Genomic DNA, 227,746 nt, shown 5'->3' with positions numbered 1-227,746 from the left:
AGTGGAGCACTGAACGGGAGTCTCCTGCACAAAACAGACAGCGATCCCTACGAAAGAATTGTTCAAGCGGCAGCCAAAGTGCGGCCAGCCGTGGTGAGTATCCTGAATCACCAGGCTGATTCATCCTCCAAGGCCAAAGCAGATGAGGATGCTGCGCTAGGTTCAGGGGTTATTTTCAAGAAGGTCGATAATAAGGCCTACATTATCACGAATGCTCATGTGATTACAGATACGAAGGATCTGGAGATCGTGACGGTGGACGGAGAATCAAGAACAGCGACGGTGGTCGGCAAAGATCAGGTCAGTGATCTTGCTGTTCTGGAGATGGATGGGGATGGAATCAGTACCATAGCGGAGATGGGCGAGTCCAAAGGCCTTCGCCTTGGGGAGACCGTCATTGCGATCGGCAATCCGCTGGGTCTTGGGGATACCCTCACATCCGGCATCGTGAGCTATCCGAACCGGATCATTCCGGTGTCACTCAATCAGGACGGCGTGTACGACTGGGAGCAAGAAGTCATTCAGACCGATGCGGCGATTAACGAAGGGAACAGCGGCGGTGCCCTGGTGAACCTGAATGGCCAGGTGATCGGCATCAACACGATGAAGATTTCGGATACGGGCGTAGAAGGCATTGGCTTTGCGATTCCTGTAGATGATGTGATGAACACCGTCAATAACCTGATCGAGCACGGCAAAGTGATTCGTCCTTATCTCGGGGTGTATTCACTGGACTTGAACAATCCTTATGCTCCGCTTAGCGAGGATCAGCGCAAGGATCTGAAGCTGCCTGCGGATATTACAGAGGGAGTGCTTGTCCTTGAGTCTCATGGGCCTGCAGAGCAGGCAGGGATCAAGCTCAACGATGTGATTACCGAGCTGGATCACAAGCCGGTGGAATCTACGCTGGCCCTGCGCAAATATCTGTACGATGTGAAGAAGGTCGGGGAAGAGATGGAAGTGACCTTGTACCGCGAGGGCAAGGAGATGACCTTGACCGTCACCTTGACCGACAAGCCTGAGGATACAGAGTCGCAGAAATAAGATAGCTTCACCTATTTGAGCACCTCCCTAGGGAACTTAGGTTTCCTGGGGAGGTGTCTTTGGCTTAAGAGGGACAACTTTCCCCTCGGATGGGCATCTTTTGGACCCCAGTCTCGTAAATTAAATCTTGCAGGCCTCTATTTCGGTATGATAAATAAATAGGCATGATTATGGATAGTGAAAGAGGGATAATATGGCCTTTCATGGACAAAAGATACTGCCAGCGGCCCGGCATATGAAGCATTTTGAGAAAATTCTGAAAAGCTCTTATGAGTATGCGGTCTTCCTGGACACACATGTGGCTCAACTGAGGAACATCTATTCCATGGCCCGGGATCACGGGAAAAAGATGCTGCTGCACGCTGACCTGATACAAGGGCTCAAGACGGACGACTATGCCGTCGAGTATTTGTGCCAGGATATCAAGCCCTTTGGGCTGATCTCTACCCGGGCGGGTGTGATTCAGAAAGTAAAGCAAAAGGGAGTCATCGCGATCCAGCGCCTATTCCTGCTGGATACGCTGGCCTTGGAGAAGAGCTATGCGCTGCTGGAGAAGACGCAGCCGGATTATATTGAGGTCCTTCCCGGCATCATGCCGGAGATCATCACAGAGGTATATGAGCGGACGAGGATTCCCATTCTGGCGGGCGGACTGATTCGGAGTGCGGACGATGTGGAAAGAGCCCTCGAAGCCGGGGCAAGCGCCGTAACGACTTCCAATGAGGCTTTAATCAAGCAGTATAGCTCAGAATGAAGGATGCTCTCCATTTGGGTGAGAAGAATAGAGTGCTCTTACAGGAGCGCAATAATTGTCAATGAAATTTAATTGTTGACACCGCTTTCATTATGATCTATTGTTGAACTAAGTTCATAACTGTGGCGGAGATCCGGAGACCCACATCAATTTCCTTCTGTGAAGAAGGATGGTTGATGGAGGTCTCTTTTTGTTTGCCGCCAATGATGAGGAGGAGAAGTGAGTGACGCCATTTTTAGCCGAATTGTTAGGAACGATGATCTTAATTGTGTTAGGTGCGGGAGTATGTGCAGGAGTGTCGTTGAAGAAAAGCTTTGCGGCTGGCTCAGGCTGGATGGTCATTACCATGGGGTGGGGGCTTGCAGTAGCCGTAGCCGTCTATGCGGTGGGTCAGATCAGTGGAGCTCATCTCAATCCAGCGGTTACGCTGGCCTTGGCACTAAAGGGGGATTTTCCATGGGAGGATGTGCCCGGTTATATGCTCGCGCAGCTGATTGGAGCTGTTCTGGGTGCGGTAATTGTCTACTTGCACTACCTGCCGCACTGGAAAGAGACGGAGGATCCCGGCACCAAGCTGGGCGTGTTCGCTACCGGCGGGGCCATTCCGAATGCTTTCTCCAACGTGCTGAGTGAAATCAGCGGAACCTTCATCTTCGTGCTTGCGCTGCTCTCCATGGGAGCCAACAAATTCACCGATGGCCTGAACCCGCTCCTGGTTGGATTTCTGGTTGTGTCGATCGGATTGTCGCTTGGCGGGACTACGGGGTATGCTATTAATCCGGCTCGTGACCTCGGTCCGCGAATAGCCCATATGCTGCTGCCCATTGCCGGAAAGGGCTCCTCGAACTGGGGTTATGCCTGGATCCCGATTGTAGGTCCGCTGCTCGGCGGAGGGCTGGCCGGTCTGTTCTACAAAGCAGTGTTCCAAGGCGTATGGCTGCAGGCGTTCTGGTATGTTCTAGCCGCAAACCTTATTATATTAATAATTGCTTATTTGGCTGGACCCAACGCTTCTACATCGGCCCGGAACAAGAAAGCTGCTGCTTAATCATCACTGGCGGTGTACATCAGTTACCAGCAGTCACCATCAATCAGCTGCACTGTATAACCAGACCCGTGCAAATTAAATCCAATTCACTTAAATAACAGGAGGAATTCATATATGGAAAAATACATTATGTCTCTGGACCAAGGTACGACCAGCTCCCGCGCTATCCTGTTCAACAAGCAGGGCGAGATTGTCTATACGGCGCAAAGAGAATTCCCGCAATATTTCCCTCACCCGGGCTGGGTGGAACAGAACGCCAATGAAATCTGGAGCTCGATCCTGGCGGTTATCGCCTCTTGCCTGGCCGAATCCGGCGTGAAGCCGAGTCAGATTGAGGGCATCGGGATTACGAACCAGCGCGAGACCGCGGTTGTCTGGGATAAGGAGACCGGGGTACCGATCTATAACGCTGTGGTGTGGCAGTCCAGACAGACGGCGGGCATTTGCGATGAACTGAAGGCGGCAGGTCTTGACGATCTATTCCGGGAGAAGACGGGTCTTCTGATCGATGCCTACTTCTCCGGCACCAAAGTGAAATGGATTCTGGATCACGTGGAAGGCTCACGGGAGCGGGCAGAGCGCGGCGAGCTTCTATTCGGTACGATCGATACCTGGCTGATCTGGAAGCTGTCCGGCGGGGCGGTCCATGTCACCGATTATTCCAATGCTTCCCGGACGCTGATGTATAACATCCATGAACTGAAGTGGGATGATGAACTGCTGGAGATCCTGAACGTTCCGAAAGCGATGCTGCCCGAGGTTCGTCCTTCCTCCGAGGTGTATGGGCATACGGTCGATTATCATTTCTTCGGCCAGCAGGTGCCGATTGCAGGAGCGGCGGGAGATCAGCAGGCGGCCTTATTCGGTCAGGCATGCTATGGGCAGGGCATGGTCAAATCCACTTACGGAACGGGCTGCTTCATGCTGATGAATACCGGGACGGAGCCTGTCGTCTCGAAGCATGGACTGATCACGACCATCGCCTGGGGCATTAATGGCAAGGTGGAGTATGCGCTGGAGGGCAGTATTTTTGTCGGAGGCTCGGCGATTCAGTGGCTGCGCGACGGTCTGCGCATGTTCCGGGATGCCAAGGACAGCGAGCAGTATGCGGCTCGGGTAGAATCGACGGATGGGGTGTATTTGGTACCGGCTTTTGTAGGGCTGGGAAGTCCTTACTGGGACAGCAAGGTTAGAGGCGCAATGTTCGGGCTTACCCGCGGAACGACGAAGGAGCACTTCATCCGGGCCACGCTCGAATCTCTGGCTTATCAGACCAAGGATATTCTGAACGTGATGGAACAGGACTCCGGCATCCCGGTCAAAACCCTGCGGGTGGACGGCGGCGCGGTGAAGAACAATTTCCTGATGGACTTCCAGAGCGATATTCTGGGGCTGCCGGTTGAGCGGCCTGTCATCAATGAGACAACTGCACTGGGCGCTGCTTATCTGGCCGGGCTCGCGATTGGATATTGGAAGGATCAAGACGAGATCTGCGAGAAGTGGAGCGTGGAGCGTGTATTCGAGCCGAAGATGGACGAAGAGCGGAAGAATAAGCTCTATGAGGGATGGAAAAAAGCCGTTCATGCCGCCATGGCGTTCAAATAACCGGGAAGATTTGCTGCTTGGATTGTAATAATTATTATGGTACTATAGCTACAAGTTAATAATTTGTCAGGAGATCAGGAGAGACCACATGACACTCTAGTCGTTCTAACCGAGCGGCTGCGGTGTACTTGTGGTCTCTTTTGCGTCTAAACAGAGGAGGAGCAGGAGCATGAAGACCGCATTTTCGAGCAAGGTAAGAGAACAGATTCTAGAGGACATGGTGAATACAACTCTCGACGTGCTGGTGGTAGGCGGGGGGATTACCGGATCGGGAATTGCACTTGATGCGGCTGCCCGCGGGATGAAGACGGGGCTGGTGGAGATGCAGGATTTCGCTGCAGGAACATCCAGCCGTTCGACCAAGCTTGTGCATGGCGGGCTTAGGTACCTGAAGCAGCTGGAGGTTGGCGTTGTGGCTGAGGTAGGCAAAGAGAGAGCCATCGTCTACGAGAATGGGCCGCATGTAACTACACCGGAATGGATGCTGCTGCCCTTCCATAAGGGCGGGACCTTTGGGAAATTGACCACCTCTGTCGGCCTGCGTGTGTACGACTTCCTGGCTGGGGTGAAGCGCAGCGAACGGCGCAGAATGCTCTCGGTGGCTGAGACGCTGAACAAGGAACCTCTGCTGAAGCGAACCCACCTTCAGGGCGGCGGTTATTATGTGGAGTACCGCACGGACGATGCTCGGCTGACGATCGAGGTGCTGAAGGAAGCGGTGGCGCGGGGTGCCAAGGCGGTGAACTACACGAAGGTAACGGAATTTATCTATGACGGCGGAACCGTAGTGGGCGTAAAAGTAACCGATCTGCTCAGCGGCAGAGCGTATGAGATACGGGCCCGCAAAATCATAAACGCGGCAGGCCCATGGGTGGACACGCTGCGCGAACTGGATCAATCCAAGCAGGGCAAGACGCTGCAGCTGACCAAGGGGATTCATCTCGTCATAGATCAGAAGCGGTTCCCGCTGCGCCAGGCGATCTATTTCGACACGCCGGATAAAAGAATGGTGTTCGCCATTCCGCGGGACGGCAAGACTTACGTGGGGACCACGGATACGGTCTACAAGGCGGATATCAGCCATCCGCGGATGACCGTGGCGGACCGGCAGTATGTGATCGATGCCATCAACTATATGTTCCCCGAGGTGAAGATCAAGGCAGAGGACATTGAATCCAGCTGGGCCGGGGTTCGTCCTCTGATCTATGAGGAGGGCAAAGACCCGTCTGAAATTTCGCGCAAGGACGAAATTTGGCAGTCGGCTTCCGGGCTAATTACGATTGCCGGAGGCAAGCTTACCGGCTACCGGAAGATGGCCGAGACGGTGGTGGATAAAGCAGCAGCCCAGCTCCAGGCCGAGGGGCACGCTGCATTCCCGGCTTGTCCTACCAAGCAGATGCCTATTTCGGGTGGGCAGGTAGGAGGCTCCGAACATTTCAAGGCGTTTGTGTCGAAGAAAACGGTAGAGGGCGTAAGCCGCGGACTGCCAAGGGAGCTTGCCGGGAACTGGGCAGCCCACTATGGTTCGAACGTGGATCGCCTGTTTGCTCTTGCGGATTCCGAAGGGGCGGAGGGCTCATCATCATCCGCTGATTCACTGCCGTTGGAAGTGCTCACCCCTCTCCGCTACGCGCTGGAGGAGGAAATGGCCGCTACACCGGCGGACTTCCTCATCCGCCGGACTGGAGCTCTATTTTTCCATATTGATTGGGTACGGAAGTGGAAGACTCCGGTCATGGATTACATGGCCGACAATCTAGGCTGGTCGCCGGAACAGAGAAGCCGGTATGCAGAGGAGCTTGAGACGTACCTGCATGATGCCGTAGTGCCGGAGGATGCTGGGGGCCTGCCGCGGGGCAAGGAACATAAAGAGATCATCTAGATGGAGAACTAATTATAGGCACGGCTGAATAACGTGTAAATCAACAGTTCAACTTATATAGTACGTAACGAATAAGCTAAAGATAGGCTCACTTCATGCGGATGCGGTTTTCTTTTGTCCGGGAGTATGGTAGAACTTAAGTAGAGGGAATTGACCCCTGACAGACCAAATGGAGATTGCAGCATAGAAAGGATGCGCTTTAGCTTATGTACGTAGTATGCAAAGATCATGTTGAACTGGCGATTGATATGTTCGTGGACGAATTTGAGGATGCCCCGGATATCGTGGATTTGAAGGAGACGGAGTTCTCGGATTGGGATCCGCCAGTAAAGTGCTCGCAGTGCGACCAGGCGGCTGTATTTCTGGTAGTGTAAATGAACCGGTCTTAGAGGACACGGATAAGATATTGGCTATAAGGGGCGCCTAGGGCGTCCTTTTTGTTGTATAGAGAGGGAGATAGGGTGCACTTCACAGCAGGGTAATTGTATATTGTTTCTATATTGAAGCCTGTATCCTTGGGGATATGGGTCTTTTTCATGCTGGGCGGGAATGAATCCTGCTGTTCATCTTCAATAGGCCGCTGTTAAAGACGATAATATCAGAAGAGGTTTACTTAAATTTAACACAGCGTGTACCAGGGGAGCACAGCTTATGATAATAAGACTAGGATTGATCATGCTAATCAGCACACTATTGGCGACAGGCTGTAGTCTGCGGATTGGTGAATCGGCAGTTCCTGTTCAAAGCAGACCAGGGGTGCTCGATGTCACCGCAGGAGATAGAGAGAACCAGCTCTCCGAGTTACGAGGAGCCTATGAATTATATTGGCACCAGCTGATGGAACCCGCTGACTTTGCAGCGCATGCACAGCGGATGACCGGGTATATGGATATGCCGAGCAATTGGAACAATTTTACCCTGAACGGCAAGCAGCTTCCCCGAATGGGATACGCGACGTTCCGGTTAACATTGAAGGTAAGTAAGCCTTGGGAGACGAAGGGCCTTCTTATTCCGGTCATGTACTCGAACTATAAGCTGTGGGTGGATGGCCGGCTGGTTGCAGTCAGCGGCAGAGTGGGAACTGACCCGGCGAGCAGTATACCTCAGAAAATAACGCAGGAGATCTATTTCCAGCCGAAGTCAGAGCAGGTACAGATTCTTATCCAGATCTCCAACTATGATAACTATGCCGGAGGCATGTGGGAACCAATTCGTTATGGCTCCGCAGTCGAGATAGGGGCAAGCCATGATCGAAAGACCATTTTTACCGCGATCCTGCTGGGAATCGTCATCATGGCTGGCGCCTATCATATTGGACTTGGCATTCTTCGGCGGAAGGATACGTCGGTGCTGTATTTTGGCGTGTTCTGCTTCGATGTGGCTCTGCGCAGTCTTACGGTAGATGAGGTATTCCTCACGAAGGTATTTCCGGACTTCTCCTGGCAGCTGGCCTCAAGGATTGAATATATCTGCTTCTATATTGGGGTTCCGCTAATCGGAATATTTCTCAAGAAGCTGTTCCCCGCTGAAGTATCGACTATGTTCATCAAGGTTGTCACGGCTGCAGCGGCTCTGTACACGCTGTTCACGATCGTCACTCCAGCAAATATCTATTACCAGATCCTTCTGTATTATCAGATCTTGGCGGTGTTGGCCGCGATCTATGCCTTGTACGCCATAGTACGGGCGGCTATGCATAAACGGGAAGGCGCTATATATGCCTTGGCGGGGTACATTGTGTTCGCTTTGGCCGTGTTGTTCGATGTTTTTGGGTCCATTCTTAGTGTGGCCGAGCTTAGCTCCAATGCTGTAGGCGTTGCGGCGTTCACGTTCTGCTTCTCTCTCGTTCTCTCCAAGAAGCTTTCGCTCGCTTTTAATAAGACGGAGCAGTTAGCAGAAGAATTGGCCCTCGTAAATGACAGCCTGGATACGAAGGTGAGGGATCGAACCCTGGAGCTTGCTGAGAGCAACAGGAAGCTGGAAGAGCTTAATCTTCAGCTGAGGGAGTGGTCCGTGATCGACGGTCTGACGGGGGTGTATAACCGGAGGTATTTCGACGATCAGCTCCACATGCAGCTTAAGCGATGCCAGACAGAGGGCTTACCGCTATCTGTTATGCTCATCGATGTGGATTTTTTCAAAAAATACAATGATACCTACGGGCATCTTCAGGGTGACGAATGCCTTCGGGAGGTGGCCCAGACGCTGAAAGCCTCGCTGGATCAAAGGGAGATTGCAGCAGTACTAACCCGCTATGGCGGCGAAGAATTCGCAGTGATTCTCCCTGGTTATGAGCTTACCTTGGTCATGGAGACTGCCGAGGCCATGTGCGAGAAGATCCGGGAGCGGCAGCTTCCCCACAGCGGATCCGAGGTATCGGACTGTGTTACCATCAGTGCTGGCGCAGCCTGCATGGTGCCAGTCCCTGGGAAGGATGGACGAACTCTGGTAGAAGCAGCGGACAAGCAGCTCTACAAGGCAAAGAGCAGCGGCCGGAACCAGGCAGCAGGGGTGGCTTATTCGCAAGTGAGTTAAATTGGATTTTTAGATTGCAGAGTGGAACCTGAAATGGCTTGGCCTCTATGAAAATAGTAAAAGCGAAGACCCTATGAAAGGGCCTTCGCTTCCCAACCTAAAGACAGTTACCAGTATCTTCTGTGCTGTTCTTTTTTGTGTTTCTTACATACGACAATTGCTTTTTGACCAGGTTTCAAAACAACCACTTTCACTTTCTTGTGGTGACGGTGGGACTTTCTGTGACAATGTCCGTATTCGTACAAGATGATCACCTCCGGCTGTTTGATAATGCAGTGTATGCAGACCTTGCAGGGGAGGGTTGGGATTTCGGCAAAAATGGGGCAATGGAAGAGATGTGGGGGGATATGGCTGAGTATGCTGGAAGCGAGTACATCCGGGAGCGGCAGCTTCCCCACAGCGGATCCGAAGTATCGGACTGTGTGACCATTAGTGCTTGCACAGCCTGTATGGTACCCGCCTTGGCTAGCTGTCTGCCGCGTTATTCGCACAAGGTTATACCACAGTGGGACTTGCAAAAGAACGATCGCTTCCGGATGCTCCGCGCGATCGTTCTTTTCTATTCGCCGGGCAGCGTCGTGCTGCCCGGCCGCAGCCCCGCCTTTATCTGCGATTGCGGCAGTGTTAGAATTAGCATCATACTAAGTGCAAATAAGGAGCGGTTTCGCAATGAATATACAGATCGTGTGTGTAGGAAAGTTGAAGGAGAAATACCTCGTGCAAGGCATTGCCGAGTACAGTAAGCGCCTTGCGCCTTACCTGCGCTTGTCTGTGCACGAAGTGCCAGATGAGAAAGCGCCCGAGAACATGAGTGACGCGGAGATGCGCCAGGTGCAGGAGCGCGAAGGCGCGGGCATTCTGGCGCACATCAAGGCGGATACTCATGTCGTTGCCCTTGCCATTGGCGGGCAGCTGTGGTCCAGCGAGGACCTTGCTGCCCATCTGGACAAGCTCGGCACCTACGGGACGAGCAACGTCGCCTTTGTGATCGGCGGCTCGAACGGCCTATCGGACGAGGTGCTGAAGCGCGCCCAGACGAAGCTCAGCTTCGGGCGCATGACCCTGCCGCATCAGCTAATGCGGCTGGTGCTAGTGGAGCAGATTTACCGGGCGGTGAAGATAAATCGGGGGGAACCGTATCATAAGTAGAGCGAAAAATTCACCTTTAGGCGAGCGACTAGAAGTTGTTTAAATAATGGGGAATAATGATATAGAAATGGGTTATTTGGGCAGAAATGAACCGTGCCCTTACGGAAGAATTAATTACAGATCGGGAATACCTATGAAGTATAAGAATTGTTACGGGAAATAGCAGAAGCACCGTTGGTTTTACAAGAAGGATTGTAGGAGAAGCACTCCACAGTCCTAGCTAAACCTTGTCCGACAATTCTTGGTTAACTATCGGTGGATGATGACCGTCAACGAGGACGGTCTCTTAACTTTTACCATTACGCCGTTTTCTCTCTGCCTGTTCTTGTACCGAAGGTTTTAGATTTGTGAAATTGTATTGAGGCAAAGAAACCAAGGTAATTCGATACAAAAAATTATATTATAGAGTGGAGATTAATTATGAGTAGTATACCTAATTTCACATCGACTGGTGAACTCCCCAAAGGTATTCACCTATGTTCAGCGGATGAATTCATTAACTTTTTTAGTTTTTCTGAATATAGAAATGGGTTTAAAAAGACCATTTCAGATATCTTTGATTACGCATTGAGTAGAAATGCAAGATATTTATTTGTTGGTGGATCGTTTGTGACCAATAAAAGCGATCCAGGCGACATAGATTGTATTATTGTATTTAATAGAGATAAGGACGTACCCTCTCGTACAGAAGAACTGATAGTTGAGCAAACGAAGTTGGACATCATGTATATCTCTCTAGAGCATGAGGACGAGGTTGTATCTTACGTTGAACTTTTTCTAAACAATCGTTTTGGAAGAAAAGTAGGTATGATCCAGATTGATCTATACTCGGAAGGTAAGGAGTGGACAACAAAGCAAGAAGTGAACGACAATACATTTGAAATTATCAAGAGAGCATATACAGATAGACGTATACATGAAGTGAATGATCATCAAGGAGTGCTTGTCACTATTCACGGGCTTCTAAGTCAAGGGAAATGGAATGCAGAGATTGCTCCAATTGCTAGTAGTCAAGGGTGGATATTCGCTCCGTATATTTATGAATATAATACTCCTGATTTACTAATTAATCCAAAGAAAAGACAGAAAATTTTGGACGACTTTAGAGAGTGGATCTATGATTTACACATGCGATATCCTAAATATAGAATTTCTATAATAGCTCATTCTTATGGCTCTCATATTATCGCTTCTTATTTAGAGGGTTTTGAAGAATTCACACCAGTCTTCTTTAACTGTATTATTCTTACCGGGTCAATTATAAATACTAATTTTAATTGGAATTTGCACAGAGCAACAAAAGTGGCACGAGTTCTGAATGAAATCGCCCCTAATGATCAATGGGTTTCTTTCATGCCTAATGAATGGAGGGGAATTTATAAAAAGAATGAGATTTTTGGAAAGTCAGGAGTAGATGGGTTCTCAAACAATAGCGATATATTAATCCAATCAACCAATAATATTTTCACGCATACTAATATGATTAAAAGAGATGTAATTGAAGCGAAATGGATGCCCTTTTTAAGGGCTAATAGGTATGCGTACCAATCTGAAATGGCTTTATATATTTATAATAATGCTAAAAATTCAGGTGTGTTGGATAAATTACATGGTTGTAATTAAAAGATTTGTAACATGCACTGGAGGTGGCGGAATGCTTTGGAAGGAAGTTCAAGAACGGTTCCGCGTCTTTGCGAAAATGTTGGACGGCTTAATAATCGACATCAACTGGTGCCGAATTTTATAGTATGGATTAGTGGTTGTAAATGGACGACATTCTTGGCTACGCTTTATGAAGACGGCGGGTGTGTTCATTGGTACCAGGGCTCAGACGCTGAAGATATCGCAGTAGTGGAATTAACGGAGAGAGGTCTCCTATGCGCTAAGAAGGCACCCGCCCTGGGTGCCTTTCGATTTTGCCTCAGCGATGTTACGGTGAACCGAAACATAAGTAGCAGAGAAAAAAATTCAAGTGTTAATGATAGTGGCCCAATACATTTCTAAGCTTCTGGAACATTGAGTTTCAGAGGCTCTTCGTGCTCTAGACCAGTTGAGTGATAAACGACTTTGAAAGATAAAAAGTAATGTGGTCTAACATGAGTGAATATTCCGACAAAATTTGATAAGATAATTTAAAATGGGTTTTATTGTATTTAGTAAATAAGGGGGAACTTGTATTATGAGCCACTTCTCGGATAATTATTATGAACTAAGATATCCTATCTCAACTGATAGTACAATTGGTCTGAGAAATGCTCAACTAGGTGCAATTCATGCTATTGCTTCGTTTAATTCGCTAAGTAAAAAGAATGCTGGTATTGTCGTTATGCCTACAGGTTCAGGAAAGACAGCAGTTTTGATGATGACACCATACATAACACTGAGCAGTAAAGTATTGATTGTTACTCCAAGTGTAATGGTCCGTGGACAAATCTATAAGGATTTTACCGAACTTAAGACACTAAAAAAGGCATCTGTTTTTATTGGAGGAATTTCCCCGCCGTCGGTTTATGAACTTAAAAAAAAATATTCTAATGATATTCAAGATGATGTTATTACTTCAGATGTGATAATTGCAACACCTCAATGTGCTTTATCATTGTCTGAAAATAATATTAAAGATAAATTTGATCTTGTGCTCATAGATGAAGCACATCATGTGCCTGCTCAAACTTGGCAACAGATTCTGTTAAATATGAAGGATTCAACTCAAATGCTGTTTACTGCCACCCCTTTTCGTATGGATCGTAAAGAATTAAAAGGTGAGATAGTATATACATATCCATTGTCTATGGCATATCGCGATGGAATATTTGGCGAAGTTCGATATATTCCAATTGAAGAAGCGCCAGATAAAGATATGCTTATTGCAAAAGAAGCAGAACGTGTATTCTTTAATGATAGGCAACAAGGGTACAATCACTTTCTAATGGTTAGAACGGATACCCGGGAAAAAGCTAAGCAACTAGAGCAACTTTATCAAAATGAGACGGAACTGACTCTTAAAAGGATAGATAGTTCTATGTCGTATAGAGTTGTCGAGCAATGTATTAGCGAATTAAAGAACAAGAATATAGATGGTATCATTTGCGTTGATATGTTAGGCGAAGGATTTGATTTCCCAAATTTAAAAATTGCAGCTATTCATACACCACATAAGTCTCTTGCTAGTACGCTTCAATTTATTGGAAGATTTGCACGAACTAATGCAGAAAATATTAGTGCGGCAAAGTTTATTGCCATGAATGATGACGAGTTAATAATAGAAAACTATAAACTCTATACAAGTGATGCTGTATGGCAGGAAATGATAGTGGATATGAGTGAACGAACAATAAGGAAAGAGGAAGAAATAAAAAATAATCTTGGAGAATATATTCGAAATGACGGAAGTCTTTCATCAGACGATACACTCTCTTTGCATAGCATAAGGCCGAACTGTCATGCAAAAATTTATCACATCTCAGATTTTAATATAAATGGCGTTTTTCCTAAAATATGTGGCGTTGGTGAAAATGTATTTAGAAATCTTTCGGACAACACAGTTATAGGTATCGGAACAATTAAGAACCGCCCGATATGGTCTAATACCGAACAAGTATTAGATGTTCAAAACTTCCTTTTTATTATTCATTTTCAAAAAGAAACTTCACTTCTGTTCATTTATTCACAAATGAAAAGTGAAATAGACTATCAATTAATTGCAGAGGCATTTACTACTAATTATAATAAAGTGCCAAGAAATGAAATTCATCGTGTGCTAGGAGAGTTGCAAGAGTTTGAAATGTTTAATACAGGCATGCAAAATCGATTTGCAGAGTCTGGAGAGTCGTATCGAATCTATGCTGGCTCGAATGTAGCTTCTACAATTGATCCTGCTACCGGAAGGATGTATTCAGCTGGCCATGTTTTCTGCAAAGCTGTTGCTGATGCGGGGCCAGTTACCATAGGCTATAGCAGTGGATCAAAAATTTGGAGCAGTTCGTATTTGCTTATACCGGAATATGTTAAGTGGTGTGATTCATATGGGCTCAAAATTGCAAACGAATCAATAAAAGTAAAAACAAATACTAACTATGATTTGATGCCACTGCCTCATAGACTTAAGAATTTTCCGGAAACAGTGTTCTTTTGCCTATTTTCAGATAGAACGTATTCTTCATCTCCTGTGGTAATGAAAAATCCATCAGAAGTATCAGATACAATATTGATGGACGCAGAAATTAAGATTATTTCTATTTCCGAAATGGAAATTCAAGTTGAAGTAAGTATTTTGGGATTTTCGGATACAATTGTTTGCAGGGTTGATGGAACCTGCTACTGTGCCGAGTCTACGATATTTCTAAAAGATGGAAGAAACAGAGTGAGTTTGGTTGAATATCTAAATAATTATCCCTTTATTTTTAAAACAACAGATGATGCAATAATCGAGGGACATGAAATAAGTATAGGAGAACCGAATGCTATTATCTTTTCATCTGAAAACATTAAGAGTATCGATTGGGGCAGATACAAAATAGATATTCGAATTGAATTTGGTGAGGCATCTGAGGGACTGAGAGCAATTCAGGATGGCCTAGAGGAAATATTAATTCAGCAGGATGATTTTGATTATTTGATTTATGATCATGGATCAGGTGAAATTGCCGATTATATTACAATTAGAGAAACGGACCATAAGCTTGAGGTAGTGCTCTACCATGTTAAGGCTATGGGAGGCAAAAGATATAATTCCGATTTAGGTGATATCTATGAGGTTACACAGCAAGCAATAAAGTCAATTATATGGTTGAAATCAAGAGGGACGCTACTTGAGAAAATCAGGGATCGCAGAAGAAGTGATCACTGTAAGATGAAAAAAGGTCATTTTCAAAAACTTGAAAAATCGTTAAAGGAAAACAAATTATTTACTTCTAGAATTGTTATTGTCCAGCCTTCAATTAATCGGACAGTTGATTTACCGTCTAAATATCAGGAGATACTTGCGGCTACAAATTTCTACATTAAAAATAGTGGTCGTGTTACTGAGTTTGGTATATGGGGGAGTGGTGGTGAATTAGATTCATCCATAACAAATCCATACCAACAAGTAGATATGCAACATGCTTAGTGTGTAGTTGGATGACTTATTGTTAACTAAGAGCCTATAGACATGAAAGGAGTTGGTACCAACTCCTTTCGTTATTTCGCCGTTTGCCCGTTACGATGAACCTTACCACAAGTAACGTAAATTATGGGGTACTGTTTTATGGTACTCTTTTAAACGTAAGGCAATTGCATCTTCCAGATTGATAAAAATCCTTATAAGGAGATGTTATTCGCGATGGAAGAGGAGAAACGACGCAAGGAATTGGGAGATTTTTTGCGAAAGCGACGTACAAGGCTGAAACCTGAAGAATTTGGCATAGAGCCGATGCCACATCGCCGCGCGGAAGGTTTAAGGCGTGAGGAAGTGGCCGATATGGCCGGTGTGAGCAATATTTGGTATACATGGTTGGAACAAGGCCGGGATAACAACCCATCTGCACAAGTATTGGGGAGCTTGGGCAAAGCGCTGCGTTTGAATCGCCACGAATTGCTTTATATGTACGCACTATGCGGACATCGACCGACCGATGAATTACAAAAAGACTTTCGAGTTGCATCCTCGTTGAGGATATTGCTTGAAAAGCTCGAACCTTATCCGGCCCTTATCACTGGTCCGCGGTGGATGCACTCGCCTGGAATGATGCTTTCTGCAAAAAAGTCGGAGAGGTTCCTTGCTATAATAGGTTGGTTATCTGTCTGATATATATTCTGCTAAGTTATTTTAACGAGCAGCAAGCTAACTCAACAAGCACCATAACTATAGCTATCCGAAGCGATTGAGGGAGGTCTCGCTGGTGGTGAGATGCGCGATGAGAGTTAAAAAAATGCGATCGTGTCGCCTTCCGAAATCCGGCCTTCCCTCTCCACGGAACAAACGATACCTCTCAATTTTTTAGCAGCAGACACAAATTTCTGGCTAAGCCCGACCTGATTGTACATTTTTTCAATCACCCTTCCGGGTCCAATGCACGGCAGGTTCTCCCCTTCACAGATCAATCCCGTTCCATCCGGAAAAATCAACCTGGCCCCTTGTTGTAGTTCTGTGAGCTTCTCAAATCCGCTAATGATCATATTGGCCCCAAGCCATTCCGGCTTTATTTCAGGGAGATCCAGTCTATTGGCAATGCACTCACATTCCTCTTTCGAAACGATACTGATTTGGCGTCTGTTGGCAATCAGCATACCCCGAGGATAAACTTTTTGCCTGGAATCCGCAGGACGTAACAAGCCGTAATGACGATCTCCAGGAATCCCCCCTAATTCAATCTGAATATATGGCAAGGAGCGAGTAACAAATGTTGTCGGGTCTTCAGCCACCATTACCCTTTCAACTGTAGCGCTACTTTCTCTCATGATTTTTCCCCTCTATTTCCTCCGAAGATTGCAGCTCTTGATAGATCAAGCCAAAAGAACGTGTCAGAGTCTCTACTTCCTCATCAGATAAAGAGGCGGCAAAATACTGCTTGATCCCCCTTGCATATATAGGCCAAGCTTTACGCAGCTGGTTTTCCCCTTCATCCGTGAGAACAGCATATGCACCCCGTCGATCCTCTTCGCTTTTTTCTCTTTGAATTAATCCTTCGCGCTCCAGTCGGTCGATCATCCTTGTTAAGCCGCTTTTACTCAAGACCACTTTCCGATTTAATTCTGAAAAGCGAAGCCTGCGATCGGGTGCCTCAAACAAAGCGATCAAAACATCGTATGTGGTTAGCGGGACTTTCATCTGTACGGCCAAATCCCGCTCAATGAACTCTATGATTTTGGCATGAGCTTTTATAAACAACCGCCAAGCAGTCAACTCTTTTTCCGATAACCTATCCATCGTTCATCCCCCATTCGTTAAAAACAATATAAATCATTTTTGTTGTATGATCAACCAAATATTTGTTGACTGAGCAACTAACCAGGTGCTATATTTAGTTGCGTAATCAATTGTTGATTATGAAACTAATTACGAAAGGGGTTCGGTTTTTCAAATGTACAGCATGAGTTTTTACGCCAATACCGTTCTGCGCATATTGACGGGAGTCATTTTTTTCATGCATGGGAAATTCAAATTAGAATGGGGATATTCTAATTTGTCGGAATGGCTGTATAGTCAGGGATTTCCACTGGCAGCATTTTTCGGTCATGTACTCCCATGGATTGAACTGCTTGGAGGCATCATCATGATCATTGGAATCGGCTCGCGATATCTAGCCATCCTATTTAGTCTTATTCTTCTGACCGCCTTATTTAAGGTGAAGCTCGCCGTCGGTTTCATCTCGAATACGAACACTGGCTATGAGTTCGACCTACTACTGCTGGTCGCCTGTTTGCATGTAGCCGTGACCAACACGAAATCACTCAAACAAGTTTGGTTGACTTCTCGTAAAGGAGGTGAAACGAAACATGTCTAAAGTAAAAATTACAAAGTACGATGAGGGACCTTTTGTTATTCAAGGGAGCTTCGAACTGGTGGATGGAAGTGGAAACGCTTTTCAAACCAGCGATACGATAGCCGTTTGCCGCTGCGGACAATCAAAGACACAGCCATTTTGCGATGGTACTCATAAAACATCCGGATTCAGAGAGGCTTCCTCGGCCCAATAATCATAACTCTCTGCCTGGAGATGAACCGAAACTCATAAAAACGTGATGATCCCTTCATAAAGTAGGGATTCATCACGTTTTTATTCGTTGCCGGCTGGAAATGCAAGCGGACCTCAATGGAGCTATCTGGGGCATCTACATGGGTACAGCGGAAAGTAGGGTTACGAATGGAAATAAGAATTGAAGGATATCTCCGCGAAATGTAACTTGTTAACGATTGTTTAATTGGTTATAGTTGAGCTAACAAAATTCATTTTGTAAGGAGAGTATGATGGACGAATCAACGTTTATTTTCATTGGTAACCACTTTGTAACCGACTTTGTGAACACACGGAAAAATGTGAAGGGAATACGAACGGAACTGCTAAACAATTGTGAAGGTCTTGTCCGATGGCTTCAAGAAACGGATCGACTGTCTCTGATTGAGGGAGACCCTTTATCTCTCTCACAGCATGATCAGGAAGAAATCCTAAGTAAAGTATTGGCGATTAGAGAGAGATTAGAAAATTATATGGAAGAGATCATTAACCAAAGGAAGCTGCCTGACTTCATGTTTGAAGATTTAAATACACATTTGCTGCATTATCGCAGTTATTTACAAGTAAACCAAGAACAATCTATTCTGAAGATGGTAAGAAAATATTCGGTCGATAACTTGCCGGGATTATTTTTAGATGAAATTGCACAATTTATGACTTCAATTTCTCCGGCTAAATTAAAAAAATGTAAGAACCCCGCTTGTATTCTCTATTTTTACGATAAAAGCAAAAATCAGCAACGCCAATGGTGCAGTATGGAGAAGTGTGGAAACCGCGTCAAAGTCAACAACCACTATCATCGCATGAAAAAAATAGAGCAAGAAGCTGAATAACATTAGTAATGTTGAATAAAGGGTTAGATTTCCTCGGTTAAGAGGGTGATCTAGCCCTTTTGTTATATAGATCTAGGGAGAAGTGAATATAACCGGTAAAATTTATGTTTACAGGTTAGAAATTTAAGTGTATTATAATACCTGTAAGAAAAATACGATGGTTAGGGAGTGGTTTTATGTTATTGGGTCATGTCGGTTTAAATGTGACGGAGTTGGAGCGTTCGGTTCGTTTTTACGAGGATATCCTTGGTTTTAAGTTGAAGTCTCGTTCTGATGAAATTGGAAAAGCATTTGCAATTTTTGGGGATGAGAAAACAACACTTACATTATGGCAGCAAAGCAGTGGAGCATTCTCTAAAGAGTTACCAGGTCTGCATCATCTTGCGTTTGAAGTCGATTCTGTTGAACAAGTGAAGAAAATCGAGGAGAAATTACGAGTACATAACGTGACACTTATTTATGAGGGGATCGTAGCTCATCAAGAGGGCGCTGATTCTGGGGGTATTTACTTCGAAGATCCAGACGGCATCCGCTTGGAAATCTATACATCGCATGGAATTAGCGGTCATCAGTGCTCAACGACGAATGGTAAAGCTTGTGGATTCTTCTAATGAAGTACCATCCCGATGAGATTCGTATTCAGGAACGGGCTGGTGTGCGGGAAATTGCTGAACGCAAAAAGGACATCTATACCCAAATTCCCGAAGTGGCCAAGAAATTTTTGGAGCAGCAGCCTCTCCTGTTCACTGGTGTGATTCAAGGTGATAATTGTGTTTGGGCATCTTTCTTGCAAGGTCCTCCTGGTTTCATTGAAGTATTAGATTCGGAGACGATCCGCGTGAATGCCCTTCCGTATGTACAAGATCCTTCTGAAGATACACTTGGTGCAGGCGCTCCTTTAGCTTTAATAGCTGTTGATTTTGAGACGAGACGAAGAATGCGTTTGAATGGAAGAATACAAAGGCGGGATGAAGGGGGTTTTTTGTTCCATATTGATCAGGTTTACTCTAATTGTCCTAAGTATATTCAAGCTCGTGCTTGGACAGGAACTTCGAATAGAAATGACAAACATGACTATGTCACTGGTACAAATTTAAGTGAACCTATGATGCAAATAGTCACACAGGCAGATACACTTTTTATTGCAAGCCATCATGCTGAATATGGGATGGATGTTTCGCATCGTGGAGGAATGCCAGGTTTTGTTCAGGTAAAGGATACGAGAACGTTATGGATTCCCGATTACAAAGGCAACTCGATGTTCAACACACTTGGGAATTTGTTAGGGCATCCCCAAGCGGGCTTGCTATTCCTCAATTTTGAGACTGGCGATATTTTGCAAATGAGTGGTGTGACCGAGGTGCATTGGGATGCGAAGATCGTGGACAGCTTTCCTTCAGCGGAAAGAGTCATTGAGTTTCATATAGAAGCTGTGAGATTTATTTCTCATGCTGTTCCGATGAAGTGGAGCTTCTTGAACTACTCACCGGTTAATCCCAAAAAAACAGTTTGAAGATGGTTCAGGCGGATGTCAATCATACAACAATGATATCTATATTTGACTAAAATTTTTAAGAAGACACCCGATTGGGTGCCTTTCCACGTTATCCTTTGTATATTTGCATCCAGTTTGCTGTGTCCTTCAGTAGTTCAAATCCGAACTTGGCGTACAGCTCCTGCGCATCTTCGGTCACAAGTAAGAATCGTCTCAGTCCTTGCAGATCCGGATGATTTACAATGATCTCCATCATCCTCTTGGACAAGCCTTGTCCACGAAACTTAGATATGACGAAGACATCGGTCAGGTAGGCGAAAGTTGCGCAGTCCGAGACGACCCGAGCGAATCCGACCAGTTGTCCATTCACCGAGGAATCGTACGCACCGACCACGATTGCCGAATGGGCGACGGCCCTCTCGAAAGCGTCAAACGTTAGATTTTTCGCCCAGTACATATGCTCATGTAGATAGTGGTAGACAAAGGGTAGGTTGAGCAAGCTCCTATCCGTCGATAACATCACACTGGAGGTGTCTGTTTTCGTCCGGCTCATAATGTTCATCTGAATTCCTCCCGAAAAATTGAGCTGTGATAATATTAATTTTAGCAGTAGTCCCAGGACTCACTACATAGCTTGATGAACGAATTCAGGCGGGTTTGCTTACGTTGTGAAAGGAAGTGGATGCCAAATGGCCAACCAAGCTATTGACGATACAGATCTGAGGATTCTGGAAGTTTTGCTAAATAATGCGCTCCTTACCTACAAGGAGATCGGAGAGATCGTCCATCTTACAGGGCAGGCCGTTGGCGCGCGGGTGCGAAAGCTGGAAGACAGCGGCGTTATTGATGGTTATACGCTGCGTTGGAATCCTGAGAAGATCGGATTAAATGTTCATGCCTTTCTTATTGTCTTCATGAACTCGAATCAAGCACATCAAGCCTTTCGAAACTTCGTCCGGTCGACCGAATCAGTGGCGGAGGTGCATCGCGTAGGCGGAGAAGGCTGTTATTGGCTGCGTGTTCGGATCAGCAACGGTACGGAGTTGAACAAGCTATTAGAGGAGATACTAAAGTATGGGAACTATAAGCTGAGTCTATCGATCGAGCAGATCAAGTAGCCTTTGCTCAGAGTAGAGGCCTATATAAAAGTTAACTAATAGTGCTCTGAAACTATAGAACATTGTCGACGTAATTATACACAAGTGCTAATTATGTAAGGGGATCAAAATGAATGAAAGTTTTGTAGTAACTGCAATAAAAACATTTTTTCCAAACTCGCCGTTGGCAATGTTTTATATCCTACTATCCCTGGTTGCCGGTTGGATGTACAAACAGTTCAGGACATATTTAATTAATAATCAAAAAAGTACAACAGGGAAAAAATGGGGAAATGCTGAAATAGGCAAGAGAATGAAATATAAATATTTTTAGAGCAAAACTTATGTTTTGCTCTTTATCTTTAGTTACCCATCAATCTAAGCACCCGAGAATATAATATTCCTCAACTGAACGACCAGACTTTTAAGTTCCTTCTCCCTCTCCAAATAGTGCAGCGAGGCCTGTATCAACGGATGATTCGCTGTCTCCTTGCTAGCCTCTGTCTGGATAAAACGGTACAGCTCCCTTATTTCCGAACGATGTACGGCACCGGCCGGGATTGTGTTAATGGCCTTATCCATCTCCCGAAACAGTTCGCTAAGAATCTGCTCCTTCTCACCCTGACGGTCCTCGAATCCCCAGTTCAAATACCTCTCGAATGAAGCTTGGTTCAGCAAAGACTTCAGATCGGACGTTCTCATATGCTTAACGAGCACATGGAGCTTGTCCAAGATGAACTTCGCCGTTTCCTCAAGTGATAACGACTTCTCCTCATATACAATCCAAAATAGATATTCCTTCAGAATCGCCCGATAGATGGCAACTAAATCCCATAGGAACGGCTGGATATCCTCGCCAAACACATGGAGCAAGCACTCGCTATGCCACCTTATGAGCCGCCCCCTAACCTTGTGTCTGAGCGGTTGGAACTTGGGATCCTGTTGAATAGGGAGCTCAGTAAATTCGACCAGAATATGTTTGTACTCCATAAAATAGCGGAATCGCAAAACGATCTGCTGCACAAATTGTTCTTCCGGCGATAGTCCGGTACGATGTGTCAGCTCATCGACTTGATCAAAATAGTGGTTATGGCATTGATCAAATACCTCACTAAAGATGTCTTCCTTCGAAGGGAAGTATTTATAGACCGACCCTTTGGAAATACCGCAATCATCGGCAATATCCTGGATCGTCGTCGAAAGAAATCCACGTTCTTTAAAAAGCTTGGCTGCTGATTGTACTACTTCTTCCCTTGTTACACTCATAAATAAAACCTCCCCGCTTGACTTACCATGAACCATCGTACAAAATATAAAACATCAAGTCAAATGACCAAGGGTTCAATATTTCTAACTTAAAGTCAAATAAGAATGGTGAGGAGAATGTCGGTATGGAAAAGTTGTTTGATCCGCAAAAAACAGCACTGGTTGTCATTGATCTGCAAAAGTGGTTAGGGAACCAATACGCCCCTTATTCCGCCGAGCAGGTGGTGTCCAACGCCGCCGTCTTGGCAGATAGATTCCGTAAGCAGGGCTCTATGGTTGCCCTGGTCCGGGTATCGAGCAAAGACCTGAAGGATATCCCTAAACCGAAGCTGGATACGCCTGCACCTGCACTGAAACTGCCTGAGGGATGGGATGAGATCGTCCCCGAAATGCGGGTCGCCGATACAGACCACATCATTACCAAGAAGCAGTGGGGGGCCTTTTATGGAACAGAGCTCGACCTGCAGCTCCGCCGCAGGGGAATCGAGACCATCGTTTTATGCGGCATCGCAACCGGACTTGGTGTGGATACGACTGCACGAGAAGCGTTTATGCATGGCTATCAGCAGATTTTTGCGATTGATGCGATGACCGGATTCTCTCAAGCCGAACATGATTACGTAAAAGGCCACATTTTCCCGCGCATCGGGCGTATTCGGACCACACAAGAGATCATCTCAACCTTTTCGGAAGAGAGATCGTAAGGTTATTGCATGAGGTTGATCTCTATGACTCAAAGGAAACGACCCCAGAACGATCGGATGTACCCCTGGTATGTCCTATCCGTAACCAGTCTCGGTGCGTTTCTGGTTCTGGTCAATATCGGAACGCTAAATGTCGCATTGCCGGAAATAAGCCGGTATTTTCACGCAGATGCAGCAAGCTCAAGTTGGATTTTACTTTCCTACATGCTGGTTAACACCATTCTGATCTTGGTCTTTGGCCAAATTTCCGATATTTTCGGTAGAAAAAGGATGTACTTAATCGGGTTGGCCGTCTTTACCGTAACCAGTCTGCTTCTTGGCTACTCCCCAAATGCAGAGATCCTCATTCTTCTCCGCGTCATACAGGCTGCCGGAGGGGCTCTCGTGGTGACGAACACAACGCCGCTAATCACCGATGCTTTTCCCAAATCGAAGCTTGGCACCGGTCTAGGTCTGAATATCTTGTCCGCTTCCATCGCGCAGGTGCTTGGCCCTGTCGTTGGCGGCCTGGTCACGACGGCTTGGGGCTGGAGGTGGGTGTTCTGGTTCAATGTTCCTTTCGGGATCATGGCTCTCATCTGGGGCCTCCGGATTCTAAGAGAGAAGCCGCGGACAGGGCCTCTTCCCAAAGTCGATCGATATGGCGGTATCCTGGTCTTTATCGCTTTAGCTGGTCTAATCATAGCTTTATCCAAGGGGGGAGAACTCGGCTGGGGAGACAAGCAAGTGATGGGAGGTTTTGCTGTATTCGCGATCATAACCCCTATATTTTTATGGTATGAGCATCGATCGGCTTCACCTTTGCTGGAACTAAGCCTTTTCAGAAATTGGACGTTCAGTATGGCGAATATCGCTACCTTCTTTCATTCCTTTGCTCGCACGGCGGTTGCCCTGCTTTTCGCGCTATACTTCCAATTTGCCTTCCATCATGACGCACTTGAGGCCGGTCTAAGGATTCTTCCCATTACAATAGGAATGTTGATCATATCGCCCATTGCCGGGATGTTAACCAAGCGAATCGCCCTACGAGTCCTATCCTCGCTTGGAATACTCCTATCCATAGCAGGACTACTGCTGCTCTTATCCGTACTGGGAGGGGATTTCCCTTACGGGGTCACCGCATGCGGGATGCTGTTCATCGGGATCGGGACGGGCTTGTTCCTTACTCCCAATACGATGGAGATCATGTCGTCCGTTCCCGAGAACAGCCGAGGGGTGGCCAATGGGCTGCGGTCCATGCTCTATAACTTGGGCCAGGTGCTGAGTACGGCCCTTTCTTTAACCATGGTCAGTGCGGCGCTACCGACCCATATGAAGAACGTGCTGTATTCCGGAAAAAACGCTGTGATTTCGAACGTTGATTTTGCATTCATTATTCACGGCTATCGCTGGGTCATCATTGCGCTAATAGGCACTTCCCTCTTGGCCCTTGCCGCATCGTGGTTTCGTCCTCATCCGAAAAACAGTGCCTACGAGGGTTCTTCCGTAGCAAGCTGAATTCGAGGACGGGGGGCTGGTTTATAGACACAGGCATAAACCTTCGTCATGGACATATGCATATAGCACTGCTATAATGGACATATGAACACATATGACAAAATATTAGCAGCTGCTCTTAAGGTACTCGAAGAGGAGGGTGGAGCACAGTTTTCGACGCGGGCCGTAACTACAATCGCGCAGGTTACGGCTCCTACGCTCTACCACCATTTCGGCAATGCCGATGGACTTCTGAGTGCAGCTATAGTGGAAGCGTTCAAACAGTTATTTGAAAGCAAGATTGCCGCAGTGGAGTCGACCATACCAGAGGTGGCCCTTCGTCAAGGATGGGATGACTATGTCCGCTTTGCGGCAGCCCGTCCCCGGATTTATGCAGCAATGATGGGACGGTTGCTCGAGGGCGCCCACATCGAGGCGGCGGATCAGTCGCACCAAGCACTAGTGCGAAATATTCAGAGAGCCGATGCCGAAGGCAAATTGGCTGTGTCAGCCCGAGCTGCGGCAGATCTTGTTTGGGCTTCCGCCAATACGGCCTCTTGGCTGTATGTGACGGCCCAAATTCGCAAGGCACCCCAACCCGAGCCCGACGTTATTGACCTCATTCGAGAAAGCGTGATGCAGATCATTTTGATCGATCCAAAGGTCGGACGTTGATTCAAAATGAGGGATTCGATGACAGAGCCTTGAGACTCCAGACAAAGCCCCAATTGGGGCTTTGTTTGGTTTCATGGTAAAGATGAAGGTGCACAAATAGTGGCACCTAAGAGAGATCGCTATCCAAGCAGGATGGCGATCTTTTTCATTTTCAGATGGATTCGATGATCTCCAGGCCGCAGGACAACCCTTCGTAAAAATATATAGCACTGCTATAGACAGCTTGGTATAGCGGTGCTATAATACCCGTATAACAGTGCTATACAGTGATCTTATCAAACCTAGGAGGGTTACTATGTCATTTAAAACTCAAGAGCTGGTTGTCGTAACGGGTACGTCCAGCGGCATCGGCAGGGCTACTGCGGAGCAGCTCGCCGCTGAAGGATTTCACGTGTTGGCGGGGGTTCGTCGCCAGGAAGACGCCGACAAGATTAAACGCCAAAATATCGAACCGGTGATCGTCGATGTTACCAATATTGACACACTGAAGGCGCTGGCCGAACAGGTGGAGCAAGATCCGCTTGGTCGTCCCTTGCGGGCCGTGGTCAACAATGCCGGCATCGCCGTTAATGCACCTCTTGAGATGGTTCCGCTTGATGAATTTCGCCGCCAGATCGAAGTCAGCGTGATCGGGCAGGTCGCGGTTATTCAGGCGCTTACCCCGGCATTGCTGAACAGCGGCGGGCGCGTGGTCAATATCGGTTCGCTTGGCGGCAAGGTCTCTATGCCCGGTTTCGGAATTTATTCGGCTGCAAAGTATGCTATGGAAGCGATCAATGACAGTCTTCGCAGGGAGATGTCCTCGTTTGGCCTCAAGGTAATCATGATCACTCCGGGTGGTGTCAGCACGGGCCTGTCGGAGCAAGGGATTACGACGGCGGAGCGGCTGGCCAAATTGATGACGCCGGACCAGCACAGACGCCATGATCGTCTTTTTGATGCCGTGAAGGCTCAGGCTGAAACGTGGGCAACGGACGGTATCCGCCCCGAGAAAGTGGCAGATGTGGTTTCACGAGCCATCCACGTAAGTAAGCCGCGCACCCGCTATACAGTCGGTCGCGATTCCGCACTGCTGACCCGACTGGTCCGTATTCTCCCAGACAAACTCCTTGATCGGATGCTACGCAGCCAGATGAAGCTGCAGTAATTGGAGCAAAGAAGATGATGCCATTGTGCAAATCGCGATTAAGGACCGTGTATCCGAATTCGATAATAAATGCTTTGAGTGAATACCAAAGACGCCGTTTAGATGTAGTTCGTCAAGATGTTCTAGCAGGCCAAGGCTTTAATCGTTCTTTTGGAACGAAATATTAATAATTTAGGAGGAATTAACATGAATGATACGAAGAACCGTTACGTTACTGTACTCTGGGAGGCGAGAGCTAAGGCAGGGAGAGAGGCCGAGATGAAAGCATTTATGACTGCTGCTGTCACCCCGTCACGCAACGACCTGGGCAACATTGACTATGAGGCTCACGAGGTAGAAGGCCAGCCTGGCACATTCATCATCTACGAGCGTTGGGAGAACCGGGATGCCCTCGATCGGCACCTGAGCGCCCCGCGGATGCAGGAACTGGTGCCCCAGCTCTTAGAACTGATGGAGGGATCCATTGAGGAAGGGATTCGACTCCTGCAGCCGTTCCGCCCAGCGCTGTAAAATGCAACACCGAGAGGTAAGAGACTTAGTGGAGGAGGCAAACGTTGGCAACGATCGATGATTTTGCAGCACTAGATATTCGTGTCGGAACGATTAAGGAAGCGGAGTTTTTTGAAGAAGCAAAGATCCCTGCGATAAAGCTGAAGATTGACTTTGGACCGGAGATCGGGATGAAATCCTCAAGTGCACAAATAACTAAGCGATACAAAGTTGATGAAATTATAGGGAGGCAAATTATAGGAATCGTCAATTTTCCTCCTCGGCGCATTGCGGGATTCAAATCGGAGGTATTAGTCTTGGGAGGAGTCCCGGAAAAGGGAGATGTTATCCTATTAAAGCCAGATACTGAAATACCTAATGGTACTCCTATTGCGTAAAAATAAGTTCATCAATGGAATATTGCCTGGAAATAAAGGGATTTAAAATTTAAAAGCGTTAGCTTTAGGAGGGTAAACATGGATCTTAAATTAGCCAACAAAGTAGCTGTCGTTACCGGAGCAAGTCAAGGAATTGGACTCGCTATCGTTCGGAAATTTATCGAGGAAGGGGCAAGTGTCGTCGCGGTAAGTCGGACATTAACGGAGGAATTGGCTGATCTTGTTGAGGAAAATTCAGTCAATCATCTACCTATGGATGTCACTATGGAACGCAATACAGTTGAACTTTCTAAAAAACTCGGTGAGGTGTTCGGCAGAGTCGACATTTTAATCAATAGTATCGGGGCGGTTGACAAGAGAAGAGGAGAAGGATTTTTGGCTACGCCAAATGAGGAATGGGAACAACTTTATGATCTAAACCTGTTTAGCGTTGTTCGTTTTACTCAAGCAGCATTACCGCATATCCTAAAGAACAATGAGGGTGCAATTGTAAATATTTCTTCAGTAAATGCACAAATGCCCGAATTGTTATTGCCTATTTATGGCACCACCAAAGCGGCACTTAATAATTTGACGAAAGTGCTGGCTGGTGAGTTCGGACCTCGTAATGTTAGAGTTAACTCGATCTCACCTGGACCGGTAGTAACACCTTTGTGGCTAGACCCTGAAAACGGAATGGCCAAAACAATCGGTTCAGTTGCAGCGATGGATTCCGAAAAAGTTTTTGAAGAGCTACCTAAAATGGCTGGTATAACATTGGGGAAATTTGCCGAAGCCGAAGATATTGCGAACCTTGCAGTGTTCCTTGCTTCGGAGCGAGCTTCAATGATTACCGGGGCGGATTATGTTATTGATGGAAATATGGTTAAAACGATTTAAACCGAGATTGTTCGATAATTCATTTAGGCTAACGTGAAACGATATCTCAATGAAGACAGCTGAAGGCAGCCGACCTAAATGGTCGGCTGCCTTTTGATTTTTCGGTCGATGATATTTGGAAAACTTTTGGAGCGCATGCGCTGAGCGAATATCCTCGTAAACGGGTCTTGGTCTAGGCATTGAATTTGGCTGTAATCAGTGTTAATCTGAGGTGCGGCAGACTCCGTATTCATGTTCTGCAGTACCTCTAATAAACCCCATTTCAGCTACCAAGAAAGGTAACACAAATGATCAAAGTTGAACACTTATCCTTCTCGTTCCCACAAAAAGAACTGTATACCGACATTTCGTTTACACTCGAAGAAGGGCAGCACTGCGCCTTTATCGGAACAAGCGGCAGCGGGAAAAGCACCCTGATCGAGATTCTGATGGACCCGGAAAAGCATTTGTTCGACGGCAAGCTGGAGATCGATCCGAACTGCCGAATCGGGTACGTCAGTCAGTTCTCGCAGGTGGATCCGGCGAAAGAAATGACCGTTTTTGAATATATTAGTGAGGAATTTACCAAGATCCAAGAGAAGCTGGGCGGGATTTATGCCGAAATGGCGACGACATCGGATATGGATTCGCTGATGGAGAAATATCAACTCGCTCTGGACGCGTTGGAATCGATGGGCGGGGACGATTTCGAGAGCCGCATTCATAAGAAGCTGAATCTGGCCAATCTCGCAAAGTTAAAAGACGTTAGCGTAACCTCCTTAAGCGGCGGGGAATTCAAACTCATTCAAGTCATGAAGGAAATGCTGACCAATCCGGACTTGATGATCATGGACGAGCCCGATGTATTTTTGGACTTCGAAAATCTAAACGCGCTCAAAAAATTGATCAACTCCCACAAAGGCATGCTGTTGGTTGTGACGCACAATCGCTATCTTCTAAACCATTGCTTCAACAAAATCATTCACCTGGAAAATACGGAAATTCAAGAGTTTGACGGAAGCTATATCGAATATCATTTCTCGCTGCTCCAGACCAAAATCGAGCTGCAGGAGATTGCCGTCGCTGAAGCAGAAGAGATCGAGCGATACGATCACATCATCGACAACCTCAGAACGATCGCGACTTATAATTCAGAAGCATCCAGAGGCCGAGCGTTAAAAGCCAGAGTGAAGTTCCAAGAAAGACTGGAAGCGCGCAGAATCAAAGCGCCGTTCGTCGAGATCAAGCAGCCGGATATCAGCTTCGGGATTGAGCATGAAATGGAAGACGCTGTTGTCGTAAAAGTCGATAATTATAGCGTGGCCTTCGACGAGCTGCTGCTCCAAAACGTAAACTTCGAGATCAAATCCATGGATAAAGTCGCTATCATCGGTCCGAACGGCACTGGGAAAACGACTTTGCTGCGGGACATCTTCCGAAACAATCATGAGTCGATCGAAGTGCATAGGGATGCGAAAGTGGCTTACTTATCTCAGCTTCAAGGCGAAACGCTGCAAGATTCGAATACGATCCTGCATGAATTCATCGACGCCGGATTCAAAACTTATGACGAGGTCAGAGCGTATCTGGTGAACTACGGCTTCGAAGGAGAGATCCTGGAGCAAAAAATAGAATCGTTGTCCGGCGGAGAAAAAAACATGCTGCAATTGGCAAAAGTCGCGGCCAGTCAAGCCAACCTGCTGCTGCTTGACGAACCGACGAGCCATTTAGACATCTATACACAGATCGCGCTAGAAAAGGCCATCATCGACTATAAAGGTGCGATCGTTATGGTTTCGCACGATTTCTATTCCGTCGTTAACGGGATGGATTATGTGCTGATCGTTGACAATAAGACCATTCGAAAAATGAGTATGCGAAAATTCAGACAGATGATCTATGCCAGTCATTTCGATAAAGACTACTTAGAAACTGAACAAAAGAAAAAGTCAGTCGAAATGCAAATCGAATCGGCTTTGAAAGATACGGATTTCGAACTTGCAAAAGGATTGGTCGACGAGCTGGAAGGATTGATCAAGCAGCTGTCTGCGCTCTAGCATGCGACACAGGCTTAGACGTTTCGGGAAGAACAATCGGATATTCGAAAAGAGGAGCTCCGCTTTAAGCGAAGCTCCTCTCTTGTTCTTAGCCTACATGCGCCACAGTCCGAATCTCTACTCGCTGTTCCGGAAATGCCAGGTAAGTCACCCCAATTTGTTCCCCGCCGGCCGATGCTCATAGACATACTTTTTGAACAGTCCGATCGCGGTTTCCCCGTGCCCCTGCGCATTCGTCAGATACAGCTCCACGTAAGCCTAATTATGCTTCTTCGCTCCGAACACTTGTAACACGGCATTCAAATTCTCCAGCGTCTGCGTCCCGAGATATACAGCGTGTTGTCGACCAGGTGGGGGGCAATCTTTTTGATGTATCCGTGCTGTCCTCCCGGGATGCCGTGTGACGACGTTCTGTTTGGCCTCGGAGCGTGTAAATCTCTCAAGTTAGTTACTAATTAAATGCTGATTTACTATGCAAAGGAAATTATCGACAAATTTCGACTTGTTTTCTACTATTCAATTAGAAATATTTATCAAAGAATTATGGACTAAATTAGGGGGTTAATAGTGTTTAATTTGAAGAATCGGCTACTTAGTATATTGCTAGCCACCACGATCGCGCTGCCCGTTTTAGCCGGTTTTTCAGTCGGGATTCCAGTCATATATGCGGAGGGTTCAGCGGACCCGGCACCGGTTGTGAATCCGGTAGGTGTTCCGAACGGTAAAAAGGTATTATTCGACAATACCCACGGCCAGACGGCTGGCGATGCGGATTGGGTCATCGATGGGGGATTCTCTGACTTTGGCAATGCTTTGGCTAACAAAGGATATTATGTTAAAGAATTACGCAAAGCAACACCCATTACGCTTAGTGACCTTGAGCAGTATGATGCTTTTGTTATTGGCGAGGCCAACATTCCTTATAAAACCTCCGAGCAGGACGCCATGCTTCAGTACGTGCAGAACGGCGGTAGTATATTCTTTATTGCTGATCATTATAATGCAGACCGGAATAAGAACCGCTGGGATGCTTCGGAAGTTATGAACGGTTATCGACGCGGCGCGTGGGATAATCCGGCGAAAGGAATGACAGCGGAAGAGGCGGCATCTTCGGCGATGCAGGGTGTAGAAAGCTCAGATTGGCTGGCTCAAAACTTTGGCGTGCGCTTCCGTTATAATGCTCTGGGGGACATTACAACCGGAGATATTATTGTTCCGCCGGATCAGTCGTTTGGCATTACGGCGGGTGTCACGAATGTAGCGATGCATGCAGGTTCAACATTGGCTATTCTTGATCCAACGAAAGCCAAGGGCCTTGTCTATGTACCACTGACCAATAATAAATGGGCAAGCGCAGTAGATCAGGGTGTCTATAATGGAGGGGGAGTCGCCGAAGGGCCATTCTCCGCGATCGCTAAGGTAGGTGCAGGTAAAGCCGCTTTTCTCGGAGACTCTTCTCCTGTTGAGGACGCAACTCCAAAATATTTAAAGGAAGAGAACGGTGCGGTCAAAACGACTTATGATGGCTTTAAAGAAGAACAGGATGCGGCATATCTCACCCAAGTCATGGATTGGTTAACGACTAAAGAAAGTATGATAACAAGTTTGGACCAATATCCATCCCTTGAATTAGATCAGCCAACAGCGCTTCTGCCGATGGAAGATCCAGCGAGCTCGGTAGAACCCCAAGCAGAACCTTGGGCGCAGCCCGTGTCAGGCTACAAATGGTACGATTCCACTACGTTTAAGGCAGGCTCTTATGGAGCAATAACAGCGGTTACGAATCCAACCTATTCATTTATCTCACAGAACCCGCTCCCATCCAATGAGCAGGCGTTCCAGATTCGGATTGTCGTTGATAATTTGGCACCTTTCGCAAGCCTAACTAACGTCAACCTCGGCCTTTATAATCCATCGGGTGGCGCACAACTAGGGATGATTAGTATGGACGGTGGAGTTACTTATCCTATTACGCCAGCTTACAGCGGGAATTTCACCTTAGCTGCCAATGCAAAAGGACATGCTGAAAAAGACGTATGGGTTAAAATAAAGGGAACGCCGGCATCGGCTAATGTTCGGGTACGGACGGGCATTACCTCAATGACTACTAAAACGGTGCCAGCAAGTGCTACGGCAACGCCGCAGCCTTTACCGCCGAACATTCCGGAGACTAGTCTGATTGCTGAGGCTAGAAGCAAACCGGAGCGTACCACAGTCAGTATAGAAGGGGTCGTGACGACGAGTCCGGGGATTTTTGGCGGACAATCCTTCTACCTGCAGGACAACACGGGTGGTATGTATATCTCACAGAACACAGCGGGATTTAATCTGGGCGATAAGGTGTTGGTTAGTGGTGACCTGGCTACGAATAATGGGCAGCTTGAGCTAACTTCAATTAACTATATTCAAAAGACAGGCACAGGCGTACTACCGACCCCAAGTGTGGTGGCGGGTATCGATTCCAATAACCAAGGTCAGCTTGTGCAATTCGATCAGGTCAAGATACAGAATATAACAAGCGTTTCACCTGACGGCTCTTTTGATTTCGACGAAGTAGATGCCAACCATGCACAGACAAGGGTTCGGGTTGATGCACGTACGGGGTTGACTAGAACCGTGTTCGAGCAATCTTACGCTGCGGGTGACACAGTGAACATTAGCGGTGTAAGTTCCATTGATGGTACAACATTCTTGTTAAAGCCACGGGGACTCACCGATTTCACATTAGTATCCAAAGCGATAACGATGACGGATGAGGAAGCCGTCGCGAATGCTTTACAACATCTTGAGATTGGATATGCCAATCTGGAAGATGAGGATCATGTGACCCAAGACGTTACACTTCCGGCCATGGGCGATAACGGTACGACGATGACTTGGGAATCGGACAAGCCGCAAACCATGGATGCGGCCGGTCAGGTCGTCAGACCTTCCTATTCAACTGGAGATGTGACGGTTAAGCTGACAGCTACCGTGGTAAAAGGGAATGCTACAGACACCAAGACATTCACGCTAAAGGTCCTCCGCTTGAATCAGAGCGATGCCGAGGCTGTAGCTGAGGCCGCAGAGGCTCTTAAACTAAGCTACGCCTTGAACGATTCGGCCCAGGCCGTAACTCATAACGTGGGCCTTCCAACGAATGGTATATTAGGAACGACAGTAAGCTGGCTTACCGACACCCCGGAACGAATGACAGACACGGGAGTGATCAGCCGCCCGGCATTTGGCCAAGGTAACAGGGTGGTAACCCTTACGGCTACGATCCAGAGGGGTTCGGTTCAGCTAACCAAGGACTTTGTTGTAACCGTACTGGAGTGGCCAGCGGAAGCCTCAGCTAACAAGCTGCTTACTCTAGCTGTGGATGGGTATGCCGGTGTGATTGATGAGGCTGCAAAAAAAGTCACCATCACCGTTCCAAGCAGTTACTCTGCTACTGAAGGAGTGCTTACCTTTACGCATACCGGTGTGGAAGCGCGTGACAACAATATGACGACCATAACCTCTGGTCGTTTGGTTCCGATGCCCTTCCCGGAAGGGACGTCCCTGACCATTGTGTCGGAAAACGGAGAATCCGCAGTATATACCCTTTCCGTTGTGAAGGAACCTTCTGTGACGATGCTAACAGCGAATCCTACGACAGTTGCCATAGTAGCAGGTGCTTCTGCAACTCCTGTAATTACGGCTCATTACAATAACCAATCGACAACTGACGTTACATCGAAGGTATCATGGTCATCTGAGGATGAAGAAATTGCATCTGTTGTACATGGTGTGGTTACAGGGAAATCGGCGGGTTCTACCTCGGTCAAAGCCGTCTATGGCGGCCAGTATGTTGATATACCGGTAACGGTAGACGCTGCCCCTACATCTGCTGGCGGGGGCGACAACTCCTCAGGCAGCAGTAACTCGGGTGGAGGTCCTGTTGTATCGGCACCAGCAGCACCTGGTGAAGGGGCGCCAGATAAAGGAGTCACAGATCCGGTCACGACCGAACATGCTAATCAGCAGGGAGTTTTCAAGAGTGAGGTAGTCAAGGAAGCAGCCGATGTTGTACGGAAGATTGCAGTTCATGTACAGGAAGCTAAGAGTAATCCATCCGCTTTGGTAGTGACTGATAGCAAAGGGCATTGGGCGGAGAAGACCATTGATACGTTGGTTCGCCTGAATATCATTCAAGGCTACGAGGATAAAACAGTGAAACCGAATGAATCGATTACACGTGCAGAATTTGTAACGGTTTTGTCCCGTATTTTCGATGTAAGCGAGGTTAAGCAGGTGAACCTGCGTGATATTGGAAACCACTGGGCTAGCCAGGCAATCAAGCAATTTGCGGCCGCAGGCGTAATTAGCGGTTACGGAGATGGTAGCTTCCAGCCGGATAAGCCGATTTCTCGTGAGGAGATCATTGTGATCATTGCTCGTATGGTCAATATGGATCATGCCAAAAGGGATAGTTCGAAGGGCAACTTTATGGATGTGGGCAGCTCTTATGCCAAGGATGCCATTCAATCCGCGGCAGAAGCTGGGATTATCGAAGGGAAGGATAAGGTACACTTCGATCCGAAGAGCAAGTCAACTCGGGCAGAGGCGCTTCAGGTCGTTCTAAACATGCTGAACCTTGACCCCGAGATCAAGACGCTGCTCAGTACGATGCAGTAAATTGAATTATTTCATAAAAGGATCAAGCGATGTGTTTGTCACGCTTGGTCCTTTTGATATGCGCTGAAAGATTAGCCATCACAAGCAACGACGAGTAGTGATGCTGGTATTCAGCGTGAATGGACTCCGAAATAGTTCCACGGTTTGCCTAGATCAACCTCATTGACCGACTATTTACGATCGTCTTTTGCGGCATCTTGGAGCTTGTCAAAACGTCGTGAGAAGGCGTTAGTTGTAGAGCTTTTGGATGAAGAATGTTGGATAGATTATAAGTAATTTTTTAGCAACCACGTTCACAAATAAATCACCCGTTCATATACTGCTTTTAAATGAATGAATCATTCAATTAAAAGGGGAGTGTTCCAAATGAACGGAATTCATCAAGCGGGCGGTCATAACGTAAGTGGCAAATATGCTGTGATTACAGGCGCCACGAGCGGAATCGGGTTGGCGGCTGCGCAAGAGTTAGCCGCAAGAGGGACGAATTTAGGAATTGTTGCACGCAATGAAGCCAAAGCGAATGATGTTGCGGCTAGGCTGCGGGAGTCCTCCGGCAATTCGATCACAGTGGACGTATTCATCGCCGATATGTCCTCCCAGCGTTCCATCCGCCGCGCGGCGAACGAGATAGTGGCGAAGTGGCCGAGGATTGACATACTTATCAATAATGCCGGGGCTATGTTCGTTGATCACAAGCTGACGGAGGACGGACTAGAGATGACTTGGGCGGTCAACTATCTCGCGCCATTTTTGTTAACGACACTGCTCCTTGATAAACTGAGGGTGAGTGATTATGCCCGTGTTATTACGACTTCGTCCCATGGCCATAAGATGGCGAGGAAGGGCATCGGGTTCGACGATTTGAACGGTAAGCGTTGTTTTGGATTCTGGGGGAAGATGAGAGGCGGCCCTAACTTCCGTTACGGTGAGACGAAGCTGGCGAACATACTGTTCACTGCCGAACTGGCAAAGCGGCTCCAAGGAACTAATGTTGCTGCGTATTGCTTTGACCCGGGATTCATAGCCACGAATTTCAACCAGGACAATGGATGGCTTGCCCGGATGACCATGGCCGTTATGAAGAGATTTGCCCAAGCGCCTGCGAAGGGTGCGGAGACGCTTGTGTGGCTGGCGGATACCGGCAAAGAACATCTGGAAAGCGGACGATACTACGCCGACAAGCAACTGGGAACGCCGTCGGTTCAAGCGAGCGATAAGCAAGCGGCGAAGATGTTATGGGAAGTAAGCGAGGAGCAAATCCGTATTTCGCAGGCTTAACACACGGGTCGACGACAACGAAGGAAGAAGGATAACCTATGCCAAGAGTAGGAAGAATGCAGGCCGAACAATTACACGATGAGCGCAAAGATCAGATCAAACGGGCGGCGCTTAAACTATTTGCGGAAAAGGGTCTGGCCGGCACGAAGATGAGCATGATCGCGGAGGAGGCCGGCATCAGTCAAGGATTATCTTACCGTTATTTTGAATCCAAAGACGAGATCTTCGCTCTTCTCGTGGAGGAGGCAATCGAGGAGTCCCAGAACGCCATCAGGGATATCGGAACGTTACCAGGTTCGCCTCTTGATCAGTTAAGAGCGTTCATGATTCGGTTGTTGGATGAGAACCACAAGCAATATTTCCTGATCGTTCAGCAGGCGTTAACGTCAGAAGGTGTTCCGAGCAAAGCAAGAGCAGCAATCGAGCGGTATTCTCCACAGGATACCATTGAGCAGATGATCCCGATATTTGTCCGAGGGCAGCTAGAAGGACAATTTGCTGAGGGAGATCCCTACAAGCCATTGTTATTATTTCTTTCAGTCGTTAATGGTCTTATGCTTCAAGATGCTAAGGCACTAGGAATGGATTGGGCGCAGGAAGTTGACCTTCTGATGAACATCTTGACGAAATAAAAGAACAAGCCGGCCTGTGTTGGGCCGGCTTGTCGCTAATGAGGTGAACAAAAAACTTGTCGTTACAGACAGCTCGGTGAACCGTATCATAAGTAGGCCGAATTCTCCGCTAAACTCGAAAATCGCCAATCAAGAGGATCAGTTGCCGATTACTTTGATACAGGAAGATTCCGAGCCTCAATTCTTCGATTCCTGGCAGCCCCAGCCAGCATAGCAATGGAGATTAGAACACTAACTACAACTGGAACAATAGAGCCCTCAAGTCCAAAATTGCCCCCTGTGAGAAGTGCGGCACCGTGCACTTTTACAGTAAATAGACCGGTAGCAGGGTGTCCAGAGACAGGAATGCCAAGCAGGCCCTCGATGGCATTCCAAGCAAAGTGCAGCCCCATGGCGAACCACAAGTTCCGCCGCCACAAGAAGGCGGCTCCAAGCAGAACACCTGCCTCGAGGGCTATGGCGAACCCGCTCCATAACGTCGCCCCTGGATTTCCAAGATGGGCAATTCCAAAGAATAGAGAGGTTACTGCGAGTGCAAGCGGTCTTCCCCCCAATTGATCAATGGCTTGAAGCATAAGTCCGCGAAAGATCAGTTCCTCGACAATGGCTCCTCCTAAAGCTGATCCAATAGAGGCTATTAGAACGGAGCTCGTATCCGCAGAACTTGCCCACTGAAAGGAGTAACCTCCCAGGGCCATAATCATAAAAGCGGACCCTGCGATAAAGAGGGTCCCGATTAGCATCCCTAGGACGCTTTCAATCCCTGCGCGCTTTCTTGATATCTCTGGTGTGGGCCGCCGGGCCAGGTAGGTCAGCGTGAGCTTATACACCAAGAGAGCCAGAAATCCCATCACCAGGGTGAAAACAAGAGAAACGAGCCCTCCTTGCTCTGTCAGTTGCTGGAATATTATATTTATGAGAACAATGCCAATAGCCCCCACAATCATCCAGACGATTGGAAAGCGCCAAAATGAACCCTGAGCACTTAATTTCCTGTGATTCTTCATGTCTTACATCCCCATCCTTTGTTATTTGATGCTCTGAGTATAGGATGCAAAAGTCATAAAGAGACAGTGCGCTTTAGTCATAATTTATATGGCTAATGATCCATAATTCCTGAATCCCGAGCTTTACGGGAGGCCTCCCGCCTCCCCTTCACATTAAGCTTCGAATAGATCATTGAGATGTAATTTTTAACGGTCCCTTCACTAAGATATAACGCCTCGGCAATGTCTTGATTACGCAGGCCAGCAGCCAGCTTATGCAGCACTTCTATTTCACGGGCGGTGAGCCCGAATTCATTATTTTTCGCAGGGGTGGCATGGTTCATGTTCTTAATCAATTTACTCGCCATTTCCTGCGAGATTAAAGTCCCACCCGCTTGAACCACTCGTATACCTGCAGCAAGGTCCCTGGGATGGATGGCTTTGAGCAGATAACCCTCAGCTCCATTGCTTAGCGCCGCTAACACATATTCTACTTCCTTATAGGAGGTCAGCATGATGATTTTGGTTGCAGGTATTCGCTCTTTAATTAGGGCCGTTGCGGCGACGCCGTCCATGACGGGCATATTAATATCCATCAACACAATATCCGGCATAAACTGTTCGCAGTCCTTCACTGCTTCTTCCCCGTTCTTGGATAGAGCAACAATTTCCAGATCCTCTTCCATGGACAACACGATATGTAGGCTCTCGAGAATTAACTCTTGATCATCAGCAAGCAGCACTTTAATTTTCTTCATGCAGTATCACTCCTTTCAGCGGGATTTCGCATCGGACTTCAGTTATCGCTGGAGTTCCTTCTCCAGATGATAGGTGGAGGCTGCCTCCCAACCGCTCAACCCGATGTGTCATCGTGGTCAAGCCGAAGCCATAATTAAGCTTGTCGATCGGTTGGCCGTTATTTCGAACAGACAATTGCAGATTGCCCTCAGAAAATCTAAGATCCAGATGCAGCTGAGATGCTTTTCCGTGTTTTAGTGCGTTCGTGAAGGATTCTTGGATGACCCGAAGAATCGCTTGCCGTACTTCAAAATGGATGGACCGCTCTGTCTCCGGCAGACTCAAAGTTAGGGCCGCACCCGTGTGCTCCCGGAAACGGTCCGCAAGGGATTCAATCTGCCGGATCAGGCTCGATTCCTCTTCTTCCCCCATTTCATGTACGATGTTCCTCATTTCGTCCAAATTTTCCTCAGCCAATGTTCTTAAGCGAATTAACCGATCTTTGGCTTCGGCAGGCTTGCTATCCATCAGGGCGATAGAAGCATCAAGGCTCATAATGAGTGAGATAAAGGAGTGCCCCAGTGTATCATGAAGCTCCTTGGACATGCGGTTACGCTCTTCAAGCAAAGTCATCTTCTCGATCTCGGCCGTGTAGTGTGTTAACAGCCTATTTTGCTGCTCCACTTCAATAACCAGCTTATTCTTCTGATCATACGCACGGGCGACGAAGCTTGCCCACATGCCGATGAAGCAGAACAGCAGATTGTCTGTTCCGATACTTAGGGTCTGTTCCCAAGATAATCTTAGAGAAGACTGATAGGAGAAGGGAATGGAGGCAACTACGGGAACGATCCAAAGAGATTGCTTAGTCAATAAGTAGCCCATTGTAAGGCTCGGCAGCAGATAGTCCGCTTTTGAAGTGAGATCTGGATGAATGACAGAATAGACATAATAAGAACCGCCAAGTAATAGCTCCAGTATGCAGAACCAGACTTTGTTCGTCCGGCGCCCGGGGAACCAGAACAGCAAAGGGACGACAAGGGCAATGCTCAGCCAGATCACGTTAAATAACGTCCGGTTCGAGAACCCACTTGCCGCCAGGGCCTGGGACAACAGCAAAATATAATGGTATAGACGAAGAGCGAATATACCCCAATCCATGAAAGATAGTATTTTTTTCATATGATCATCTTACAGGAAATCCAGGAACTTGGGTGTTTGAGGATCAGCCCAAATCACCTCCATGATTTCTTCAACCATCCATTCCACCGAGCGGCTTTGAGGGTTCCGACTCCACTGCAAAGCCGACCCAAATACACCCCAACTTACAACGAGTGCCTTAGTCTCCACTTTATCACGAGAATAGCCCTGCATATTCGCCTCAAGTAACCATTTAAGTAGGAGCCGATGAAGCTCCTTATGAATGGCATTCTCAAATATGGCTTCAAACTGCTTGTCTCCGGGCGTACTGTACTGTCTGGCCTGCAGCAGAAAATCAAAGATCGTTTGGATAAGGATTCGCAAATTGTCCGCATTGAGGCTTGCGTCATCTGGCAGTCTGCCATTCACAAAAACTTGAAATTTCTCTGTTTTCCAGTATTCAAGAAAATCATATTTATCCTGGAAATGCGCATAGAATGTTGTTCGATTTACAGCTGCCTGTGCTGCGATATCATGTACAGAAATGGAATAAAAGTTCCTCTTCTCCCCAACCAACTCGTTAAACGCCTGCACGAGCTGTTGACGGGTTCTTATTACACGTGGATCATCAGGATTGACTGACATGGGGTCTCTCCTTCCCTTGAACTTAATAAACGGACAAAAGGATGAATATGTAGGTAACACAACAAAAACAGCTTTTTGCAGGTTGTTAGCAGAGCGCAATCCTTTTATCTTCTACGTATACGGTTATGATTTCACAAACTAAATCGTATGGCAAGAAACCCATTCTACGAGAAGTAAACGAAAGGATGCATGCAGAAATGATAGTTGTTACCGGAGCCAACGGGAATTTGGGTAGGAAGATCGTTGAGGAACTTCTTGGGCGTGTTCCTGCAGAGGAAATTGGCGTAAGTGTTCGGGATGTGAGCAAGGCACAGGATCTAAAGGAACGCGGAGTTCGTGTTCGACAAGGAAATTTCGACGATTCCGAAAGTCTCCTTCATGCCTTTGAACAAGCGTCGCAAGTTCTCATTGTCTCTTCCAACGCTTTGGAGATAGAAGAGGCTGTTCGCCAGCATCAAACCGCCATTGATATGGCCAAGAAGGCTGGGGTGGGCCGAGTGCTGTACACGAGCCATATGGGTTCATCTGCGGCATCACATTTTCCCCCCATGCTCACCAATGCGGCTACAGAAGAGATTCTGAAATCTTCAGGGATGGCGTTCACGTCGCTACGATGCGGTTTTTTTGCCACTTCAGCGTTATTGATGATCAGCGACGCTTTGAAGACAGGGGAATTAATAGCCCCGCAAAGCGGCCCGATTGCCTGGACGACTCACTCGGACCTGGCTGCAGTTACAGCGGTGATCATGACAGAAGGGAAGCTAGGTGGGATTACCCCTCCTCTTACGGCCTCCGAGGCAATAGACATGGAAGGGGTCGCATCGATGGCTTCCAAGGTATTGGATCGGCCGATTCGACATATTGTTGTGTCCGATGAAGAATATCGGACACGCTTGACGGCTCATGGAGTGCCGGAAGCGATCATCAACTTGCTTACGGGGATCTTTCAAGCAAGCCGACAGGGGGATTTCTCGCAAATCGATCCCACTTTGGAAAACCTAATCGGGCGTCCTCCAATCAGATTCCAGAATTTTCTAAAAGAATCGCTTCTCCAATAATCTTAATACTGACTGATTTAGAACATCGGAAGAAGGCATCCGCTAAGGAACGTAACCTGAATTTTCAAATCTCTATGTTTGTCTCCAAAAACTCAAGATACTTGGGGTCGTCTTCCATAAAAATCTCAATACCAGCGGCCATGTAAGCCCGAGCTAACTCGTCAGCTGCCTTTTCCAAGTATCCCTGTTCGTAATATAACTGCCCCAGCCGAAGATGAATGTACGGATTACCGAGCCCCTTCGGACACTGTACGGCATTAGAAAAGCACTTGAAGGCCTTATCGTAATTCTTCAAAGCAAAGTGGACATCCCCAATAGCTACATAGATCCAGGTAGCGGCCTCCCATTCTTGATGAGGTTCAGGCAACAATCGGAGGGCGGCAATATAATTTTGCTTGGCGGCATCAAACTCATCTATCTTCACTAAATCATCGCCTTGTTCACATAGAGCCTTAATTGCGGAATAAGTTGAATCTGAGAGCTGCAAAGCGATCCCTCCTGTTTATTGGAATGGATATATGAAAATTTAGCCCTTAAGGCAGAGATTCTCTATATGAAAAGTCTACCAAACTTTCAAGCCTGTTCATAGATTGATAGCCGGCTCAAAACACTGCTGACATAACGCTGTCAGCAGTGTTCTTTTATAATTGCACATGTAGATATAAAAGAGATAGATATTAGGAAGGATGATATATTATGAATTTCGCTTCGGTACGCATCATTACTGACGACGTGGATCGTCTTGTCCAGTTTTATGAGAAAGTCATGGGGGTTTCGGCGGAGCGACCCGCGCCCGTATTTGCCGAACTCGTTCTGCCATCATGCACCCTTGCAATCGGCCACACCCAGACGACGCAGCTATTCGGCGCCGGTTCCGCAGTGGGGGCCAGCAATCGCACTGTCATTATTGAGTTCCTCGTGGACGATGTCGAAGCCGAATATGTGCGCTTGAAGCCATTTGTCGCTGATTGGGTAAAGGAACCGACCACGATGCCATGGGGGAACCGTTCTATGCTGTTCCGCGATCCCGATGGCAACCTGATTAACCTCTTCCAGCCAGTGACCGAGGATGCGATTCAGCGGTTTAGAGGTAGATATTGATTTAATTCATAAATAATAGGATGATGATGGATGAACCGTATCACAAATAAGAACATGTTTTTATATGGCGCTTACTCTATCTAGCAAATCGGCACCAAATGGGTGATCCACGATGTACAGCCAGCTTCCGTCGGATTGTTGTCTGATAACTTCGGAAGTATGACCTTCCAGATGTATCGGCTTACCATCCGGACTTACCGCTTCAAGGATGAAATGGGCACGCAACAAAGCGATATTCTCAAAAGGAATGCAGTAAATGTTTTTGGACACCATGTTGCCGCGTAGTTGTAGTAGTTCCTCAAGAGTTTTTTGAATACTTGCGATTCCTTTATCTTTGCTGCCGCTTAGATTAATAAGGATGCTGTCAGGTTCGTAAAGCGAAAGCAGGTTGTTGATCTCGCCGGAGTTGAAGGCATCGGCAAAAGCGGTATTCATATCTTCTGGATTTCTAACTGAATTGCTTCGAATTGGTGTTGTCATGGAATCCCTCTTTCTGTTTGAATTACTTGAAGTTTATTCGAATCTACACGAAATTGTAAGTACGCACATAATGATGACATAGTCATAAAAACCTGACCATGCGGAGGTAAATATGCCTTATCAAGACGGAACTTTTGGATGTCCGGTAGAAGCGGGCCTTCAGATGGTAAGCGGAAAGTGGAAGCCCAAGATCATCTATGAACTCCTTCAGCAAACCTGGCGTTTTGGTGAACTCCAGCGGCGAATACCTGGTGTATCTAGGCATGTGCTTACTATACAGCTGCGGGAACTGGAAGGAAGTGGCGTTGTACAACGTACGGTATTTCATACCATACCGCCGAAGGTTGAATATTCATTAACAGAATTCGGTAAAAGTTTGAAGCCGATTCTAGAGCAAATGATCATAGTGGGGGAGCACGCCATTTCTTTACAAAAGAGTGCGAATCAGATGATGGATTTTATCGATCGGTGAGTTAGTAGTCAGTCATTGGTGGGTTAGGATTTGGACACTCCAATACGATATGTAAAAAGCGGGCGTAACGGCTGGAGAAGGAGAACGGGCCCGGCTGTTTCCAATCCGAGGTGGGTGGTTATGTGAGATCGGGCCTTTGCATTAAAGCTACGATCTGTCCACGACACGGTAGGGAAATAGGCCGGGCATGAGTACCTGCTGGATAGCTCGCAGCCTTCCTCGCTCCCCAGCCTCAAACGCGCGCAAGCTTCAAAAGCCAACAGGAGGTGCGATCCAGCGTACGGGTATTTCGCGCGCTGTTGATGACGGAAATGTTGAGAAAGATACGGACTGTGTCTCCGGTCCGATTGTTGAACAGCACTTTGTTCGGAATCCCGTTTAGTTGAAGCATCTCACACCTCCAGATCGTATATACGATAGTATATGTCACACCGATTAGATAAGTTTGGATGATTGTCCAAATGGGAAATGGTCGTGTGAACTGATGTGCGATTCTAACTGGGTGTCTGCCGTTACTAAGACGGGTGGCCCTTCATACTTAACGGCAAGTCTTTACCTCTCTGAAATCAATCAGGTTAGCGCAGCACTTCCGTATCTGTTAGGAAGTCTTCCAGGATCGATCTCAAACCTTCCGGATTGCTAACCATCGGCAAATGTCCGGTCTCCAGACTTCGGACTGATTGTGGGGAGAAATTTGAGATCATTTTACTTTGTAAGGACGGACGGATTGCTTTATCCTGGGTTAGCTTCACATACATCTTAGGCACATCCGGAACGGACACGTTGATTCGGTCCGTGTACAAACGTACGGCCTCGGGAGTAAATCCTCTGGCAATCTCCGAAGCCTGATCGGATGAGAGGTCGTTGCATAAGCACGTACGAATAGCGGACTCTGGCGGTTTCGTACCCATTGTATGTAGAAGAGCAGACATTAGAATCCTATTGGGAAACGGCATTACGGATAAATAGGAACCGCCGTTCTTCGGAATTGCCGCGCTTATAGCGACCATGCCGACCAAGCGATCTGTCAATTCGGATGCAAGCCGAAGTGCAAGGACGCCTCCAATTGAATGCGCTACAATGACAAATCTTTGAACACCCCATTCATCCACTTGGTTCTTCATATGTGCCATGTAATCTTCCAATGAAAGCCGGCTTCTCGAATCAAACGAACCCTTCCTCAGAGGGAACTCTAGAGGTAGACAAGGACAATCGAGTCCCTCTATAACTCTACTCCAAATTTGACTTTCCAAACCTGCTCCATAGATGAATACAAAGCCGGTCTTGTCCTGCAGATTCCTATGCATATGGTTCATTCCCCCCGTTGATTGTTGCTTTAGAATGCTTACGGGATCATGTTATCATTTAAACAAGACAACTTATGTCTTATTTATAAGATAAAATGGATAAAAACATTAGAAATGAGGGGGGACATTGCAAAAGTCACAGCGTCTCATCCAATTGATTATGAGGATTAACGCCAAACAGTCCTTTACCGTCAGAGAGCTGGCAGATGAATTCGGTCTGTCCACTCGGACGATTACGAGAGATTTGCAAGAGCTCAGCGAACTCGGCGTCCCTGTGTATTCCATTCAAGGAAGAGGAGGGGGGTATAAGCTTCTTCAAGAGAGACTTTTGCCGCCAATCAGCTTTACCGAGGGAGAAGCCATTTCTATGTTTTTCGCGTGCCAGACATTGGATTATTTCGGCTCTTTGCCTTTTGACGAGGGGGCCGATTCCGCGCTTCATAAGTTCTATCACTACCTCCCTGTCGATATAAGGCAGCAGATTGACCGGCTAAAGAACAGAATCATGTTCTGGAGTCCCCATCGACCGATGTCTGTGGAGATTCTGCAAACCCTGCTGCAGGCTATCATGGTTAGCAGCGTAGTCACCATTAACTACAACTCCAGCAGAGGAGTATCGGAGCGGAATATTCAGCCCATCGGTCTCTACGCCAGCTCTGGCTATTGGTATTGTCCCGCGTATTGCTTCCGTAGAGAAGAGATCCGGCAGTTCAGGACCGATCGGATCCTATCTGCTGCGCTAAACGCGAAGATTCCATGCCGAGAAGATGTAAGCCGGATGACTTTGTCGGATAAGCCAAATAAAGACCATGTGAAACAGACGATGCTTCAATTGGAGATGACGAATAAAGGGGTGTGGCTGCTGGAATCCAACCCTCGCCTGGCTCCATTTATAGAGCGCAATGAAGATGGCAGCGGCATGGCAAACATTGAAATAGCGGCAGAGAACTTACATTTTTATGTGGACTTGATCTGGCAATTAGGGGGAGAAGCCAAAATAGTAGGACCAGCGGAGGGTGTTGCATACATGAAGCAAAAAGTCGAGTCTATGCGATTACTATATCAATCGGAGCTTCCTTAGCACGCTAGACTAGAAAGGTACATAGGGCTATCGTGTGCTATTCAAGCAAAGAAGGACAGGGGTCACTTCTAGACGCCCTGTCCTTTCTTCATGATAGAATCAACGCATGATGATTTTACGGCTTGGCCGGCTTATAGATCGATTCTCCAGCTGCCCATTCTCTTGGCGACCTCCGGATCGAGATAGGATAAGAAGAGACATTCCCAGACACAACCAATCCTGCTCACTGGGATACCATTCAGCACATGCATAGTGACGTATTTTACTCGCCCACTGTTCAGAAGCCCTAACACGAGTCATCATCTTAATAGATGGTGGCTCTTTTATAGATCATTTTGTAACATGGTTATAAATAGTCCGATCGTGATAAAGGAGAAAGTGATGATTACAAAGCAGCGTAAAATTATTTTTGCCATAACCTTGTTCTATACCATTTTGATTCTTTATTTTATGTTTTTCGCTTTCGGCAGGGCAGATAGCCTAGATCGGGAGACGGGTTACACCTTTTTATTTATACCCGATGACTTTTTCAGACTGCCAGGTCTATCGGATCTTCTGCATCCAACGCTGATGGCTGCTGTGGGTTTTGGAAACATCGCAGGCTTCATCCCTTTTGGCATCTTGATTCCCCTGCTGTATCGGACCAGCTTCCTTCGGTTCATGGTCTTATTCATCCTGTCTATCCTTGTGCTTGAAACTGTTCAGGCCCTCACTTTGCTCGGCAGCTTTGATATGAACGACGTTATTCAGAACTCAATCGGCGCAGCGGTCGGATTCGGGGCGTATAAATTCGGCTTTCGTACAGATAGGGTGTGGAGGAACATAACGGTTACATGCATCTCGGCCATGGTCCTGACGATCGGCATTTGGGGGATCTTCGGGATTGTGGACCATGCACTCACGAAAGAACAAGGCCCTTTCGTAGCCTTAAATGAATTGAAAAACAGCAGTGCAGGTCCATCGACGGATACAAAGCGAGACAGCTTCCAAATGGGCGGACAATCCATAGATCCTCAGTATAATGTGTATAGCACAGAAGGCAAAAGCACGGTGACTTACACGTATACGTTAGACAGTAGTGAGCTTTATCTCTACTTGAATTTTGGAATTCCCGATCAAGAGGAGGCTCAGGGTTCTCTGCGCATCTCTGCCGACGGCCAGGAGTATCTGTCCACGTCCGCGGAAGATTCAAGCCATGAACCGGGGATGTCCTCCATTTATCTTCAAGGGGCCAAAGAGGTTATGATCACGCTTGAGGGGAATGAGAGGATATGGGATGTCGGGTTTAGGGAGATGAGGTATGCCTGGAAATGGTAAAGAAAAAATCAAAAACGCGCCGTGAACCAGGGTGGTTGTGCGCGTTTTTGTTGGGACCGAATAGGGTGTCAGGACGGAATGTTCTCAGCGGTCTGGATATTTTTCAGATCGAGCTGAATTTGCTCTGAAATATGGTAGGGATGATATAGGCCCCGTTGCATCATGTAGTTTATTATCTTTTCATGGGAATCTATGGCTTCGTCTAGCTGTTTCATCATCATTTGTTTAATTTCGGGGGTAACACATTCGGTCACAGCCATGGCGTAGTTCCGGACTCCGCTCTTGGCGTTCATCAAAAAATCCATTGCGATGACTTCGTCGGTCAGGGTACCAAGTCCCGTCATGTATTCTACTATTGTGTTCATGTTCTTATCTCCTTTAGGTCGCTTTAGACAGCACTCCACTAAGCTCCTGAAGCTGCTGTTGTGATAATTGCACGTCTTGCTGCAAAATTTGCTTGAGCTCCGGGTCGGTTACCAGCACTTGCATCGTTTTTGATTTGGTCATGCAAACGGTCTTGAATGCAGCTATTTCATGAACCTCCAGGGTCTCATGTAAGGCGTAATTAGAATTCATTTTAAATTTCCCCCAATTATTAATCTATCTTCAAGGCTTTAAGACGACCTTGATGCAATTGTCTGTCTTCGTATCGAACACTTCATAGCCATGCTTGGCCTCGCTGAGCGGAATGACGTGCGTAACAATGTCTCCAGGATCTACTTTGCCCGAAGTAACCAACTCATACATATACGGCATATAGTGAATGACCGGGGCTTGTCCGGAACGGATATTCACGTTGCGCTGCATGATGTCGCCCAGCGGGAATCCATTATAACGTCCGCCGTATACCCCAGTGACTTGGATGGTCCCGCCTTTGCGGACAGCCTGAGAAGCAATGATAAATGCGCTCATGGTCCCGCCTTGCAGTTTCAAACCGCTGGCTAGAAATTCGAGATCGCTCATCTTGCCGTCCATGCCTACCGCATCAATGACGACATCGGCACCGCCTTTGGTCATTTCCTTGAGATGGTTGCCGATATTCTTCTCCTGTTCAAAGTTTACGATTTCCACATGGTTCGTGCGCTTCGCATGCTGTAGGCGGTAATCGACATAGTCAACGGCGATAACCCGCTTAGCCCCCTTGAGCCAGCAGAATTTCTGAGCCAGAAGTCCGACCGGACCGCAGCCGAGAACGATGACCGTATCCCCATTTTTTACGCCTGCGTTATCTACACTCCAGAATGCCGTCGTCATGGCATCGGCGATCAAGCTTAGCTTTTCGTCCGGTTGTTCGCAGCTTTCGGGAATCTTGAAGTGGGTAAAATTTGCGAACGGGACTCGTAAATACTCAGCTTGCCCGCCAGGGTATCCGCCGGTCGTTCCGGAGTAGCCGAAAAATCCTCCCATATCCCCGTTCTGGTTTGAATTGTCACATTGGCTTTCCAGCTGGTTTTTGCAATAAAAGCATTCTCCACATGCGATGTTGAACGGGATGATTACACGGTCGCCTTTCTTTACCTTTGTCACGCCGGGGCCAACTTCTTCTACGATCCCCATCGGTTCATGCCCAATTACATAGTTCTCCTGAAGGTTGGGGATCATCCCGTGAATAAGGTGAAGGTCAGAACCGCAGATGGCGGAACTGGTGACTTTTACGATCATATCGTCCGGTTTCTCAATCTTGGGATCCGGTACTTCTTTGACCACGACATTTTTAATCCCTTGATACGTTACCGCCTTCATGCTTCATGTCCTCCAATATGTTCATCTGGGGTTCGATCAAACATCCCTTTGCGCGATGTATCATCCGGGAATAGATTCATCTGCCCAATCATCACCGTATTTTTCGCCGAAAGCTGGTCGAGTTGGTATTGTTCGTTGAGCTCGTAAGGATGGAACCATTTTTTGCGAATCATGAGTTCCGAGATTTCTTGGTGCAGTTCAATCCCCTGCATAAGATGATTGCGCAGCTGCGCTCTTACGTCGGGAGAAGCCGTTTCCGTCAGGGCGATGGATAAATTTCGCACCCCCTCCTTGGCACGAAGAAGGAAGTCCATCGCAAAAGTCATATCTGCCATTTCGGGCATGTTTAATGAGTTAATCGGGTCTAAATAATCGGTATTCATGTGCGTTCCCCTTTAATGTGTTATAGGTGTCGGGTTATTCGGAACCGGTGCTTGAAAAGGAACCCTTGCGTAGAGTGCTTGCAGCTCGGCAATCTGTTGTGTGGATTGAACTACGTCTTTCTGCATTAACGCTTTTAGCTCTTGGTCAAAGACCAGGCCTTGCATAAGTTTTGACTTCGCGAGGCAGAGCGTTTTGAAATTTAACGCTTCATGCAGTTCCATCGATTCGTGCGGCGCTAGCGCTGGTGTATTCATTGGAACATCATTCCCTCCTTATTTCATTAACGTTAAAATCACCGACTTCACGGGATCCTATACTAAAAACACGTAATGTACATTAGACAACCCCTTCATTTTCAAACTCCGCAAAAAATATCAAAACTTAACAGTAAATTTGAAGTACAGTTGTCTTATCTCCATGGAGGAATGAAATGAATTACATTGAATCAGTAACCAAAGCAATTGCCTATATCGAAGACCATCTGTCCAGTGAGATTACCCCTGAGGAAATTGCGGGGTTGGCAGGATACTCCCACTATCATTTTCACCGGATATTCCAATCCGTCACCCGATGCTCTGTCTCGGAGTACATAAGAAGGCGAAGGCTGACTCATGCGGCGTACGATCTGTTCTACTCGGACCTCAGGATCGTAGAGATCGCCATCAAATACCGATTTGAATCTCAGGAAGCCTTCACCCGTTCCTTTCAAAGGATGTTCTCCATCACGCCGGGACAATTCCGCAAGCAGACGGATATGAAGGACACCCTGTTCCGGGCGATGGAGAAGAAGGTCTTAGACGAAGCCGGGTTGAAGCATCTGCACTTCGGAATGACCCTCGACCCTGTGTACATCACCCTGGACAGGCTTCATCTTGTCGGAATGAGGACACAGGGCGTTAATTCCAGTGAAGTAGGCAGGCTATGGAGTTGTTTCAAGAAGCGTGCTGCTGAAATTGAGAATAGGTGTGATGCCGAATCTATAGGGTACGCATTAATTGAGCTTACGGGGGTTCAGTGGGAAGTTGCCTATACTGCATGCGCCACAGTCACTCATAAGGGTCGCATTCCTGAAGGGATGGTCTATAGAACACTCCCCTCAACAACCTACGCCGTATTCTCCCACAGGGGGTCATTGGACAGGCTGCCAGATACATTTCAGTATATTTATCATACTTGGCTGCCCAGATCGGGCAGAACGCGCATGAACGCACCGGAATTGGCACGATACGATCACAGGTACCTGGGTCCAACAAATGAAGATTCGGAGTTTGATATCTATATCCCTATTAACCCGGTATCTTAAGAGGAGCGGAAGAGGCTGAGATGAATGAGAACATGGAAAATAAGCAGGGGTATGCAGGATGCAGTGAAGTGAAGATTGAAGACGGCGCTTTGGGAATTATATTTCCCATGATCGTGATGTACCCGGCAGGTGCACCTGAACAAGCAGACCGATTGGGACCTTACCCGCTGGAGCTGGCCAGGGACGCGGATCCCTTGGAGGGAAGGTTTCCCTTAGTCTTAATCTCTCACGGTACCGGCGGTTCACCGCTGAACTATCGGACGCTGGCCCGGCATTTGGCACGTAATGGATTTATCGTCGGCTTGCCCGAACATCCCTACAACAACCGTAACGATAACAGCTTGGGAAATACAGTACAGAACCTTACCAACAGGCCCAGACATCTTCGGATGGCGGTCGATTGGTTCTTTGAGGACAATCTATTTAAAAGAATGGTAGAGCCGGATGCCGTTTCGCTCATTGGGCACTCCTTGGGAGGATATACAGCACTAGCTGCAGCGGGGGGCGTACCCACGTCGTTACCACACGAGGACCCGGACGGGTTACCGAAGCTTATTGAGGTTATACCGGATCCCCGAATCCAGTCCCTGGTTCTGCTGGCACCGGCGACCGTCTGGTACCGGGAGGAAGGGGCGCTGCGTGCAGTTCATACTCCTATTCTCATGCTGGATGCAGAGAAGGATCCCTATACACCTCCATTTCATGCACAGATTATATTGAGAGGGGTTCCGGACCGGGAGAGGATAACCTATAGAACGATCGATAATGCCGGGCATTTCTCTTTTCTTACCCCTTTTCCCGAATTGATGAGGGCTCCTACATTTCTTCCTTCTCAAGATCCTCCCGGCTTCGATCGCGAACACTTTCATGAAATACTGAATGCGGAGGTGTTGGACTTTCTGCTTACCCATCACTACAGGGGGCAGGCAGGTTATTTTTAATCGGGGGAGTTATGTGTATTTGCTAATGCAGCTTGGGCTTCATGCTTCAGCTGCTCCTTGACGTCGGGAGCCAATTCAAGCCAGTGAATATTCCAGAGGGCTGCTTCGAGCGCGTAAAGAGCAAGAAGGTTAATTTTATCCGGATACATCGATTTAAGTCTTCGGTAAGTTTCAACCGAACCGATACGATTTAGATCGTTGTATCCATTTACACCAACTTCACGCAGCCAAGGTTCTGTTTTGGCTCCTATATTTTTAAGGCCCATTGTTTTTTTCATCAACATATCGCTCACTGCTCCCCCTCATCATAAATCGCAATCGTCTCACGAAGGTTTTTTAGGATTAACGTACGTAGTTCCTGCGGTTCCTCAACGATAGCATCTGCCTTCAAGCCTGCAAAATAGTTTGCCGCCCACGTCAGGTAACCCAAAGGGATCTGGCGATTAATATAGCCGGTTCCATCTTCAAAAATGGTTAATCCACTTCCGATCCAAGCATCGTCTCTGCAGAGGAGAACTCCACGTTGAGTCAATCGTACTCTGAGATCATACTTCTCCTGACTTTCCTCCCGTTCCTGATCTTTGCTGAACCAATCGGAGATAAGCAGCTTGTCATGGTTTCTCTTCCTGGACTGGTCGGGGCTATCCGATACATGTGTGAAGCGGTCTGCTCGAAAGAGCCTGTAATCGTTGTTAAGAAAGTCGTAAGCGGGGCAGTACCATTTCCCGTTCATTGAATAGAGGCCTACCAGTTGTATCTCTCTTTCCGTAATACTATGTTCCGATTCGTAAGAGATATGGAGTACTTTCTGTTCCAGAGCCCCTTCGAGTAAGGTAGACAGATAGGGGGACTCGAAGCTTTGTGCCGGAACCCAGAACAAGACACGCTGCTGAAGCCGGTCTATCCGTTCTTTGATATCTTCAGGGAGGATATGATAGAACTTGGCGAGCGCCGATCGCCAGTCAGATTCCATGGGTAATGCCCGATAGTACTTCAGCGACTGACTAGCAGAAAAGAGCGCAACCGCCTCTTGTTCTAAGATATGAATAGGAGGGAGTGTCCGTTCCTTCAGAATCCGGTAGCCGCCATGGACACCGAGCTCTGCATAAAGCGGTATTCCGAGAGCGCTAAGCTCGTTGATATCACGAAGAACCGTCCTTTTGGAGACGCCGAACCGTTCCGAAAGATCTTTTAAGGTGAACTTATTTCTGGTATTCAATGTGAGCAGCAGCTCAACCAGCCTTTGTGTTTTGTTCATCAGCATCACCTCGCTATCAATATATCATAGAATGGTGACATAAATTGACTATATTAAGCGGTATCGTAGAGAAGTAAGAATAAGGAACTCTACTTTATTTAAGGGGTTGGATGATGGATGAAAACATGTCTGGAAGTTGTATCGTATCGGTTAGTAGATGGCGTGAATGAGGAGACCTATATGGAATATGTCAACCTTTTGCAAGGTGCGCTTTGCAACCAAGTAGGATTTATCAAACGGGAGGTTTACTTTAATAAGCAGGACGGGGTTTGGGTAGAACTGGCAGAATGGGAAAGCCAGGAGGCGGCAAGGCAATGTGAAGCAACAATTATGCAGAAACCCTTTATGGCAGAAGCCATGGCCCTGATCGATGGTTCGACACTTCAGCTCCATTTTGTGAAGCAGCTTATTTAAATAATTCGTGTGTGAGGTACAGCGGGATATCGGGACTTAGGTATCAAGTTGAAGAAATTTATTGAGAAATCTCAATGCCTCAACACTGCATTTATCTGTTAAGCAGTTCTTCAGTTCCTTCTTAGCAAGCTCTACATGAATATCAGATTGAGGTATGCCGGCGTTCTCCATCCAATGGTCGGTTGTCTCGAATGAGGTGCTTTTCCACGCACTATTCACATCTAGGATAATTCTACTTTCTTTGGCACCAGAAATAACGATATCTATAGTTTCTTGTAAGTCCAAAAGAGACCGCTCAAAGGTCTTCTTCATTTCTTTGCCCTGCATTCCCGCTTTAAATCTTAACGATCTGGTCTCGATTCCTTCTTCCTCTCGGATCTGCTGATAAAGCACTAGGGCATCCTTTGAGATCAGACCTTGTTGATAGCGAGCTTCAATAGATAGGGTGCTTCCTAGGATGACTTTAACCCATGGGAACAATTCGCGCGAAATGAAAACCGGCTTTTTCTTAATAAATTTGCCGTAAGCCGCTGCACCATCACTGGGAAGACGGGTTCGCCAAAGCCACGGATCAGTCTCCGTGCCCGTTAACCATTGATCGTCCAAGGTGATTTGATACAGTGAGGGGTGATTCGGAATAAGTGGCGCCAGTGGCAGGATACCCACTTCATTAATAAGCTGAACGGTCTCTTCATAAGTGGAGATTTTTGCTTGGCTCATTCGTATTCCTCCTAATAGCAGCTTCCTATAGAGTAATACGACATTATAAATAAAACAAATTATGATATTAATAGCGAAAGATAACGCTTGCCTTAAAGTGAACTTTAAGGTGTAAGATGAATATGGGTGTAATACCAATTTAAGGTACAACCCCTATTCTTGAATGGGAAGGTGTGGGGAAATCTTGAAGCAAAGGACGTTAGGCAAAGACGGCTTGGAGCTGTCTGCACTCGGACTCGGATGTATGGGCATGTCCGACTTTTACAGCGGGCGGAATGAAGAAGAATCTATCCGGACCATACACAGAGCGTTGGACCTTGGAATTAACTTTCTGGATACGGCGGATATGTATGCTGTTGGGAAGAACGAAGAACTGATCGGCAGAGCCGTAACAGGGCGCCGCAGCGAAGTCATTCTGGCAACCAAATTCGGTGGCGTTCGAAGTGAAGATGGTAAATTTCTAGGCATCAACGGTCATCCGGAATATGTGAAAAAAGCTTGTGACGCCAGTCTTCGTCGTCTTGGCGTAGACCATATCGATTTGTACTACCAGCATCGGGTTGACCCTCAAATTCCGATTGAGGAAACGGTTGGTGCCATGTCCGGACTGGTGCAGGAGGGCAAAGTCCGCTATATCGGATTATCCGAGGCCGCCGCAGGGACGATTCGGCGTGCGCATGCTGTACACCCTATTACCGCACTGCAGACGGAGTACTCTCTCTGGAGCCGCGATGTGGAAGATGAGATTTTGCCGGTATGCCGTGAGCTGGGAATTGGCTTCGTTCCATATAGTCCGCTGGGACGTGGATTTCTCACGGGTCAAATTCAAAAGTTCGAGGACTTGGCGGAGGATGATTATCGGAGGTTCTCGCCCCGTTTCCAAGGAGATAATTTCAATAAGAATTTAGAGCTTGTAAGCCGAGTGGAAGAGATCGCAGCCGAGAAAGGCGTTAAGCCTTCCCAATTAGCATTAGCCTGGCTGTTGGCCCAAGGGAATGACATTGTACCGATTCCGGGAACGAAGCGCAGGGAATACCTAGAGGAGAATGTCGGCGCTATTGCCATTGAACTTTCGGAGCAGGATTTGGCTCGGATTGATGAAGCGGCTCCCAAAGGAGCGGCCTTCGGAGACCGATATGCGGACATGAGAAGTGTAAATCAGTAGATGAGCCAATCTTGCGGGAGGGTGTTACGGTGAGTTTTTCAATCAAGGAAGTTGCAGAAATGCTCGGCATTCCTCCTCACACGATCCGCTATTATGAGAAAGAGGGAGTTCTCCCATCTATTGGGCGGGATCCGCATGGAAACCGAATGTTTGAACAAAAGGATCTGGAATGGATGGACATTATGATGTGGCTGCGTGCGACGGGGATGTCGGTAGCTGTGATAAGACAAATGGTGGAGCTTGCCGCTAAGGGAGTTTCAACGATACCGGAAAGAAAAGCAATATTAGAACAACACAAGCTTGAACTGCAAAGAAAGCAGGTAGAGCTGGATAAGGCGAACGAGGCTGTAGACAAAAAGCTATCCATCTACGAGTCACTCTTAACAGGAAACCCTAACTAGACCTGTCGATGGCGATGGGATCTCGAGAAAAATGCTAAGCGAGCTTAGGTGGACGGAATTAGCATATGAATGTGAAGGAGAGTGGAGTAATGATTGTGTTGTCATTTGCCTATCCATATGGGGATACACTCGATCCAGAGTATTACATGACCCAGCACATCCCGAAAGTCAAGGCGGTCTTGGCTTCATTTGAGGGCTCACGGGCCGAGCTGCGTAAAGACATCACCCCAGGTGAGGGGCCTTTTCAACTGACGATTTCATTCTATTTCCGTTCTGCGGAAGTGATGGAACAGTTTCTTGCAGATCCCCGAATTCCGGACCTTCAGCAGGATATCGCCAATTTTTACGGCGGTGCTCCCCGTGTCTTTACTGAGGAGCAGGTTGAAGTGTAACATCGGCTTGATGCAAAGCAGAAGAATGCACTTTAAATGGGTCTAGCCCACCCCATACTATGCACAAAGGCAATGGAATAAGAGTCCATTGCCTTTTGTCCTTATTGAACCTTCCAAGCTCATTCGAACACGGGGTGGTACAGCAAATGCTCATAGGTGTCCGGGTTGAGGGGCTTGTAGTTCATTTCTCTAGTATATTTGCTGGCTAACTGTACGCAAAACACGTATGTTCATCTGAGATGCTGTGTAATGAAAAGCGCTGCACGATCCAGGGCCTGATCGGCTTCATCGATGATATCGGTGAAAGCCTGGAAAACATGCGGGACATCGGCGGTAACATCAAGGATTACATCCACGCCGGCTGCCCGCGCACGGTCGGCTAACTGCGTGGAATCGTCAAGGAGCAGCTCGTTAGTACCGACTTGTAGCAGGAGCGGCGGGAATCCGGTTAGGTCGGCGAACCTGGCGGGGCTCACGAGTTCATGATTCGGGTCTTGTCCAGCAAGGTACAGGGTATCCGTAAATGTAAAGCTTTCACGCGTGAAGAACGGGTCGAGCCCTTTTTTGCTATCTATGCTTGCTCCAGAGTGTGTCCTATCCAATCCTGGGGAGAACATGACTACGGCTGCTGGCATCGGCAGGTCTGCGTCCCGAGCCATCAGGCAAGTGGTGAGGGTAATACCACCACCGGCAGAATCGCCAGCAAGTACAATAGACGCTCCCTGAGCTCCGCCCTCCAGAAGCCCGCGATAGGCTGCAAGGGCATCTTTAAGCGCCGCAGGGAACGGATGCTCCGGAGCCAGGCGGTAATCGAGCGAGACGGACCGGATACGGGTCTTACTGACCAGATTCGCGGTAAGGGACATGGCCGTGTATGGGGATCCCATAATATACGAACCACCATGGAAATAGAGAATAGTTCCCGGTCGTGCATCCTGTGCGGGGTCAACGATCACACCTGGTCGATTGCCCAGATTCGTAGGTGCGGTTCGCACGCCCGCAGGCACTTTCATTGCGGCCATCATGGCAGCGAAGTTCGCGCGCATCTCCTGAACGCTTTGTGACTTGGCGGGTTCACGATGCCGCAGCAGATCATCCAGCATTTTACGTTGTTCTCTAGACATAGAACAATCCATCTCCTTTTTTAATCGTATTCTGCCGTAACCTCTTCCAGCGATCCGGCTTATTCATAGCGTATACTATAATTATGACAAAACTTGTCACTATAGTTTGGGGGATGGTGAATATCATGGGAAAGTCGAGGCGCTTGATTGAACTGATGATGGCCGTGAACCGAAAGCGGAAATTCACCGTCAAGGAGCTTGCTGAAGAATTCAGGGTTTCTACCCGAACCATGCTGCGCGATTTGCAGGAGCTGAGTGGAATGGGGGTACCTTTATACTCTCAAGTTGGTGCGGGAGGTGGATACCAGGTGCTTGCAGAGCGAACCCTTCCACCGATCTCTTTTACGGAAAATGAGGCCTTCTCTATATTCTTTGCTTCCCATGCTCTTCGGCACTTCAGTTCACTGCCCTTCGAGGCATCTGCAGAATCCGCACTTCGCAAATTTTACAGGTATCTATCGGAAGATGTGAAAAGTCTGATAGACGAAATGCGGAACCGAATTGACTTCTTCACGCATACACGTTCAGAACGGGCTGACTGCCTTGAGATATTGCTCCAAGCGTCCATTAGGAAGCTGCCTGTAACCATCCGTTACGGAACCCGAAAGGATGAGACTGGAAGGAGAACGATTCAACCTATCGGTATATATGCCCATGAGGGATATTGGTTTTGCCCAGCTTACTGCTATTTGCAAGAAGCCTTTCGATTATTCCGGGTAGATCGGATAGGGGCAGCCATTTGGGCGGATGTTGAAGCGTTATCGTCTACAGTGGATGTTTCAGAGGTGGATTTAACGAACTGGGGTCATCACTTCTACAGCCAACGGGAAAGAGTAGGTGTCCAAGTGAAGCTAACGGCAAGAGGAGAGGAGTTATTCCGAAATAAGAGCTGGATTTTCCCTTGGGGAGAAGTACATCACTCCAATGACGGCACAGGCACACTTGAGATGGAGATCACCTCCTCAGAAATACCGTTCTTTGCCGAATATTTCTTCTCGTTCGGCGCTGAAGCGGTCGTTCTGAAGCCGGGGGAGCTCAGAGAGGCGGTCAGAAAGAAGCTGACTTGTGCTCTCGAAGAGTATAACTCGCCTAGCTTCTAGTCTCCAAGGTTGTATATTATCGCTTTCTATTCCGCCCGAGTAACACAACCGCTTCGCCTACAATATGATGAGTCTAGAAACCTAAAGAGGTGATCAGAATGGCAGTAGTAAAAGCCAGGCAACAGGATATTGATATGTTGGCAAGGCTGCTTCGAGCTGAAGCAGAGACCGAAGGCGAACAAGGGATGCTCCTTGTTGGAAATGTGGGCATTAACCGAATAAGAGCGAATTGCTCCGATTTCAAGGGAATCCGGACCATTCCTCAAATGATCAACCAGGCGCATGCGTTCGAAGCACTGCAGCACGACTTGTACTATCAAAAGGCAAGAGATCGGGAGCGCCGTCTGGCGAGGCGGGCTGTAAATGGGGAGCGGAACTGGCCAGCCAAATTCGCCCTGTGGTATTTCCGCCCAGGAACGTTCGAGAATCCTGGGCCCTGCCCGGATACTTGGTATAATCAGCCGCTTGCAGGACGATGGAAGAAGCACTGCTTCTACGAACCGACCGCGGAAGAATGTGAAAATGTATATGGCACGTTTTAACTTCAATGCGATGATGAGGAAGTAAATGAAGCCTTCTTCCGCAGAGAGCTCCGTTGGTGGTACCACGAGCATACAAATCTCATCCCTAAGAACATATTCTTTGGGGTGAGATTTTTGTATAAGAAGTTCTCCTCACGTAAATCCGCAAAAAAGATCAAAACTGAAAACTCAAACCCTGGCCGCAGCGGGTGGCTTGGACGTATTGAAATTCCTACTTACCTATCATCACGGAGAGGCGGAGGGTTACGACAAGCTTTAATACATAAGGCAACCATCACCTTCGTTGACACTAATACGTTTTCGTATTAATATAAAAGCACAAATTACTACGAAATCGTATTACAAAGGAGTTACCGGTATGCAGCAGCTTTATGACCTCTTCCTTAAGACCGGTTTACGTCCGTTCGCTTTCATGACGGATACCTTGCAGTTGGAACAAAAGGTAACCCGTTCAGATTTGTCCACGCTATTGATTCTGCTCTTTCGAGGAGACCAGACGATGTCGGAGCTTGCTTCCGAGATGGGAGCGCCACTAAGCTCGATGACCAGCATTGCTTCACGGCTTGAACGCAAGGGACTCATCGCCCGGGCTATATCTGCGCAAGACCAACGGGTGCGGCTTGTCACGCTGACTCAGGAAGGACGGCGGCTGGCTAAGGAATGGGAGCACATTATGCAGGAAATGCTCGGAAGGCTGGAATCGGCTTTTACACCAGAGGAATTAGATGAATTTACAAGACTCCTGCTTAAGGCAGCCAAGGTATTCCAGAGTGAAGGTCCTGTAAGGCAGGATGTGAAGAAGACCGCAGCGAGAAAAATTAACATTGAGGAATGACCGGTTATACACCGGTTTTTTTACAAGCTAATACTACGAAATCGTACTAAAAGGAGCGAGCGGTATGAGGATTATTATCTACACGGGTAAGGGCGGGGTTGGCAAGACAAGTATTGCTGCAGCAACAGCAGTCAAGCTGGCTCGGCAGGGGAAGCGGACACTAATAATTAGCACGGACGCAGCACATAGCTTGGCGGATTCGCTTGCGGTCTCTATTGGGCCCGATCCGGTACAGATCGGCGAGAACCTGTGGGGTCAGGAAGTGAACAGCCTAAGGGAGACGGAGAACAATTGGGGGGCTGTGCAGGGCTGGATATCAGCCATGCTCGATAAAGCTCAGCTTAAGGATATTACAACAGAGGAAATGCTGGTCTTTCCCGGCATGGAAGAGCTGTTCAGCTTACTGCAGATCAAGAAGCATGCTCAAAGCGGGGAATACGACGTGTTGGTGGTGGACTGTGCCCCAACCGGGGAGACCCTGCGCCTGCTCAGTTACCCCAACGTACTGAATTGGTGGCTGGAGAAGATATTCCCTTATGAACGGAGGTTGGTGAAGTTCGTCCGGCCGGTAGCGAAGCTGGTTAACCATATTGAGCTCCCTTCCGATCATGTGTTGGACAGCATCGAGCGTTTTGCAAGGGATCTGGGGGATATGCAGAGGATTGTGCTGGATCCGGAGACGACCTCAGTCAGAATCGTACTGAACCCCGAGAAGATGGTGCTTGCCGAGGCGAAGCGCTCGTTCACTTATCTGAATCTGTTCGGGTTCAATACGGACGCCGTAATTGTTAACCGGATACTGCCGGAGGAAGCGGGGGAAGGTTTTTTGGCGGATTGGCGGAACCTTCAGAAGAAATATGAGGAGGAAATCGTGACGAACTTCCAGCCTCTGCCGATTTTGAAGGCCCCCATGATGCGGCAGGAGGTGGTCGGTATGCCGGTTCTTGAGGAGCTGGCGGATATCGTGTTTGGGACTCTTGATCCCTCCGGGATGCTGTACCGCGGCAGAACGGAGACGATCCGGGAAGAGGGCGGAGAGCTGCTGCTTGAGCTCCCGATTCCTTTTGTGGATAAGGCTGATTTGGACTTAACACAGGCGGGTGACGAATTGACCGTGAATGCGGGTGCCTACAAGCGTAAGGTGATCCTGCCGAGACTACTGATGGGACGGCCGGTGGCGGGCGCGAAGTACGTAGAGGACCGGTTAATGATCCGTTTCGGTGAGCGGGATATTCAAGCAAAGGGGTGATGAACATGAGAAAGAGCACTCTGGGTCTGGAGCGGGCTCGGGAGGGTCTGTCCTTGGTGGAACGATTCCTGGAACAGCTGGAGCACAACCAACCCGAAAGGCATTTCCGGAATGCGATGAAGGAATGGCTGCTGGCTTCACGGGCTGTAATTGATAGTGCGATCGATACGCTGGAGGAGGAGCCGAGTTCTCCAACCGAAACCGCTCGTAAGATACCCATATCGAAAGACTGACCACCGTTTCTGCAAATTGAACAAGAGGGGTGAAGAACGTATGGTGATAAGCAGAAGTAAGCAGCAGATCGGGGTGCTGATCATGTTGACCGGACTACTTCATACAGGAGTCGGGCTGATCCTTTTCACGAAGTATTTACTACCCATTCTCTCCGAAGGAGTATGGAATACCGTTCAGGAGGGCCAGTGGGAACGGGGAACCTCGTTCTGGTTCATGATGTTTGGTTTGCTGTTTATTATGCTCGGATATATAACGGATTGGTTGGTTAGGAAAAGAGGAATTTCGCCACCCGCGGCTTTCGGATGGATGCTGTTTGCGTTGTGTGTATTGGGGGTCGTCATCATGCCGGTTTCGGGCTTCTGGTTAGGCCTGCCTCAGGCCTGGATCCTCACACGGAAAGATACACTGGCGGGAGGGTAATGGGGAGACTTGTTGGATTAATGTTGTACCATCAAGATGTCATGAGTTGGTAGTAAATGGATATAAATACCTTAATATGTTAAAATGATATAACAGCGCAAATTGCACTTATATATTATTTATGTAGGGGATAAAAAAATTGAATAAAACTGCTTCAGTTGTTGCTTTCGTCTGTTCGCTTGTTTTATTTGTTCTTGGGTTTAGTTTTATCGCTCAGAGTACTGACAGAGGCTTGGAAAGGGCGCAATTCATATGGGCGGATCACCAAAATATAACTTCAGATAAAACAGATCTATTTGGGTTTTATCTTAATTCAGCCACTTGGTCTTTTAAAATCGAAGGAATCGCAATGATTGTTATTGGGGTTGTGGCTTTATATGTTGCAAATTCGTTATGGAAAAAAGAAAAATAGTTGCAACAGTGGCCCTTCATGACGCCGGTTACCAATGATTGCGCAGCAAAAAGCCCAATGGACTAGCGGAAAAACACCGCTGGTCCATTGGGCTTTTAGTTGATGGTGGGTACTACTAAAAGGGGAATGACCTATGTTCCTTATTCCTTCCTAGCCAAAGCATTTAGGGCTACAGTTAATTATGATAAGAATTAGTACTTAATTGAAAGGACCCAGATACGACATGATGTCCAGTCTGCAGCTGTACGTTTTTACTTACTCGATCGTATCTTGCTCAGGTTGTGTTTTGTAGATAACTCTCAGGTAGGCATTATCCAAGTAAGGCAAGGCCGAGGTGGTTTCTTACTCTGCAAAAGGAGAATGCAGCACCCACCGCTCAAACCCCGCTTGGAGCAACGCTGCACTTAAGTTACTCTGCTGCTGATGGTTATTCTTCAATTCGGCGTCGTATTTGATGAGTTCTATAATGGCCTTCTTAAATCCCAGCCTCGGGTATAGCTCCAGAACTGACTTTACAATCTCCTCGGTGATATCCTCTGCACGTAAGCCTAATATGTCCATCCCTGCACCAAAATGTACTAAAGCGATCTCGGGCTGCTTCTCTGCGGCAATTTCGGTTGTATGTAAAATAATGGCCTCCCGCACTACATCGATTTTCTCATGAGCAAGTCCATGACTGGATAGAAATCTTTCGGCATGGTCGGCACCTTCGTGCTCGAATGAATGCTTACGGCACACGTGTTCCGTCAATCCAACATCATGCAGGACCGCACCGAGGAAGAACAGCTCCTGGTCATACTTGAGACCGTACTTTTTGCCTAAGGAATCCCCAAATGCATAGGTTCGCATGCAGTGATTGTACAGAAATTCAGGAGATATTTCGCTAACAAGCTGTGCAGCCTTGCTAGCCAGTCTGCTATCTGGAATCATAATGGAATACATGTAATCCCTCCGTTATATAACTGATTTAGAAACCGATCGGTCTCTGATATAATAACGGATGGGATTCTTTTTAACAAGACAAATATGATACATTTTAGAGACCAACACTTACCGGGGGCTTGTCATGAAAAAGGGAGAACAAACGAAACAGCATATCATCATTAAATCTGCGGAGCTATTCAATCAAAAGGGGTTTGCAGGTTGTTCGATAAATGAAATTATGGATGCCACAGGACTCACGAAGGGCGGAATTTACCGTTTCTTTAGCAGTAAGGATGAAATTGCCTTGGAGGCTTTCGGCTATGCACTAGGGATTGTTGCGGAACAATTTGCCCTTGCTACCCATGGGCATAAGTCAGCCATAGACAAGATCATTTCGATCTTCGATGTCTATGCGGATGTTGTGCATCACCCGCCGGTAAAGGGCGGATGTCCTCTACTGAATATGGCCGTGGAAAGCGATGATACGCATCCTTCCTTACGGGAGAAGGCATCTACAGCCATGAATGGCTTTCTTGCCACCATTCATCAGATCTTAGTGGAGGGGATTCAGAGCAAAGAGCTGCGACCAGATCTGGACCCGGGCTCTATGGCCTCCTTTATATTTTCAATACTGGAGGGGAGTATTATGGCCAGCAAGTTGGAAGGGAATAACCAGCATGTGGCTTTGGGTAAGGAGCATTTGTCTAACTACCTGAGAACTTATCAACTTAAATCGTGAGATGTGACCAAAGGACAGCCTTGGAGTGATGAGGCTGTCCATTTTATTATTTTCAATATGTCTTGACCTTAGGTCAGACCTAAGGTGTATCTTTGAGTTATTCCAAGCTTCATCCATAGGAGTGATTGTTATCAAGAGTGAAATTACGATTAGTGAACTAGCTAAGCTGATGAACGTGTCGGTTCATCAAATTCGTTATTTTGAAGAGAAAGGTATCCTTCAGCCTGCTTACACGGATACAAATCAGTATAGGAAGTATGGTATGGATCAAGTTTACGAGCTAGCCCGCATCCTGCTGCTCCGCAAATTGGAGGTACCTGTTCAGTCCATTAAAGCATGCATGACTTCCTATTCTGCGGACCAGCAGCGGCAGCTGCTTCATCATTCCCTGCAGGATATCGAAGCGGAGCTGCAGCGCCTTCAGGAACTTCAGCAGTTCATCCTGAAAGTGCTGCATGAGGAGCAAAGCTTCAGCTTGCAGCCTAACCAATTCCAAGTGAAGAAGCGTGATCTCACATTTCTCACACGGTTCATTGAACTGGATTCCCATACGAGGCTTGATGCGGCACGGCTGGCTGAGGAGGCGGGCCGCGTCCCGAACTTGTTTGAGTCGGACATTCATTACTTATATGACGGTTCGAATACCGTAACCTTATATCTGGAATCGCAAACTTCGGGGGAGGTTTCCTTGCCGAAAGGGGACTACCTTTCTCTGCAATGTCTCATCCATGAGGAGGAGCTTGAGCACCTTATTGAGCATTTTTTCGACTATGCCGCTGCACAATCCTTCCCTCTACAGGGGCCCCTCGTTGTCATTGAAAGGTCTTATTTATCTCTATTTAGTCCCCACCAACTGCACTATGAGTTGCAAGCCTTGATTACGCCGCCTGCGAATCCTGATGGGAGGGGCTGAACATAAGGGAAATGCCGATTACAATAGAGCCCATGCAGGCCAAGTATAATGGGCAGGTTGGACGATTACTGGCTCAAGCATTCCTTGGAAAATTTCAAATGCTGACGAGCCTGAATGAGGACGATCTGGCTCTATTTTTCGAACAAATGCTGGAATACGTCGGGGCTGAATCGTCAACTCAAAGAATGGTTGCTCTGCAGCAGGGCGAGGTGATCGGAAGCATTTCGATTAGATGGAGACTGGTTCATGGCATCCCGCCAAAGATCAATGAAAAACTGCCGCCATGGAGGATTCTCAGCCAATTTGGTCGATGGAATCTGATCAAAATGCTGATCGGCTTATATGTACTAGATCATGAGCCCGAGCCTTACGAATGTTATATTGCAGACCTTGCTGTCCGTTCGGACCAGCGAAGTAAAGGGGTTGGAAAGCTTCTATTGCAATGGGCACAGCAAGCTGTAGCCATGAACCCGGCGCTGGACCGTCTAACCCTGCATGTCTCTGGCAGCAACCCGCGTGCTAAGCAGCTATACGAGCAATTGTCGTTCCAAACCCATTCCAGGGAGAATCGATATATGTTGCGGCTGTTATTCAACGAATCGAGGTGGGACTATATGGTGCAATGGAAGGGGGGGTATTTAAAGAAACCATGAGGAGGAAGAAAATATGGATTTATGTGTTGGTCTTCGTGCTGCTAATTGGCGGAACAGGGATTTATATTTTGGAGCAAAACCGTTTTGACATGGTAGAGCAGCAGGTCGAGATCCCCTCGTCCGCAGGCAAGCTGACGGGAACTTTGGTACTGCCGAGGAATGCCGGGGGCCAGCTGGGTTTAGTCCTCTTTATCCATGGCGATGGGGCTATTGATGCCGCACACGATGATGGGTACAAGCCGCTATGGGAACGATTAGCCAGCCTGGGCTATGCCTCCTTATCCCTGAACAAAAGAGGGATCGGCGGATCTGAAGGGAGCTGGTTAGAGCAGAGCATGGATGATCGGGTAGATGAGGCTCGCGAGGCGATTGCATGGGCCCGAAAGCAACCCGTGATCGATCCCAACAGGATCGGGGTATGGGGCGCCAGCCAGGCGGGATGGGTCATTCCTAAGCTTGCCGGGAAGGAGCAGCTAGCCTTTAGCATCCTCGTATCGCCCGCCATTAACTGGCTGCGGCAAGGAGTCTATCATACGCGCGAGCAGATGATCAAGGATGGCTATTCGGAGCAAGACATTCAGGCTGAAGAAGCGTATGACGACCGAGTGCGACAGCTCCTATCCAAACAGGCCGACTATGGCGAATATCTCCAGATCGCGCAGGGAAGTGACGTAATGCCGAAGGACAGATGGACTTTTGTCAGTAAAAACTTCTTGTCGGATGCCACGGGAGATCTTCATCATTTCAATTCGCCGGTACTCCTGCTTCTAGGCGAAGAGGATATTCATGTGGATTGGAAGGAGACGGAGCGTGTATATCGCAATAAAATAAAGCCAGAACTGCTGACGGTTGCGGTCTTCCCTGACGCAGAGCATTCGATGCTCAGCAAGAAGACCGCTGACTCCGACCTTCGGGCACTCCTGATCAGTCTATTCGCCCCCCGGCAAATCACGGTGCCAGGATATATGGATCAAATAGAGCAATTTCTTGCGAGACTTGAATAACCTTATCAAGAATTTGATTTGCGGGTGGCTGCAAGAGATAGGAGAAGAACTGTAAGAATGACGGTAGTGATCAGTGGAAGTAAGAAGGGCCCCTCAATCCTTCCTGCTGTAAATAGGGTAGCGGCGGCATTAGTCAGCTGATAGGGGCTCCATTCCATCCATTTCCCGAGAAGCGATGTTAGAAGTGTCACGAGAATACTCAATAATAGTGTAAATGCGGCCACCAACCCGCTGCTTTTCAAAAAGCTGCTAAAGAAAACAGTGAGTGTTATTAAGAACAATATCCATATGAAAAAGATGCTGGCACCCTTAACGACATTCATAAAAGGGAAATCACCAATTAAGAGTACGGTGTAATACCATGAGGCTGCCATGCTAAGGAATATTGCTCCTGCACTAAGCAGTACTGCACTTGTCCATTTGGCTGTGATGTAGGACGAATAGCCGACAGGTTTTACTAGGATCGCCTTCGTCATCCCGCTTTTCCTTTCAGAGGCAATGATGCCCATAAAAGCAAGTACAAGAACAAGAATCCCCATTTGGTTATACTGTCCCAAGGTTTGAGCCAAGACCTCTCCGCTTAAAGGAATTGGAATTTTGATGACGGCCCCATTCGGCAGGTTACCCGCATTTTTCAAGATTTCCGGCATGTAGTAGCTTGTTATCGGCTGCAGGAGTCCGAACAACACAAAGGCGAGAGGAATCCAGATCACTTTATAATTACGGATCATCTCAAGCCATTCTTTTCGAAAAAGAACAAGCCATGTTTTCATTTTCCCACCACCTCCATGAACAGGTCTTCAAGGCTGGTCTGTGCCACAGTAAAGCTCGTGATTGGCAGCTGCCTTTCAGCAATCTCAGCTAAGAGCTGCCTTCTTGCCTCTGCGGCATTCTTTACATAGATTTCAACAGTATTATGAGTTGATTTGACTTTGGAAACTGTATTCCAATCTTCAATGCTTCGGGCCCACGCACCCAGATTTGCCTCTGCTGATATTATAATGACATCCTCCTGATGCTTCCGGCGCAGCTCTGAAACAGAACCGGTTATGGCGAGCTTCCCTTTATGGATCATAATGACATCGTCACATACCTCCTCTGCATCATGAAGGATATGGGTCGAGAACAGAATCGTCGTAGTCTCTTTCAACAACTTCATCAATTCAAGTATTTCCCTGCGTCCAACAGGGTCAAGTGCGGATACCGGTTCATCCAGCATTAGCAATTTTGGTTCATGAATGAGTGCCTGGGCAATTCCAAGCCGCTGCTTCATTCCCCCTGAGTACCCCCCAACCTTGCGCTTTCCAGCATCGGCAATTCCTAAGCGTTCAAGCAGCTCATTAGCACGCGTTGACGCCTTGGTCTTAGACAGTCCGGATAGTTCACCCATGAACACGAGGTATTCCATTCCATTCATCCAAGGGAAGAAAACTGGGTGCTGCGGCAGGTAACCGATATATTCCCGATAATCCCCTTTATGTACGTCTCCAAAAGAGACCGATCCGTTTGTGGGTTGTTGCAGACCTGAGAGCATCTCCAGTGTTGTTGTCTTTCCTGCGCCATTTGCACCGAGCAGCGCCACGCAGTGTCCCTTCTCGATCGAGAAAGACAAATCGTTGACGGCAACATGCTTACCAAATGACTTAGTTAATGATCTCACTTCCAACAGCTTCATGCCTCTCACACCTTTCCAAAAGCATCGTCTATGACTGCTTTCTCCCTATGATGAAATACGAAATTGGACCAAGAACCTCGAGAAAAAGAATGATAAGTACCCACATCCACTTAGGTCCATTTGTTTTCTCCGTTTTACTGAGATCAATCAATGCGATGATGACTAAGATAGCTTGAATGGCAATGATCGGAGCGACCAACGCCCAGTTGATATGAAAGTTCAAATTTCTTGCCTCCTTAATTCACTAACCAACCCATTATCTTCATGGTTAGTTCAATATATATGTTATATATATACTATAACAGTTGTAATAAGGCAAGAAATTTAGCTATAGTCTTGATCGGCTGAACAAATTGATTTCTAAGATAAGAGGTTAGATTTGGGTACATACAAAAAAATCCCCTCCCGGCTGCCCGGAGGGGATATTCTTTTTAACCGAAACGTTCTGTCTTGTACCACTTGGCCTTTCGGCCGAACAGCTTGTCTACAATCAAGGAGTAAAAAGCCCGTAGAGAGATGATAATGAACAGCTGCGAGTAGGTGAAGTAGGAGACAAAGGACACGATGAAATTGTCCACGTTACTCTGTCCAATATCTGTTGCCAACGCCAGGTTGATCTGCAGAACATACAGAAAGTACATGAGCGCCCACGCAATCACAAAAAAGACAAAGAGCGTACCGCTAAAAGCAAAGGGTGAAATAATAGTAGGGTCAAACAGCGCTAAGCCGCGATAGATGAAATTGATCACAAATATAATATCGGAAATGACAATAGCCAGCAGAAACCAGAAGTAACTGGCCATGTAATAAAAGAGCTGGACCTTGATCCGCCAGGACATCGGTTGAAATAGATGACGGATATTGTGGATGACCACATCATAGTTCCCCTTGGCCCAGCGTTGGCGCTGCTTCATATACACACTGAGCTTCTCGGGCTCTTGCTGATAGGCTTCCGCCTGCGTGGCCAGCGCGATTAGCTTTCCGCGTGTCATAATCTCGAAGGAAATCGCGGTATCCTCCGTAATCGCATCCGTATCAAAGCCCCCGATATCACGAATTAAGTCCGCCTTCATAATAAAGTTCGTGCCCGGGATCGTTCCGATCTTGAAGAGTTCCCACATCCCTGTATGGTAAATCCTTTGGGACGTGATAATCTCCAGATTAATGCATTTGGTGAGGAAATTTCGGTTGCGGTTGCGAGGTTTGTTCCGTCCAAACACCGCACCGTATAGTTCCGGCTTCTCCAGTGCCTTTTGCACAAGGAAGGCCAGCGCATTCCGCTCGGGAGCCGCATCCGCATCGTAGATGCAGATCCATTCACCCGTGGCTAACTCGAAGGCATCATTCAGCGCCCCGGATTTGCCGCCTTTCCCGGTCCTCTCGAAGATGGTAAAATCCCGTCCCTCGTAGGCTGGCCGGTTCTTAAGCTCCTTAAGCTTGTCCGCCGTGCGGTCAGAGCAGTTATCCGCGATAACAATAACCTGAACCTTATCCGGAGGGTAATTAAGATTAAAGATCCGTTCAACGGTGGTCGCAATCACAAGTTCCTCATTGTGGGCGGGAACCATGACGGTGACGGTTGGGTAATTCTCCATATGGGTTGGAACAACCAGGGGGGAACGGTTCTGCCGTTGTATGAACTTGATAGCACCCGCCATAATGACAATGGACTGGAACACGGCAATCCACACACTCACGATGGTGAACAGCAGCAGAACATCAGACATGAGGCTTCCCCCGATCGTATCTTTTAATTACAGTGGAGCGAAATCTAAGGGTAAAGACCGTAAGGACCAGGACAGCAATAGAAAATAGGGAGGAGACGACGATACAAACCGGGATGAACCAATCCCAGTTGTTCATACATACACAACCTTTCGCGGAGGTTTATTATTTGGGATGAAGTCGGGAACCGGTTAGACGTATTCGGCGACAAGATCTACTTCTGTTCTTCTATCAAGAGCTGCAATCAGCTGATCCGCATGGGCGAACAGGTCCAATTGCTCCTTATCGAAATGCATCAGGGAAGCCCGAACAACCAGCTTGATCGGCGCGCCATTCTTATCTTCGAAGCTGAGATTCATCATCGCCGTCTTGACCCTCTCCACCACGGCGGAGAAGTAGGCATGCTCGGTTAAAGGGCATAGAATTAGAAATCTGCCATTGTCGATGGAGAACTTGGAATCCTCATTACGAATTTGCTGCTGCATCGTATTCGAGATCTCAACAAGGAACTGGGAGTAGCGGCCAGCCCCAACGGACTCCATAACCAGCGGCAAAAAGTCAATTTTGAACAGAGCCAAGGAAAAGCCATATTTATTGTTGTAACGTGAGGCCAGCGTCGATTGCTTCAGCAGGGCATCGGCAAATGCATCATAGTTCCCCAGGCCAGTCTGCAAATCTATTACTGGATTCTGATCTTTCAAGGCATTCAGCCGCCCCAGGATACGCTTCATTCGGATGATGCGATTCCGGACGAAGGAGGCTGTCATCAGGTTGGCTGGAATGATAAGTATCCATGCAACCTGCAAGACTTCGTTGAAGCCGTAGATCGTCTGCCAGACAAAATAGGAGACAAAGAACAAAAAGGCAATAACGACAGAGAATCCGGCAGGAAGCCAGTATCCTGCAGCCATCGCAGCAAGCGCACCAACACTGGCACCGAACGCCCAGGCGGGGTAAGTCTGATTCTGATATACACTTAGGAACACCAATGCTTGCTCAATTAAGAGGAGTACGATTAAGCAAGAATAGCCAAGGTCAAGGTTACGAACGGCCCTCTTATTCATTCTTACATTCCCTTCCTAGAAAAATATAACGATTCCGCCAGCAGTGGAATGAGATTATCGAAGATATGCGAGTTGCCGTTCGCGACATAGCCGCCTTTATACGGAGACTGCTTACCCCTGAAAGATATCATGCGGGTATAGAGCTCATCGGCCCATACCTGATCCTTCAGTTCCATAGCCAGCACTATGGCAAGTCCATACACGGACGGCGATTCATAGGACACGGTCGGTTCAAGAGACTGCCGGTTATACCGGCCGAACAGCTTGCCTCTTGTCTCCCATTCGTGCTTCAGGAAAGTGATGAGGTTCCCGGCAGGATCCCCCGATTCCGTCAGATGAATCGCAATAATGAGCTGATCAATTAAATTGGCATCATCCCGCGTGATATAAGTCTTGGTGGATACATCAAACGATGTTGGATAAAAAACGCCACTAACGGGCTTTTGCCGCAGCAGCTCCGTATGCCGCACCAGCAGGCTTTGATCCATCAGTCCATGCTGCTTCATAGACTTCATGGCCGGTATATCGATATAGACCAGGCTCAATTCATGCGAAGATAGATTCGAATTAAAGTCATGAAAGTCCACCCAATAACCGCCAGATAAAAGGGAACCTCGAAGTGTACCTGCTAGAGACTGTGCCATGTTCAAATAGTTGGGCTGGTGCCAGAGATCATAGGCGTCAAGCAGGGCCTTCTCAATTCTCAGATCGTCGCCCAGCGCATTGGTATGGACCTGGGAAGTACCGTCAGGCTGCAGCTTCCAGGCAATATACTGCTGAGGCGACAGGAATTTATCCTTCAAAATCTGCAGGCCCCCATCGAACCGGGTCTGGTCCTTATTTGCCAAGGCAATCTGCATCCAGATTCCTACAGATTCAGAAAGGGCTTCGTGCCCCGCAACGATGTCCGGATTAACGGACTTTGCATCTACTAGATATGTGGCGAGCGTACCGTTCGGATTCGTCATATACTGCTCGACGAAAGAGAGGGTCGGCGATTCCCGGGTTTTATTTGCGATAATCAGGTAAAGCGCCAGGGCAATTGCTAGTAGTACTAAGAAAAGAAGAGGTATGAGCCATCTTAGCTTCCTCTGTCCTGCATTCATGGTTAACCTCTTTTGCGTAATTTTGTGCCTCGAACTATCAAGCTCCAGCAAGCGCGCCCGCGTTTAGCGGATAAGACCCATCATATTTAATTTCTGCTCGGCTAGAAGTGCATATAGATTATTGAAAGAAAAAGTATCATTATTAAATACATAGCCGCCGTAATAAGGGCTTGATTTGTCGGATACCCGCAGCGCAATCATCCGCTTATACAGATCGAGCGCAAAGCTCTTGTCATTGGCTTGGAGTGCGTATAGGATCGTTAATCCATATTGAGCCGGGCATTCGAGATCCGATACAGGCGCTCCAGTTACCCGGTCATAACTTGATATCAGCCGGTTAGACTTGTAGAAACCCGTCTTGATCAAGTTATACAGTGCAGGTGATGAGGTTCCGGCTTCTGCACGGTGAAGCGCAATATATACTTGGTCGATCATATTAATGGTGCTGTCATAGGTAAATTGATTCGTCACGACATCATAAGTTTTTGGGAAGAAGGCATTGTCCGTCGGCAGCGTGTTCAGTAAATCGATTTGTCTGGACCAAGTTGCATTGTCAATCTGCTGATTATTCAACATTTGGGTTAGTGCACCCGGAACGATATAAGATAGCGTCAGTTGATTGGGTTGATACCCTGAATTAAAATCATAGTAGTCGACAAAGTAACCGTTAACGATATTTTTGGACTTGCTGGCTTGACTAAGTTTATCGGCTGTTTGTTTATAGGCAGGTATATTCCACTGCGAATAAGCTTTGTATAAGGCTTCAATGATAAGATGGTCGTCAATCATGGCATTGGTACTAACCTGGCTGCGTCCATCCTGGTTAAGCTTCCAATAAACAGTTCCTTCTGGAGCGAGGAAGTATTTATTTAGGAGATCATAACTTGTTTTGTAGAGCGACTTGTCATTCTTTCTAACCGCATAAGTCATCCAGAGCGCAAGAGATTCTGACAGGGCCTCCCGTCCGCCTGCCATATTCGGATCGAGGGAACTTGAACCGTCAGTTAGCCGGGTCGCAATGGTTTGGTTGGGATTGTAAAGCTTCCCGATGATAAATGATTCAGTAGGACTACCAGGTGCAGCAGCGGATACTGAGTTTAGAGATAGACAGTTGCTAACTAGGACTAAAGTTACGAGAATAAAAATAGACATTTTGCGTCGTTTCGACATGATGACAACTCCTCACGATTATGGGTACAACCGGCAGCTCGGCTGTCTTAGCTTTCGCCTTAGACCCGCAGCTTTGCGTCACTGTCTTTCGACAGTTTTGCCTTTTGAATCAGAGTTTCTAGTGCAACTTTATCATAATTTGTCGAATTATATATGGTTCTTTCGACCTATTTTTACCAATACTTAACAAAAATAAGTGAGCGGGTAGCATGATAGGGTCCAAAAGGAGAATAAGCTGATGAATTCCAACAAGTTACTTCTATAAACCTGAATGGCTTAGAAAAGTAGAAAGACTGCTTTGGATTGATAGGAATTGAAGTAATGGAGGAACAGGGTTTAGCTTTAATCTCTGGGCGGGGAGAGATATTGCCGTCGTAACCATAGTTTGAGGGGATCATTGTGAGGTAAGAAAAAAGGAAGATGAAGATGCCAAATGATAACCAAGCTCGACCTCCCGTAGGCTCGATTAGAGAAGATGGGCGTTATCCCATCGACCTGACGGGCCCGGGCAGTCACACGCTTATTATACACAGCGGTGTGGGCAGTCTAGCGATAGGACCGTCGTATATGGGGAAGAAAGCAGATCTACACGTATCACCCGGTGAGACCATCGATTGGACCGTGTTCGATGCTTTTTCTACACCGGCGGGATCGCCTTGGCCGCGATTTATGAACTACACAGGAAGTGATACAGGGTTCTTCAACTGGGCGCAGGAACGTCCCATTGAGGAGATAAAGTGGGCTCCGATCTTGTCTGAAGACACGGCAGTGGATGCCAGCATGTCTAGCATACATAGCCTGCATATCCAAATGAGCCCGTCTGGGGGAAGGCTAAGTCTGAAGCTTCCGAAGCGGTGTTACCTGCTGGGTGTATCGGGTGATTTGGCGCATTTCTCGGCCACTGGCGACATGCCATCTTCTCTGACACTATCGCCGCGCACCAGCAGACGCAAGGAGGACACACCCTTCTTAATGCCTGACTTAGGTGAGCTGTACCAGGTGACGAGCCTGTCCCTGCATAACGCGCCGCTAGGGCAGCCCATTTCGCTGGAGTGTCTGGACCGGTTCCCGAACCTGAGCTCACTGAGTCTGTGGGGGAACTTCTGCGATATGGACCTGCTGGCTCAGCAGACCCGGTTAACCAATCTGGAGCTCCGCTTCATGCCTGATCTGGATGGCCTTCCGTCCTTGGACGTGTGGCCGCTGCTTGACAGATTTATCGCCTACAATGTAGAAGAACTTACAGGTAAGCGGCTGAGGAAGGAAATGAAAGCACGCGCGCTGAGCCGCCCGTGGGCCGGACATGCTTCAGTGAGCCAATTGCGAAAGCCGGAGTGGTGGACCGCCGAATTCGGCCGACCGTTCTCATCCTGGCCCAAACGTCTGGCCAAGCTGGCCAACGAGGCCTACGACGCTGCACAGGCAGGCCTGGCACAGGCCCGAACCTATGCCGAGGCTGAGGCGGTGATTACCGCCTTCACCGTGCGCTTCAATACGCTCAAAGGCATCGAAACCACCGAGCGTGAAGACCTGGGTGAAGCCGTCTGGCAGCTCAGCCAGTCTAACCACCTGATTGGCCAGCCTATAACAGAAGAAATGGCGGGGCGGTGGTTCGACTCGGCGCGTGATTACTGATTGAAGTGAACGAAGCGTCGTGTGCAGCGGCATATACCTTTTATATTTTCACAATGACATAGCTGCGATCTTCAGGCGAAATGCTGGGCTATATTCGACAGGTATTCCTCTTCCTCCGTATTTTCCTTCATATGAATGAGCATCTTGGCGTCTTCTCCAACTACATATCGGAATTGAGGGGTACCGTCCGTCGCGGCCTGATATATAGTTTCGGCAACCATTTCTGGTGGTGAGGCGTATGAGGGGTTTTTCTCCATCTCACCCAGTTTACTTCGAAATGCAGTAGTAAACGGCTGATAGTCGGTTAATGCATCATTAAAAAAGAACTCCATCGATCTTCCGCCAAAGTCTGTCTTAATAGCACCGGGTTCAATCAGTTTTACTTTGATGTTCAGTGAAGCTAATTCATAAGATACCGACTCTGAGAAGCCCTCCACTGCAAACTTGGACGCATGATACAGTGACATCGTAGGGAAGGTGACTCTCCCGCCCATAGAAGAGATGTTGATCAACAGACCTTCTTGATTGGATCTGAAATGGGGCAGCATGGCTTTAGTCATTCGAATCAGACCAAACACGTTCACTTCAAACTGTCTTCTAATCTGCTCTTCCGTAGCTGCTTCTATGAGGCCCATCGTTCCATATCCAGCATTATTAAGGAGAACATCAATCTTACCAAAGCGCCCAATCGCCTCCGCTAACGCAGGTTGAATCGTATCTTCTTTCTCAACATCGAGCCTAAGCACCAACACATTGTTCAGTGAGGTGAGTTCAGTTTCTTGTTCAGGTGAGCGCATCGTGGCTGCTACGTTCCATCCTCTTCCAGCAAAATATTTCACTGTAGTTCTACCAATGCCCGTTGAAGCCCCCGTAATAAAAATAGTTTTCATAATCTTCCTCCTTATTCGAATTCACTACTACGTTCAGCCTTGCTCTTCCAATAACTTCTCGAGGTTCACAATCCCCTCGGCGATGGTTGCGAGTTTAGCCTTATACTCTTCTATCCCAATTTGGATGCAGATGATCTGCGCTGGATGCATTTCATCTTTATATAGCGAATATTGCCCAAGTAATTGATCTAACTTCTTTTGCGATTCCTCTTGAGCTTGCCTGAGCCAAGTAATTACCTTGTCATATCCAACGAATTCACCAAAATAAAGCCGCATCATAAAGTCTGATTTCCTGCTGCTGTCACCTTCTAGCGGGGCTAGTAAGTAAGCATTAAAACAATCTCTTCCTTTAGGCGTTATATTGATTAGATTTTTGTTAGGTTTACCGTCCTGGAGCACATTTTCCTTAGTGATGAGTCCCTCCTTTTCCATACGGGCAAGCGTAGGATAGATGGTTCCATAGCTGGAGCTGTAGAAATTTGAGAAGACCTCCTCTAATAACTGCTTGATTTGGTAGCCGGTTAATGCCTCCCTCATAAGCATGCCTAAAATAACATCCTGACTGTTCAAAGCAAATCCTCCTTGCAAGTTTGGAAAAATCTTCATGTCACGGTCTTAATATATCAGACTGATATATATTGAGTCAATATATTCCATTTGCTTAATTGTAAGAAAATTATGCAAGTCCAACAGCTTGAAGGAAAACCTCCTTGACAATCTACCTACTGGTAGGTAATATGTGGATATGAATAACAACACTCTAGACCAAATTTTAGATACTGCACAGCAGCTCGTTCAGTCCGTAGGCTATAATGCATTCAGTTACGCGGACATTTCCAAAGAAATAGGAATTCGGAAGGCAAGTATTCATTACCATTTCCCCAACAAGGCAGATTTGGGAGAGGCGTTAGTGGTACGGTACCATGTTAACTTCGCGGCTGCTTTGAAACACATTGATTCGCTTGAAGTGAATGACTTGGAGAAGCTGCGTAAATTTACTGAGCTTTACAAGGCGGGGCCCACGAGTGATTTTCGGCTTTGTTTAGGTGTGATGTATGGAACTGACTACATTACACTACCGGAGAAAGTGCAAGAGAAGCTCACCCAATACTTTTCCACGAATTTGACATGGCTGGAGCAGATTTTAAGTCATGGCATGAAGAATGGAACGTTAATCTTTAAGGGGACAGCGAAGAGCCAAGCCCATAAGTTTCTTGCGGCATTACAGGGGGCGCAATTGCTTGCGCGCAGCTTTAAGGACATCGACAAGTTCGATGAAATTGCTGAAGAACTAATAACTGCTTTGGAACCTGACTAAAGCAGTTATTTTTCTAATAATAATCTACCTACTAGTAGGTAAAAAAGGAGTCTTGAATATGAATTTTAATGGAAAAGTGGCTGTTGTTACAGGAGGCGGAAGTGGAATTGGGAAGGCAACAGCCAAGGAATTGGTGAAACTGGGCGCTAAAGTAGTTATCAATGGACGCCGGGAGCAAGTATTATTAGATGCTGCAAGAGAAATCGATCCAACAGGAGAGAGTGTGTATGCAATCGCAGGAGATATAAGGCAGCGTGACACTTCAACCATCATTGCGAAAGAGACCGTAGATAGATTTGGTGGAATCGACGTATTGATTTCAAGCACCGGGATTTTTAAGCCCACACCTTTTTTGGAACATACGGAAGATGACTTCAACGCCTATGTGGATACAATCACGAAAGGCACATTTTTTATCGCGCAAGCCGTCATCCCTGAAATGATAAAGCGTGGAGGTGGAGCAATCGTTAACGTGGGTTCAATGTGGGCTACTCAAGCCATCGGTGCCACACCTTCAAGTGCCTATTCCGCGGCGATGGCAGGCAGACATGCATTAACACGTAACCTGGCCATAGAATTTGCGGGCGAACAAATCCGTGTGAACACGGTTGCCCCAGCTATAGTAGAAACACCTGTGTACCATAGCTTTGTTCCACAAGAGCAGCTTAGGAGTGTACTGGATAGCTTTAACACCTTCCATCCGCTTGGAAGAATTGGTCAACCCCAGGATATGGTGTCCGCAATCTTATTCTTGGCAAGTGATGAGGCAAGCTGGATAACAGGTGCCATTCTACCGGTTGACGGTGGTGTAACTGCCGGAAAACATTAGCTTGGTCTTGTGATCAGGGCTTTGGACAAAAAAGCGCCTTTTGGGGGGCTTTTTGTCCTTTATAGACTGACTAATTCTTGGAAATGGATGACTCGTCGATTGCTGGCTTCTAGGATTCCAATAGCAACTACATTTGAAACTTGTACAAGCGTTCTGCCTGGCTCCGCCCGATGCTTTGAGGGGCATGCTTCATTAGTCGATTTCGGATACTGGTAAATAGTACGCTCTCTGATTGTGCCATTTTCCCGATTTTCCAAGATTGATTGGATATTTGCTCGATTCGCTCTCTGCGTCTGGCATCGTAATCGGCAAAGGCGCTCTGATTATTGCAATGTATGCGAAGGCATTCGGCCAAGACACGCGCATCCTCAATCGCTTGGCAGGCTCCCTGTCCCATATTAGGGGTTATCGCATGAGCCGCATCGCCGACAAAAGCGACCCGATCCGAGTAAAACCGTTCCATAGGTGTAATATCCACAATATCACGGTGGATCATGTCATGAGCTGCCGTTCTTAGCAACAGATCCGGTATGGGATCATGATAGTTTTTGAAGAGATGATGCAGGTCTTCCACAGTATAATTTGCAATCTGGGGGTCGCCTTGGCGGGCGTTGATGAGCGCATACCAATACACTTGGTTACCAGGCAGAGGGACGATCCCGAATCGGCCTTTCGTTCCCCAGGTCTCAATAAAACGATCGGATAGGCCTGGAATATCGTGCGCAGCAACGACACCTCGCCAGCAGGTATAGCCGGCATAGCGATACGTATCTTGGAGAGTAAGTTGCTTGCGAATATGGGAGTGGATGCCATCCGCAGCGATGCCCAGGTCGCCCACTGCTTGGGTGCCATCACGGAACACAGCCCGTACGTGGTGATCCTTTTGCTCAAGCTGCTGTAAGGGTTTGCCCCATTCCACAGTGCCAGGAGAAAGCGCAGATAATAGAATATGATGTAAGTCTTTGCGGTGGATAGAATACAGGCTGCCATATTCGGCAGGAACAGCGAGCTTCGTGATAGGTTGGCCCCGATCCGATAACAGATGGAAGCCGTCACTGGGAAAGCCTTGACGAATGATCTCATCGGAAATGCCGTAGGGCTTTAAAGCCTGCAGAGCATTCGGGGCGATAATGATACCTGCGCCAGCGACAGTGGGTTCAGTACTTCTTTCGTATACTTTTACCTTCATCCCTATTTGCTGCAAGGTGAGTGCGGAGCATAGACCCGCGATTCCGCCACCTATGATCAGAATGGTCTGCGACATAATTTATCTCATCCTCCTAGTTGCCATCAATACCTTCCCATACGACATCCAGTTGTTGCCTAAATGAATCGCTTATGGTTGTTGTAGGTTGAGCCCCCTGCAGTGTCCATGACAGAATCGTATGGAAATAGACCCCGACAATCGTCGTGGCAATGACACCGGTTTCCCAGCGGCTTTGCAGTTTGCCGTTTTGTATGGCACGGTCAAGGATGGATGCCAGCTGCTGATGCAATTGGTGAACGCTCTTTGACTCTTCCCCGGCAAGGTGAGCCGACTTCATGATCTCCATGGTAGCCAGTCTCATGAGTTCACTATGTGATGAAAAGTTATGAAGCAGGTCGCCTAACACGAGCGTAATCTGTTCTTTGGGATGATCGATATCCCGGTGCTTCTCTATGCTCTGATGCAGCAAATCGATCTGGGATTCTCCCAGATACAGCAGGATCTCTTCTTTCTTAGCGAAATAGTTAAAAAAAGTTCCCTTGGCAATGCCGCATTTGGCTGTAATCTCCTGCACGGTGACCTGCTCAAACCCCTTTTCACGGAAAAGTTGGAGAGCTTGTAAAAAGATTTGTTCCTTTAATTCCTTTTTTCGTGACTCTCTCAGCATTCGTTTACCTCCTCCTCAATTGGTGACCGAAGTCAAATAGTGACCACGGTCATCGTAATGTTGTTTTTGCTGATTGTCAAGCCAGAGGGAGTTGGATGCGGGCTGCGCCAAGGCAATGGTAGGGCCTCTTGTGCCCTTTATCTCATTAAAACATTAGATTGACATAGAAAAATAGTTCTCATATAATTCGATTAGCAAGGGAAATTATTACCTATTTGCATGGAGTAAGTGACAATTCAATTACATTTTGAATGCGCTATCATTGGTAGGTCCCTTTTTCAGGTAAGTTTCAAAACTTTCGACCCCCTTTTTTGCAAACGATTGCATCAATAGAAGCAGATTGAAGTTCAATCCTTAAGCCTCCTTCAATTTCAGACGAAGAGAGCGCTGCCAATTATGTGCTGGGGGTGACATACGAACCGAGTTTGCTCCATAAACTGGTGATTTTCCTGAATGCGCTGTCAATTTCTCGGCTCTATTCCAACAAAGTTCACCTATTTACGCAAACGGTTGCACGAATTTTGGCAGGTTAACCTAACCTATGGATAGTGCGATCATTTCTTCACAAATAGGTGCTTATAACTAAGGCTAAGGGGGGCACAACGGACTTTATTAATCGCATCGCTTTGCTGTTAGGTACGAGAGTAAGACTATTAAAAACGAGGAGATGATAGAGTTGTTATTTCAAAATACCCGGCGGTTAAATCCCGTTAAGTTTATCTTGGCCTTCCTATTAACAATTGCAATGATTTTTGGCAGTACCCAACTGGCACCTGTCACCAACGCAAGCAGCAATACGAAGATTGTTGTTATGCTTAATTTGCAGGATGTAACTGACTTTGCTGCATTCGATAAGCAGATGGCTACTTTAAAGAGCAAGGGAGTTTATGGGGTAGAAGTGGATATGTGGTGGAATCACTTTGAACCTGCGCAAGGGGAGTATGATTGGAGCTACTACAAAAATCTCTTTACACATATCAAGGCTGCTGGCCTGAAAATTTCTCCAATCTTCTCCTTCCACCAATGCGGTGGTAACGTAGGAGACACTTGTAACTATCCAATCCCTACTTGGGTGTGGGATCTGGACGGCAAAGAGCAAATGCAATTCAAATCGGAGTCGGGCTATTATGACAAAGAGTACATCGCACCTTGGTATGATGAAGCTGTTAATTTATATGATGGCGCTTTCAAATCTTTTGCTGCGAACATGACAGAGTTCAAAACATCTTTTGAGAAATTCCATATCGGACTTGGACCAGCTGGTGAGCTTAGATATCCGAGCTACAACTTTGCTGATGGCTGGCAGTATCCAGATAACGGCTATTTCCAGGCTTACTCCGGCGCAGCGGTTGCTGATTTCCAGAGCAAGATGGAGCAGAAATATACAGATATTGACGCACTAAATACTGCATGGGAGACGAATTACACATCATTCTCTGAAGTGCAGCCTCCTGCGAATGGCGACTTGTTCTATTCTAGCGGTGACTATAAGAAAGCTTATGGAGTCGACTTCCTGACATGGTATCAGGGCACGCTTGAGAACCACTTTACAAGTATTATCACTAAAGCTCACGCAGATCTTGATGATACATTTGGCGTTCCTTTGAGTGCAAAGGTACCAGGAATTCACTGGCAGTATAGCAACCCAGATGCGCCTCATTCCGCTGAACATGCAACAGGACTATATAATTACTCCAGATTACTTGACTTGTATAAGGCAAATAACGTTGATCTGACTTTCACCATGCTAGAAATGACGAATCAGGCAAACGGCAATGGCGAGGCTCCAAATTACAGTAAACCTCAGACTCTGATCGACGAAGTTTCACAAATGGCTGTAGATAAAGGCATTAAGCTAGAGGGCGAGAATGCGCTGCCTGTTGGCAATGCCGAGGACTATCAGACGATCTATAACGTTGTGAAGAAATATAATTATGATATCTTTACACTGCTGCGTATGCAGGACGTTGTACAGGCCAATGGACAGCCGACAAAACTGCTCGATCCGTTTGTAACGACACTTACGTTAGGTCAATTGCCTCAGCAGCATGTGTCGATGAATATTTACGATCCAGAGGCGGATCCGGTTAATGCAAAAGTATTTATTGTAGGTAACAGCAATTCGATCGGAAGCTGGAATCCTGACAATGCGGTGCCTGCAGAGTATCAGGGCAATGGCTACTGGCAGGTTAATATCGACTTGAAGGCAACTTCAACTTACGAATTCAAGGCAATCCGGAAAGATACCTCTAATGCTACGATTTGGGGGGCAGACCCTAACCTAACTTGGACCGTTCCTTATATTCCAGGCGGCACAGCTGTGTTTAAAGCCGATGTGCAAAAAACAAATCAAGACGATGCACATAAGCATTATATTTCCGGCGATGTCGTATTGAACGGATCAACGCCAGCAGGTACAACTGTAAGCTTGACAGACGCTAACGGCGAAGTGTTGACAGCTAATTATGGTGAGGAAAAGCAATCCAGCAACGGCAGCTACGGACTAATTGCAAATGCCAATGATGCTTCTAAAGTGAAGTATTATTTCGAAGTACCAAGAGGCACTTATACCTTGAAAGTTGCTAACGGAAGTCAATCGGCTCAAATGACCGTAGTGGCGAATTCCCAAACGCTTTCTGGTGAGAAGCTTATCGATAAAGTGCCAGATTTGCAGCTACCGGCAAAAGAGTATGCCTTCACGGTTACGAAAAAATCGTTCAGCACCACTGGTGGCGTAACGGCATCTGTAAATGTGGCGCCAACTCCAAGTGGAGCAGACATCTCGAATAAGGTCGTAATTTTCATGCTGATGAATGGCAACACGCCTGTAGGTATTAATGCAGTTGGCGCATCCGGTTCAGCAGCTCAAGACGTGTCTACGTTCTTTAACGTTACCGGCGGCAATTACAAACTGAAAGTATTCGTTGTAGATTCGTACGAGATCAGCAGCACCACAAATATCGGAAATGTGCTGGCAGAACCACTAGTGCTTCAAAATAATAATTAAGAAAGTAGGGGAAATCTGCTGTGCCCAAAAAATTACTAGCAACCTTATCGATATCCCTCATGGTCGCGATGACAGGCGTTTCAGCGGCGTATGCAACCCCGATCCAGCAGTCGGTGACGGATCTCAGCGTCCTGGTTCCTGCAAATGTAGCCCAGGGAAGCTCATTAGTTATTACTGGTAGCTCCCCTGTATCGACAGTCAGTATTAAAGTGATCGGACCTAACCAGTTGAACCTGTTCTTCGATGTTCTAGATGTGGCCAACGGGACCTATCAAGATACCTTTATGATTCCAGCAAATGATTCAAGATGGCCGGTAGGTCAATACACAGTAGTAGTAGGACAGGGAACGGATGTTAAGACAGCAACCTTTAATGTAACTGCGCCATCTAGCAGTGGCGGCGGAACTGGAAGCGGTGGCGGTACAACCACCGTGCCGTCCACTCCGGGAACAGGTGACAAAGAGCGAATCAATCCAACAGTTCCGGCAGGTGCGGTGATCAGCGACATTTCCTCTGCGGTGACCGTTCAGCCGGGTGCTGCAGGAGTGAGTCAAGTGGTTGTAGATAGCAATAAGGCGATCGCTGCCATTCAAAGCAGCAAGGATAATGCCAAGGCGTTTGCTATCACTGTTCCAGAGGTAAAAGGATCTGAGGCAGTGTCCGTGTCCATTCCTGCCGATGTATCTAAGGCCGTCCTAGACAAGGGAGGCAACGGGGCATCCATTCTAGTTGTGACTTCGTTTGGCGAATATAATCTGCCGCTCAAGGCATTGGGCAGCCAATCTCTTAACACAATTGTTGTAACTGTAGCTCAGGCTAATGATGCGACTGAGAAACAAATTGGCGATAAAGCCGTTGGAAAAGGCTTGACGCTGCTTGGTTCACCGACTACTTTCACCGTAGAGTTGGTAAAGGCTGACGGAACCAGACAAGAAATTGAGAACTTCAACAATGTCTATGTGCCGCGTTCTATTCATGTCGGTGCAACGATCGATACTACTAATGCTGTAGCTGTTAAAGTGAATGCGGATGGCAGTCTGATTCCGGTTCCAACGTATTTCACTAAAGATTCAACGGGAATCTCAGCCGTAATTAATCGTACGAGCAACAGCACGTATGCGGTTGTGTCAGGGACTAAATCTTTTGCGGATATTAAAGGTCATTGGGCAGAAGCAACCATCTCCAAGATGGCTTCTCACTTGCTGGTTAACGGCATAACCGATGCGAAGTTCGGACCTCAACTGAACATCACTCGTGCGGAGTTCACCAGTCTGGTAGTTAGAGCGCTTGGGTTGTCTGATAGTGCTGGAACCTCATCTTTTAATGATGTGAAGCCGTCAGACTGGTTCTACAAAGAAGTAGGTATTGCTGTATCCGCGGGATTGATTAAAGGCGAAGGCGATCAGTTCAAGCCTGGAGATCAGATTACCCGTGAGCAGATGGCTGCGATCTTTGAACGTGCGTTGAAATTTGCCGGAACCTCCGTGCCAAGCTCAACAACGACTTTAACGTTTGCAGATAAGAATAGCATCTCAGCTTGGGCCGCTCCTTCGATCTCAGCGGTAGTTCAGCTGGGGATTGTGAAAGGGGATGAGCGCGGAATGCTTCATCCTGGAGCCCCTGCGACTCGTGCCGAAGGAACAGTTATGCTGGAGAGAATGCTGAAAGTGATTAAATTCATTAACGAATAGGCTTCAATCCATGTGAAGGACTCTCTTGAGCTATTGCTCAGGAGAGTCTTTTTCAAGTTGTCCATCTACCTGACCCGGTACAAAGGCGATAAGCCGATACAACGCCCATCTCTAGGTCAATCCGCGAACTTCCAATCCGAGAAGATATTCATTTTTGCATATAATTCTTCTTGTTCGATCGGCATGTTGCTCTCAATCCACCAAGTTATCACACCAAGCACGGCTCCGATGTAAGCCTCTATCTTAATTTGCATGTCGATGGAATTCTCTTCAATCGAATTATGCTTGGCCAAGTATTCCCTGATACCCCTCCCCATCTCTCTTCGTAACAGATTTCTCAAAGAATCCCTCTCTTCGGCTAACAGAATGGAGAACAGCTTCTTATGTTTCGTTGCCAAAGAGAATAACTCTCTAAAATTATCGGATGGGGAAAAAGATACATCGACAATGCCCTTAAATTCTTCCTCCGCAATTTGCTGCATAGCGCGTGAAAGTAAATCGAATTTATCCTGGAAATGCGTGTAGAACGTAGTTCGGTGTACCATCGCTAGATCACAGATCTGCTTCACCGTTATATTTCCGAACGGGTGTTTATCCATTAAGTCCAACAGAGCATTGTATAAGAGCTTATGCGTTCGCCGGACTCGGAGATCTTCAGTTGTTTTATTATTATCCATGACAGATTCCTCTCTCTGTATCGTTTATCGACAAACTCACGATTTTATCGGTTGTTGAAAATAATTATACATTATACCATTTACTGTATAAATGCATCTTAAATAGACAGGTGTATAATTAAGGAGTGGATTTCAATGGCCAACTTAAGTACAGAATGCCAACTTACTGCTTTTGAACAGCAATTGCTTCAGAGTGCTACTGAGTTAGTTCCCTATCTGCAGAAGTTCGGCACTATGATTGATGAAGAACGACATATTCCTGATGAAGTAATTCAGAAAATATCGGATGCGGGGCTGTTTAAGCTTGGCACACCGAAGGAGTACGGGGGGCATGAGGTTAGCATTCGTGCTATGGTCGAGATTATTTCCGAGGTGGCTAAGGGGAATGGTTCTGTTGGCTGGGTCGTTCAAATTTTTAACGGAAATAACTATAACGCATCCCTATCATTACCTTCGGACGTATTAGAGTCGATCTATAGCCAGGTAGAGGAGATACGTTTCTGCTCTGTCCTGCTAGCACGTAAAGCGGTTGTGAAGAAAGTAGACGGAGGGTATTTGGTAGAGGAGGGCTTTTGGGGGTTCGGTTCAGGTTCAAAGCATGCAACTCATGCCCTGTTGAGTCTCAAGGACGCCAAATCCATGCAAGAAGGCAAGGCTTTGGAGGAGATGCTGGCCGTTGTACCCATGAGTGAGGTCACAATCGTTGACGATTGGTATACGATGAGTCTGAAAGGATCCGCAAGTAATAGTCTGGAACTCAAAAATGTGTTTATACCTGACAAACATGTCATCATCACCCATCAGGGAGACTGGCAGCCCGCCGAACTGGCAGGGCGTGATAGATATAAGCCTTACTCACAGCTCATTCTCAGCATCACAACGGGAATAAGCGCGATTCTCGGACTCGCTAGAGGGGCGGCCGAGTATTTTGCCCAGAAAGCACCTCACAAGGGAATTGCCATGACTGTCCATAACTCTCAAGCTGCAGTGGGTCATATCCAATATAAAGTGGGACTTGCGGCTATGAAGGTCGAATCCGCTCATCTTCATATCAGTCGAACCATTGACAATTTGGAGCGTCATGTGCAGAATACAGCACCGTTTAGTCTAAAGGAATCGGCACAGGTGCAGACAGATATGACCTATGCAGCCATGCTGTGCTGGGAAGCCGTAGATATGCTAATGGCAGAGAGCGGAGGAAGTGTGATTGCCGATTCCAACCGCTTATCTCAAATATTCCGGGACATCAGAGGCGGCTCCAATCATGCGCTGACTACAGCGTCGACTGGACTAGAGCTATACGGAAGAGTACTGATGGGTGTGCCTCCACAGTTTTTCCCTATCCTAGCCCGAAGCCTTGTGCTCTCTTGATACGCAATTATGACAATTCCACTCTCAAACCAAGCTGTACTGGAATACAGGCCAGTTTGGTTTAATACCAATCCGCCAATTGCTGACCCAAGTGAAATACCAATTTGCAATGCGGAATTATTAAAGCTCCGCTGTATATCAAACGTAGCTGGATCGGTGTGAATCAAACAGCTTTGTTGAGGGGGCGCCACAACTGAGTNGTGTGAATCAAACAGCTTTGTTGAGGGGGCGCCACAACTGAGTGCCGAAACCAAAAGTGGGATGGCTGCGATTTAGTGGAACTTCTGGGGACTCTCCTTTGCTGATATGCTGATATCAAATCAAAGAAGGAGTGGTAATCATGAAAATTAGCGTACTAGGACCAGGGAATATGGGGAAGGCATTGGTGCAGCAAGTGGCAGCTTATGTTAAGGGCCAAGTGCTGTGGGGTTCCCGTAACCCAAGGGAAGCTGAGGAGCTTGCGAGAAATCTTGGACTTGACGGGGTCTCGGTCGTTTCTTATGAGGATGCCTTGCAGGCCGATGTCATTATTCCAGCCTTTCCTGCGGCGGCAATCATGGAATGGGCGCTTGTCCATCAAGAACAGATCAAGCACAAAATCATCGTCGACATCTCAAATCCTTTTAATGAGGATTTCAGCGGATTCACGACGGCCTGGGGCGAATCATCTGCCGAACGCCTACAGTCCTTGCTACCGGAATCCAATGTAATCGGTGCCTTTAAAAATACATTCTTCAAAGTGTTTGAGAATCCCGTATTTGAGGATCGGAAGAGCGATGTGCTTGTTACAGGGGATCACGAAGAGACTGTACTCCGGTTCATTGAGGCCTTTGATCCACTTCCGTTCCGGTTCATTCACGCAGGCAAACTTGCCAATAACCGTACGATTGAACGTTTTACGTTATTGGAGTTGGAGCTTGCCGTACGGTATGGCACTTATCCTTATATTTCCCTTCAGTTGTTCGGTATCAAGGAAGCCGTACCTGTAAGTTAATGGAGTAGATGTAAGGCAGGCAGACTAATCGACCAGGCAATAGTTGTGTGAAAAAGGGTTCTGGCAGCACGGTAAGCCCGGCGCCATTGTCTATGTAACCGAGGATAACTTCTTTGAAGTTGTCCTCGGTTTTGATTGGCATCAGATGGTTCATTGCTAAGAATAACACCGTTAATTTAGCGCGAATGATGCAGCAGCATGGTATGGTTAATTAGTTGACCGCAAGGAAGCCGACATGGCCTCCAGCCCGGCGAGCAGAAGATCGACACCAAACTTAAAGTGGAGATCTGTATCGACGCAGGCAGCTATACTCGGCGCTGCTTCCACGACCCGGGGGTACTTTTCCTGAGGGAGGCCGCCGTAGAACGCCAGCAACTTGGCCCCCCACACTTTGCGTTCTTCCTCCGACCCCTGTACGTAACCATCCCCAGTAATGACTAATGACACGACCTGACTTAGCAGATGCTCGAAAATAAAGAACGCTTGCTCAGGCGCAAAGCCAGCTCTGCGCAGAATGCCAAGCGAGGTCTCGAAGAGAGTGAGCCTGTTGGCCAAAGGCAGAGACCGCCTGGACAGCAAAGATCTGCCTGAGGGATGAATGATCAATACCTGACGCAGCGCATATAGGAATCCTCTTACTTGTTCCCGCCAATCGGCCGCCTGTACGGCTGAGGTAACGAAGGAATCCAGCATCCGTTCAGTCATGGCCTCCAAAAGATCCTCTTTGTTGCTTACATGCCGATAGACAGCCATGGGTGTTACTTTGAAGTCTTGGGCTAAGCGCCGAAAACTCACTGCGCTCATTCCTTCCGTATCGGCAATACGTAATGCAAGCTCTACGACAGCCTCCCGGCTAAGGCGAACAGAACTTTTTCGGCTAGGGGTACTTTTTGATGTATCATCACTTTTGTTAGATTTCACAGTTAAACGCTCCTGAAAAATAAGATAATCTTAGTATACCGCAAAGAAGTTGACGGGTATACACTGTATACTTATAATACCTAGTATACGGTGTATACAAGGAGTGTGAGGAGTTGTTTTCAATGAAATCGGGGAAATTCAGCAGAGTCAATCCTTTCCGGGTCCTTCTCAGAACTAAACGCAGGTTAACACTGCTAGTTATCGGAGTTCTGCTTGCCTTATTCGCCTGCTTGTTGGTTGTACTTGATCAGCCATTGAAGGTTGCTTCGGGCTTTGCCAGCAAGGAGATCTGCTCCGTAACGTTTGTGTCGGGCCTTAACCCTGATCAGGTGTATAGCGATATGATCGAGCCAGAAGGAGCTATGAAGTATATTAGCGGTCTGATTGACTATGACGTTAATCGTGAGAAACACGAAGTCACGACGACCATCGCGGGATTGTACAAAACTCGGGCGGCGTACGGTGAGGGGATAGGATGCACGTTAGTTCATAGCCCGGAGGATGTTAACCTGGCTGCAGCCGCTGACTTTAAAGCCCCTGCTGAACGAGTGAAGCCGCAGGCTGACGAGATCGCAGGGCCGGGTGTGGTTAAGCCCCAGAACGAGCAGCTGCGTGCCGCGCTGGACCGGGCTTTTGCTGAGCGGGAGAAGCCTCCCTTTAAACGCACCCAGGCCATTGTCGTGGTCAAGGACGGTAAAGTGGTTGCCGAGCGTTATGCTCCTGGCGTAGGTGTGAACACACCCTTGCTCGGATATTCGGCGACCAAATCCGTCACCAACGCACTGATCGGCATTTTGGTCCGTCAAGGAAAGCTGAATGTCGAGCAATTGGCCCCCATTGCAGCATGGCACAATGAACAGGACCCGCGCCACGCCATCACGATAGATGAACTGCTGCGCCAAACCAGCGGTCTCGCTCTTAAAGAGACCAGTACCGGCTTCGATCCTGCATCCCGAATGGTTTTTATCGAGCGGGACATGGCGGGCTTCGCCGAGAAGGCCAAGCTGACCGCTGCGCCCGGAAGCGAGTGGGCCTACACGGACGGCAATTATATCCTGCTCTCGCGCATAATACGTGACGCCGCTGGCGGCCGTGCCTCGGATGTACGGCAGCTGGCACAGCGTGAGCTTTTTGGGCCAGTGGGTATGAAGAACGTGACTTTGGAGTTCGATGCTACTGGCACGCCAAACGGTGCCATGTCGATGCTGGCCACAGCGCGTGATTGGGCCCGCTTTGGGCTCTTGTATCTGCACGATGGGATGGCAGGCTCGGAGCGAATCCTCCCTGAAGGGTGGGTTAAATACTCCTCCTCCCAGACGCTGAATACCGGATATGGAGCCGGGTTCTGGATTAACCGCGCAGTTAGCGGTAATGCGCCGTATGGCCTTCCATGGGGTATGCCCCATGTGCCGCGCGATGCCTTCTTCGCCATGGGCAACATGGGGCAGCACGTTGTGATTGTTCCCTCAGAGCACTTGGTCGTAGTACGACTGGGCATGTCCCACCACCCGGACGGTCTTATCGCTGGCACCGACCGGCTGGTTGCGGATGTGATCGCGGCGCTTAAGAATGGCCGGTAGGTTGTGTGGATAGACAGCCTTACGCTCTGGAATGGAGTCGGAGTGCTGTCTATTGCTGCTGCTGTTCTGTTATTCCACACTCTTGAGGGATTCAATCATCTTGATACGGGTGACCTTCTTACGAAGCATGAGATTACATACCAAGGTCAGAAAGTAAGAGAGAAGCAGGCCGGTCAGCATAACAGGCAGGCTCAGCTTATCCGGAATCTGCTGGTGGGTACTGGACAACGCCTGCACAATCAGGGCGAACAAGTATCCGCTGAGCGGCAGTGCGATCACGACTGCAAAAGTCGTAAGCAGGATGTTTTCAAAGAAGATCAGCCGGTTGATTCGCCCCTTCTGATAGCCCAGCACCTTCAAGGTGGCCAGCTCCCGGCTCCGCTCGTAGATGTTAATGGACGAGATGGTATAGATTGCACCAAAGGAGAGGATGACTGCGCAGATGATGAACATAATGAAGACGAACATGTTCTGCTGCAAAATATAGGCCGCATCCTTCTCCAAATCGTTCTTGTCTGAGATCGTATCGACGTGGGGGTCCTGCTCGAAGAAGTGGCGAGCCGAGTCCAGTTCCGCAGGGCCGTTCGCCGCGACCAGAATGGAAGTCGGTGAATAGTCGATGCCAAAGCGCTTGAGATAGGCCGGCGTACAGTAGAACGACGGATTGGAGAGCTGGGTGGAAAGGTGCTGCACTTTCATCTCGGCAGTTCTGTTTTTCCACTCCGGGGAAGTGAACTTGATCTGAATGGTGTCGCCTACCGCAATATGATAGTGGTCAGCGTAGGATTTAGGGACAACGATGCCCTGATCACCGAGTGTGATAGGTTTATTATTCTCATCGAAGAAATGAATGAGCGTGTTCCCTTTGTCCGTGACGACCAGCTTCGCGTTCTCCGATTCGTTATTCTTTAGGATTGCGACCGGGAAGGTCGACAGGTCATAGCTTGCTTGGAGCCCGGGAGGGAGATGGATCCCATTGCCCGATGTTCCCGCCTTGTAGTCGATGCGCAGATCGTATGTATACACATCCTTCACCTGGTTCGCTACCTTCATCAGGGACGATTCTGTTCCGAAGGCGGTGATGAGCAGCACCGTACTGACAATTACGCCGACAGAGCTTGCGAACGCTTTGGTCTTGTTGAGAGAGATGTTGCGCAGGATCAGCTTATAGCGGTAGGGAATCATGGGCCACAGCCCCGGAATGCGCTCGATCAGCAGCTTCTTCATCGTCTTTGGCAGCTTCGGCCGCATGGCCTCGGCGGCATGCTCCTTAAGAATGCTCCGGCTGCTGAAGTAGCAGGATAAGGCTCCGAACGCACTAGAGAGCAGGATCGGTGGAAGGAGCGAGAACAGTGAGAGGGTGAACGTGATGCCTGGCAGCGAATAAGCTCTCGCGTTCGAGGTCGTCACCATCGGGATGAAGACGAAATTGGCGATGGCGCAGCCCACAATGGAACCGGCGATGCTGATGAGCACCGGGTAGCCCATATAGTGCAGGAAGATGGAGCGGTTCTTCACGCCCATTGCTTTCATTACCCCGACTTGGCTGCGCTGTGAGTCGATCATTCTCGACATGGACAGGAACAGAATGAGCGCTTCGATGAAGAAGAGGACGAACGGAATGACCCTGCTCATCAGATTGTTGTTGTAGATCGTTTCTGTAATTTGCGAGTAATTGTAGGATCGCTCTTTGCTTATCTGATCGACATACGATAGCTGGTTTTGTCTGGAAAGCTGTTCAATGGAGCTGCTTAATTGGTCGATGTTGGCCCCGTCCTTCGCATCAATCAGGATCTCGTTATAGATCATGCTGCCGGCGATCTCGGGTATGGACGATTCGGCTATGTACGCGAAGCCGCTGCTTTTATGGTCTTGGGTGTCGTTTAACTTGGTATGCTCTACATCCTCGCCGAGACCGCTGATCAGGAACGTCATGGGTTTGTCGTTTGCGGTCATTTGTACCGAATCCCCGACGCGGTATTGGTGTTCGGCGGCATAGTGGGAATCGAGCAGGATTTCATTCTTGCCGGTTGGAAGCTTGCCTCCCAGCAGGGTCGGTGTATTGATGGCATTGTAGGCTGGAATCGAGTGGAGTTTAATGGAGGCTTTATAATCTTGAAAGGCTTGTATTGCATCAAAGGAATAGCGGATTTCCGCTTGCTGGATACCGTCAATTCGGCTTAATTCGGTCACGTCCTGTCCGGCAATCTGGTTGTAATAGACGTTCAGATCGCTCAGGTTATGGTCTTGGAAATAGGCCTTCGTATACGAATTCAGATTGCTGCTGTAGGTAACCAGACCCGCGTAGAAGAACGCGCCAACAGCAATCACGAGAACGAAGGCGATAAACTGCCCAATGGATTGCCGGATATCCCGAAGCAGCTTGATGAATAGTTTCATGATTACCATTCAATCCCTTCTACGCTTTCTTTGGTCTCGTTAATCGTAATGCTCTCAATTGCCCCGCTTTTCACCTTGATGATCTTGTCCGCCATCGGCGCGATGGCCGTGTTGTGGGTGACGAGCACAATGCATTTTCGCGTATCCCGGTTCAAATCCTGCAGCAGCTTCAAGACAGATTTCCCTGTGTTATAATCCAGTGCGCCAGTTGGTTCGTCACAGAGCAGAAGCAGCGGATTCTTGGCGACGGCCCGGGCAATGGCGACGCGCTGCTGCTCGCCTCCGGAGAGCTGTGAGGGGAAGTTGCGAATTCGGTCTTTCAATCCGACTTTGAGTAAAGTCTCCTCCGCATTCAGATGGTTGCGGCATACTTCGGCGGCAAACTCCACATTCTCAAGTGCGTTCAAGTTCGGAATCAAGTTGTAAAATTGAAATACGAACCCAATGTTCTCCGCACGATATTGCGTTAATTTCCTTTCGCTGAACCGGGTAATCTCCTGCCCCCCGACCCACACCTCTCCGGTTGAGGCGGTATCCATGCCGCCCAGAATGTTCAGAATCGTGCTTTTGCCGGCGCCGCTGGCACCGAGGATAACGACGAATTCCCCTTCTTCTATGGTAAAATCCACTCCATTCAGGGCGTTGATCGGTACTTCTCCGATCTTATAAGCCTTTGTTACGTTCTTGAACTCGATCAATGTCTTCATGATTCTAAGCTCCTTCGGGTTGATTTTGTACCTTGTTATGTGGCTGCTTTATGTACAAGTCACAACTCTAGTTGATGAACAAGTTGATTATACGGAAGGGAATAAATGGCAACAACCAACCCCAGCCGTACGCGCAGGCTGGACCATAGTCGGGGTTTGTTCTGGCATTTGGACATACCAAGAACCTCCTCAGAAGCAAGCTGAGGAGGTGGTTATTCTTAAAATTTCTTTATGAGCTTATGGGCGAATGATTGCGGCGTTGTTATGGGAGGAGCTTTCTACTCGCTTCTTCATCGGTTATGTCGGTTCAAGATAAGGTGCCAAATTTAGCATCACAACCGCTAACACGTTCTTGATTAATGTGTCGGTCTTTTCTTGATGAGGGTCCCGGCTGCACTGCACAGCTGAACCGAAAATACCCCAGCTGATGACGTTGGCCGTTGCTTCCACGCTCTCTTGTGAAATACCTTCAACATCGGCCTCACATAGCCAATGAAGCAGGAGCTGGTAAAGCTTTTTCTGCATAGCAGTTTCAAACAGCGGCTCAAACTGTCTGTCACCCAAAGTGATGTACTGCCGAAACCGGAAGAGAAAATCAAATAGGGTCTGGACAAGGATCCGCAGATTGTCCGAAGTGAGCTTGGCGTCGACCGGTAGCCTTTTATGTATGATCGATTCGAATTTCTCTGTCATCCAATACTCAAGAAAGGCAAATTTATCTTCGAAATGAGCATAGAAAGTGGCCCGGTTTACCGTCGCACGAGCGGCAATATCATGTACGGAGATCGAATAGATATTTTTCTTTTCTTCGAGAAGATCATAGAAGGCCTCTGTTAATAATTGACGGGTTCTCCTTACACGCGGATCATTAGCGTTTACCGGCATGGTATACCCCGCTTTCTCATGGGATCAAAAACAGTCAAAACAGCAAAAAGGTTAGGAAAGCAACATTCGTGTTCTTTTGTTGGTTGTTCGTGGGGCGCAAGCCTTTTATCCTGATCTTATCCCACTTATCGTTACACAAAAACTGGATATTAAGCAACTCTATGTAATCTTCAGTTAAACAAGGGAAAGGGTGATTGGTAAAATGATTATCGTTACTGGAGCCAATGGAAAATTAGGCCGGGCAGTCGTAGAGCAGCTGCTTGAGCGCGTGCCTGCTGGGGAGATTGGTGTGAGTGTTCGCGATGTGGTTAAGGCGCAGAATCTGCAGAACTTGGGAGTTCGTGTGCGGCAGGGTAATTTCGAAGATAGCGAAGGTCTTCTCCATGCTTTTGAGGGAGCATCCCAAGTGCTCATCGTATCTTCAGGCACCCTCGGAGAGGCGGGCATTCGTCATCACCGGACGGCGATCGATACGGCAAAGAAAGCCGGTGCCGGGCAAATACTTTACACAAGCCACATGGGGGTCTCCCCGGTGTCGTACTTTCCACCTATGATCCATCATGCTGCTACAGAACAGCTGCTTGCCAATTCAGGAGCTGCGTTCACGTCGCTTCGCAACGGCTTTTACGCCGCATCAGCGTTTCCGTTATTTAGTGAGGCGATCCAGACAGGGGAACTGATCGCTCCGGAGGACGGCCCGATTGCTTGGACAACCCATGCTGATTTGGCAAAAGCTACTGCGGCAATTCTTATAGAACACAAATTCGAGGGCTCCACGCCTAATCTGACTGCCGCCGAAGCCATTCGTATGGATGATATTGCGTCTATGGCTTCGGAGCTGATCGGCCGCCCTATTCGCAGAGTAGTGGTGTCCGATGACGAATACCGGGATCGCCTCATATCTAAAGGCACGCCTAAAGCGGCTGTTAACATGCTGCTGGGTATATTCCGCGCAAGCCGGAACGGGGACTTCGCTCAGGCGAGCGGGACTCTCGCTGACCTCATTGGCCATGCCCCAACAAGTTTCAGAGAAGTCTTGAAGGAATCACTAGCTCATCAACAAAATTAACATATATAAAATCTCGCCACCAAATTAAATGTCTATTTACATGTAACGGTGAATTAGTGTACTATGTCATTAGTACACTAATTCTATTTTATTTCTGGTAAAAAGGGTGAGGCGGGTATGCGTCAATGGTCAGCTTTGTTTATGAAGGATTTTAAGTTAACAAGAGTCGTCTTTTTTATGGGGCTTGTGATGAATGGTTTGGTTGCGTTATTGACTTTAACCCTGGAAGGGGCTGCGAATGATTCATTGCTTCTATTCGTACCCTTTGCGATTGCCGCTGGCATTCATGTGGCCTACGTTCCCGGTATGGTCTTGATCAGTTTGAAATCGGAGGGCAGCTATATGTCGGTATGGCTGCACAATCCCCAAGCAGCATTTAAATTGTTGCTCAGCAAAATGGTGAACGGCCTGATCATGCTGGTGGTGTCATTAGCTTGGTTATATGCGTTGGCCAGACTGGTGATTACGCCCAGGCTCAGCCTAATTGAGCCGTCCTGGACGGATGCCTGGAGTGTAGGATGGTTCATTTTCCCCCATATTATTTGGATATCGGCTGGACTTAGCGTCTTAGTAATGTTCCTTTGGGCCTTGCATCAATACCTCAAGCTAAGAATAGGGCGGTGGAGCTGGGCCGTGATTGCCGGCATTCTCATCTTGTCCGGATGGATATATGCCCTGCTCACAACTTCCAAACTGTATGGATTCGTGACAGAATGGGGGGGCATGACCTACAAGTTCGGGGTGATCTTGCCGGATACGTTGCAGACCTATACAGGAGGGTACGTATTCGACTTCATCATGATTGTAGGCTTGTTCATACTAACCGCGTGGCTCGTGGACAACAAAGTTGAGGGATAACGATGGATGAATTTAATGCTTCCAAACCAATTTATTTGCAATTGGCGGATCGCATACACCGGCAGATTGTTAGCGGCGAATTGAAAGCGGGCGAGAAGCTTCCGTCAATTCGCGATATGGGAATCAAATACAGCATGAATCCCAATACCGTACAGCGCGCTTACAGCGAATTGGAGCGTGGAGGGATCCTCGAGGCGAGAAGAGGCCAAGGGACTTTCGTGTCGGAGCAGCGGGATCGTCTGGCTCAGCAGCGAGTTAAGTTAAAGCAGGAACAAATAGCGGAATTTGTTCACGTCATGCAGGAAATGGGATACAGCGCAGCAGAGATTCTAGCCGGGGTAGAGCAATATTTGAACAGCGCTCAGAAAGGGGATAAGTGACGTGATTCAGATGACGAACGTGACCAAGGAATACGCGAAAAATACCGCAATTAAAGATATCTCTTTGACCGTGCCAACAGGGAGAATCATTGGCATTGTAGGCGGGAACGGCAGCGGGAAGTCAACCCTATTGAAATTAATTGCTGGTCTGGCGCAGCCTACGAGTGGGAGTGTGACCGTGAACGGAGAGAAAGCGAACCGAAGAACCGGACAATTCGCTGCCTACTCCTCGGAGTCAGGAATCTATTATCCGATATTCACGGTACGCGAAGCTATACGTTTTCAAGCATCTCAATTCCCGGACTTTAACCTCGCGAAGGCAGATGAGATCATGAAGTTAATGCAGCTCGATCCTCATATGAAAATCAAGGCGCTCTCGAAGGGAAATCGGGGCCGGCTGCAGATCATGCTTACCTTGGCCAGAGAGGCACCTTACATTTTACTGGATGAGCCCTTGTCCGGGCTTGATCCCATGGTGCGTGATGCGATCGTCAAAGGAATGATCTCCTATGTTGACTTGTCAACTCAAACGTTAATCATGACAAGCCATGAGGTTACGGAGATCGAAACTTTAATAGACGGGTTCATTGCGCTTAAAGACGGATCATTACACAGAATGGCCGATGTGGAGGAATTACATGAAGTCGAGGGCCTGCGTATCGCGGATTGGATGAAGAAGACTTATGACTAGAGGAGGGGAAATTGTAAATATGAAAGAGCATATCGGAAATGGATCGGCTGGTGAGGTCTCGCTGCTGCGTCTTTATTTGCTCAGAGGGCTGTATCTCCTTGTTGCTGTGGGACTCGGTATCCAAGTATGGCCTGAAATCATCAACCGGTCAGGATCGTGGGAGCTGATGGAAGGAGTCGTGCAGTGCATGCTGCTCGCCTTCTGGGCGTTATGTGTCCTCGGACTACGGTATCCACTGCAGATGCTGCCTGTGCTTCTATGGGAAGTGACATGGAAGTCGGTCTGGCTGATTCTCGTAGCGCTTCCGCTTTGGGCATCGGGTCAGATGGACGATGTAACGATGGAGACCGTGGCAGCAAGCTTGTTGGTTGTGATCTTTCCCTTCATCATCCCTTGGCGATTCGTATTTGCACACTATGTAAGGAAGCGCGGGGAGCGGTGGGCTTGAAGGTGGTCAGCTTAATCATAATCTCGGATCTGGGCATCTTTAATGATCTGGATATCTTATTGTGCGCAAAATGAACGTGGGATAAAGGCCAGCCGAGAAGGCTGGCCTTACTTGCCGAGTTTTAGAGCAATGCAAGGCCTCTCGGGCCCGAACGGAGGAGATATCACCGTGCTGTCATGTTACAGCTTCTGCTCCAGTACACTTCGCGTAACACGAGTGACAAACTTTCTTGGAAAGAAGCGCGGCACCTGGGTGAGTATCCAGTTCTGGAAGCCGGGGACAACGAACGTTCTTTTGCCCATCAACGCTTTGTATCCAACTTCGGCAACGGCTTGCGGGCTCATAAGACCTTTCGGGTTGGCAACGCTCTGCCCATCCATCTTGGAGGTGCGGAAGAATTCAGTCCCGGTAGGCCCGGGGCATAATGCCGTGGCGGTGACCCCCGTCCCTTGCAGCTCATTCGCAACGGATTCGGTGAATGAGAGGACGAATGCCTTGGAAGCGGAATAGTTGGCACTGAGCGGACAAGGATAGAACGAGGTGGTCGAGCCTACGTTCAGAATGTGTCCACTTCCGCGCTGCACCATGGCTGGAAGAAACAGCATCATAAGATGGGAGAGCGAATGGACGTTAAGCTGCAGCATCTCAAGTTCGGAGCTTACGTCCATTTCATGGAGCAGCCCGAAGGAGCCGATCCCTGCATTGTTGATGAGAACATCGATCTGGATGCCTAATTCCTGCAGGCGCTCGTGTAGGAGGACGGGACCCGAACTCTGCGCCAGGTCAACGGGAATGGTAATCGTAGAGACACCATAGCTGATCTCCAGCTGCCGTGCAATAAGGTCAAGCTTCTCTTCATTACGGGATGCTAGAATAATGCGATAATTGTTCTTGGCGAACAATTCGGCGAATGCCTTGCCAATGCCGCTGGACGCGCCTGTAATCAGGACAGTTTTCATGTGGATAGCCTCCTAAATTATAAAATCTATCTAAAGACCAAATAATTAAATGTCTAATTATTTGGTTATTTAGCGTGAGAAGAAAGGGCCTTACTCGGCCCCATCCGTCTTCATCTCGATGATCCGATCCGTCGTTGCAAGGAAATCCTTGAGCAGCTGTACGGGTCCCTCGATATCAAGGCTGTAATAAATCTCGGTGGCTATTTTGGTAGAAGTGACAAGCTTGGCTTGTCTTAATATCTTTAGATGATGGGAGATGGCGGACCTGGACATCGGTGATCGTTCAACGATCTGAGCGACGTTGAGCGAATCGTGCTTCGTTAGCATCATAATGATATCCTGCCGGATAGGATCGGCCAAGGCAAGGAAGACGGGACTGCATTCCCTCAGCTGCTGATGGACGAGTGTCTCTAGTTGTGTTGAATTGTGGGCCTCCATGGGTACATCGTCTCCAGTCACTATCAGCTAAATAACTAATTATTTGGTTGTTTAATCATAATCTTGAACTGCGGCAGATGTCAAGGGAACACGGAGTCATCTTTATTTCAGAATGAGCAGTTCATGCCTCCAAATAGGGTTAATCCTGCCGGATTGACAACGAACATACCACAAGATAATATAACACTGTAAGGTAAATCTAACTTAGTTAGAGGGAGCTGAAAAATATGACCAACTCATTATCCGTAGCTATTATTGGCGGCGGTCTTGGCGGCCTTGCCTTGGCGCAGAGCTTGAAGAAGAATCAGATTGACTTTCATGTGTATGAGCGTGAGCAAGCGGACCATTTTACTCAGACGGGATATCGAATCAAAATTAACAAGAACGGAACAAGCGCACTACGTTTTTGTCTTCCTGAGCATCTGTATGAGCTTCATATAGCAACATCTGTGTTAAGCCCGGCACATCCTGATTTCATAGATGCCATTTCTCTGGAGGTGGTTAAACCCAGAACGTCCACTCCAGGTGTGCCGGTTGAAAGTGGACCTTCGGTGAACCGGTTTACGTTTAGAGAGGTGCTTCTTGGCGAATTAGGCGATAGAGTCAGCTTCGGATATCGTTTTACTCATTATGAGACACTGCAAGACGGGCGTCTGAGAGCATGGTTCGATAACGGACAACATGTGGATGCGGATGTCCTGGTGGGTGCCGATGGAGGGGCCTCCAAGGTTCGCCGTCAGTATAAGCCGGGCGTAGAGGTGTTTGATACAGGGGCAAGGGTAATCTTCACCAAGGTATTCCTGGATGACAAGATCCGGAAGGAATTGAATCTGATTACCGGACTCGGCATGAAAGGCGTAAGAAGATCACAAGGAGATGCGCCTGTAACCCTCCTCCTTGAGGATATGATCTTCAATCCGCATATTGAGAAGTTACCGGAATCCATGTCCCTGGACGTGACAATATCACCTCAACAGGATTATTTGTATGCTGTATTCGCGGGTTCACCTGAATGGTTCGGTATTGCTGATGAACAGCTTTTCAAAATGGATGGTTCTGCGCTGCTGTCCCTTGCTCATAATAGAACCAGGCATTGGCATCCGCAGATTAGACGAATGCTGGAGTTAGCTGATCCAGAGAAGACGGCAGCCTATCATCTTCGTAACGTACTGCCTTATAAGCCCTGGAAGGAGACAACCTCCCTGGTGCTATTAGGAGATGCATTACATCCGATGACGCCTGTGGGGGTTGGCGGTAATGCAGCACTTCTCGATGCTTGTGAGCTATCGAAAGAACTGATCACCGTTAAGAACGGGGAGAAGCAGCTGCTGGCAGCCCTACGGGACTATGAGGTGAATGCGATTGAAAGGGGCATGAGGGATGTACGGCTCTCCTCACAAGGGGGAGCAAGCATGTTCAACCAGAAGCCGTTGCCGGAAGAGGATATGGTTATAGAAGATTAACTTTGAATGCTGTCCCTTTTTTGGATATCAAGCTAATTCCTGACCAGGCTCCAAACCAAATAGGATATAATACGTCTTATAAGGAACTTGGAATTGGAGATGGAAAAGTGCATACACCCAATCGCAGACCCCACATAAGTGAAGAGAAGATTACTAACGCGTCTTGGAAGCTTCTTGAAGACCAAGGAATCGGGAATTTTACGATGAGAAACTTGGCCAAGGAGTTGAATGTCCAGGCTCCGACGATTTACTGGTATTTCAAGAACAAACAGTCGCTTTTTCAGACGCTTGCGAATTTGGTCTCCAGAGAGATTATACAGGACCTTCCTGACCACGGAGACTGGAGAGAAAGGTTGAAATTAAGCGCCACGGTGATTCGGACGAAGCTACAGCAATTCCCTTGCTCCGGTCAGCTTCTGATGAAGACAAGGCCTGAGGCTGATTATTTGCAATTATTTGAGTCTCTATTGAAAATTATAGAACCCGCTCCTCTGACAGATGAACAGAAATTCTCCTACACCTCCCACTTGTTCAACTTTGTTATTAATTACGTGATGGATGAATACGAGCAGCGTATGTTAGCAATGACATCAGACGAGGAGAATAACGGGGACAGCAATCTGGATTTAGCTCAATTTGAACTGCTGCACCGGATGCATGAGGCCGATTTGTTTAAGTTGATTGGATCGGATGAGCTGTTCTATTCCGGTGTCGATCTATTGCTTGATGGAATCGAGAAGCGAGTGATGGCTAATGACTAAGGTGAACACCAACCGGTTCAATGGCTAAAGTGATGAAAAGGGAAGGGCCTAGCGAAGTGATATTATCCCCTTCTTGGTGATGAACTCCATATATGTGGCAATCAGCATGGGATTACTCATAATCGCTTATATAACGAGAAAACGGTTAGCAAATGAAGCTTAACGGTAGGAGAGGACGGGTAAAAGGATGAAATCAAAATCATTCGACAGTGCTATGAAGAAGATTGTACTCCTTGGCATTTGTATAGGTGTTGTCTTGTTCATCTTGACGCAGACCGTGTTCGAGGTGCCGATTGTGGTCGGAACAACCACTTATAAAGGGTTGACGGCTTCACTTTTTCTGTTGATCGGTTCACCGATCGCAGTTATCTTAATTGGATTTATCAGTACGCTTTTTACCTATAAATCTAATGGAGATTCGTATCACAAGTGACGGAAGGTTTTAGGGGAAATTCTTAAAAGTCTAGTTTTTGCTTTAGCCGATACACGACCTATTCAGGTTGTGATCGGCTTTTTTGTATAACATAGTTGACTTAATGTATAGTTTAGTATACATTATGTTTAAAATACTTTACTTTTAAAGGCGGTAATGTCCATGACCTATCAGGAAAAGAAAAGCATCGTCTCCTTAATCAGTTCGATTCTCATTTTTGTACTGTACTGCTTGTACAGGTACCCGCTGTACCCAGGTGGGGCGCCGGACTCAAAGGAAATGCTTCATTACTGGGGCTCCTTCGTCCTTGTATTGACGCTCGTATCCATCGCAGCGCACATCGTAATCAGCATTATCTTTAACATCATCTTCCGAATAACGACAGGGGAGAAGGAACCTGCATTCGCAGATGAGCTGGATAAACGGATTGACCTGCTGGCCTTCCGAAATTCATTCGTTGTCTTCGTCATCGGTTTTATTCTGGCTATGGGATCTCTGGTTATCGACCGGCCCTTGGAGGTTATGTTCGTCATCCTCATCGCCTCCGGCTTTCTCTCGGACGTAATCGGCTCTGTATCGAGAATGTATCACTACAAGAGAGGAGTTTAAGATGGGTAAAGTTCTTGTTGGCAATCACATCCGGAAATTGCGATTCAATCATAATGAAATGACCCAACAGCAGCTGGCCGACAAGGTGGGGGTTACCAGACAGACGATCGTGGCTCTCGAAAAGGGAAATTACTCCCCGTCACTGGAGCTGGCCTTTCGGATTGCGCACGCTTTTAACTTGCCGCTTGAAGAGGTTTTCTTTTACGGACAAAATTCAGAGGAGGAATGAGAGGATGGATTTCAAGACGAAGACAGCATCAAGAATCGCAGGGGTACTGTTCATTATTGCTGCGGTTACAGCTATAGTAGGGGTGATTCTGTATAAACCGCTTCTGAACGATGCGGATTATCTAACTCAAGGCCCTGCGCATGCGGGTCAGGTGGTGCTGGGAGCGGTAATGGAGCTGCTTCTTGTCGTGTCAGCGGTAGGGACGGCCACCGTCATGTTCCCACTCCTGAAGACGTATAACCGGACGATAGCGATATGGCACGTGTGCTTCCGGTTTATGGAGGCCGTTGTCATTACGGTCGGGGTCATCAGCGTATTGTCCCTGCTTACCTTAAGCCAGGAGTATGTAGCTGCGGGTGCACCGGATACCGCCATGTATCATGTGTCAGGCAGCCTGCTAAAAGCAGTTCATGACTGGACTTTCCTGCTCGGGCCCAACTTCTTCCTGGGAATTAATACGATGATGTACAGCTATATCTTTTATAAGTCCGGACTTGTACCTAGGTTCATTCCCATGGTGGGCATAACAGGGTCAGTCCTCATTATGCTGGCTGCCTTGCTGGAAATGTTCGGGGTCATTGGTCAGCTGTCTACATGGGGAGGAATCTTGGCGGTTCCCGTCTTTGCCAATGAAATGATTCTGGCCGTGTGGCTCATCGCGAAAGGCTTCCGGCTACCTGCTGCCAAGTAACTGTCAGCGCATTGCCGAAACTTTCTTATAATCTCTCAGAAAGCTGGGGACTTGCCCGCCTTGGCGGATACGGGAAAATAGCCCATTTCAGCCGGGGAGACAGACTTTGACTTCGGTTCCCGGGGCTTGTTCTCGCCCATACCGGCTTGACTCCCATTCGGGCAGTCCTGCCGGTATTTGCCTTCCGCAAGCTTTATGTCGATGAAGTCGACAACCTGCTGCAGCGACGCGATTTGGCTGACAATATGTTCCCGGTGGCTCTTTATGCGATCCACCAGCTCGGGGTATTCTCCAGGGTCGCTGTTCGCGGAGACAGCCAAAAAAGGCCTTATTTCCTCCAGCGGCATACCGGTTTTCTTCAGACATGAGATCAGCCGGATCGTATCGATGTCCTTCATCCGGTAGAGGCGGTGCCCGTTATCCTGCCGGTCTGCCCGGGGGAGCAGCGCGATCTTCTCGTAGTATCGGATCGTATCCACGGATATTCCGGCTTGTTCGGCGGTCTGCTTGATCGTAAAAGTCATCTCTGCGTTCATTCTGTTCCCTCCCGAAGTTCACTTATTGGAAGCATTATACATCTTGGAGTCGACTCCAGGTCAAGTCTCTCATCATCCCTGGGACAAATCTGAACATTTCGTGCATTGACTTGGAGTCGACTCCAAGTTATAGAATGTGCGCTATGAAGGACAATGTGACTTGGGAGGCGACGTGAAATGAACATGGACCCACAGGGGAGTATTGCAATGATTACAGGTGCAAGCGCCGGGATCGGGCTGGAACTAACCCGGCGGCTGCTATCTGAGGGCTGGCAGGTGGCTGCCTTGATCCGTTCAGATTTTCCGGCGGATGATAGGAAGATTCAAGAGGCGGTTAAGAATGGAATGCTTCGTATTTATAAGTCAGCGGATCTCGCTGATTATGACAGCCTGAGACTTGCTCTGAAGGAGATTAAAGGCAAGGAGCCGCGGATCGATATCTTGTTCAACAACGCTGGCGGGAGTCTTCCGGGACTCAGCTATTCAAAGCAAGGGCGCGAGAAGCATTACGAGCTGATGACAGTCGTTCCGTATATTATTCTGATGGAAATGAAGGAGCTCCTAAGGAATGGCCACTTAAAGACGGTGATCAACACCTCATCCTCGGCGTTTAATTTTACGAAGGAGCTTAGTATTGAAAGTCTGGAGCAGCCAGCAGCTTTCCGCAAGCTGATAGGTCCCTACGCAAGCTCCAAGCTCGCGCTTTCGCTGTGGTCTCAGGCCCTCGCCCCAGAGCTTGCCAGGGAGGGCATCAAGATCCGTAGTGTGGACCCGGGCGGCAACAATACGCTAAGGAAAGGGAAGGAGTCCGGCCTGCCCATAGGGGTTAGACTGCTCATGAAGCTGTTCTTCTCTCCACCCACCAAAGGTGCGAGCCGGCTGTATGAGGGAGCTTTCGGTGAACACCGCAATGAGACGGGGGTATTCTTGATGAAGGATCAGGTTACAGGATTAAAGTTCACCCATCAGGCGGACACCATTCTGGGCAGGATTAGTGAGATTTATAACTCCGAGTTCCTTGTCGAGCGCGTCTAAGGCCATGAACAATTTATGTAAAATCTGAGTGACGTACTGAATCAACAATCGAGATCCGTGTTAGCTTGCAGCAATGCACTAGTCCCCTCTGCCGTTCTGGCTGGAGGGGCTAGTTCTTCTGCGGGCATTTTTCTTTTCTGCTGATCCTATTCTAATGCACCAAACTCTCTAAATCGGGCTGCAGCTTGGTCCGCAGAGCATACAGCATGATAGCCCCAACAAGGAACGCGGCGGCATCCGCAATGACGAGGGACCAGACCACGCCATGGAAGCCGTTCATGCGATTGGCGAAATAGAGTACCGGAATCAGAGTAATTCCTTGAATGACTGACATGACGAACGCTGCCGTTCCCTGCGCAGTGGCTTGGAAGATCCCTGTGAACAACGTGGTCATTCCTGTAATGAACAAGGACAAGAACGTCACATGCAAAATATAGCTGCCCATTTGGATTAATTGCGGGTCGTTCGTAAATAGGCCAATCAAGTGGTCCGAGATCAGATAGACCATGACGCCGAACAGGACGGCCAATGCGACAATGACTTTGATCGTAAATCCGATGGTATGCTTCATGCGTAATTTATTAGCTGTAAAAGAGAAGGCAATGAGCGGCACGACCCCCTCGCATAACCCCATCAGAATGAACTCAGGAAATTGCAGCAGACGTGATGAAATTCCGTAAGCCGCTACGGCTGGATCCCCATATTCAACTAGATAATGATTAAAGATCAGCGACATCGCACCGAGGAAGATACTCATAATAAAGACAGGAACCCCAATTTTGATTACATTGCTCAGAATGTCTCGGGTAGCCTTGAACCACTGGACGGAGACCGTTAAGAATTGGCTCTTATACCCCATGTGGAAGGCGTAGAATGCACTCGCCGCGAGGTTAGAAATGACTGTAGCCGACGCTACGCCGATCACGCCCCAGTGGAACACGAAGATGACTAACGCATCGAGGATAATGTTCACGACAACACTGAGTATCATTCCGACCATCGAGGTGATGGCTGCGCCCTCCGAGCGCACGATATTCTCCAGCGTGAAGAAGAGTACGACGAAGGGTGAACCTATAAGCATAACTGTGACATAGTCTTTGGTGAAGCCGAAGGATTCAGGCGTCGACCCCAGGCCATGAACAATGGGATCGATTAACGGGAGGCCGACTGCGATTACGATAAGACCGAGAATTAGACTGCTGTAAAAAGCGAAGGAAGATACGTGCTTCACATCCTCATACTTCTTCTCTCCTAGCAGGCGAGAGATGAAGGTGCCGCTGCCAATGCCAACCAGGTTGCCCAGTGCCATAATGGCGGCAAATAGCGGCAGGGTTAGCGCGAGTGCGGTGAGCATGGCCGTATTGTGAAGAGTGCCAAGGAAATAGGCGTTCAAGATGGAATAGATGACACTCATTGACGTGCCCAGCATCATCGGTACAGCGAAGTGAGCTACGGCTTTGGCGATGGGAGCTTTCTCAAAGTAATGGAGGTTTTCTGCATCCATGGGGATCACCACTTTCTGTTAATTTGACTCACTGTCTAACACTGTTAGTTTGAGCCTTACAGTGTTAGATGATATCATGAAGCTATGAACCTGTAAAGCACAAACTTACACTGTTAGATAAGTTTGATTTAAGGTTTACATATAGGCAAGAGTGTGAAATGATTCCGGAGAAGCGGAGCGTTCGCCTGAAAGCTTTCTGAAAGAAAGCTACATCGGAAGCATACGCTTTGTGATTAGACTTCTACCTTAGAAAATGAATAAAGAAGTCTGAGAACAACAGCGATCGTAGGAACATTTCACACGGCAGCCTAGCACGTAAATCATTAGTTCAACTTATATAGTTAAAGGGCGGATATAACGATGAAGAAACAGCAGCCTCAGATCTCTGAGGATAAAATATTGGAAACCTCATGGATACTTCTGGGAGAGGATGGTATTGAGAAATTCAGTATGAGGCGATTGGCCGACCGGCTGGGGATTCAGGCGCCCTCTTTGTACTGGTACTTCAAGAGCAAGCAGAATATTTACCAGCGCCTGGCTAATCAAGTGTCATCCATCATTCTGGAAGAGTTCGAATCCGAAGGGGACTGGAAAGAGCAGCTTTCGGAGCTTGCGGTCACAGTGCGGGGTGTGCTCAGCCGGTATCCCTGCTCCACGCAGCTCATGATGATGACGCTGCCCCACGAACCGGACATCATCCGGTTCACCAACCGCATGCTGCTCTGTGTGGAGTCGACACCGCTTGACCAGGAGCAGAAGATGCAAGTCGTTGTCACCCTGGTGAACTATGTCTACTACTTTGTGCTGGACGCTTATCAACATCAGCGTAATGTCACCGCTGTTCTCAAAGAGCAGAAGGAGCTTCCGGGCGACGAGATGACGCGCCTCCTGGACTCCATGAGTGAGTCGGACGCAGGACTGTTCCGGAGGATGTTCACGAACGGGCTGTTCGAGCTGATGGGGACCGATCGAGCTTTTGAGTTCGGATTGAAGCTGATTCTGCTCGGGACCCAGCAGGTGATCGAGGAGCAGATGAAGTAGATGGAGCTAATTGAAGAGCCGATTCTATATAACGATCCGCTGCTTCGTATACTCGTGCGCAGCTTTCACAGTGCGGCGATATGCCAGCACGGATGGCATGTCCATCCAGAGTTAGAGATCATCGCTGTACGTTCTGGCAGAATGGAGATCCACACGCCAGCTGAAGTTTACCATTTGCGGGCGGGGGATGTACTCATTCTCGGTTCCCGCGAGCCCCATCTCGATCTCAGAAGACCAGGTGAAGTGGTTGATTATGTGGTCATTCAATTCGAGCTGGACGCCTTCCTGGATTCCAACATGCTTCCGTTCCTTTATTTATTTCAGGAATCCTTGCTGCCTTTGACCAAGTTGAACTTGCTGTTCAGGGATAACCCCGAACTGCGTCAGCAGTTCTACAGTACCGTACTCGAGCTTCAGCAGGAACACGAACAGAAGCAGCGGGGCTATGAGATGGCCATTAACTATTTGGTGAAGAAATGCCTTTTTCTATTAACACGTCATGAGAATAGGGGCTTGTTAGAACACAATCGACCTGTTAACTATGCCAAGCTAAAATTGATTTTCGATTACGTAGAAGCCCATTTGTCCACTAAAATCACGGTGGAGCAGGCTTGTCTACTCGTGAATTTCAGTTATACCTATTTCCTTAAATATTTCAAACAGACCATGGGCATGACGTTCACGGACTATGTCATACACCGCAGAATCAAGTATGCCGAACGCCTGCTGCTGACCGAAGATCTCAGCATTGCCCAGATTGCTGAGCAGGTCGGATTGCCGAACTTATCCCATTTCTACAAGCTGTTCAGACGGGTTCATCATTGCTCCCCTAAGAGCTTTAAAGAGGCGATTATTGCCAGAGCTAACGTTACCGTTCTATAGGACTCAGTTAAAAATATGCCATGTAGGTAAGGCGTAACGGAGGGGAAGCTTGGAACTGTAGGAGCGAAAGCGATCGCCTTTGTCTCTGGATTTCATCCGCTCAGCGGTATAATTCAAGAAATGTGGAGACAACAGCGGCCGAAAGTCCAAGCATTCCCCGTAGTTACGACTGTACCCTCAAATGTGAACATTTTAAATGAGTCTTATATTAAGGTTAGGGATCGGATCAACACAACAGAATAGCATAATGATCGAGTGGTATTGGATATTGGAAGCCTGTCTCGTTGCAGATACGATAGTAAGGAATCCATGAATAAGAAGGAGGTCCTGCCATGCCGGACATATTTCCAACAAAGGGATCTAAGGGCGTGCGATTTGTTTACTATTCGGATATTCCAGTCGATCGGGTTGCTGTAGCAGGGACTTTTAACAATTGGAATGGCGATCGGAACTATATGAACCGTATGGAAGATGGGGCAGGTTGGGAGCTTGAACTGCCTATTTCGAAGGGAAGGCATCTCTATAAATTGGTGCTGAATGATACCGAGTGGATTGTAGACCCGCTCAATCCGAGCATATCGGAGGACGGACAGAATAATTCCTCGATGACGATAACGGAGAATGGGGATGTACTCATCCGCACCAATGAGATTTCGAGCAGTAGCCCGGGCTATATGTATGAGAACTTTACTGCTCTTCCAAGTCCCGAGTGGATTAAGAGGTCGGTCATTTACGAACTGCATCTCCGTGCGTTTACAGAAGGCGGATTCCGGGGATTGGCTGATAAGATAGACTACTTTAAAGATATGGGAATCAATACGCTGTGGTTGATGCCGTTTAACGAAGTGGGACATGAGCGCAGAATTGGCCAATACGGCGACCCCTATGCGGTCCAAGACTTCTATTCGATCGATCCGGAGTTTGGAACCAAAGAGGATCTGCTTTATTTTATGCGCACAGCTCACTCGAATGGGATTCGGGTCATTCTGGATTGGGTCTTGAACCGGACAAGCGTGGACCATATTCTGACGGAAAGTCATCCGGAGTATTTTACACATAATGAACAAGGTGAGATCTACTATGATGTGCCTCACCGTGAATATTTTGCGGGTCTGGATTTCAGCAGCCGGGGCATGAGGGATGATGTAACCCAGGCTATGAAATACTGGATTACCGAGTTTGATTTTGATGGAATCAGATTGGATGATTCGGACATTACCCCTTATGATTTCCTCACGGAGATCAAACTGGCCTTGCAGGAGGTCAAAGCCGATCTGATCCTGATCTCTCAGGCTTATGATGAATATCATCATCTTGAATCCTGTGATCTGACCTACAACGGGAATCCCCGCATTCTGATTCGTCAGATGATGGACAGAACAATCACCCAGGCAGATTTTATCGCGATATATGACTCTTACAAGTACAGCTTCCCCAAGCATTCCCTGAGGATGAATTGGCTGGAGGATAAAGAGCAGACCCGAATATCGGAGTACTTGGGTACGGAGTATGCAGGAGCTGCAGCTTCGATCTTATTAACGCTGGAAGGCGTCCCCCTCATTATGATGGGACAGGAGTTCAATGAGAACACAATGGCCACATGGACGTCCCTATTCGATGAATACAAACTGAACTGGGATTCATTCGATACCAGCCTGTTCGAGCACTATAAATTCCTGATCCAGCTTAGAACGAATCAGCCGGCATTCTGGGCGGGAACACTAGAGTTCGTACGCAGCTCGGCTACTGGAGTACTATCGTACATAAGGCAGCACAACGGCATTAAGTTCCTGATCATCGTAAATTTGTCCGCGGAACCTGTGCTCGTTCAGTTGGATACAGACTCCCCTGCAGGCGAATGGATAACAAATCCAAACAATCTGCTCTACCGTACGGGACGGAGCAGCCTTCACACCGAGAATCATCCTTCAGCATTATGGGCGGACAGCTATGAAACCATAATATTTAAAGTGAATGACTACACGAATGAAGGGAGCCTGCAGGATGTATCCACAATTTGATCTGACTGGCAAGATTGCGATGATCACAGGGGCTAGTAAAGGAATTGGGTTTGAGCTATCCAAGGCTATGGCTCACGCTGGCGCGAAGGTCGCTGTTGCAGCTAGGAACAAGGAGCAGCTAGAGCAGTTAGTATCCGAGATCCGGGCGGAGGGAGGCGAAGCGGCTGCTTTTACACTTGACGTTCGGAATGTGAAGGAGATTGACTCGGTCATCCATCAGGTGAAGATGCACTTTGGGAGATTAGATATTCTGGTTAACAATGCCGGACTCGGCGACAATCATCCAGCAGTCGAGGTTACCGAAGAAGATTGGGACAGCATGATGGATGTGAACCTCAAAGGGCTGTTCTTCTGCTGTCAATCGGCAGGGAAGATTATGCTTGCTCAGGGATACGGCAAAATCATCAATATGAGCTCACAGGCTAGTGTCGTGGGGATCGTAGATCACGCCGTATACTGCGCCTCCAAGGGCGGTGTGAATCAGTTGACGCGGGTTCTTGCTCTCGAGTGGTCCGCCGGGGGTGTGAATGTGAACGCAGTTGGCCCCACCTTCACCTACACGCCAGGAAATTCAGAGCGTCTGGATGATCCTGCTTACCTAGAAGGGGTGCTGGCGAGAATACCTAATCGGCGCTTGGCTGAGATTAGTGATGTTGCAGGTGCCGTTATCTATCTGGCTTCACCAGCAAGTGATATGGTAACGGGCACTACGCTCCTGGTTGACGGAGGTTGGACGGCGCAGTAAGAGATTTTTTCGCACGATCAAGGCACTGGATTTATCTAGCTGTACCAGATCAGAGACAATTAACTTAGTTTAAACCAGGTAAAGGCCGTCCCGCCGAGGAGGGTCTTTTATTTTTATATCAACAATTTTCCATAAAAGCCTTTTATATAACTAACATATGATGTAAGATGTAATTTGATCTTCTTTAAAGCGTTAAATCGCAAAAACAGATGGAGAAAGGGCTGAAGCTTGATGAGCACTAGAGAGAATGTAGGATTGGCACAAGAGACCTTAAACCCCTTTGAAATTGTACAAAAGCAGATTGATGAGGCGGCTGCTTATTTGCAGCTTCCGCAGCATGTTACCGATATTTTGAAGAAACCAAAGCGTGTGTTGGCTGTCAATTTCCCAGTCAAGATGGACGACGGCAGCGTGGTCGTCTTCGAAGGTTACCGTTCCCAGCACAACGATGCGATTGGTCCGGGAAAGGGCGGCATTCGCTTCCATCCTGACGTTACCCTGGACGAGGTCAAAGCCTTGTCGATGTGGATGTCCTTCAAATGCGGCGTTGTAGGTCTGCCTTACGGCGGCAAGGGCGGAGTAATCTGTGACCCGCGCAAGCTGAGCAAGGGAGAACTGGAACGTGTCAGCCGCGGATTCATGGAAGCTATAGCCGACTTCATCGGACCAGATAAAGATATTCCAGCACCGGATGTCTACACGACACCGGAGGTTATGGGCTGGATGATGGATACATACAGCCGCCTGAAGGGCGTCAATACGCCGGGCATTATCACGGGCAAGCCGCTCATTCTTGGCGGCTCCAAAGGCCGGAATGAAGCGACGGCACAAGGCTGCGTCTACACCGTGCTTGCCGCGCTCAAGGAGCTGGGCGTATCGCCGGAAGGTGCGACCGTTGCGGTGCAGGGCTTCGGCAACGCCGGGCGGATTGCGGCTAGACTGCTGGCCGAACAAGGCTGTAAGGTCGTTGCGGTCAGCGATTCGAGGGGCGGCTTGTACCAGGCGGAAGGTCTTGACTTGCAGAAGGTTTTTGCACTCAAAGACCAGGCCAAGTTGGCCGACTACGGCGAGAGATACGTGATTACGAACGAGGAGCTGTTGGAGCTAGAGGTCGATATCCTCATCCCTGCAGCGCTTGAGAATGTGATTACCGGTGCCAATGCGGCTAACATCAAGGCCCGGATCATCGCGGAAGCAGCTAACGGCCCGACCACACCGGATGCAGACCGGATTTTGCAGGAGAAGGGCGTGCTGGTCATTCCCGACATTCTGGCCAATGCAGGCGGTGTTACTGTATCGTACTTCGAATGGGTACAGAACCTGGCCAATTTCTACTGGACAGAGGAAGAGGTGCTGGAGCGCCTGTCGCAGCGGATGTATGCTTCCTATGATGCGGTTCGCGCCTTATCTCGTGAGCACGGAACTGATCTGCGGACCGCCGCCTTCATGATCTCCATCAAACGGATCGGTGAAGCGATGAGTGCCCGCGGCTGGATCTGATCCAGCACAGCATATTATGAAAGGGAGGACAAGATAACCATGACTCAACCTATTTCTATTGGCATCGTCGGTTACGGCAATCTCGGACGCGGCGTGGAGGCGGCAATCCGCCAGAATCCTGATCTTCGCCTGGAGGCGATTTTTACGCGCCGCGATCCTGACAAGTTAGAGGCGGGCACACAGATGGTGTCCATTAACGATATTGAACGTTACCGCGGGAAAATCGATGTACTGATCCTATGCGGAGGCTCCGCAACCGACCTGCCGGAACAGGGCCCGGCACTAGCGAAGCTGTTCCATACGGTAGACAGCTTCGATACCCATGCGCGAATTCCAGAGTATTATGCGGAAGTGGATGCCAGCTCCCGAGCGGCAGGAACTGTCGGCGTCATCTCCACGGGCTGGGACCCGGGGCTATTCTCGCTGAACCGTCTGCTGGCAGAAGCCGTGCTTCCTGAGGGCAGCGAGTTCACCTTCTGGGGCAAAGGCGTTAGCCAGGGGCATTCCGACGCCATTCGCCGTGTTCCCGGCGTTAAGAATGGCATCCAGTACACTATTCCACGCGAAGAAGCGGTGGAACGCGTGCGCAGCGGGGAGAACCCGGAGCTGTCTACCCGTGACAAGCATCTGCGCGAGTGTTATGTAGTCGCTGAGGAGGGCGCAGACCGCGAGGCGATTGCGGAGACGATCCGCACGATGCCGAATTACTTTGCGGATTACGAGACCGTAGTTCACTTCGTGAGCGAAGAGACGCTGGCAGCAGAACATGGCGCCATGCCGCATGGCGGTCATGTTCTCCGAAGCGGGCGGACAGGTGCGGGGAATACGCAGATCGTCGAGTTCAGCCTGAAGCTGGACAGCAATCCCGAATTTACCGCAAGCGTCCTGGTCGCCTATGCCCGCGCCGCGTACCGTCTGGCGCAAAAAGGAGAGTCCGGCGCACACACCGTCTTCGATATCCCATTCGGTCTGCTCTCACCGAAATCACCGGAGCAGCTGCGCAAAGAACTGCTGTAGCGTCGCGTAAAGATGCACGTAAAGCCGCCCTTTGGTATGTGTGGTAGGGTTACACCTTCCACCTTGCCGAGGGGCGGTTTCTTTGCGTTACAGGGCCGAAACCAAAAGTGGGATGGCTGCGATTTAGTGGAACTTCTGAGACTGCTCCTTTGTTGGTATGCTGATATCAAATCAAAGAAGGAGTGGTAAACATGACAATCAGCGTACTAGGCACAGGGAATATGGGAAAAGCATTGGTAAAGCAAGCAGCAGCTTATACAGGGGGCCGAGTGTTGTGGGGCTCACGCAACCCGGGGGAAGCCGCGGAGCTTGCTAGAAGCTTCGGGCTTGCAGATCAAGTCGAGGTTGTGACTTATGAAGAGGCGCTGCAGGCAGACATCATTATTCCGGCCTTCCCCGCAGCAGCCATATTGGACTGGGCGCTCACCCACCAAGAGAAGATCAAGCACAAAATCATAGTAGATATTTCAAATCCTTTTAATGAGGATTTCAGCGGGTTCACAACGCAGTGGGGCGAATCTTCCGCTGAACGCCTTCAGTCCATCCTGCCGGAATCGAAAGTAATCGGCGCCTTTAAGAATACGTTCTTCAAAGTATTTGAGAATCCCGTCTTTGAGGATCAGAAGAGCGATGTGCTCGTTACCGGGGACGATGAAGAGGCTGTATCCCAATTCATAGAGATCTTCAAGCCGCTCCCGTTCCGCTTCATTCATGCAGGGAAGCTGGCCAATAATCGCACAATTGAAAGATTTACGCTGCTGGAATTGGAGCTTGCCGTACGATATGGAACCTACCCCTACATTTCCCTCCAACTGTTCGGGATCAAGGAAGCTGTCCCTGCAAGCTGAGGAAGCAGCGGGAATCGGCTGATCTCCAGCAGCAATCTAACTTAACGAAGCAGCCTATGAATCTTTCGGCCTTTCTCCCGGTTCATGCTTAGCACGGCGATTGTCCGCTGGGCATCCGGGTGGTCCAAGGGCCGGCTGACTAACCGATCTGGCGATAGCTGCACTGTGTAGGGTTCCGGCAGCACCGTGAGCCCTCCGCCATGGTCCACATAACCGAGGATAACTTCTTTGAAGTTAACCTCGGTTTTGATGTGCATCGGATGATTCATGGCTGTGAATAGTTCCGTGATCTTTGCGCGAATAGTACAGCCCTCCTGGTAGAGGATGAGCGGCTGGCTGCTGAGCTCGGGCAGTGTGACGGACGTTTTGGCTGCATACGGATGGCTCTTCGGCATGATCACGTGTAAAGGCTCCCGCAGCAATTCCCCCATCCATATGGAAGGGTGCATGGAGAGCCGCTCGGCTACCAAGAGCTCGACCTCCCCATTTAGGAGCATCTTGTACAATTCCGCAGTAGATGACCGATACACCAATTCCACTTCCAGTCCGCTTTCCTCTAATTTATGTAAGGAGGCCAGCAGGTACTGGGAAGCGATATCCGGCACGGATCCAATCCGAATGCGCCGCCATGTCTTATAAGGCTCAAGAGACGTAGTAAGTTGATCTAAGTGATCAAGCAGTACTGTTGCGGATTCATGCAAAACCCTGCCAGCCTCGGTTAATTCAACCCCCTGCGCGGAGCGAACGAACAGCTGCACATCAAATTGCTGCTCCAGACTTCTGAGCTGCTTGCTAAGTGCGGTATGGGTTATATGCAGAGCCTCACTGGCTTTTGCAATGCTTTTCGTCTGAGCGGTCTGCAGGAATCCTTTTAGAAATTCCGTATTCACGAACTCTTTCCCCCCTCGTATGGTGGTATGGTAATTCCTCTCCTTTGTAAACTTTCCAAGACTTCCTCCGGCGCCTCCCTGATCTTGACCTCTTCTCCCAGGAACAGAATCCAGTTCGTAACTTCCCTCAATTGTTCTGGGTTATTGGCATCGATGTAAATCTTTACTTTCGCTGTAGTCTGATAGGGATTCGTATAGGAAATAAAAGCTTTTAGAGGGTGATACTTTTTGTACTGTGCAATAGCTTCGTGACCGAGTTCAAGGACCAGGTTGATTCTCTCTTCCTGTTTGCTGAGTTTTTCTAGAATCTTCTTCCGGCTTAATCGCTTTTTCGGCTTGTAGGATTCAATATGGATGAGATTGCCGACCGGAACAATCTTCTTCTGTTCTTCGCTTAAATCAAAGCCTTCCATCTGCCATAAGCCCTTCTCATGATACAGGTACAGGAGATAGATGGGATAAGATTTCGTTCCCTTGTCTTCCTCGATTGTAATCCATAAATAAGGATCGGCAAGCAGGTTCTGAATAAGTCTCTCCAACATGGGGTGAGGGAGATCCGAGAGTTCAAGCAGGTCGGGATTATGGGGGTTGGTGCCCTCAAACAGCAGAATTTGATTAAGAAGTACGAGGTCATCCTGCTGGTTAGTTGAGATCAGGCCCAGTAACTTCTCGGCTAAAGATAGACGGCTCTTCAGATACGGGAGCTGTGCATTTCTTGTCGCCATAAAAGCAATAAAGAGCGCTTTGACTTCATCATCGGTAAAACGCACGCCAGGCAGAAGGGAGTTACGCATGACATAATACCCGCCATCCCTCCCCGCTTTGGCGACAAGCGGCATCCCCAGGGCTTCAATATCCCGGATATCTCTAATCGCAGTCGAACGGGAGATCTTAAATTCCTGCATAATTTCAGTGATGGTAAATTGAGCCCGGTTGTTGATATACCGCATGATGGTATTAATCCGTTCAACTTTATTCATCAGCGCTCCTAAAAGGTTTCATTTTTTGATACGTTTGAAGATTATGATATACCCAGATCGAGATAATGACAAATTATTCTAAGAGAAGGAAGGTTTGAAGTATGACAAATTATACGTTGGAACAAAAAGAAAGCTTTATCGTGTTTGGCCTTGGGACGGAGCTGAAGAGCCATTACACAGACTATGCCGGCATCAACCAAGAAAAGTCGGACTTCTGGCAGGCTGTTAGCAAGGATGGAAGACTGGATACGCTGAAAGCTATGGCCGCGAATGACTACATTTTTACCGTGAATGAAGCGGTCAACAACAAGATGATGTACTATGCCGGTGTCATGACAGAGGAAGCAGAGTCAGCTGCACCATCAGAAGAATCCAGCAGGGTGATCCATTTCCCTAAGGGCGAATACCTGGTTGTTAAAGGGGAAGGGGAGACGGTTGACGAATTAGGGAATAAGCTTGCCGGCATCGCCTTTGGTCAAGTGCTGCCGGAAGCGGATGATTTCGCCTATGTCGGCGGCCCGAATGCAGCGGTTGTGACAAGGCAGCAAGATGGCTTGGTACATGGGGAAATGTGGATCCCTGTTGTTCGCAAATAATGTAATCGAAGGAGAGTTGGAAATGTCCTATACTGTTGATTTCAAAGATGTATCTACGGCGGGGTTAGAATCCTCGCCTGTAGTAGATGCGCTTGCAGGTCTGCGGGCGAATGAGGCCCGTTACTTTATGAACAAATACAAACATGCATTTACGGTGGTACCGGCCAGCGAAAGCCAGGAGAACCTGGATTACGTGAACCGGATTTTGAAAGAAGAACGAGGGATTGAGTTTGCGGCCAAACCCTTAGAAACCTCGCGTTTTCAAGTGGAAAATATCCAATTCACCTACGTTTTTTATGAAGACGGACTTGCGGTTAATGTTATGTATACAGTGGATGATCCCAAGAAGCGGGCTGTCGGCTTCAAGCTTTCTGAGGGGATGGAGATCCCCAAGGAGTTAGAAGAGAAGTTTAAATTTGCTAGACAAAAGTCCAAGCTAGCGGGGACAATTCGGGGCTCGTTCTTTGTGATCAAAGGAGAATACTAAGCTCGTAATGTTGTGGCACTTCCTCCGGTCCCCCACCTTGCCAACGTTGATTTGCACGGCTGATTGCAAAAAGGCAATTGACAACAAAGTCACAGATGTTATAGCATGACTTTAATATCCTAATACGTTGATAAGGAATAGTACGCTTTTCTAAGCGCTCAGAGAGCTGTTGGTTGGTGCGAAGCAGCCGCGAAGAAGAATGGAACTCGCCTTGGAGTTGCCCGCTGAACCAAGAGAAGTAGGCGGAGCCGGAATCCTGACCGTTATCATCAGGTGGATATGAGGTTATCTGTAATTTGGGGAGCCCGTATCCGTAGAGTGCATGCCTGGGGCATGAATTCGGAGTGGTACCGCGTAAGATTTCACAGTCTTTCGTCTCTGTTATATGGAGATGGAAGGCTTTTTTTGTGTTATGCCTGCCTTGTAATGACTGAATGTCAAAAATGATGGAAGGATGGATACCTATGAAAAACGTTGATAAATACGCCAGAGGATACTTTATGCCGCCGGAGGCAAGCCTCAAATGGACTCAGAAGGAGTATATTACGGAAGCCCCGACCTGGTGCAGCGTTGACCTGCGTGATGGAAATCAGGCGCTGATCGTTCCCATGAATTTGGAGGAGAAGCTCGAATATTTCAAAATGCTGGTAGAGATCGGATTCAAGGAGATTGAAGTCGGATTCCCTGCAGCGTCGGAGACGGAGTTCACCTTCCTGCGGACATTAATCGAGCAGAACTTGATCCCGGAGGATGTTACAATCCAGGTACTGACCCAGTCGAGGGAGCATATTATCCGCAAAACCTTTGAATCCCTGAAGGGTGCGAGAAAAGCAGTCGTGCATTTGTACAACTCAACTTCTGTAGCCCAGCGGGAGCAGGTATTCCGCAAATCGAAAGAGGAGATTGTCAACATCGCTGTGACCGGCGCCAAGCTGCTCAAAGTGTGTGCATCGGAGACGGAGGGGAACTTCCAGTTCCAGTATTCGCCGGAGAGCTTCACAGGTACGGAGATTGATTTTGCGCTGAATATTTGCAACCAGGTGCTTGATGTATGGCAGCCGACGGCAGAGAATCCAGTTATCATCAACCTGCCTGCAACGGTCTCCATGTCGATGCCGCACGTCTACGCCAGCCAGATTGAGTACATGAGTGATCACTTGAATTATCGGGAGAATGTCATTCTATCGCTTCATCCGCATAACGACCGGGGAACCGGTGTGGCTGATGCCGAGCTTGGAATGCTGGCCGGAGCCCAGCGTGTAGAAGGTACGTTATTCGGTAATGGAGAGCGGACGGGGAATGTGGACATTGTTACGCTGGCCCTGAATATGTACTCACACGGGGTAGATCCGAAGCTGAATTTTGAGAATCTCCCGACGATTCTCTCCGTATACGAACGCCTGACCAAAATGAGAGTGAGCGAAAGACACCCTTACGGCGGCGAGCTTGTATTTACAGCCTTCTCCGGTTCGCACCAGGATGCGATTGCCAAGGGCATGAAGTGGCGCGAAGAGAAGGAGCCGCAGCATTGGTCGGTTCCGTATCTGCTAATTGATCCGCTGGATATCGGCAGACAATACGAAGGTGATATTATCCGCATCAACAGCCAGTCTGGCAAAGGCGGAATTGGTTATATCCTGCAGCAGAAGTATGGCCTCGATCTTCCGCAGAAGATGCGCGAGCACTTCGGGTATTGCGTGAAGAACGTATCCGATCATCAGCAGAAAGAGCTGCTTCCGGATGAGATATACGACATTTTCAATAGGGAATATGTCAATCTGAATACGCCTATCGAATTGGTTAAATATCGTATTAATGACGAGGATGACTTTGAGACCATTGCCGTTGTGCGGACGGATGACGGCGTTCAGGAAATTACAGGTACGGGGAGCGGAAGACTGGATTCGATCAGCAATGCCCTGCAAGCTTACCTTGGACTCGAATATAGCGATCTGAGCTATAAGGAGCATGCTTTGGAGATCGGTTCTAAATCGCAAGCGGTATCCTATATCGGGATCACGGCCTCAGACAGCAGCGTTTATTGGGGCTGCGGCATTGATGTGGATATTATGACCTCGTCGATAAAAGCGCTCTTTAGCGCTGTGAACCAAATGAGCCGTAGTGTGAACAAGAACAATTAATTCAACTCGCATTACAATAAGGGCCATCCCGAACAGGGATGGCCCTTATTGTGCTGTTACAGACGATGCTACCGCATTGTTGTACCCCAAGCCCCAAGCGGCACAACAATGCGTAGCTCCTCAGGTGCCTGCTGCGTTGTGCCCGAACCGTATGAGCGTTAGTCGTTAAGACCACTAACGTGATGTCGTCCTTTGGGTAAGACCAGAGGAGAACCCGATACGGGATCTTTGATCACTGTGCAGTCAAGCCCGAAGATGTCTTTAACCAATGTGCTTGTAATGACCTTGGATGGCTCACCCTCAGCTAACAGCTCTCCTTGATACAGCGCAAAAATATGGTCTGCATAGCGCGCAGACAAGTTGATATCGTGAAGCACCATGACAATCGTAGTTCCGTATTTGCGGTTAAGGTCTGTGAGCAGGTCAAGAATTTCGATTTGATAGGTGATATCCAGAAAGGTTGTTGGCTCATCCAGAAATAAAATGTCCGTTTGCTGTGCCAGCGCCATGGCTATCCATACGCGCTGCCTTTGACCGCCGGACAGCTCGTCAATATTATGATTGGCAAGCTCCGTAATATCCATAATTCTCATCGCTTCCGCAACAGCTTCCGTATCCTTTTTGGTCCATCCGCTGAGCCATGATTGATGCGGGAATCTTCCCCGCCCAACCAAATCGGCGACGGAGATTCCTTCCGGTACGACGGGGGATTGCGGCAGCAGTCCTAAGATTCGTGCTAATTGTTTTGGCGGAATCTTGCCAATGGACCTTCCGTCCAGCGTGATTGTGCCGGATGCGGGCTTGATCAGTCTGGCCAGTGTTTTGAGAAGCGTAGACTTCCCGCAGCCGTTGGCTCCGATAATCACGCTAATTTTGTTACTAGGTATAACCAGGCTTACTCCTTTAATGACCGTTTTATGATCATGGCCCGCAATGACTTGTTCGGCTTGAAAAATATGAGTCGGTTTCATTATAGTTCTCCCCTACGATTCATTCGGATTAGCAAGAAGATCAGGTACGGCGCTCCCAGTAATCCCGTTATGATGCCTACAGGGAATCTGTACTCAAAGGCAAACTGGCCAATTAGATCTGACGCCAGAACCAAATTAACACCAACCAGCCCCGCCGGAATGACGCCTGAGAAGCCGGCTCCGGCTAGTCTTTTTGCGATTGGTCCCGATAGGAAGGAGACAAAGGCAATGGGCCCCGTTGTCGCGGTAGCCATAGCAATCATGCAGACAGAACTTAAAATTAGCAGGACTCTTGTCTTGTTCGTGTCCACACCGAGCGATGAAGCCGATTGTTCTCCAAGCTCCAATATACTTAGATGTTGTCCCAGCACGATTACGATAGGCGCCAGGACAATAACGGTGATAATCAGGGGCGGGAGTTCTTGCATCCCGGAGCCATTGAGGCTTCCGGTGAGCCATCGGAGTGCTGCCGGAATATCCTGCTGTGCGCTCACCAGCAGAAGATAGGATATCACCGCGTCAAGCATGGCTTGTATGCCAATTCCAATAAGGATTAACCGCCCGACTGAGAAGGTCTTTCCTTTGGACAAAATATAAATTAACAGCACTGTAGCCAGGCCGGCTATCACAGATGCGATGGATACTATAGCCCCACTGGCATGAAGAATGATGATGCAAAAGACAGCTGCCGCGCTAGACCCGGAGGTAATCCCGATTACATTCGGGTTCGCAAGGGGATTACGCAGCATGGTCTGGAAGGTGTAGCCGGCAAGGCCGAAGGCAAATCCGGCAAAAAGACCTGCCAGCATTCTCGGCAGACGTATCGTATTCACTGCAAAGGACACACCTTTGAGGTGCTCTCCCGTAAGGGCACGGATTACATCACTAACCGGGTAAATGGTGCTCCCGAGTAGAAGCATCGCGCAGCAAAGCAGACATGCAAGTGCCGCAAGGAGGCTGGTAACAAGTATCCACCTGCGGCGTCTTTGGCGCCGGCCAGCCATAATAAATTCAATAGATTGATTGTTCATAATGATCGCACTTTCGATTTCATAGCTAGGATGATGAGAATTGGAGCTCCAATAAATGCGGTAACAACGCCGACTTCAAGCTCTCCCGGACTGCCGAGGAGCCTGCCGAGTATATCCGATATCGTCAAAATGATGGCTCCTGAAATTGCGGACATAGGTATTACAAAACGCAAATCAGGGCCAAGAATAAGGCGTATGACGTGCGTGGATAAAAGGCCGATGAAGCCAATAGGGCCTGCTAGCGCAGTAGCCGCCCCGCACAACAGAACACCCGCAAGAGCGGCAATAAGCCTCAGTGTTCCTGTTCGAACGCCCTGCCCGGTCGCCACCTCATCACCCAGTGCCAGGGCATTTAGGGCCGGAGCGGTAATGATCGCGATTAAAACCCCGATGATCAGAAACGGGACAAATGTAGCAATTGCACTCCAAGAAGCCGAACCGACGCTTCCCACTTGCCAGAACCTGAACTGATCCATGACATAAGAGCGGGGAATCATGATGGCGGTGACCAGGGAGGACAGGGCGGCAGTTGTTGCCGCTCCTGCCAGCACAAGCTTGATGGGCGTGGCTCCACCACGTCCCACCGAGCCAACGCCGAATACGAATACAGCCGTAATCGCAGCTCCCGCCAAAGCCAGCCATATGTATTCGTTAGCGGTACTTATGTTGAGGAATGCAATTCCGCACACAACAAACAAGGACGCGCCTGTGTTAACGCCCAGTATACTTGGGTCTGCAATGGGGTTGCGGGTGACCGACTGCATGAGTGCGCCGGATACTCCGAGTGCCCCACCGCACATCAAGCTGAACACAGTCCGGGAGATCCGCTTGCGGACTACGTTTGCTCCGTAGGAATCCACGTCTTGACGAAATAAACCGTCGAGCAGTTCATGAATCCCCACCAGCCGAGAGCCTAAGACCAGAGAGGCTGCCGCACATAGTCCCAGCAGAACTAAGCAAATCACTATTACGCGTGTGAAATTTCTCGGAACGTGCGGGCGCAGCTCCCTTTTTCCTGACACTGAATTGCTGCTCATTTGATCTTGTTAATAGCACCTTCGATTAATTTGAGGTACTCATCAATGGTATAAGCGATCGCGAGAGGATTCGGGTTCCCAGCAGCAGCCAGAGGCGTACCGTCACCAATGAACACAACAGAGCCCCGCTGGATTGCAGGAATTTTGCCAAGCAGAGGATCAGCTTTCACCGCTTGATATAAGTCTTCGCCGCCATACCCGATCAAGATATCGGCATCATTAAGCATGTCTGCGTTCTCAGCACTTAGATTCACGGAATAGCTGGTAGGATCCTTAATCTCCTTCGTCACACTTTCCGGATAGACCATGCCAAGCTCTTGCAGGAAAGAGCCGCGGGGATCTGCAGGTGTATAAATATGTAGTTTGGACATATCTTTAGCCGAGAAGTTGACCCAGACCACCTTTTTGCCCTTAATCTGAGGGTAGGCGCTGACCTTATCTTGAATTAATTTCTCAGTATCCTTAATGAGCTGTTCGCCCTCTGCCTTCATGCCCATACCTGTGGCATTCAACAGGACTTGCTCGCGCCAAGTGGTTAACCATGGTGTGGTTGGATAGGCCACAACTGGAGCGATTTTACTAAGAGTATCGTAGTCCTCCTGGGTTATACCGGAGTAAGCGGCAAGAATGACATCCGGGTTGGCGTCCGAAATTGCCTCGAAATCAAGACCGTCCGTATCCTGGAAGATGTTCGGCTTGTCCGCGCCCAGTTCCTTGAGCTTTTTGGCTGTCCAAGGCAAAAGTCCACTGCCATCCTGAACACCATAATTTGCTGCAGAGAAGCCTACAGGTACAACCCCGAGCGCGAGGGCAACATCATGATTCGCCCATTGAATGGTGACTACCCGTTTGGGTTTGCTCTCGATTACCGTTTCACCAAAAGCATGCTTGATCTTAATCGGATATTCTGCATTTGCGGTAGGAGTTTCGGCACTTGCCGAAGCACTCTCAGCGGGCGTCGATTCAGGGGTCGAACCAGATTTCTGACTTGAGCAACCAGCTAGTGCCAGTATCAATACAATAGAGATTAATAGTGTGTTTAATGAGGACCTTCTTTTGGTATTCATGTGTGCATCCTTTCTTATTGGGAGAGTATTTTTGATCTCATTATTTGATAATGATTATCATTGTCACCTAATATATATTTAGTTTTAATGGATTGTTAATGAAAATTTTGGATTGTGATTTGTCTAGTTGACTTTTATACATCTTCTTGATATCTGGAAGGAAGTAACAACGAGGACCCAGAAAGTATTAATTATTAGATTATTAGGGGAGTTATGAAAGATATGGGCACATCATTCGTTAACCTGCAAATTAGATCAAACTCAATTCGTGAAATAGAAAAAATATTACCGGGTAGTACTGCAGGGTCTTTCTCAGATGGATGGACTACCATCATAAGTGAGCACTTCCAAGTCGGAGACATTGAAAAGGTGGCAAAGAAATTATCAAAGGCTATCACCCAAAGTGTCATGTCTGTTGAATATCACGATGATGATGTGCTAAGGATGTCTATATACAGAAACGGGAAAACAATGACAAGTCATATCACTGGTGGTGAGGGATATGGCCTACCAAGGAAACCTGGAAAATCGAAAGTATTTATTGAGGAGTTAGGTTTTGATTTAAGCGAAGATAAGTATTTAAAAGCGATACTCGCTTGTGAGGACTTAGGGAAAAAGATAGAACTACTCCAGCATTTCTTAGGTGTTACAATTTCGATAGATCACAAGATGATGCTAATAGATGATTCGGTAAAGGAGTATCATTGTCAACGTGACCTAACCATAATTGAGGAATATATTAAAGAAGCAAGTAAGAGAAATCGTATTAAGAATCAAACAAAGGCACATCTTCTTGAAGAATTTGAGGGAGCCATGATTGATATATTAGGTGATCATAAATATCTCATCGGCATTCCTCCATATGATAGAAGTACTGATTCCTACAAGCAGGAGCTGATCTATACCTTTATTCCAAACGGTACTTTAGAACCTATGTTTGACGTAAGCTCCTTCCAACACCGAAGAGGAGGTGGCCTTCTAATGGCTGCCAATAGTTATCTCTCTTACTTCAGTCTTCTCAGAAGACAATATTATTTGTTTGATTATGATGGGCAAATGCTATCCCAATACCCCTTTCCCTGGAGTGGTATGGAAGCTAGTCCAGTCTACATACTTGAGGAAGGCAGCTTTCTAGCCATTGACAATCACAGGACATGGCTGGGTGAATATGGGCCGGATTTTAAGAACAAATGGAAGATCCCATTCCCTGGGTTTCCTTATTACAATAATAATGCGATATATTCATGCAAAATTGACTCTTCTGGTCAATCCTCGGAGCTCATGAAATTAAATCGCAGCGGGCAGGTTGTAGCATCATTACGTTTAAATTATGAAGGTTATCATGATCGAAAAGGGAGATTTTTATTTGATGAAATAGGAAGAACCTTCTATTGCTGCAGTGCGATGACTGCTAACGGACCGGGTATGAAGATCTTCGTTCTCACCGAACAGATGGAATTGATTAGAGAGTTAGATTTAGAGAGCAGGAGTATTTTTTCTGTAGTGTTAGATTCTAAAAATCATAAACTATTTGTGCACTTATATGATAAGGAGTTTCTCGTGATTGATACGGAGTCATTCCTTATTCTCTCCCGTAGGAAGTGGGAGGAGGACTCTACCTTTTTGACCGTAGATTCACATGGAAGAGCTGTTGTACTCACGGGAGTTAGCAGTATTGTATTACTAGATACGCATTTGAATGACATCTCGCGCCATCGGCTTAAGGGATTGGTATTTCAAGAATTCACCAATGAAAGAGGCAACCTCTGTCTTCTTACAGGAACCGAAGAGGGTGGTGCCGGAAGTATGAAGATACGAGTGTATGAAATAAAGTAATTTGATCCAAAACTAACTTTCGTAACGGAGAACGAAAATGGAGACCCAACGCTAAGGAGTGGTATAAATGGCGCGTGTTTTGTTTATTAATGGTGGCTCAGAGGGACATATTAATCCTACTATTGGGGTTTTGCAGGAGTTAATTGCACGTGGAGAAGAGGTCGTGTACTTCTGCATAGAGGCTTTTCGGAAGCGGATGGAGAGGACGGGCGCTATCGTTCGTACCTTTGACGATCAAAGGTTCATTAAAGCCTTCATCTCAGGAGGAAGGAATTATCTGCTCGAAAGGGTTAATGGCCTGCTGCTTACGGCTGATGTCGTCATACCTAGCGTGCTTGAACAGATCAAGGATGAGCATTTTGATTACATCATTCATGACTCAATGTTTGGCTGTGGGCATCTAATTGCTCAGATCCTTAAGCTTCCTGCAGTCAACTCTTGTACTTCCTTTGCGCATACAACCGTATCCTTCGATAGAACGCTGGAACGGTCTTTTATAGAAGCCCCAATAGAAATAGTTAAGCCAATAAAGGATAGATTTCAGATCCTAAGGGTCATGGTAGAGGAGAAATACGGGGTACAGATCCATTCTCCATACGAGGTGTTCTGCAATCCGGCGCCGCTTACTCTCGTGTATACAACAAGGGAGTTCCAACCCCATGAAGAAGTGTTCGACCAAACTTATAAATTTGTGGGCCCATCTATCTCTACAAGATTAAATGGCGATCACTTCGACCTTACCGCAATCAAGGGGAAGTACCCAATTTATATCTCACTGGGCACAGTCCTCAACCAAGCCACTGATTTCTATAAGCTGTGCATGGAGGCACTGGGGAACACAGAGCATACGGTGGTCATGTCTATTGGAGATAAGGTGCAGACTTCTGATTTAGGGGAGATTCCTGATAACTTCATCGTCAAAAATTACGTTCCGCAGACCGATGTCCTGCAATACGCCAAGTTATTTATTACACATGGAGGGATGAACAGTGCTCATGAGGGCCTCTATTACGGGGTTCCGCTCATTGTAATCCCGCTAAGCGCGGATCAGCCGGTCATTGCGAGGCAAGTCGCTAGTATCGGAGCAGGCACCCAACTGCAAATGCCAAGCTTGACTGCAAATGAGCTGCGCGAGACCGTAGATCATGTGTTAAGTCTCCCCTCTTACAAAAAGGCCGCTGCAAGTATGAAGGAATCCTTCCAGAGATCAGGCGGATATCAGCAGGCTGTCGATGAGATTCTTGAGTTTGCTAGTCCATATCATATTTAAAAGCGAAAGGCCATCCCACAAAGAATGGCCTAGTGAGTCTGAGAGAGGCAGTGATTGTAAAGCAGCTGGAATAAGACGCCTCTGCTTATTGACGGTCTCCATAACAACTAAGAGGCATCAATATCATCGCAAGCCTCATAGACGATTTGGCCCACGAGCGCTACACTAGGGAAAGCGAAAGCAAATAGGCATAATAGGAGCATACACAACGTGACCATATCAGATCGCATTCCATCATGGAGAAAACTTAGTCTTTTTGCTGTCACATGGCCCATATTCGTCGATTCCGTACTTAGGATGATGCTGGGTACGGTGGACGTATTTATGTTAAGCCGCATTTCCGACAAAGCGACAGGGGCGGTAGGGTTAGCCAACGAAATTATTTTCTTCTGTATTCTGATGTTTGGCTTTGTTGGCATCGGTACGAGCGTCGCGGTCTCCCAATACATCGGTGCCGGCCGGGAGAAGGAAGCCAGCCGCATCTCTGCGCTCGCCATTACGATTAACCTGATCTTCGGGATCATGGTCAGTGTCGTGCTCGTTAATTTCGGAGAACCACTTCTGCGGCTGATGAAACTCAGTCCCGAACAGGTAGGAATGGCCAGTCATTATTTAAAAATTATTGGCGGCTTTATTTGGATCGAGGCGCTCTCCTACGCGGTATCATCTGTTATCCGGTCGAGCGGACACACGAAGAGCGTGATGTACGTGACATTAGGGGTCAATTTGATTCATATAACAGGGAATTACCTGCTTATCTTCGGTAACTGGGGCTTCCCGGAATGGGGGATAACGGGAGCGGCCATCTCGACGGTCGTTGCCGCTTGCTCGGTATCGTTGTTCTGTTCGTCATTTTGTATCGCAGGGTTCCTGCGCCGATTCGCCGTAAAGATTATGTTACTTCGAACGGTCCGTATGTGAAGCAGATTATGGGCGTCGGCCTGCCTGCTGCGGGCGAGCATCTCTCCTGGCACTCGCAGTATCTCATGATTATGAGCTTTGTCAATTTAATCGGGCCCACGGCACTGAACACTCATGTCTATGTCATGAATGTGTCGAATTACTTCATGGCGTTTGCGATGGCGATCGGGGCGGGTACCGAGATCCTAATCGGCCAAATGGTTGGCGCCGGAGAGATGAAGGCGGCTTACCAGAGACTCATGAGAAGCGTGAAGATCAGCTTCATTCTGACGCTCGCTGTTGTCAGCATAGCAGCGATATTCCGGCATGAAATGATCGGTATGTTCACGAAGAACCCTGATATCATTGCAACTGGAGCGGGTATTTTTCTGCTGTCCATCGTGCTTGAGCCGGGCCGGACCTTCAATATTGTCATTATCAATTCGCTGCGCGCCGCCGGGGATGCGCGTTTTCCCGTGCTGATGGGCGTAATCTCTATGTGGGGAGTCTCGGTGCCGCTGGCTTACTTCCTGGGCGTACACCTCGGGATCGGACTGCTTGGGGTATGGATCGCGTTTGCAGTGGATGAATGGCTGCGCGGTATCCTGATGCTGCTTCGCTGGAGAAGCCGGGCCTGGGAGAAGAAAGCGCTCGTGAAGCCGGTGTCCGCTCCGGAGAGTGGCATGGGTGCACAGGCTTAAGAAGCGCAGCATGTCCCATCCGCGAGGGGCGGAGAATAGCTTACCTGTGCGGTGTGGGGTTTCTATCTGAATCAGGCTTTAATAAGGTGGTCACAAACATTCTGTAAATCAAAGGCACTCTTAATGGGGTGCCTTTTGATTTGTCCTCTAAGCCGCCGACATCGATCGCTTGACCAGTATCTGCTGCTTTGTCTGATGGATCTTAATTGTGATATACTGTTTATTATATAAGCATTTTATAAGCGGGCTATGCTGAGCCATATTTTCATAGGCCAGCTTCATGCAACAGGGAGGTTTGAGCGGATGGCTAACAAGGATATTACACCGGAAGAAGCCGAATTGGGGAAGCTGCTTCCGGCCGGCGCAGCGCTTAGTTGGGGGCTTGTGAAGCCGCCTCAGCGCGGCCCAAAGCGGGAGATGAGCATAGACCAGATCGTAGCGAAAGCCATCGACATCGCGGACAAGCATGGACTGGAGGCCGTCTCGATGAGTAGGGTCGCATCGGAGTTCGGCTTTACTGCAATGTCTCTCTATCGCTATATTCCGAGCAAGGAGGATTTGCTGCTCCTTATGCAGGATGCGGCGTGCGATATTCCGGTGCCGCCAGAGAGGCCCCCACACGAGTGGCGGGAGAGTCTGCGGGACTACGTGATGGGGACAATCCATATTTTTAGCAAGCACCCTTGGTTTGGAGACATCCCGATTTCGAGTATACCCATGGGACCTAATAATCTGCGCATCGTGGATTGGGCGCTTCGGCCTTTGCGGGATCTGCCGTTGAATGATTACGAGAAAATGTCCATAGTGCTGCTGCTGAGCGGCTACGCCCGATCCAGCGGAATGCTGCAGCGGGACATTAACCGTGCCGTTCAGGCCGGTTCCAGCGTGGAGGCGTTCAGTGGGCTTCATTACTCGGCTGCGCTCAAGGCACTGATCAAGCCGGAGCAATATCCGAATCTGCATCCGGTCATCATGTCCGGTGCCTATACCGGAGAGAATGAAAGTGAGAGCGGTGTCGGCGATGATGTTGAATTCGGGCTTCAACGGATTCTGGACGGAATTGAGCAGTATTTGGATCGGATACAGACCGGTAGAACCGGCAAATGAAGGTACTAATGAAGGTAGTTACGTAATAATAGGCTGTTTTTAAAGGTCATTGACCTTTAAAAACAGCCTATTTCTGTTCTATTGTCTGGTTAGGCGGTGCGGGTGACATTTTTCTTGTCACGAAGCATCACTATCGTGATTACTGAGGTAATCAGCACAAGGACGGCGGCTGCCAGGCTGGTAGTGTGCATGGCGGTTATGAAGGCTTCCCGGGATGCAGTCATAACCTGCGATGATAGCACGGCGGGCAGCTGCTGCGCTGCTGCGGACGCGCCGGCAATAGTCTGACCAGCTGTTAGAGCCGCTTCTGGTGAGAGGCTCTTGGGCAGAAGCGGCGATACACTGTGATGGTAGACCGCTGTGAGGACACAGCCGAGCAACGCGATTCCGAAGGCGCCTCCAAGCTCGCTGGAGGTTTCAATGAGTCCGCCTACTGCTCCCGCCCGATCCGACGGGGCTACACCCACGACATAATCGGTGACGAGGGTCATGACGGACACGATCCCGGCCGCGACCAGGCCGGCTCCGACCAGCATGACGGTCAGGGGGGAGAAGCCTTCTAGCCTTACCTGGGTTAGGACGAGGAACCCGATCGCCGACAACAGGAAGCCCCCGGCCATGATGCGCGGTCTTCCGTGCGAGAGGGACAGCTTGGCGGCGATCGGCGCCGCTGCTCCGACGAGAACGGAAGGCAGCATGCTCCACAGGGCGGCGGTGAACGGGGAGTACCCAAGGACCGACTGGAGGAATTGGGTATTGACCAGTGCGCTGGCCATAAGGGCAAACGTTGCGATCAGATTAATGAAGATCGACCCCCCAGTGCGCCGATCCATCAGCGCATGGAGATCAATTAGAGGGTTAGGAATAGTCCACTGCCGACGCACGAACACAAGTCCGGCGGCAAGACCGGCCGCGAGTATAACAGTTGGAAGTGTGGCCCAACCGTTTTCGGCCAGGGTTTTGACTCCGTAAGTAATGGGCAGGATGGCGGCGAGAGCAAGAAGAGAGCTGAGAAGGTCAATCCGGGTGCGAACCGCACTGCGGGACTCGGGGAGTAGGAAAGGGGCGATAATGAGCAGCAGCGCCATAGCGGGGATGTTAATCAGGAACACGGATCCCCAGGAGAAGGACTCAATGAGCAGGCCGCCAATAATCGGCCCGATTGTGACGCCGCTGGCCATGACGGCACTCCATATTGACATGGCTTTGGTTCGCTGGTTAGGGTCTTGAAACATCGTGCGAACGAGGGCCAACGTTGACGGCATGAGGGTTGCTCCCGCAATTCCAAGAATGCCGCGGGCTAGAATCAGGGATCCGGCAGTCTGGGCGAATGCGGCGAACAGCGAACACAGGGCAAATCCCACAGAGCCCATCATTAACAGCTGGCGGCGTCCGATTCGGTCACCAATCACTCCCATGGTCAGCAGCAGACCAGCGAGGATGAACCCGTAGATGTCAAATATCCATAACTGCTCAGTCGCGGTAGGACGTAGATCTGCAGCAATGTCCGGCGCAGCGAAGAAAAGGACGGAGACGTCCATCGATACAACCATCAAAGGAAGGCACAGCACGCATAGCGCGATCCATTCCTTGCGGCCTGCAAGCTTGACGGGGGTTGAGTTTGCATGAATCATTAAAAACCACTCCTTACTGTTTATGGTTTAAACTGTAATTTATACAAAGTATATGGCATAAACAGTATATGGTCAACACATAAATTATTTATATCTAAGTTATTGATTCTGCTCAGAAATGCTTCCTGAACTTGTGGAATAGAAGAAGCTGATTAAATTATTTAATACGTGTTTATCCATATTCAAATTGTTTCATTATATTATCGATACTGCTTGCACTTTCAGGAAAGAATAGGAACAAGTAAAGTCATAATCATGGAAAGAGGGATAGTCATGAAACTTTCTCAGAATACCGTACTGATCACCGGCGGAAGCACGGGAATAGGACTTGCCTTTGCCGAGCGCTTCCTAAATGCCGGTAATCAGGTAATCATTTGCGGACGTCGTGAACAAGCACTTCAGCAGGCAAAGGAGCAATTCCCGGGCCTTATTACTCGGGTAAGTGACTTGAGTGTCGAGTCTGAGCGCGCAGCATTATTCGACTGGGTCACAGCGAATTATCCGGAAGTCAATGTGTTGGTGAACAATGCAGGAATCCAGCAGCGCTTCAATGTTCTCAAGGCGGATGCGAAGGAAAATTGGAGTTATTTCAATAAAGAAATCACCACGAATATGGAAGTACCCATCCACCTCTCCATGCTGTTCGCTCCCTTCTTTGCAGCCAAAGAGGAGGCGACGATCATTAACGTGACCTCTGGGTTAGCCTTTACTCCGCTCGTTATTGCTCCTATATATTCAGCAACCAAGGCGGCACTTCATTCCTTTACAGTGAGTCTGAGACACCAGCTGTCCGAGACTTCTGTAAAGGTCATTGAGGTTGCACCTCCAGCCGTGAATACGGACTTGGGCGGTGCTGGGCTGCATACGCAAGGAGAACCTCTGGATGCTTTTGCGGATGGGATTTTCAAAGGATTAGAGGAGGGGAACCTGGAAATCGGCTATGGAAGCTCGGTTAGTCGCCTGCGCATGTCCCGGGATGAAGTGGACGACCATGTAGCGAATATGTACAAGGCCACGAAGAAAAGCATTGAGTAGGAGCATGTGGCAAACCCTGAGTGAGCCATTCGATAAGGTATTTGGTATGCAATTCGGCAACAGCTTGCGGTAAGCCAAGTGGGAATCACATGCGAAAATAACATGTGGGAATTACTCTGTGGCCCTAGGGCCGCAGGTTGCAAGAGGCAGGCTGACGTCAACCAGCCTGCTCTGAGAGTGCAGCTGCTCGCAGAACCAAAAAAGCGAACCACGATCGGTCGTCGTGGTTCGCTTTTTTGATGTGCTTGGAATCGGTTGTTAGTAGCTAACACCTATGAGAGTTGCTCCCGCAATTTCAAGAATGCCACGGGCTAGAATCAGGGAACCGGGGTTCGGGAATGGCCTATTAGTTAGGGATTTTCTAGGAACTAGTTACAATGTGTATGACATGGATTGGCTAGCCGATTATTGACACGTCAACTACGGATTCTCCCATTGTTGCTACCCAAATAAAGGATTGGGTTTTGCTTGACCGGCAACGTGCCGGGGCGGTAGATTGAGAGCATAAGGTGTGCTGGTTATCTGTGGGCGGCGGGTGTGATTGAGCAGGGCGAAAGGGTTCGTGTTAGCAGCGAACTCTTTCGCCTTTATTAAGCAGCAAAGCGAAAAGCAGAACTAGCAGGCAACCATTCAGTCCATTCTTAATTGTTCCAATAGTTCCTGAGGTTCCAGCCGCTGCATGAAATCGGGGTTAACATAGGCGAACCGGACAACGCCCGCTGCGTCAATGATGAAGGTTGAGGGAATAGGAAGGATCCACTTTTCAGCAGCATTGTATTCTATCAGGTTCACGCCTATCCGGTTCGCTGTAATCTCCTGAATATATGGCGGAAGCTCAAATAGCACCTGATACGATGCGGCTACGTGCCCATTTGGATCGCTGAGGACCTGGAAGCTAAGCTGTTCCTTCTCCTGCTGGGAGAGTGTATGATCCGGAGACTGCGGACTAATGGCAATCAATTGACCGCCCAGCTCTTCAATCTGCGGCAGTATGTTCTGGTAAGCCCGAAGCTGTAGGTTGCAGAAGGGGCACCAGCCTCCGCGATAGAACGTTAACACCACAGGACCTTGGGATAGCTGTTCGAATAAATTTACAGAGGTGCCAGCGGAATTCTTCAAGGTAAAGTCTTTGGCCTGTTGTCGCTCCTGTAGGCCATATACGATTCCAGATTCCTGCTGCTCACGAATCATGCGAAACATTTCCTCGTGAACATCCTTTGGCGTTTTGGCCACAAATTTCTTTTTGGCTTCTTCCAGGGTCTCATTCAATAGCATAGCCATTTTCCTCCTCATTTTGGGGAATAGTCCAATATTACTGGCTCGAAATCAGGGTAAGGGGCATACTTTATGAAAAAAAGATACCGATCGGTATCTAAAGCTTAACATATGGATATTTCTGTTGGAAAGAAAATAATTTGTAATTAAATTTAAATTAATGATTGATCAATCACTAATAACATGGATTCCCGTCATGAAGGAAGTCGTTGAGATGCTTTATTTGACCGAAGAGCCCCTGACTCTAAGTCGTGACAAGAATCAGAGATTCATCGGACCTGTAGTGGCAACGCCATTCCAGGAGGGAATCACCTCAATGATACAAGCCCTGCAGAAGAAGAAACAAAAGATGAATGGTATGATAAATTCAAAAACCTCTTCCTATGTGAAGAGGTTTTTGAATTTACGAGGTATTGTATTGAAATCATTCGGAATCCAATACATATTGTTTATAACTAAATATATCTATTTATAACTAAACATATTTAAATGAACTATTTGGTGAAGATTTAGGTCTCAAATAGGATTTCACCGGTACGGGACAGATCGTAGCCTGATATGGCCTGAAGCTCCTTCTTGAAGCTATCGGACTGTAATATTTGCAGTAGAGAAGGAATCCAAAGCTGATTGCCGGGAGTTTTGAGCATGACAAGGTCATATCTTTCCTGGGTCAACGGAATGAACTCAATTTGTCCGACAATAGAAGCTGTTTTCTCGATACCTACGCCTACGTCCGCTTCGCCCGAGGCAATTTGCGCGGCCACACCAAGATGATTGGTCTGTTCATTGCCATATCCGGCAAGCTGGCCTGGCTTGATTCCGTGTATGCGGAGCTGTTCTTCCAGCAATACTCTGGCACCAGAGCCCTTTTCCCGGTTCACGAGCCGAAGTCCTGAACGGCCCAAATCTGCCCATGTCGTAAGCCCGTGCGGATTTCCCCGCTGGACATACAGCCCTGCATTTCTGATAAGCAGGTTGACGACTATATAGGATGAACCCACGAGGATCTTCCGGATATAAGGGATGTTGTACTCGCCGGTGTCTCCATCTAACAAATGGGTGCTGACGATATCGGCTTCACCTTTGTACATCGAAATTAAACTGTCCAGGCTGCCTACAAAAGAACGCAGAGGGCGAATTCCGGGAATCTTCTTCTCCATATACTTGGCCAATATATCAAGTCCAATATCATGGCCGGTGATTACCACGGAGCCAGTCGGACCGGCGGAACCTGATGCCTGAGGATGCAAGGGGACATAGCTGTCTGCTGCCGGGACCATTCTTGCCCGTTGCTTGTAAGCTTCAAGCTCAGAAGCGTCTACCCGCATTTGCTTGCCGACCCGGTAAGAGGTCAACTCCCCTTTTTTAATCAGATCATAGACAGTGAGCTTGGATATTTTCAATAGTTTGGCGATTTCCTCGGTTGTATAGGACATGTCGGTGGACATATCAAGACCCTCCCAGCTAGCTGCATAAGTCGCTTAGTGTTCGAGCCTAATTATATCATAAGGGCCAAGGGCATTCCCAAGTCCTGACACCGCGTTGTTTGCTCAATTGTTAAATGTTATTAATTATAAGTAAATATAATTAGGTATAATTAGAAACAGAAGATTGCCAATTACAATAATTTTATTTTGTTGAGTATTATTTTGGAGGGGAACCATGTTTAAACAAGTGAAGATGTGTGTGAGGTTGTCCATCATCATGGCTTTAATGGTCGCATTGGCAGGCTGTGGTGCGGTGCAGAACAAGGCTGCCACCAGCAGCATGGATAGACAAGGCCAGAGGACAGGGGCCTCAACTTCCAAACCGGCGGAGACGGTTGAACTCATTGTGTCGGCGGCAGCCAGTATGACGAGTGCTCTTAAGGACATCCAGAAGGCATACGAACCTAACCATCCTGGTATCAAATTGAACTTTAACTTTGGCGCATCTGGCGCATTACAGCATCAAATTGAGCAGGGGGCACCCGTCGACTTATTCCTTTCCGCTGCGGCGAAGAATATGAAGGCACTGGTCGATGAGCAGTTAGTCGATGCCAGTCAGCAAAAGAAATTGCTCAGTAACGAGCTTGTTGCTGTTGTATCCACAGATGGGAAAGCGAAGGTCACGAAGGCGGCGGACTTGACGAGGGACGATGTGAGGACTGTGGCCATAGGCATACCCGAAAGTGTGCCTGCAGGAGGCTATGCCAAGGAAGCGCTCACCAGCTTGAAGCTGTGGGATTCACTCCAGTCCAAGATGGTCCAAGGCAAAGACGTAAGACAAGTTCTTCAATATGTAGAAACGGGAAATGCAGATGTGGGTTTCGTCTATCAGAGCGACGCCCTGTCCTCACATAAGGTAAAAGTCGCCTTTACGGTAGATCCGACAACGTATAAGCGGATTGAGTATCCTATCGGAGTTGTAAAGGCGACGCAGCATAGGAAAGAGGCCGAAGACTTTTACACGTATTTGCAGTCAAAAGAAGCGCTGGATGTCTTCGTTAAATACGGATTCTCCGTCCTGAATTAGAGCACCGCTATTCGGCCAGCCGGCCAGATACATACTCATTTCGAGCTAGTATCTAGCAGAAGACCTGAAACTCCCACGCTCTATAGCGCGTAAGCTTCAGGTCTCTTTGTGTGATGCAACTAGTTGTCTGGGGTTATCGTTCTTCCGGATATCAGAATATAGCGCAGCATATTGGGCTTGGTGGTCAGAACATGGCCGCTATCTTCAATATGCCTGCTGAAGATGGCGTCTTTCTTCACGGCAGGTCTGCTTCTATCCTTAATGTCCACCGAGGTATAGGGAATATCAAATAAGCCGCCTTCATCAAAATAAATCATCGTAGATAAATTCTCTTCCCCTTGCGGGATATCGGTTCCTGTGATATTTCGGGCTGTAAAATCAAAGTTGAAATGGGTCATGTTCTTGCTAATGGACGTGCTGAGTGTGTAATACAAGGGCTCGAACGCAACCTGATTTAACGTTCTAGATATGGCTACACGGTCATCGTCTAAAAGATATTTCAGCAGGCCCTGGCGCAGCATCCGGTCATCCTTAAGCGTGACCACATGGTGATTCAGGGTGACCTTGTAGGCAAACGCATCGAACAAGATGCGTGCCGGAATGATCATATATCCCTTTTCCATTACAGGCTGCGTGTCCATTTCTACTTTTTCTCCATTTACAACGGCTATATGGCTCCCTACTTGAATTTTAACAAGGTTATCATTCTGTGTAATTACAGCAGAGCGTGATGCAGGGTCATACGTAACGGATGCACCCAACAGCTCGCCTGCTGCTCTTAAAGGTAACATGAGCCGATTTTGCCTATCAATATAAGGCACTTTAGGATAAGTATAGGCAACATAGTAATCATTCATTTTTAGGATGATCGGTATTGTTCCCTTCGGACTTGCCGCGTAGCTGCTATTAGTTGTGCATAACACAAATGCGAAAATGATCATAAACGATATCCATTTTTTCAATTTCATTTCTTACAAATCACCCCTATTTTGGTATTTTATGATTAGACGTTAAATTTTGATAGTTTGTTGCACAAGGGAGCTAACAAGATTAGCTCCCTTCCTTAATATTTAGATATTTTATTTGATGGAAGGATCAAATGGATAGTAAAATTCTCAGAAAACACCCGCTTCCAATTGAAATGGAAACGGGTGAATGCTAAGCAACCTTATTAGTAGCGCTTGATCACAACATGGCTGAATATTGCGGTGCCGCCGTCTGAGAAGAGAGTAATCCCTTGATCGTTTAATTCCGGGAAAATGACATTGGAATAAACGACGGAACCATCATCAATAAAGACTTCAACGCTCGTTGTATCGACAAGAATCTTCAAGTGAACCTTCTTCTTACTTACATCAAAGGGGGCCCTGCTCTCCAGATATTTCCCGGTCTTGTCGGGATTTCCTGTGTATGCCCGATTGACATAAGTGTATCCGCCTTTTACAAAAACCCCGACATCCACATGACGTCTTGAATCCGCTGATTCTCGAAGCCTAAGTCCCACATTCTTGATCTCAGACCAAGTGATATCGGCGTTAAGCTCGTATGAATTCCCTGTGAAAGGAAGTGTTCTAGATCCATTCAGCGTGAGCTGCTCATAGGCAGCAGCAGCCTTCGACGTCTGAGTTAAGGCTTCAAGAGGCTCAGAGGCGAGATGATATCTGCCCTTGCCTGCTCGTCTCAGCTCAATTTGGCGAACAACCGAATCCATTCCGTTGAATCCTTCTCGCCGCGTTGGAGTATTGCCGGAATAATCCCAGTTATTCATCCAAGCTAAAGCGTATCGATGTTGGGCTTTGTCACGGCTTGTTCCATCTTCAAATGTTACGGCAGCGTACCAATCAAAGCCATAATCCAGCCACTGTGGTTCCTCTAAATCGGGAAGAAATTTCGTTCCGTTAAAGTCTCCCGTCCAGTAGGCATAGGTGTTAGGTTTTCCTGATAATTTGCCATTGGCACTGACGCCTAGCACCCATTTGTAGGTTCCGTCGTCCGCATGCATCAGATAAAGATCAGGACATTCCACGAGTCCGATGTTTTTCGTTATGAAGCCGCTCATATAGCGCCAGGTTTTTAAGTTATGAGACTCATAAAAGCCTACTTTCGTGCCTTCTGCCAAGACCATAATCCATTTGCGGGATATTTGATCCCAAATCACTTTTGGATCTCTAAAATCAGTCGTCCCTGGATTATGCAGAACGGGAGCCTTGCCATAAGCTTTAAATGTATATCCGCGGTCGGTACTATACCATAAATATTGTTCCTGCTGTTTGCCGCCAGCAGTGGGCTGCGTCACAATCGCGATAAGAGCTCCTTTTCCAAAACCCGCCGTTCCAGCCTCATCTACAACAACCGACCCTGACCAGGGATCGCCATTAGGATTCGTATACTTGGGAATGGCGATTCCCTCGTCTTTCCAATGCACGAAATCTGAGGATGTCGCATGCCGCCACTCGGTACCATTTCCGGTCGGATAATCCCGGTTATAAAGATAATAGTAATGGTATGTCCCATCCAAGTAGATCGGCCTTTGAGGATCGTTCTTCCACTTATCGGGCGTTGTGAAATGATAGCTCGCTCGGTAGGTCTGGTGTGGAAGGGAGTTAGCAGCCCCCTCAGTACCGCTCTTTCCAGAATAGTAAGCCGCTAATCCTATCATGATGATCAAGCTAAGTCCCATGATGCATATAAGGAAAGGCCGCCGAGGTGCTCTATTATTGGTGCTCAAGTGGTTACTTGACGGTTAATTGTCCTTGTTCAAGAATGCTGTCTTTGACAACCGAAGTTTTCGATCCCTTAATGTTCACCAGGAAGCTTGGCGCGAAAGTAGAGTGGTGGTCGGCGAACAAGCCTCTGTTCGTCATATAGCTTGTGATCACCACATTATTTCCTTCCGCCTGAGGGACAGCAAAGTGAGAGTAAGTCCAGGTAAGATCCTTAGGATCCAGACCCATGTGCAGTACCAGTCCACTTTTGTTCAATGGTTTATAAGGGCCGGTCAATGAATCCGCTACATAACCCAGCATGTATACGTCATTGTCGCCGATGCCATCAATCGTCATTTTGGAGCCTCGGGAGTCGGTGAATAGATACCATTTACCATCCATTTTAAATATGTTGGCCCGTTCGATTTCATCTGTTACGGTATTGGAGGCAATGAGCGGCTTCATTACTTTCTTTAGCGAGTAGTCATCATTCAATTCAATAATGCCCAGTGAACCATTCGCTAATGTAGCTAGAGATTTCTTGGGACTGGACAACAGTTTGTTTCTCTCAGACTGGAAGAAGACGTTGCTTCCTCCATAGTAGGATCTGTTGTTCAGGGAAGCTTCTCCTTGATAGCCTGTTTCCGTTCCGGTATTCGATTCAAATACAAGATATTTATGGCCGTTGTCTTCAACATAGTGAGGATCTCTTAAGGTGTGGTTATCCGCATAATCGCCTCCACCGAAGGCCTGGTCTACATTCTGGTAGGTCTTGCCGTCCCCGTCAAAGATCGATTTGAAATCTTCCACGCCATCTACTTTCAGCGTATCTGCATCTGGCTTTGACAAATTCACTTGAGCTGTCGTTAACGTTTGCTTTCCGAAGAATCCGTGTTCCGGGTCCCAGCCTTGGCGATTGGTATAAAACAAGCGGACATCCCCACTCTTCGTCAAGGTTGCAGAACCAGACCACTCTTCAGCTTGTTTGTTCAAGATCGGATCGTTTGGAACATTCTTATCGTTATCCTTAAATACTCTGCCGGCGTTCTTCCAGCTATCAATGGAGGTGTCGCCCACTTTTTGATAGAACATGTAGATGAACGTGTCCCATCCTCTCTTTGGATCTCCAGCCAGGGCAAATACGATATGGTAGCCATGATAGTTGGCAACTGTACCGTCCGCATTCTGAAGCGGCCAGCTGTCCCAGACATCAATGTCGATAGGATTGCCCCACTGGTCTACACCTTTTGCAGAAGGGATATTTTTGATTGTGGATGCATCAAATGAAGGAGCCTGAAACTGCTGGCTCAGTTGTTGTCCCGGTATTTTCAACATGTCAGAGCGGGTAATATGGGAGAAGCCATAGCTTTCTTTATAATCCTGACTATCCTTTTCTTTGGCAAAAGCTGAAGTCCCGCCACCTGCAATTAAAGCTGTAGTAAAGGTTACTGCTGCTGCTCTTCTTACAAATTTTCTGATATTCATACTTCTTGTCTCCTTTTCTGGCTCAAATTTTTCTATTAAACAGAAAAAAGACCTAAAAATACCGATGAGGGACACGTGAAGTATCGATTCCCAAACGGATTTTTAGGTCTTGCCTGCTTAACAGTAACAATCCCGACATATTTTGTTGTCGCGTTAATTCTATAATTTTGTAACGGATAATGGCTATAGACTGAAATTCCTGTTTTGTTGTAGGCTGATTCGGGCATAATTCGTTATTTCTAAATGAGATCAAGGGTCTATAGACCTGTAATCTTGGGTTACAATTTATTCCCATCCTTCGACCGGGTGCTTATCCGGTTGATCTCCATAGCGATAAATACCAGCTGGCTGTCGATTAACGTATAACCGTAATCCTCTTCGACCTGATCGCCGATCTCTTTGGCCTGCAAGTAGGCCTGGGCATAACGCTCCTTGGCAATTCGTACGATTTCAGGGTTCAGTTCGCTCAGCAGCTTGCCGGTTTCATCGGATCGCAGAGTATTTTCAAGCTGGGTTACCAGACGCTCGTAGTTGGCAGAACTCCGTTCTAGTGTAATACCGGCGGCCTCTTCCACACCTTCGGCAATATCCCGAATCATGGCCGCCATTTCCGCACTCGCCCCGCGGACACCGGCATTTTTCCAGGCGGTATGGATGTGCATGGCAATGTACCCCACTTCGTCTTCAGGAATATCAATCTGCAAAGTTTTGCGAATGATGCTTTTGGCATGCAGCCCAATCTGGAACTCTTTCGGGTACAAAATCCGAATTTCATCCAGCAGCGTGTTCTGGATCATCGTTCCTTTATTGATCCGCTCCAAAGCAAATGAGAGGTGATCCGTGAGCGCAATGTGCACATGTTCATTGAACGTCACTTCCAGTTCATGTTCTGCGTAAGAGATAATTTGCTCCGATGCGGCAATCTCTTCTTCGGGCAGTGTCCGCAGCATTTCCTGCAAATGACCATATTGATCCGGATCTTCCATAATGAACACTTTCTCGATGAGGGAAGGATCGATAATATCGTTCTTCCCCTTCTGAAAAGCAATACCGGAACCCATGACAATCTTTTCCTCCCCGAGGTCGTTTGCTACAACCGCGTTGTTGTTCAGAATTTTTTTGATTTTCATGTCATTCTCCTATGCTGTATTGTTCCTAAGGCAGACGGCCGGTCAACACCAAGGATCCAGGTAACTATAAAGGCTGTTACAGCTGCCAGCAGGAAACCAATTAAATAATGGACAAGATTCATCTGCCCGAGCTGGACAATAAAAGCGATCATCGGAACCCCGGTCAGACCGAACGAATCCGCTGCCACCTGATGGAAGGCTACATAAGCCCCTCCAGCGGCTCCTCCTGCTGCAGCGCCCAAGAAAGGGCGGCCAAGCTTCAGGTTGACGCCAAAAGTGACAGGTTCGGTAATCCCGAAAAAGGCGGTGATTGAGGCGGGCAGCGCTATTCTCCTCAGAGCCTTGTCCCGGGTTCTGGCATACACAGCCAGTCCGGCTGCACCCTGCGCGATATTTGCCATGGACCAGATAGGGAGCAGGAAATTGACGCTAATGTCCGGATTGGTAATCAGTCCGATCTCAACGGCCTGAATTCCGTGATGCAGCCCGCTCACAACGATAGAACTGTAGATTCCGCCAAGCAGCAGTCCAAAAATCGTCCCGCCATGTTTGAACACGATGTCCAGCATGCTGCTGAGGGAGCTGCCAAGTTCATAGGTGAGCGGTCCAATGACCAGAATAGCAAGGGTCCCCCCAAAGGCAAGGCTTAGAAAGGGGATCAGCATAACAGAAATCGACGGCGGAAGAATCCGGCGCAGCCCCTTTTCGATTAGCGTCATCAGTAATACAGCGAGAATAGTGGGAATCACGGTGCCTTGGTATCCGAATTGCGGAGTGACCAGTGAATTTGCAGTGCTTATCGGTGCCCCGCCGAATCCGGTAACCCGCAGAAGATCGGGATGGGTCATAACAATGCCGATTGCGGCGCCGAGGGACGGGGTGCCTCCAAATCTCTTGGCCGTATGATAACCAAACATGACCGCCAAGATCTGAAAAGCCGACCTGGTCAACAAGGACAAGGTGCGGAACAAGACACTGTTCTCGGATGCCCAGCCGAAAACCTCCATCATGCTGAGCAAGCCGAGCAGCAGGCCAACCCCGACAAAGAGCGGAATCATGGGCACGACGATATCGGAAAAGAAGCTGACCGCATCGACAAATGGTTTTACTACGCCTCGCTTCTCCTTAGACTGCGAATCACCGTTGTCCTCTGGCGGCATCGAGGGTCTGCATGTTCGGACTCCCGGTAACAAAGACAACAACGTTCGGACGGACCTGGTGGTACTGTCCTGGTTAAGCGGTTCAGCAGACACAGGAGGGCCAAGTTCTTCTCGCTGCTGAGTTGGCACGCTTTCCTGAAGGATGCGGACAACCTGCCGATGTACCTTGAAGACGCTCGCCGATCCCAGTATGATTTGCAGCTGTTCAGTCCGGAAGAATAGGCCCTGAACCTCCTCTATGCCGGAGAGGCCGGCTTCATCCACCCGGGAGTTATCCCGCAATCTAAGACGAAGCCGCGTTGTGCAGTGAACGGCTTCCAAGACATTGCTGGTGCCTCCGGACAGCTCAATCAGACGTACAGCCAATTCCCTCGCGGAGCCGCGGGTCTTCTTCGCGGCCATTATATCCTGCTCCGGGGGAATACTTTCCTCGGACATTGCAGCGCCTCCCAACCATTTTGTCCAGCAGCAATGATTTGCTCCAACAATATATCCGACCTGCTGGGCATTACTATAAAACATAAAGAGACCTTTGGATCAAGTATCGACCCTTCTTGTTAAGAATGGTCGAACATGACTCTCCTCAGGTCTTTGCCTGCCTTAAAAAGTTACAGCTCCGTAATAACTGACTGTTATCCTATTGTGACAATGATCGTACCCAAAATCAATGGTTAAATTAGTACATCATTTGGATTGCCACGGAGGCCAGGACGGTGATGGCGGTATCTGGCAATGCCGATCTAAAGGTACTCATTCTGCCGAACGGTACGTTAACTCCGGTCTTTGAGAGTCCGCATCCACCCCTTAAGCAAGCTGGACGTGCGAATTCATCGCTCGTTCAGTTTGTTTTTTATTTTTTCAAAATAGGGATTGAAATCTTTGTAACTACTAGTTATAATACAAAGCATAACAAATATAAAAACGCTTTCAAGAGAGGGGGGTGAAGCAGCTGAAGCTTGCGGGCATGAATATTACGTATAGGCATTTTCCATTCCAGCACTTTCTGGAATCGATGACCCGATTGGAGATTGACCATATCGAGCTATGGGCAGGTGAGCCTCATCTATACGTCTACCGCAATGTCCTTGGCAACTTGAGGGAGATCAGGAAGCAGTTAAGGTCCCGTAATATCAAGGTGGTCTGTTACACACCTGAACAGTGCGTGTATCCTTACAACATTGCGGCTTCAGACCCGGACTTGCGGAAGAAGAGTGTCGATTATTTCATTGAGAATCTGTACGCTGCGCTAGAGCTTGAGACGGATATGATGCTGATGACCTCCGGAATAGGAGACTTCGCCGTATCCCAAGAGGAATCCTGGAAATATGCGAGCGACTCCATTCACCAGGTATGCAAGGTGGCGCAGCAGGAAGGCCTGACGATTGCCTTAGAGCCGCTAACCCGGTTCGAGTCGAATCTAATTGTTGATTCCAAAGGAGTTAAGCAGATGCTTGAGGAAGTAGGGTCCCCGCCGTTAAAAGGAATGATTGACACGGTGGCCATGCAGCTGGCGGGGGAGACCCCGGAGGATTATCTCCAGACCCTCCCCGAAATGTGCCATTTCCATCTGATTGATGGAGACGGGAAGTCGGATGCGCATCTCGCCCTGGATGATGGGGTGCTGGACTGGCGGAAGTATCTAGAAGATCTGCAGCGGCATAATTATAAGGGGGCTTGTACCCTGGAGATTATGGGATTTCATTACTATCAGAACCCGCACGAAGCACTTATGGAATCCATCAGGAAAATAAGGAAATTGCAAGTCCTATCATCTTGATTTGGAGGAACTCGCTATGAGTAGTAATGGCTCACTTACACGAAAATTGGGCTTCTGGTCGGCCCTGGCCATCGCTGTTGGAACTACGATAGGCTCCGGAATCTTCGTCTCTTCCGGGGATGTTGCAAAAGCTGCGGGTATTCCTTCGATTTCAATTCTGGCCTGGATTATCGGTGGAGTTATTGCGATTCCGCAGGTCATGGTACTCGCCGAATTGTCGACGGCTTACCCGCAAAATGGAAGCGGTTACGTTTACCTGAATAAAGCGGGCTGGAGACCCCTGGCCTTTCTGTACGGATGGGCCACGTTCTGGGCGCTGGACCCGCCGTCCATCTCGATTATGGCTTTAGCCATCGTCGCTTACACGGCAAGCTTCTTCCCGTTCTTCGCCGGGATCGCCGGCAAGCTGCTGGGAGTAGCGATCATCTTGATCATCACGGCGATCCATTACCGAAGTGTAAAGGCAGGCGGGAGCTTCCAGGTTATTATTACAGCGGTGAAGATCATTCCTTTCATCATCGTGATTGTCCTGGGATTCATGTACATGAACTTTGACAACTTCAGCTATACGCCTGCGGCCGGCGCGGCAAGCTCAAGCTTAATCGGCGGAGTATCTGCTACAACGTGGGCTTACACGGGAATGGCGGCCATCTGCTTTATGGCTGGAGAATTCAAAAATCCAGGGAAGGTTCTCCCGAAGGCACTAATTAGTTCGGTATTGATTGTACTCGGCCTATATACACTGCTTGCCGTTTGTGTCACTGGTTTGATGCCGTTTGATAAATTGATGGGCTCCAGCTCCGCTGTCTCCGATGCCGTCAAATATATCCCTGGACTCTCGGGCATGGCCTCATCCTTTGTGGCTGTTACGGCGATTATCGTCATCCTGGGTTCTTTGAGCTCCTGCATTATGTTTCAGCCTCGCCTGGAGTATGCCATGGCGAAGGATGGGCTGTTCTTCCAGCGCTTTGCGAAGGTCCATCCCAAATTCGAAACACCAAGCTTCTCCATTCTTGCTCAGGTTACCTTTGCCTGTATTCTTGTGTTCTTCAGCAATTTAACGGAATTGCTGGGTTACTTTACACTCATCCAGCTGGTCATTAACATTCTGGACTTTGCTGCAGTCTATAAATGCCGGAAGAGAGAGGACTACAATCCGATCTATCGCATGCCGGTATGGAGAATCACGACGATCCTGGCTATTGCTGGAGCGGGCTGGCTTGCATGGGGAACCTTTACTTGGGCTCCAGTGCAGGGCATGATTGCCGCGGGGATTGTCATCGCCACAGGTCTGCCCGTGTACTACTACTGGGAGAGGAAATATGGCTCCAAAAACAGCAACAGCAGCGGCAATATCGTCGCCTAAACTTACAGCTGAAGAAAATTGAATTTGTATTAATTGTAACTCGATATTATAATACAAGACATAACAAATAAAATGGATGATATTGGAGTCCAAGCACTCCAGTATAGGGAGGGAACGTATATGTTGAATTTTGATGAACAGTTATTCCTTAAGCTTGTGGAACAAGAGGGACTGGCCTACCGGGGACAAATTGAAGAGATTGTAGATGGAATTACCAAGAAAGGCTACAGCAATATTTTCCTGATTGGTGCGGGCGGTACCATCGCCATGATGTACCCTTATGAGTATATTTTGAAATCGAGTTCAACCATTGATGTGCACGCGGAGATTGCCTCTGAATTCATGGTCATGAACAACAGACATTTTACTAAAGATTCGGTATGCATTTTCACCTCTGTATCCGGGACCACCCAGGAGACCGTTGCGGCTGCCGAGTTCTGTAAGGAACGGGGAGCGACGACCTTTGCCTTGGTAGCTGAGCCGAACACGCCGTTAACCCAAATTGTAGATTATTGCATCACAACAGGCTCTGAAAAGCACTCCTTCGACACGTTCTTCATGCTCCTGTATATGGTCGTGTTCCGCTTTATGTACAACAACAACGAGTTCCCTCAATATGAGCAGTTCACCAAGGAAGTTGCCCTGCTGCCACGCGCCATTCTGGATGCGGTGAAGACCTTTGACCCGAAAGCGGAGGAATTTGCGATCAAGCATAAAGATACCGACTACCACATGATGGTGGGCTCCGGTAACTTGTGGGGGAATACTTACTGTTACGCTATGTGTGTACTTGAAGAGATGCAGTGGATTCATGCGAAGTCAATTCATGCGGCAGAATTCTTTCACGGTACGCTTGAGCTAGTGGTTGAGGACACTAGTGTCATTCTCTTGAAAGGTGAAGATGAGACAAGACCTCTGACGGACCGCGTAGAGAGATTTGCTGAGAAAATTACAAAACAGCTGACCGTGATAGATACGAAGGACTTCACGATGGAAGGGATCAGTGAAGAGTTCAGAAAGCATTTTGCCGTTAGTATCAACTGGTCTGTACTCAGTCGTATTAGCGTCTATATGGAGCGGGAGAGAAACCATCCATTAACGCTTAGAAGATACTATCGTAAAATGGAATACTAAGCTGATCTGAGCACTACGAGGTAGTGCTCATTCTTCAATCAGCAGGAAGGCGGGAGCAAGATGAGAATCGTGACAGTCGGGGATAACTGCATGGATGTCTATCAATCAAGCGGGAAAGCTTACCCTGGAGGCAACCCCGTCAATGTGGCTGTATATTTAACCGAATTAGGAGCGGAGACGGCTTATATAGGCTGGGTGGGCACCGACCCATACGGCGAGTTGATGATTCAGGCCATTGAGGGCAAGGGCGTAGATATTTCCCATATATCCAAAAAAGAAGGCAGAACGGCAGTGACCCAAGTGGAGATGATCGGGAATGACCGGAAGTTCGGCGATTATGACGAGGGTGTGATGGCACAGTTCACCCTTACATCTGAAGAGCTTCGCTTTGCCGAAGGGTACCAGCTGGTACACTCGGGGATTTGGGGGCACGCAGATAAGCATTTTCCCTATTTCAAAGAAAAGGGGCTGCTCACCTCGTTTGATTTCTCGGATCAGCTGGAAGACGAACGGGTGCAGACGCTTACGCCGCATGTGGATTACCCGTTCTTCTCCTATACCCGTGACGATGAATATATCCGGCAGCTCTTGGTAGACGTGAAGCGAAGAGGCGCTAAGATTGCCGTGGCGACCCTGGGGGAGAATGGTTCGCTTGCTTTTGATGGTGAACAGTTCTACACCTATGGAGTTGGCGAGGTCAGCGTAGTGGATACCATGGGGGCAGGAGATTCCTTCATAGCGGGGTTCATCACCGGTATATTGAAAGGGCTTTCCATTTCAGACTGCCTTGAACTTGGTGCGGCAAGGGCTGCGAAGACAATCGCTTATTTTGGCGCATGGTGACTGGAAGTATCCATCAATGTATAATACATAGTAAATACTCATTGATGGATAAGGATGAACACAGTATGAATTTAAATCCTTCAACGCCCCAACCGCTATATATGCAGATCAGGCAAATGTTGAAGAATGATATTCAGCACGGAATATATAAACCGGATGAGCAGATCCCGACGGAAGCGGAGCTATGTGACATCTATAATGTAAGCCGGATCACCATCCGGAAAGCGATAGAGGAATTGGTACGGGAGGGAACTCTGACGCGGATTCCCCGCAGAGGTACCTTTGTAACCTCGAACAAGTTCCATAATGAACTGTTATCTGTAAGCGGATTCTCCGAATTCAGCCACCAGCTGGGTATGATCCCGAACTCGCGAATATTAAGAAGTGAAGTGATCCAGGCGTCGGAAGAGGTAGCCGGACACCTTCTCATTGAAGAAGGCAGTCCCGTTCTGGAGCTGGAGCGGCTAATGTATGTAGATGATCGCCCTTTATTCTATGATATTGCCCACTATTCCCTCACCCGGTTCCCTGATCTGGAGAAGAAGATTGCTATGAATGAATCGACTTATAAGATCCTGGCAGAGGAATATCATACCGAAATCGTGACCAACGATAAGATCATTGATGTAATTGGGGCAACCAAGGATTATGCGAAATTGCTGGAATGTGACATTGGGGCCAATCTGTTTCGGATTTTGAAAATTGCTTTTGACGCAAGTGACGAGCCTGTTCACCTCTCTACATTTATGTGTGAGACGAACAAGGTCAATCTAACGGTTCACCGGGCGAAATAGGTCATGCCAATCGGCATGGCCTTTTTTGTCGTGTTAGAGATCGGGCTTAAGGTAGATTTAAGAATGCTGACAGATGAGGGAAAGACCACTCTGCTAGACTGAACTTGATTATGATTTCCAGGTTCATCCTATGGGAGGTATTTTTGTGTTCATCAAATTAAAAATTGTTCGCTGGCTGCTGCTCGCAGCATTGTTATGCTCCGTATTTCCAGCTTCCGCAAGCGCTTCTGCACCAGACAAGCAGCAGCTAGAGGCTTTTCTGGATGAGTTCATGAATAGCAAAATGAAGGAGTATCATGTGCCTGGTGCAGTGGTATCGGTGGTGCAGGACGGCAAGGCAGTGTTCTTGAAGGGGTACGGATATGCCAATCTTGAGCGCAAGGTGCCAGCCGACCCTTACAAGACAATTTTCCGTGTGGGGTCCATCTCAAAATCCGTCACCTCTACTGCGGTCATGCAGCTGTATGAGGAGGGGAAGATTGACCTTCATAAGGACATCAAGCAGTATATTCCGGATCTTAAATTATCCTATATCGATCAAAGTCCGATCACTATGCATCATCTGCTGACGCATACAGCGGGCTTCTGTGAGTCCATCTATGCTGTTGGACGGGACCGGGACCAGCAGGTGTCGCTTGAGGAAGCGATCAAGACAGGGCTCCCCGGCCTTTGCCGGAAGCCCGGGGAACAGGTTGCCTACAGCAATCAGGGGCTCTCGCTAGCCGGTTATCTGGTGGAGAAGTTATCGGGTAAGCCGTATGAAGAAGTGATCCGTGATCGGATCTTCAAGCCGCTTCAAATGAATCATTCCAGCTTTCACTTCCAAGAATCGGATCCCAATCTGGCAAGAAGCTATTCTTATGACAATGGGACGTACAAGGCAGCTCCCTATTCCTATATCCATCATCTCCCAGCCGGCGCGCTGAACTCAACGGCGGAGGACATGACCCATTATATGATCGCCCATCTCCAGCAGGGGCAGTATGAGGGCAGCAGGATTCTCTCGGACAGGACCGCTGAGCTCATGCATCAGACACAGTTCACCATGAATAAAAATATGCCGGGGATGGCCTATGGCTTCTATGAGCGTTATCAGAATGGCCTCCGGCTGATCGAGCATGACGGCGGCATTGACGAGTTCGAGTCGTACATGTATCTGCTTCCTTCTGAGCATACCGGCATTTTCATTTCGACCAACTCAGGGGAAGGGACCAACGTCATAGAGCAGCTTATCAGCGCTTATCTAGATCGGTTCTACCCAGACACCCAGCGCCTTACGCGAACCGCGAGTCCGGCAACCCTGCAGGAACTTAAGAGCATTGAAGGCTACTATATTCCCAACCGCGCACATCTTCAAGGGCCATTTAACTTCGGTCAGAATTTGTCCGCAGTTCCCGTAAAGGCTGTGGAAGACGGCGTAATTACCATGAAGGATCAGCGTTATCTGCAGATTGGACCTAATCTTTTTCAAAATGAAAAATCCCAAGAGCTGATCTACGTGGATGCCGAGCATCACACTTTGGCATTAAGCTCCATCCCAATGATGGAGTACGAGCGCCAGAACTCGCCAGTCTATAATCCTACCCTTAATATCGTTGTCTTGCTTGGCTTCGCCTTGATCTACCCTTTGCAGGTTATTGTCGCCCTAATCCTATGGCTGGTAGGACTCCTGAGTCGCAAGAAGGCCCGCTTCGATTGGCTCAGCACGCTGGTCTCTGTCTTATTCATCGTCTATTTCCTGTTCGCCATATCCACACAGGAGCTGTTCATCAATCGGATACCGGGATGGTCTTACCTGTTCCTCTATCTGCCGATCATCCTGTTATCCGTCTTGATCGTGAGGCTGCTGGTGAGATTAGTCCGTAAGATGAAGGTGACTGTGCTGCAGTATCTTTTCCTGGCTGCCACTGCGGCCTTTGTAATCTACCTGTACAGCTGGAGCTTCTTTAGCGTGTAAATAAGTTGAATTTAAGAATTACTTATAGGCAGAGTGTGAAATGATAGCCCTGATAAGAGGGTCAACAACAAAAGTGGCTGACGGAGTACCGTCAAGCCACTTTTACTATTGATCTTCATATGAAGATTGCGGGGAATGGAATACATCCAAGCAGACTATAATGGGTTACCTGACCGTCGAATAATCTTCGACGCGAATTAACGGTCTGGCAGCAACGAGCTGACGATCATGGACAGCGTGTGCTTGTATACGGCATGAGCTGATTGCACATCTCCCAAGTGTCCACCCATATAAAGATGAATAACCCCGTGGAGCGAGGCCCAGACTGCTCGTACAACGGATTCCGTATCGTATTGTTCGGGAATCAGTCCTTGCTCTTGTGCATGGCTAATTAAGGTCAATAGCTGCCGCATAGCCGTTACGGTTCCTTGCAGGCTCTCTTCGTCCGGTTTGAAATCGGCGAAGGCTCCTCCGAACATGAGCTTATAATAGCCGGAGTAACGCTGCCCAAATTGCCAAAAGGCCTCCCCTAGATTCAGCAAATGCTGCACAGGATCAGAAGCTTGCGGCGTCTTCTCAAATTCGTTAGCGAGAAGCTTACAGCCTTCCAGATACAGCTGCTGAGCCAGGCCCTCTTTATTGACAAATAAGCTGTAAATGATTTTTGTCGAGCAATCCATTTGCTGCGCAACTTTACGCACCGTAACGGCTTCCGGTCCCTCTTCTTGCAAGAGCGTGGCTGCCGCATCAACAACGAGCCTGCGAAGAGAGTCGATATTCTCTAGGCGAGCCTCTTTATAGGTTTTCAACACTCGTGTGTCCTTATTAACGGAGTTATCCTGGTCGCTCATCATCGTCACCTTCGGTTATCATGATTTCTGTAGTTCATTCCAATTTGGAAACAGTGTTTCTTAATTTCTTACAAAGAATCTTATACAGGGAAAGGGTCGTTGTCAATGAGACTTAGGGGGTTCCAAGAATCGTATTGACTTTCTAAAACAGTGTAGTTACAATGAGTTCAATCGGAAACACTGTTACCAACCACTCTTAAACTCTATGGGAATTGAGTGGACGATGGCTTCCAGTCCCTTGAGAGCTGAGGGTACCTTTAACTGCTCGGCAACAACGTTTCCCAATTATAACAATGTACCAAATAGGAGGCTAACACTATGAATTTTCAAGGAAAATGGGCACTCGTCACGGGAGCTTCTTCCGGTATTGGAGAACAATTCGCCAGACAACTAGCCAAGCGAGGTAGCCATTTGGTACTCGTGGCTCGGTCGGTAAGCAAGCTCGAGAGCCTTGCAGCAGAGCTGAGCAAGAGGTATGGGATCAAAGCCGAGGTTATATCTATGGACCTTTCGAAAGAAGGCGCACCCAGCGAGTTGTATCGGCAATGCCAGCGTTTGAACGTGGATATCGAACTGCTCGTCAACAATGCAGGCTTTGCTACCCATGGCTTGTTTGAACAAGTGTCAGGTGAGCGTCAACATGAGGAAGTGATGCTCAATGTCGCCGCTGTTGTAGATATGACCCATTTATTCTTACCAAATATGCTGCGCAATAACTCAGGTACTGTGATCAATGTAGCGTCTACCGCCGGGTTTCAACCGCTTCCCTACATGGCTGTATATGGAGCGACGAAAGCTTTCGTACTGTCGTTCACTGAGGCGTTATGGTGGGAGAACCGCGACCGGGGTATCCAATTCTTCGCCCTTTGTCCCGGTGCGACGGATACCAGCTTCTTCGATGTTGTAGGTACGGAAGATGCCTCGGTCGGCAAGAAGGATACGCCGGAAAGAGTCGTAGAGGCTGCATTTCGTGCGCTGCTGGAAGGGAAAATATATCTCGTTCCAGGTGTGCAGAATTATATCGGGGCGCAGTTATCGCGATTCATAACACGCAAGCAAGGTCTTCGGCTTGTGGGAGGCATGCTTCGACCAAAGGGAGGGTCCGCCGACCATGATTATAAGAATACCGATAACCAATCTGATCTTGCAGGAAGGACAATTCGGTGACAGCTATGTTCCCGAGCATCCCAATTGGGAGGTTACATACCAAAAAAATTGCTCCACGTGAAACTTTTTTAGTCTTTTTGTCGAATCGTTGGGTGAAACAAGCGGTTAATGGATACGGCTTCTTCATTGGTTCTGGCGGGTGCCGAGATAATGGGGATGGATGATGGACCCGCTGCTCCTGCCTTGCGGATACCCCATATATTTAATTTGTCAAAATCGCCTGAAATCCAAATTGTACCCAGCATTTGCAGATCAGGTTTGCCGTTCAGGATCTGGGTGTATGACAGGGTACCTATCCCATTCAAAATCTTCTTATTGAATTCAATGTCAATGAGGTCATAACTCTTCGTGAATGGATAGGAATCAATAATGATCTGGCCGCTAAAGCGGGAGTCTCGCCAGAAAGGTCTGCTCAAGGTTCCTTTAATCCGGATGTTTGTGCTGGTGGAGGATGACTGATCCCCGCTCCGATATTCTACAGCCGGATAGTGGATATCGACTTCCTTAGGGAAGTCATACAGAATTAAGAACCCAAGCATGGCAATAAGAAATGGGATCGGCACCAGCAGCCAACCCTTCAACTTTTGGCTTAAGCCAAGCATGGAACTTCCCCCTTAGGTCATCTGTCTTCAATAAAAAATACTCCAACCGCCGATTATCTAAATATAATTCGGGCAGTTGGAGTATATGTCCTTCTTTAGCCTGGCTGAGGCCAGCCGGCCTTAGTTATTTCGTATTACGGTTCACCAGCTGTCTAGGATTCGCACCGTTTCCGGAGTCCAGCTTGCTGGCAGGGCCGTTCGCAATTTGGTCCCAGCTCACCATTTTAAAGTTCTGGTTCAGCTTCTTGCCGTCCTGCATATTGGCGTCATCCTGGGATACGAAGACCCCGTTCGGGTACTTGTCCCCGAGGTTCACACCGAGCACATCGATGCCATCAGTCTCGCTGGTTCCATCAATCTGATCGCCATCTCCAATGGTGAAATTGCTGATGTAGGCGTTGTCTCCTGCGCGGTTATAAATGGCATAGCTGTTGCTGCCTTGGCTGGAAGCGAGCAAATAACCGGAGCCGTCTTTGCCATAGTACAAGGTAAGCCCTTCGATATCATCCTGCAGGCGGCGTCCGTCCGCAATGTCGACCTTAGATATAGGCTGATTTCCGCCGTCCGGTTCTGCAGCATACTTCCAGATCGCCACGTCTTCCTCGGATATGTAGATATTGCCGTACTCATCGTCGGCCACCATCCCTTCGGACTGGGAACCGAGCTTGAACTCGCGCACCAGCTTGCCGGCGATTTTGCCGCTGCCGTTATCGGTCAGCTCGTACTGCTCGAACTCACCCTTCTTCCCGAGTACCAGAGCGTAGAACTTCCCGGTCTTCAGACTGTGGTACAAGCTGAAACCATAGACTTCACTCATTTTGGACTTGATTGGCTCAGCCACGGCGTTCTTAAGCTCGCCAGTTGCGCCGGTGATGGTAAATACATCAATAGTGTTCGTCGTCCGGTTGGTTGCTGCCACGATATCTACCTTCTGGCCGCCCAGCGGGAAGTCATAACGAAGGTCGATGTTGTTCATCTTGCCGACCGGGTAGGATTGCAGCTGCTTGCCATTCATGTCATAGACGAGGATACCCCCGGCCTTGTTCGTAGCAACTAGCTTGCTTCCGGCAGGATTCTGCGGATCCAGCCAGATCGCCGGGTCGTCAGCCGCATCCTCGCCGGACTTGGAATCCACGGCTTCGGTCTCTCCTTGAGCCTTCACAGTGAAGGTAGGGATCGCGTCCTTGGGATCCCGGTACTTGCTGTTCTCCGCAAGGATGCTCTGAAGAAGGGAAGCCGGAATCACCGTCTTGCCGTTAACCAGCTTGATCGGCTGGGCCAGCTGAACTTCTTGTCCAGCCAGGCGATAATTCGACTTATCAATGGTAACGAGACCGGTGATGCCATTGGACAGCTTGAATGAAGCCGCCATGTCCTTGCTATCCCAATGGATACTGGCCCCGATATTCTCAAGTGACTGGCGCAGACCGACGTAGTCGGTGCTGTTTGATGCAGCGCTCGCGGCAGGTACCAGCATCCCTGCGAGTAGAGTGGAAGCGAGCAGAACTTTGACTTTCGACATGTGGACATAATCCCCTTTATACTTTTTTACCAAGTATAGAAGAGAAGTGTTTTGGTAATGTATGTGCAATGTTAAAAATATAGACTTAAGCGTCTACTATTCATGTCTATCTTTACTGGTCTGCCCGCAAACTTGGATTCGTTACATAAGCCGCAAGGGCTTCAGCGCTATGCTGAACCTTCTCTTCCGTGAGTGTCATCACTCCTTGTAGGAGGAAGGAAGGCAGGAAATGCATGCCGCAAAGGTTCGCGGTTGCCTGGAATGGACGAGTTAATTCGCTCATGGAATAATGATTGTAACCACCAGCCTGGTAAGCTTCAGCCGCCCCTCCAGATGAAATGGCAAGCATGAACTCTTTTCCCTGAAGCTTCGTCCCGGTTGAACCATAGGCAAAACCATAGGTTAACACAGCATCCTGCCACTGCTTCAACAGTGCAGGTGAGCTGTACCAATAGAAGGGGAATTGCAGAACAATGCGATCATGCTCTAATAATAGCTGCTGTTCCTGTTCTACATCGATCTCAAAGTTCGGGTAAATCGAATATAGATTGTGGACTGTAACATTTTCTTCCTGCTCAAGCCGGTTCATCCACGCCTTGTTAACTTTTGACTGCTCCAAATTCGGGTGTGCAACGAGAACTAAAGTTTTCATATTATCATGCCTCCGTTATTTATTGTTTGTACAAGCAAATGAAAAAGGGGAAGAGAAGCCTGTCCTAATACATTTAGTATTCATCCAAGGCTTTCTATTTATTATTTTTCTAGCTTATTGCCCGCTTCATGGATTAGTTTGTTGAGGGCCTTACCTTCTTCTTCGCCCAAAATATCTGAATAAGCATGCAACAGGACCTTCCAGCCATCTTTAATTTCTTTAAGAATCGCTGAACCTTGCTCAGTCGGGTAATTTAATGACCTTTTCCCTTCCGATTTTCGCTCAATCAGTCCTTTTACGACCAGCTTATCGACAAGACGTGTAATCGTAGAAGGCTTAAGGTGGAGGTTCTCTGCCAGCTCTGACTGTGATATTCCCGGCTTCTCAATGACCAGCATCATCAGAAAGGCATGAGTAGGAGATAATCCCGTCTTCCTAAACGACTCTTCAGCCATCTTGGTTATCGCACGAGATAGCTTGTTAACAGTGAAGTATAGGCAATTTTCAAAAAAGTAATCTATCAAAATAAAAACCCCTTAATTTTTGCTTGTACATACAAATTAGCTCAAATCATTTTATTTGTCAAACTAGAACTATGAAATGCGTATGTTTAATTGGACCTCCAAATGCACACGATACCTACAAAAGTCGCTGTCCGCGGAAGGAGATAAATGAATGAGAAAGCTGCTAGGTATTTGCATGTTAATGCTGCTGCTTATAATTCCAGCAACCATCGGCGCTGAAGAGAGTAAGGCAGAGGGGAATCGGATCAACCCTGCGCTGCTAAGTTCCCTTCGTGAGGGCGGATATATTCTATACGTCAGACACGGGGAAGCTGGAGTGGGCGAAGATCAGCCCAATCTCGATTTTGGAAAATGTATAACCCAGAGAAATCTCACGGAAGAAGGCAGAAGACAGGCCAAGCTGTACGGGGAAGTGCTGAGAAGCTTGAAGATCCCCGTTCAGACTCCAATTCAAGCAAGTCCATTCTGCCGAACAAGAGAATCTGCGGAACTAGCATTCGGGAAAGGAAATGTTCAGGTCGATCCCTTCTGGGTGAAAATTTACAGTTTAAGTGGACAGGTAACCCCGGCTGAGCAGGCCAGTACGCTTGCCGCCCTCTCTACAGGGCTTGAGCAGGCCCAGCCTGCAGGGACCAACAAGGTCATCGTTGCCCACGGCTTCCCCAAGGGGGTTGGCCTTGGGGATATCCCGAATCTCGGTACAGTCGTCATAAGACCAAGAGGAGCGGGCAAGGGATACGAGGTGGTCGATCGGATTACTTTAAATGAGCTACTGAGTCTGCATGAGTCTACCTTGACGTTAGAGATGGCACGCTGAGCTTAAGCATGATTGCAAGTTAAGGAACTCCACAAGACTTGCCCGTTACGCTTAGGACGAGGGTGATCAGAAACCCCCATCTATAGTCTGCCCCGAAGATAATACAAACCCCCTGTGCTAACAGGGGGCTTCTTCTGTATATATTAGGAATCCAGTTCTGCTGGTGAAGATAAGGCTGTGGTTCTACGTTTTTTCCGGCTGCCTAGTTTGGTTAGATAATAAGTAATAATGACGAACACTCCCATGATGCCGAAGTAAGTCAGAATGACTCCGAGCGCATTTGGACTGCCGCCGCCAAAGCCACCTTCCCGGTGATCTCCCTCCATGCGATTCGGGCGCGTTCCGAAGTTCGGATTCTCGCCGCCCATATCACCTCCGCGTAAGTCGCCTCCGCGCTGCTTGAAGCCGGCGGGTGGGGTTCCTGACCCCGTCATATTAAATACGGTCCCTATACCCTGGACTCTGGAGATAAATTGGGTCGAATACATCTGATAGCCGCCAAATAACAGAATAAGGGCTGCCAGCACTTTGGCAATGATGCCGAGCGGTGCTTTTGAGGATTTGACTCGTACCATCTTTTTCGCGACATTGACGACCCACTTCCAGTGCAGTCCAACGTGAACTCCGATTAAGATCAGCCCCAAGAAGGAAACAGAGATATGGGAGATCTTGAACCACGGTGTGTTTCCAATATGAAAGCCCGGGAATACGATCTCGGATATCAGTATCCCGCTTACCACAATAAAGGTCATCGAAATTAAGAGTAATAGGTTCAGCAGATAACTAAACCGGGTCATTCCGGGTAATTTGCGGTCAAACAGCTTGGCGGTTACTTTGATAACCCAGTTCAGATTCAGCAGAATGTGCGTAATAAAAGCCACCGAAATGGCTAATCCCGCTATCTCATGAAAGGCCAGTCCCCCCAGCACTCTCTTATTGAACAGCAATACAAATGTCAGAGCCATGAGAAGATCCAGTATAAACTTTACATAAGTTACTTTTTTCATTAATCTGCCCCCACCTAATCAGTTCTATGGTCTGATCATATCGGAGCAACCTGAATTTTCACTGAAGATGTGTCCTTAAATGATAGATTCGTGCAGCGGCATGGGCTATGATACAGGTTAGATATTACTGCCCTGATAAGGGCCAACTCTCCATAAGAGTGGATAACAGGTGAATCGGATGAACAATAGGCAAAAAGAAATTCTACGCATGCTGCTAACGGAAGAGAACCGACTCTGGTTAGTTCAGGATCTTGCTGATCAGGTAGGATGCTCGGAGAAGACCATCCGGAGCGATCTGAAGGTGATTGAAGCCTATGTAGACAAGAACTCGGGCGCCAGTCTGGTGAGAAAACCGGGTCTGGGTATCTATCTGGAGATTGACGAAGCCGATCAGGCTGAGCTGTTCCACAGGCTGTATGCGGGAGAGGACAGACCCCGGCGGGAGTCTGACGAGGAAAGAGTCCTGCAGTTGGCTTACCGGCTTCTGATGGATACGAGGCCTATTCCTCTTCAGGGGCTGGCGGCGGAGTATTTTGTGCACAAAACGGTCATTCGCAAGGATATGGACACCATTGAGGCTTGGCTGCAGCGATTTGATCTGACCTTAATCTCTAGGCATAGAGTGGGCCTTGTGGTGGAAGGTTCCGAGAAGAACAAACGGGCGGCTCTCGCCCGTCTGGATCAGTTGATTGACAGCCCGGAGCTAACGGGCCAGATGCTGAGGAAGCAGTTTGAGCCGCATGAGGTATCCGCCGTCTATCATGAATTAAGAGTCCTGCAGAAGCGGCATTCCCTTCCGTTCACGGATGAAGCCTTTGAGAGCCTGATTCTGCATATCCTGCTGATGATCAAACGGACCAAGCTCAAACAGCCGATCGCTCTCCCCGAACAGGAAATTGAATTATTACAGGAAAAAGTGGAGTTTGCCTGGGCGGAGGAATTTCTGCAGGGCCTGAGACCGGTATTTGCTGTGGCTTTTCCCCGGGAGGAAGCCGCTTACCTAGCCTTACATCTGCTTGGCGGAAAGTATCACTATCGTGAGGAGAATCCGGATTCACACCTCTCCGGTCTGGTGGATCAGCTGACCCACAGGCTGTCCGAGCTGAGCGGAGTTCAATTCTCCGAAGATGAGGTGCTGATGAATGGCTTGAAGGTCCACTTATACGCGACCTTGAACCGTCTTCGTTATGGTCTGCCGGTATCGAACCCCATGCTGGCCGAGATCAAGAAAATGTATCCTTATATGTTCGACAGGGTCATTCTGGCGCTGGGAGAGCTTGCTGAAATACTTCACGTCTCCATCCCCGAGGAGGAGGTCGCTTACTTGACCCTGCACTTTCAGGCCTCGATTGAACGGCTGCATCAAGAGAGAACCCCTCCGAGGAGGGTGATCATTGTATGCCACATGGGTATTGGCATGTCCCAGCTGCTTAGATCGAAGATCGAACGGAAATTTCCATCTGTGCAGGTTATGGCGTCTATGGCCAGATCCGAAGTCCCCGAGTATTTGGCGGATCATGAGGTGGATCTGGTTATTGCTACGGTGGCGCTTCCTGAACTGAAGATTCCGCACATTCTGGTCTCTCCCCTCCTTGAGGCGAAGGACGAGCGGAGACTTGAAGAGGAGATTAGACAGCTAGATGATCAAGGCACAAGGCAAGATTCCTCCTTCTTGAAATATACAACGCCATTTCTGGTCCTTCTCCAGCAGGAGGACGCGCAGCCGGAACAGATCATCGCCAAGCTGTCCGAAGTGCTTACGGATAAGGGGTATGTGAGATCAGGATATTCGCTCAGCGCGTTGGCTAGGGAGAAGATGTCGGCTACAACTATCGGAGGCGGCATTGCTATTCCTCACGGCAGTCCTCAGTTGATCCGGCATTCAGCCATTGCGATCGCCACCTTAAAACAACCGCTTGCCTGGGGAAGCGAGAAGGTGCAGCTTGTATTCATGCTCGCCGTGCAGAATGAGGAGCGGGAAGAAGTCCGGCAGCTGTTCAGCGAATTGTCCCTGCTCAGTGAGCGTCCGGCTTATGTGAGCGCTTTGTCCAAAGAGACTGACGTGATGAAATTCCTAAGCAGGCTGAAGGGTGAATCAGGTTCAGCGTAGTTATAGATGAAGCAGCAGGCGGGACCTTGGGGTCCTGCTTTTTTTGTGGCAAGCATTTGAAGCGCAATATTTCCGGAAGTTCCGGTAATAAATTAGCCAGATAGCAGCACGTCAGGTGTTTATACTTAAAATGTAAGCGGAAACATTAAGGCAAAGGAGAATGACCATGAAGATATTAGCGATTACCTCATGTCCTAACGGAATTGCACATACGTATATGGCAGCCGAGAACCTTCAGCGGGCGGCAGCCAAGCTTGGCATTGAGATGAAGGTCGAGACTCAGGGCTCGATCGGTGTTGAGAATGAGCTGACGGAGCAGGATATCCGTGAAGCGGACGGGATCATTATTGCAGCAGATAAGACGGTGGTGAAGGACCGGTTCGTCGGCAAAAAACTGCTTGAGGTTGGCGTACAGGAAGGGATCCGCCATCCAGAAGAACTGATCCAGCGGGTGATCAGCGGGGATGTTCCCGTCTACCGGGCCCAGCTTAGATCGGCTGAGGATATCAAGCAGGAGAAGAAATCGAAGCAGAACCCAGTGTACCGCCATTTGATGAACGGGGTATCTTATATGGTGCCCTTTATCGTGATCGGGGGTCTCCTGATCGCCATCGCACTGACCCTCGGCGGACAGAAGACGCCGGGCGGCCTGGTCATCCCGGAAGGCTCCTTCTGGAAGACGATTCAGGATGTCGGGGGGGCGGCTTTTACCTTCATGGTGCCTATATTGGCAGGCTTCATCGCGATGAGTATTGCGGACAGACCCGGTCTTGCTCCAGGTATGGTCGGAGGCTTCATCGCGGCCAATGGCAGCTTCTATGGAAGTGAAGCGGGAGCCGGATTTATCGGCGGAATTATCGCCGGTTTCCTGGCGGGGTATGTGGCGCTTGGAATCAAGAAATTGAAGGTTCCGAGAGCGCTGCAGCCGATTATGCCTATTATTGTTATTCCTATATTGGCTTCATTGATTGTAGGGTTGATCTTTGTATTCGTGATTGGATCTCCAATTGCGCAGCTGTTCGAAGCTTTGACCGGGTGGCTGGCAGGTATGCAAGGTACCAGCTCCATTCTGCTGGCTCTGATCCTGGGCGCCATGATCTCCTTTGATATGGGCGGTCCGGTGAACAAGGTGGCATTCCTGTTCGGTTCGGCCATGATCGGAGAGGGCAACTACGAAATTATGGGTCCGATCGCTGCAGCGATTTGTATTCCCCCGATTGGGATGGGGCTTGCGGCCATGATCAACAAACGTAAATTTGAGCGGTCTGAACGGGAGGCCGGTAAAGCTTCGTTCACCATGGGGCTTTTCGGGATTACAGAGGGCGCAATTCCATTTGCAGCACAGGACCCGCTTCGGGTTATTCCAAGTATCATGGTGGGATCGATGACCGGATCGGTGATCGCGATGCTCGGACATGTGGGTGACCGAGTCGCCCATGGCGGACCGATTGTGGCCGTGCTGGGCGCAGTGGACCATGTGCTCATGTTCTTCATCGCCGTGATTGTAGGTGCGGCCGTGACGGTGGGGATGATCAGTCTGCTGAAGAAGGATATTGGCGCTCCGGCAGTGGCTGGGGAAGCTGCGCTTGGATCTCCTGCAAGCTCTGCCGCAAAGGGCGTGGAGACAGAACCTGTAACGGCATCCTTATCAGCTGTCGTGCCGACACCTGTATCGACAGGCTCAGCCCAAGAACGAACCGGGGACGAGGCGCCAGCCGTTCATATTGAGAAATTGACGGATATTTTGACTATGGATTTAATTGATCTGGATCTTGCGGGAGACTCCCGGGATGCTGTGATTGATGAAATGATTGAAACATTGGAGAGAAACGGAGCCGTGCGCTCTGCTGGTGACTTCAAAAAGGCCATCTTGGCCCGCGAAGAAGAAAGCTCGACAGGCATCGGCCTGAATATCGCCATTCCTCACGGCAAGTCGGATGCTGTACTGAAGCCAAGCGTGGTGTTTGGCATCAAGCAGAATGGAGTGGACTGGAAAAGTCTGGACGGAAGCGAAGCCAAGCTGATCTTCATGATCGCCGTGCCGCGCAGCAGCAAGGAGAACGCACACCTCAAGGTGCTGCAAATGCTGTCCCGCAAGCTGATGGACGATTCATTCCGGGAAGCGCTGCTTGCTGTGAAGACGAAGGAAGAGGCGTACCGTCTGCTGGATCAGGTACATTGATCTCCAGCTGGATCTTAGCTAGAGATATATAGAGAGAGGCTCCCCCGCGGATTCGGGGGAGCCTCTCTTTGGATTTGGCGGCGGAACTCACGGTAATCAGGTATTGTTCAAGATTGCCCGTGTCTTGTATGTTGTACTATTCGGCAGCTGCTTAAGGAAGCACATTGCCCGCGGCGCGATAGATGCCGTACCATTCCTCACGGGTCAGCTGGACCTCGCTAGCCTTGCAGCAGTCCTGCAAGCGTTCAATATTCATCGTACCGATCACCGGCTGCATGCGGGCCGGGTGGCGTAGCAGCCACGCGACGGCAATGGTCGTATTGCTGACTCCGTATTTACCGGCGATCTCATCAATCTTCTGATTGAGCTCTGGGAACTTGTCACTGCCAAGGAATACACCCTCAAAGAATCCGTATTGGAAAGGAGACCAAGGCTGAATGGTGATGTCGTTCAGTCTGCAGAAGTCCAGGATGCTGCCATCCCGGTTTACTGCAGCCTCGTTCTCCATATTTACATTGAACCCGCTGGTGATCATCGTAGCGTTGGTGATACTAAGCTGCAGCTGGTTGGCTACAAGCGGCTGCTTCACGAACTTCTGAAGAAGCTGAATTTGCATTGGATTCTGGTTCGATACCCCAAAGTGGCGAACTTTGCCGGAGGACTCCAGCCGATCGAAAGCTTCGGCAACTTCTTCCGGTTCTACTAGAGTATCGGGACGGTGCAGAAGCAGGACATCCAGGTAATCTGTTCTCAGACGCTTTAAGATTCCATCCACGGAATCCAGAATGTGCTCCTTGGAGAAGTCGAACATCCCTTGACGTATGCCGCATTTGGATTGGAGAATGATCTTCTCCCGGATATCCGCATTCATATGGATCGCATCTGCGAAGATCTCCTCACATGCGCCGCTACCGTATATATCAGCATGATCGAAGAAGTTAGCTCCTTCATCCAATGCCGTCTGCACAAAGCGTTCAGCCTCCGGCTTCTCCAGCGAATTAATACGCATGCAGCCGACCGCAATGACAGGCACCTCCAAGGCGCTGCTTCCAAGCTTGATCGTTCTCATGATAGACTTCCTCCTCGGGTTTAGGGTAATAATTACAATAGTAAGCCTTCAATATGTAACAGCATTAGCAAGCAGAACTCAGCCGTAACGCCTACACTGTAAACGTTATCATAAATATCGCGAAATCTCAAAATTCTCTTTTAAAAATTAACACTTTCTCAATAATGTAAGTCGCTATATAATATAATGTAACTATAAAACATATAATTCGTTGTTTATGATTCCATATAAACACCAGAATGCAGGAGGGATTTAAGTGGAGATAGGAATTAGCACATTTGTAGAAACAACCCCGGACGTTCACACCGGTGAGGTAATCAGTCACGCCCAGCGGCTTCGCGAAGTAGTCGAGGAGATTGCTCTTGCTGATCGGGTAGGCTTGGATGTATTTGGGGTAGGCGAACACCATCGCGAAGATTATGCGGCATCTTCTCCTGCTGTCGTGCTTGCAGCGGCAGCCTCGCAGACCTCAAGAATTCGGCTGACCAGTGCGGTTACCGTTCTGTCCTCTGCGGACCCGGTCCGGGTATTCCAAGACTTCGCTACACTTGACGCGATCTCGAACGGACGTGCGGAGATTATGGCAGGCCGGGGTTCTTTTATCGAATCCTTCCCTTTATTTGGTTATGACCTGGATGATTATGAATCCTTGTTCGAGGAGAAGCTTGCGCTCCTGCTCAAAATCCGTGAATCCGAGAAAGTAAGCTGGAGCGGTGGACATCGGCCAGCTATCGACAACCTCGGTGTATATCCACGTCCAGTTCAGAACCCTCTGCCTGTATGGATTGGCAGCGGAGGGAACCAGGAGTCCGTTGTGCGCGCTGGTCTGCTCGGTCTGCCACTGGTGCTTGCGATCATCGGGGGCAGCCCTTTGCAGTTCGCCCCGCTCGTGCAGCTGTATAAGAAAGCTGCGGCTCATGCCGGGCATGATGTCTCAAAGCTCCCGGTTGCTTCGCACTCGCACGGCTTCATAGCGCGCAGCACCGAGGCTGCCGCTGACAAGTTCTTCCCCTCCACGCAGGCGGCCATGAGCAAGCTTGGTCGGGAGCGGGGCTGGGGAGCTTATACCCGTGCGACCTTTGATGCGGCACGCAGATTTGAGGGAGCCTTGTATGTGGGCGATCCGGAGACGGTCGCCGAGAAGATTATTCATCTTCGCAAGCATGTGGGCATCACCCGCTTCCTGCTGCATGTGCCGGTCGGCACGATGCCGCATGAGGAGGTCATGAGCGCGATCGAGCTGCTGGGTACCGAGGTGGCGCCGCGAGTGCGCGAGGAGATCACCAAGTGGGAAGCGCAGCACGAGGCGGGCAAGTAAGCTCAGGTGGAAGCTCTGCACGAGATGGAGCGAATAATCCCGGGCGGGAAGCCTAGCAGGATGCGGGATTGGCCCGCAGCCTGGCTCATTACCCAGGCGACATAGATCGCTTGTCAACGGAAGAAGACTGTGACACTATTAAAGGCATATAAGGAACTTATTCCTTATGTGCCTTTTTTGTATGACTAGGCAATTTATAAGAAACGGGGAACACGAAATCATGTCTACTGTACCAAATTGTCCAAAATGTAATTCGGAATATACATACGAAGATGGAAGCCTTCTTGTATGCCCGGAGTGTGCTTATGAATGGGCTCCAGGATCACCAACTGAACCTAGTGAAGACCAGAAGATCATCAAAGATGCCAATGGAAATATTTTAAGCGACGGCGACTCGGTAACTGTAATTAAGGACCTCAAAGTAAAGGGGAGTTCGTCTGTCCTGAAGATCGGGACTAAAGTGAAGAATATACGTCTGGTTGATGGAGACCATGATATAGATTGCAAAATTGATGGTTTCGGCGCGATGAAGCTTAAATCTGAATTTGTTAAGAAAATATAGAAAGCGGGCTGACCTAAATGATTAATATCACTATTCCCACACCGGATGTGACGATCCATAAGCAGGAGAATCCTCAGCTGAGTCATATTTACGGGTTCACAGATTTTCACCTGATCTCCCGGGAGGTGGGCGGAATATTTATGTTCTACAACGACCGGGATGAGCTGCTGTTCGTGGGTAAAGCCAGAAAGCTGAGACCCCGAATCAAGAAGCACTTCGAGGATACAGTGTCTCCAATCCGGCAGCATCGGGATGAAGTGACCCGGATTGAGGTTTGTATTGTAGAAGACCCGGTTCATCGGGAAATTTATGAGACATATATTATTAACGAGCTTAGGGCGAAATATAATGTGGACAACGTGTTCTTTAAGTGATTTTGTAGTAGTAAGTATATATTTAGGTTGATTAGTGAGTAGAAGACACAGCGACTATAACTTGGATAACTAAAGGTACGAAATTTATTAAGAGCTACTGACAGGATGTTGTCAGTAGCTCTTTTATATAATCGGATCAGTTAAGAATAAGGAGGAGTTAGACATGCAAAATGAATTGCAGCAGCTGGAGCTGCAGCTGCCGGATCAGTGTCGCTATTGGATCGGCGTCGTATCCGCCTCCCATGTGGCCCGGGGGGTGGAGGGTGGTTTCGCCCAGCTCTGCCACGGCAAGTCAGCACCGCTCAAGCGGATGCGGCCTGGTGACTGGCTGATCTATTACTCACCCCGTACGGATATGGCGAATGGACAGCCGCTTCAAGCCTTTACGGCGATCGGACAAGTCGTGGATGAACGGGTGTACGAGTATCGCATGTCAGAGACCTTTGTGCCCTTCAGACGAGATATCCGCTATTCCCCATGCAAAGAAGTGAAGATTAGCACTCTGCTTCAAGAGCTTAGCTTCACCAGGGGAGTAACTAATTGGGGCTACCGCTTCCGCTTTGGTCATCTGGAGATCGACCGGGAGGACTTCCTGACGATCGCGGAGGCTATGCTGCAGTAAGTTTCCTGGAGTCAGTCATGCCCCATAGGTGACACAAGAGAACAATCAGCCGGAACAGGCTCATGGCGATGTTTGACATCGGGCTCCTTCCAAGATTATATAAGTACTCAAAAAGGCCATGCCGCGGTGATCCGGGGCATGGCCTTTTTGGAAATTGAAACCCGAACGCGGAGCATGAAGTAAAGAGGCGCCGTCTTTAAGCCTACTCAGTGACCAGCTTTGATGAAGTACCGCCTTCATGAGCGCTGCCCTCACGGGTACTGCCGTCGCTGCTGCTTGCCTGCGAAGCCGATTCTTCTGCAGCCTGGTTCGTGGTGCGGAGCGGAAGCTCCTTCAGGAAGAACACAAGAACAAAGGCAACTACGAGCACGAGCGTTCCTGCAAGGAACACGGTGGACAATGTGGTGCCGAGCGCATCGCGAATGTTATCAATCATCTGCGCGAACAAAGGCTGTGCTTCTGCTGGAAGTTTGGCCTGGGTCGCCTCAAGCAGCGGCTTGTTCATAAGCGTCTGCGGGTTTGCGAAGGCGAGCATTTCCTTGGCGAGCTTGGGATCCATTTTGCTGAAATCCGGCGCATCCGGTGACTGAAGAGCGTTCTTCAGATTGGTGGTCAGGTTGTTGGACATTACCGTACCCATGACAGCAATCCCAATTGTGCCTCCAAGGTTACGGAAGAGCTGATTGGATGCCGTAACGACGCCCAGCTCCTTATGGGATACGGCATTCTGCGTAGCCAGGGAGAAGACCGGCATCGCAAGCCCAAGGCCCATCCCGAACACAGCCATACTCAGAATGGCGGTTCCCACACTGTTCATCACGATCATAATGGCCATGCCTGCGATCATAATAGGTACTCCGATCAGAGCATACCGCTTGTATTTGCCTTTCTTGGCAATCAACTGCCCTGCTATAGCACTGGTAACTACCATGACGATGGACATAGGCATGGTGACATAGCCGGCAAGAGTAGGGGTGATTCCGAGTACACCTTGAACAAAGAATGAAATATAGATCATGGCACCCATCAAGCCGAAGTTCATAATGAAGCCGATGATATTTGAAATGGTGACCACACTATTTTTGAACAAATGAAGGGGAAGAATCGGGTTCTTCACTTTAGATTGTACAAGAACAAAGATCATCGCGGACACCACAGTTGCGCCAAGAAGGCTCAGAATCTGCGGGGAAGCCCACTCATATTCCGTACCTGCCCATGAGAACGCGAGCAGAAGGGGAACGATCGTTGTAGTGATGAAGAGAGAACCCAGATAGTCGATTCCCTCTGACGCTCTGCGTTCAACTTTGGGAAAGAGCATAAGAATCATGATAAAGGCTACAATCCCAAGCGGCAGGAAGATCCAGAACAGCCAGTGCCAATCCATGTGATCAACCAGATAACCGCCAAGCGTGGGTCCAAGCACACTGGAGAAGCCGAAGATCGCGGTCATAAAGCCCATCCATTTGCCGCGCTCACGCGGAGCGAACAAGTCCCCAACCGCCGTGAATGCCGTAGATTGAATAATCCCCGCGCCAATCCCCTGAATCCCGCGGTAAATAATAAATTGATACACATCAGAGGAGGTGCCTGTCAAGAAAGCACCAATCATAAACAACAGAATCCCTATTAATATAAAAGGCTTGCGGCCAAATATATCGGACAGCTTGCCGACGAGAACCGTGGCAATGGTAGACGTAAGTAAGTAGATGTTAATGGTCCACGTATAGTAATCCATACCATCCAGAATAGAGATAATCCGCGGCATCGCTGTGCTGGTAATCGTCTGATTAATCGCGGCGAAGAACATGGCGGCCATAATGCCGAACATGATCGTGGCTTTTCGTTTATGTGATAAATGTTCCATCGTCGTATATTTCACTCCATAATATTTTATTTATCTATAGCTTTCAGCATGGTTCCAAAAATCCGCCTCAGATGCTCCATATCCTCTTCAGGCAGCAGATTGAAGAACGAGTGCAGCGCTTCACTATGACCTGCGTGTGCTTCCTTAATAATGGCTTCTCCTTTCTCCGTAATTGAAATGTTAACCACCCGCCGGTCCTGTTCGGCTCGCTCGCGCTTAATATAATCTTCTTCGAGGAGCTTATCTGTAATGCCCGTGATCGCCGCAGGCGTAAGGCAGAGTGCGTGGGCAAGCTGGGATACCTTTCTTGGGCCCTCTTTGCTCAGAACATAGAGCACCCGGAACTGAGGCAGACTTAGAACACGGTTCTCTTTGTTCCATTCCTGTGATATTCCCTTTAGCAAAGTTCTGAACATGGTAGCTACTTCGAACAATAGTTCACTTTCAGCCAATAGAACTCCCTCCAGAGCTGGAATAGGTTCACTTTATTAGTTAAGTAGAAAGTATTTTAGTACTAAACTATGAACGCATTTAACAAATTACCACTTAATGAAATTGAAGTCAAGTTTATTTCTTAGAAAGAGCATGGGCTGGATGTCGGACCGATGTATATAAAAATAGAGCTATAAAGCTAAAGGCAATGCCACGAGGATCGTGACACTGCCTTTAGTCATATCAGGATAGGCATTCTGAATCTCATGCCTGGATTTGGTTAGAGCTGCTGCCCTTGCTCTTCAGGAACAGCCTGGTGACCACAATCATGATCCCCATCAGGCATGCGGTACAGCCAAACAGCAGGAAGAATCCGCCCTCCTGATACAGGAGACTCCCGAATAGCGGGGCTGCAGCCATCCCAAGATAGCGTACAAAATTATATACACCCAGTGCAGTAGCCCGCTCAGATGCAAATTCCTGGGTCAGCAGGGTGGGAGGAACAGACATGGTCAGACCCGCCGTGAAACCGACGGTTGCCAGAGAGACCAGCAGCCCAATCAAGAAAGCCTCGGCGACGAGTATGAATAGGAGAAGACTGAACAAAGCGAGAGTACAGGTAAAGATCAGGCTCTTGACGGTTCCCATGCGCACTTGAATTCTTCCGCTGATCTTACTCCCGATGAAGCTGAAGGACATCAGCATTAGAAAAACTGCACCAATCTGGCCAGCATCCAGGTGGTAATGCTCAGTCAGAACATCAGGAAGGAACACAATGAAGTTGTAGAACATGTAGTACAGGATGAATCCTACCAGGATGACCGCAGCGCCAGTGTTATTTTTAACGATTTGAGCAAAGAATCGAACTTGGAAGCCTTGTCGCCGGACCCCAGCAGGCCGGGTTTCGGGTAGAAAGACTGCTGCTATGAGCAGCATGGCCACGGCCATAATAGACAGGAACATAAAGGCACCCGGATACCCTGCATAGCTGCCGATAATTCCCCCAATTAATGGACCGACAGCTGGTGCGATACCTAAAATCATCTGATAGGTGGACATGCCTTTCGCACGTTCCTTGCCTTCGAACAGGTCACCAATCATGGTTGCAGCTACAAGGGGTACAGCGGCCGCGCCGATTCCCTGCAGAACACGGAAGAACAGCAGCATATATACGGTACCTGAGAACGTGCAGCCTAGGGAAGCGGCAGCGTACAGAATCATGCCGGGCAGCAGTACAGCCTTGCGCCCTTTATGATCAATTACGGGACCCAAGATAATCTGCATCACGGCAAGGGCAATAGTAAATAACGAGACCGTCAGATTCACGAGATAGAACGAGGTATGCAGATCGTGCTGGAGCTGAGGGAGAAGGGGGACATACAAATTCTGGGCGAGCGACACGATGGCGGCACACAGGCCTAGTACATACAAAATGATTCGCAGGTTCATTTGCGGATACACATCCAATCCTTAATGATTTATTGACTGACAGTCAGTCATTTTATGAACAGATCTTAATACATTGACTGACTATCAGTCAATAATTATATTTAGCTGTAGCAGCTATTAACGATTAAGGGAGAATTAATAATGGCACGAATCGCAAAAGACCCACAGGAACGGCGAAATGAAATTTTGGATGCGGCTATGGATCTGTTCAATACCAAGGGCTATGAGCATACTTCGGTTAGCGATATCGTCAAGAGGGTGGGGGTAGCGCAGGGTACCTTTTATTACTACTTCCGGTCTAAGGAAGAGATTGCCGCCGCCGCTCACGAGCGCTCTTTGTCTGCAAGATTGGAATTCGTGAAGGAAATCACCCAGGACAGGAATCTTACTGCCGCTGAGAAGCTGCGGAAGGTTCTGCTGCAAGGCTTCCCGGCCCCAGAGACCGATCAGGTTATTCTGGAATATCTGCATGATGAGAGCAACAGCATTCTGCACCAGAAGTGGATGGTCGCCAAGATAACGGCCTTTACACCTTATTTGACGATGATTGTGGAACAGGGAATTGAAGAGGGGGAATTTCACGTGACTAATCCCAGAGAGGTTACCGAATTCCTGTTGGTAGGGGTATCCTTCTTGTTCGATCGCGGGATATTCGGCTGGTCAGATGAGGAATTAAGCAGGAAATATCAAGCCTTGGGGGGAATTCTGGACAGACTTCTGGGAGGAAAGGACATTATCCCGGCCAATGAATTACTGGGAAACCTGCCATAAAGAAGAAAGGAGCCTTCAGCATGCCAAGCTGAAGGCTCTTCTTGTTATAGCAGCCGAATCACCATGCCAGATGAATCTTCCATAGGTCTCTTGTGACTCGACTATAAAGTCTGACCGCTGTCCACGGTAATGATCTGCCCAGTCATGGCCTCCTGCTCCAACGCCGCGCAGATCAACTGGGCAATATCTTCTGGCTGTGAAATTTGTTTAAGCAGAAGCTGGGGGGCCAGAAGATGCATTTGATCTTCCTTGCCAGCCCACCACCTGGTGGCTACGGCACCGGGAACCACACAGTTCACGCGGATATGGGGAGCCAGCGCACGCGCCAATGACTTCGTCAGGCCATGCACCGCGGCCTTGGATACGGCGTAGGGGAGAGAGGAACCGGACCCTGTCTGCCCTGCGATGCTTCCCAGGTTCACGATGGCTCCCTGCCGGGCTGCCTTCATATAAGGAGCTGCAGCCCGCGCGCAGTTAAACATTCCTTTCACGTTCACATCCATAAGTTCGTTCCAGACTTCATCCGTTGCCAACTCCAGATCATCCAGCGGGATGTGCCGCGTGATGCTCGCGTTATTGACCAGTCCATCCAGCGTCCCGAACTGCTGCGCAATCTGACTGATCATTGTTCTGACCTCGCTGTCTTTGGACACATCGGCCTGTATCGCCATGGCCTGGCCCCCATCTCTGCGAATAAGCTCTACAGTTTCTTCGGCTGCCTCCCTGGAGCGGGAAAAGTTGACGGCCACGATAGCTCCCCGCTTCGCGAGAGTAAGGCTGGTTGCCCGGCCGATTCCAGTGCCTCCGCCTGTAACAAGGACTACTTTATTCATCAAATCCACTGGGCAATCGCTCCTTTTTCTGTTGCCACCTGTGTTAAAGGTATGAATGATGGCTGGTTAATTCCAATTGTAGAGGATGGAGTGGATTCTGTATAATTGAACTATATGAATAAATAGTTCAGTAATTTTGAACTTTAGAACGGAGTGAGCGGCAAGAGTGGACCTGAAGACTTTGAAGACGTTTCAGATCATCGTGAATCAAGGCAGCTTTATCCGGGCTGCCGAAGAGATGAATTATGCGCAGTCTACCGTCACGATGCAGATTCAGAAGCTTGAGGCGGACCTCGGGATTCAGCTTTTTGAACGGGGAAAGAAAATTCGGTTAACCCAGGCCGGGAGGCTCTTCCATGAGCAGAGCCTGCACATTGTGAAGAGCATGGAGCAGCTGCAGGGGGATATGTCGGAGCTCCAGCAAGGGAATGCGGGCCAGATCCGGCTGGGGGTCACAGAGCCGACCGGAAGCTACCGCCTGCCGGTCATTTTGAAGCAATTTCTTGACCAGTACCCGAAGATTCGGGTATCTGTGGAGTTTGCGAATACTCCTGTATTGATTGAGCGTCTTCTTCATGGAGAGATTAGCATGGCACTTTGTACCTCACCGGATCTCTCTTCAGACCTTTACTATGAGCCGTTGTTTCAGGAGGAATTTGTGGTGCTCATGCCAAAGGATCATCCTCTAGCTCACAAGGAGATCCTCTCGCCCGGTGATTTCAGAGGGCATCGGCTGCTGATAACCTCAGCGGTGTGTCCTTACCGCCGCAAGTTGGAAGTTGTGATGAGGGAATCGGGAGGAGTGCCCCTGGATACGATGGAAATAGGGAGTATGACTGCGTTGAAATACTATGTGGAGAGTGGGCTCGGGATAGCGCTTGTCCCTGCTATTATGATGGATCCCTTGCCAGCGGGAATGGTCATTCGGGAGATTGCAGGCAGTCTTATCCATATGACCTTTGGCATGCTCTGCCGTACCTCAGGAAGTTCCCTTAAGGCAGCGGAACTCAAGTTGTATCAATTTCTGGTCCAGCAATTACAGGGTAAGCATAGCATATAAGATCTCACATAAAATCGCGCATTAGATGGCACATTAGATTGCGCATAAGATCGACTCTGCCTAACCATGCTAAAGGGGAACCGAACTGAAGCCATCTCAGAAGGGAGAGGTCTTATTTATGAGTCGTTATGATTCCAGTCTTCAAGCAAACAGCACGGTAGCTGAAGCTCTGAACTCAGTTAACAAGCTGCATTATGCTGTATCGTCAGCCCTCAGCCACCCGACTGACCAGATGATTGAACAGGCCGAGAACAGCCTTGAGCACACCGAGAAGGCGGTGCAGCAGGCTGATATGGCCGTTGGACGGTCAGGGGTAGAATTGGCCGAGGAGCTGCTGGCTGAAGAGAAGCATCGACTGGCTTCCCTGAGCAACCGGGCGCGGCACTCAGAGGATTGAGTCTAAGCAGCCGAGTACGATACTCGGAGCAGTGAGTCTAAGCAACCGAGCACGATACTCAGAGCAGTGAGCCAGTAATGCAGCCTGCGGGGCCTTAGAGCTTCGCAGGCTGTTCTTTGCTGCCCGCTGCATAGGGGCTCCTCTTCAGGTACGTAATGATCTCAGGCGAGATGGGCACCTGAAGCTTATGAAGAGCAAGGAGTATAGCTCCAGCCACAGGAGAGAATGCCGGCTCATGAACCTGATACTTCCGGTTAACCCCATTCTGGAGCTGCCCGGTCAGAGTCCGGCGGACATAGGAGGAGTTGGCTACGCTTCCAATTAGGGCAACATCAACTGATGCACCTGCAAAAGAGCTTGCCAGGATCTCGGTGCCCACCTTGATCTGACTTACGGCACGATCGCAGACGCGCATGGCTGTAGAGCTTCCTAGAGCAGCGGCCTCCGTAATCATGGGCGTGAACCTGCCGAAGACACGGTCACGGACCTGACGGTCAGCTTCAAATCCCGTCTTCGCCAGCTGGTAGAACTCAGACAGGGTCTCTACATCCCAGTGTGCTTTCAGGGCTGCGATTAGGTCGTTGTCTGAAGAGTCCGTATTCCCGGCAAGAATTTCATACACGGCATCGTAAGCAAGAAACCTTGCACCGCTGGCTGCATAATGGTGAAACTGGTCATTTCGGAGCTGCTGCCCGTCCTCCGTAATAGCTAATATATTTGAACCTGTACCTGCAATCACAACAATTCCCGGCTGCATGAGTAAGGCGCCTTGGTGTGCAATCACAGCATCGTTCACATGCCACTTGGGGCAGATTAACCCGGGTACCTCGGTCAAGGGCAGAATCCAATCCAGGTCCGTTTCCAAGTCATATCCGGCAATTCCCGCAGCAACTCCGAGTACCTGATCCGGAGATTTGCCTGCCTGCTCCAGTGCCTCTTCTATAGCATTTCTGACATTGCTCGCGGCGTACGCGTCCCTATATATCGAAGCAGGACCTTTCTCTGTATAGGCTTGGACCTCTCCATGCAGATCACATACCATTACGCGGGTATGCGTTCCCCCTCCGTCGATTCCAATCACTACTTTATCTGTCAATTCTGCCACCTGCCCTATGTAGATCATTCTTATAGTTCAGAATTATACTTGATCTGCGCTCATAAATGCAGGGGATATTCACTCTGTACAAGCCAGGTAATTTAATAGACAGGAAGAGCTCTACCAGCCTCAGCCCTGTCTAGATCAATGAGTCATATAATTCGCTATATAAGTTGAACTTAAGAATTACCAGTAGGCAAGAGTATTTATGAAATCTGGGAACAACAGCGATTGGAAGAACACTTCACACGGCTGCCTTACGTGTAAATCAATAGTTGGCTTATATAGAGTTACTCCGCAGATTTTGAGCCTCGTACAAGCTTCACGATATCCGCATCCGGACTCGGTCGTCCAAGAATCAAATCTCTCAAAATTTGAGCACCTACCATACTATATACTGTTCCGTTGCCGCCATAACCCAGCAAATAATAGATCCGGTCTTTGGAAGGGTGCTTCCCGATAAAAGGCAGACTATCCACGGATTGCCCAAAGACCGCTGCCCATGCGAAGGCGATCTTAAGGTCGAACATGGGAAATAACTGATGAACCTTCCTCTTGATATTCTCGGCCCTCTGATGAATAAGCACGTCACCATGCGGGGTCATCGGTGTATCCTCGTCCAGACCCCCAGCTATAACCCGTCCATCCGGGGTCGTTCTTAAGTAGAGGTAGGGTCTTCTCGTCTCCCAGATCAGTACCCGATCCTTCCAGCAGGAGAGATCGTCAACCGGCTCAGTAGCGATAGCATAAGAGCGCGTGAGGTTCACTCTGGTCCCGGTAAGGCCTGGCGCCGTATCATAACCCGTCGCAAATATCACCTGAGAACACTTAAATGGACCTGCCGAAGTTTGCACGTTCACATGATGAGCGGCCTCTTCAATTCCATGGACATGGACATGCTCAAATACATGCACATGACGCGGGTTAAATTGCTGCAGAATCCCTCTGCTAAGTCTGACAGGGTTGACTTCAGCATCACCGTATGTGATCAGGGCAGCTGGTCTTGAGAAAGGGTAATGAGCCTCCAGGTCGTCCTGAGTCCAGAAATCAACCCTGAAGCCATGAGCAGTAAGTGTGTCATACTCCTTCTTCAGCCGGTCCACATGGGATCGTTCACTAGCAAAGTAGAGGCTGTTTCTGCGGGTGAAGTCAGGCTGTATATCCAGCGTGTCAGCAATCTCGTTCAGTTGAGTCAGAGCCTGCTGGCACATTCTATAGAAACGAACGGCCTTGTCTGGGCCGATCTGACCCATCAATTCATGAAGCATAACATCGCTTGAATACTGGAGCAGCCCCATATTTGCTGAGGTGCTGCCGCCTCCCACATTGCCTCGGTCGATTACTGCTATCCTCAGACCTTCAGCCGCAAGAGAATAGGCACATAGGGCTCCAGATATTCCTCCTCCGACGATGACGACATCATAATGCTCCAGAACTTCGCTGCGGGCGAATGGGGGATCTGGGTTCCTCTCCGTCCACAGCAGGTTGCCATTATATAAATTCACGATTATGCCTCCAATTCTCACATCTACTCTAGAGTCTGCCCTGCTTTGAAATTAGAGAAACATCATCGTAAAGTTATGAACGAAGGCTGTTAGGCACCATGGAGATTAGATTGCCGGGTATCAGGTTAGAATATGGCCCCCCTCCACATGAAGAACCGTTCCCGTAACGAATCCGTTCTGAATAAGGTAGAGTACACCCTGTGCCACATCCTCGGCACGGCCAACCCGGTTCACAGGAAGCTTCCGGGCTAAAGTATCATAGAATTGCAGGCGGGCCTCCTCAGGCATTTTGCTGCGGGAAGGAGTATCAATGATGCCAGGAGACACCACATTGACCCGGATAGGGGCCAACTCCAGCGCAAGGGTCTGGCCGAGGCTTGAGACCGCTGCATTGACGGCGCCAAGCATAGATGAACCCATCATCGCCTTGTAAGCAACTACCCCGGAGAATAAGGTGATAGAACCCTCGGGGGATATTTTGGGGACACCATATTTAACAGCATGGTATTGGCCCCAGAATTTATTGTCGAACAGCTGACGGACCTTGGATGTCTCCGTGTCAAGGAAGGGACCACCCGAGGTCTCAGCAGCACTGACCACCAAATGATCGAACGAGCCAACGGCCTCGAAGAATGCCCGGACATCTTGTTCGTCGGTTGTATCCACCCGGTAAGATGAGGCGTTAGATCCGAGCTGATCCTCAGCTTGCTTTAATTTGTCTTCGGAGCGGCTTGCAATGATTACTTTCGCCCCCTGGGCTATGGCCAGTTCCGCGGTTTCCAGACCTATTCCGGAGCTTCCACCGATAATTACAATCTTCATATTCTTAAGCATAAGCAATCCCTCCAAATTTGAAGTTATGAGAATATGGGGATAGCTTAGCGCCATTAGTTCCATTAGGGAAGTAGTGATTAATAATTCATATAGTTACCTTAAGGATAGTTTAACGCCGGTCAAGGACTTCAAGCTTCAAGGAACAATAAAGACCGACTTCGGCCTAATGGCTAAAGACGGTCTTCTACTCAGTTTGGTATACCAATTATAAGGTTAGGCCAAACCGTTTTAACTCAATAAAAATCCCTTCCAGTCTCTTTCCTTTGTCCGTTAAGGTATACTCCACGCGAGGTGGAACCTCTGGATAGACGGTTCTTGTAATGATGTCCTGATGCTCCAGTTCCCTAAGGCGAAGGGATAGCGTCTTGGGACTGATCCCCTCCATGGACCGCAGCAGTTCGCTGAACCGCATGGTGCCTTCAAGCAGAAGATCCCGGACAATCAGGAACGTCCATTTGGTTCCAATTACATCCAGGGTTTTGGCAATAGGGCAGGGCTCACCCGGTGTTCCTTTGGTTAACAGTATCGGCTTCTGCTCTATATTGTCCATAGATAACGCCTCCTGAAAAGATGAATCGGTTTTAATTTATCATAATTCATCCAATTCGGACACTAGAGCAATGCACGAAGTTCCCGTTGATATTTACGAAGCTGTCCTCTTGAAGGGATAATGGGCCTAGCACTGCGGAATCCTCCGATCCTGATGTTGCGGACCACATGGTAAGGGGCTGTCAGCAAGGCAGCAAGAAGATTCAACTCGGATGCATTCATCGAGCGGTAGCGCTGATAATATTCGATCAGGCGGAGCATTCCCGCCGCGTTCCATAGGGAATTACGGTGCAAAATATGGGCCAGATCCTTAACCCTAACATGCATAGAAGTATTCTCGAAATCAATCAGATGTATGGCATTCTTCTTGTCCCTGACCAGATTGGGGTAATTATAGTCCCCATGTACAAATGAACAGTTTATCTGTTCTTGCTGAATTACCTCCAGGACTTTGGGCTGCTGCAAGAGCTCCACAGCCTCATCACAAAGATCTACAAGATGTCCTGTACTTCGGTATGGAAGCAGCAGACTCTTATATTCTGAGATTTCACCCGGTAGGCTCAAATAGCGGATTCGTGATTCAGGAGCTTCCAGAGCAGGAAAGCCGGTGGCCAGAAGATGGAACTTAGCCAGGGTCGATATCCCTCGTCTTAAGTCCCTAGTCATGGAGAATTTGGGCTGCTGCCCACGAACCCAGTTCGTTAAGGTATAATAAGCACCCTCATGGGTAATATAAGCCCTCATATCTACTGTAGGATAGACCTTCTGGCTTCGGGTGAACTGGTGTTCATCCAAGCAGGACAAGATCCGTGTAATAAAGCGGACCTCCTCTTCGGGAAAGTCATATGATTTCAAGCAATAGGTTGCATGATCGGTCTCTACCTTGTAGACATCCTTGACCTTGGTGGTGCTGCGGATCTTAATCCCGTACTCAGTTTCAACGATCGGCCAAAGGCTCATGTATTCTCACTTCCCTTGATTAAGGTCTATAACTTCTCATTCATCTCCTCTGTAAGTATTAGTCTATTCGGGCTACGGGCGGGTGTGAGCTTAAATTCATCTATTAAAAAATAATATTTTATACGAATTCGACAATATTCGTTCTATCTTAAATTGGGTAGAACTGGTATATTGGTAACGTGACATTTAGTAGAATTCATTTTAAGCAGGTAGTCAAATACCTATTATTTGGGGGAGAAATTATGAAGAAAGCTTTAGCAGTCCTGTTTTCATTAGCCTTGGTATTTTCTTTTGGGACTAGCGCTTTTGCAGATGACAGCAGTAATTCAAATCTTGACGCAATCTACGAGCTGATTAATCAGACGAATGTTCAGATTGAGGAGAAGATTAAGGACGGAGTAGACGCCGCTGACCAGCTGGAGGCGAAGTATCTAGCAGATATCCGCAAATTGGAAGTGGCAGACAAGGTATCTGATCTGGTAAAGAGCCAGCAGGTAAAGGCTACGACGAGCTCATCTGCAGCAGCTGACCGCAGTCAATCTGCAGATTTGAACGCCAAGATTCAGGATGAGACAAGCAAGGTAGATGCTCAGATTCTGGTCATCAAACAGGATATTGATCAGGTTACAACTCAGCTTATTACACCAGATGTCAAAGATGCAGGCATCGCCGCTGTGCGTATTGATCAGCTTGAGGACAAACTGAACCAAAGAACGGGCGACTACGAGGAATTAACCCGTAAGTATACTGAGGATCTGAACAAAATTATTACAGATGTGTATGATACAACCTATGAGTTGGCAACATATGCCATTAACAAGGCTGCTGAGCAGGGACTTATCTTGGAGCGTTATTGGAAGCTGGTTCGCTTCGCTGACAAAGAAGTATGGATCGACCCAGTTTGGGTTGTCGGAATAAATTAAGATTAACTCTTCCTACCATCCTCAAAATAGTATAATCTAGAGAAAAAACGAGTTCTTTTAACGAGCTCGTTTTTTCTCATATAAGGGGGATCATAATGGATGGGTTCAGAATCGGAAGGAAAGGATCTTTTCTGGAAGAAGTACATTTCGATAAAAATGAAATCAAGCTGCTTTCACGGGGGGACGGAGTAGAGGTTCTGCTCCAGACCATTGAGAAGGATAGATTATTCTTTGTATATCCAAGCGATAATGCGAATGTAATGGAATTTTTCTATATATTGTCCGGACAACTGGTGTGTGAACTAGATGACCAGAAGATTGAACTGGGTCCGCATGATTATTACACGGCAAAAGGACTCAAGAATCCGATCCATTTCACCGCGCTGACCGATATCACTTACCTATGGGTCACAACGGAGCAAACGTTTGTTCACTTGAGTAAGGATATATCGAAGCTGATGAGCATGGTGAAGGAAGTGGAGAAGAAGGACCGATACACCTATATGCATAGTGATCGGGTCGCTGAGTATGCAGTGAAGATTGCGAAGAAGTTGAAGCTTAATACGGAGCAGCTGGAGAATCTGTCCATCGCTTCGATCCTCCACGATATTGGCAAGATTCATATCCCGGAAGAGATATTGAACAAGCCGGGCAAACTGACCGGTGAAGAATTCGAGATGATTAAGAAACATCCCGCAGATGGGGCAGAGATGATCAAGGAGACCTACTATGGCGAGATTGCGCCTATTATTGAGCAGCATCATGAACGGCTCAATGGGAGCGGGTACCCTCGTGGATTGAAAGAGGATGAGATCCTGCTGGAAGCACGAATTATCGCGGTAAGCGATACGTTCGATGCGATGACCGAAGACAGAGCCTACCGCAAGGCCTTTGGGGCACAAGTGGCCATGGATGAACTGCGAAGACTCACGGGCAGCCATTACGACAAGGTCGTTGTGGATGCTTTTGAGAATATTTTAAGAGAAGAAGGACGTATATGAAAACGATTACAGCCTCTTTAATCAAGGAGATGAGAGAATAATAGATTGACAGGGGCTTTGTCGAACTGTGTGTTGACAAGGCCCTTTTGTGTATACTGGCATACCCATGTAAGAGGAAGCGCTGCAGTAACGTTATACACAGAGTACAAAGATTTTAGCTAATATACTAAGGGCAAATACGAAGTGAAATAAATAAATTGCAAATGACGTATAGTATTTGTATAATCTAAGTAAAATGTTTGTATATACACACCTAAGATGAGTTGGGGCTATGACAGATGGATCATGACATCTCCCTGAAGTCAGGTCAACCCAAGAGGAGATACCCACATGTTTAAGGAAAAAGTCAACTATCAAAGCTCCCAGGTTCTGAATGAGAAGTCTGTTCTTGCGGCCATTGAACGATCATTAGCCATGATCGAATTCGATATACAAGGGAATGTATTGTGGGCAAATGAGAATTTTGCCAGAGCTATGGGATACAGCGCAGCAGAAATGCCGGGTCTGCATCACCGCAGATTCTGTACACCCGAGTTCCTAAGCAGCCCTGAGTACGCCAACTTTTGGGCTAATTTCAAGAAAGGCTATGCCTTTCAGGAGAAGATCATGCGTGTGGCTAAGGATGGAAGAATCCTATGGCTGGAGGCCACCTACACCCCGATTTATAATGAGGACGGTGAGGTCCATGCTGTCCTTAAGATCGCTACCGATATTACATTTCGGGAGAATGCCACTACCCGGTTAACGAGCGAGCTTCAGAATACGGCGGAGGATTTGCTGCGCCGGGCTACCGAGGGTGTTGCACGGAGTCAGGAGGTTGAAGCCGTGATGGGACAGGTGGCCAAGGAATCCAAGGATAACCTGGCCTCATTCGAGCTGCTGGAGAAGCAGAGCAATTCTATCCGGGGCATTGTGAAGACGATTAAGGACATTGCGAACCGCACCAATCTCCTCGCACTGAATGCTGCAATTGAGGCAGCGCATGCAGGTGAATATGGGCGGGGCTTCAATGTGGTAGCTGGAGAAGTCCGCAAACTGGCTCAGCAGGTGCAGGAAGCTATACAGGAAGTGAACTCATATACCGAAGGCATTACGGCCAACGTACTCGAGACGCTAAACGGAACGAAGCGGTCTCAGTCCTCTATTGCAGATAGTCAGACGTGCATTCAGCAGGCTGTCGATGAATTTCTGGGTATCGGGGAGGCGGCTCGTCAGCTCGATTCTCAAGCCAAGGTATTGGCAGATACCTTGTAATATCAACGGCTTCAAGGACGCTATAGGCGTCCTTTTTTGATGCAGAATTCTGGCTGTTCAATCTATCCAACTTCCTATAGTAATTCCGAGTATTCCCCTGTATAATAACAAAAAACAGGAATATTTCCCCAATTGGTATGAGGATTGCATGTCCTCCAAATCTAGGTATGGAAAGAGGTTGATAAGAGAGTGGCACAAACACAACATAACCAATTATCTATCAAAACGATTGTGGCCATTGGAATTGGCGCTGCTTTGTTCGTCATTCTTGGAAGGTTTGGCTCCATTCCATCCGGTATACCGGATACCAACATTGAGACTACATATGCGCTGCTTGCCTTGTTCGCCCTGCTGTATGGACCTTACGCCGGACTGTTGATTGGTCTGATTGGACATACGCTGAAAGACGCTATCTTCTATGGTTCGCCTTGGTTCAGCTGGGTGATTGCATCAGGATTGGTGGGTCTCATTATCGGCCTGATCGCTGGCAGAATCAAGATTCATGAGGGAGAGTTCGGTGCGAAAGAAATCATAAAGTTCAATCTGGCCCAGGTTATAGCGAATATAGTGGCTTGGTTCCTAGTTGCTCCGGCGCTGGATATTCTAATCTATGCGGAACCGGTAAATAAGGTATTCGCGCAAGGTCTGGTAGCAGGGATATCCAACATTGTGACCGTAGCGGTCATCGGAACATTGCTGGCCATTGCTTATTCCAAGACACGTACGAGACGGGGAAGCTTGACACACGAAGCATAGTGAATACGTCCGAGTTGTAAGCCGGTGTTCAGCACCGGCTTTTCTGTTACCCTGAAAGCCCGTCATTTTATCAATTTATCAGAGGATGTTGATCTATGAAGACACCGGTTATCGAGTTTGTTGATTTTACGTTTCAATACCATGCGCAGTCGAGACCTACTCTGCATAAGATCAATTTAACCATAAATGAGGGAGAGAAAGTATTAATTGTCGGACCCTCCGGATCGGGTAAGAGCACCTTGGCCCACTGCATGAACGGACTAATCCCTTTCTTTTACACGGGGGAGATGAGTGGATCTATGAAGATTAAAGGAAAGGAGCTTAAAGATCAAAGTATTGCAGGACTTTCGGATACGGTCGGTACGGTGCTGCAGGACCCGGATGGGCAGTTCGTGGGCCTCACGGTGGCTGAGGATATGGTATTCAAGCTGGAGAACGATGCCGTCCCTCAAGCCGAGATGTCAGACCGGTTAGCCGCTGCGGCACGGAGGGTCGATATTGAACGATACCTTGAGTCATCCCCGCACGCCCTGTCCGGCGGGCAAAAGCAGAAGACGACTCTAGGCGGTGTTCTGGTCAATGATGTGGGCATTCTGCTGTTTGATGAACCGCTGGCAAGTCTGGACCCCTATACAGGCAATCGAACCATTGAGCTGATTGACCGGATACATCAAGAGACCGGGAAGACGGTCGTCATCATTGAGCATCGTCTGGAGGAAGTGCTGCACCGGAGTGTGGATCGCATCATTGTGGTTCGGGATGGACAAGTTGCGGCAGATCTGACAGCTGCAGACCTGCTTAGCTCGAACATCCTGGTAGAGACAGGCATAAGAGAGCCGCTGTACCTTACCGCCTTGAAATATGCGGGATGCTCGATCACGCCGGAAATGCACCCCGAGCATGTGGATACGATCCGGCTTGGTTCTTGTATCCCTCGCCTGCAGGAGTGGTACAAGAGCTTGGACAACTCCCCTGAGCAACCGGATTACCCTGCAGTACTGGAACTAAGGGACATCTCGTTCGGCTACGAGAAGAACAAACCGATTCTTCACCAAATCTCACTGCGGATTGGGCAAGGGGAGATTGTGTGTATAGCCGGGCGGAACGGTGCAGGGAAATCCACCATCTCCAAGCTGATCTGTGGATTCTACCGTCCAAGCGCAGGGACTATTCTGCTGAATGGCAGGGATATTCGTTCGGACTCAATTAAAGAGAGGGCGGACCGAATTGGATTTGTGATGCAGAATCCGAATCATATGCTCTCCAAGACCCTCATTTACGATGAGGTTGCGCTCGGCTTGAAGCTGCGCGGTGTGCCGGAGGAAGTTATTCGGGAGCGGGTGCATGAAGTGCTGAAGGTATGCGGACTGTACGCTTTTCGAAGCTGGCCGGTATCTGCGCTCAGCTATGGGCAGAAGAAGCGGGTAACCATAGCCTCAATTCTTGTGCTTAGCCCGGAGATCATTATTCTGGATGAGCCTACGGCGGGCCAGGATTACAGGCATTATAACGAAATGATGGAGTTTCTAGTAACTCTTAACCGGCAAGGGATTACCATTGTCCTGATCACGCATGATATGCATTTAATGCTGGAATACGCACAGCGGACCATTGTCCTGTCCGAAGGGATCAAGATTGCGGACGACAGTCCTGTGCGTATACTTTCGAATTCTGAGGTTGTAGAGGCTGCACATCTAAAGATGACCTCGGTTCATGACCTTGCTTTGAGGGCTGGAGTGGACCAGCCAGAGGAATTCGTTAGCCGATTTATCGCGTACGACAGGGGGATACGGGGCCAATGAATACCAGAATGTTAACCTACACAAAGCTTGACTCGCCTGTTCACCGGTTGACCGGGTTCACGAAGCTGGTCTTCTTCATCATTTGGTCGGTAACGGCCATGATTACTTACGATACACGCTGCCTGCTTGCCATGCTGCTCATCGGTTTGGCCGCGTTCAGATTGTCTAAAGTTCCATTCCGGGATTATTCCTTTGTCCTCTATCTGATTCTATTCTTCTTCGCACTGAATCATCTTGCCATCTTCATCTTCTCTCCTTTGGAAGGAGTTCGGATCTATGGCACCCAGCATGACATCTTCCATATCGCTGGCAGATACACGGTGACTTGGGAGCAGCTGTTCTACCAGCTCAATATTGCGCTGAAGTACACCGCAGTTATTCCCATGGCGCTCCTATTTCTGCTAACGACAGATCCTAGCGAATTCGCGGCTTCCCTCAGTAAGGTGGGGGTGAATTACCGGATTGCATACTCTGTATCTATTGCCTTACGCTATATTCCGGATATTCAGCGGGATTATCAGAACATCTCGTTCTCTGCACAGGCTCGCGGCCTAGACATTTCCCGTAAAGAAAAGCTCCCCCGGCGGATCAAGAATATGATCTCGATCCTGATGCCGTTGATTCTGACCAGTGTAGAGCGGATCGAGAAGATCAGCGCTGCCATGGAGCTTCGGGGGTTCGGGCATAAACCCAGCCGGACCTGGTACAAGTCTCGTCCGTTCAACATGCTGGATTATGCGGCGCTCCTATTGATCGTAGTCATTGGAGTAGTTACAGCAATGGTAACCTTTTACGATGGTTCGCGCTTTTATAATCCATTTGGCTAACATCACTTCACCTTCAAAAGGCTTCGCCAGGAACTTTCAATCTTCCTTACCCCCTGGTCAATGGACTCTTTCTCCAGCAGCATGGCGTTCAGGTTCGGAGTGAAATCCATGAACAACTTGGAGCTCTCGGGAATCTTAGGCTGAGTCTTGGCTACATCCAGCTGTGTCCGGAAGCCCTGAACAAGAAGGTCGGAGGACAGCCTTGGATCGGTATAGGCAGCCTTCTGTGTCGGAAGGGTCTTGAACTCCTGACTTTGAACCACCTCAGTCTCTGTACTTGTAAGAAAGCGAATGAGCTCATAGCTTTCCTTCGGATGGCTGGTGTATTTGTTGATTACCAGGCTGTGCCCGCCAATGGGTGACCCCTGCCCAACCGGTCCCCTTGGGATTGGGGCAATGCCAATGTTGTCTGGGTTCTTGAATTCCGTGCCCTTCAGCACATCATGGATAGCCCATGGACCATTAATTATCATGGCAGATCTGCCCCTGGTGAAATCATCCATCATCGTAGCGTACCAGTTACTAAAGTCGGTGTAGGGCTGGGTAACGCCTGCACGCCGCAGCTTTAGCATGAAGGCAAAGGCTTGCCTAGACTGATCCGAGGCGATCTGAATCTGTCCCTGGTCTGTAATCATACCTCCTCCGAAAGCCCAGAGGTAAGGCATCGCGAAGTACGAATCCTCGGTCACGTAAATTCCGTATCTCCCCTTGCCTGTAAGCGCCTTGGCCATCTTCAGCAGCTCATCCATCGTCTGCGGAGGCTGTGTGAATCCTGCCTCCTCCAGCATTCTTTTGTTGTATAACAGAGCAGGTACCTCCATAACAGAAGGAAATCCATAGACATTCCCATGATAAGTGGTTGCGTTCAGCGCCGAATCAATAAACCCCGAAAGGTCTTTACTTGGGGCGAGCGTATTTAAGGGAGAGATAATATCTAGATTTACATATTCCGGTATCCAGGTATTATCTGCGCGGAATACGTCCACCTTCTGATCCCCAAGGACAGCGGTTTTGAATTCGTTGGTTGCAAAAGGGAACTCATGCCTGGCCATCCTTACCTTAATATTGGGGTGCTCCTTCTCAAAGACAGCAATCCGCTCCTGGAAGAACGCGGTCTCGGGACTTGAGGTGGTTGTCCAGAATGTCAGTGTCACAGGCGTTTCATTAGATCCGGGATTTGAACAGGACACCAGACCGAGAAATACTGCGATTATCCCTAATAATGCCAGCTGTCTTCTCATAGCTTAAGATCACCTTCTGTTGTTTGATCGTGCTCATAGATGCAAATGCGATTTCTTCCATTCTCCTTGGCCTGATAGAGCGCCTTATCGGCCTCAATTACCAGATCATCCGGAGCCTCTCCATCTGAAGCCGTCAGCGTGGATATCCCGATACTTACGGTAACATATTCGCTGATATCTGAGCCTTTGTGAGGAATGTGCTGATCTGCCAATGTATGCTGGAAAAGCCCCGCAAGCTGGAGTGCCTCCTCGCTTGTCCTATCCGGCAGAAGTACAGCGAACTCCTCGCCGCCATAACGTGCTGCCAGCCCACCGGATTCTCTTACCTGCTCCTGTAGAACTTCTGCCACCTGCTTAAGGCATAGATCGCCTGCCTGATGACCATAGATGTCATTAAATCTCTTGAAATAATCAATATCGAACAAGATAAGCGAGATCGGCCTTGACCCTGCCGATGATAGGCTCCAAGCCTGCTCCAGTGACTCGTCATAGCAGCGACGGTTGGCAATTCCTGTCAGCCCGTCCCTGTGGGACAGCTGATGCAGAAGCTGGTTGGAGTCAATGACCGACCGAAGGGACTCGGTCATGGCATTGAAGGAATTGGCAAGATCGGTGAGCTCATCCTTGCTCTTGAAATGAAGGTCCGGAACCCGAAGATTGCCGCTGGCAACGGTCTGGGCATTGGTCCGAAGAAGCAGAATTCTGCGGATCAGGGAATTGGAGAGCGCCACGGCGATGAGCAGTGAGAGCACAGTAGCCAGGGAACCCATTACCAGGTTCACGAACTGGATTGTTCGTCCGCTGACTTCAATTCTGCTGTTGTAGCTGTTGATTTGAGCCTGTTCCGATTTGGAGAAGGCATGAAGCGCGAAGGCAATTGGGTCATAGCTGTCCTTCGTATAACTCTCCTGAGCCTCTGTTACACTACCGAATTTCTTCAGGTTCATGATATCCCGCCTGTCTTCGACATAAGCAGCCCACATGTTCTTAAACTGACGGATCTGGGCGAGGTCGGACGGGGTGGTTGTAATGGCTTCAAGCTGCTGGAATTCCTGATCGAGATACTTGACATTGGCCTCGAACTTTGACTTGAATTCATCTTCAATATATAGCGGAGCAAGCAAGTAGTTGGCTCCATTGTCATTGGCTGTACGGGCAAAAAGATTAAGTCTCTGAACAACCTCAAGCCGCTTTTCTGACACGAGGATATCGCTTGTAAGACGAACAATCCTTTGGGTCAGGAGTGTGGATACAGAGGCCGTAACCAGAAACAGGACGATAATGATGAGGAAGCTGAAATATAGCTTTTTGCGAAGTTGTAATCTCAAGTGAAGTAGTCCTCCGGTCGTCAAAAATTAGGCTGGGTTAAACTAAGTCTACCAATTACTTATATCATACCACCCGCACGGCCTTTTGTAGCAGGTTAAATACGAATCTATTGCCCTTTCTGCGGGGGTCCAATCCCAATTTGAGGCTGCGGCATATTATACTGCGAAAAAAGGATAAATGGAGTTGGGAGTATGCCCTTAATTAGCCGGTATCTAGTAGTATGGGAAGGCCCTGTCCAGCGGGCCAGTGGACTTGGGATTGCAAGCAGGGCTTATGTTCAAGCCTTGAGGCGGCAGGGCGTGGATGTGAGAGTGGGTCGTGGCCGCCGTACTGGAGCTTCTGGAGACCCCTCCCGAAAGAAGGTTCTGATCTATCACCATCCCCCAAGTCAGATCAACTTTAAGTTAGCAAGAGCCCGCTATGACTGCATCATTCTCAATACGGTCTGGGAGACAACCCGAATTCCGGCCCACTGGCTCCCGAACATCAACAAATTTGATGCAATTTGTGTCCCTTCCCGTCATAATAAGCAGGCTTTGAGGAACAGTGGTGTAAGAGTTCCTATCTTCATCGTACCGCACGGGGTAAATGCCAGAGAGTATGGACCAGGAACTCGGAAGCTGCCGCTCACACAATCGAAGGGAAGGTTCACCTTTGTGTCGGTGTTCGGATTCCAGCATCGGAAGAATCCCGAAGCTCTCTTAAGAGCTTATTGGGAGGAGTTCTCTGCCTCGGATGCGGTGCTGCTGGTCATCAAGACAAACGGTTACGCACCTTACGAGAATGAGCAGTGGATCAAGGAACGAATACGGCGTTACAAGATAAGGCTTGGCATTCATAAGCCGACGGCACCAGTGGTCGTGATCGGGCGGCATTTAAAGCCTGGGAGCATTTATGGCCTATACAGGCTTGGTCAAGTCTTCGTACTTCCGACGCGCGGGGAAGGCGTGGGGCTGCCATTCCTGGAGTCTCTGGCCAGTGGAACCCCCGTGATGGCTACAGCCTGGGGTGGTCATATGGATTTCCTGACGAGAAGGAATTCCTTCCTGGTCCCATACCGTCTAAGCAGCCCGCTGCAAAGTATGAACAGCGGTCATTCGATCTCGCGTCAATTCCGTCATCTCTTCGCAGGAAAAGGGCAGCAGTGGGCGGAAGTGGACATTGGAAGCCTAAAGAGACAGATGCGATACGCCTTCCAGCACCCTCGTCTGTGCAGGGTGAAAGGGAACCAGGGGAGACAGGATATGCTGAGATGGACTTGGAACCGGGCCGGGTTCCTTATGAAGGACGCGATTGAGAAAACTCTTCAGAGGAAAAAATAGAACTTGAGTGAAGCCGCTCCCTGGGTGCGGCTTTTGTCTTGCATGGAAGAGGAGTAAGGACCTGAGTTTTACATTTCGGAAAATACCGATATAATTGAAGGGTGGCAGATTAATCCAACTTCATAAGTGATTTTTTCAAACATACTATATTAGTAATACGGGAGGTAATCAAGTGACTAATCCATTGTTCAACCCCTTTCATGCTGGAAATCTGGAGCTTTCGAACCGAATTGTGATGGCTCCGATGACACGTTCTGGGTCGCCGGGGGGTGTACCTGGGGAGAATGTAGCGGAATACTACAAGCGCCGGGCAGAGAATGGCGTAGGTCTGATTGTGACCGAGGGAACCGTAATTAATCATCCTGCGGCTACAGGAGACCCTAACGTTCCAAGGTTTCACGGTGAGGACGCCTTAAGCGGCTGGAAGAAAGTCGTGGAAGCTGTACATAGCGTGGGCGGACGTATCATCCCGCAAATATGGCATGTAGGGACCGACCGCAAGATCGGAGATTCTCCTAATCCGGAGGCGCTGCCGATTGGACCGTCCGGGATCAACATCTTTGGTGAGAAGGTAGTGGAACCTATGACGGAGGCAGAGATTGCTCAGGTCATAGCTGCTTATGCCCAGGCTGCTGCGGACGCTAAGAGAATTGGCTTCGACGGCGTGGAGATCCATGGCGCGCATGGATACCTGATCGATCAATTCTTCTGGGAAAGAACGAACAAGCGTACCGACAAGTATGGCGGTGATATGCTCGGACGCACCCGGTTCGCTGTAGAGGTCATTGAGGCGTGCCGCAAAGCGGTTGGCCCGGACTTCCCTATAGTGTTCCGCTTCTCGCAGTGGAAATCCTCAGTCTACACAGCCAAGCTGGCAGAGACGCCTGAACTGCTTGGTCAATTCCTCGCCCCGCTTGTGGAAGCAGGCGTTGATGTGTTCCACTGCTCGACCCGCCGCTTCTGGGAGCCGGAATTCGAGGGATCGGATTTGAACCTCGCTGGATGGACCAAGAAGCTGACCGGCAAACCTACAATCACCGTGGGCTCAGTCGGTCTGGATACTGACTTTATGAGCGGCTTTACAGAAGGGAAAGGTGCTAGTAACACCAACATTGACGGACTGCTGGAACGGCTTGATCGCGGCGAGTTCGATCTGGTTGCCGTCGGCCGTGCGCTGCTTGTGGACCCGGCTTGGGCGAATAAGATTCGCGAAGGCAGGCTGGATGAATTGGTTCCTTTCTCCACAGAGGCGCTTAGAACCTTGGCATAAGCTAATATAGTGCATCGGACTTGAAGATTTCGTTCCTTTGGAACGGAGTCTTCTTTTGCTGTGTATCTATAAGCAGCGATGAGGAAGTAAGGTAGTACATACGTAAGATGCCCTTTATCTCCAAATTAGGCGCTCATGCAATCCAATAGGCTAGGATTTATGATGATTTGTAACAATTACTCCATATAAAATACATTGAATTATGAGAATCATTATCATATAATTTAGTCAGTTGATAATAGTTATCATTATTATTTGGGGTGAAACCAATGAAGTTAACAGAGATCGAGCTAAGTAAACCTGTCCGCATCACCAATATGGCTTGCAGCAATCGGCTTGTAAGCAGAAGATTGAACGATCTCGGGATTATGGAAGGCACATTAATATCAATTATAAAACGGCTGCCGTTCGGTGGACCGATTACTTTAGAAGCAAGCAACCAGTGGATATCCATCCGCCGGAGTGAGGCGCTTCAGATTCTAGTTGAAGCAGTATGAGTGAAGTCGTCCTGGCCGGGAATCCGAATACAGGCAAGAGCTCTTTGTTCAATACTTTAACCGGCTCGTACGAATACGTGGGCAACTGGGCTGGAGTGACGGTAGAGAAGAAGGTTGGCACGCTGAAGGGTGGGAAAGGAACGCTTATAGACCTCCCTGGTCTATATTCACTTAATCCTCTTTCCCATGACGAAGAAGTCGCTTCCCGATTTCTGCTGGGTGAGTCCTTTGACACCATACTCAATGTGGTGGATGCCTCCCAGCTTGAACGGAATTTGAATCTGACGGTGCAGCTGCTGGAATATGGCAAGCCGCTGGTTATCGCGTTAAATATGATGGATGTCGCAAGACAAAGCGGGCTGGAGATTGACACGATCCGCTTATCGGGACTGCTGGGTGTACCGGTCATTCCGGTTGTAGCCAGGAGCGGTAAGGGAACCAATCAGGTGCTAGAGGCTATAACGGGGGCAGCGCCTGGCGAGGAGCTGAAGCCTTACTTCATCTCCTATGGTGAGGGGCTGGAGAATGCTGCTGCCGAGTTAACGAAGCGGATGCCAGAGGGCACATTATCCCCGCGCTGGATGGCGATTCAATTCTTTGAAGGCAATTCAGTCGTTCGTGCAGCCTTGGAGGCCAGCATTGATACAAAGTGGCTGAATCAGCTGTATACAACTACGGAGGAGTATCATCAGCATACCTTTGGTGTAAGGACGCTCTCTCAATATATTCGCAAGCAGCGTGCAGAACATATTCACGCTTATCTTGAGCAATGTATTCGGTATACAAAGGAAGGCCGCATTACCTTCTCGGCACGTATTGACCGGATTGTTACCGATAAGTTTCTTGGAATCCCGATCTTTCTGCTGTTCATGTATCTTACGTTCAAGCTTACCTTTGAGTGGATAGGGACTCCGTTATCGGATCTGCTGGATGCTTTTATTAATGGTCCGCTGCGTAATGGAACTACCTGGCTGCTGGACAGCATGGGCGCGCAGGATTTTATTAAAGCCCTTATCTTTGACGGCATATTTGCCGGAGTCGGCGGTGTGCTGGTCTTCGTGCCGCAGATCTTCATCCTGTTCTTCATCATCTCATTCATTGAGGACTCCGGATACATGGCCCGGATTGCTTCGGTCATGGATAGGCTGATGGAGCTGGTCGGCCTCAACGGCAAGACCTTCATCCCGATGATCATCGGCTTCGGCTGCAATGTGCCCGGGATTATGGCCGCAAGGACGATAGAACAGCCGAAGGAACGGCTGCTTACCATTATCTTGACCCCGCTGATGTCCTGTTCAGCCCGGTTATCGGTCTACAGTCTATTCGTGGGTATCTTCTTCAAGTCTAATCAGGCTCTGGTCGTCCTGTCACTGTATGTGCTTGGTGTTGTGCTGGCGCTTGTTCTCGCGAAGTTGTTCTCCTCAACGATTCTGAAGCAGCAGGAGTCCATGTTCGTGGTGGAGCTGCCCCCGTACCGGATTCCGCAGTGGAAGACACTGTCCCGGAGCACGTGGGAGAAGGGCAAAGGCTTTGTCCGGAAAGCCGGTACCTTCATCTTTGGCGGATCGGTTCTGATCTGGCTGTTAAGCTATACCGGCCCGCAGGGCTTCAATGTAGCGATGGATCAGAGCTTCCTGGCCAAGATTGGCGGTCTGATCGGGCAGGTGCTTACCCCGCTCGGCTTTGGTAGCTGGCAGGCTGGAGCTGCCCTGATCACAGGGTTCCTGGCCAAAGAAGTGGTAGTCTCGACGATGAATATTATTTATGCCGCGCCGGATACAGCTACGCTGCAAGGGCTGCTGGCGGGTCATTTCACAGCCCTGCAGGCGTACTCCTTCATGGCGTTCATCCTGCTCTATGTACCTTGTCTGGCAACAGTGGGGGTTATTCGTAAAGAGACGATGTCCGCCCGTTGGACCTGGTTCTCGGTGTTGTATGCTCTGGTCATTGCTTATATAATTTCTTATATCATCATGTTGGTCGGAAGAGCCCTCGGTTACAACTAAACACGGGCAAAAGGAAGTGATACCATGGTAGCGAGTATTGTGATTGGCGCAGCTATTTTTGGATACGCAGGCTGGACATTAACCTCCTATATACGAAAGACGAAGAAAGGCAAGTGCGCAAGCTGTTCACTGGCGAAGTCCTGTGTAACCGCATGTAATGAGGTTGCCTCCTCTTCTTCTAAATAATTACTTGTCCTGACTGGACGGAGCAGAATCATGAAAGTCGGCTGTATCTAAGCAGCCGGCTTTATTTGTGTCCTTATTCTTATACATTATTCCAGCAACCCCGGGTGGCTTAGGTCGCCTCAAATATTTAGAATTATGCAGGTTGTCAAACATATCCCGAGGGGAGATGCATAGATATAGAGCATGTCTTTGTTATCAGGAAATATGTGGGATTCCGGTATGAGATGTGCTAGAATTAGGACAAATTAACCAAGAGGTGATGATCCTTGATCGGACGCAGTGGCAACCCAACACTGAATGACAAGACTTTTGAACGAAGTGGGCATTATACGGGACAGTCTCAAATGACGATTGACGGTACCGTGAACAAAACTATAATTACGTTGGTGATCTTACTAGGCGCGGCATTTGGGACCTGGTCCATGTATTTCAGCGGACGTAACGCAGTTCCATTTATGGTGGGCGGAGCAATCGTTGCCCTATTACTGGCCTTGATTATCAGCTTCGTACCTACCACAGCACCTTTTCTGGTGCCCATCTATGCGATTGGGGAAGGGATGTTACTAGGCGGTCTCTCAGCCCGGTACGAGACGCTGTATAACGGGATTACCCTGCAGGCAGCGCTACTGACCATGGGGGTATTCATTGCCCTGCTTGTGGCATACAAGACCAGACTCATCAAGGCAACCGAGAACTTCAAGCTTGGCGTGATCGCCGCTACGGGTGGAATTTTCCTGGTATATCTGCTTAGCTTCATCTTGGGCTTTTTCGGCATTACCATTCCTTATCTGCACGACAACAGTCTGATTGGAATCGGAATTTCCATTGTGATCGTGATCGTTGCAGCGCTCAATCTTGTGCTGGATTTTGATTTCATTGAACAAGGAGCTGAGCAGGGTGCTCCCAAATATATGGAATGGTACGGGGCATTTGGACTGGTGGTTACACTCGTGTGGTTGTATGTGGAGATGCTTCGCCTGCTTGCTAAGGTGTTCAGCCGGGATTAGACCTAACCGCATTCATACGCTCAAATCCAGTAAAGGCCATCCTCTCAGGGATGGCCTTACTTGTGTGATTTTGCTGTCAATCTATGTTAAAGTGAGTTGTGGAATAACTAAAGGGAGGTTTTCAACATGGAACAAAATAACCAGGATGCACTGCCGCCGAAATCATGCACGATTGACCGCTTGATTACACAGCAGCCGGATATCGACAAGGTCCTTGCAGGGCAAAAGACTGCTACACGCCGTAATGGCCGGTATGCCGATGTCGGTGAGATTATGACACTTGAAGGCCGCAGCTTTATTGTGAACAAGGTCTATTCACAGTCTCTTGGCGAATTAACGGATGAGCATGCTGTTCAAGAGGGATTTGCAACCGTGGAGGAATATAAGAATTCGATTCTGTCCTATCACCCAGGGATGCCTTGGCTGCCGCAGATGCGGGTATGGGTTCATGAGTTCAGCCCGGTTCAGGACTAACGGCAAACGTGGTTCTACTTTATAAACTCCTGCTTTATATTCATATACTTAGTGCAATTGCTTCCATCGGTCCTTTCTTCGTTCTTATCTCCCTGGTTCGGAGGATGCGAATGGCGGAATGGCCGGAGCTGGGCGCCTATATCCATATGTTCAGATCATCGACCCGGCTGGTCAAGCATATGGGACATGTCCTGGTGGGATCCGGCATCCTGCTGGCGTATACTGCGGGTTACGCCTGGGACACCTCCTGGATTGTTGCAACTCTTCTCATTATGGCCGGTTCGATTGTGTTCCTGGCTCGTGCGTTCTCTCCGAAGCTGCGGAAGTTTGCGGAGCCTGATCACGACAAGAAGCTGCTGGTCCAGCAGCTTAGCCGTTCGGTATGGATGTATCTTGTAATCTTATTAATCATGCTATGGTTAATGGTGGCCAAGCCCCGGTTGTGGTAGAGGGCTTGCCACTTTTTTTGCCAAATGGGAAGCATGGAGACAGGCAGACTTAAAGTTAATGCAGTATATCCCGAAGCGTGTCCTCAAGTGTAGCAAAATGGAACACAAATCCTTCTCGCGTAAGCCGCTCGGGAATAACCCAGCGGCTCTTCACGATGAGCTCGGTCTCTGTGCCAAGGAGCAGAGCCCCAATCTCAAGCATCCACTTCGCTGCAGGCAGTCCGAGCTTCCGGTTCATGGCAGTTCGCAGCTGCTTCATCAGCTCCCGATTCGTTACCGGGTTAGGTGAAGAGCAGTTGAATACTCCACTTAGATCCTCTCTCTCCTGAAGGAACAGCACGATTCGGAACAGATCTTCAATATGGATCCAGCTGAACTTCTGCTCGCCTGACCCCTGAATGCCCCCAAGTCCGAAGCGGACCAGGTTCTGATAGGGGGTCATTACGCCGCCCTGCTCTCCAAGAACAATAGCGATTCGTAAGGCAGCTTGGCGGGTATGCGGCAGCTTGAACGAGAAGAAGGACTCCTCCCAGGCCTTGGCTACCTCTACGGAGAACCCGGAACCTATCTCACCGTCCTTCTCGGTCATGGGGCGGTCTTCAGCATGCCTATAGATCGTGGCGGTACTGGAATTGAGCCATAGCGGGGGCGGGTTCTGGCAAGCCAGCAGGGCATTCCCCAGAATCTGTGTCGTCTCCGTTCTGGAATTCATAATCGCTTCCTGGTTCTTCCGGTTATATCGGCAGTTCACGGATTTCCCGGCAAGATTAATCAGCATTTCGGAGTTATCTAGCGCATTTGTTATCCCGGAAAGGTCGCTCCAGGAGATGTGCTGGGGCTGCCTCGATATAATGAGAACTTCTTTGCCGAGACGCTGAAACTTTTCTTGAAGGTATTGGCCTATAAAGCCGGTTCCTCCGGCGATAACGATCTTTTGGCCCATCCTAACACCCCGTTTCATATGATGTGAATATGTACTCTCCTTATTTTACCATAACAATAGAAAACGCCCCCCGATATGCCAAGGAGGCAGCCGGAAGGCGATTGTATTTAAGTATACTGCTGTAATAGATTAACGATTAACTGTGTAGTTGCTGCCGTAATTGTTATCCCAATACGTTTGTCCATTTACAGTGTAGGAGATGGCGTATTTAATCTGGGACACACTGGAGTCAATATTGTTGAAGCTGAAGTGCCACTCTTGTACGCTGCCATCGGAGTTCGCTGGCGCATAGTAGGTAGCGGTGCCTTCTTTGGTTGTATTCCAGTTATCGGTGGTGTAACGGACTTTAACGGTTTTGGTGTAGTCTAGGTTCTTAACGAATAGACCGCCGGAGAAGGTGTTCTGAGACAGGGAGTCAAAAGCTTGAAGGACGTTCGGCTTACCAAGAATGGTTGAGCTCAGATTATAACGGCTTACAGAATAGTTCTGACCGTTATTATTATCCCAATACGTTTGACCACCAGCTTCATACTTGATTGCAAATTGAACAGTTTGTGCACCTTGGAGCTGCGGGTTCACAGTATCCCCACTGTACGTGGATACTGCGAAGTTCCACTTCTCATGCGTGGAGTCTGTCGGACCTTGATAGGAAGCAGGCGTATCATACCACTGACCGTTTCCTGGAGTATAATGGATAGTTACGTTCTTCTGATAAGCCTGGTTGCTCACTTCGACATTACCGCTGAATGACAGGTATCCATACTTGTAAGCATACAGGTTGGCCGAAATCAATTGGGCCGGTTGATCACTTGCAAAAGCTGATTGTGCAAACGTTAGCGCAAAAATCGCTAAAAAAGCAACTCCTGACAGGTACTTCTTCATTCCTCTTAGCATTCTCTACCATCTCCTATTTATATTTTTATTTATTACACTGTTAAAGTACCACTAATCCTCCCAGAAATAAACAATTTTATTATTAAAATATTGTAATATTGTAAAACGCTTCCATAATAGTATACTAGTCTATTAAACTATTAATTGCTGGAGAATGTTATTCCATCCAGAAACCAATCCAATCTCTCCGGTTCTTTAAATTGACGGTCTTACCTGGACCCGGTAATATCTGTCTTGGAGGTGTTGGCTATGAATACACTGCTGCTGCTTGGAGGAATTATGATGTTCCTCGCGGTTGCTCTCGGTGCTTTTGGCGCGCATGCACTGAAGGCGAAGCTGTCTGAAGATATGATGAAAGTGTATCAGACAGGAATTCAATACCATCTGATTCATGGGATTGGACTATTGCTGCTTGGAGTGCTTGCAGGTCAGATGAATGGGTCTTCACAGGTGATCCTTGCCGGCTGGTTCCTATTCGCGGGAATTATTCTCTTCTCAGGCAGCTTATATGCTCTGAGTCTGTCAGGCATCAGAAAGCTGGGTGCGATTACGCCGCTTGGCGGGCTTGCTTGGCTGGCGGGTTGGGCTATTCTGATTGCTGCGGTTATACAAAGTTCATAATAGGACGCTGCCCTCATCCAAAAGGGGTTGGTCCACAAGAAAAGACGGGTCGTGATGCTCCCGTCTTTTTTGGCGTTTAGAGTAAGCGTGAACGGGGACTAACCGGGACTAACTAAGGGACCATTGCTGCATTACACGGATAGCCTGCTTACGCTCAGGCCAGGTCTGCACAAATATATCCATCATGGCCCGACTCATAGCGCGATGGGGAAACCGTGCGCCATTCCAGGCTTCTTGAGGGAGGCTGAACAAGATCGTGATTAACCTGCGTTCAGATTGGGATAGAGGACGTATTTCTTCATAGCCCTGGAGGAAACACCGGATGAATTCAGGGTTGTACTGACATGTATTCCGAAGTGCCTTAACCATGTCAAGATAACTTGAGCCCGTCTTGACCCGATCCCAATCAATGATATAAAGTCCGCCCTCCTCCGAAATCACGACATTAAGTGAGGTAATATCTCCGTGAACCAGGGAGGGATGACGTGCGTCCTTTAATATCAGCTTGGCTATGGAGGGCTCCTTGAAATAGGCCCAAGCCTGCTTGGCCAAGCGGGTGCAGGAGGGACCATTTCTCTTGTACCACTGGGAATAGCGGCCCTTGTTCCGGATCACGGTTGCCATATATCGATGGAGGATACCGGCTTGAAGTTTCCATTGTGGAATATAGGCAAGGATGGATGAGTTAGTTCTGGAGCGGGAGGGTAGCCGGATAAGGTGAAGTTCAGCAAGTGCACGGCCTAGTGCTGTATAATCTTGAGCCAGCCCCAGCCCCCGGCCATGAATCCATTCTGTCATATAGAAAGGAGTTCCCCTGAACTCAACCCAGAATCGCCCGGTTCCTGTCCGGAGCCAGGGGGGCATGTGGGAATACTTTTTGCTCGAAAGAAGTTTAACGTGGCGTACCGCAGCTCTTAACTGCTTGCCTGTGGTGGTGCGGAAAGCTTCACTCCTTCTAAATGGCTTCAGGGCATACGTGCCCGTAGGAGTTGTTACCCTAAATACAGCGTTCCGGCGGTATAAGGAGGATACTGGTACGGATCTTAGTGGGGTTAGGCCGAAGTGGCGGGTAATCCGGGTAATTTCTTTTTGGGTATAGGTGTGTGCCATAAGAGACCTCGCTTCCCTTCATCCGAAACAGATCATATAGAGTTAGTGTATTCACGAAGGAGCCGGGGGAATGGCCGGATATCTGCTGAGCTGTGCGCCCATTTTGTAAACGGATGGTAAAACCACTTCTGAGGACGTAACTTTTCTGGAAATCATGCCGTGGCTCTTGTGTTCATAATAGAAGTCTGGGACAATATTATAGACTGCGCGAGCCGCGGTTCTGGAGAAGAAAGACAGAATTCAAGCGTTTGGAAAGAGGATAAATCATGATAAATAAAGTAACTATATATGGCTTGACGTTCGAGCAGCTGACCGCTTGGCTCGAAGAGCGCGGGCATCGCAAGTTCCGGGCTTCCCAGGTATGGGAGGCACTCTATGTGAAGCGGATTACGGACTTCGCAGAAATGACGGAGGTAAACCCCGAATGTATTCAGCTGCTTGCGGACCATTTCGTCATTCAGACGCTGACCGAGCATGTGAAGCAGGAGTCTAAGGACGGTACGGTCAAGTTCCTGTTCAGACTGCAGGATGGAAATCTGATTGAGACTGTGCTGATGCGGCACAAGTTCGGCCTGTCCGTATGTGTAACGACCCAGGTCGGCTGCAACATCGGATGCAGCTTTTGTGCGAGCGGGCTGCTGAAGAAGAGCCGGGATCTATCCGGCGGCGAAGTTGTGGAGCAAATTATGAAGGTCCAGCTGTATCTGGATGCCGCGGGTCAAGGCGAGCGGGTCAGCCATATCGTTGTGATGGGGATTGGCGAGCCATTCGACAATTTCACGAACATGGTGAACTTCATTCAAGTGGTGAAGGATCAGAAGGGGCTCGCAATTGCAGCTAGACATATCACGGTATCCACCAGCGGCCTGGCGGACAAGATCAAGGAATTCGCAGATACCGATCTGCGGGTGAATCTGGCCATCTCGCTGCATGCGCCGAACAATGAGATTCGTTCCCGGATTATGAAGATTAACCGGGCCATTCCGATTGAGCAGCTGATGGAGGCCATTGACTACTATCTGGAGCGGACCAACCGCAGAATCACCTTGGAATATATCATGCTTAAGGACATCAATGACCAGAGAGAGCATGCGCTTGAACTGGCTGAACTGATCGGCGAACGCCGTAGTCTGGCTAATGTGAATCTGATTCCTTACAATCCGGTTGACGAGCACAGTCAATATCAGCGTCCGGAGCGGGAGACCATCCGTGCGTTCTACGATACGCTCAAGAAGCAGAATGTCAGCGTCAGTGTGCGATTGGAGCATGGCACCGATATTGATGCGGCCTGCGGACAGCTTAGAAGCAAGCAGATCAAGAAAGATCAAGACCCGGTTACAGTAGGCTAGATCCAATCGGGCATGCACATGGAGTATACTCAGGCAGACGGAAATCGTCTGCTTTTTTATATGCCGGGAAGTATGGAAGGGCTGGCCGAATGTCGTTGGTAGGTCCTTGATTTGATGCAGGGGGAGCATATTAGGGAGAGGAAGATTGTTATGAAAATTGACCGTTTGCTGGCCATAACCGTGCTGCTGCTCAATCGCGGACGGGTTAGTGCCGCCGAGCTTGCGGACAGGTTCGAAGTCTCGACCAAGACCATATACCGGGATATGGATACGCTAAACCAAGCGGGAATTCCGGTTGTAGCCCATCAAGGGACAACAGGCGGCTTTGAGATTATGGAGCATTATACGATTCATCGTCAGTTCCTTACCCTGGATGAGATTACCTCGGTTGTGGCTGCCATCAAGGGTATGGGTACCGCCATCGAAGACAAGAACATCGACAATCTGCTGGAGAAGGTGCAGACCCTGCTCAGCAGATCAGATCTGCAGGCAACTGATCAAGGCGCGAGAATCGTATTTGACTTCAACCCATGGGGGCAGGGGCCAGACGCCAAGTCGAAGGTCAGCTTGCTGAAGACGGCCATAGAGAGGCTGCAATTGATTAGATTCAGTTACAGTAATATGAATGGAACACAGACCGAGCGGATGGCAGAGCCTTGTTCCCTGATTCTGAAAGGGCACTTATGGTACTTGCATGCTTTCTGCAGACTTCGGAATGAATTTCGGATGTTCCGTCTAACCCGAATGCAGGATCTTGAGCTGATGGAGGGTTTCTTCGTGCGTCGTGAGGCACCTTCGCTGGATCGCTATGAATGGAATCAGGAATGGTCCAGACATCACATACGGGAAGTGGTGCTGACCTTCAGTCCCGAAGTACGGTACCGGGTTCAGGATATGTTCTCCCCTGAGCTGATTACACAGCTTCCTGGCGGCATGATGAGAGTGAAAGGTCTTTATCCGGTAGATGAGTGGTTCTATGGGATGATTCTCAGCTTTGGTGAGCAGGTTCGTATCGAGCAGCCGGTCGAGGTGGCAGATGAAATCTGCCGCCGGGTTCAGAGAATTCTCAGTCTATATCCGAACCCGGACACACAGATGTCCACTTTTCCAAAGTAGAATGAAGTCATACCAATAGAAAAGAGGATGAGAGAAATGAGTGAAGAGTACATACAAGGGTCCGAGCTTAGACTGGCGGGGATCAGCTGCCGAACGACCAACAGCCAGGAGGCCGGCCCGAGCGGGCAAATCCCCGGGCTGTGGGAAGCCTATTTCAAGAGCGCAATTGCAGATCGGATTCACGCAGAGCATCCCCATTTGCTCTATGCACTGTATACAGATTATGAAAGTGATGCTTCCGGGGCCTACACGCTTCTAATCGGCCATGAGCTGAGCGGCAGTGAGTCTGCTGACCTCAGCGGACTGCAGACAGCAGTTGTACCGGCAGCGAAGTACAAGGTGTTCACCACGAACCGGGGGCCCGTACACGAGGTAGTAGCCGAGGCTTGGGGCCGGATCTGGTCCTACTTCGAGGATGCAGAGGAGCAGCGGGCATACACCGGAGATTATGAGCTGTATGATGCGCGTGATTTCAATCCTGGTGATGCGGTAGTTCGAATCTATATTGCAGTAAAATAAGTCGTGCCTATTCCCGGTGGCGTAATCCTTCCTCCACCGTCTTCAAAAATCGCCTCGCCGTTTCGCTGATCTGATCTGCTTGTGCTATGGCGGAGATCAGCGAAATGCCGTCCGCCCCTGCGGCAATGACCGGCGCGGCATTGGAAAGCGTGATGCCTCCGATGCCGACCAAAGGGATATCTATACCTTGCAATCGCAGCTCCTCGATTAACCGCGTTCCGTTTACAGGCTGGGCATCCTCCTTCGAGGAGGTCGGGTAGACTGGGCCAACGCCCAGATAATCGGCGCCGTCTTCAATAGCCTGCTGCACTTCCTGCAGGGTATGGGCGGAGACGCCGATGATCTTGCCTGATCCCAGCCTGCGGCGGATCATGCTGGCAGGAGCATCATCCTGGCCTACATGAATGCCATCCGCGTCCAGCGCGATGGCCAGATCCAGGTCATCGTTCACGATAAAAGGTACGCCATGTGCCCGGCACAGCTGCATTAGGCTCTTAGCCAGTTCGAACTTCGCGCTTCCCGTCAGGGCGCCGTTCCCCTTTTCCCTGAATTGAAATAACGTAATTCCCCCGCCAAGAGCCTCTGTCAGCACTTCCGCCGGGTCAAGGCGGCAGTTCACACTGCCCATAATGAAATAGACCTCGAGCAGACTGCGTATAACCGATGAAGGAATCCGGTTAGGGTCTGACATCTCCCGCACCCCGCTTTCTTTGCTGATAGGCAAAATGATTGGTAGGCCCATGCCCCCCGCCGATATGCAGGCCGTCCTCAATGGCTGCCTGAATGAACAGCTTCGCGGTTCGGATTGCGTCGTAGGCCGAGTGTCCTTGCGCCAGCCCTGCCGCAACCGCAGCCGAGAAGGTGCAGCCTGTCCCGTGCGTATGCCGTGTAGGAATCCTCGGACTCTCCAGGTACATGAATTCATGCCCGTCGAAGAGAACATCCACCGCAGGCTCGGTCTCGGCGGCATGTCCACCTTTGATGACTACATAACGGGCGCCTGTCTGCACCAGCCTTCTTGCTGCTTCCTCCCGCTGCTGCAGAGTAGTAATCTTCATATCCGTGAGCAGCTCTGCCTCGGGAATATTGGGAGTAACCACCATGGCAAGCGGCAGCAGATAGTGAACTACCGTGCGCACGGCTTCCTGCTGTAGGAGAGGAGCCCCGCCCTTGGCAATCATCACCGGATCAACAACCAGATTGCGCCACTGGTACTGCTGCGCCTTATCCGCCACGATGCGGACAATCTCCGGGCTGAACAGCATGCCCGTCTTAACCGCATCCGGCCCTAAATCCTCGCCAACCGAATCGAGCTGGCGAGCAACAGCTTCTGCTTCAAGAGGATAGACCCCTTGCACACCGAGCGTGTTCTGTGCGGTTACCGCCGTAAGAGCGGACATTCCGTAGACACCCAGCTCCTGAAAAGTCTTGATATCCGCCTGGATACCAGCCCCGCCGCCGCTGTCGGAGCCGGCGATGGTCAATGCTTTCTTGATGGTCATACTCGGAAGACCTCCTTCTTGCTTATCTGATTTGGCTGGGCTGCTGCCAGCCTTTTTTTGGTGCTCTTGTACCTGCGCTAAGTGCTAATTGCTACAGCTAACAGCTAACCGTTATCTGTTAACTCGGTTCTAAAATCTGCTATCTGCGCACGCCGGTTGTTATCTGTGCCGGGCAATTCTGGAACGCTCCAGGAAGCGTTCCGGTGTAAGAACGGCAAGCTGGTTAAGGAACTCCGTCTGGAAGCTGCCAGGGCCTTTTCCTTCCGTCAATTCGTATGCAAGCTCGGCGGCTACGCCGTAGAAGGAGATGCCTTCGGCGACCGCCTCGGCCTTGGCCTCTCCCGCTACAGCAAGAAAGGCGCCAACCACGGCGCTGAGCAGGCAGCCCGTTCCCGTAACCTTGGTCAATATCGGATGACCATTGCTTACAATATAGGTGCTGTTCCCGTCAGCAATAACATCGTCTTTGCCGGTAATAATCGCGATAGAGCCCAGCTTGGTCGCGGCTTCTTCGGCAATGCTGACAACGTCGCCTTCGCCCTCCCCGGCATCTACGCCCTTGCTGCTCCAGGCGCGGCCCACCACGTTCGCGACCTCCGCCGCGTTGCCTCTTAGGGCCGCAAGCTTAATTTCGCGGGTAAGCCGCGCAGTTACCTCCGTGCGGAAAGCTGTGGCGCCAGCGCCAACCGGGTCAAGCACGACAGGCACGCCATGCCGGTTGGCTGATTTGCCTGCCAGGAGCATGGACTGAATGGCATATTCATTCAGTGTGCCGATATTCAGAACGACTGCAGCCGCCATCTGCGCCACATCTTCTACCTCTTCATGGGAGTCTGCCATGAATGGCGAGGCGCCGAGGGCCAGCAGCCCATTGGCCGAGAAGTTGGCCACGACAATATTCGTAATGTTGTGAATCAGGGGATTCTGCTCCCGTACTTTAGATAAATAAGTCATGATAATTCCTCCTTAGATTTAAATGCGAATGCGCGGACAGAACCGCCCGGGAGTCCCGGTCTACAGATTAACAAAGGCATCCTGGGCCTTCACGCCGGATTGCGGCTTAAGCAGTCCGTTATCGGTCAGCCATTTCTCCACCCGAGTCCAGGAGTCCGGGTCCTGATAACCGAAGGTCTTGTCTCCCGCATCCATAAGCGGCAGCAGAATGTCCAGACTCTTGCTCTCAATATCCGCATCCAGCGGGGAGGTGCTGTCTTCGTGCTTCATCAGGATGTTCAGGGCATCCTGCGGATGCTCGCTAACATAGCGCTGGCCTTCCGCCGCAGCTTTCATGAACCGCCGCAGCTCATCCTGCTTATTCGAGAGCCCGGATTCACTGGCTACCAGAACAAGTTCGTAGTAGTCTGGCACTCCATATTTGGTAGGGTCTATGGAAGTGACCGGATGCCCTTCCTTCTGAAGCAGAAGCTGTTCATGGTTAATGAAGCCGCCAATTAACCCGTTCACTTGTCCGGTGGACAGGGCTGGAATCAGGTCGAATCCGACGTCGACCAGCTTCACAGAATCCGGGTCCCCGCCATCCTGCTTGACCATGGTCTTGACCATGGCTTCATAGAGTGGAATGGAGGAGAAGCCCACGGTACGTCCAGCAAGGTCCTTGGGGCGTGTGATCCCGCTATCCGCGGCTACCATGAGATGATTCAGCGGATGTCTAACTACAGCTCCGATCGATTGGACAGGGATCTGCTCACCCCGGGCCATCAGGACCTGAGGCTGGTAGCTGAGGGCCAGATCAATCTTGCCGGCGGCCGTCAGCTTTAGCGCATCATTCGTGTCGGCGGGCATTTGAATATCAACATCCAAGCCTTCAGCGGCGAAATAGCCCTTTTCCTTGGCCGCGTACAAAAAGGAGTGAACCGCATTCGGGTACCAGTCCAGCATGATGCTAAGCTTTTGCAGCGGCTTTGCCTTGGGAGAGGCTGAGGAATTGGCCTCTTGCTGCCCGGCACCTGAATTGGAGCTGCATCCGCCAAGCACCCACATTAGGGAGAGCAGCAGAAGGGAGAATTTAATAGATTTAGACATGAAAAGTGACCTCTTTTCGTTATGGATATATGTAATGCGTTCATTTCTTTAGTTCATTCCATGTTAGATGTTCTTCCTACGGGCACGTCCTGTCATAGCAGCAAAGCCGCCCCGGCCGAGAACAGCCTTTTCGATTAAAGCCACCCCCAGAAACAGCGCCAAACCGAGCAGGGATAGCAGAAGTACGGCCGAGAACAGCGCATCACTTTGCAGATTTCCTGCCATTCGGCGGCTGTAATACCCAAGTCCGCTGCTTCCGCCGAGCCATTCTCCAATCGTGGCCCCGATGACACAGTAGACCACGGAGAGCTTAAGTCCGGAGAAGAAGGATGGAAGTGCAAGCGGAACCTGCAGCTTCAGCAGCAGTTGAAGCCGGCTTGCGCCCATCGTGCGCAGCAGATCGCTGTACGCTTGGCCTCCCGTTCGCAGTCCATCGTAGGTACCCACTACGATCGGGAAGAAGGCCGTAAGGATAACCACGGCGACCTTGCTCCAGATCGAATAGCCGAACCACATGATGAAGATGGGGGATAAGGCAATGAGCGGGAGAGTCTGGCTGATAATGACAAAAGGATACACGGCTCTCTCCACCGTGCGGGACATATGCATCCAGGTGCCGAGGCCGGTTCCCAGCAGGACAGACAGGGCGAACCCCAGCGCTGCCTCGGCCAGTGTGACCGGCAGGTGCGTGCCGAACAGCAGCCCCCGATTATGGATCAGGGCCATCATAATGGAACTTGGAGCCGGCACAATAAAAGCGGGAACAGTCCCGCTGCGGACAAGCCATTCCCACAGGGTCACAATCATGATGAGCAGCAGCAGGAAAGGCCCGTAGCTGCGCAGCAGCTTACGAAGGTGATGGATAAAGGCAGTCATCGTCATCGGAGATCAGCTCCGGTAAGCCGCTGCTCGAGTTCCATCCGAAGCTCAAGGAACCGAGGCGTGGCATGCACTCCAGCCTGACGGGGGCGCGGCAGATCGACGTTGATCTCCTCCAGAGCCCCGCCTCCGCGCGGCATGAGCAGAATCCGGTCACTCAGCAGGAGGGCTTCCTCCAGATCATGTGTGATGAACAGGACGGTCCGCTGCAGCTCCCCCCACAGACTTAGCAGCCAGTGTTGCATCTCCCGCTTGGTCAGCGCGTCGAGTGCGCCGAACGGCTCGTCGAGCAGCATCAGATCGCCGCCTGCGGCAAGCGTCCGAAGGAAGGCCGCCCGCTGGCGCATTCCCCCAGACAGCTCATGGGGATAGGCGTCTGCCCAGCGGCCGAGACCGAATCGCTCAAGCATGTCCGTGATGAAGGCAAGCTGCGCGGCTTGCTCCGCCCGGCTCTTCTTCAGCTTCCCTGGCACCGCCCCATGCTTCCCTGGCTCCAACCGGCCCTTCTTTAGTTCCCATGGAAGCAGGCAGTTGTCCCTTACGGTTCTCCAGGGCAGCAGCAGGTCCTGCTGCGGCATGTAGGAGATGGCCCCGAGACGCTTTGACACCTCACCGCCAGTCCAGCTGATGGCACCGCCTGTCGGCTCTAGCAGGCCGGCGATCAGCTTGAAGAGCGTGCTTTTGCCACACCCGCTTGGACCAATTAGGGATACAAATTCTCCATGGTGTACCTCCAGAGACAGTTGGTCAAGAATTGGCGGCCACTTGGATACGGACATGGAAGAATAGTCATATGAGTAAGACAAATGATCCAGAGATAAGATGGGTGTTATAAGGCAGACCTCCCGTATAAGGTGAGACAGATTAAGACAGGTTGAAGCCGTCCAAGATATCTACACCTGCGAAATTTGTTAAGAAGAAAACTCGAAAAGGCCCTCCATTCCCGCAAAGGGATGAAGGGCCTGACTTTGTTTAGTTCAAGGATCCAAACAACAATTCATAGGCGCTCCACTTCCCTACGCTGGTATGATCCAGATCAGGTTCCAAGGGTCCGAAGCGTTACTTCGTCTCAGCCGGCTGGCTCCCCTAGTGAAATTAAGACATATGATGTTTTCTTCTACAATTAACGCCTTAAATATACCACAATTCAGGAGAAGCTCAAATAGCCTGCTCCCGCACTCTTATTTGTTCTTGGCGTACAGCCAGTTGTAATAGGACGCATGTTTGAGTTCGTCGGTCATGATCTCGAATATCCAATCACGGTACTTAGGATCAATATTCAAATAGATCGTGCGGTATTTCTCAAAAGCTTTTAACTCCCCCATGAGCGCTTTCTCGATTCCCTCCAGATAAGTAGCGGGCAGTGCCTCTGCCGGTTCATTCTCCCCTGTCGGAGGAGCCATTCCCGTTAACTGGGTATACAGGGTCCGGAACATTTTCCGGTGCTTTCTCTCATCGTTGCGGATACTGATAATAACATCCTTCTCTTGCTGAGTAGGAGCCATTTTAATAAGGGCGTCATAGAACAACTCATCATTCCGTTCACCTTGAATCGACTCCCCGACAAGCTTGATTACAAGGTCGCTGTTGCGATAATAGGACACGGAGTGAAAAGCTGCAGGGTGAGGAATCACATAAGGTTGGTAATACATAATTAACTAACACCGCCTCATTCAATTTGTTGTATACGCCTGTGCTGTACATTATTCATCTCTGGGCGGAGAGGTGCACCTCTTGAAGAAGCTGTCATATGATGAAGCAGGATAGAAATGAAGATAGGGTGGTCCGGATATGGATGAAGAGAACAATAAGATATTAATTACGGCAATTGTGATGGCTGTTATTTTTGCAGCCTTCGCTATGGGGCTCGGTAAAGAGGAAGGTGGCGCGGACACAGGGAATACGATTATAGTGTAAATTTTGGGGGAGAGGCCCGTGAGGAATAGCGGCAACGGTGGTAACGGGAATAAGGGCAGCAGTGGCAGCGGCAATGGCAATGGAAGTAATGGTAATGGCAGCAATGGTAAAAAGAAGAATGCCCCCGCCAAGCTATCCCCCCAGCAGATCGCAGTGGTTGTCGGCTTGCTTACGAATGTGCTTGAGGTCAACTCCATCCTGCTGGACAAAGACCAAAATATTGAAATCGTACTGACAGGTTCCATCAGAAGGAAGACGAAGGCGGACCGGATAGCCGAAGAGCTCGGGGATGTTAGTGTGGCTGATCTGCTGGATGCCTTTGTTCGCAAAAATACCTGATCCGCCGAAATGGCGTGGTAGCAGGTATATGGGGAGGGAGTAGGTCAACTTGGGCTCTGGATATCCCCAAGCTTTGTGCACTAAATATGTACAAGACCCTCCGCAGGTGACATGCGGGAGGGTCTTTTTAGCCTGCCCTGATGAGGTCAGCAGTTAGGCTTGGGTACAGCTTGTACTGCAGGACGATCGCTGCGTTCCAGGGCGCGGCTCCAGCCTGTCAGCAGCACGGCGGCCAGCACCATCAGCGCCCCGACCCATGTCGTATGGATGAGCCCGAGCTTCTCGGTTACGATGCCGCCAAGATAAGCCCCAAGCGCAATGCCTGCGTTGAAAGCGGCAATATTGAGCGCGGAGGCAACATCTACTGCCTTCGGTACATACCGCTCGGCCAGCGTGAGAACGAAGATCTGCAGACCAGGCACATTCATGAACGCGAGGAGACCCATGAAGAGTACGGTAATCAGTCCCGCAGTCTTGAAGGGAGCGGTGAACATCAGAATGAACAGGATGAGCGCCTGGGCGGCGAACATGTAGAACAGGGCGGAGACCGGATTCCGGTTGGCTGCTTTCCCGCCGATGACGTTGCCTATGGCAATGGCGATGCCGTAGAGCAGGAGCAGGAAGGCTACCGTTCCTTCCTTGAAGCCGGTGATGTCATGCAGCAGTGGGGACAGATAAGTGAAGACCACAAATGTCCCGCCATAGCCGAGTGCGGTAATAGCGAAGGAGAGCAGCAGTCGTCCATTGGTGATCAGTCTAAGCTGCTCACTCACCGGCGTACGGTTCCCTTTGCGAAGTCCTGAAGGCACGAGGATCACATTGGCGATAAAGGCAATAATACCGACAACAGCAATGGCCATGAACGCAGCCCGCCAACCCAGCTGCTGGCCGATCCAGGTTCCCAGCGGCACCCCGGTAACGGTGGCAATGGTCAGCCCTGAGAACATGATGGAGATCGCGCTCGCCCTGCGGTTCTCGGGCACAAGATCAGCCGCGATCGTAGAGCCGATCGACATAAATACCCCGTGGGCAAGCGCAGAGATCACGCGCGCGGTAAGGAGCAGGGCGATGCTGCCTGAGAAAGCGGCCAGGCTGTTGCCTACAATAAAGACAAGCATAATCCACATCAGCAGCGTCTTGCGTGGAACTCCCGAGGTCAAAGAGGTCAATACAGGGGCTCCGAAGGTAACCCCAAGGGCGTACAGGGTAACGGTCAGTCCGGCAAGGGGGACCGTGATATGCAGGTTACCTGCGATTAGAGGCAGCAGGCCTACGCTGATGAACTCCGTCGTTCCAATAGCAAAAGCACTAATGGCCAGCGCCAGAAGCGCGAACGTGCTTCTTTTTTTATCTAAAGACATTTCATCCACTCCTAGTATAGTCATTGCCAACCGGCAAATGTTATTATGTATGAACTGATTCAAAATGAATAGTACGTACTTGTAAGTTATATAGTCACCAAAAAGTAACTATTGGAGGAATAAAGGATGGAAGCCCGCAAGAAATATAATATATCGATTGAAGCGACCCTTGAGGTCATCGGAGGAAAATGGAAATGTGTGATCCTGTGCCACCTAACGCATGGCAAACGGCGGACAAGCGAGCTAAAGGCACTTATGCCGGGCATAACCCAGAAGATGCTGACCCAGCAGCTTAGGGAGCTGGTGGAGGATGGTATTGTGAATCGGATCAGCTATAACGAGGTTCCTCCGAGAGTGGAGTACGAACTCACAGAATATGGCTGGAGCCTGAAGGAGATTCTCGATTCACTCTGTTCCTGGGGAGAGAGACATATTATTAAGGAGTACGGGGATAAGTCCGCAATGCTGGAGGATAGTATTCTGAATAAATGAACCTGAAATAAGCCCTCTCTCCGCCATGTGGCGGGAGAGGGCTTAAGTGCTGAAGAAGCTCTACGGATCAATGATTAATGCCGCATTTGTTCATGATGAACGAAATCTGGTTCTCCAGCCGATTAATAGTCTCCTGGTGTTCCTGAGTCTGTGTCCCCTGTGCGCGCAGCGAAGCAAGCTCCTGCTTAAGCTGATGCAGATCATCTCCCGCACTGGCACAGTTATAGCTGCTTTCAAGATTGTCAATCATGCCAAATCCTCCATTCAGGCCTTAAGTCTACATCCCTATTATGGAGAATTTCGCTGCACTTATTCGTGCCCTGATCATCAGTAGCATGTAAATGAACTGATTCTTCTCAGATCAACTCCGTAATAGTTCCAGCGTCCCCCGAAAAATCTATAGCCCGATACGGAGGTGCGTCCGACAAAGACCGGATAGAACCAGTATTGGTCCCCATTCGTCTGCCAAATGTAAGTGAAGCGGAACAAACAGCGGACGATGGAGCCGGGGTCAACGGCATAAGCTGACACCTGCTGTTGAGGGACAAAAGACGGTGGAGGGGATGAGGGTGGCTGCGGTGCTCCCCCGGGACCTTGCGGTCCGGGCGGCATGCCGGGTCCGCCGGTTCCTGGGAATCCTGGCGTGAACGACCCCGGAGGTCCAAATGGACCTTGGGACCCGAATGGTCCTTGTGATCCTTGCGGGTTCTGCGGGTTAAACGGTCCTGGCGGTGGGTTAAATCCCATAGTGATTTCACTCCTTCTAGGTAGTGGGCTAATGTAATGTATGTAGAAGGAGTGAATTAGGGCTGGGCTAATACCCAGGTAGGAGCAAGTTTATTAATTGTTGCATTTACATTATGAAGAAATTGCAACCTTTCGGGTCCCTATAAATGGTATAAGTTTGAAAGGAAGCCTTCTGAGCAGGTACACTGTTTGTAACTATGATTAGGAGTGTGAAATAGCTTGAATTTGTGGGAAGCATTTGTGGCCCTGATTCTGGGGCTTGTTGAGGGGATAACTGAGTTTGCACCGGTATCCTCTACAGGTCATATGATTATTGTGGATGATTTCCTGTTCCAGACGAACAAAATGTTCACCCCCGAGGTAGCCGTGACGTTCAAGATTGTTATTCAGCTTGGTTCCATCCTAGCGGTTGTTGTGCTTATGCGGGACCGGTTCCTGAATTTGCTGGGTCTGAAGAAAATTCCGGGTCAGACGACCACGGGGCAGCGTCTGAATCTTGGACAAGTTATCGTGGCCCTAATTCCTGCGGGAGTCCTGTATCTGTTATTGGATGATCTGGTCGATACTTATTTGTTCTCCACTCAGACCGTGGTCATCGGACTTGTGCTTGGAGCGATTCTGATGATTGTTGCTGACCGGTTCGGGCCTCGTGAGCCGAAGACTGTGTCTGTGGATCAAATTACATACAAGCAGGCTTTTATCGTAGGTCTGATCCAGTGTCTATCCATGTGGCCTGGATTCTCACGCTCCGGCTCCACGATCTCGGGAGGTGTCCTGCTCGGAATGAAGCACCGGACTGCGGCCGACTTTACCTTCATTATGGCTGTTCCGATCATGGCAGGAGTGAGCTTCTTCTCCTTGCTTAAGAATTGGGACTCTATCACGCCTGAGGTCATTCCCTTTTTCATCGTAGGCTTCATCAGTGCTTTCGTCTTCGCACTGATCTCCATCCGGTTCTTCCTGAAGCTGATCAATCGGATTAAGCTGGTTCCTTTTGCGCTGTATCGTATTGTGCTTGCCGCACTTATATATTTCGTATTCTTATAAGCCTCTGTTCTTCTTGCGTTTCTTGGGTAGGGATATGCCGGACTTCTTATGCCTAGATGAGGTGTTTTATATGCTAAATCGATAGCTTTGAATCCGTTTTCACTATTGTTTTTTCTTTCCAATTTAATTACTATTAGAGGAACATCATCTAGGAGGACAACAAGATATGAAATTGACGCTAGGACAGAAGTTGGTTGCAAGCTTTTTGAGTATTGCCGTACTGCTGGGCATTATAAGTTATATCTCTTATACCCAGCTGCAAAGGGTGGATGAGACCTATTCGGATCTGGTAGACCGGCGGGCTGTGATTCTAGCAAATACCAAGGATATGCAGAATTCTGCTTCGCGGGAAATTAGTAATTTAAGAGCGCTGCTGCTGCAGGAGGAAGGGGCTGCAGATGCTCTGACCTCAGCCTATAAAGAGCTTAAGGATAATATCAAAGAAACTGGAAGCCTTGTAACGATTGCAGCAAATAAAGATCGGCTGAAGCACATGGATTCCTTGAATGAACAGTTTAAGATTAACGCGGATCAGTCAGCCGCAATGATGAAGACAGGTCAGTTGGATCAGGCTAAGCAATTCGCAGCAGAGAAAGTTTTACCTATTGCTAGGGATTTGCGGGAAATAGCCGATCAGATCGTTAAGAGTCAGGAACAACTTATGAGCCAGGGAAGCAAAGACACGACGGCGCTTGTTGACTCGGTGAAGACTACGCTTGTTATCGTCAGCCTTATTTCGATCCTGCTAGCGGCCATCATTGGGATTATCATTTCCAGATTGATCTCAAGATCCGTGAAGGCGCTAGCTCAGGGCGCAGAGAAAATCGCCGAAGGGTACCTGGATCAGGAAGATATTGCCGTGAAGAGCCGTGATGAGATCGGCGATCTGGCCCGGTCTTTTAACCAGATGAAGCTCAATCTGCGGAATGTAATCTCCCAGGTGGGATTCAACACCGAGCAGGTAGCGGCAACTGCGGAAGAACTAGCCGCTAATGCGGAGCAGACCGGCCGGGCTACCGAACAGATCACGATATCGATGCAGGAAGCTGCTACCGGATCTGAGAAGCAGGTAAGCAGCGCACATGAAGCCACACAGGCTGTAGGCGAGATCTCCAAAGGCATGGATCAGGCCGAATCCTCCATTCGCGCAGTCACCGGGCTGACCGACCTTGCTAATGAGAAGGCAGGACAGGGAAATGCGGTCGTCACCGAGACGATCCGGCAGATGAGCCTGGTCCAGCAATCCGTCAAGACCTCGGCTGAAGTAGTCAACTCTTTGGGTGAGAAATCAAACGAGATCGGCCAGATCGTGAAGTTAATTACGGAAATTGCTGGTCAGACGAACCTGCTGGCCCTAAATGCTTCCATTGAGGCAGCACGAGCAGGAGAGCAGGGTAGAGGATTCGCGGTGGTTGCCGGTGAAGTCCGCAAACTCGCAGAGCAGACGACGGATGCCGCTGCACAGATCCGGGATCTTATCTTGGAGGTACAGAATGAGGCGGAGAGAGCTGTGGTGTCCATGAATGAAGGGACCGAGATTTTCCAGGAGGGAATTAAGCAGGTGGACCGTACAGGAGAGGTGTTCACGGATATCCTAAGTTCTATCCAGCAGGTAACCTCCGAGACACGTGATGTATCGGCCGTTATTGAGCAGGCAAATGCAAGTGCCCGCATGATGGTGGAGATTATGGAGAATATTGCGCTGATCGCAGAGCAGTCTTCTGCGAATACCCAGAATGTAGCCGCATCAGCGGAGGAGCAGAATGCTTCGATGGAAGAAGTGGCTTCCTCAGCTGAAGCGTTAAGCAAGATGTCACAGGAGCTGCAAGCCTTGGTCAGCCGATTTAAAGTATAAAAGTAGGAATGCAACTAGGTAGGAGGGGCGATTAATCGCCCCTATATAACAAGGCCTTCTGTTCCACGTAAGTGGATAGGAGGCCTTGTTTGCATACTCAGCCGCATTAGTACGACGGTTCGCAACTCATGTATGTCCGTGCTCTGTTCCATGAATTGAATCGCATCTATGGGATCTAGCCGTTGTTGCGGTTAGTTGTGCGGTGAATTCAGGATGTATCGGCTGAACAGTGCTTACAGCTCTTGCAGCTCCTGATTCTAGGATTCTGGGTCAGTCGTACATTTTATGCTAATTTGGAGCCTAGCTGTAGAGTTTGATCAAGCCACTGCTGCCGCCGTTCTGCGGTGGAGGTCTTGATGGGTCCGAATTCTGTGATTCGGACAGGCGCTACTCCGCAGAATCCGAGAATGCTGCGTTTCATGATATGGTGTCCAGCCTGCTTCGCCACCCACTTGTAATACCAGTGCGGCGAATCCATCGTGACCAGGAGATGGGCGGTCTTTCCCTTTAGAAGCTTCTTGGGGAGAGGGGATCCCGGCACGTTCTGGTAAGCGAAGTCCGGCAGAAACGTGCGGTCAATGAAGCCCTTCATGAGGGCCGGCATCGTGCCCCACCAGGTCGGATAGACAAAGACCAGATGATCAGCCCAACTGATCGCCTTCTGTGCCGCCAGTAGATCCTCCTCAAGCTCCATCCGTTTCGAGTAACCGTACATAAGGTTGGGATTGAAATTTAGCCTGCCAAGCTCAATGCAGCGAATCTCGGCTCCGCTGGAATGGGCCCCTTTCTTATAGGCTTCGGCCAATGCGCAGCAATAGCTTTCCTGGTCCGGATGTCCGATGATGATTGCGATCTTTTTTGCCATGTTAATTCCCCCTTTGGGTCCCTTGGTTCTGTGGCTAATTCATACCGAAATGCCAACAGATCAGGCGTTCATGCGACACTAGTGTAAGCGAGGCAGCATGATTAAAGATATGATCTATACGCCAAAAGTCTGCCCGGATGTGCCAATAAGGAGAAGAGAGAATTAAACGGCTGCCGATGTCTGTAGTTATTTTTTGATCACAGGAATCCAGACCTCACACTGATAGCTTCCGGACGAAATATCACCCGCAGGATACAGCTCAACTTCGGGACCAGCGGCGTGTTCATACCCTGTAGACGGGAACCAGTCCTGATAGATCCTTCTCCACACATCCTGAATCGCCCCTGGCATCGGTCCTACCGAAGTGAATACCGCCCAGGTCGCAGCGGGAATGGTCCGCACAGTAAACTCATCTTCCAGCGGGGTTCCGGGGCTGACTCGGGTACAGATCATGTAATTGAACAGCTCCTGATCCTGCTGCATATCCAGGCAGATGCCGAGCAGATTCTTGTCCTGTCCGATCTTAAGCAGCCTACCCGATGTCCCGTCGGTATTACAGGTATTCCAGAACTTTGGAATCATCCGAAGGTTCTCCCCATCCTGGGAAGTAACCTGGATTAACTTGCCTGCAACCTGATAGGCCTCTTGCTCCACAATCTGATAGTCCATTCCTTGATCTCCCTTCAGTGATAGATGGAAAGAGATGCGGGGGAAGGCCTTGAGGGTAACTCCCGGATTACGCGCCTCCGATGGAGGAACCCCGTGCAGCTTCCGGAAGGCCTTGGAGAAAGACTCCGGGGATTCGTAGCCGAATCTCAGCGCAATATCGAGCACCCTGGATCCGGAACTGGCCAGTTCCTGTGCAGCTAATGTCAATCTGCGCTTGCGAACATATTCCGCCACAGTCATACTAGTCAGCATATGGAACATGCGCTGAAAGTGGAAAGGGGAGGAGTAAGCCGCTTTGGCGACCTCGCCTATATCAAAAGGTTCCTCCATCATGTCCTCCATCATATCAATAGCCTTGTTCATCCGGTTCAGCCAATCCATACCGCATCACCTCCTTTGTACTTGATGTTATCACCGGTAAATGTGGAATTCCTGTCATTGCGTGCGGTCTGTGAATAGGACCGGGGGGCATCTGCCCATTATATTAAAAATCAGCAGAGTCCGGATTAACCCATCACGGGCAGCTTCAAATCGGTTACAATGATTAGTAGCATGAGTTGAATTTATACTGGAGGTACGGAAATGTCTAAAGATGAAATAATTATGACACGCGAGGGTTATGCCCAGCTGGAACGCGAATTGGAAGAGCTGACTACGGTCAAGCGCAGAGAGCTCGCAGAGCGCCTCAAGACGGCAATCAGCTATGGAGACCTTAAAGAGAACAGTGAGTACCACTCAGCCAAGAATGATCAATCCTTTATGGAGACGAGAGTGCTTACGATTGAGAAAATGCTGAAGAACGCAAGGATTGTAGACCATATCGACAATTCCGTTGTTTCGGTCGGTTCTGTCGTCATTCTAAATGATGTGGAATTCGCCGAACAAATCGAATATAGAATCGTAGGACCCGCAGAGGCGGACGTCGCCGATAACAAGATTTCTTACGAGAGCCCGCTGGGCGCAGCGCTCATGGGGAAATCCGTCGGCGACAAGATCAGCGTGGAGGCTCCTATGGGGCGAATCGAATACGAGCTGCTTGAGATTAAAGGCTTGGCCTAATCGTAGGGTTAAAGAACAGCTTCATCTTGCTAAATTTAGCATAGGTGGAGCTGTTTGTGTTAGCAAGGGGCGAAATGCTGATCTTGTGTGCTGATCGTGTAACGTGCATAGGTAAAAGACCTCCTGCTCGCCTCGGCTTATCATTAAGCGAAGGATCAGGAGGCCATATCTATTGGAGGAGTATTAAAACCTTGCGGAACCCGCTTCAGCAGGTGTGGGTAGCTTGCGGGGCCACTTGAATCCAGGGGCCTGCTCCACTTTCAAAAGGTTACAAACCCCATCGCCTGCTTCGCGGCGAGCAGGGTCTTTGAGGCCGCCTCGGCCGCCCGCTCGGCACCCTCTTGAAGGATCCGGTCCAGCTCACTAGACATAGCGATCTCTTTGAATCTTGTCTGAATCGGGGTCAGCCGGTTCACGATGACTTCGGCAAGCTCCTTCTTGAAGGTGCCGTAGCCCTGCCCTTGATAACGCTGTTCAATCTCAGAGATCGGCTCTTCGGAGAAGATGGAATAAATTTCAATCAGATTGCTGACGGCAGGTTTGCTGTCCCAGTCATAGCGAACCTGCATGTCGGAATCGGTAACCGCCCTGGCCAGCTTCTTGCGAATGTCATCCGCAGAATCCTGGAGCAGGATGTAGCTGCTGCGGTTCGGATTGCTTTTGCTCATCTTCTTGGTGGGGTCATCCAGACTCATGATCCGGGAGCCGAGCTCTTGAATGACCGGCTCAGGCACCGTGAAGGTCTTCCGGTAACGATTATTGAATCGCTCAGCCAAGGTGCGGGTAAGCTCAAGATGCTGCTTCTGGTCTTCCCCGACTGGTACGTGGGTGGCCTGATAGAGAAGGATGTCGGCAGCCATCAGCACCGGATAAGTGAAGAGAGCCGAGCTGACCACATCCTGTTCGCTGGATTTGTCCTTGAACTGGGTCATCCGGTTCAGTTCACCGAAATGGGCCTGCGTCTCCAGCAGCCATCCGAGCTCGGTGTGGGCTGACACCTGAGATTGCAGGAAGATCGTCGCTTTGGCAGGATCTACTCCTGCTGCAATGTAGTAGGCGGCAATCTCTCTTGAGCGCTGATGCAGCTCTTTGGGGTCCTGAAAGACGGTTACGGCGTGAAGATCCGGCACGAAGAAGAAACAATCATAATCATGCTGCAGCTGAACGAACTGATGCAGGGCACCCCCGTACCCTCCAATGTTGAGATCCCCACTGGGTTTGATCCCGGATAGAATACGTTTCATTCCAATCTACCTCCTATGGCTTTGGGTAAGTACAGCAAAAAGACACTTCTATCCCTAAAGGGACGAAGTGTCTGCTCCGCGGTACCACCCAGCTTCGGCACGAATGGCCGCTCTCTACTGAAATGAGCCCCAGTACTGTTCTCCACACGCAAACGCCAGAGTTCATAAGGAACTTGCGTTGGAGAATCAGCCTGCCTCAGGCTCCTCTCATTTAACATGACGAGGATAGAAGCCTTATGGCCTACCTGATCATGCCTCCTAAGGATAACGGGGGAGAACCGTCAACGCCTACTGCCCTGCCGTGACCGGAGGGGTTCGGGCTGAAGCGAAGAGACCCATTCACCTACTCTCCTGTACCGGACCTTTCACCAAGCCGCCGGTTCGCTTAAACAGTGCAAGTAAGCTACTCTTTCTCTTCATAGCCGTGTCTGTCATTTCATTGAGGTAATTCTTGCATAGAGGGGAGGGTCAAGTCAAGGTAATGTAAATTGGATTGAGCTGCCCCCGGGGTATGCGCAGTCCATGGGATACCGCGTGTCTCTAGCTGGTTGCTATTAGAGACGTGCGTGTCCATGGCGACGAGCCGTTCGCTCTATGGCGTCAACAGTTACTTCGTACAGTTGGTGCGGCAGGTCGTGTCCCATGCCGTCAATCAACATGAGCTCGGCGTCCGGGATAGCCGCCGCCGTGTCCTCGCCGCAGGCCGGGACGAACAGGGGATCGTCCATTCCATGAATAACAAGCGCTGGGACTGTTATCGTACTGAGCTGTGGACGCCGGTCACCGGAGATAGCGATCGCAGCAATTTGTCGCCCGGTACTGCCCGGATCGTAGGCTCGCTGGGCTTCCTCCAGAATGAGCGCCCGATAAGCGTCCTCATTGAACGGATAGCCCGTACCAGCGATGCGCTTGACAAAAGAAAGGCTGTGCGCCAAAAAACCTTCTTCATCCTCAAAGGGGCTCGGTGCCGGCTTAGTCATCATCGCCATGACATCCGGGGAAGATGGCGGCAGCGCGGGATTGCCGGAGCTGGACATAATGGAGGTGAGCGATAGTACCCGCTCCGGGTATTCACTGGCTGCAAGCTGGGCGATCATTCCGCCCATCGACCTGCCCACGAAATGGGCCCGCTCAATGGAAAGGGCGTCAAGCAGTCCGATCGCGTCCTTGGACATGTCATCCAGGGTGTAAGGGATGTCCGGTCGCTGCCCCGACATGAGAGTAGCCGCCAGTGTGTCAAAGTCCAGCGCCCCATAGTGGCTGAAGTGTGCTGAGCAGCCCGCGTCGCGATTGTCAAAGCGGATTACGCGAAAGCCCCGCGCCGCTAATGTCTGACAGAATGAATTCGTCCATCGGATCATCTGGGTTCCAAGGCCGGCGATCAGGATAACAGCCTCGTCATTTTCATTGCCGAAACTGTCATAGGCCAAATCGATGCCGTTCACTTTCGCGATGTTCATGATCGTGTTCTCCTCCAATTCACTCATTCACATATTCCCTTCAGAGAATGCCTTAGCGGCTAATCGCTGGATATGGTCCCGGATATCAGGTGCCCAGTCATCGATAATTTGGTTAAACCTCTCCGAATTACCCGCATAAAGTTCCCGCAGAGCCTCTTCGTAATGAGGGAAGTTCCCGGCCATAGCGGTCATAAAGCAATAAGCGGCTTCCTGGGACCCCCGTATCCTGCTCTGATCTTCTCCGGTACGACGAGCCTCTTCAACGAGCTTGCGCAAGGTTACAGAAGCCCCGCCAGGTTGACTCTTAAGCCAATCCCAGTGCCGTGGCAGTAACGTAACCTCACCGGATACAACCCCCAGCTTGGGCCTGCCGATCCGCCTTGCAGGCTCAGGATTCACTTCTGTACCGGACAAGTCACCAGACAGTCCTCCTGAACGTGCGAGCACGTCATCCGTCTTCCCGCGAAAATCAACATCAATTTGCTTCCCTGTGGAATCGTCAAAAACAAGCAGCTGTGCAAGGTCTCTGTCATCCAGAGCCCCCTTCACTGTAGTAACAACGTGATGTAAAGAACCACTGGCGACGATCCTCGTACCCAAAAAGGCCGTGCAGTTAGGTTGCGTTAGTTCAATAGGCATATTGAACCTCCTCTTTCTGAATGGTTGAGTTAATTTTACCCGGGTATAACTTAATTGTCAATATTACCCGGGTAAAAATAAATTCATTATATTCGCTTTATATTTAACTGATCCTTTATATTCTTGTGATACTCCGGCTTTATTTGGCATCTATAATGCATAGTAGTATGATTTATAGTGAACATCCAGAATATTACATACTGAGAATACTTAGAAAAGGGGTCGTCTTCATGGCTACATGGATGTACGTGGTCTCAGCCATATTAATCTTAATTATGATTGTCTATCTGTATATATTGCTGCACCCGATCTTTGGCGGAAAGCCTTCGCCGCAGTCGCTGGAACACATCAACCGCTCGAAGAATCGCCTGAAGGGCAAATTCGTGAACCTGATTGAGACCTCGGTCGATCACAGCTTGAAGGGGAACCTGTCCATTCTCATCGATATGATCAAGGGAGGTCCCGGCCGAAGGCCCCGCAATCCGTTAAATGTAGTCCCTTACTCGCCTTCTCCGGGTCCGTCTTCCGAGGCTAAGGTCACTTGGTTCGGACACTCTGCCCTCCTTCTGGAGCTTGACGGGAAGCGGATCTTTCTGGACCCGATGCTAGGCAGAGCCCCGTCGCCAACCCCCATTGCGGGCGGGAAGCGATACAGCGATAAGCTTCCTTGCGAGGCTGAAGATTTGCCCGAACTGGATGCCGTAATTCTGTCCCATGATCACTATGATCACCTGGACTATGTCACCATACTGAAGCTCAGGGATAAGGTACGCCGGTTCTTCGTGCCCCTTGGGGTGGCCGCGCACCTGGAACGATGGGGAGTCAGCCCGGAGCGAATTGAAGAGTATGACTGGTGGGAAGAGGCTGAATTTGAAGGCATTAGGCTGGTGTGTACGCCAGCCCGCCACTTCTCCGGCCGCAGTCTGACCAGCAACACGACACTATGGTGCTCATGGGTTCTTCATGGGGAGCAGGCAAGAATCTTTTATAGCGGGGACAGCGGGTATGGGCCTCATTTTGCCGAGATTGGCGCAAAGTATGGACCCTTCGATCTGACCTTGATGGAGTGCGGACAGTACGATCAGCGCTGGGCCAGCATTCATATGATGCCTGAGCAGACGGTGCAGGCTCATCTGGATGTGCGCGGGGCTGTGATGATGCCGATTCACTGGGCTGGCTTTACGCTGGCGCTGCATCCATGGACGGAACCGGTGGAGCGTGCCGGGCGTGAGGCGGCCAAGCGGGAAGTCGAGATGATTACCCCACGGATCGGAGAAACGGTCATGGTCGGGGGGAAGCAGGAGCGTGTTCAGACCACCTGGTGGCGGCAGGCAGAATAGCGCGGATGTGGAAGCATGCCTTGAGCGGGACGGCGAACAGAGCCAGAGTCATTCGGCTCAGACGGGCGTGGGCTGCTGGACTTGAGAGTCGGGGTTGACTTTTGAAATCGTGAATGTCACAAACTCCAGGGATACCCTGTCTTCTTAATAAGAGAACTTAAGGAGGCAACCCTGATGAGTGTAAGATTTAATTATCGGAAAGTTAACCCAACAGCGCTGAATGCGATGCAGACATTTGAGCAGGCGGTAAGCAGCAGCGGCTTGGATAAGGTGTTGTATGAACTAATTAAGATTCGCGCCTCTCAGATCAACGGCTGTGCTTATTGTATCGATTCTCACGTGAAAGACCTGCTGCAGCTTGGAGAGCCTTTGGAACGAGCCATGCTGCTGAGTGTATGGAGGGAGATTCCGACCTATTCCGATAAAGAGAAGGCTGTGCTGGAGCTTACGGAATATGTTGTGCGAATATCGGATTCGGGTGTCCCGCAGTCCGTCTATGAGCGGGTTCGCGAGCACTTCAGCGAGAAGGAGTATATCGATTTGGTTATGGCAATTAATGCGATCTGCAGCTGGAACCGGATAGCCATTTCAACTGGAATGTATCCGGGGTGTTTTGATTAATCGAGGGCAATAGAGGCTGGAAAAGTTAGATGGACCAGGGAGCCTTAAGCGGGCTCCCTTTGGTATATTATAAAGTGATAAGTCTAAACGTTATGAGACTAAGCCAAACGGGTGGTGTGATCAGATGACAAATACAGGAGCGAGTGCTGGCTTACATAGCAATATGAATGAGGACCAGAGGGTCATGCAATCCCAGGAGAATCCGCCTGATCTGGAGCAGCTGTACCTTACATACCGACCCTATGCATTCTCGGTCGCTTACCGGATGCTTGGGTCTGTCACGGATGCGGAGGATATAGTCCAGGACTGGTTCACGGAGATGCACGGGCGATCCTTATCCGGTATTCATAATGTGAAGGCTTACGTCGCCAAGTCCATTACGAACCGATGTCTTAATCTCATGCAGTCCGCATCCCGAAGGCGGGAGACCTATGTCGGTGAGTGGCTGCCTGAGCCGCTGCCGGATGCCTATGTCGCACAGGTTGACGGGCCCTATGAAGCGGCTGAACAAGCCGATACCCTGTCCTATGCCTACCTGGTTATGCTGGAGAGGCTGACGGCGACCGAGCGGACGGTTTTTCTATTGAGAGAAGTGTTTGAATATGATTATGGACTCATTGCGGAGGTAGTTGGAAAGTCGGAGGCGAGCTGCCGTAAAATCTTGAGCCGGGTCAAACAGAACCTTGGCTCCAAGGCTTCACTTCCTCCAATAACCATCGCCTCTCCTGACAGCCGAGCTGCACTGATGAGCAGGTTCGCTGCCGCCATTCAGCATTATGATATAGGCGAGATGGTGAGCCTGCTTACTCAGGACGCGGTTCTTGTCTCCGATGGCGGCGGCCGGGCACGAGCTGCAATCAATCCGATCATCAGCCGGGAGCGGGTTGTGGCTCTGTTGACCTCACAGCGTGCCTTCAAGAAGCTTCGAATTTGGGATATACGCCTAATGGAGATGAATGGAGGACTGAGTCTGGTCTATCTTGAGGAGAACACGGCGAGAGCCGTAATCACCTTGGAGCTGTCACCCGAAGATAATCTTATACAGCAAGTACTTATTGTAGTGAATCCAGATAAACTTGGCCATATCCGAGCGGAGATGGGCAAGGAACTTACGGTATAAGCAAGGGGTTAGGCATAAAAATAAGGCTGCCCTTACGCAAAGGGCGGCCTATGGGCGCTATAGACGCGGCGTCCAGTCAGGCTAAACATCATGATGGCATTCAGCCTGGCTCACATCCTCCGCACGGTTAGGCTATTTTACCTTCACATTTACCTTCTGTCCGTGGGCGCGCTGCTCACTCACTTTCTGTCCAATGGCTGAAGCCGCCTGCTTGACGGAGCTTGTGACACTATGCAGCACCTCACCCACATCATGGGCGGATTCAACAATCGGGTCGACGGCCTTCATCTTGCCCTTAACGTCCCTGGTAATCTGGTTGGCATTACGAATCAGTGTCTGGGCTTCTTGAGTCAGTCCGTGAACGGCATTGCGAACTTCTCCGAGCGTCTTGTTCGTCTCGTCGAGAGAAGTCATGGTCTTGCGCAAAGTCAGAATGCCAAAGGCAGCCAGGGCGGCAAAAGCCACAGCGATCAACGTTACACTAAGCTGAAAAGTCATAGGACATCTCCTCCTCTGTAACTACCATATGTACAAGGAGTAGGATTATGCTATGAACGAGATGACTTCCTTGAGGCAGCTGGGACGGCGCTTCTGAAGATACGGAGTGTTTAGGCAGAAAGCCAAGCAGGAGAAAGGTTAATTGCCTAAGGAACTCACCCCTAGGCCGGCCTCCCTGCCCATTGGCTGACGAGACCTCTCGGGACTGTGCTAGAATAAGCTTGAGCGAATGCCAGGCCAGAATCTGGCCCAATTAACAGCCAACATAACTTACGATAAAAGAGGTTGCAGCCATGAACATAGAACATTTTGCAGAAGCCAGATTAAGTGATGAGATTGTCCGCGCCCTACAGGGCCTCGGATTCCACCGTCCCACGGATGTGCAGAGTCAGGTGATCCCCCTGCTGCTTGCAGACAGGGATATTGTAGTGAAGTCACAGACGGGGAGCGGCAAGACGGGCGCGTATGCCATTCCGCTCTGTGAGCTTGTGGACTGGAACGAGAACAAGCCGCAGGCGCTCGTTCTGACACCTACCCGGGAGCTTGCGGTTCAGGTGAAAGAGGACATTACGAACATTGGCCGCTTTAAGCGGGTCAAGGCGGCGGCCGTGTATGGCAGACACCCTTATGCTGTGCAGAAGCTGGAGCTTAAGCAGAAGAATCACATTGTAGTAGGCACACCAGGACGTGTGCTGGATCATATTCAGCGAGGTTCGCTGCCGCTTGGGCGCCTAAGATACCTGGTGATCGATGAGGCGGATGAGATGCTGAATATGGGCTTTATTGATCAGGTGGAGGCGATTATTCAGGCTGTACCGGCGGAGCGGGTCACCGTACTGCTGTCAGCTACTTTGCCCCAGGATGTCGATAACCTAAGCCGTAAATATATGAATGAGCCCGAATATATCGAAATTCAAGGGACAGGCGGAGTCACGACGAACCAGATCGAGCATTCGCTTATCGAGGTTACAGAGGCGGACAAGCCGAAAGTGCTTCAGAACCTGCTGGTTACAAGGAATCCGGACAGCTGTATGATTTTTTGCCGGACCCAGGAGCTGGTGAACCAGGTGTTCCGGCAGCTTGCCGATGCAGAGTATCCGTGTGACCGGATTCATGGGGGCATGGTGCAGGAGGACCGGTTCGAGGTTATGAATGCGTTCCGCCGGGGTCAATTCCGCTATCTGGTTGCCACCGATGTGGCTGCGCGGGGGATCGATATTGAGAACATTACCCATGTCATTAACTATGATATTCCTATGGACAAGGAGAGCTATGTACACCGGACGGGCCGTACAGGCCGTGCAGGACGCACCGGGCAGGCCATTACGCTGATGACTCCGCGGGAGGACAAATATCTGGCCGAGATCGAGCAGTATATCGGATTCAAGATTCCCCGGGTGGAAGCACCCTCCGAGGTGGAAGTGAGCGAGGCGTTGGAAGCTTTTAAGCAGAAGATCTATTCCCGGACCGCCTTGAAGAAGGAGAAGAGTGAAGAGATCAATAAGGAGATCATGAAGCTCTACTTCAATGGCGGGAAGAAGAAGAAGCTCAGAGCTGTGGACTTCGTCGGCACCATTGCCCGGATTGAAGGCGTAACCGCTGAGGATATCGGCATCATTACGATCCAGGATAATGTTAGCTATGTGGAGATTCTTAATGGCAAAGGCCCGCATGTGCTTCAGGTCATGAAGAATACAACGATTAAGGGCAAGCAGCTGAAGGTGCATAAAGCGAATAAGTAGCGGTGCGCGGGGATTGGACGTACAGCAGTGGCGGTACGCAGTGGATGAACGTAAAGTAGTAGTGAGTTCGAGTAAATGAAGCAGGGCAGCCCTGGATGAATTCAATAAAGTCCTGGACTGCCCTAATTATTATCTTATTTATTAACTAAAGACAACTTGTGGTCTCTATCAATTACTTTCTGCTCCGTCTTCTTCTTTCTCCCAAAGCTCGACCAGCCGGCCATCGGGATCTTCAATCCATATGAATTTTCCGAAATCACCAGTTTCTTGCTGCTTCGCGAGAGGTACTCCGACATGTTCAAGATGCTTGATCGTCTCGTCCAGATTATGTACTTGGAAATTTAACATTACTTGTTGATCAGTTGGGAAGTAACTGTCATTCTCGGCAAAGAAAGAAAAAATAGTCTCATTTCCTGATTGGGGTTGTATCACAGTCCCATTCCAGTCATCGATTTCAAGCATCAACACTTCGCTGTACCATTTCTTAGTGGCTTCCAGATTCCTGGTTCTCCAAAAAACGCCCCCAAAGCCTTTGATCATCGTATTCAGCCCCTAACTGTCATCAAAATTTTAAGTAATCTCATTATTGGATAGGTTGAGATCTAAATTTAAACCGCTCAGAAGGTTCAACTCAGCTGATAATAAATTACAGAAGCAATAAGACTAACGTTACACCAAGAGCTACTACAATAAGTGGAGCCAGGTATTCTTTGGAGCCTTTTCTATATTTCCAGTCTATAAAGGTCTGAAAACCGCCCGCTAGACTTATAGTTATAATCATAAGCCACTTTAATGCAGCGCCCTTGAGTCTATCCTCAATTACCATAACAACAATACAACCGATGATGAAGAGAAGAAGGATAACCTTGCCCCATAGATCTACTTTCCTGCCTGTGCGGGAAAGCTCTGCCTGTTCTGCGTCTCCAACCAGCCATCGTCTTAATAAATTAGAGGAAATAGACAGAATCATACCTATAATTACAAATCCACCACTCCACATTCAAACACCCCCTACCGCGTCCTTCCTTTACATCATATTACCATAATATGTATTAAGGTAATAAGCTGCAACGATTATTGAGGGTCTACCGGAGTCGGGACGGCAGGCTCATTCTCCCCTCCCATACGACCTCGCGACGTCTCCATCTGCCCAACAGCCGGAATATGCTCGGACACCTTCGCAAGCCCAAACACCGGCATATTGCCGTAGAAGCACTCATACTCGTTGGCTCGGATCTTATAGGTTTCATGGTAGATTCCGACTGATCCATCCGTTCCGATCTTGCGGTTGAAATTTCGCCATGCGGTAAGATGCTGTCCGCCACGGGCATACACCTCCAATTGCTCATACGAATCCCAGTATTGGAGCAGATGGATACTGCGCCAGCCCAGCATGAACTCCGTGCCACGGAAGCCGAGCTTGCGATTGGTGTAAAGTTCCCGCACCATAGGTGTCATGGCCAGAAATACCGGTAGCCATTTGTGAACGGCCCAAAGCTTGTTGACGCGCATGCCGATTAGGAAGACGACAAAGTCCCCCTCCATACGAGCTGTGTATCTTCCAGGTGTTACTTTTGCCACTGAAATTCATCTCCTTCAACAATGGGTTGTTAACTAATTGGTGTAATCAAAATAGGCTAGGGGATGTTATGCCTCCTCACAGTATGGTGAAAGCTGGGGCAGCTCCAACACCTTGGACATGACCGCAGTCATTCCGAGTCCAATGAAGCTAGAAGCCTGGAAGCCGGGTTGGGGAATCTTTGCTCGCTCGAATTTTTCCTTAACCACCTGATGGATATGGGCAAAGCCTTCCTGGACTTTTTGACGAATAATCGGCTCAGCAGTCGTGAATGCCTGCATCGACAGAAGCGTTTCGTCCCGGTGTGTCTCTAACAAATCATAGAACGCTCTGCCCATCTGATCCATAAGCTGCTCCGCCGGCGCCTCAACTTCCCTGAATATGCCTGCAATACGCTTAACGGATTGCTGCAGCACTGCGATGAACAGATCTTCCTTTGATTTGAAAAAATGAAACACATAGGGCTGCGTAATCCCGACTACGTGGGCAATTTGTGCGGTCGTGGTCTTGTAATACCCTTGCTCGGCAAAAACGGTTATGGCTGTTTCGATAATTTGCTGCTTGCGATCTTCTTTGGCCACTTCTTGATGTCCTCCAAGATTTTATTTATTTATTAATTAATAAATACACTGCGTCGCCGCAAGTTGTCAACAGTTTTTTCCATATATAGTTAAAGTCGCAATTAAGTAAGAAACTCTCGCCAACAAATCTACCAGGAGCCCCAATCCCCTAAATTTTGTCTAGAAAAGCCTAGAATTCTGTCGTTAAATAGGGGTAATGAGAGAATGACGACTGTGGTAGAATTGGCACCTTGGGAGGGGAGAATGGGTGAGAGTTTTAAGAATTGTGCTTCTTATGGCTGTAACTATGATGGTGTTGAGCGCTGGTGTATCCGCAGAGGGTGCAGCTGATCAGATACCTCCTGTTCGGCAGGAGACTAGTGGAGGGCAGGTTATTCTGGTCGAGGCGGCAAGTAATTCGTCATTCAAGGGAACCCTGTCTCTGCGCGAGAAAATAAACGGGGAATGGAAAACAACACTCGGTGGAATTCCGGTGGTACTCGGCAAGAACGGGATAGGCAAGTCGCGCGAAAGCGATGGGAAGACGCCTACAGGCACCTTTCCGATCGGTCACGCCTTTGGCACGGCAGCCAAGCCGGCGGGACTGAAGCTGACCTATGCCTTGGCTGGCAGGCAGGATTACTGGATCGATGATCCTGCCTCAGCGCAGTATAACAAATGGGTTCACTATACGGGCAATCCCGCTGCTAGGTGGAAGTCCTACGAGCGTCTGTATATCCCGCAGTACAAATATGCTGTGGTAATCCGTTACAACGACAATCCGATTGTAAAAGGAAAAGGCAGCGCCATCTTCCTGCATATCTGGCGCAGTCAGGATAAGCCAACCGCCGGTTGTGTGGCGATGTCAGAGGCGAACCTCCTCAAGGTCATGGGGAGGCTTGATCCGAAGCAGGCTCCCGTGATTACCATTACCCGCAGACAATAATCTGACGGGTAAATCCCGCCTTCCGGACAACTCCGCGGTCGAGTTCAGTGAGTTCCGACTCTGCAATCATCTCATTCATCGACTCGACACTGATAATAACGACCTTGTCCGCTATTCGCCGGGCGTGCTTCAGAATGGACCTCTGGGTCTCCGAAGTGGCCTTCGAGAAGTGATTGTACGGCATATCGACAATCGCGACATCGTAATGCTCGGTGATGTCCGCAATATCACCGAGAGTTACCGGCGCGTTGTAGCCGAAATGAGCAATGTTCTCCCGCGCACCGCGGGCGATCAGCGGATTGATGTCCCGGCCGATAATATCGATGCCCATGGACAGGGCTTCAATCATGACCGTTCCAATGCCGCAGCAGGGATCGATGGCCCGAACGCCTTCGGGCTTCGGAACGGCAATGTTGGCCGCGGCCCGGGCTACCCGCGTGCTAAGCGCGATGGAGTAGCTGCGCGGCTTTTTCATATGATGAAGCCATACGGCGGTGCTCTTCAGGTAGCGGCCGAAGTACCAGCGACCGCCCATGGCAACCAGGCCGAACCAGTGGTCCGGCTTGTTCACGTCCGCCTCGCCTTCAATATGCATCCCCATCTCTCTTTCGATCGCGCGGCGCTCGTCGTACTCGATTCGATCATCGCCGGTGAGATCGTTCGTCTTCACAAAAATGACTTTGAACGTGTCCCCATGTAGTTCGATCTGTTCCACCTGCTCAAGTATATCCTCAAGCTTGTCCCCCTCGTACATCACATCAATGCGCTCCCGGATGAAAGGACTGCGGCTGGGGTCAATTTCGGTGGTGCTCTTCAGCAGGCTGGTCTCCGGTACGAACCCGAAGAGGGCCCGCATCTCAAGATGACACAGTGAGACTTCTTCCTCAGGATAGGCATAGGTGTATATAAATTCAGGTGTATTCAAATGTAATCTCCTTCGCATCTTCTTAAATGAATGCCTCAAGTATAATACATAGTCTTACGTATATTTCAAATCATCCGGCTGCAAATTGCAAAAAACTACGAATTCTACCCCGCCGGGGTGGTACACTAAAGGGAGCGATTACAGGTGCGGCCTGTAACTATATAAGATGCAGTTTGAAAGATCACATGCAGGAGAGGCGTAAGGGAGGGGAAGGTTGGAACTGTAGGAGCGAAGCGATCGCCTACAAGCTTTCTAAAAGAAAGCTACATCGGAAGCATATGCTTTGTCTCCGGATTTCAACACACAATAGTATTAATCAGAAATCTGGAGGCGGGCAGCGCCGAAAGTCCAAGCATTCCCCGTAGTTACGACCGTACCCAAAATGTGAAACTCCTAACTGCATCTTATATATTATATGACAAAAGAATGGAGCTAAGTTGAAATGGCACAATCGAGCGTGAAAATGGATCCTGTAAAAGCAGCCGGGCTGCTTGAGAAGTGGATCTCCTTCTATGATATGAACAATCCCAAGGCATGGGACAAGGATGAGTACGGGTTTGTAAAAGACACCTGTAAAGCGATGCAATTTGCGGCCCAGGCCTTGCGCGGCAAAGGCGGAGCTGCGAAGCCCGCTCAGCGCCAGGAGGCTGCCGCCCAGCTTAAGGACTGGGTGGAGGAGTATGAAATGGACAATCCTGCCAACTGGGAGAAGGAGAACGCCCAGTTCGTGAAAGAGGTGGTCCAGGCGATCGAGTTCGCGGCGGCTTTTCTGAGAGGG

231 protein-coding genes, 4 pseudogenes, 2 riboswitches and 1 other annotated feature (2 of these 238 only partly in view) are annotated in these 227,746 nt (G+C 48.9%); of the genes and pseudogenes, 136 read left to right on the top strand and 99 right to left on the bottom strand.

Going from position 1 to position 227,746, the window contains the following annotated elements; all coding sequences use genetic code 11:
- From EJP77_RS08785 to EJP77_RS08735, 11 genes are all read left to right on the top strand, one after another.
- Window positions 1-1,044 carry the 3' portion of a S1C family serine protease gene (locus EJP77_RS08785; protein ID WP_127198832.1) on the top strand. Its footprint begins 210 nt before the window's first position, so only the last 1,044 of its 1,254 coding nucleotides appear in the window; its start codon lies off the left edge, out of view; its stop codon occupies window positions 1,042-1,044.
- 193 nt (window positions 1,045-1,237) lie between these two features.
- Window positions 1,238-1,798, top strand: coding sequence for a glycerol-3-phosphate responsive antiterminator (locus EJP77_RS08780; RefSeq protein ID WP_127198831.1), 561 nt, complete (start codon window positions 1,238-1,240; stop codon window positions 1,796-1,798).
- 223 nt (window positions 1,799-2,021) lie between these two features.
- Window positions 2,022-2,846 carry an MIP/aquaporin family protein gene (locus tag EJP77_RS08775; protein ID WP_127198830.1) on the top strand — a complete coding sequence of 275 codons (825 nt, stop codon included), beginning with the start codon at window positions 2,022-2,024 and terminating at the stop codon, window positions 2,844-2,846.
- Window positions 2,847-2,960: 114 nt separating this feature from the next.
- Window positions 2,961-4,451 carry a glycerol kinase GlpK gene (gene glpK / locus EJP77_RS08770; RefSeq protein ID WP_127198829.1) on the top strand — a complete coding sequence of 497 codons (1,491 nt, stop codon included), beginning with the start codon at window positions 2,961-2,963 and terminating at the stop codon, window positions 4,449-4,451.
- Between the two features lie 169 nt (window positions 4,452-4,620).
- The gene (locus EJP77_RS08765; protein ID WP_127198828.1) at window positions 4,621-6,333 is read left to right on the top strand and encodes a glycerol-3-phosphate dehydrogenase/oxidase; all 1,713 of its coding nucleotides are present in this window, start codon (window positions 4,621-4,623) and stop codon (window positions 6,331-6,333) included.
- Window positions 6,334-6,539: 206 nt separating this feature from the next.
- Window positions 6,540-6,707, top strand: coding sequence for a CxxH/CxxC protein (locus EJP77_RS08760; RefSeq protein WP_068621573.1), 168 nt, complete (start codon window positions 6,540-6,542; stop codon window positions 6,705-6,707).
- 277 nt (window positions 6,708-6,984) lie between these two features.
- Window positions 6,985-8,868, top strand: a complete 1,884-nt coding sequence (locus EJP77_RS08755) for a diguanylate cyclase (protein ID WP_127198827.1) — start codon at window positions 6,985-6,987, stop codon at window positions 8,866-8,868.
- A 669-nt stretch (window positions 8,869-9,537) separates the two neighbouring features.
- Window positions 9,538-10,017 carry a 23S rRNA (pseudouridine(1915)-N(3))-methyltransferase RlmH gene (rlmH, locus tag EJP77_RS08750; RefSeq protein ID WP_127198826.1) on the top strand — a complete coding sequence of 160 codons (480 nt, stop codon included), beginning with the start codon at window positions 9,538-9,540 and terminating at the stop codon, window positions 10,015-10,017.
- A 420-nt stretch (window positions 10,018-10,437) separates the two neighbouring features.
- Window positions 10,438-11,640, top strand: coding sequence for a DUF6932 family protein (locus tag EJP77_RS08745; protein WP_127198825.1), 1,203 nt, complete (start codon window positions 10,438-10,440; stop codon window positions 11,638-11,640).
- A gap of 556 nt (window positions 11,641-12,196) precedes the next feature.
- Window positions 12,197-15,127: a DEAD/DEAH box helicase gene (locus tag EJP77_RS08740; protein ID WP_127198824.1), complete on the top strand. Its 2,931-nt coding sequence runs from the start codon at window positions 12,197-12,199 to the stop codon at window positions 15,125-15,127.
- A 213-nt stretch (window positions 15,128-15,340) separates the two neighbouring features.
- The gene (locus EJP77_RS08735) at window positions 15,341-15,805 is read left to right on the top strand and encodes a helix-turn-helix domain-containing protein (RefSeq protein WP_185897266.1); all 465 of its coding nucleotides are present in this window, start codon (window positions 15,341-15,343) and stop codon (window positions 15,803-15,805) included.
- 116 nt (window positions 15,806-15,921) lie between these two features.
- Here the strand turns inward: EJP77_RS08735 and EJP77_RS08730 are convergent, their stop codons facing one another.
- The gene (locus EJP77_RS08730) at window positions 15,922-16,458 is read right to left on the bottom strand and encodes an MOSC domain-containing protein (protein ID WP_127198822.1); all 537 of its coding nucleotides are present in this window, start codon (window positions 16,456-16,458) and stop codon (window positions 15,922-15,924) included.
- Window positions 16,445-16,927, bottom strand: coding sequence for a MarR family winged helix-turn-helix transcriptional regulator (locus EJP77_RS08725; RefSeq protein WP_127198821.1), 483 nt, complete (start codon window positions 16,925-16,927; stop codon window positions 16,445-16,447). The genes EJP77_RS08730 and EJP77_RS08725 overlap by 14 nt, the downstream gene beginning before the upstream one ends.
- Window positions 16,928-17,081: 154 nt before the next feature.
- Here EJP77_RS08725 and EJP77_RS08720 point away from each other — a divergent pair, with 154 nt between their 5' ends.
- The 5 genes from EJP77_RS08720 to EJP77_RS08700 all read left to right on the top strand — a co-directional run bounded on the left by EJP77_RS08720 (window position 17,082) and on the right by EJP77_RS08700 (window position 20,081).
- Window positions 17,082-17,504, top strand: coding sequence for a DoxX family protein (locus EJP77_RS08720; protein WP_127198820.1), 423 nt, complete (start codon window positions 17,082-17,084; stop codon window positions 17,502-17,504).
- Window positions 17,497-17,697 (top strand): CDGSH iron-sulfur domain-containing protein, encoded by a 201-nt coding sequence (locus tag EJP77_RS08715; protein WP_127198819.1) that lies wholly within the window; start codon window positions 17,497-17,499, stop codon window positions 17,695-17,697. The genes EJP77_RS08720 and EJP77_RS08715 overlap by 8 nt, the downstream gene beginning before the upstream one ends.
- 268 nt (window positions 17,698-17,965) lie before the next feature.
- A complete protein-coding gene (locus EJP77_RS08710) occupies window positions 17,966-18,568 on the top strand; it encodes a CGNR zinc finger domain-containing protein (protein WP_127198818.1) in 603 nt (200 codons plus the stop codon).
- A gap of 176 nt (window positions 18,569-18,744) precedes the next feature.
- Window positions 18,745-19,179 (top strand): VOC family protein, encoded by a 435-nt coding sequence (locus EJP77_RS08705; protein WP_127198817.1) that lies wholly within the window; start codon window positions 18,745-18,747, stop codon window positions 19,177-19,179.
- Window positions 19,179-20,081 carry a pyridoxamine 5'-phosphate oxidase family protein gene (locus EJP77_RS08700; RefSeq protein WP_127198816.1) on the top strand — a complete coding sequence of 301 codons (903 nt, stop codon included), beginning with the start codon at window positions 19,179-19,181 and terminating at the stop codon, window positions 20,079-20,081. The genes EJP77_RS08705 and EJP77_RS08700 overlap by 1 nt, the downstream gene beginning before the upstream one ends.
- 91 nt (window positions 20,082-20,172) lie before the next feature.
- Here the strand turns inward: EJP77_RS08700 and EJP77_RS08695 are convergent, their stop codons facing one another.
- On the bottom strand, window positions 20,173-20,625 hold the full coding sequence (locus tag EJP77_RS08695) for a GNAT family N-acetyltransferase (protein ID WP_246021795.1): 453 nt from the start codon (window positions 20,623-20,625) through the stop codon (window positions 20,173-20,175).
- Between the two features lie 127 nt (window positions 20,626-20,752).
- Between EJP77_RS08695 and EJP77_RS08690 the strand changes: the two genes are divergently transcribed.
- Window positions 20,753-21,181, top strand: a complete 429-nt coding sequence (locus EJP77_RS08690; protein WP_127198815.1) for an Lrp/AsnC family transcriptional regulator — start codon at window positions 20,753-20,755, stop codon at window positions 21,179-21,181.
- 109 nt (window positions 21,182-21,290) lie between these two features.
- Window positions 21,291-21,494 carry a hypothetical protein gene (locus EJP77_RS08685; RefSeq protein ID WP_127198814.1) on the top strand — a complete coding sequence of 68 codons (204 nt, stop codon included), beginning with the start codon at window positions 21,291-21,293 and terminating at the stop codon, window positions 21,492-21,494.
- 44 nt (window positions 21,495-21,538) lie between these two features.
- Here the strand turns inward: EJP77_RS08685 and EJP77_RS08680 are convergent, their stop codons facing one another.
- The gene (locus tag EJP77_RS08680) at window positions 21,539-22,426 is read right to left on the bottom strand and encodes a TetR/AcrR family transcriptional regulator (protein ID WP_185897260.1); all 888 of its coding nucleotides are present in this window, start codon (window positions 22,424-22,426) and stop codon (window positions 21,539-21,541) included.
- Window positions 22,427-22,551: 125 nt separating this feature from the next.
- Between EJP77_RS08680 and EJP77_RS08675 the strand changes: the two genes are divergently transcribed.
- From EJP77_RS08675 to EJP77_RS08625, 11 genes are all read left to right on the top strand, one after another.
- Window positions 22,552-23,130 carry a hydrolase gene (locus EJP77_RS08675; protein WP_127198812.1) on the top strand — a complete coding sequence of 193 codons (579 nt, stop codon included), beginning with the start codon at window positions 22,552-22,554 and terminating at the stop codon, window positions 23,128-23,130.
- Between the two features lie 24 nt (window positions 23,131-23,154).
- A complete protein-coding gene (locus EJP77_RS08670; protein WP_127198811.1) occupies window positions 23,155-24,627 on the top strand; it encodes an MFS transporter in 1,473 nt (490 codons plus the stop codon).
- An 84-nt stretch (window positions 24,628-24,711) separates the two neighbouring features.
- The gene (locus EJP77_RS08665; RefSeq protein WP_127198810.1) at window positions 24,712-25,281 is read left to right on the top strand and encodes a TetR/AcrR family transcriptional regulator; all 570 of its coding nucleotides are present in this window, start codon (window positions 24,712-24,714) and stop codon (window positions 25,279-25,281) included.
- Window positions 25,282-25,576: 295 nt separating this feature from the next.
- Entirely contained in the window at window positions 25,577-26,428 is an 852-nt protein-coding gene (locus EJP77_RS08660; RefSeq protein WP_127198809.1) for an SDR family oxidoreductase, read from the top strand.
- Between the two features lie 186 nt (window positions 26,429-26,614).
- The gene (locus EJP77_RS08655) at window positions 26,615-26,938 is read left to right on the top strand and encodes a putative quinol monooxygenase (protein WP_127198808.1); all 324 of its coding nucleotides are present in this window, start codon (window positions 26,615-26,617) and stop codon (window positions 26,936-26,938) included.
- Window positions 26,939-26,982: 44 nt separating this feature from the next.
- Window positions 26,983-27,315 (top strand): chaperone CsaA, encoded by a 333-nt coding sequence (gene csaA, locus EJP77_RS08650; protein WP_127198807.1) that lies wholly within the window; start codon window positions 26,983-26,985, stop codon window positions 27,313-27,315.
- A gap of 78 nt (window positions 27,316-27,393) precedes the next feature.
- On the top strand, window positions 27,394-28,194 hold the full coding sequence (locus EJP77_RS08645; protein WP_127198806.1) for an SDR family NAD(P)-dependent oxidoreductase: 801 nt from the start codon (window positions 27,394-27,396) through the stop codon (window positions 28,192-28,194).
- A 287-nt stretch (window positions 28,195-28,481) separates the two neighbouring features.
- Window positions 28,482-30,230, top strand: a complete 1,749-nt coding sequence (locus tag EJP77_RS08640; RefSeq protein ID WP_127198805.1) for an ABC-F family ATP-binding cassette domain-containing protein — start codon at window positions 28,482-28,484, stop codon at window positions 30,228-30,230.
- A gap of 567 nt (window positions 30,231-30,797) precedes the next feature.
- Entirely contained in the window at window positions 30,798-34,889 is a 4,092-nt protein-coding gene (locus EJP77_RS08635) for an immunoglobulin-like domain-containing protein (protein WP_127198804.1), read from the top strand.
- Window positions 34,890-35,255: 366 nt separating this feature from the next.
- Complete coding sequence (locus EJP77_RS08630) at window positions 35,256-36,167, top strand: SDR family NAD(P)-dependent oxidoreductase (protein ID WP_127198803.1); 912 nt, start codon at window positions 35,256-35,258, stop codon at window positions 36,165-36,167.
- A 38-nt stretch (window positions 36,168-36,205) separates the two neighbouring features.
- A complete protein-coding gene (locus EJP77_RS08625) occupies window positions 36,206-36,799 on the top strand; it encodes a TetR/AcrR family transcriptional regulator (RefSeq protein WP_127198802.1) in 594 nt (197 codons plus the stop codon).
- Window positions 36,800-36,948: 149 nt separating this feature from the next.
- Here EJP77_RS08625 and EJP77_RS08620 read toward each other — a convergent pair whose 3' ends face one another.
- The 4 genes from EJP77_RS08620 to EJP77_RS08605 all read right to left on the bottom strand — a co-directional run bounded on the left by EJP77_RS08620 (window position 36,949) and on the right by EJP77_RS08605 (window position 40,308).
- Window positions 36,949-37,806, bottom strand: a complete 858-nt coding sequence (locus tag EJP77_RS08620) for a CPBP family intramembrane glutamic endopeptidase (RefSeq protein ID WP_127198801.1) — start codon at window positions 37,804-37,806, stop codon at window positions 36,949-36,951.
- A 92-nt stretch (window positions 37,807-37,898) separates the two neighbouring features.
- On the bottom strand, window positions 37,899-38,543 hold the full coding sequence (locus tag EJP77_RS08615; RefSeq protein ID WP_127198800.1) for a response regulator transcription factor: 645 nt from the start codon (window positions 38,541-38,543) through the stop codon (window positions 37,899-37,901).
- Window positions 38,530-39,705 (bottom strand): sensor histidine kinase, encoded by a 1,176-nt coding sequence (locus EJP77_RS08610; protein ID WP_185897258.1) that lies wholly within the window; start codon window positions 39,703-39,705, stop codon window positions 38,530-38,532. The genes EJP77_RS08615 and EJP77_RS08610 overlap by 14 nt, the downstream gene beginning before the upstream one ends.
- Window positions 39,706-39,714: 9 nt before the next feature.
- Entirely contained in the window at window positions 39,715-40,308 is a 594-nt protein-coding gene (locus EJP77_RS08605; RefSeq protein ID WP_127198799.1) for a TetR/AcrR family transcriptional regulator, read from the bottom strand.
- 197 nt (window positions 40,309-40,505) lie between these two features.
- Between EJP77_RS08605 and EJP77_RS08600 the strand changes: the two genes are divergently transcribed.
- Window positions 40,506-41,366 carry an SDR family oxidoreductase gene (locus EJP77_RS08600; protein WP_127198798.1) on the top strand — a complete coding sequence of 287 codons (861 nt, stop codon included), beginning with the start codon at window positions 40,506-40,508 and terminating at the stop codon, window positions 41,364-41,366.
- Window positions 41,367-41,430: 64 nt separating this feature from the next.
- Here the strand turns inward: EJP77_RS08600 and EJP77_RS08595 are convergent, their stop codons facing one another.
- On the bottom strand, window positions 41,431-41,853 hold the full coding sequence (locus EJP77_RS08595) for a hypothetical protein (protein ID WP_127198797.1): 423 nt from the start codon (window positions 41,851-41,853) through the stop codon (window positions 41,431-41,433).
- A 209-nt stretch (window positions 41,854-42,062) separates the two neighbouring features.
- Between EJP77_RS08595 and EJP77_RS08590 the strand changes: the two genes are divergently transcribed.
- The gene (locus EJP77_RS08590) at window positions 42,063-42,467 is read left to right on the top strand and encodes a VOC family protein (RefSeq protein WP_127198796.1); all 405 of its coding nucleotides are present in this window, start codon (window positions 42,063-42,065) and stop codon (window positions 42,465-42,467) included.
- 60 nt (window positions 42,468-42,527) lie between these two features.
- Here the strand turns inward: EJP77_RS08590 and EJP77_RS08585 are convergent, their stop codons facing one another.
- A complete protein-coding gene (locus EJP77_RS08585) occupies window positions 42,528-42,947 on the bottom strand; it encodes a YybH family protein (RefSeq protein WP_127198795.1) in 420 nt (139 codons plus the stop codon).
- 112 nt (window positions 42,948-43,059) lie between these two features.
- On the opposite strand from EJP77_RS08585, the gene EJP77_RS08580 reads away from it, so the two are divergent.
- On the top strand, window positions 43,060-43,419 hold the full coding sequence (locus tag EJP77_RS08580) for a winged helix-turn-helix transcriptional regulator (protein ID WP_127198794.1): 360 nt from the start codon (window positions 43,060-43,062) through the stop codon (window positions 43,417-43,419).
- Between the two features lie 232 nt (window positions 43,420-43,651).
- Here EJP77_RS08580 and EJP77_RS20620 read toward each other — a convergent pair whose 3' ends face one another.
- Window positions 43,652-43,810 carry a hypothetical protein gene (locus EJP77_RS20620; protein ID WP_185897256.1) on the bottom strand — a complete coding sequence of 53 codons (159 nt, stop codon included), beginning with the start codon at window positions 43,808-43,810 and terminating at the stop codon, window positions 43,652-43,654.
- 184 nt (window positions 43,811-43,994) lie between these two features.
- On the bottom strand, window positions 43,995-44,726 hold the full coding sequence (locus EJP77_RS08575) for an alpha/beta fold hydrolase (RefSeq protein WP_127198793.1): 732 nt from the start codon (window positions 44,724-44,726) through the stop codon (window positions 43,995-43,997).
- Between the two features lie 127 nt (window positions 44,727-44,853).
- Between EJP77_RS08575 and EJP77_RS08570 the strand changes: the two genes are divergently transcribed.
- From EJP77_RS08570 to EJP77_RS08560, 3 genes and pseudogenes are all read left to right on the top strand, one after another.
- Window positions 44,854-45,807, top strand: a complete 954-nt coding sequence (locus EJP77_RS08570; protein WP_127198792.1) for a helix-turn-helix transcriptional regulator — start codon at window positions 44,854-44,856, stop codon at window positions 45,805-45,807.
- A gap of 206 nt (window positions 45,808-46,013) precedes the next feature.
- Window positions 46,014-46,097, top strand: a pseudogene (locus tag EJP77_RS20875) (MerR family transcriptional regulator); the annotation flags it as partial.
- A 91-nt stretch (window positions 46,098-46,188) separates the two neighbouring features.
- Window positions 46,189-47,124, top strand: a complete 936-nt coding sequence (locus EJP77_RS08560) for a VanZ family protein (protein ID WP_425464229.1) — start codon at window positions 46,189-46,191, stop codon at window positions 47,122-47,124.
- Between the two features lie 68 nt (window positions 47,125-47,192).
- On the opposite strand, the gene EJP77_RS08555 is transcribed toward EJP77_RS08560, so the two are convergent.
- From EJP77_RS08555 to EJP77_RS20615, 5 genes are read right to left on the bottom strand one after another with little or no spacing between them, the layout of a single operon-like run.
- Entirely contained in the window at window positions 47,193-47,489 is a 297-nt protein-coding gene (locus tag EJP77_RS08555; protein ID WP_127198790.1) for a spore coat protein, read from the bottom strand.
- Between the two features lie 13 nt (window positions 47,490-47,502).
- Complete coding sequence (locus EJP77_RS08550) at window positions 47,503-47,700, bottom strand: hypothetical protein (RefSeq protein ID WP_127198789.1); 198 nt, start codon at window positions 47,698-47,700, stop codon at window positions 47,503-47,505.
- 30 nt (window positions 47,701-47,730) lie between these two features.
- Window positions 47,731-48,867, bottom strand: coding sequence for a zinc-dependent alcohol dehydrogenase (locus tag EJP77_RS08545; protein WP_127198788.1), 1,137 nt, complete (start codon window positions 48,865-48,867; stop codon window positions 47,731-47,733).
- A complete protein-coding gene (locus EJP77_RS08540; RefSeq protein WP_127198787.1) occupies window positions 48,864-49,250 on the bottom strand; it encodes a spore coat protein in 387 nt (128 codons plus the stop codon). The genes EJP77_RS08545 and EJP77_RS08540 overlap by 4 nt, the downstream gene beginning before the upstream one ends.
- A gap of 12 nt (window positions 49,251-49,262) precedes the next feature.
- Window positions 49,263-49,505: a spore gernimation protein GerQ gene (locus EJP77_RS20615; RefSeq protein WP_185897254.1), complete on the bottom strand. Its 243-nt coding sequence runs from the start codon at window positions 49,503-49,505 to the stop codon at window positions 49,263-49,265.
- A gap of 176 nt (window positions 49,506-49,681) precedes the next feature.
- Here EJP77_RS20615 and EJP77_RS08530 point away from each other — a divergent pair, with 176 nt between their 5' ends.
- Both EJP77_RS08530 and EJP77_RS08525 read left to right on the top strand, forming a co-directional pair.
- A complete protein-coding gene (locus tag EJP77_RS08530; protein ID WP_127198785.1) occupies window positions 49,682-50,554 on the top strand; it encodes an AraC family transcriptional regulator in 873 nt (290 codons plus the stop codon).
- Between the two features lie 20 nt (window positions 50,555-50,574).
- Window positions 50,575-51,495, top strand: coding sequence for an alpha/beta hydrolase family protein (locus tag EJP77_RS08525; RefSeq protein ID WP_127198784.1), 921 nt, complete (start codon window positions 50,575-50,577; stop codon window positions 51,493-51,495).
- Here EJP77_RS08525 and EJP77_RS08520 read toward each other — a convergent pair.
- Both EJP77_RS08520 and EJP77_RS08515 read right to left on the bottom strand, forming a co-directional pair.
- Window positions 51,492-51,779 carry a TfoX/Sxy family DNA transformation protein gene (locus tag EJP77_RS08520; RefSeq protein WP_127198783.1) on the bottom strand — a complete coding sequence of 96 codons (288 nt, stop codon included), beginning with the start codon at window positions 51,777-51,779 and terminating at the stop codon, window positions 51,492-51,494. The genes EJP77_RS08525 and EJP77_RS08520 overlap by 4 nt on opposite strands.
- A 5-nt stretch (window positions 51,780-51,784) precedes the next feature.
- Entirely contained in the window at window positions 51,785-52,753 is a 969-nt protein-coding gene (locus tag EJP77_RS08515) for a helix-turn-helix transcriptional regulator (RefSeq protein ID WP_185897251.1), read from the bottom strand.
- Window positions 52,754-52,870: 117 nt separating this feature from the next.
- Between EJP77_RS08515 and EJP77_RS08510 the strand changes: the two genes are divergently transcribed.
- Window positions 52,871-53,167 (top strand): hypothetical protein, encoded by a 297-nt coding sequence (locus EJP77_RS08510; RefSeq protein ID WP_127198781.1) that lies wholly within the window; start codon window positions 52,871-52,873, stop codon window positions 53,165-53,167.
- A gap of 36 nt (window positions 53,168-53,203) precedes the next feature.
- On the opposite strand, the gene EJP77_RS08505 is transcribed toward EJP77_RS08510, so the two are convergent.
- Complete coding sequence (locus tag EJP77_RS08505) at window positions 53,204-53,887, bottom strand: AlkZ-related protein (protein WP_185897249.1); 684 nt, start codon at window positions 53,885-53,887, stop codon at window positions 53,204-53,206.
- A gap of 184 nt (window positions 53,888-54,071) precedes the next feature.
- Here EJP77_RS08505 and EJP77_RS08500 point away from each other — a divergent pair, with 184 nt between their 5' ends.
- The 3 genes from EJP77_RS08500 to EJP77_RS08490 all read left to right on the top strand — a co-directional run bounded on the left by EJP77_RS08500 (window position 54,072) and on the right by EJP77_RS08490 (window position 55,845).
- Window positions 54,072-55,052, top strand: a complete 981-nt coding sequence (locus tag EJP77_RS08500; protein WP_127198780.1) for an aldo/keto reductase — start codon at window positions 54,072-54,074, stop codon at window positions 55,050-55,052.
- Window positions 55,053-55,081: 29 nt separating this feature from the next.
- Window positions 55,082-55,453, top strand: coding sequence for a MerR family transcriptional regulator (locus tag EJP77_RS08495; protein ID WP_127198779.1), 372 nt, complete (start codon window positions 55,082-55,084; stop codon window positions 55,451-55,453).
- A gap of 89 nt (window positions 55,454-55,542) precedes the next feature.
- Window positions 55,543-55,845: an EthD family reductase gene (locus EJP77_RS08490; protein ID WP_185897247.1), complete on the top strand. Its 303-nt coding sequence runs from the start codon at window positions 55,543-55,545 to the stop codon at window positions 55,843-55,845.
- Between the two features lie 230 nt (window positions 55,846-56,075).
- Here EJP77_RS08490 and EJP77_RS08485 read toward each other — a convergent pair whose 3' ends face one another.
- Entirely contained in the window at window positions 56,076-56,969 is an 894-nt protein-coding gene (locus tag EJP77_RS08485; RefSeq protein WP_127198777.1) for an alpha/beta hydrolase, read from the bottom strand.
- A gap of 125 nt (window positions 56,970-57,094) precedes the next feature.
- Here EJP77_RS08485 and EJP77_RS08480 point away from each other — a divergent pair, with 125 nt between their 5' ends.
- The 7 genes from EJP77_RS08480 to EJP77_RS08450 all read left to right on the top strand — a co-directional run bounded on the left by EJP77_RS08480 (window position 57,095) and on the right by EJP77_RS08450 (window position 61,761).
- Entirely contained in the window at window positions 57,095-58,069 is a 975-nt protein-coding gene (locus EJP77_RS08480; protein WP_127198776.1) for a helix-turn-helix transcriptional regulator, read from the top strand.
- Between the two features lie 98 nt (window positions 58,070-58,167).
- Complete coding sequence (locus EJP77_RS08475) at window positions 58,168-58,611, top strand: cell wall hydrolase (RefSeq protein WP_127198775.1); 444 nt, start codon at window positions 58,168-58,170, stop codon at window positions 58,609-58,611.
- A gap of 358 nt (window positions 58,612-58,969) precedes the next feature.
- Window positions 58,970-59,446 carry a MarR family winged helix-turn-helix transcriptional regulator gene (locus EJP77_RS08470; protein WP_127198774.1) on the top strand — a complete coding sequence of 159 codons (477 nt, stop codon included), beginning with the start codon at window positions 58,970-58,972 and terminating at the stop codon, window positions 59,444-59,446.
- A gap of 64 nt (window positions 59,447-59,510) precedes the next feature.
- Entirely contained in the window at window positions 59,511-60,695 is a 1,185-nt protein-coding gene (locus tag EJP77_RS08465; RefSeq protein ID WP_127198773.1) for an ArsA family ATPase, read from the top strand.
- A gap of 5 nt (window positions 60,696-60,700) precedes the next feature.
- The gene (locus tag EJP77_RS08460; protein ID WP_127198772.1) at window positions 60,701-60,928 is read left to right on the top strand and encodes a hypothetical protein; all 228 of its coding nucleotides are present in this window, start codon (window positions 60,701-60,703) and stop codon (window positions 60,926-60,928) included.
- 40 nt (window positions 60,929-60,968) lie between these two features.
- Window positions 60,969-61,349 (top strand): DUF6463 family protein, encoded by a 381-nt coding sequence (locus EJP77_RS08455; RefSeq protein ID WP_246021793.1) that lies wholly within the window; start codon window positions 60,969-60,971, stop codon window positions 61,347-61,349.
- Window positions 61,350-61,488: 139 nt separating this feature from the next.
- A complete protein-coding gene (locus EJP77_RS08450; RefSeq protein ID WP_127198771.1) occupies window positions 61,489-61,761 on the top strand; it encodes a hypothetical protein in 273 nt (90 codons plus the stop codon).
- A gap of 342 nt (window positions 61,762-62,103) precedes the next feature.
- Here EJP77_RS08450 and EJP77_RS08440 read toward each other — a convergent pair whose 3' ends face one another.
- A complete protein-coding gene (locus EJP77_RS08440; protein WP_127198769.1) occupies window positions 62,104-62,703 on the bottom strand; it encodes an HD domain-containing protein in 600 nt (199 codons plus the stop codon).
- A gap of 124 nt (window positions 62,704-62,827) precedes the next feature.
- Here EJP77_RS08440 and EJP77_RS08435 point away from each other — a divergent pair, with 124 nt between their 5' ends.
- The 4 genes from EJP77_RS08435 to EJP77_RS08420 all read left to right on the top strand — a co-directional run bounded on the left by EJP77_RS08435 (window position 62,828) and on the right by EJP77_RS08420 (window position 65,994).
- Window positions 62,828-63,424, top strand: coding sequence for a TetR/AcrR family transcriptional regulator (locus EJP77_RS08435; RefSeq protein ID WP_127198768.1), 597 nt, complete (start codon window positions 62,828-62,830; stop codon window positions 63,422-63,424).
- A 121-nt stretch (window positions 63,425-63,545) separates the two neighbouring features.
- Window positions 63,546-64,337 (top strand): MerR family transcriptional regulator, encoded by a 792-nt coding sequence (locus EJP77_RS08430; protein WP_342772998.1) that lies wholly within the window; start codon window positions 63,546-63,548, stop codon window positions 64,335-64,337.
- An 11-nt stretch (window positions 64,338-64,348) separates the two neighbouring features.
- Window positions 64,349-64,990, top strand: a complete 642-nt coding sequence (locus EJP77_RS08425) for a GNAT family N-acetyltransferase (RefSeq protein ID WP_246021791.1) — start codon at window positions 64,349-64,351, stop codon at window positions 64,988-64,990.
- On the top strand, window positions 64,987-65,994 hold the full coding sequence (locus tag EJP77_RS08420; RefSeq protein ID WP_127198766.1) for an alpha/beta hydrolase family protein: 1,008 nt from the start codon (window positions 64,987-64,989) through the stop codon (window positions 65,992-65,994). Before EJP77_RS08425 ends, EJP77_RS08420 begins: the two co-directional genes overlap by 4 nt.
- 5 nt (window positions 65,995-65,999) lie before the next feature.
- On the opposite strand, the gene EJP77_RS08415 is transcribed toward EJP77_RS08420, so the two are convergent.
- The 7 genes from EJP77_RS08415 to EJP77_RS08385 form a co-directional block, all read right to left on the bottom strand.
- The gene (locus EJP77_RS08415) at window positions 66,000-66,767 is read right to left on the bottom strand and encodes an ABC transporter permease (RefSeq protein ID WP_127198765.1); all 768 of its coding nucleotides are present in this window, start codon (window positions 66,765-66,767) and stop codon (window positions 66,000-66,002) included.
- Window positions 66,764-67,669 carry an ABC transporter ATP-binding protein gene (locus EJP77_RS08410; protein WP_127198764.1) on the bottom strand — a complete coding sequence of 302 codons (906 nt, stop codon included), beginning with the start codon at window positions 67,667-67,669 and terminating at the stop codon, window positions 66,764-66,766. The genes EJP77_RS08415 and EJP77_RS08410 overlap by 4 nt, the downstream gene beginning before the upstream one ends.
- 28 nt (window positions 67,670-67,697) lie before the next feature.
- Window positions 67,698-67,892: a PLD nuclease N-terminal domain-containing protein gene (locus tag EJP77_RS08405; RefSeq protein ID WP_127198763.1), complete on the bottom strand. Its 195-nt coding sequence runs from the start codon at window positions 67,890-67,892 to the stop codon at window positions 67,698-67,700.
- Between the two features lie 208 nt (window positions 67,893-68,100).
- Window positions 68,101-69,396: a glycosyltransferase family 2 protein gene (locus EJP77_RS08400; protein WP_127198762.1), complete on the bottom strand. Its 1,296-nt coding sequence runs from the start codon at window positions 69,394-69,396 to the stop codon at window positions 68,101-68,103.
- A 189-nt stretch (window positions 69,397-69,585) separates the two neighbouring features.
- A complete protein-coding gene (locus tag EJP77_RS08395; protein WP_127198761.1) occupies window positions 69,586-70,458 on the bottom strand; it encodes a GGDEF domain-containing protein in 873 nt (290 codons plus the stop codon).
- 2 nt (window positions 70,459-70,460) lie between these two features.
- Window positions 70,461-71,564, bottom strand: coding sequence for a glycosyl hydrolase (locus EJP77_RS08390; protein WP_127198760.1), 1,104 nt, complete (start codon window positions 71,562-71,564; stop codon window positions 70,461-70,463).
- A gap of 63 nt (window positions 71,565-71,627) precedes the next feature.
- Window positions 71,628-72,734: a glycosyl hydrolase gene (locus EJP77_RS08385; RefSeq protein ID WP_127198759.1), complete on the bottom strand. Its 1,107-nt coding sequence runs from the start codon at window positions 72,732-72,734 to the stop codon at window positions 71,628-71,630.
- Window positions 72,735-72,763: 29 nt separating this feature from the next.
- Window positions 72,764-72,846: riboswitch (cyclic di-GMP riboswitch) on the bottom strand.
- Between the two features lie 314 nt (window positions 72,847-73,160).
- Between EJP77_RS08385 and EJP77_RS08380 the strand changes: the two genes are divergently transcribed.
- Window positions 73,161-74,369, top strand: a complete 1,209-nt coding sequence (locus EJP77_RS08380; protein WP_127198758.1) for a leucine-rich repeat domain-containing protein — start codon at window positions 73,161-73,163, stop codon at window positions 74,367-74,369.
- 71 nt (window positions 74,370-74,440) lie between these two features.
- Here EJP77_RS08380 and EJP77_RS08375 read toward each other — a convergent pair whose 3' ends face one another.
- Both EJP77_RS08375 and EJP77_RS08370 read right to left on the bottom strand, forming a co-directional pair.
- Window positions 74,441-75,259, bottom strand: a complete 819-nt coding sequence (locus EJP77_RS08375; protein ID WP_127198757.1) for an SDR family oxidoreductase — start codon at window positions 75,257-75,259, stop codon at window positions 74,441-74,443.
- 33 nt (window positions 75,260-75,292) lie between these two features.
- The gene (locus EJP77_RS08370) at window positions 75,293-75,829 is read right to left on the bottom strand and encodes a PadR family transcriptional regulator (protein ID WP_185897245.1); all 537 of its coding nucleotides are present in this window, start codon (window positions 75,827-75,829) and stop codon (window positions 75,293-75,295) included.
- 175 nt (window positions 75,830-76,004) lie between these two features.
- On the opposite strand from EJP77_RS08370, the gene EJP77_RS08365 reads away from it, so the two are divergent.
- Window positions 76,005-76,577 (top strand): TetR/AcrR family transcriptional regulator, encoded by a 573-nt coding sequence (locus tag EJP77_RS08365; RefSeq protein WP_127198755.1) that lies wholly within the window; start codon window positions 76,005-76,007, stop codon window positions 76,575-76,577.
- 58 nt (window positions 76,578-76,635) lie between these two features.
- Window positions 76,636-77,406 carry an SDR family NAD(P)-dependent oxidoreductase gene (locus EJP77_RS08360; RefSeq protein ID WP_127198754.1) on the top strand — a complete coding sequence of 257 codons (771 nt, stop codon included), beginning with the start codon at window positions 76,636-76,638 and terminating at the stop codon, window positions 77,404-77,406.
- A 127-nt stretch (window positions 77,407-77,533) separates the two neighbouring features.
- On the opposite strand, the gene EJP77_RS08355 is transcribed toward EJP77_RS08360, so the two are convergent.
- Window positions 77,534-78,670 carry an FAD-dependent monooxygenase gene (locus tag EJP77_RS08355; protein ID WP_127198753.1) on the bottom strand — a complete coding sequence of 379 codons (1,137 nt, stop codon included), beginning with the start codon at window positions 78,668-78,670 and terminating at the stop codon, window positions 77,534-77,536.
- A gap of 16 nt (window positions 78,671-78,686) precedes the next feature.
- Complete coding sequence (locus tag EJP77_RS08350) at window positions 78,687-79,280, bottom strand: TetR/AcrR family transcriptional regulator (RefSeq protein WP_127198752.1); 594 nt, start codon at window positions 79,278-79,280, stop codon at window positions 78,687-78,689.
- 676 nt (window positions 79,281-79,956) lie between these two features.
- On the opposite strand from EJP77_RS08350, the gene EJP77_RS08345 reads away from it, so the two are divergent.
- The gene (locus EJP77_RS08345) at window positions 79,957-82,287 is read left to right on the top strand and encodes a family 14 glycosylhydrolase (RefSeq protein ID WP_185897243.1); all 2,331 of its coding nucleotides are present in this window, start codon (window positions 79,957-79,959) and stop codon (window positions 82,285-82,287) included.
- 20 nt (window positions 82,288-82,307) lie between these two features.
- Complete coding sequence (locus EJP77_RS08340; protein WP_127198750.1) at window positions 82,308-83,978, top strand: S-layer homology domain-containing protein; 1,671 nt, start codon at window positions 82,308-82,310, stop codon at window positions 83,976-83,978.
- A gap of 116 nt (window positions 83,979-84,094) precedes the next feature.
- Here the strand turns inward: EJP77_RS08340 and EJP77_RS08335 are convergent, their stop codons facing one another.
- Window positions 84,095-84,655, bottom strand: coding sequence for a TetR/AcrR family transcriptional regulator (locus tag EJP77_RS08335; protein ID WP_127198749.1), 561 nt, complete (start codon window positions 84,653-84,655; stop codon window positions 84,095-84,097).
- 135 nt (window positions 84,656-84,790) lie between these two features.
- On the opposite strand from EJP77_RS08335, the gene EJP77_RS08330 reads away from it, so the two are divergent.
- Entirely contained in the window at window positions 84,791-86,026 is a 1,236-nt protein-coding gene (locus tag EJP77_RS08330; RefSeq protein ID WP_127198748.1) for an acyl-CoA dehydrogenase family protein, read from the top strand.
- Here the strand turns inward: EJP77_RS08330 and EJP77_RS20870 are convergent.
- Window positions 85,918-86,217, bottom strand: a pseudogene (locus EJP77_RS20870) (hypothetical protein); the annotation flags it as partial. The gene EJP77_RS08330 and the pseudogene EJP77_RS20870 overlap by 109 nt on opposite strands.
- A gap of 149 nt (window positions 86,218-86,366) precedes the next feature.
- Here EJP77_RS20870 and EJP77_RS08320 point away from each other — a divergent pair.
- Window positions 86,367-87,020, top strand: coding sequence for an NADPH-dependent F420 reductase (locus tag EJP77_RS08320; RefSeq protein WP_127198747.1), 654 nt, complete (start codon window positions 86,367-86,369; stop codon window positions 87,018-87,020).
- 207 nt (window positions 87,021-87,227) lie between these two features.
- Here EJP77_RS08320 and EJP77_RS08315 read toward each other — a convergent pair whose 3' ends face one another.
- On the bottom strand, window positions 87,228-87,941 hold the full coding sequence (locus EJP77_RS08315; protein WP_127198746.1) for a TetR/AcrR family transcriptional regulator C-terminal domain-containing protein: 714 nt from the start codon (window positions 87,939-87,941) through the stop codon (window positions 87,228-87,230).
- Between the two features lie 122 nt (window positions 87,942-88,063).
- On the opposite strand from EJP77_RS08315, the gene EJP77_RS08310 reads away from it, so the two are divergent.
- Window positions 88,064-89,521 carry a serine hydrolase domain-containing protein gene (locus EJP77_RS08310; protein ID WP_127198745.1) on the top strand — a complete coding sequence of 486 codons (1,458 nt, stop codon included), beginning with the start codon at window positions 88,064-88,066 and terminating at the stop codon, window positions 89,519-89,521.
- Window positions 89,522-89,590: 69 nt separating this feature from the next.
- Here the strand turns inward: EJP77_RS08310 and EJP77_RS08305 are convergent, their stop codons facing one another.
- The 3 genes from EJP77_RS08305 to EJP77_RS08295 form a co-directional block, all read right to left on the bottom strand.
- Window positions 89,591-91,921 (bottom strand): ABC transporter permease, encoded by a 2,331-nt coding sequence (locus tag EJP77_RS08305; protein ID WP_127198914.1) that lies wholly within the window; start codon window positions 91,919-91,921, stop codon window positions 89,591-89,593.
- A gap of 2 nt (window positions 91,922-91,923) precedes the next feature.
- Complete coding sequence (locus tag EJP77_RS08300) at window positions 91,924-92,628, bottom strand: ABC transporter ATP-binding protein (protein ID WP_127198744.1); 705 nt, start codon at window positions 92,626-92,628, stop codon at window positions 91,924-91,926.
- A 297-nt stretch (window positions 92,629-92,925) separates the two neighbouring features.
- Window positions 92,926-93,513 carry a TetR/AcrR family transcriptional regulator gene (locus EJP77_RS08295; protein WP_127198743.1) on the bottom strand — a complete coding sequence of 196 codons (588 nt, stop codon included), beginning with the start codon at window positions 93,511-93,513 and terminating at the stop codon, window positions 92,926-92,928.
- A gap of 202 nt (window positions 93,514-93,715) precedes the next feature.
- On the opposite strand from EJP77_RS08295, the gene EJP77_RS08290 reads away from it, so the two are divergent.
- The 5 genes from EJP77_RS08290 to EJP77_RS08270 all read left to right on the top strand — a co-directional run bounded on the left by EJP77_RS08290 (window position 93,716) and on the right by EJP77_RS08270 (window position 96,959).
- A complete protein-coding gene (locus EJP77_RS08290) occupies window positions 93,716-94,582 on the top strand; it encodes an SDR family oxidoreductase (protein ID WP_127198742.1) in 867 nt (288 codons plus the stop codon).
- Window positions 94,583-94,699: 117 nt separating this feature from the next.
- Window positions 94,700-95,440 (top strand): hypothetical protein, encoded by a 741-nt coding sequence (locus tag EJP77_RS08285; protein ID WP_127198741.1) that lies wholly within the window; start codon window positions 94,700-94,702, stop codon window positions 95,438-95,440.
- 2 nt (window positions 95,441-95,442) lie between these two features.
- Complete coding sequence (locus EJP77_RS08280; RefSeq protein ID WP_127198740.1) at window positions 95,443-95,820, top strand: GntR family transcriptional regulator; 378 nt, start codon at window positions 95,443-95,445, stop codon at window positions 95,818-95,820.
- A 10-nt stretch (window positions 95,821-95,830) separates the two neighbouring features.
- Entirely contained in the window at window positions 95,831-96,511 is a 681-nt protein-coding gene (locus tag EJP77_RS08275; RefSeq protein ID WP_127198913.1) for an ATP-binding cassette domain-containing protein, read from the top strand.
- Between the two features lie 19 nt (window positions 96,512-96,530).
- Window positions 96,531-96,959, top strand: coding sequence for a hypothetical protein (locus EJP77_RS08270; protein WP_127198739.1), 429 nt, complete (start codon window positions 96,531-96,533; stop codon window positions 96,957-96,959).
- A 179-nt stretch (window positions 96,960-97,138) separates the two neighbouring features.
- On the opposite strand, the gene EJP77_RS08265 is transcribed toward EJP77_RS08270, so the two are convergent.
- A complete protein-coding gene (locus EJP77_RS08265) occupies window positions 97,139-97,918 on the bottom strand; it encodes an SDR family NAD(P)-dependent oxidoreductase (RefSeq protein ID WP_127198738.1) in 780 nt (259 codons plus the stop codon).
- Between the two features lie 90 nt (window positions 97,919-98,008).
- Window positions 98,009-98,356, bottom strand: coding sequence for an ArsR/SmtB family transcription factor (locus EJP77_RS08260; RefSeq protein WP_127198737.1), 348 nt, complete (start codon window positions 98,354-98,356; stop codon window positions 98,009-98,011).
- Window positions 98,357-98,583: 227 nt separating this feature from the next.
- On the opposite strand from EJP77_RS08260, the gene EJP77_RS08255 reads away from it, so the two are divergent.
- The 6 genes from EJP77_RS08255 to EJP77_RS08230 all read left to right on the top strand — a co-directional run bounded on the left by EJP77_RS08255 (window position 98,584) and on the right by EJP77_RS08230 (window position 102,542).
- Window positions 98,584-99,819, top strand: coding sequence for an FAD-dependent oxidoreductase (locus EJP77_RS08255; RefSeq protein WP_127198736.1), 1,236 nt, complete (start codon window positions 98,584-98,586; stop codon window positions 99,817-99,819).
- Window positions 99,820-99,926: 107 nt separating this feature from the next.
- Entirely contained in the window at window positions 99,927-100,580 is a 654-nt protein-coding gene (locus EJP77_RS08250) for a TetR/AcrR family transcriptional regulator C-terminal domain-containing protein (RefSeq protein WP_127198735.1), read from the top strand.
- A gap of 187 nt (window positions 100,581-100,767) precedes the next feature.
- A complete protein-coding gene (locus tag EJP77_RS08245) occupies window positions 100,768-101,013 on the top strand; it encodes a hypothetical protein (protein ID WP_127198734.1) in 246 nt (81 codons plus the stop codon).
- Between the two features lie 162 nt (window positions 101,014-101,175).
- Window positions 101,176-101,622 (top strand): hypothetical protein, encoded by a 447-nt coding sequence (locus EJP77_RS08240; RefSeq protein ID WP_127198733.1) that lies wholly within the window; start codon window positions 101,176-101,178, stop codon window positions 101,620-101,622.
- A 1-nt stretch (window position 101,623) separates the two neighbouring features.
- Window positions 101,624-101,851, top strand: coding sequence for a helix-turn-helix transcriptional regulator (locus tag EJP77_RS08235; RefSeq protein WP_127198732.1), 228 nt, complete (start codon window positions 101,624-101,626; stop codon window positions 101,849-101,851).
- A 4-nt stretch (window positions 101,852-101,855) separates the two neighbouring features.
- The gene (locus EJP77_RS08230) at window positions 101,856-102,542 is read left to right on the top strand and encodes a DUF4386 domain-containing protein (protein WP_127198731.1); all 687 of its coding nucleotides are present in this window, start codon (window positions 101,856-101,858) and stop codon (window positions 102,540-102,542) included.
- A 35-nt stretch (window positions 102,543-102,577) separates the two neighbouring features.
- Here EJP77_RS08230 and EJP77_RS08225 read toward each other — a convergent pair whose 3' ends face one another.
- On the bottom strand, window positions 102,578-103,078 hold the full coding sequence (locus EJP77_RS08225; RefSeq protein ID WP_127198730.1) for a MerR family transcriptional regulator: 501 nt from the start codon (window positions 103,076-103,078) through the stop codon (window positions 102,578-102,580).
- Between the two features lie 177 nt (window positions 103,079-103,255).
- Here EJP77_RS08225 and EJP77_RS08220 point away from each other — a divergent pair, with 177 nt between their 5' ends.
- The gene (locus EJP77_RS08220; RefSeq protein WP_127198729.1) at window positions 103,256-104,113 is read left to right on the top strand and encodes an SDR family NAD(P)-dependent oxidoreductase; all 858 of its coding nucleotides are present in this window, start codon (window positions 103,256-103,258) and stop codon (window positions 104,111-104,113) included.
- A 151-nt stretch (window positions 104,114-104,264) separates the two neighbouring features.
- Here the strand turns inward: EJP77_RS08220 and EJP77_RS08215 are convergent, their stop codons facing one another.
- Window positions 104,265-105,617 carry an MATE family efflux transporter gene (locus EJP77_RS08215; RefSeq protein ID WP_127198728.1) on the bottom strand — a complete coding sequence of 451 codons (1,353 nt, stop codon included), beginning with the start codon at window positions 105,615-105,617 and terminating at the stop codon, window positions 104,265-104,267.
- A 360-nt stretch (window positions 105,618-105,977) separates the two neighbouring features.
- Between EJP77_RS08215 and EJP77_RS08210 the strand changes: the two genes are divergently transcribed.
- From EJP77_RS08210 to EJP77_RS08180, 7 genes are all read left to right on the top strand, one after another.
- On the top strand, window positions 105,978-106,658 hold the full coding sequence (locus EJP77_RS08210) for a TetR/AcrR family transcriptional regulator (protein WP_127198727.1): 681 nt from the start codon (window positions 105,978-105,980) through the stop codon (window positions 106,656-106,658).
- On the top strand, window positions 106,659-107,540 hold the full coding sequence (locus EJP77_RS08205; RefSeq protein WP_127198726.1) for a helix-turn-helix transcriptional regulator: 882 nt from the start codon (window positions 106,659-106,661) through the stop codon (window positions 107,538-107,540).
- 332 nt (window positions 107,541-107,872) lie between these two features.
- Window positions 107,873-109,561 (top strand): alpha-amylase family glycosyl hydrolase, encoded by a 1,689-nt coding sequence (locus tag EJP77_RS08200; RefSeq protein ID WP_127198725.1) that lies wholly within the window; start codon window positions 107,873-107,875, stop codon window positions 109,559-109,561.
- On the top strand, window positions 109,545-110,306 hold the full coding sequence (locus EJP77_RS08195; RefSeq protein WP_127198724.1) for an SDR family NAD(P)-dependent oxidoreductase: 762 nt from the start codon (window positions 109,545-109,547) through the stop codon (window positions 110,304-110,306). The genes EJP77_RS08200 and EJP77_RS08195 overlap by 17 nt, the downstream gene beginning before the upstream one ends.
- A gap of 231 nt (window positions 110,307-110,537) precedes the next feature.
- Window positions 110,538-111,806: a Glu/Leu/Phe/Val family dehydrogenase gene (locus tag EJP77_RS08190; RefSeq protein WP_127198912.1), complete on the top strand. Its 1,269-nt coding sequence runs from the start codon at window positions 110,538-110,540 to the stop codon at window positions 111,804-111,806.
- 39 nt (window positions 111,807-111,845) lie between these two features.
- Window positions 111,846-112,823 (top strand): diaminopimelate dehydrogenase, encoded by a 978-nt coding sequence (locus tag EJP77_RS08185; protein WP_127198723.1) that lies wholly within the window; start codon window positions 111,846-111,848, stop codon window positions 112,821-112,823.
- 191 nt (window positions 112,824-113,014) lie between these two features.
- Window positions 113,015-113,671, top strand: a complete 657-nt coding sequence (locus EJP77_RS08180; RefSeq protein WP_127198722.1) for an NADPH-dependent F420 reductase — start codon at window positions 113,015-113,017, stop codon at window positions 113,669-113,671.
- Window positions 113,672-113,712: 41 nt separating this feature from the next.
- Here EJP77_RS08180 and EJP77_RS08175 read toward each other — a convergent pair whose 3' ends face one another.
- Both EJP77_RS08175 and EJP77_RS08170 read right to left on the bottom strand, forming a co-directional pair.
- Window positions 113,713-114,561, bottom strand: coding sequence for a LysR family transcriptional regulator (locus EJP77_RS08175; protein WP_127198721.1), 849 nt, complete (start codon window positions 114,559-114,561; stop codon window positions 113,713-113,715).
- On the bottom strand, window positions 114,558-115,541 hold the full coding sequence (locus EJP77_RS08170) for a helix-turn-helix transcriptional regulator (RefSeq protein ID WP_127198720.1): 984 nt from the start codon (window positions 115,539-115,541) through the stop codon (window positions 114,558-114,560). Before EJP77_RS08170 ends, EJP77_RS08175 begins: the two co-directional genes overlap by 4 nt.
- A 101-nt stretch (window positions 115,542-115,642) precedes the next feature.
- Here EJP77_RS08170 and EJP77_RS08165 point away from each other — a divergent pair, with 101 nt between their 5' ends.
- The 3 genes from EJP77_RS08165 to leuA all read left to right on the top strand — a co-directional run bounded on the left by EJP77_RS08165 (window position 115,643) and on the right by leuA (window position 118,765).
- Window positions 115,643-116,137, top strand: coding sequence for a GyrI-like domain-containing protein (locus EJP77_RS08165; protein ID WP_127198719.1), 495 nt, complete (start codon window positions 115,643-115,645; stop codon window positions 116,135-116,137).
- 22 nt (window positions 116,138-116,159) lie between these two features.
- Entirely contained in the window at window positions 116,160-116,624 is a 465-nt protein-coding gene (locus EJP77_RS08160; protein WP_127198718.1) for a phage tail protein, read from the top strand.
- A 118-nt stretch (window positions 116,625-116,742) separates the two neighbouring features.
- Window positions 116,743-117,007: a binding site (T-box leader), on the top strand.
- Between the two features lie 81 nt (window positions 117,008-117,088).
- Entirely contained in the window at window positions 117,089-118,765 is a 1,677-nt protein-coding gene (leuA, locus tag EJP77_RS08155) for a 2-isopropylmalate synthase (RefSeq protein WP_127198717.1), read from the top strand.
- Between the two features lie 158 nt (window positions 118,766-118,923).
- Here leuA and EJP77_RS08150 read toward each other — a convergent pair whose 3' ends face one another.
- Genes EJP77_RS08150 through EJP77_RS08135 form a run of 4 tightly spaced genes read right to left on the bottom strand, consistent with a single transcriptional unit; the run spans window position 118,924 to window position 122,871 of the window.
- Complete coding sequence (locus tag EJP77_RS08150; RefSeq protein WP_127198716.1) at window positions 118,924-119,736, bottom strand: ABC transporter ATP-binding protein; 813 nt, start codon at window positions 119,734-119,736, stop codon at window positions 118,924-118,926.
- Window positions 119,736-120,767: a FecCD family ABC transporter permease gene (locus EJP77_RS08145; protein WP_127198715.1), complete on the bottom strand. Its 1,032-nt coding sequence runs from the start codon at window positions 120,765-120,767 to the stop codon at window positions 119,736-119,738. The genes EJP77_RS08150 and EJP77_RS08145 overlap by 1 nt, the downstream gene beginning before the upstream one ends.
- A complete protein-coding gene (locus EJP77_RS08140; protein WP_127198714.1) occupies window positions 120,764-121,804 on the bottom strand; it encodes a FecCD family ABC transporter permease in 1,041 nt (346 codons plus the stop codon). Before EJP77_RS08140 ends, EJP77_RS08145 begins: the two co-directional genes overlap by 4 nt.
- Entirely contained in the window at window positions 121,801-122,871 is a 1,071-nt protein-coding gene (locus EJP77_RS08135; RefSeq protein WP_127198713.1) for an iron-siderophore ABC transporter substrate-binding protein, read from the bottom strand. The genes EJP77_RS08140 and EJP77_RS08135 overlap by 4 nt, the downstream gene beginning before the upstream one ends.
- Window positions 122,872-123,093: 222 nt before the next feature.
- Here EJP77_RS08135 and EJP77_RS08130 point away from each other — a divergent pair, with 222 nt between their 5' ends.
- The 4 genes and pseudogenes from EJP77_RS08130 (at window position 123,094) to EJP77_RS08115 (ending at window position 128,685) form a co-directional block, all read left to right on the top strand.
- On the top strand, window positions 123,094-124,707 hold the full coding sequence (locus EJP77_RS08130; RefSeq protein ID WP_127198712.1) for a hypothetical protein: 1,614 nt from the start codon (window positions 123,094-123,096) through the stop codon (window positions 124,705-124,707).
- A 67-nt stretch (window positions 124,708-124,774) separates the two neighbouring features.
- Complete coding sequence (locus EJP77_RS08125) at window positions 124,775-125,977, top strand: macrolide family glycosyltransferase (protein ID WP_127198711.1); 1,203 nt, start codon at window positions 124,775-124,777, stop codon at window positions 125,975-125,977.
- 210 nt (window positions 125,978-126,187) lie between these two features.
- A pseudogene (locus EJP77_RS08120) lies at window positions 126,188-127,578 on the top strand (MATE family efflux transporter).
- Between the two features lie 303 nt (window positions 127,579-127,881).
- Entirely contained in the window at window positions 127,882-128,685 is an 804-nt protein-coding gene (locus EJP77_RS08115; protein WP_127198710.1) for a TetR/AcrR family transcriptional regulator, read from the top strand.
- Between the two features lie 89 nt (window positions 128,686-128,774).
- On the opposite strand, the gene EJP77_RS08110 is transcribed toward EJP77_RS08115, so the two are convergent.
- Complete coding sequence (locus EJP77_RS08110) at window positions 128,775-130,319, bottom strand: MFS transporter (protein WP_127198709.1); 1,545 nt, start codon at window positions 130,317-130,319, stop codon at window positions 128,775-128,777.
- Window positions 130,320-130,592: 273 nt separating this feature from the next.
- Here EJP77_RS08110 and EJP77_RS08105 point away from each other — a divergent pair, with 273 nt between their 5' ends.
- Window positions 130,593-131,354: an SDR family oxidoreductase gene (locus EJP77_RS08105; RefSeq protein ID WP_127198708.1), complete on the top strand. Its 762-nt coding sequence runs from the start codon at window positions 130,593-130,595 to the stop codon at window positions 131,352-131,354.
- Window positions 131,355-131,984: 630 nt separating this feature from the next.
- On the opposite strand, the gene EJP77_RS08100 is transcribed toward EJP77_RS08105, so the two are convergent.
- A complete protein-coding gene (locus EJP77_RS08100; protein ID WP_127198707.1) occupies window positions 131,985-132,629 on the bottom strand; it encodes a peroxiredoxin-like family protein in 645 nt (214 codons plus the stop codon).
- A 184-nt stretch (window positions 132,630-132,813) separates the two neighbouring features.
- Between EJP77_RS08100 and EJP77_RS21075 the strand changes: the two are divergent.
- A pseudogene (locus tag EJP77_RS21075) lies at window positions 132,814-132,969 on the top strand (epimerase); the annotation flags it as partial.
- A 169-nt stretch (window positions 132,970-133,138) separates the two neighbouring features.
- Here the strand turns inward: EJP77_RS21075 and EJP77_RS08090 are convergent.
- On the bottom strand, window positions 133,139-134,077 hold the full coding sequence (locus EJP77_RS08090; RefSeq protein WP_127198706.1) for a helix-turn-helix transcriptional regulator: 939 nt from the start codon (window positions 134,075-134,077) through the stop codon (window positions 133,139-133,141).
- Between the two features lie 214 nt (window positions 134,078-134,291).
- Here EJP77_RS08090 and modA point away from each other — a divergent pair, with 214 nt between their 5' ends.
- Entirely contained in the window at window positions 134,292-135,143 is an 852-nt protein-coding gene (gene modA, locus EJP77_RS08085; RefSeq protein ID WP_127198705.1) for a molybdate ABC transporter substrate-binding protein, read from the top strand.
- A 119-nt stretch (window positions 135,144-135,262) separates the two neighbouring features.
- Here modA and EJP77_RS08080 read toward each other — a convergent pair whose 3' ends face one another.
- The 5 genes from EJP77_RS08080 to EJP77_RS08060 form a co-directional block, all read right to left on the bottom strand.
- Window positions 135,263-136,111: a copper amine oxidase N-terminal domain-containing protein gene (locus EJP77_RS08080; protein WP_127198704.1), complete on the bottom strand. Its 849-nt coding sequence runs from the start codon at window positions 136,109-136,111 to the stop codon at window positions 135,263-135,265.
- Between the two features lie 203 nt (window positions 136,112-136,314).
- Window positions 136,315-137,802, bottom strand: a complete 1,488-nt coding sequence (locus EJP77_RS08075; protein WP_246021825.1) for a glycoside hydrolase family 32 protein — start codon at window positions 137,800-137,802, stop codon at window positions 136,315-136,317.
- A 73-nt stretch (window positions 137,803-137,875) separates the two neighbouring features.
- Window positions 137,876-139,333 (bottom strand): glycoside hydrolase family 68 protein, encoded by a 1,458-nt coding sequence (locus EJP77_RS08070; RefSeq protein ID WP_127198703.1) that lies wholly within the window; start codon window positions 139,331-139,333, stop codon window positions 137,876-137,878.
- A gap of 278 nt (window positions 139,334-139,611) precedes the next feature.
- On the bottom strand, window positions 139,612-140,463 hold the full coding sequence (locus EJP77_RS08065; RefSeq protein ID WP_127198702.1) for a PRD domain-containing protein: 852 nt from the start codon (window positions 140,461-140,463) through the stop codon (window positions 139,612-139,614).
- Window positions 140,460-142,061, bottom strand: coding sequence for a PTS transporter subunit EIIC (locus EJP77_RS08060; protein ID WP_185897241.1), 1,602 nt, complete (start codon window positions 142,059-142,061; stop codon window positions 140,460-140,462). Before EJP77_RS08060 ends, EJP77_RS08065 begins: the two co-directional genes overlap by 4 nt.
- 511 nt (window positions 142,062-142,572) lie before the next feature.
- Between EJP77_RS08060 and EJP77_RS08055 the strand changes: the two genes are divergently transcribed.
- The 6 genes from EJP77_RS08055 to EJP77_RS08030 all read left to right on the top strand — a co-directional run bounded on the left by EJP77_RS08055 (window position 142,573) and on the right by EJP77_RS08030 (window position 149,494).
- On the top strand, window positions 142,573-143,400 hold the full coding sequence (locus EJP77_RS08055; RefSeq protein ID WP_127198910.1) for a sugar phosphate isomerase/epimerase family protein: 828 nt from the start codon (window positions 142,573-142,575) through the stop codon (window positions 143,398-143,400).
- 16 nt (window positions 143,401-143,416) lie between these two features.
- The gene (locus tag EJP77_RS08050) at window positions 143,417-144,766 is read left to right on the top strand and encodes an amino acid permease (protein WP_127198700.1); all 1,350 of its coding nucleotides are present in this window, start codon (window positions 143,417-143,419) and stop codon (window positions 144,764-144,766) included.
- Window positions 144,767-144,886: 120 nt separating this feature from the next.
- Complete coding sequence (locus EJP77_RS08045) at window positions 144,887-145,900, top strand: SIS domain-containing protein (RefSeq protein WP_127198699.1); 1,014 nt, start codon at window positions 144,887-144,889, stop codon at window positions 145,898-145,900.
- Between the two features lie 60 nt (window positions 145,901-145,960).
- Complete coding sequence (gene frlD, locus EJP77_RS08040) at window positions 145,961-146,743, top strand: fructoselysine 6-kinase (protein ID WP_127198698.1); 783 nt, start codon at window positions 145,961-145,963, stop codon at window positions 146,741-146,743.
- 65 nt (window positions 146,744-146,808) lie between these two features.
- A complete protein-coding gene (locus tag EJP77_RS08035) occupies window positions 146,809-147,537 on the top strand; it encodes a GntR family transcriptional regulator (RefSeq protein ID WP_127198697.1) in 729 nt (242 codons plus the stop codon).
- A gap of 145 nt (window positions 147,538-147,682) precedes the next feature.
- Entirely contained in the window at window positions 147,683-149,494 is a 1,812-nt protein-coding gene (locus tag EJP77_RS08030; protein WP_185897239.1) for a serine hydrolase, read from the top strand.
- Between the two features lie 197 nt (window positions 149,495-149,691).
- On the opposite strand, the gene EJP77_RS08025 is transcribed toward EJP77_RS08030, so the two are convergent.
- Complete coding sequence (locus tag EJP77_RS08025; RefSeq protein ID WP_127198909.1) at window positions 149,692-150,345, bottom strand: TetR/AcrR family transcriptional regulator; 654 nt, start codon at window positions 150,343-150,345, stop codon at window positions 149,692-149,694.
- Between the two features lie 318 nt (window positions 150,346-150,663).
- Here EJP77_RS08025 and EJP77_RS08020 point away from each other — a divergent pair, with 318 nt between their 5' ends.
- Window positions 150,664-151,512 carry an SDR family NAD(P)-dependent oxidoreductase gene (locus EJP77_RS08020; RefSeq protein ID WP_127198695.1) on the top strand — a complete coding sequence of 283 codons (849 nt, stop codon included), beginning with the start codon at window positions 150,664-150,666 and terminating at the stop codon, window positions 151,510-151,512.
- A gap of 68 nt (window positions 151,513-151,580) precedes the next feature.
- Here the strand turns inward: EJP77_RS08020 and EJP77_RS08015 are convergent, their stop codons facing one another.
- The 4 genes from EJP77_RS08015 to EJP77_RS08000 form a co-directional block, all read right to left on the bottom strand.
- Window positions 151,581-152,114, bottom strand: coding sequence for a hypothetical protein (locus tag EJP77_RS08015; protein WP_127198694.1), 534 nt, complete (start codon window positions 152,112-152,114; stop codon window positions 151,581-151,583).
- 124 nt (window positions 152,115-152,238) lie between these two features.
- Window positions 152,239-153,636 (bottom strand): phytase, encoded by a 1,398-nt coding sequence (locus tag EJP77_RS08010; RefSeq protein WP_127198693.1) that lies wholly within the window; start codon window positions 153,634-153,636, stop codon window positions 152,239-152,241.
- Between the two features lie 112 nt (window positions 153,637-153,748).
- The gene (locus tag EJP77_RS08005) at window positions 153,749-154,288 is read right to left on the bottom strand and encodes an NAD(P)H-dependent oxidoreductase (RefSeq protein ID WP_127198692.1); all 540 of its coding nucleotides are present in this window, start codon (window positions 154,286-154,288) and stop codon (window positions 153,749-153,751) included.
- Window positions 154,289-154,389: 101 nt separating this feature from the next.
- On the bottom strand, window positions 154,390-154,812 hold the full coding sequence (locus EJP77_RS08000; RefSeq protein ID WP_127198691.1) for a MarR family winged helix-turn-helix transcriptional regulator: 423 nt from the start codon (window positions 154,810-154,812) through the stop codon (window positions 154,390-154,392).
- Between the two features lie 151 nt (window positions 154,813-154,963).
- On the opposite strand from EJP77_RS08000, the gene EJP77_RS07995 reads away from it, so the two are divergent.
- Window positions 154,964-155,629 (top strand): histidine phosphatase family protein, encoded by a 666-nt coding sequence (locus EJP77_RS07995; protein WP_127198690.1) that lies wholly within the window; start codon window positions 154,964-154,966, stop codon window positions 155,627-155,629.
- A 143-nt stretch (window positions 155,630-155,772) separates the two neighbouring features.
- Here the strand turns inward: EJP77_RS07995 and EJP77_RS07990 are convergent, their stop codons facing one another.
- A complete protein-coding gene (locus EJP77_RS07990) occupies window positions 155,773-156,636 on the bottom strand; it encodes a DUF4405 domain-containing protein (protein WP_127198689.1) in 864 nt (287 codons plus the stop codon).
- Between the two features lie 178 nt (window positions 156,637-156,814).
- On the opposite strand from EJP77_RS07990, the gene EJP77_RS07985 reads away from it, so the two are divergent.
- A complete protein-coding gene (locus EJP77_RS07985; RefSeq protein WP_127198688.1) occupies window positions 156,815-158,746 on the top strand; it encodes a BglG family transcription antiterminator in 1,932 nt (643 codons plus the stop codon).
- A 166-nt stretch (window positions 158,747-158,912) separates the two neighbouring features.
- Window positions 158,913-160,928: a PTS fructose transporter subunit IIABC gene (locus tag EJP77_RS07980; protein WP_127198687.1), complete on the top strand. Its 2,016-nt coding sequence runs from the start codon at window positions 158,913-158,915 to the stop codon at window positions 160,926-160,928.
- 151 nt (window positions 160,929-161,079) lie between these two features.
- Here the strand turns inward: EJP77_RS07980 and EJP77_RS07975 are convergent, their stop codons facing one another.
- Window positions 161,080-161,997, bottom strand: a complete 918-nt coding sequence (locus tag EJP77_RS07975) for an aldo/keto reductase (RefSeq protein WP_127198686.1) — start codon at window positions 161,995-161,997, stop codon at window positions 161,080-161,082.
- Window positions 161,998-162,253: 256 nt separating this feature from the next.
- Here EJP77_RS07975 and EJP77_RS07970 point away from each other — a divergent pair, with 256 nt between their 5' ends.
- The 4 genes from EJP77_RS07970 to EJP77_RS07955 all read left to right on the top strand — a co-directional run bounded on the left by EJP77_RS07970 (window position 162,254) and on the right by EJP77_RS07955 (window position 164,873).
- Window positions 162,254-163,315, top strand: coding sequence for an LLM class flavin-dependent oxidoreductase (locus EJP77_RS07970; RefSeq protein ID WP_127198685.1), 1,062 nt, complete (start codon window positions 162,254-162,256; stop codon window positions 163,313-163,315).
- Between the two features lie 220 nt (window positions 163,316-163,535).
- The gene (locus EJP77_RS07965) at window positions 163,536-163,877 is read left to right on the top strand and encodes a zinc ribbon domain-containing protein YjdM (RefSeq protein ID WP_127198684.1); all 342 of its coding nucleotides are present in this window, start codon (window positions 163,536-163,538) and stop codon (window positions 163,875-163,877) included.
- 17 nt (window positions 163,878-163,894) lie between these two features.
- On the top strand, window positions 163,895-164,251 hold the full coding sequence (locus EJP77_RS07960; protein ID WP_127198683.1) for a nucleotide excision repair endonuclease: 357 nt from the start codon (window positions 163,895-163,897) through the stop codon (window positions 164,249-164,251).
- A 163-nt stretch (window positions 164,252-164,414) separates the two neighbouring features.
- Window positions 164,415-164,873 (top strand): EVE domain-containing protein, encoded by a 459-nt coding sequence (locus EJP77_RS07955; RefSeq protein ID WP_127198682.1) that lies wholly within the window; start codon window positions 164,415-164,417, stop codon window positions 164,871-164,873.
- Between the two features lie 202 nt (window positions 164,874-165,075).
- Here the strand turns inward: EJP77_RS07955 and EJP77_RS07950 are convergent, their stop codons facing one another.
- The 3 genes from EJP77_RS07950 to EJP77_RS07940 all read right to left on the bottom strand — a co-directional run bounded on the left by EJP77_RS07950 (window position 165,076) and on the right by EJP77_RS07940 (window position 168,618).
- The gene (locus tag EJP77_RS07950) at window positions 165,076-166,737 is read right to left on the bottom strand and encodes an MDR family MFS transporter (protein ID WP_127198681.1); all 1,662 of its coding nucleotides are present in this window, start codon (window positions 166,735-166,737) and stop codon (window positions 165,076-165,078) included.
- Between the two features lie 26 nt (window positions 166,738-166,763).
- Window positions 166,764-167,189 carry a MarR family winged helix-turn-helix transcriptional regulator gene (locus EJP77_RS07945; protein ID WP_127198680.1) on the bottom strand — a complete coding sequence of 142 codons (426 nt, stop codon included), beginning with the start codon at window positions 167,187-167,189 and terminating at the stop codon, window positions 166,764-166,766.
- Between the two features lie 244 nt (window positions 167,190-167,433).
- Window positions 167,434-168,618 carry an MFS transporter gene (locus EJP77_RS07940; RefSeq protein WP_127198679.1) on the bottom strand — a complete coding sequence of 395 codons (1,185 nt, stop codon included), beginning with the start codon at window positions 168,616-168,618 and terminating at the stop codon, window positions 167,434-167,436.
- A 141-nt stretch (window positions 168,619-168,759) separates the two neighbouring features.
- Between EJP77_RS07940 and EJP77_RS07935 the strand changes: the two genes are divergently transcribed.
- The gene (locus EJP77_RS07935) at window positions 168,760-169,389 is read left to right on the top strand and encodes a TetR/AcrR family transcriptional regulator (protein WP_127198678.1); all 630 of its coding nucleotides are present in this window, start codon (window positions 168,760-168,762) and stop codon (window positions 169,387-169,389) included.
- A gap of 101 nt (window positions 169,390-169,490) precedes the next feature.
- Here EJP77_RS07935 and EJP77_RS07930 read toward each other — a convergent pair whose 3' ends face one another.
- A complete protein-coding gene (locus EJP77_RS07930; protein ID WP_425464231.1) occupies window positions 169,491-170,222 on the bottom strand; it encodes an SDR family NAD(P)-dependent oxidoreductase in 732 nt (243 codons plus the stop codon).
- Between the two features lie 166 nt (window positions 170,223-170,388).
- Here EJP77_RS07930 and EJP77_RS07925 point away from each other — a divergent pair, with 166 nt between their 5' ends.
- Both EJP77_RS07925 and EJP77_RS07920 read left to right on the top strand, forming a co-directional pair.
- A complete protein-coding gene (locus tag EJP77_RS07925; RefSeq protein WP_127198676.1) occupies window positions 170,389-171,282 on the top strand; it encodes a LysR family transcriptional regulator in 894 nt (297 codons plus the stop codon).
- A gap of 118 nt (window positions 171,283-171,400) precedes the next feature.
- Window positions 171,401-171,679 (top strand): hypothetical protein, encoded by a 279-nt coding sequence (locus tag EJP77_RS07920; protein ID WP_127198675.1) that lies wholly within the window; start codon window positions 171,401-171,403, stop codon window positions 171,677-171,679.
- Between the two features lie 94 nt (window positions 171,680-171,773).
- Here the strand turns inward: EJP77_RS07920 and EJP77_RS07915 are convergent, their stop codons facing one another.
- The 5 genes from EJP77_RS07915 to EJP77_RS07895 form a co-directional block, all read right to left on the bottom strand.
- Window positions 171,774-172,784: an N-acetylglucosamine kinase gene (locus tag EJP77_RS07915; RefSeq protein WP_127198908.1), complete on the bottom strand. Its 1,011-nt coding sequence runs from the start codon at window positions 172,782-172,784 to the stop codon at window positions 171,774-171,776.
- Between the two features lie 281 nt (window positions 172,785-173,065).
- Complete coding sequence (locus EJP77_RS07910) at window positions 173,066-174,280, bottom strand: NAD(P)/FAD-dependent oxidoreductase (RefSeq protein WP_127198674.1); 1,215 nt, start codon at window positions 174,278-174,280, stop codon at window positions 173,066-173,068.
- Between the two features lie 120 nt (window positions 174,281-174,400).
- The gene (locus tag EJP77_RS07905; RefSeq protein ID WP_127198673.1) at window positions 174,401-175,114 is read right to left on the bottom strand and encodes an SDR family oxidoreductase; all 714 of its coding nucleotides are present in this window, start codon (window positions 175,112-175,114) and stop codon (window positions 174,401-174,403) included.
- 205 nt (window positions 175,115-175,319) lie between these two features.
- Window positions 175,320-175,664 (bottom strand): winged helix-turn-helix transcriptional regulator, encoded by a 345-nt coding sequence (locus EJP77_RS07900; protein ID WP_127198672.1) that lies wholly within the window; start codon window positions 175,662-175,664, stop codon window positions 175,320-175,322.
- Window positions 175,665-175,726: 62 nt separating this feature from the next.
- Window positions 175,727-176,623: a phosphotransferase gene (locus tag EJP77_RS07895; protein ID WP_127198671.1), complete on the bottom strand. Its 897-nt coding sequence runs from the start codon at window positions 176,621-176,623 to the stop codon at window positions 175,727-175,729.
- Between the two features lie 242 nt (window positions 176,624-176,865).
- Here EJP77_RS07895 and EJP77_RS07890 point away from each other — a divergent pair, with 242 nt between their 5' ends.
- The 6 genes from EJP77_RS07890 (at window position 176,866) to EJP77_RS07865 (ending at window position 183,186) form a co-directional block, all read left to right on the top strand.
- A complete protein-coding gene (locus EJP77_RS07890) occupies window positions 176,866-177,546 on the top strand; it encodes a hypothetical protein (protein WP_127198670.1) in 681 nt (226 codons plus the stop codon).
- A gap of 95 nt (window positions 177,547-177,641) precedes the next feature.
- Window positions 177,642-178,547 carry an HD domain-containing phosphohydrolase gene (locus tag EJP77_RS07885; protein WP_127198669.1) on the top strand — a complete coding sequence of 302 codons (906 nt, stop codon included), beginning with the start codon at window positions 177,642-177,644 and terminating at the stop codon, window positions 178,545-178,547.
- A gap of 330 nt (window positions 178,548-178,877) precedes the next feature.
- Window positions 178,878-179,801 carry a methyl-accepting chemotaxis protein gene (locus EJP77_RS07880; RefSeq protein WP_127198668.1) on the top strand — a complete coding sequence of 308 codons (924 nt, stop codon included), beginning with the start codon at window positions 178,878-178,880 and terminating at the stop codon, window positions 179,799-179,801.
- A gap of 189 nt (window positions 179,802-179,990) precedes the next feature.
- Window positions 179,991-180,557, top strand: coding sequence for an ECF-type riboflavin transporter substrate-binding protein (locus EJP77_RS07875; protein ID WP_127198667.1), 567 nt, complete (start codon window positions 179,991-179,993; stop codon window positions 180,555-180,557).
- Window positions 180,558-180,652: 95 nt separating this feature from the next.
- The gene (locus tag EJP77_RS07870; RefSeq protein WP_127198666.1) at window positions 180,653-182,359 is read left to right on the top strand and encodes an ABC transporter ATP-binding protein; all 1,707 of its coding nucleotides are present in this window, start codon (window positions 180,653-180,655) and stop codon (window positions 182,357-182,359) included.
- Window positions 182,356-183,186, top strand: coding sequence for an energy-coupling factor transporter transmembrane component T family protein (locus EJP77_RS07865; RefSeq protein ID WP_127198665.1), 831 nt, complete (start codon window positions 182,356-182,358; stop codon window positions 183,184-183,186). The genes EJP77_RS07870 and EJP77_RS07865 overlap by 4 nt, the downstream gene beginning before the upstream one ends.
- A 2-nt stretch (window positions 183,187-183,188) precedes the next feature.
- On the opposite strand, the gene EJP77_RS07860 is transcribed toward EJP77_RS07865, so the two are convergent.
- A complete protein-coding gene (locus EJP77_RS07860) occupies window positions 183,189-184,427 on the bottom strand; it encodes an extracellular solute-binding protein (RefSeq protein ID WP_127198664.1) in 1,239 nt (412 codons plus the stop codon).
- Window positions 184,424-185,755: a diguanylate cyclase domain-containing protein gene (locus tag EJP77_RS07855; protein WP_127198663.1), complete on the bottom strand. Its 1,332-nt coding sequence runs from the start codon at window positions 185,753-185,755 to the stop codon at window positions 184,424-184,426. The genes EJP77_RS07860 and EJP77_RS07855 overlap by 4 nt, the downstream gene beginning before the upstream one ends.
- A gap of 192 nt (window positions 185,756-185,947) precedes the next feature.
- On the opposite strand from EJP77_RS07855, the gene EJP77_RS07850 reads away from it, so the two are divergent.
- The 8 genes from EJP77_RS07850 to EJP77_RS07815 all read left to right on the top strand — a co-directional run bounded on the left by EJP77_RS07850 (window position 185,948) and on the right by EJP77_RS07815 (window position 192,967).
- A complete protein-coding gene (locus EJP77_RS07850) occupies window positions 185,948-187,078 on the top strand; it encodes a glycosyltransferase family 4 protein (protein WP_246021789.1) in 1,131 nt (376 codons plus the stop codon).
- A gap of 172 nt (window positions 187,079-187,250) precedes the next feature.
- Window positions 187,251-188,348, top strand: a complete 1,098-nt coding sequence (locus EJP77_RS07845; protein ID WP_246021788.1) for an NADH:flavin oxidoreductase — start codon at window positions 187,251-187,253, stop codon at window positions 188,346-188,348.
- Between the two features lie 269 nt (window positions 188,349-188,617).
- Window positions 188,618-188,845, top strand: coding sequence for a FeoA family protein (locus EJP77_RS07840; RefSeq protein WP_127198661.1), 228 nt, complete (start codon window positions 188,618-188,620; stop codon window positions 188,843-188,845).
- Entirely contained in the window at window positions 188,842-190,851 is a 2,010-nt protein-coding gene (gene feoB / locus EJP77_RS07835; protein WP_127198660.1) for a ferrous iron transport protein B, read from the top strand. Before EJP77_RS07840 ends, feoB begins: the two co-directional genes overlap by 4 nt.
- A gap of 24 nt (window positions 190,852-190,875) precedes the next feature.
- Window positions 190,876-191,037, top strand: a complete 162-nt coding sequence (locus EJP77_RS07830) for a FeoB-associated Cys-rich membrane protein (protein ID WP_127198659.1) — start codon at window positions 190,876-190,878, stop codon at window positions 191,035-191,037.
- Between the two features lie 266 nt (window positions 191,038-191,303).
- Window positions 191,304-192,044, top strand: coding sequence for a Bax inhibitor-1/YccA family protein (locus EJP77_RS07825; RefSeq protein ID WP_127198658.1), 741 nt, complete (start codon window positions 191,304-191,306; stop codon window positions 192,042-192,044).
- A gap of 126 nt (window positions 192,045-192,170) precedes the next feature.
- Window positions 192,171-192,518 carry an ASCH domain-containing protein gene (locus EJP77_RS07820; RefSeq protein WP_127198657.1) on the top strand — a complete coding sequence of 116 codons (348 nt, stop codon included), beginning with the start codon at window positions 192,171-192,173 and terminating at the stop codon, window positions 192,516-192,518.
- A gap of 8 nt (window positions 192,519-192,526) precedes the next feature.
- A complete protein-coding gene (locus tag EJP77_RS07815) occupies window positions 192,527-192,967 on the top strand; it encodes a DUF2269 family protein (protein WP_127198656.1) in 441 nt (146 codons plus the stop codon).
- A gap of 55 nt (window positions 192,968-193,022) precedes the next feature.
- Here EJP77_RS07815 and EJP77_RS07810 read toward each other — a convergent pair whose 3' ends face one another.
- On the bottom strand, window positions 193,023-193,910 hold the full coding sequence (locus tag EJP77_RS07810) for a TIGR01777 family oxidoreductase (RefSeq protein ID WP_127198655.1): 888 nt from the start codon (window positions 193,908-193,910) through the stop codon (window positions 193,023-193,025).
- A gap of 129 nt (window positions 193,911-194,039) precedes the next feature.
- Window positions 194,040-194,804 (bottom strand): carbohydrate-binding protein, encoded by a 765-nt coding sequence (locus EJP77_RS07805; protein WP_127198654.1) that lies wholly within the window; start codon window positions 194,802-194,804, stop codon window positions 194,040-194,042.
- Between the two features lie 249 nt (window positions 194,805-195,053).
- On the opposite strand from EJP77_RS07805, the gene EJP77_RS07800 reads away from it, so the two are divergent.
- A complete protein-coding gene (locus tag EJP77_RS07800) occupies window positions 195,054-195,425 on the top strand; it encodes a DUF423 domain-containing protein (protein ID WP_127198653.1) in 372 nt (123 codons plus the stop codon).
- A 108-nt stretch (window positions 195,426-195,533) separates the two neighbouring features.
- Here EJP77_RS07800 and EJP77_RS07795 read toward each other — a convergent pair whose 3' ends face one another.
- Window positions 195,534-196,535 carry an aminoglycoside phosphotransferase family protein gene (locus tag EJP77_RS07795; protein WP_127198652.1) on the bottom strand — a complete coding sequence of 334 codons (1,002 nt, stop codon included), beginning with the start codon at window positions 196,533-196,535 and terminating at the stop codon, window positions 195,534-195,536.
- A 269-nt stretch (window positions 196,536-196,804) separates the two neighbouring features.
- On the opposite strand from EJP77_RS07795, the gene rlmN reads away from it, so the two are divergent.
- The 3 genes from rlmN (at window position 196,805) to EJP77_RS07780 (ending at window position 199,519) form a co-directional block, all read left to right on the top strand.
- The gene (gene rlmN, locus EJP77_RS07790; protein ID WP_127198906.1) at window positions 196,805-197,884 is read left to right on the top strand and encodes a dual-specificity RNA methyltransferase RlmN; all 1,080 of its coding nucleotides are present in this window, start codon (window positions 196,805-196,807) and stop codon (window positions 197,882-197,884) included.
- 150 nt (window positions 197,885-198,034) lie between these two features.
- The gene (locus EJP77_RS07785; RefSeq protein ID WP_127198651.1) at window positions 198,035-199,000 is read left to right on the top strand and encodes a helix-turn-helix transcriptional regulator; all 966 of its coding nucleotides are present in this window, start codon (window positions 198,035-198,037) and stop codon (window positions 198,998-199,000) included.
- A 36-nt stretch (window positions 199,001-199,036) separates the two neighbouring features.
- Window positions 199,037-199,519 carry a GyrI-like domain-containing protein gene (locus EJP77_RS07780; RefSeq protein WP_127198650.1) on the top strand — a complete coding sequence of 161 codons (483 nt, stop codon included), beginning with the start codon at window positions 199,037-199,039 and terminating at the stop codon, window positions 199,517-199,519.
- 7 nt (window positions 199,520-199,526) lie between these two features.
- Here the strand turns inward: EJP77_RS07780 and thiE are convergent, their stop codons facing one another.
- From thiE to EJP77_RS07745, 7 genes are all read right to left on the bottom strand, one after another.
- Window positions 199,527-200,210 carry a thiamine phosphate synthase gene (thiE, locus tag EJP77_RS07775; RefSeq protein WP_127198649.1) on the bottom strand — a complete coding sequence of 228 codons (684 nt, stop codon included), beginning with the start codon at window positions 200,208-200,210 and terminating at the stop codon, window positions 199,527-199,529.
- Window positions 200,197-201,021, bottom strand: a complete 825-nt coding sequence (gene thiD, locus EJP77_RS07770; RefSeq protein WP_127198648.1) for a bifunctional hydroxymethylpyrimidine kinase/phosphomethylpyrimidine kinase — start codon at window positions 201,019-201,021, stop codon at window positions 200,197-200,199. Before thiD ends, thiE begins: the two co-directional genes overlap by 14 nt.
- A gap of 159 nt (window positions 201,022-201,180) precedes the next feature.
- Window positions 201,181-201,975 carry a hydroxyethylthiazole kinase gene (gene thiM / locus EJP77_RS07765; RefSeq protein ID WP_127198647.1) on the bottom strand — a complete coding sequence of 265 codons (795 nt, stop codon included), beginning with the start codon at window positions 201,973-201,975 and terminating at the stop codon, window positions 201,181-201,183.
- Window positions 201,976-202,035: 60 nt separating this feature from the next.
- On the bottom strand, window positions 202,036-203,064 hold the full coding sequence (locus EJP77_RS07760; RefSeq protein WP_127198646.1) for an ABC transporter substrate-binding protein: 1,029 nt from the start codon (window positions 203,062-203,064) through the stop codon (window positions 202,036-202,038).
- Window positions 203,065-203,127: 63 nt separating this feature from the next.
- Window positions 203,128-203,946, bottom strand: coding sequence for an ABC transporter permease (locus EJP77_RS07755; RefSeq protein ID WP_246021787.1), 819 nt, complete (start codon window positions 203,944-203,946; stop codon window positions 203,128-203,130).
- Window positions 203,943-204,722 carry an ABC transporter ATP-binding protein gene (locus tag EJP77_RS07750; protein WP_127198645.1) on the bottom strand — a complete coding sequence of 260 codons (780 nt, stop codon included), beginning with the start codon at window positions 204,720-204,722 and terminating at the stop codon, window positions 203,943-203,945. The genes EJP77_RS07755 and EJP77_RS07750 overlap by 4 nt, the downstream gene beginning before the upstream one ends.
- Before the next feature lie 217 nt (window positions 204,723-204,939).
- Window positions 204,940-205,041, bottom strand: a riboswitch (TPP riboswitch).
- Window positions 205,042-205,124: 83 nt separating this feature from the next.
- Complete coding sequence (locus EJP77_RS07745; protein WP_127198644.1) at window positions 205,125-205,595, bottom strand: ferritin family protein; 471 nt, start codon at window positions 205,593-205,595, stop codon at window positions 205,125-205,127.
- Window positions 205,596-205,734: 139 nt separating this feature from the next.
- Here EJP77_RS07745 and EJP77_RS20980 point away from each other — a divergent pair, with 139 nt between their 5' ends.
- Together EJP77_RS20980 and EJP77_RS07740 are read left to right on the top strand one after the other, a co-directional pair.
- The gene (locus EJP77_RS20980; RefSeq protein WP_281278469.1) at window positions 205,735-205,860 is read left to right on the top strand and encodes a hypothetical protein; all 126 of its coding nucleotides are present in this window, start codon (window positions 205,735-205,737) and stop codon (window positions 205,858-205,860) included.
- Window positions 205,861-205,878: 18 nt separating this feature from the next.
- Window positions 205,879-206,199, top strand: a complete 321-nt coding sequence (locus EJP77_RS07740) for a hypothetical protein (protein ID WP_127198643.1) — start codon at window positions 205,879-205,881, stop codon at window positions 206,197-206,199.
- Window positions 206,200-206,345: 146 nt separating this feature from the next.
- Here the strand turns inward: EJP77_RS07740 and EJP77_RS07735 are convergent, their stop codons facing one another.
- Window positions 206,346-207,560 (bottom strand): MFS transporter, encoded by a 1,215-nt coding sequence (locus EJP77_RS07735; protein ID WP_127198642.1) that lies wholly within the window; start codon window positions 207,558-207,560, stop codon window positions 206,346-206,348.
- 126 nt (window positions 207,561-207,686) lie between these two features.
- Here EJP77_RS07735 and EJP77_RS07730 point away from each other — a divergent pair, with 126 nt between their 5' ends.
- The gene (locus EJP77_RS07730) at window positions 207,687-208,052 is read left to right on the top strand and encodes a winged helix-turn-helix transcriptional regulator (protein ID WP_127198641.1); all 366 of its coding nucleotides are present in this window, start codon (window positions 207,687-207,689) and stop codon (window positions 208,050-208,052) included.
- A 67-nt stretch (window positions 208,053-208,119) separates the two neighbouring features.
- On the opposite strand, the gene EJP77_RS07725 is transcribed toward EJP77_RS07730, so the two are convergent.
- Both EJP77_RS07725 and EJP77_RS07720 read right to left on the bottom strand, forming a co-directional pair.
- Complete coding sequence (locus EJP77_RS07725) at window positions 208,120-208,302, bottom strand: DUF2524 domain-containing protein (RefSeq protein ID WP_127198640.1); 183 nt, start codon at window positions 208,300-208,302, stop codon at window positions 208,120-208,122.
- Window positions 208,303-208,379: 77 nt separating this feature from the next.
- Window positions 208,380-208,799: a collagen-like protein gene (locus tag EJP77_RS07720; RefSeq protein ID WP_127198639.1), complete on the bottom strand. Its 420-nt coding sequence runs from the start codon at window positions 208,797-208,799 to the stop codon at window positions 208,380-208,382.
- A 219-nt stretch (window positions 208,800-209,018) separates the two neighbouring features.
- On the opposite strand from EJP77_RS07720, the gene EJP77_RS07715 reads away from it, so the two are divergent.
- Together EJP77_RS07715 and EJP77_RS07710 are read left to right on the top strand one after the other, a co-directional pair.
- Window positions 209,019-209,846, top strand: coding sequence for an undecaprenyl-diphosphate phosphatase (locus tag EJP77_RS07715; RefSeq protein ID WP_127198638.1), 828 nt, complete (start codon window positions 209,019-209,021; stop codon window positions 209,844-209,846).
- Between the two features lie 166 nt (window positions 209,847-210,012).
- On the top strand, window positions 210,013-211,701 hold the full coding sequence (locus tag EJP77_RS07710; RefSeq protein WP_127198637.1) for a methyl-accepting chemotaxis protein: 1,689 nt from the start codon (window positions 210,013-210,015) through the stop codon (window positions 211,699-211,701).
- Window positions 211,702-211,984: 283 nt separating this feature from the next.
- Here EJP77_RS07710 and EJP77_RS07705 read toward each other — a convergent pair whose 3' ends face one another.
- Both EJP77_RS07705 and EJP77_RS07700 read right to left on the bottom strand, forming a co-directional pair.
- Window positions 211,985-212,566 (bottom strand): NAD(P)H-dependent oxidoreductase, encoded by a 582-nt coding sequence (locus tag EJP77_RS07705; RefSeq protein WP_127198636.1) that lies wholly within the window; start codon window positions 212,564-212,566, stop codon window positions 211,985-211,987.
- 186 nt (window positions 212,567-212,752) lie between these two features.
- The gene (locus tag EJP77_RS07700) at window positions 212,753-213,616 is read right to left on the bottom strand and encodes an AraC family transcriptional regulator (protein ID WP_127198635.1); all 864 of its coding nucleotides are present in this window, start codon (window positions 213,614-213,616) and stop codon (window positions 212,753-212,755) included.
- A 201-nt stretch (window positions 213,617-213,817) separates the two neighbouring features.
- Here EJP77_RS07700 and greA point away from each other — a divergent pair, with 201 nt between their 5' ends.
- Window positions 213,818-214,294, top strand: coding sequence for a transcription elongation factor GreA (gene greA / locus EJP77_RS07695; RefSeq protein WP_127198634.1), 477 nt, complete (start codon window positions 213,818-213,820; stop codon window positions 214,292-214,294).
- 260 nt (window positions 214,295-214,554) lie between these two features.
- On the opposite strand, the gene trpS is transcribed toward greA, so the two are convergent.
- The 3 genes from trpS to EJP77_RS07680 all read right to left on the bottom strand — a co-directional run bounded on the left by trpS (window position 214,555) and on the right by EJP77_RS07680 (window position 217,637).
- The gene (trpS, locus tag EJP77_RS07690; protein WP_127198633.1) at window positions 214,555-215,538 is read right to left on the bottom strand and encodes a tryptophan--tRNA ligase; all 984 of its coding nucleotides are present in this window, start codon (window positions 215,536-215,538) and stop codon (window positions 214,555-214,557) included.
- Between the two features lie 554 nt (window positions 215,539-216,092).
- Complete coding sequence (locus EJP77_RS07685) at window positions 216,093-216,998, bottom strand: alpha/beta fold hydrolase (RefSeq protein ID WP_127198632.1); 906 nt, start codon at window positions 216,996-216,998, stop codon at window positions 216,093-216,095.
- A 27-nt stretch (window positions 216,999-217,025) separates the two neighbouring features.
- A complete protein-coding gene (locus tag EJP77_RS07680; RefSeq protein WP_127198631.1) occupies window positions 217,026-217,637 on the bottom strand; it encodes a DUF2239 family protein in 612 nt (203 codons plus the stop codon).
- 230 nt (window positions 217,638-217,867) lie between these two features.
- Here EJP77_RS07680 and EJP77_RS07675 point away from each other — a divergent pair, with 230 nt between their 5' ends.
- The 3 genes from EJP77_RS07675 (at window position 217,868) to EJP77_RS07665 (ending at window position 220,718) form a co-directional block, all read left to right on the top strand.
- The gene (locus tag EJP77_RS07675) at window positions 217,868-218,977 is read left to right on the top strand and encodes an MBL fold metallo-hydrolase (protein WP_127198630.1); all 1,110 of its coding nucleotides are present in this window, start codon (window positions 217,868-217,870) and stop codon (window positions 218,975-218,977) included.
- 174 nt (window positions 218,978-219,151) lie between these two features.
- Window positions 219,152-219,598, top strand: coding sequence for a carboxymuconolactone decarboxylase family protein (locus tag EJP77_RS07670; protein WP_127198629.1), 447 nt, complete (start codon window positions 219,152-219,154; stop codon window positions 219,596-219,598).
- Between the two features lie 124 nt (window positions 219,599-219,722).
- Window positions 219,723-220,718, top strand: a complete 996-nt coding sequence (locus tag EJP77_RS07665) for a sigma-70 family RNA polymerase sigma factor (protein ID WP_246021786.1) — start codon at window positions 219,723-219,725, stop codon at window positions 220,716-220,718.
- Window positions 220,719-220,850: 132 nt separating this feature from the next.
- Here EJP77_RS07665 and EJP77_RS07660 read toward each other — a convergent pair whose 3' ends face one another.
- Entirely contained in the window at window positions 220,851-221,216 is a 366-nt protein-coding gene (locus tag EJP77_RS07660; RefSeq protein WP_127198628.1) for a DUF948 domain-containing protein, read from the bottom strand.
- Between the two features lie 293 nt (window positions 221,217-221,509).
- Here EJP77_RS07660 and EJP77_RS07655 point away from each other — a divergent pair, with 293 nt between their 5' ends.
- Window positions 221,510-222,958 (top strand): DEAD/DEAH box helicase, encoded by a 1,449-nt coding sequence (locus tag EJP77_RS07655; RefSeq protein WP_127198627.1) that lies wholly within the window; start codon window positions 221,510-221,512, stop codon window positions 222,956-222,958.
- A gap of 168 nt (window positions 222,959-223,126) precedes the next feature.
- Here EJP77_RS07655 and EJP77_RS07650 read toward each other — a convergent pair whose 3' ends face one another.
- The 4 genes from EJP77_RS07650 to EJP77_RS07635 form a co-directional block, all read right to left on the bottom strand.
- The gene (locus EJP77_RS07650; protein WP_127198626.1) at window positions 223,127-223,498 is read right to left on the bottom strand and encodes a VOC family protein; all 372 of its coding nucleotides are present in this window, start codon (window positions 223,496-223,498) and stop codon (window positions 223,127-223,129) included.
- 106 nt (window positions 223,499-223,604) lie between these two features.
- On the bottom strand, window positions 223,605-223,958 hold the full coding sequence (locus EJP77_RS07645) for a DUF4181 domain-containing protein (RefSeq protein WP_127198625.1): 354 nt from the start codon (window positions 223,956-223,958) through the stop codon (window positions 223,605-223,607).
- 74 nt (window positions 223,959-224,032) lie between these two features.
- Window positions 224,033-224,539, bottom strand: a complete 507-nt coding sequence (locus EJP77_RS07640) for a DUF4188 domain-containing protein (RefSeq protein WP_127198624.1) — start codon at window positions 224,537-224,539, stop codon at window positions 224,033-224,035.
- A 66-nt stretch (window positions 224,540-224,605) separates the two neighbouring features.
- Window positions 224,606-225,118, bottom strand: coding sequence for a TetR/AcrR family transcriptional regulator (locus EJP77_RS07635; RefSeq protein WP_127198623.1), 513 nt, complete (start codon window positions 225,116-225,118; stop codon window positions 224,606-224,608).
- 247 nt (window positions 225,119-225,365) lie between these two features.
- On the opposite strand from EJP77_RS07635, the gene EJP77_RS07630 reads away from it, so the two are divergent.
- Window positions 225,366-226,043 (top strand): L,D-transpeptidase family protein, encoded by a 678-nt coding sequence (locus tag EJP77_RS07630; protein WP_246021785.1) that lies wholly within the window; start codon window positions 225,366-225,368, stop codon window positions 226,041-226,043.
- On the opposite strand, the gene EJP77_RS07625 is transcribed toward EJP77_RS07630, so the two are convergent.
- Window positions 226,027-226,986 carry a TRM11 family SAM-dependent methyltransferase gene (locus EJP77_RS07625; protein WP_127198622.1) on the bottom strand — a complete coding sequence of 320 codons (960 nt, stop codon included), beginning with the start codon at window positions 226,984-226,986 and terminating at the stop codon, window positions 226,027-226,029. The genes EJP77_RS07630 and EJP77_RS07625 overlap by 17 nt on opposite strands.
- Before the next feature lie 424 nt (window positions 226,987-227,410).
- Here EJP77_RS07625 and EJP77_RS07620 point away from each other — a divergent pair, with 424 nt between their 5' ends.
- On the top strand, window positions 227,411-227,746 hold the 5' portion of the coding sequence (locus tag EJP77_RS07620; protein ID WP_127198621.1) for a hypothetical protein. It continues 6 nt past the right edge of the window; the window shows 336 of its 342 coding nt (coding positions 1-336); it begins with the start codon at window positions 227,411-227,413; its stop codon lies off the right edge, out of view.

It is taken from the genome of Paenibacillus zeisoli (genome assembly GCF_003994465.1).
In the GTDB taxonomy this organism is placed as follows: Bacteria; Bacillota; Bacilli; order Paenibacillales; family Paenibacillaceae; genus Fontibacillus; species Fontibacillus zeisoli.
Note: the sequence above shows the minus strand (reverse complement) of the source record. Positions and strands in the feature narration are given on the sequence as shown.

Bases quoted from the DNA above. Each gene is read 5' to 3' on its own strand.
- EJP77_RS08780 (WP_127198831.1), top strand. From the start codon at position 1,238: ATGGCCTTTCATGGACAAAAGATACTGCCAGCGGCCCGGCATATGAAG.
- glpK (WP_127198829.1), top strand. From the start codon at position 2,961: ATGGAAAAATACATTATGTCTCTGGACCAAGGTACGACCAGCTCCCGC.
- EJP77_RS08765 (WP_127198828.1), top strand. From the start codon at position 4,621: ATGAAGACCGCATTTTCGAGCAAGGTAAGAGAACAGATTCTAGAGGAC.
- EJP77_RS08760 (WP_068621573.1), top strand. From the start codon at position 6,540: ATGTACGTAGTATGCAAAGATCATGTTGAACTGGCGATTGATATGTTC.
- EJP77_RS08755 (WP_127198827.1), top strand. From the start codon at position 6,985: ATGATAATAAGACTAGGATTGATCATGCTAATCAGCACACTATTGGCG.
- rlmH (WP_127198826.1), top strand. From the start codon at position 9,538: ATGAATATACAGATCGTGTGTGTAGGAAAGTTGAAGGAGAAATACCTC.
- EJP77_RS08745 (WP_127198825.1), top strand. From the start codon at position 10,438: ATGAGTAGTATACCTAATTTCACATCGACTGGTGAACTCCCCAAAGGT.
- EJP77_RS08740 (WP_127198824.1), top strand. From the start codon at position 12,197: ATGAGCCACTTCTCGGATAATTATTATGAACTAAGATATCCTATCTCA.
- EJP77_RS08735 (WP_185897266.1), top strand. From the start codon at position 15,341: ATGGAAGAGGAGAAACGACGCAAGGAATTGGGAGATTTTTTGCGAAAG.
- EJP77_RS08730 (WP_127198822.1), bottom strand. From the start codon at position 16,458: ATGAGAGAAAGTAGCGCTACAGTTGAAAGGGTAATGGTGGCTGAAGAC.
- EJP77_RS08725 (WP_127198821.1), bottom strand. From the start codon at position 16,927: ATGGATAGGTTATCGGAAAAAGAGTTGACTGCTTGGCGGTTGTTTATA.
- EJP77_RS08720 (WP_127198820.1), top strand. From the start codon at position 17,082: ATGTACAGCATGAGTTTTTACGCCAATACCGTTCTGCGCATATTGACG.
- EJP77_RS08715 (WP_127198819.1), top strand. From the start codon at position 17,497: ATGTCTAAAGTAAAAATTACAAAGTACGATGAGGGACCTTTTGTTATT.
- EJP77_RS08710 (WP_127198818.1), top strand. From the start codon at position 17,966: ATGATGGACGAATCAACGTTTATTTTCATTGGTAACCACTTTGTAACC.
- EJP77_RS08705 (WP_127198817.1), top strand. From the start codon at position 18,745: ATGTTATTGGGTCATGTCGGTTTAAATGTGACGGAGTTGGAGCGTTCG.
- EJP77_RS08700 (WP_127198816.1), top strand. From the start codon at position 19,179: ATGAAGTACCATCCCGATGAGATTCGTATTCAGGAACGGGCTGGTGTG.
- EJP77_RS08695 (WP_246021795.1), bottom strand. From the start codon at position 20,625: ATGAACATTATGAGCCGGACGAAAACAGACACCTCCAGTGTGATGTTA.
- EJP77_RS08690 (WP_127198815.1), top strand. From the start codon at position 20,753: ATGGCCAACCAAGCTATTGACGATACAGATCTGAGGATTCTGGAAGTT.
- EJP77_RS08685 (WP_127198814.1), top strand. From the start codon at position 21,291: ATGAATGAAAGTTTTGTAGTAACTGCAATAAAAACATTTTTTCCAAAC.
- EJP77_RS08680 (WP_185897260.1), bottom strand. From the start codon at position 22,426: ATGAGTGTAACAAGGGAAGAAGTAGTACAATCAGCAGCCAAGCTTTTT.
- EJP77_RS08675 (WP_127198812.1), top strand. From the start codon at position 22,552: ATGGAAAAGTTGTTTGATCCGCAAAAAACAGCACTGGTTGTCATTGAT.
- EJP77_RS08670 (WP_127198811.1), top strand. From the start codon at position 23,155: ATGACTCAAAGGAAACGACCCCAGAACGATCGGATGTACCCCTGGTAT.
- EJP77_RS08665 (WP_127198810.1), top strand. From the start codon at position 24,712: ATGAACACATATGACAAAATATTAGCAGCTGCTCTTAAGGTACTCGAA.
- EJP77_RS08660 (WP_127198809.1), top strand. From the start codon at position 25,577: ATGTCATTTAAAACTCAAGAGCTGGTTGTCGTAACGGGTACGTCCAGC.
- EJP77_RS08655 (WP_127198808.1), top strand. From the start codon at position 26,615: ATGAATGATACGAAGAACCGTTACGTTACTGTACTCTGGGAGGCGAGA.
- EJP77_RS08645 (WP_127198806.1), top strand. From the start codon at position 27,394: ATGGATCTTAAATTAGCCAACAAAGTAGCTGTCGTTACCGGAGCAAGT.
- EJP77_RS08640 (WP_127198805.1), top strand. From the start codon at position 28,482: ATGATCAAAGTTGAACACTTATCCTTCTCGTTCCCACAAAAAGAACTG.
- EJP77_RS08630 (WP_127198803.1), top strand. From the start codon at position 35,256: ATGAACGGAATTCATCAAGCGGGCGGTCATAACGTAAGTGGCAAATAT.
- EJP77_RS08625 (WP_127198802.1), top strand. From the start codon at position 36,206: ATGCCAAGAGTAGGAAGAATGCAGGCCGAACAATTACACGATGAGCGC.
- EJP77_RS08620 (WP_127198801.1), bottom strand. From the start codon at position 37,806: ATGAAGAATCACAGGAAATTAAGTGCTCAGGGTTCATTTTGGCGCTTT.
- EJP77_RS08615 (WP_127198800.1), bottom strand. From the start codon at position 38,543: ATGAAGAAAATTAAAGTGCTGCTTGCTGATGATCAAGAGTTAATTCTC.
- EJP77_RS08610 (WP_185897258.1), bottom strand. From the start codon at position 39,705: ATGAAAAAAATACTATCTTTCATGGATTGGGGTATATTCGCTCTTCGT.
- EJP77_RS08605 (WP_127198799.1), bottom strand. From the start codon at position 40,308: ATGTCAGTCAATCCTGATGATCCACGTGTAATAAGAACCCGTCAACAG.
- EJP77_RS08600 (WP_127198798.1), top strand. From the start codon at position 40,506: ATGATAGTTGTTACCGGAGCCAACGGGAATTTGGGTAGGAAGATCGTT.
- EJP77_RS08590 (WP_127198796.1), top strand. From the start codon at position 42,063: ATGAATTTCGCTTCGGTACGCATCATTACTGACGACGTGGATCGTCTT.
- EJP77_RS08585 (WP_127198795.1), bottom strand. From the start codon at position 42,947: ATGACAACACCAATTCGAAGCAATTCAGTTAGAAATCCAGAAGATATG.
- EJP77_RS08580 (WP_127198794.1), top strand. From the start codon at position 43,060: ATGCCTTATCAAGACGGAACTTTTGGATGTCCGGTAGAAGCGGGCCTT.
- EJP77_RS20620 (WP_185897256.1), bottom strand. From the start codon at position 43,810: ATGCTTCAACTAAACGGGATTCCGAACAAAGTGCTGTTCAACAATCGG.
- EJP77_RS08575 (WP_127198793.1), bottom strand. From the start codon at position 44,726: ATGCATAGGAATCTGCAGGACAAGACCGGCTTTGTATTCATCTATGGA.
- EJP77_RS08560 (WP_425464229.1), top strand. From the start codon at position 46,189: ATGATTACAAAGCAGCGTAAAATTATTTTTGCCATAACCTTGTTCTAT.
- EJP77_RS08555 (WP_127198790.1), bottom strand. From the start codon at position 47,489: ATGAACACAATAGTAGAATACATGACGGGACTTGGTACCCTGACCGAC.
- EJP77_RS08550 (WP_127198789.1), bottom strand. From the start codon at position 47,700: ATGAATTCTAATTACGCCTTACATGAGACCCTGGAGGTTCATGAAATA.
- EJP77_RS08545 (WP_127198788.1), bottom strand. From the start codon at position 48,867: ATGAAGGCGGTAACGTATCAAGGGATTAAAAATGTCGTGGTCAAAGAA.
- EJP77_RS08540 (WP_127198787.1), bottom strand. From the start codon at position 49,250: ATGAATACCGATTATTTAGACCCGATTAACTCATTAAACATGCCCGAA.
- EJP77_RS20615 (WP_185897254.1), bottom strand. From the start codon at position 49,505: ATGAATACACCAGCGCTAGCGCCGCACGAATCGATGGAACTGCATGAA.
- EJP77_RS08530 (WP_127198785.1), top strand. From the start codon at position 49,682: ATGAATTACATTGAATCAGTAACCAAAGCAATTGCCTATATCGAAGAC.
- EJP77_RS08525 (WP_127198784.1), top strand. From the start codon at position 50,575: ATGAATGAGAACATGGAAAATAAGCAGGGGTATGCAGGATGCAGTGAA.
- EJP77_RS08520 (WP_127198783.1), bottom strand. From the start codon at position 51,779: ATGTTGATGAAAAAAACAATGGGCCTTAAAAATATAGGAGCCAAAACA.
- EJP77_RS08515 (WP_185897251.1), bottom strand. From the start codon at position 52,753: ATGAACAAAACACAAAGGCTGGTTGAGCTGCTGCTCACATTGAATACC.
- EJP77_RS08510 (WP_127198781.1), top strand. From the start codon at position 52,871: ATGAAAACATGTCTGGAAGTTGTATCGTATCGGTTAGTAGATGGCGTG.
- EJP77_RS08505 (WP_185897249.1), bottom strand. From the start codon at position 53,887: ATGAGCCAAGCAAAAATCTCCACTTATGAAGAGACCGTTCAGCTTATT.
- EJP77_RS08490 (WP_185897247.1), top strand. From the start codon at position 55,543: ATGATTGTGTTGTCATTTGCCTATCCATATGGGGATACACTCGATCCA.
- EJP77_RS08485 (WP_127198777.1), bottom strand. From the start codon at position 56,969: ATGTCTAGAGAACAACGTAAAATGCTGGATGATCTGCTGCGGCATCGT.
- EJP77_RS08480 (WP_127198776.1), top strand. From the start codon at position 57,095: ATGGGAAAGTCGAGGCGCTTGATTGAACTGATGATGGCCGTGAACCGA.
- EJP77_RS08475 (WP_127198775.1), top strand. From the start codon at position 58,168: ATGGCAGTAGTAAAAGCCAGGCAACAGGATATTGATATGTTGGCAAGG.
- EJP77_RS08470 (WP_127198774.1), top strand. From the start codon at position 58,970: ATGCAGCAGCTTTATGACCTCTTCCTTAAGACCGGTTTACGTCCGTTC.
- EJP77_RS08465 (WP_127198773.1), top strand. From the start codon at position 59,511: ATGAGGATTATTATCTACACGGGTAAGGGCGGGGTTGGCAAGACAAGT.
- EJP77_RS08460 (WP_127198772.1), top strand. From the start codon at position 60,701: ATGAGAAAGAGCACTCTGGGTCTGGAGCGGGCTCGGGAGGGTCTGTCC.
- EJP77_RS08455 (WP_246021793.1), top strand. From the start codon at position 60,969: ATGGTGATAAGCAGAAGTAAGCAGCAGATCGGGGTGCTGATCATGTTG.
- EJP77_RS08440 (WP_127198769.1), bottom strand. From the start codon at position 62,703: ATGTATTCCATTATGATTCCAGATAGCAGACTGGCTAGCAAGGCTGCA.
- EJP77_RS08435 (WP_127198768.1), top strand. From the start codon at position 62,828: ATGAAAAAGGGAGAACAAACGAAACAGCATATCATCATTAAATCTGCG.
- EJP77_RS08425 (WP_246021791.1), top strand. From the start codon at position 64,349: ATGCCGATTACAATAGAGCCCATGCAGGCCAAGTATAATGGGCAGGTT.
- EJP77_RS08420 (WP_127198766.1), top strand. From the start codon at position 64,987: ATGAGGAGGAAGAAAATATGGATTTATGTGTTGGTCTTCGTGCTGCTA.
- EJP77_RS08415 (WP_127198765.1), bottom strand. From the start codon at position 66,767: ATGAAAACATGGCTTGTTCTTTTTCGAAAAGAATGGCTTGAGATGATC.
- EJP77_RS08410 (WP_127198764.1), bottom strand. From the start codon at position 67,669: ATGAAGCTGTTGGAAGTGAGATCATTAACTAAGTCATTTGGTAAGCAT.
- EJP77_RS08400 (WP_127198762.1), bottom strand. From the start codon at position 69,396: ATGTCTGATGTTCTGCTGCTGTTCACCATCGTGAGTGTGTGGATTGCC.
- EJP77_RS08395 (WP_127198761.1), bottom strand. From the start codon at position 70,458: ATGAATAAGAGGGCCGTTCGTAACCTTGACCTTGGCTATTCTTGCTTA.
- EJP77_RS08390 (WP_127198760.1), bottom strand. From the start codon at position 71,564: ATGAATGCAGGACAGAGGAAGCTAAGATGGCTCATACCTCTTCTTTTC.
- EJP77_RS08385 (WP_127198759.1), bottom strand. From the start codon at position 72,734: ATGTCGAAACGACGCAAAATGTCTATTTTTATTCTCGTAACTTTAGTC.
- EJP77_RS08380 (WP_127198758.1), top strand. From the start codon at position 73,161: ATGCCAAATGATAACCAAGCTCGACCTCCCGTAGGCTCGATTAGAGAA.
- EJP77_RS08375 (WP_127198757.1), bottom strand. From the start codon at position 75,259: ATGAAAACTATTTTTATTACGGGGGCTTCAACGGGCATTGGTAGAACT.
- EJP77_RS08365 (WP_127198755.1), top strand. From the start codon at position 76,005: ATGAATAACAACACTCTAGACCAAATTTTAGATACTGCACAGCAGCTC.
- EJP77_RS08360 (WP_127198754.1), top strand. From the start codon at position 76,636: ATGAATTTTAATGGAAAAGTGGCTGTTGTTACAGGAGGCGGAAGTGGA.
- EJP77_RS08355 (WP_127198753.1), bottom strand. From the start codon at position 78,670: ATGTCGCAGACCATTCTGATCATAGGTGGCGGAATCGCGGGTCTATGC.
- EJP77_RS08350 (WP_127198752.1), bottom strand. From the start codon at position 79,280: ATGCTGAGAGAGTCACGAAAAAAGGAATTAAAGGAACAAATCTTTTTA.
- EJP77_RS08335 (WP_127198749.1), bottom strand. From the start codon at position 84,655: ATGGATAATAATAAAACAACTGAAGATCTCCGAGTCCGGCGAACGCAT.
- EJP77_RS08330 (WP_127198748.1), top strand. From the start codon at position 84,791: ATGGCCAACTTAAGTACAGAATGCCAACTTACTGCTTTTGAACAGCAA.
- EJP77_RS08320 (WP_127198747.1), top strand. From the start codon at position 86,367: ATGAAAATTAGCGTACTAGGACCAGGGAATATGGGGAAGGCATTGGTG.
- EJP77_RS08310 (WP_127198745.1), top strand. From the start codon at position 88,064: ATGAAATCGGGGAAATTCAGCAGAGTCAATCCTTTCCGGGTCCTTCTC.
- EJP77_RS08305 (WP_127198914.1), bottom strand. From the start codon at position 91,921: ATGAAACTATTCATCAAGCTGCTTCGGGATATCCGGCAATCCATTGGG.
- EJP77_RS08300 (WP_127198744.1), bottom strand. From the start codon at position 92,628: ATGAAGACATTGATCGAGTTCAAGAACGTAACAAAGGCTTATAAGATC.
- EJP77_RS08295 (WP_127198743.1), bottom strand. From the start codon at position 93,513: ATGCCGGTAAACGCTAATGATCCGCGTGTAAGGAGAACCCGTCAATTA.
- EJP77_RS08290 (WP_127198742.1), top strand. From the start codon at position 93,716: ATGATTATCGTTACTGGAGCCAATGGAAAATTAGGCCGGGCAGTCGTA.
- EJP77_RS08285 (WP_127198741.1), top strand. From the start codon at position 94,700: ATGCGTCAATGGTCAGCTTTGTTTATGAAGGATTTTAAGTTAACAAGA.
- EJP77_RS08280 (WP_127198740.1), top strand. From the start codon at position 95,443: ATGGATGAATTTAATGCTTCCAAACCAATTTATTTGCAATTGGCGGAT.
- EJP77_RS08275 (WP_127198913.1), top strand. From the start codon at position 95,831: ATGACGAACGTGACCAAGGAATACGCGAAAAATACCGCAATTAAAGAT.
- EJP77_RS08270 (WP_127198739.1), top strand. From the start codon at position 96,531: ATGAAAGAGCATATCGGAAATGGATCGGCTGGTGAGGTCTCGCTGCTG.
- EJP77_RS08265 (WP_127198738.1), bottom strand. From the start codon at position 97,918: ATGAAAACTGTCCTGATTACAGGCGCGTCCAGCGGCATTGGCAAGGCA.
- EJP77_RS08260 (WP_127198737.1), bottom strand. From the start codon at position 98,356: ATGGAGGCCCACAATTCAACACAACTAGAGACACTCGTCCATCAGCAG.
- EJP77_RS08255 (WP_127198736.1), top strand. From the start codon at position 98,584: ATGACCAACTCATTATCCGTAGCTATTATTGGCGGCGGTCTTGGCGGC.
- EJP77_RS08245 (WP_127198734.1), top strand. From the start codon at position 100,768: ATGAAATCAAAATCATTCGACAGTGCTATGAAGAAGATTGTACTCCTT.
- EJP77_RS08240 (WP_127198733.1), top strand. From the start codon at position 101,176: ATGACCTATCAGGAAAAGAAAAGCATCGTCTCCTTAATCAGTTCGATT.
- EJP77_RS08235 (WP_127198732.1), top strand. From the start codon at position 101,624: ATGGGTAAAGTTCTTGTTGGCAATCACATCCGGAAATTGCGATTCAAT.
- EJP77_RS08230 (WP_127198731.1), top strand. From the start codon at position 101,856: ATGGATTTCAAGACGAAGACAGCATCAAGAATCGCAGGGGTACTGTTC.
- EJP77_RS08225 (WP_127198730.1), bottom strand. From the start codon at position 103,078: ATGAACGCAGAGATGACTTTTACGATCAAGCAGACCGCCGAACAAGCC.
- EJP77_RS08220 (WP_127198729.1), top strand. From the start codon at position 103,256: ATGAACATGGACCCACAGGGGAGTATTGCAATGATTACAGGTGCAAGC.
- EJP77_RS08215 (WP_127198728.1), bottom strand. From the start codon at position 105,617: ATGGATGCAGAAAACCTCCATTACTTTGAGAAAGCTCCCATCGCCAAA.
- EJP77_RS08210 (WP_127198727.1), top strand. From the start codon at position 105,978: ATGAAGAAACAGCAGCCTCAGATCTCTGAGGATAAAATATTGGAAACC.
- EJP77_RS08205 (WP_127198726.1), top strand. From the start codon at position 106,659: ATGGAGCTAATTGAAGAGCCGATTCTATATAACGATCCGCTGCTTCGT.
- EJP77_RS08200 (WP_127198725.1), top strand. From the start codon at position 107,873: ATGCCGGACATATTTCCAACAAAGGGATCTAAGGGCGTGCGATTTGTT.
- EJP77_RS08195 (WP_127198724.1), top strand. From the start codon at position 109,545: ATGTATCCACAATTTGATCTGACTGGCAAGATTGCGATGATCACAGGG.
- EJP77_RS08190 (WP_127198912.1), top strand. From the start codon at position 110,538: ATGAGCACTAGAGAGAATGTAGGATTGGCACAAGAGACCTTAAACCCC.
- EJP77_RS08185 (WP_127198723.1), top strand. From the start codon at position 111,846: ATGACTCAACCTATTTCTATTGGCATCGTCGGTTACGGCAATCTCGGA.
- EJP77_RS08180 (WP_127198722.1), top strand. From the start codon at position 113,015: ATGACAATCAGCGTACTAGGCACAGGGAATATGGGAAAAGCATTGGTA.
- EJP77_RS08170 (WP_127198720.1), bottom strand. From the start codon at position 115,541: ATGAATAAAGTTGAACGGATTAATACCATCATGCGGTATATCAACAAC.
- EJP77_RS08165 (WP_127198719.1), top strand. From the start codon at position 115,643: ATGACAAATTATACGTTGGAACAAAAAGAAAGCTTTATCGTGTTTGGC.
- EJP77_RS08160 (WP_127198718.1), top strand. From the start codon at position 116,160: ATGTCCTATACTGTTGATTTCAAAGATGTATCTACGGCGGGGTTAGAA.
- leuA (WP_127198717.1), top strand. From the start codon at position 117,089: ATGAAAAACGTTGATAAATACGCCAGAGGATACTTTATGCCGCCGGAG.
- EJP77_RS08150 (WP_127198716.1), bottom strand. From the start codon at position 119,736: ATGAAACCGACTCATATTTTTCAAGCCGAACAAGTCATTGCGGGCCAT.
- EJP77_RS08145 (WP_127198715.1), bottom strand. From the start codon at position 120,767: ATGAACAATCAATCTATTGAATTTATTATGGCTGGCCGGCGCCAAAGA.
- EJP77_RS08140 (WP_127198714.1), bottom strand. From the start codon at position 121,804: ATGAGCAGCAATTCAGTGTCAGGAAAAAGGGAGCTGCGCCCGCACGTT.
- EJP77_RS08135 (WP_127198713.1), bottom strand. From the start codon at position 122,871: ATGAATACCAAAAGAAGGTCCTCATTAAACACACTATTAATCTCTATT.
- EJP77_RS08130 (WP_127198712.1), top strand. From the start codon at position 123,094: ATGGGCACATCATTCGTTAACCTGCAAATTAGATCAAACTCAATTCGT.
- EJP77_RS08125 (WP_127198711.1), top strand. From the start codon at position 124,775: ATGGCGCGTGTTTTGTTTATTAATGGTGGCTCAGAGGGACATATTAAT.
- EJP77_RS08115 (WP_127198710.1), top strand. From the start codon at position 127,882: ATGGCTAACAAGGATATTACACCGGAAGAAGCCGAATTGGGGAAGCTG.
- EJP77_RS08110 (WP_127198709.1), bottom strand. From the start codon at position 130,319: ATGATTCATGCAAACTCAACCCCCGTCAAGCTTGCAGGCCGCAAGGAA.
- EJP77_RS08105 (WP_127198708.1), top strand. From the start codon at position 130,593: ATGAAACTTTCTCAGAATACCGTACTGATCACCGGCGGAAGCACGGGA.
- EJP77_RS08100 (WP_127198707.1), bottom strand. From the start codon at position 132,629: ATGCTATTGAATGAGACCCTGGAAGAAGCCAAAAAGAAATTTGTGGCC.
- EJP77_RS08090 (WP_127198706.1), bottom strand. From the start codon at position 134,077: ATGTCCACCGACATGTCCTATACAACCGAGGAAATCGCCAAACTATTG.
- modA (WP_127198705.1), top strand. From the start codon at position 134,292: ATGTTTAAACAAGTGAAGATGTGTGTGAGGTTGTCCATCATCATGGCT.
- EJP77_RS08080 (WP_127198704.1), bottom strand. From the start codon at position 136,111: ATGAAATTGAAAAAATGGATATCGTTTATGATCATTTTCGCATTTGTG.
- EJP77_RS08075 (WP_246021825.1), bottom strand. From the start codon at position 137,802: ATGATAGGATTAGCGGCTTACTATTCTGGAAAGAGCGGTACTGAGGGG.
- EJP77_RS08070 (WP_127198703.1), bottom strand. From the start codon at position 139,333: ATGAATATCAGAAAATTTGTAAGAAGAGCAGCAGCAGTAACCTTTACT.
- EJP77_RS08065 (WP_127198702.1), bottom strand. From the start codon at position 140,463: ATGAAAATCAAAAAAATTCTGAACAACAACGCGGTTGTAGCAAACGAC.
- EJP77_RS08060 (WP_185897241.1), bottom strand. From the start codon at position 142,061: ATGTCCGAGGAAAGTATTCCCCCGGAGCAGGATATAATGGCCGCGAAG.
- EJP77_RS08050 (WP_127198700.1), top strand. From the start codon at position 143,417: ATGAGTAGTAATGGCTCACTTACACGAAAATTGGGCTTCTGGTCGGCC.
- EJP77_RS08045 (WP_127198699.1), top strand. From the start codon at position 144,887: ATGTTGAATTTTGATGAACAGTTATTCCTTAAGCTTGTGGAACAAGAG.
- frlD (WP_127198698.1), top strand. From the start codon at position 145,961: ATGAGAATCGTGACAGTCGGGGATAACTGCATGGATGTCTATCAATCA.
- EJP77_RS08035 (WP_127198697.1), top strand. From the start codon at position 146,809: ATGAATTTAAATCCTTCAACGCCCCAACCGCTATATATGCAGATCAGG.
- EJP77_RS08025 (WP_127198909.1), bottom strand. From the start codon at position 150,345: ATGAGCGACCAGGATAACTCCGTTAATAAGGACACACGAGTGTTGAAA.
- EJP77_RS08020 (WP_127198695.1), top strand. From the start codon at position 150,664: ATGAATTTTCAAGGAAAATGGGCACTCGTCACGGGAGCTTCTTCCGGT.
- EJP77_RS08015 (WP_127198694.1), bottom strand. From the start codon at position 152,114: ATGCTTGGCTTAAGCCAAAAGTTGAAGGGTTGGCTGCTGGTGCCGATC.
- EJP77_RS08010 (WP_127198693.1), bottom strand. From the start codon at position 153,636: ATGTCGAAAGTCAAAGTTCTGCTCGCTTCCACTCTACTCGCAGGGATG.
- EJP77_RS08005 (WP_127198692.1), bottom strand. From the start codon at position 154,288: ATGAAAACTTTAGTTCTCGTTGCACACCCGAATTTGGAGCAGTCAAAA.
- EJP77_RS07995 (WP_127198690.1), top strand. From the start codon at position 154,964: ATGAGAAAGCTGCTAGGTATTTGCATGTTAATGCTGCTGCTTATAATT.
- EJP77_RS07990 (WP_127198689.1), bottom strand. From the start codon at position 156,636: ATGAAAAAAGTAACTTATGTAAAGTTTATACTGGATCTTCTCATGGCT.
- EJP77_RS07985 (WP_127198688.1), top strand. From the start codon at position 156,815: ATGAACAATAGGCAAAAAGAAATTCTACGCATGCTGCTAACGGAAGAG.
- EJP77_RS07980 (WP_127198687.1), top strand. From the start codon at position 158,913: ATGAAGATATTAGCGATTACCTCATGTCCTAACGGAATTGCACATACG.
- EJP77_RS07975 (WP_127198686.1), bottom strand. From the start codon at position 161,997: ATGAGAACGATCAAGCTTGGAAGCAGCGCCTTGGAGGTGCCTGTCATT.
- EJP77_RS07965 (WP_127198684.1), top strand. From the start codon at position 163,536: ATGTCTACTGTACCAAATTGTCCAAAATGTAATTCGGAATATACATAC.
- EJP77_RS07960 (WP_127198683.1), top strand. From the start codon at position 163,895: ATGATTAATATCACTATTCCCACACCGGATGTGACGATCCATAAGCAG.
- EJP77_RS07955 (WP_127198682.1), top strand. From the start codon at position 164,415: ATGCAAAATGAATTGCAGCAGCTGGAGCTGCAGCTGCCGGATCAGTGT.
- EJP77_RS07950 (WP_127198681.1), bottom strand. From the start codon at position 166,737: ATGGAACATTTATCACATAAACGAAAAGCCACGATCATGTTCGGCATT.
- EJP77_RS07940 (WP_127198679.1), bottom strand. From the start codon at position 168,618: ATGAACCTGCGAATCATTTTGTATGTACTAGGCCTGTGTGCCGCCATC.
- EJP77_RS07935 (WP_127198678.1), top strand. From the start codon at position 168,760: ATGGCACGAATCGCAAAAGACCCACAGGAACGGCGAAATGAAATTTTG.
- EJP77_RS07930 (WP_425464231.1), bottom strand. From the start codon at position 170,222: ATGAATAAAGTAGTCCTTGTTACAGGCGGAGGCACTGGAATCGGCCGG.
- EJP77_RS07920 (WP_127198675.1), top strand. From the start codon at position 171,401: ATGAGTCGTTATGATTCCAGTCTTCAAGCAAACAGCACGGTAGCTGAA.
- EJP77_RS07905 (WP_127198673.1), bottom strand. From the start codon at position 175,114: ATGCTTAAGAATATGAAGATTGTAATTATCGGTGGAAGCTCCGGAATA.
- EJP77_RS07900 (WP_127198672.1), bottom strand. From the start codon at position 175,664: ATGGACAATATAGAGCAGAAGCCGATACTGTTAACCAAAGGAACACCG.
- EJP77_RS07895 (WP_127198671.1), bottom strand. From the start codon at position 176,623: ATGAGCCTTTGGCCGATCGTTGAAACTGAGTACGGGATTAAGATCCGC.
- EJP77_RS07890 (WP_127198670.1), top strand. From the start codon at position 176,866: ATGAAGAAAGCTTTAGCAGTCCTGTTTTCATTAGCCTTGGTATTTTCT.
- EJP77_RS07885 (WP_127198669.1), top strand. From the start codon at position 177,642: ATGGATGGGTTCAGAATCGGAAGGAAAGGATCTTTTCTGGAAGAAGTA.
- EJP77_RS07880 (WP_127198668.1), top strand. From the start codon at position 178,878: ATGTTTAAGGAAAAAGTCAACTATCAAAGCTCCCAGGTTCTGAATGAG.
- EJP77_RS07870 (WP_127198666.1), top strand. From the start codon at position 180,653: ATGAAGACACCGGTTATCGAGTTTGTTGATTTTACGTTTCAATACCAT.
- EJP77_RS07865 (WP_127198665.1), top strand. From the start codon at position 182,356: ATGAATACCAGAATGTTAACCTACACAAAGCTTGACTCGCCTGTTCAC.
- EJP77_RS07860 (WP_127198664.1), bottom strand. From the start codon at position 184,427: ATGAGAAGACAGCTGGCATTATTAGGGATAATCGCAGTATTTCTCGGT.
- EJP77_RS07850 (WP_246021789.1), top strand. From the start codon at position 185,948: ATGCCCTTAATTAGCCGGTATCTAGTAGTATGGGAAGGCCCTGTCCAG.
- EJP77_RS07840 (WP_127198661.1), top strand. From the start codon at position 188,618: ATGAAGTTAACAGAGATCGAGCTAAGTAAACCTGTCCGCATCACCAAT.
- feoB (WP_127198660.1), top strand. From the start codon at position 188,842: ATGAGTGAAGTCGTCCTGGCCGGGAATCCGAATACAGGCAAGAGCTCT.
- EJP77_RS07830 (WP_127198659.1), top strand. From the start codon at position 190,876: ATGGTAGCGAGTATTGTGATTGGCGCAGCTATTTTTGGATACGCAGGC.
- EJP77_RS07820 (WP_127198657.1), top strand. From the start codon at position 192,171: ATGGAACAAAATAACCAGGATGCACTGCCGCCGAAATCATGCACGATT.
- EJP77_RS07810 (WP_127198655.1), bottom strand. From the start codon at position 193,910: ATGGGCCAAAAGATCGTTATCGCCGGAGGAACCGGCTTTATAGGCCAA.
- EJP77_RS07805 (WP_127198654.1), bottom strand. From the start codon at position 194,804: ATGCTAAGAGGAATGAAGAAGTACCTGTCAGGAGTTGCTTTTTTAGCG.
- EJP77_RS07800 (WP_127198653.1), top strand. From the start codon at position 195,054: ATGAATACACTGCTGCTGCTTGGAGGAATTATGATGTTCCTCGCGGTT.
- EJP77_RS07795 (WP_127198652.1), bottom strand. From the start codon at position 196,535: ATGGCACACACCTATACCCAAAAAGAAATTACCCGGATTACCCGCCAC.
- EJP77_RS07785 (WP_127198651.1), top strand. From the start codon at position 198,035: ATGAAAATTGACCGTTTGCTGGCCATAACCGTGCTGCTGCTCAATCGC.
- EJP77_RS07780 (WP_127198650.1), top strand. From the start codon at position 199,037: ATGAGTGAAGAGTACATACAAGGGTCCGAGCTTAGACTGGCGGGGATC.
- thiE (WP_127198649.1), bottom strand. From the start codon at position 200,210: ATGTCAGACCCTAACCGGATTCCTTCATCGGTTATACGCAGTCTGCTC.
- thiD (WP_127198648.1), bottom strand. From the start codon at position 201,021: ATGACCATCAAGAAAGCATTGACCATCGCCGGCTCCGACAGCGGCGGC.
- thiM (WP_127198647.1), bottom strand. From the start codon at position 201,975: ATGACTTATTTATCTAAAGTACGGGAGCAGAATCCCCTGATTCACAAC.
- EJP77_RS07760 (WP_127198646.1), bottom strand. From the start codon at position 203,064: ATGTCTAAATCTATTAAATTCTCCCTTCTGCTGCTCTCCCTAATGTGG.
- EJP77_RS07755 (WP_246021787.1), bottom strand. From the start codon at position 203,946: ATGACGATGACTGCCTTTATCCATCACCTTCGTAAGCTGCTGCGCAGC.
- EJP77_RS07750 (WP_127198645.1), bottom strand. From the start codon at position 204,722: ATGTCCGTATCCAAGTGGCCGCCAATTCTTGACCAACTGTCTCTGGAG.
- EJP77_RS07745 (WP_127198644.1), bottom strand. From the start codon at position 205,595: ATGTATTACCAACCTTATGTGATTCCTCACCCTGCAGCTTTTCACTCC.
- EJP77_RS20980 (WP_281278469.1), top strand. From the start codon at position 205,735: ATGGATGAAGAGAACAATAAGATATTAATTACGGCAATTGTGATGGCT.
- EJP77_RS07735 (WP_127198642.1), bottom strand. From the start codon at position 207,560: ATGTCTTTAGATAAAAAAAGAAGCACGTTCGCGCTTCTGGCGCTGGCC.
- EJP77_RS07730 (WP_127198641.1), top strand. From the start codon at position 207,687: ATGGAAGCCCGCAAGAAATATAATATATCGATTGAAGCGACCCTTGAG.
- EJP77_RS07725 (WP_127198640.1), bottom strand. From the start codon at position 208,302: ATGATTGACAATCTTGAAAGCAGCTATAACTGTGCCAGTGCGGGAGAT.
- EJP77_RS07720 (WP_127198639.1), bottom strand. From the start codon at position 208,799: ATGGGATTTAACCCACCGCCAGGACCGTTTAACCCGCAGAACCCGCAA.
- EJP77_RS07710 (WP_127198637.1), top strand. From the start codon at position 210,013: ATGAAATTGACGCTAGGACAGAAGTTGGTTGCAAGCTTTTTGAGTATT.
- EJP77_RS07705 (WP_127198636.1), bottom strand. From the start codon at position 212,566: ATGGCAAAAAAGATCGCAATCATCATCGGACATCCGGACCAGGAAAGC.
- EJP77_RS07700 (WP_127198635.1), bottom strand. From the start codon at position 213,616: ATGGATTGGCTGAACCGGATGAACAAGGCTATTGATATGATGGAGGAC.
- greA (WP_127198634.1), top strand. From the start codon at position 213,818: ATGTCTAAAGATGAAATAATTATGACACGCGAGGGTTATGCCCAGCTG.
- trpS (WP_127198633.1), bottom strand. From the start codon at position 215,538: ATGAAACGTATTCTATCCGGGATCAAACCCAGTGGGGATCTCAACATT.
- EJP77_RS07685 (WP_127198632.1), bottom strand. From the start codon at position 216,998: ATGAACATCGCGAAAGTGAACGGCATCGATTTGGCCTATGACAGTTTC.
- EJP77_RS07680 (WP_127198631.1), bottom strand. From the start codon at position 217,637: ATGCCTATTGAACTAACGCAACCTAACTGCACGGCCTTTTTGGGTACG.
- EJP77_RS07675 (WP_127198630.1), top strand. From the start codon at position 217,868: ATGGCTACATGGATGTACGTGGTCTCAGCCATATTAATCTTAATTATG.
- EJP77_RS07670 (WP_127198629.1), top strand. From the start codon at position 219,152: ATGAGTGTAAGATTTAATTATCGGAAAGTTAACCCAACAGCGCTGAAT.
- EJP77_RS07665 (WP_246021786.1), top strand. From the start codon at position 219,723: ATGACAAATACAGGAGCGAGTGCTGGCTTACATAGCAATATGAATGAG.
- EJP77_RS07660 (WP_127198628.1), bottom strand. From the start codon at position 221,216: ATGACTTTTCAGCTTAGTGTAACGTTGATCGCTGTGGCTTTTGCCGCC.
- EJP77_RS07655 (WP_127198627.1), top strand. From the start codon at position 221,510: ATGAACATAGAACATTTTGCAGAAGCCAGATTAAGTGATGAGATTGTC.
- EJP77_RS07650 (WP_127198626.1), bottom strand. From the start codon at position 223,498: ATGATCAAAGGCTTTGGGGGCGTTTTTTGGAGAACCAGGAATCTGGAA.
- EJP77_RS07645 (WP_127198625.1), bottom strand. From the start codon at position 223,958: ATGTGGAGTGGTGGATTTGTAATTATAGGTATGATTCTGTCTATTTCC.
- EJP77_RS07625 (WP_127198622.1), bottom strand. From the start codon at position 226,986: ATGCGAAGGAGATTACATTTGAATACACCTGAATTTATATACACCTAT.